This is a genomic window from Mycobacterium shigaense (genome assembly GCF_002356315.1).
Lineage (GTDB): Bacteria > Actinomycetota > Actinomycetes > Mycobacteriales > Mycobacteriaceae > Mycobacterium > Mycobacterium shigaense.
Window position 1 is genome coordinate 3273512 of the sequence record NZ_AP018164.1, and the last position, 230686, is coordinate 3504197.

Sequence of the window (230686 nt, forward strand, 5' to 3'; positions counted from 1 at the left end):
GGCGAAGGCGAGCCCGAGCTTGCGGCACTCCTCGGTGTGCACGACCATCGCGTCCGGGTCGTTGGCGCCGACGATGACCAGGTCCGGTTTGCCCTGCGCGGACACCAGGTCCGCGAGCTTGATGTTGCGGGCCTCCGACATCGCACCGGGGTAGAACGACGCGATCTGGGCCATGTCCTCGTCGGTGGTGCAGACGAAACGCGCGGTGTGGGCGGTCTGCGAGATCAGCACGTGGTCGGTGTTCACCCCGTGGGACTGCAACCACTTGCGGTAGTCGTCGAAGTCTTCGCCGGCCGCTCCCACCAGCGCGACGTCGCCGCCTAGCACGCCGATAGCGAAAGCGATGTTGCCGGCCACGCCGCCGCGGTGGATCACCAGGTCGTCCACCAGGAAGCTGAGCGACACCTTCTGCAGATGGTCTGCCAGCAGGTGCTCGGAGAAACGGCCGGGGAACCGCATCAGGTTGTCGGTCGCTATCGAGCCGGTTACCGCGATCGTCACGAAATCTCACCCTTCGTTAGTAAGGCTGGCTATCTTACTCACGCCGTTCGACTGTCGCTGCGTCGCGAACGGTGGGGTGCGTGTGCGCTAGCCTGCCTAGGGAACTCACCGTCGGGACCCGAACAAGTCGGGCACTACCCGCTCCGCGATCCCGTCTACCACTGTAGGAGACCACTATGGGCGGTCCGCACTCGCCGAACCATGCCGTCGGCGGTGATGGACCCGTGCCCTACCCGCAACAACCCGCGCCGGTCGACTTCCCGCACGAATCCCAGCCCCGCCATGCGGGCTTCCCTCCACCGTACCCGCCGCGCCGGTCCAAGCGACGGCTGATCGTCGGCCTGCTGCTGGCCGTCGCGCTTGTGGCAGTGTTGACCGTGGCGATCGTGTTCGGGGTGCGCACCAACGGGGCCAGCGCGGGCGCCAGCCTGTCCGAGGTGGCAGCGAAGACCGCGATCCAGGGTTACCTCGACGCGTTGGAGAACCGGGACACCGACACCATCGTCCGCAACGCCCTGTGCGGCCTGTACGACGGCGTCCACGACAAACGCTCGGACCAGGCACTGGCCAAGCTCAGCAGCGACGCCTTCCGCAAGCAGTTCTCCCAGATCCAGGTGACCGGGATCGACAAGATCGTCTACCTGTCGCAATACCAGGCCCAGGCGCTGTTCTCGATGCAGGTCTCGCCGGCTACGGGCGGCACGGTACGGGGGCAGGTCCAGGGCGTCGCGCAGCTGCTGTTCCAGCGCCGCGACATCCTGGTGTGCTCGTATGTGCTGCGCACCGGGGGCTCGTACTAGCCCCGCGGCCGCCTCTTAACCGCCGGGCGTCAGTTGAACGAGTCGCCGCAGGCGCAGGAGCCGGTGGCGTTCGGGTTGTCGATGGTGAAGCCCTGCTTCTCGATGGTGTCGACGAAGTCGATCGACGCGCCTTCAACGTAGGGCGCGCTCATCCGGTCCACCGTCAGCGTCACACCGCCGAAGTCCGCGGTCAGGTCGCCGTCCAGCGACCGGTCGTCGAAGAACAGGTTGTAGCGCAGCCCGGCACATCCGCCCGGCTGAACCGCGATACGCAGCGCCAGGTCGTCACGACCCTCCTGGTCCAGCAGCGACTTCGCCTTGGTGGCGGCGGCCTCGGTCAGGATCACGCCGTGGGTCTTGGCGGTCGACTCGTTTTGCACCGTCATTGCTTCTCCTACATGCCTGTTGTCGGGTAGGTGCCCGGGCACCCGAACCTCTCGGGTAAAACCCACTGCGTCAACGGTACCTCGCAGGCCCGCTATTCCCGAGTCTCGCCGCTACCTGTGACGCTAATCCCATCAGCTGGTTTGCCGCGTCGGCCTGGGCCAACCCCACCGAGCCGGCGTATTCGGCCATCGACAGGGCCGACATGATGCCCGACGACCGCACCGCGGATTTCTCGAGGCTGACCTGACCGGCAAGCACGATCACCGGAATGCCCAGCGGCCCGGCCGCCGCGGCGAGCGCGCCGACCACCTTTCCGTGCAGCGACTGCTCGTCAAACCGGCCCTCACCGGTGACGATCATGTCCGCCGTCTCGAGGTCGTCGGCCAGATCGGTGTGTTCGGCGATGATCTCCGCGCCCGACTCGCACCGGCCGCCGAGGGCAAACAGCCCGGCCCCGATGCCGCCGGCGGCGGCCGCACCGGGTTCGGAGCTGACATCCCGGCCGGCCAGCGCCTCGAGTTTGAGCGCCCACGACTCGAGCCGGACCTCCAGGGCGGCCACGGCGGCGGTATCGGCGCCCTTCTGAGGCCCGAAGACCCGCGCCGCGCCCCACGGCCCAACCAGCGGGTATTCGGTGTCCGAGGCGGCGATCAGCTCGATGCCGGCCAGCTTCTCGCGCGCCTCCTCGAGGCCGCCGAGCTCGGCGATCATGCCCTGGCCGCCGTCGGTGCAGGCGCTGCCGCCCAGCCCGATCACGAGCCGTGTCGCGCCGGCCTGCACCGCCTCGGCGATGAGCTGCCCGACCCCCCGGCTGTGGGCGGCCAGCGCGGTTTCCGGGGTGGGCGGACAGCCCAGCAGGGCCAGGCCACAAGCCTGCGCACACTCTAGGTAGGCGGTCGACGGGCCCGGATCGAACACCCACTCGGCGTCCACCGTGTCGTCCAGCGGGCCGGTCACCCGCAGCCGCCGCCGCTCCCCCAGCCGCTTGGCCAGCACCTCGACGAAGCCGGGACCGCCGTCGGACTGCGGGGCGACGATGAACCGATCGCCGGGACGCGACCGGGTCCAGCCCGTCGCGATCGCGGCGGCGGCCTCTACGGCCGACAGGCTGTCACCGAAGCAGTCCGGGGCCACCAGCACCCGCATGGCCGGCAACTGGAGACGACCGGGCGAAAGGCCGCTGGCAGCATCATCTGAGCCTATCGAGCCGTCGTCCATCACAGGCAGCCGTTCATCACTGGTAAGGGTAGGTCGAAATAACGCCCGTACGCATGGAACGGACCCACTGCAGGGAATGCGTTCCGGGCGCGTTGGGCGCCCGAGCGGCCGCGAAGTAATCTGGCGGCTGTGAAGCTGTTGGGCCGGAAGAAAACCCGGGACGGAAGCGTCGACGAGGCCGCCACGGAGGCAAACGCGGCGGTGGGCACGGCGCAGCGCGCGACGCGCACCGGACCCAAGGGCCGGCCTACGCCGAAGCGCGACCAGGCCAGGGGCGCCGCGAGGAAGGGACCGGTCGTGCCGGCCCCCAAAACCGCCGCCGAGGCACGGGCCCGCCGCAAGACGCTGGCCGGCCCCAAGCTCAGCCGCGAGGAGCGCAGGGAGCAGCGGCTGGCCAACCGGTCGGCGATGACCGACCGCCGCGAACGCATGATGGCCGGAGAAGAGGCTTATCTGCTACCGCGCGATCAGGGGCCGGTGCGCCGCTATGTGCGCGACGTGGTCGACTCCCGGCGCAACCTGCTCGGGCTGTTCATGCCCACCACATTGACATTGCTGTTCATGACGTTCGGCGTCCCACAGCTGCAGCTCTACTTGTCGCCCGCCATGCTGGCGATCGTGGCCATCATGGGTGTCGACGCCGTGATCCTGGGTCGCAAGGTCAACAGGCTGGTCGATGCGAAATTCCCCAACAACACCGAAAGCCATTGGAAAATCGGTCTTTACGCCGCTCAGCGGGCTTCCCAAATGCGCCGGATGCGCACGCCCCGCGCCCAGGTCGAGCGCGGCAGCCGTGTCGAATAGCCGTCGCCGGAAAGCCGTCTGACACCGGTGCGCACCCTGGTGCTCGGCGGGATCAGGTCGGGTAAATCCCGATGGGCCGAACAAGCCATCGCCGAGTCGCTCCCGCCCGGGCAGGCAGTCCGCTACATCGCCTCCGGTCCGGCCGACCGGACCGACCCGGACTGGACACAGCGGGTCGCGCAGCACCGCAGCCGGCGGCCCGCACACTGGTCCACCGTCGAAACCGCTGATGTGGCAACCGAATTGCGGCGGTCGCCGGCCACCCCGACCTTGGTCGACGACCTCGGCGGCTGGCTGACCCGCACCCTGGACCGCCAGCAGGGGTGGGAGCACGGATCCGTGGCCGCCCCGGTCAAGGAGATGGTCACCGCGGTCGACGAATTCGCGTCCACGCTGGTGTTGGTCAGTCCCGAGGTCGGGCTGACGGTGGTGCCGGCCACCGCGTCGGGCCGCCGGTTCGCCGACGAACTAGGAACCCTCAACCAGCGGGTCGCCGCGGTCTGCGACCGGGTCGTGTTGGTGGTCGCCGGGCAGCCGTTGCCGATCAAATCGGCGGGCGCATAATGGAATTCCCCGTCATCGCCCCGCCCGACGCGGACACCGCCGCGGCCGCCCGCGGCCGCCAGGACACCCTGACCAAGCCGCGCGGCGCGCTGGGCCGCCTCGAAGACCTCGCGGTCTGGGTCGCCTCGTGCCAGGGCCATTGCCCGCCAAGGCAATTCGAACGCGCGCGGGTCGTGGTGTTCGCCGGCGACCACGGGGTCGCCCGGTCCGGGGTGTCGGCGTATCCGCCGGAGGTCACGGCCCAAATGGTGGCGAACATCGACGCGGGCGGGGCGACGATCAACGCGCTGTCCGCGATCGCCGGGGCGACGGTGCGCATCGCCGACCTCTCGGTGGACGCCGACCCGCTCTCCGAGCAGATCGGCGCGCACAAGGTACGGCGCGGCAGCGGGGATATCGCCGTCCAGGACGCGTTGACCGACGAGGAGACCGCCCGCGCCATCGCGGCGGGTCAGCGCATCGCCGACGACGAGGTGGACGGCGGCGCCGACCTGCTGATCGCGGGCGACATGGGGATCGGGAACACCACCGCGGCGGCCGTACTGGTGGCCGCGCTGACCAACGCCGAGCCGGTCGCGGTGGTCGGGTTCGGTACCGGGATCGACGACGCCGGCTGGGCCCGCAAGACCGCGGCCATCCGCGACGCGCTGTTTCGGGCCAAGTCCGTGCTGCCCGACCCGGTCGGATTGCTGCGGTGCTGCGCGGGGGCGGACCTGGCGGCGATGGCGGGCTTCTGCGCCCAGGCCGCGGTGCGCCGAACCCCGGTGCTGCTCGACGGGATGGCGGTGACGGCCGCGGCTCTGGTCGCCGAGCGGCTGGCTCCCGGCGCCCGCCACTGGTGGCAGGCCGGTCACCGGTCCACCGAGCCGGGTCACGCGCTGGCGCTCGGGGCGCTGCAGCTGGACCCGATTCTGGACCTGGGCATGCGGCTCGGCGAGGGCAGCGGCGCCACGGTCGCGGTGCCGGTGCTGCGCGCGGCGGTGGCCGCGCTGACGTCGACGGCGACCTTTGCCGAGGCCGGCGTCACCGGTCGGGCCACGCCGGACACCTCGTCGTGATCCGTTCGCTGGCAACGGCTTTCAGCTTCGGCACGGTGCTGCCTCTGCCGCATGACCAGCCGATGGGCCGCGGCGCCATGACCGCGCTGCCGGTGGTGGGCGCCGCGTTGGGCGCGCTCGCGGCGGGCGTCACCTGGGGCGGCGCGCTGGCCTTTGGGGCGTCGAGCCTGCTGCCCGGGCTGCTCGCGGTGACCGCACTGCTGCTGGCCACCCGCGGCCTGCACATCGACGGCGTCGCCGATACCGCCGACGGGCTCGGCTGCTATGGGCCGCCGGAGCGTGCGCTGGCGGTGATGCGCGACGGGTCGACAGGGCCGTTCGGTGTCGCGGCGGTGGTACTGGTGATCGCTTTGCAGGGGTTGGCGTTTGCCGCGCTGGGCACGGCGTGGCCGCACGGGTTGGCCGGAATCGTGGTGGCGGTCGCGGCCGGGCGGGTCAGCGCGGTGTTGGCGTGTCACCGGTCGACGCCCGCCGCGGCCGGTAGCGCGCTGGGCGCCAGCGTCGCCGGCACGCAGCCCGCGGCGGCGGTGGCGGGCTGGTTCGCGGTGCTGGCGGCTGCTTCGGTGGTGGCCGGGCCACGCCCGTGGCAGGGGCCCGTCGCGGTGCTGCTGGGGGTCGGCTGCGGCGCGGCGCTGGTGCGCCACTGCGTGCGCCGGTTCGGCGGTCTCAGCGGCGACGTGCTGGGCGCGGCGATCGAACTCACGACCACGGCAAGCGTCGTGGCCCTCGCGGCGTTGGTCCGGTGCTAGCGGCCCGGCGGATCAGCCGAGCCGCGTCATCCAGCCGTGGGTATCGGCGAAGGTGCCGCGCTGGATGCCGGTCAGGGTGTCGCGCAACGCCATCGTCACCTCGCCCGGCTGCCCGTCGGCGATGGTGAACTCGCCGTCGCCGTGCTTGACCCGCCCCACCGGCGTGATGACGGCGGCGGTGCCGCAGGCGAACACCTCGGTGATCTCCCCGACCGCCGCCTTCTTCTGCCACTCGTCGATGTCGATCTTGCGTTCCTCGACGCTGAATCCGGCGTCAATGGCCAACTGCAGCAATGAATCTCGCGTGATGCCCGGTAGCAGCGAGCCGGACAGCTCCGGCGTCACCAGCCGCGCCGTCCCGCCGCTGCCGAACACGAAGAACAGGTTCATGCCGCCCATCTCTTCGACGAACCGGCGCTCCACGGCGTCCAGCCACACCACCTGGTCGCAACCGTTTTCCGCGGCCTGGGCCTGCGCCAGCAGCGACGCGGCGTAGTTGCCGCCAAACTTGGCCGCACCGGTGCCGCCCGAGCAGGCGCGCACGTACTCCGACGACACCCACACGTCGACGGGGCTGATGCCGCCCTTGAAATACGCGCCAGCCGGCGAAGCGATCAGCAGGTACCGGTACTGGTTGGCGGGCCGTACCCCCAACCCGGGCTCCGTCGCGAAAACGAACGGCCGGATATACAGCGCCTCTTCGCCGCCGGCCCGCGGCACCCAGGCGTTGTCGACCGCGACGAACTGACGCAGCGATTCGAGAAAAAGCTCGTCGGGCAGTTCGGGGATAGCCAGCCGCTGGGACGAATTACGCATCCGCGCGGCGTTGGCGTCCGGGCGGAACGAGACGATCGAGCCGTCCGCCCACCGGTAGGCCTTGAGTCCCTCGAACACCTCTTGGGCGTAGTGCAAAACGATCGCCGACGGATCCAACTCGATCGGCCCGTATGGGATCACCCGGGCGTCGTGCCAACCGCGGCCTTCGACGTAGTCGATCGAAACCATGTGGTCGGTGAAGTATCTGCCGAATCCCGGCTCACGCAAGATCGATTCACGTTCGGCGTCGGTCGCCGGTGTCGACGCGCGCGAAACCGTGAACTCCAAAGAGCCGGTTGTCATGACGCCGATTGTATCCGGGTACGCCACCTGGTTTTTGCCGGATGCAGGCGGCTCGCCTAGCGGGTCTTCAAATCCACGAAGGGTGGGCGCACGACTTCGCACTGAACCGCGCGGCCGCGGACGTCGACGGTGATTTGCTGGCCGTCGTCGATACCGGCGGCGGTGTCGATCAACGCGAGCGCGATGCCGGCCTGCAGCGTCGGCGAAAAAGTGCCCGAGGTGGTGACCCCGACGGGGGTGTCGCCGGCCAGCACGGTCAGCCCGGGCCGCAGCACCCCGCGCCCGACCATGCGCAGCCCGCGCAGGAGCCGTCGCGGCCCGGCCTCCTTTTCGGCCAGCAGCGCGTCGCGGCCGAAGAAGGCGTCCTTTTTCCAGCCGATCGCCCAGCCGCAGCGCGCCTGCAGCGGTGAGATGTCGAGCGAAAGTTCATGCCCGTGCAGCGGGTAACCCATCTCGGTGCGCAGGGTGTCGCGGGCGCCCAGGCCGGCGGGCTCGCCGCCGTCGTCGGAAACGGCAGTCAGCAGGGCGTCGAACACCACGCCCGCCGTGTCCCAGGGTGGCAGCAGCTCGTAACCGTGCTCGCCGGTGTAGCCGGTGCGGCAGACCCGCACCGGCACTCCCGAGAATGCGGCGTCGGCATAGCCCATGTAATCCATCGTGGTCGGCAGCCCCAGCTGGCCGAGTACGTCCGCCGAACGCGGGCCCTGGACGGCCAGCACCGCGTAGGAGCGGTGCTCGTTGGTAATCGTCAAGCCGTCGGGAGCGGCAGCCTGCAGCGCCTCGACCACCGCGGCCGTGTTGGCGGCGTTGGGCACCAGAAAGATTTCGTCATCGGCGACGTAGTAGGCGATCAGATCGTCGATCACACCGCCGGATTCATTGCAGCACAACGTGTATTGCGCCTTGCCGGGCCCTATACGGCCGAGGTCGTTGGTCAGCGCGGAGTTGACGAATTCCGCGGCGCCCGGACCCCGGATCAACGCCTTGCCGAGATGGCTGACGTCGAACAGGCCCACCGCGTTGCGCGTCGCGTTGTGCTCGCTGACCGTGCCGGCATACGACACCGGCATCAGCCAGCCGCCGAATTCGGCGAAATTGGCGCCCAATTCGCGATGGCGTTCTTCCAGCGGTCCCTTGAGTAGCTCCGACACATCGCCCACGGCGTCTCACCCTAATCGCCGACGACACGCACGCGAAGCGGCGGGCGCCGTCGGCGACAATTCAACCCGGCGTCGGCGCCTGCTGGCCCACTTGGGTGGGTGTCCGAGTCCTTTGACTTTGACCAGCCAGAAGCCGCCGGAATCGCGAATCCGCGCGAGCGGGCCGACCTGATCAAGGACGAGCCGGGCTTCACCGCCGACGAGACGTTGAGGCCGAGCGGCGCGGCCGGCTGTTCGGCCTGTCCGGGGATGTCCTGCACTGGTCGGGTCGTCCGACCGACACGTTGCACACCGCGGCCGAGGCCCTCGGACTGCCGGCTGAAGACGTCGAACGCGCCTGGGCTTTGCTCGGGCTACCGCCGCCGCCCCGGGGCAGATACTCGCCGATTCGGCCCTGCATGACGCGTTGCCGGAGCAACCCACCAGCGCCCACGGCCCGGTGACGCTGAAGGGCATCGAGGAACCGGTGCCGGCTTTCGACCTGCACGCCGGCACGCTGCACTAGGGTAATTGCCCGTGACCAGCGAAACCGGCTACCAAGCTCCCTCCGTCAACGTCGCCACCTCGCTGCCCAAGCGTGCGGCAGGTTCCTCGGTATTGCTCGTGCCGGTCGTGTCGACCGGTAGCGGCGACGAGTCCCAAGACCGGTCGGGCGCCGTCGTCCTCACGTGCGAGCCGCTCCTGTCCGCCGAGGCGATCGAAGAGATCGAGGCCGACCTGATCGCACTGGGCGCCACCGGCGGCAGCGAACAGGTGCACCGGCTGGTGGTGCCGGCGCTGCCGGTGACCAGCGTGCTGACGATCGGCCTGGGCAAACACCGCGCCGAGTGGCCGGCGGACGTGATCCGGCGTGCCGCCGGGGTTGCCGCCCGCTCGCTGGGCAACGCCGAGGTGGTGATCACCACGCTGGCCGAATTGCCCGGCGACGGTGTCGGTTCCGCCGCCGTCGAGGGGCTGATCCTGGGCAGCTACCGGTTCAACGAGTTCCGCAGCGACAAGACCGCCCCGAAAGACAAAGGGCTGCGCAAGATTACGCTGCTCGCCTCGCCATCCGGGGGAGCCAAAGAGGCCAAGAAGCAGGCCGCGCACGGTGCGGCCGTCGCGACCGCGGTGGCCACCGCCCGCGATCTCGTCAACACTCCCCCGAGTCATCTCTACCCGGCCGAATTTGCCAAGCGCGCAAAGTCTTTGGGCGAATCCGTCGGCCTCGAGGTTGAGGTGCTCGACGAAAAGGCGCTGCAGAAGGCCGGTTACGGCGGCATCGTCGGCGTCGGGCAGGGCTCGTCACGGCCCCCGCGGCTGGTGCGCTTGACCCACCGCGGTTCGAAGCTGGCCAAAGGCAAGCAGGGGAAGGCCAAGAAGCTAGTGGCTCTGGTCGGCAAGGGCGTCACGTTCGACACCGGCGGCATCTCGATCAAGCCGGCGGCGGGGATGCACCACATGACCTCGGACATGGGCGGGGCCGCCGCGGTGGTCGCGACCGTCGCGCTGGCCGCGCAGCTGGGCCTGCCGATCGACGTGATCGCCACCGTGCCCGTCGCCGAGAACATGCCGTCGGGTACGGCGCAGCGCCCCGGCGACGTGCTGACGCAATACGGCGGCATCACCGTCGAGGTGCAGAACACCGACGCCGAGGGCCGGCTGATCCTGGCCGACGCCATCGTGCGCGCATGCGAGGACAAGCCGAACTATCTGATCGAGACGTCCACGCTCACCGGCGCGCAGACCGTGGCCCTCGGTGCGCGCGTCCCCGGAGTGATGGGCAGCGACGAATTTCGCGACCGCGTCGCGTCGATCTCGCAGCAGGTAGGTGAGAACGGCTGGCCGATGCCGCTGCCCGACGAACTCAAGGATGACCTGAAGTCGACCGTGGCCGATCTGTCCAACATCAGCGGGCAGCGCTTCGCCGGCATGCTGGTGGCCGGGATCTTCCTGCGCGAGTTCGTGGCGGACGGCGTCGAATGGGCGCACATCGATGTGGCCGGCCCGGCGTACAACACCAGCGGCCCGTGGGGGTATTCGCCCAAGGGCGCGACCGGCGTGCCGACCCGCACCTTGTTCGCGGTGCTCGAGGACATCGCCGAGAACGGTTAGCGGGTCAGCAGTTCGGTGACGGCTCGGTACAGCCTGGGCCGCAGCCGTGCGCTAGTGGACCTGGCTGGGCTCGCGGCGCCGCGCCAGCGCCTCCAGCCGCCATAAACACTCGCGGTTGCGCGCATACACCGCGGCCAACACCAGCCGATCGGGGATCAGGTTCATCGGCCCGGACTCCGGTACCTCGATCATGTCGATGCGGCACCCGTCTTCGATATCGGTGAGCCGCAGCGTGATCCGGGCTGCTCCCAACAGCCCGACGTGTGCGCGCAGGACGAGTTCCTCACCGGGCGTGCAGCTTTCGACCACGGTCTTGTCGTTGATCACCAGCGGCCATACCCCGACCGAGTGCCGGATCGTCGAGCCCGGTTGCGGCCAACGCGGATCCACTGCCCGGGTCCGGCTGTTGCCGACCACCCACTGGGTATACGTCCACCCGTCGACCATCGCATCCCAGACCTGCCGGCGGGAGGCGCTGACCTCCCGGCTGGTCGCCATCTGTTGCTTCGACGACTCCTGCTTCGGCATCGCGCGTCCTTTCGCTTCGACGTCCGCATTCGCGTCGCCGTCTGCGCGGCGGGTACCCGCCCCCGCGGCGCCCAAGCGCGGCGCCGTCCCGACACCGGCGGGCAAATCTCCGTTTAACCGGGTGACTCCGTGGCTAACCTCCCCTGCGGTTGTTACTCGACAGGAGGCGAATCATGACGGTGCGACGAGTGATCCTCGCGGTAGGCGCGGTGTTGCTGCTTGCCGGTGTGATTGGACTGTTGGTGCCGGTCTCGGTGTCCGACGGCAATGGCGGTTCCATCGGGTGCGGGAACGCCGTGGCCACGGACCTATCCGCGGCGCGCCAGGCAAACGACAAGAGCGTGGCGAACATTCCAATCGTCAACCAGATCGTTCCGCACACCGATTATGTGGCGCAGTGCCAGTCGTCGGTCGGGGGCCGCCGGGCGTGGGCCATTCCGTTGACGGTGGTCGGGATCCTCGGTGTCGCCGGTGTGCTCCTGGTGCGACGGAACGAGGGAGCCTCCACAGGGTAGAGCCGGCGCTAGATCACCCGCATTCGGGCGGCGTTTCGCAGCCCCTGCGGCGCCAGACGCGAAAGACCATACAGCGCATAGGCTTCCGGGGCAACCGGGCGGATCGGCTTGTTCTTCTTGACCGACGACAGGATCGCGTTGGCGACCTTGTCGGGGCCGTAACGCCGCAGCGCGAACATCTTGCCCAGCTGCCCGCGGCGGCCGTCGACGGCTTCGATCCCCTTACCCGCGGGGGCGTCGAATCGGGTGGTGTTGATGATGTTGGTGTCGATGACCCCAGGGCAGATGGTGGTCAGCCCCACCCCCGAGGTGTCGAGTTCGGCGCGCAGGCAGTCGGAGAACATGTAGGTCGCGGCCTTCGAGGTGCAGTAGGCGTTCAGCGACTGCAACGGCGCATACGCGGCCATCGACGACACGTTGACGATGTGGCCGCCGGTGCCGCGCTCGACCAGTCGCCGGCCGAACGACCGGCAGCCGTTGACCACGCCGCCGAGGTTGACGTCGAGCACGCGGTCGAACTGCTCGGCCGGCGTGTCCAAAAATCCGCCCGCCTGCCCGATGCCGGCGTTGTTGACGACGATGTCGGGCACGCCGTGCCCTTCGCTGACCCGCTCGGCAAACGCCTCGACCGCCGCCGCGTCGGACACGTCGAGGACGTAGGCGTGCGCGACCCCGCCCCGGGTGGCGATCTCGGCCGCGGTCGCCTTGACGGCGGCCTCGTCGATGTCGCTGATCACCAGCTCGGCGCCCTCGCGCGCGAAGGCGAACGCCGTCTCGCGGCCGATGCCGCTGCCGGCGCCGGTCACCGAGACCAGGGTGTCGCCGAACTCGCCGCGGGGTCGGCCGACCTGCGCGCGCAGCAGCGCGCGGCTCGGCGGCTTGCCTTCGGCCAGGTCGGCGAACTCGTGCACGGCGGCCGCCATCACCTGCGGGTGCGACATCGGCGAGAAGTGACCGGCTCTGATGTCGCGGCGCCACAGCCGCGGTACCCAGCGCGCGCTCTCGTCGTATCCGTAGGGTCGCACGTATTTGTCGCGGGTGTTGACGACGAGCTGCACCGGCACGTCGACGACCGGGACGCCGGAGGCGCGCAGGCGACGCGAGAAGGACCGAAAGTAGTTGGCGGGGTAGGTCTTCACCGAGCGGGCGGCGTCACCGGCGAGGTTGTCGGAGTGGTGGATCAGCTCGTCGGCGATGTTGTCGACGATGTTGCGGCGGACCGCCCCGCTGCGCAACGCCGCGCGCAGCAGCAGCGGCGCCAGCACCGGGATCGAGAAGAACGCCATGTACGTCAGCCGCAGCGCCTGGCTGATCGACCGCGCGAACCGGCGCGGCCGCCAGGGCCGGCGCAGTCCGCTGAAGATGTATTCGACCAGCTGCTCCTGGCTCGGGCCGGAGACCGACGTGAAACTGGCGACCCGGTCGCTGGCGCCGGGGCGCTTCAGGTATTCCCAGATGCCCACTGAGCCCCAGTCGTGAGCCAGCACGTGCACGGGCCGACCGGGACTCAGTTCACCGGTGACGGCCGCGAAGTCGTCGGCGAAGCGCGCCATGGCGTAGGCCGCCACCGGTTTGGGCACCGACGAATGGCCGACGCCGCGGTTGTCGTAGCGGATGATCCGAAACCGGTCGGCCAGCAACGGCACCACGCCGTCCCACAACACGTGCGAGTCGGGCCAGCCGTGCACCAGCACGACCGTCGGCCCGTCGAGGTTGCCCTCCTCGTACACCGCGATACGCGCACCGTCGGCGCTCTCGACGAAATCCTGCGATATTTGCCGTGTTGCCGACATCGAACCCCCGCCTGCAATGTGTCTGACCGTCCGGTGGCCACACGGTAGCAAGCGCACCCGGCGGCCCCGGCACGCGAGCACGGTCCGCCCTGATTGTGTGCCGGTGCGACGGCAGTGACAGGATGGTTTGGGACATCTGCTTGCGTTCCACGCCGGTACACCAGGTTGTGGTAAGCAGGTGTCGACCTGCGCCGACCGACGAGTGTTCGAGGAGTCAAAGGACATGGCCTTCTCCGTCCAGATGCCGGCACTTGGTGAGAGCGTCACCGAGGGGACGGTCACCCGCTGGCTCAAGCAGGAAGGTGACACGGTCGAGCTCGACGAGCCACTGGTCGAGGTGTCGACCGACAAGGTGGACACCGAAATCCCCTCGCCGGCCGCGGGTGTACTGACCAAGATCATCGCCCAGGAAGACGACACCGTCGAGGTCGGCGGCGACCTGGCCCTGATCGGCGAGTCCGCCGAGGACGGCCAGTCACAGGCGCCGAGCCAACCCGAGCCCGCACCTGAGCCCGAGCCCGCAGCCGCGGCGCCGTCACAGCCGGAGCCCGAGCAGCCGGAGCCCGCGCCCGCCCAGCCGGCACCCGAGCCCGCACCGGCCACCCAGCAGGGGTCCGGCGGCAGCACCACCCCGGTGCTGATGCCCGAACTCGGCGAGTCGGTGACCGAGGGCACCGTGACTCGCTGGCTGAAGAAGGTCGGGGATTCGATCCAGGTCGACGACGCGCTGGTGGAAGTCTCGACCGACAAGGTGGACACCGAGATTCCGTCGCCGGTCGCCGGCGTCCTGGTCAGCATCACCGCCGAAGAGGACGCCACCATTCCGGTCGGCGGCGAGTTGGCACGCATCGGCACCGGCTCGGCTGCTGCCGACGCCCCGACGCCGGCACCGGCGCCCACGCCGCAGGCTGCGCCCCCGCCTGCACCGAAGCCCGAATCGGCACCGCAACCCAAGGCCGAGGCCGCGCCCCCGCCCGCTCCCGCTCCGGCTCCCAAGCCCGCACCGGAACCTCAACCCGCACCGGCGCAGACCGGAACCGACGGGTCGCCGTACGTCACGCCCTTGGTGCGAAAACTGGCCAACGAGAACGACATCGATCTCGCCCAGGTGAAAGGCACCGGCGTAGGCGGGCGCATCCGCAAGCAGGACGTGCTGGCGGCCGCGGAGGCAAAGAAGGCGCCGCCCGCCCCGGCGGCCCAGGCTCCGGCCGCGGCCGCACCGGCGGCGGCTCCGGCACCAGCCACCCCGGCACCCGCGTTGGCCCACCTGCGGGGCACCACGCAGAAGGCAAGCCGGATCCGGCAGATCACCGCGAAGAAAACCCGCGAATCCCTGCAGGCCACGGCGCAGCTCACCCAGACCCACGAGGTCGACATGACCAAGATCGTGGGCCTGCGAGCCCGGGCAAAGGCGTCGTTCGCCGAGCGCGAGGGGGTGAATCTGACGTACCTGCCGTTCATCGCCAAGGCTGTGATCGACGCCCTGAAGATCCACCCCAACATCAACGCCAGCTACAACGAGGACACCAAGGAGATCACCTACTACGACGCCGAACACCTCGGATTCGCCGTCGACACCGAACAGGGCCTGCTCTCCCCCGTCATCCACAACGCGGGCGACCTGTCGCTGGCCGGGTTGGCCCGGGCGATCGCCGACATCGCCGATCGGGCCCGGTCGGGCAACCTGAAACCCGACGAGCTGTCCGGTGGCACCTTCACCATCACCAACATCGGCAGCCAGGGCGCGTTGTTCGACACCCCGATCCTGGTTCCGCCGCAGGCGGCCATGCTGGGCACCGGAGCGATCGTCAAACGGCCGCGGGTGGTCGTCGACGACGCCGGCAACGAATCGATCGGCGTACGGTCGGTTGCCTACCTGCCGTTGACCTACGACCATCGATTGATCGACGGCGCCGACGCCGGACGTTTCCTCACCACGATCAGGCACCGACTCGAAGAGGCAGCGTTCGAGGCCGATCTCGGGCTTTAGGGGTTCGCGAACGTGGCTCGAGCTGGTCATGGGGCCGTCATCGCGATCGCCGGTTCGTCCGGCCTGATCGGCTCCGCGCTGACCGCAGCCCTGCGCGCGACCGACCACCAGGTGCTGCGCATCGTGCGCCGGACGCCGGCGAATTCCGAAGAGCTGCATTGGAATCCGGCCAGCGGCGAGTTCGATGCCGAGGCTCTCACCGGGATCGACGCCGTCGTCAACCTGTGCGGCGTCAACGTCGGGCAGCGTCGCTGGTCGGGGGCGTTCAAGCAGAATTTGCGCGATAGCCGTATCGGCCCCACCGAGGTGCTGGCGACCGCCGTGGCCGATGCAGGGGTCGCCACGCTGATCAACGCCAGTGCGGTGGGCTACTACGGAGACACCCGGGACCGCGTGGTCGACGAAAACCAGCGCGCGGGAACGGGTTTCCTGGCGCAGCTCTGCGAAGACTGGGAAGCCGCGACCCTGCCAGCCCAGTACGGTGGCGCCCGGGTGGTGCTTGCCCGCACCGGTCTGGTGCTGGCTCCGGCCGGCGGCGCACTGCGCAAGATGCGCCCGCTCTTCGCCGTCGGGCTGGGGGCCCGGCTGGGCGGCGGCCGCCAATACGTGTCGTGGATCAGCCTCGAGGACGAAGTGCGCGCGCTGCTGTTCGCGCTCTCCCACTCGTCGCTGTCCGGTCCGGTGAACCTCACCGGACCCGCCCCGGTCACCAACGCGGAGTTCACGACCGCGTTGGGCAGCGCCGTCAACCGTCCCACCCCGCTGGTGCTACCCGGGTTCGCGGTGCGCGCCACGCTCGGCGAGTTCGCCGACGAGGGCCTGCTAACCGGCCAGCGCGCCATCCCGTCGGCGTTGGAGCACGCCGGTTTCGAGTTCCACCACAACACCATCGGCGAGGCGCTCGGCTACGCGACCGCCCGCCGCGAGCACGATTAGATCGCTACGCGGCGTCGGGATCGCCATCCGACCCTGCCACCGGCGCGGCCCCAGGAGTCGGTGATGCGGCCCGCAGGCCAGGATGAGGTTGTCGATGTCGGTCGTGCCGCAGTGGGCGTAGTCGGTGCTGTCGATGAACCTCGCAGTAGTGGCCGCCCACGTCGCATCCCGGCGCGGAGCAGCCGATATCCTTGGCGTACAACATAATTCGCTGCCCCGGCGAGGCCAGGCGCTTGGCATGATACAGCGCCACGGTCTTTCCTTTGTCGAAGATCGCCAGATAGTGTGGTGCGCGTGTCGGGACAGCCGGATGACGTCGGTGATCGGCAGCCGCGTGCCCGCTCCGGTGACCCCGTGACCCGTTGCGACTTCCAGTTCGGCCAGCGCGGTTGACACGATTCCGACCCGTCGCGGCGCTGTCGCTCGACCGTCGTCGCACCGACCCGGGTAACCTCGCGACCATGAGCTCCATCAGGTCACAGTCGAGCGCGATCGACGTCCGCCAGTTGGGCGTGGTGGACTACCGCACGGCATGGCAGCTGCAGCGCGACCTGGCGGACGCGCGGGCTGCCGGCGGCCGCGACACCCTGCTGCTACTCGAGCACCCTGCGGTCTACACCGCCGGGCGGCGCACCGAAGCGCATGAGCGGCCGGCGGACGGCACCCCCGGCCTGGACGTCATAGACACCGACCGCGGCGGCAAGATCACCTGGCATGGCCCCGGACAGTTGGTGGGCTACCCGATCGTCGGTCTCGCCGAGCCGCTCGACGTCGTGAATTATGTTCGGCGCCTTGAGGAATCACTAATCAAAGTGTGCGGAGACCTGGGCCTGGAGACCATCCGTGTCGACGGCCGCTCCGGCGTGTGGGTGCCCGGAGGGCCGGCCCGCAAAATCGCCGCGATCGGAGTCCGGGTGTCGCGCGCGACCACGCTGCACGGCTTCGCCCTCAACTGCCACTGCGACCTGAACGCCTACCAGGCCATCGTGCCGTGCGGCATCAGCGACGCCGGCGTGACGTCGCTGACCGCCGAGCTGGGCCGCGAGGTCGGCGTTGGCGAGGTCCGGGCGGCGGTGGCCGCGGCGGTCTGCGACGCACTGGACGGCCGCCTCGCCCTTAGCTGGCAGCCCGACGCAGCCCGCGTAGCATCGATAACGTGATCCCAGCGCCCGAAGGCCGCAAGTTGCTGCGCCTGGAAGTGCGCAACGCGCAGACCCCGATCGAGCGCAAACCGCCGTGGATCAAGACACGGGCCCGGATGGGACCGGAGTACACCGAGCTGAAGAGCCTGGTGAAGCGCGAGGGCCTGCACACCGTCTGCGAAGAGGCGGGCTGCCCCAACATCTTCGAATGCTGGGAGGACCGGGAAGCCACCTTCCTGATCGGCGGCGACCAGTGCACCCGCCGCTGCGACTTCTGCCAGATCGACACGGGCAAGCCGGCACCGCTTGACCGAGACGAACCCCGGCGGGTCGCCGAGAGTGTGCAGGCGATGGGGTTGCGCTACGCCACCGTCACCGGCGTCGCGCGCGACGACCTGCCCGACGGCGGCGCCTGGCTGTATGCCGAGACGGTGCGGGCCATCAAGGAACTCAACCCGTCGACGGGCGTCGAGCTGTTGGTCCCCGACTTCAACGCCGAGCCCACGCGCCTCGACGAAGTCTTCGGATCCCATCCAGAAGTGTTGGCGCACAACGTCGAAACGGTCCCCCGCATCTTCAAACGGATCCGCCCGGCCTTCACCTACCGGCGCAGCCTGGGCGTGCTCACCGCGGCGCGCGACGCGGGCCTGGTCACCAAGAGCAACCTCATCCTCGGGATGGGCGAAACCCCCGACGAGGTGCGCACCGCGCTGGCCGACCTGCACGACGCCGGGTGCGACATCGTCACCATCACCCAATACCTGCGGCCGTCGGCCCGGCACCATCCGGTCGAGCGGTGGGTGCGGCCGGAGGAGTTCGTCGAGTTCGCGCAGCACGCCGAGGGGCTCGGGTTCGCCGGCGTGCTGGCCGGGCCGCTGGTGCGCTCGTCCTATCGGGCGGGCCGCCTCTACGAGCAGGCCGCCCGCACGCGCGCCTCCGGTGCCTCGCCACGCGGCTGACCGGCGCGTCCGTATCCTCTGACTATGGCTAAATCCCGTACCGCCGCAACGAACAAGGCCGCCAGGGCGGCCGCGCAGGCCGAACGCAAGGCCGCGTCCCGCGAGCGGCGCACCCAGCTGTGGCAGGCGTTCAACCTGCAGCGCAAGCAGGACAAGCGGCTGCTGCCGTACATGATCGGCGCCTTCGTGGTGATCGTGGCGGCCGCGGTGGCGGCGAGCCTGGCGCTCGGCGGCTTGTTCACCACGATCACGCTGATCCCGCTGGGCGTCCTGCTGGGCGCATTGGTGGCGTTCATCATCTTCGGCCGCCGCGCCCAGAAATCGGTGTACCGCCAGGCCGAGGGGCAGACCGGCGCGGCCGCCTGGGTGCTGGACAACCTGCGCGGCAAGTGGCGGGTCAGCCCCGGCGTGGCCGCGACCGGTCACTTCGACGCTGTGCATCGGGTAGTCGGGCGGCCCGGCGTGATCCTCGTAGGCGAGGGGTCGTCGACCCGGGTCAAACCGCTGCTGGCACAAGAGAAGAAGCGCACCGCGCGGCTGGTCGGCGATATCCCGATCTACGACATCATAGTCGGCAATGGCGAGGGTGAGGTTCCGTTGGGCAAGCTGGAGCGCCACCTCACCCGCCTGCCGGCCAACATCACCGTCAAGCAGATGGACACCCTGGAGTCGCGACTGGCCGCGCTCGGATCGCGGGCCGGTGCCGCCGTCATGCCGAAGGGGCCGCTGCCCAACGCCGGCAAGATGCGCGGCGTGCAGCGGACCGTCCGCCGAAAGTAACGGCCGCTTTACGAAGTTAACGTCGCACGACCGCCGTACCGGTCGCCCGGTCGTGGATGCCGCGGCCATCCCAGTCGGTGAACAGCGCCGGCACCACCAGCGCAAGCAGCAGCCCGCGCACCGCCAACCGCCCGATCCCGGCTGTCCCGCCGCCGGCGACCGAGACCACCCCGAGCCCCAGCGTCAACTGGCCCGGCGTAAAGCCGAACAGCCGCACGGACAGCAGGCCGAGCAGAAACCAGATCACCAGAATCACCGTCGACAACAGCTCGATCTTGATGACGCCCAGCCCCAGGAACAGCAGCGCAAGGCCATAAGCGATCAGCCAGTCGATCAGCAGTGCCGCCACCCGGCGCCCCATCGGGGCCAGCGATCCGGGCCCGCTTTCGGGCAGGCCCAGCGCCTCGCCCGGATACGCCGGCCGCGATCCCGTCACCAACGGGCTTTCGGCCGGAAAACCCAGGGCGGGCCGCTGTGCTTCGGTGGGTGACCAGATACGATCGTGCGGTACATGGCCCCACAATAGAACCCGCCAATGGTCCCGCTTCGACCCCTGGAACGCGGGGGGCGCGTAACCTCCACGCAACATAGGGTTGACGAGCGGGCAACATGATCTCCATAGCGTCGGCCGCGGAATTAGTTAACAAAGGAGCAATCTGTGACGGATAAGACGCCCGATGACGTCTTCAAACTCGCCAAGGACGAGGACGTTGAATTCGTCGACGTCCGGTTCTGTGACCTGCCAGGCACCATGCAGCACTTCACGATTCCGGTGTCGTTCTTCGATGAGAGCGTTTTCGAGGACGGCCTGGCTTTCGACGGGTCGTCGATTCGCGGCTTCCAGTCGATCCACGAATCAGACATGCTGTTGCTGCCCGACCCTGCGACGGCCCAGATCGACCTCTTCACCGCGCACAAGACGCTGAACCTGAACTTCTTCGTGCATGACCCGTTCACCCTCGAGCCGTACTCCCGCGACCCGCGCAACATCGCGCGCAAGGCGGAGAACTACCTCATCAGCACCGGCGTCGCCGACACCGCGTACTTCGGCGCCGAGGCCGAGTTCTACATCTTCGACTCGGTGAGCTTCGACTCGCGCACCAACGGCTCCTTCTACGAGGTCGACGCGATCTCGGGTTGGTGGAACACCGGCGAGCCGACGGAGAGCGACGGCAGCCTCAACCGCGGCTACAAGGTCCGCCCGAAGGGTGGGTATTTCCCGGTCGCTCCAGTCGACCACTACGTCGACCTGCGCGCGGACATGCTGTCGAACCTGATCAAATCGGGCTTCAGCCTGGAGAAGGGCCACCACGAGGTGGGCACCGGCGGTCAGGCCGAGATCAACTACAAGTTCAACACGCTGCTGCACGCGGCCGACGACATGCAGCTCTACAAGTACATCGTCAAGAACACCGCATGGCAGAACGGCAAGACGGTCACGTTCATGCCCAAGCCGCTGTTCGGTGACAACGGCTCGGGTATGCACACCCACCAGTCGTTGTGGAAGGACGGCAACCCGCTGATGTACGACGAGACGGGCTACGCCGGTCTGTCGGACACCGCCCGCCACTACATCGGCGGCCTGCTGCACCACGCGCCGTCGCTGCTGGCGTTCACCAACCCGACGGTGAATTCCTACAAGCGTCTGGTCCCCGGCTTCGAGGCACCGATCAACCTGGTCTACAGCCAGCGCAACCGGTCGGCGTGCGTGCGTATCCCGATCACCGGCAGCAACCCGAAGGCCAAGCGGTTGGAGTTCCGTTGCCCCGACTCGTCGGGCAACCCGTACCTGGCGTTCTCGGCCATGCTGATGGCCGGGTTGGACGGCATCAAGAACAAGATCGAGCCGCAGTCGCCGGTCGACAAGGACCTCTACGAGCTGCCGCCGGAGGAGGCCGCGAACATCCCGCAGGCTCCCACACAGCTGTCCGCGGTGATCGACCGGTTGGAGGCAGACCACGAATACCTCACCGAGGGAGGCGTTTTCACACCCGACTTGATCGAGACGTGGATCAGCTGGAAGCGCGAGTTCGAGATCCTGCCGGTGCAGGTGCGCCCCCACCCGTACGAGTTCGCCCTGTACTACGACGTGTGAGTCGGTCGGCAACCAAGAAGATTGACAGAAGGAGCCCCGGGCGACCGCCCCGGGGCTCCTCCTTGTGATGCCCCATGGTCAGCCCGATGCTGCCGAACTCTAGCGGGCGCGGTGAGCAGGGCTTATCGTCGCGTTATCCCTGATCTCCAACGCTGGAGGGGGCGTAGTGGACGGTACTCCGTTCGGACGCTACAGGCTGCCGGACCTGCTCGGCCGCGGCGGCATGGGCGAGGTGTGGCGCGGCTACGATCCCGAGATGAGCCGGGTCGTGGCCCTGAAGGTGTTGGCCCCGAGCTTCGCCGACGATCAGGCTTTTCAGCAGCGATTCCGTCGGGAGGCGCGGTGCGCGGCCGGACTGGACGAACCGCATCTGGTCCCGATTCATGACTTCGGCGAGGTCGACGGTCGCCTGTACGCGACCATGCGGCTGATCAAGGGTCGCGACCTGCGCGACCTGCTCGAACGACGGCCCGCTGCCGCCCGGGCGCGCCATGGGGATCGTCGAGCAGCTCGCGTCCACCCTGCACGCCGCGCACGAAATCGGGCTGGTGCACCGCGACGTCAAACCGTCCAGCATCCTGGTTGGCGAGGACGATTTCTCCTACCTGATCGACTTCGGCAATGCCCGGGCCGCCGGGGAATCCATGCCAATGATGCGTGGCCCAATACCAATGAATACCAAACACTTTCACTGGTGGCCCGGTTGCCCGGTGTTAACCTAAGGAAACTACGATGGCGCTGTTTTTGAGCTACTCGAGCCAGGATCAGTCGACAGCCGACGCGCTGGCGTCGACCCTGCGACGGGCCCGCCAACAGGTCTGGTTCGACCAGGAGCTGGGCGGCGGCGACTCGTGGTGGGCCGCGATCCTGGAACAGGTCCGCGGCTGCGACGTGTTCGTCGTCGCGCTGTCGAGTAATTGGCTGCAGTCCAAACCCAGCCAGTCCGAACTGCGCTACGCGCAGGCGCTGAACCGGCCGGTCCTTCCTGTCCGGATCGGCGACATCGGCAGCATGCGCGTCAATCCCCTTGCCGCGCTGCAGATCATCGATTACCGCGACCCGACGGTCGACGCCAGCATTCAGTTGGTCACGGCCATCCACGCGCTCGCCGAAAAACCCCAGCCGCTGCCGGATCCGCTGCCACCCGAGCCGCCGGTGCCGTTCGGCTACATCACGCGGCTGGGCAACCAGCTCGCCGAGAAGGAGCTCAGCCCGCAGCAACAGTTGCAACTCCTGGTGGAACTGCGCTCCAGGCTTGACGAGGACGGCGACGAGCCCAGCGCCCGCAGCGACATCGCCCAGCTGCTGCGCATGCGACACGATGTCACTTATCGCACCCGAAACGACATCGACAGCGTGCTGGCGTCGATCGAGAAATCCAACATGCCAACACGTGCTGAGCGCGGTGCACAGCGTCGTGCTCGACGTCGTAGCGTGCGCCCCCGGCGTCCAGAACCAGGCTTCCCAGATCGCGAATCAAATGGCGAACAACGTCAAGCAATAACGTTGCCACTCAGCGCAGTTCAGAAACCTGAGTCACCCCCGCCGCCCGAGTCGAAACCGCCACCGGAGTCGAATCCACCGCCCGAGTCGGACCCACCGAAGTCCCAACTGCCGCCGCCCGAGTCGGACCCGCCGCCGAAATCCCAACTGCCGCCACCGGAGTCGTAACCGCCGCTGCCGCCGCCGGCAAAGCTGACGTCGCCGCCGCCGGAGTACGTGTTGCTGTTGCCGTCGAATCCGAAATCGCCCTGCTGGGTGTCGTAGCCGGCACTCTGGCCCCTGTCATAGCCCCCGTCATAGCCACTGTCAGCCCACGCCGAATCGCGTCCCGCCTCGAAGCCGCGCTCGTAACTGCCGCCCCAGTGATCGTCCAGCAGCGCATCCATCATCAGGACATCGGCGACGGCCCAGCCCCAACCCGGGCCCCAGAACGCGTACGGGTAGTAGCCGGGGTAGAAGAACATGCCGTTGTAGTAGCCGCCCCCGTAGTAGTGCTGATAACCGGGCTGCGGCGTGGTCGTGTAGTTGTTGTTGGTGATCGTCACGTTCTGACCGGTCTCGGGGTCCGTCGTGCGCACCGTCGCCTGCTTGCGATCCTGCTCCGGGACGGCCGCAACGGCATTGGTGGTTGCGACGTTCAGCTTCTGGTAGCCGCGGGCCACCGTGGCCTGTACGACCCGCAGGTGTGCCCGGGCTGAGCTGTAATCGCGAGCCTCGAAGGCCTTGCGGGCGTCATGCAGGCTGGAGTTGGCCTTCAGCGCCTCGGCGCTGACGTCGACCTCGCTGTTGGAGACCACGGCGCTGTCGAGGTCGCTGACACCCGACTCGGCCACGATCAGCTCCTGCTTCACGTCATCACGCGCCTCGGCATCCTTGCGGCGCTTGCGGTTACGGCTCGCGACGAACACGATTAGGGCCGCCACCAAGGACAGGATCCCCAGAATGATCAGCATCGTCCACAGCGCCGACCCGCTGTCGTGCTTGTGACTCGTGGTGGGCGAGGACGTGACGCGTTGCCCGGGCGACACATTCAGATTGGACAGTTTCTGGACGAACTCACTGGTCGCCCCGTAGGGGTCGTTGCGGTGATTTCGGGCCGACTGACCCATGAACGAGTCGACGTTGTCGGCGACCGCCTTGGGCACGTTGTAGGCGCGTACGTGATAGCCCTTGGAGTCGATGACCAGGATCACCCCGCTGAAATCGGCGATACGACCCAGGATGACCTCGTGCATGGCATCCGGCGTGGTGATGCCGGTCTGACTCGCGGCGACCGCGGCCACCCAGACCGGCGGCACGTCGCTCCACGTCCAGCGGCTGCCGAGGATCTGCTGGTTCAGCTGATCGGCGTTCTGCAAGGGCGGCCTCGCCGCCGGGTCGGCCACCACCACCGTCTGCGCGTCGAACTTCGCCACGAGTTCGGCGGTGTAGGTGTCGGCCGATGCGGCCGGCGAGAGCAGCACTGCCAGCGCCGCGATGATCGGGATCAGAACGATCCCGCGAAGTCGCACAATCACGTTTCTCCTCACGCTATCGACGGTGCCCGCAAGAGTTGTCCGACGGCTTTGCCGGCCACGCGCAGGCACCGATGCGGTGACGGTCTTGACGGCGTCGCGCTCGAGGGAGTCGCGGTGTTGGAATTGGACGAGTCGCCGCACGCCGCCGCGACCAGACCGACCGCCGCGGCCGCCAACACATGTGCCTCGTGCGTCATCTCGCCCACCTGTCCTCGCGGCAAACCGGTCCCCTGCACGCTACCAACCGGGAATGGCCGCGAGTTGCGCCCAAAGCGGAATCGGCGGCCGCCTATCCGACGGTGTTCTGCCTGGTGCCCAGGATCCCGCGGGACGCCTTGACGGGCTGTCCGTCGGCGATTTCGACGACTTCGAGCCAGGCGCCCGGAGCGACGTAGTGGCAATTGATGTCCTCGCGTTGCATCCGGATGATCAGCACGCCCGCATCCGTCACTTCATAGCTGTCGAATGCGCCGTAGTCGCGTGGGCTGCCGTTGCTGAACACCACCGTGAATGTCATGCGAAGAGTATGGCGGGCAACCGACTGGCAACACTACCCGTCGAGCGCCAGGTCCTTGCGGAAGCGCTGCATGCCGTCGATCTTGTCGTCCAACGACGCATCCGGCCCGGTGTAGAACATCCACGGCATGGTGATGATCCCGGTGATGCCGGCATCTTCGGCGCGCCGGTAATCGGCCGGGGTGAACGCGTCGGTCAGCGGCGTCAGGACGGTGAAATCGTCCATCGTCAAACCCTTTTGAGCGCGCAGTTCCCGCAACTTGCCGACCGCCTCGATGGCGTGTTCGGTCTTGATCAGGTCACCGATCCAGCCGTCGTTGCGAGCGGCCCGGCGCAGCGCGGCGTCGCTGAGGCCGCCCGCGTAGATGGGAATCGGCGGCGGGGTGGGCTGCATCTCCAGCCGCGGCGTTCGGTAGAACTCGCCGTCGAACTCCGTCCAGCCCGGCGACCACAGCGCCCGCATCAACCCGACGATCTCGTCGGTGCGCTTACCGCGCGCGGCGAATTGCTCGTCCATCAACGCGAACTCTTCTGCGCACCAGCCGACGCCGATGCCGAGCTCGATGCGCCCCTCGGCCAAAACGGCTGCGGTACCAATGGCTTTCGCCGCCGAGTACGGGTTGCGCATCGCCGGGATATAGACGGTGGTGACGAATCGCAGCCGGGTGGTGACCTGGGCCAACGCGCCGGCCAGCACCCACGGGTCCGGCCAATCGGTGAACGGCTGCCACCGTCGTTCCCCGTCCTTAGTGTAGGGGTACGGCGTTTCCAGGGTCTCGAGATTGACGACGTGGTCGGGTATCCCCACGCCGTCGTAGCCGAGCTCGTCGGCGGCCTTCGCGATCTCGATGATCTCGCGGGTATTCAGGAACGCGCTGCTGATGTAGAACTTCACTGGGCGTCCCTCGCCCACGCCGGCTCGATGAAGATGCCCTCGGCCTCGACGGTGACGCCGACCGAATCCGAAATGGTGCCGTGCGCAAAAACTTTGACGCCCGCAGCGCTCTCGATCCACGCGTCGCAGCGCAGCGGACCCAGCGGGGTGCCGCGCAGATATTTCACGGTGATGGTTCCGGTGAACCGCGCTTTGGACAGGCCCTCGCTGGCGGCCTCGCCGAGCATGTGGTCGAGCACCAGGGCGCTGACGCCACCATGCACCAGACCAGGCGGCCCCTCGTAAGCCGAGCCCAGCACGAACTCGCTGAAGCAGCGCCCGCCGCCCTCGTGCTGCACGACGATCGGCGGGGCGATGGGGTTGCACACACCGATCGCGGCGTTGCCCAGCGGCAGCGGGCGGCCGTCGACGCGGTAGCTGACCTTGGCCGGCCGGGTCCGCTGCCGCAGCGACTCGGTGACGGCCTCGATCGCGATGCGCGCCTGGTGGACGACGTCGTCGTCGACCTCGGTGTGGATGGTGGCGTCGACGAGTTCGCGAACGGCCTCGGCCAGCGGAGCGTACAGTGCCGTCACCCGGCCGGCCTCGGCCGCGCTCAGCACCTCGAACATGGCCTCGGATATCGGGTTCACCGCGCTGGACTCGCGGGTCAACTGCCGAACACCTTGCGCACCACAGCTTTTGCGCGCCGCGTCACTCTCAGATAGTTGTCCAAGAACTCACTTCCATCGTCGTTGGGCCAACCCGCCGCGACCGCGACCGCGTTGAGCTGGCGTCCGGGACCGGGCAGCTGGTCGGTGGGCTTGCCGCGGACCAGCACCAGCGCGTTGCGGGCCCGGGTGGCGGTCAGCCAGGCCTGCCGCAGCAAATCCACGTCGTCCGCGCCAACCAGCTCGCTCGCGGCGATCACGTCGAGGGACTCCAGCGTCGAGGTGTTGTGCAGCGCCGGAATCTCGTGCGCATGCTGCAGTTGCAGCAGCTGCACCGTCCACTCGACGTCGGCCAGGCCGCCGCGCCCCAGCTTCGTATGGGTGTTGGGGTCGGCGCCGCGCGGCAGCCGTTCCGCCGCCACGCGGGCCTTGATGCGGCGAATCTCTTGCACCGCCTCGGCGGACACGCCGTCCTTCGGGTAGCGGGTCCGGTCGGCGAGCAACAGGAACCGCTGGCCCAGCTCCGCATCGCCGGCGACCGCGTGCGCGCGCAGCAGCGCCTGAATCTCCCACGGCTGCGCCCACTGCTCGTAGTAGGCGGCGTAGGCCCCCAGCGTGCGGACCAGCGGGCCGCTGCGCCCCTCGGGCCGCAGGTTGGCGTCGACCTCCAGCGGCGGGTCGACGCTGGGCGTGCCCAGCAGCGCGCGCACCTGCTCGGCGACCGATATCGACCATTTCACCGCCTGCGCCTCGTCGGCCCCGTTGGCCGCCTCGCAGACGAACATCACGTCAGCGTCCGAGCCGTAGCCGAGCTCGGCGCCGCCGAGTCGGCCCATGCCGATAACCGCAAGGGCCGCAGGCGCTTTCCCGCTCTCGGGCAGATTGGCCCCGATGATGGCGTCCAACGCCGCCTGCAGCACCGCCACCCACACCGACGTCAGGGCGCCACACACCTGCCGGACTTCGAGCAGACCCAGCAGATCCGCGGAGCCGATGCGGGCCAGTTCCCTGCGGCGCAGCGCACGGGCGGCCGCGATCGCGCGGACCGGATCCCGGTGGCGGGCCGCGGAGGCTGTCAAGCCGCGGGCCACCGCGGCTTGATCGGTCTGCAGCAGTTTCGGGCCGCCCGGGGCATCGCCGTAACTCTCGATGACCCGCGGCGCGCGCATCAACAGGTCGGGCACATACATCGAGGTCCCCAACACATGCATCAGGCGCTTGGCCACCGCGGGCTTGTCGCGCAGCGTGGCCAGGTACCAGGTCTCGGACGCCAGCGCTTCGGACAGCCGGCGGTAGGCCAACAGACCGCCGTCGGGGTCGGGCGCATAGGACAGCCAGTTCAGCAGCCTGGGCAGCAGCACCGACTGCACGCGGCCGCGCCGGCCGCTCTGGTTGACCAGTGCCGACATGTGTTTCAGGGCGGTCTGCGGGCCCTCGTAACCGAGTGCGGCCAGCTGCCGCTCCGCGGCCTCCGCCGTCATGCCGTGGGCGATCTCCAGCCCGGCGGGCCCGATCGACTCGAGCAGCGGCTGATAGAACAGCTTCGCGTGCAGCTGGGACACCCGCAGATTCTGGTGCTTGATCTCCTCGCGCAGCACGCCTGCCGCGTCGTGGCGGCCGTCCGGCCGGATGTGGGCGGCCCGGGCCAGCCAGCGCACCGCCTCCTCGTCGTCCGCCGCTGGCAGCAGGTGCGTGCGCTTGAGTCGCTGCAGCTGCAGCCGGTGCTCGAGCAGCCGGAGAAACTCGTAGGAGGCGGTCAGGTTCGCCGCGTCCTCGCGGCCGATGTAGCCGCCTTCACTCAGGGCCGCCAACGCGTCCACGGTGGAAGCCACGTGCAGCGATTCGTCGCTGCGGCCATGCACCAGCTGCAGCAGCTGCACGGCGAATTCGACGTCGCGCAATCCACCGCTGCCGAGTTTGATTTCGCGGTCGCGCACCTCGGAGGGCACCAGCTGCTCGACCCGGCGCCGCATGGCCTGGACCTCGACCACGAAATCCTCGCGCTCGCAGGCGACCCAGACCATGGGCATCAACGCGTCCAGGTAGCGCTTGCCGAGCTCGGCGTCGCCGACCGCGGCCCTGGCCTTCAGTAACGCCTGGAACTCCCAGGTCTTCGCCCAGCGCTGGTAGTACGCGATGTGTGACTCGACGGTGCGGACCAGCTCGCCGCTGCGCCCCTCGGGCCGCAGCCCGGCGTCCACAGCGAAACAGGCCGCCGACGCCACCCGCATCACCTCGCTGGCGACCCGGGCCGACACGGCGTCGGCATGCTCGGCGACGAAGATGACGTCGACATCGCTGACGTAGTTCAGTTCGCGGGCACCGCATTTGCCCATCGCGATGATCGCCAGTCGCGGCGGTGTTTTGTCGCCGCAGACGGTCGCCTCGGCGACCCGCAGCGAGGCCGCCAGCACCGCGTCCGCCATGTCGGACAGCTGGGCACCGACGACGGTGAACGCCACCACCGGCTCGTCCTCGACCGTCGCGGCCAGGTCGAGCGCGGCCAGCACCAGCAGATGGTCGCGATAGCAGTTGCACAACCTCGAAATCGCGGCCACGGTCTCGCCCCGGGTGTCCTCGACGCACCCGATGAACGTGTCGAACAGGTCCTCGCGGGTGGGCAGTTTGATCTTGCCGCGCAGCAGCTTCCACGATTGCGGCTGAGCGACCAGGTGATCCCCCAACGCCAGCGACGAGCCCAGCACCGCTAACAGCCGCCCCCGCAACGGGCGTTCGGTCAGCAGCGCGGCATCGAGTTCAGCCCAGTCGCTGTCCGGACTCTCCGAAAGGCGGACCAAGGCCAGCAGGGCGGCGTCGGGGTCGGGTGCCCGCGACAACGCCCACAACAGGTCGACGTGGGCCGGATCGTCCTGGCCCGTCCAGCCCAGCTGCGCCAGCCGCGCCCCCGCGGACGGGTCGACCAACCCGAGCCGGCCGACGCTGGGCAGCCGGGGTCGCGCGGTCGCGGGCTTGGTCACGCCCAAAACGGTAGCGCAACCTGCCGATGGCTCAGACCGGTCCGCCCGCCCAGTGGGCTACAGCGACAGGTAGGTGCTCAGCTCGAACGGCGTCACATGACTGCGGTAGTTCGCCCATTCTGTGCGCTTGTTGCGCAGGAAGAAGTCAAAGACGTGCTCTCCCAACGCCTCTGCGACGAGCTCGGAGGACTCCATGGCGCGCAGCGCGGCATCGAGGCTGGTCGGCAGCTCGCGGTAGCCCATGGTGCGGCGTTCGTCGGGGGTGAGGTCCCACACGTTGTCCTCGGCTTGCGGCCCCAGCACGTAGCCCTTCTCCACCCCGCGCAGCCCAGCCGCCAGCAGCACGGCGAACGTGAGGTAGGGGTTGCATCCCGAGTCGGGGCTGCGGACCTCGATACGTCGCGACGACGTCTTGTGCGGCGTGTACATCGGGACCCGGACCAGCGCCGACCGGTTGGCCGCGCCCCAGGACGCGGCCGTCGGCGCCTCGCCGCCGTGCACCAGCCGCTTGTAGGAGTTGACCCACTGATTGGTGACCGCGCTGATCTCGGAGGCGTGCTCGAGAATTCCGGCGATGAACGACTTGCCCACGTCGGACAGCTGCAGCGGATCGTCGGGGCTGTGGAAAGCGTTGACGTCGCCCTCGAACAGGCTCATGTGGGTGTGCATCCCCGAGCCGGGGTGCTGGCCGAACGGCTTGGGCATGAACGACGCCCGCGCGCCGTTCTCGATCGCGACCTCCTTGATGACGTAGCGGAACGTCATCACGTTGTCGGCCATCGACAGTGCGTCGGCGAAACGCAGGTCGATCTCCTGCTGCCCGGGCGCGCCCTCGTGGTGGCTGAACTCGACCGAGATGCCCATGAACTCCAGCGCCTCGATGGCGTGCCGGCGGAAGTTCGACGCGGAGTCGTGCACGGCCTGGTCGAAGTAGCCGGCGTTGTCGACGGGCACGGGCGGGGTTCCGTCGTCCGGACCCGGCTTGAGCAGGAAGAACTCAATCTCAGGATGCACGTAGCAGGAGAAGCCGAGGTCGTTGGCTTTCTGCAGCTGACGCCGCAAGACGTGCCGCGGGTCCGCCCACGACGGCGAGCCGTCGGGCATCGTGATGTCGCAGAACATCCGCGCGGAGTGGTGATGCCCGGCGGCCGTCGCCCACGGCAGCACCTGGAACGTCGAGGGGTCCGGGTTGGCCACGGTGTCGGATTCCGACACGCGTGCGAAGCCCTCGATCGAGGACCCGTCGAAGCCGATGCCTTCCTCGAACGCGCCCTCGAGCTCGGCCGGGGCGATAGCGACCGACTTCAGGAAACCGAGGACGTCAGTGAACCAGAGCCGCACGAAGCGGATGTCCCGTTCCTCCAGCGTGCGGAGGACGAATTCCTTCTGTCGATCCATACCCCGCACAGTAGGCAACTGCTGTTAATTCCGTGTTACCGACGCGCGGCCAGAACCGTTGCGAGCTTTACGAACGGGGCAGCTCAGGGCCGTACTTTCTACTGGCACTGCAGCGCCGGCGGCGGCGCCGTTCCGGCGATCAGATAGCGCGTCACCGTGGCATCCACGCACTGGTTCCCGTTGAACACCGCGGTGTGCTGGGTGCCGTCGTAGGTGATCAGCGGGGCGCCGAGCTGCCGCGCCAGGCTGACCCCGGACTGATAAGGCGTGGCCGGGTCATGCGTCGTCGAAACGACGACGACCTTTCCGGGCGGAGCCGGCGGCGCGGTGTGCGGCTGCGACGTCGCCGGCACCGGCCACAGCGCGCACAGATCGCGCGGGGCGTTGCCGGTGAACTGTCCGTAGCTCAGGAACGGCGCGGCCTGACGGATCTGTTGGTCGGCGGCCACCCAGGACGGGGTGTCCGGCGGCGACGGCGCGTCGACACATCGAATCGCATTGAACGCATCCTGGTCGTTGGCGTAGTGCCCGCTCTTGTCGCGGTCGTCGTAGTCGTCGGCGAGCAGCAGCAAGTCACCCGCGTCGCTGTGGCGCTGCAACCCGAGCAGGCCGCTCGTCAGGTACTTCCAGTGCTGCGGCGTGTACAGCGCGTTGATCGTTCCGGTCGTGGCGTCGGCATAGCTCAAGCCGCGCGGGTCGGACGTCGGTCCCGGCCTGGCGACCAGCGGGTCAACCAGGGCGTGATAGCGGGCGACGAACTGGGTCGGGTCGGTGCCCAACGGGCAGGCCGGCGAGCGGGCGCAGTCCGCGGCGTAGTCGTTGAACGCGGTCTGAAAGCCCGCCATCTGCTCGACGTTCTCCTGCACCGGCCCGACCGTCGGGTCGATTGCGCCGTCGAGCACCATCGTCCGGACGTGGTCGCTGAAGCCGGCGAGGTAGGCGGTGCCGATCTCGGTGCCGTAGCTGTAGCCGAGGTAGCTGATCTGCTCCTCACCGAGCGCCCGACGCACCAGGTCCATGTCGCGCGCGACCGAGGCGGTGCCGACGTTGGCCAAGAACGCGTTACCCATCCGGTTGACGCATTGCTGGGCCAGCTGCCGGTACAGCTGTTCGATGTGGGTCACGCCGGCCGGGCTGTAATCGACCATCGGTTCCTTGCGGTACGCATCGAACTCGGCGTCCGTCCGGCACCGCAGCGCGGGCGTCGAGTGCCCCACGCCGCGCGGATCAAAGCCCACCAGGTCGAAGTTGCGCGTGATGTCGCTGCCCTTGAGGTCGGCGGCCATGGCGGCGACCATGTTGACGGCCGAGCCGCCGGGCCCGCCCGGATTGAGCAACAGCGACCCGATGCGCTGACCGGTGGCGGGGACGCGAATCACCGCCAGTTTCGCCTGCGCCGCACCGGGATTGTTGTAGTCGACCGGGACCGACACGGTAGTGCATTGGGCGGTGGGGACCTCGCTGCTGTCGCTGAGGAACTGGCTGCAGTTGCCCCACGTCACCGGGACCGCGGCGGCCGGGACCGGCGCCGGGTTGGGGCCCTGACCGGGACCGGGTTCTGGGGTTGCCTGGGCCGCAGCGGGTTGCCCCGCGAACATCAGACCTACCGACAGCAGCACCAAACTCATCGGCTTCAGGCGCGGCATGCAGGACATCGTCGCAGCTGCGCATTCCCGTCACAGCGCGAAATGGTCACGCCTTGATCTCGGGCCCGGCGTGCCTGCGCGCGCCGGCGACCGCGCGGGGTTACAAGCCGCTAGCACTTCGCGCCGCTGGGCGGCGTGGTCCCACCGACCAGGTACGCCGTGATGTAGTCGTCGATGCAGCTGTCGCCCTGGAAGACGACGGTGTGCTGGGTGCCGTCGAAGGTGAGCAGCGAGCTGTGCAGCTCGTCGGCCAGATCCACCCCGGCCTTGTACGGAGTCGCCGGGTCGTGGGTGGTCGACACCACCACGGTCGGCGTCAGGCCGGGCGCCGAAATGGTGTGCGGCTTGCTGGTCGGCGGCACCGGCCAGAACGCGCAGGTGCCCAGCGGCGCGTCGCCGGTGAACTTGCCGTAGCTCATGAACGGCGCGAGCTCGCGGGACCGCCGATCCTCGTCGATCACCTTGGCGCGGTCGGTAACCGGCGGCTGGTCGACGCAGTTAATCGCGACCCGCGCATCGGTGGCATTGGTGTAGTGACCGTGCGCGTCGCGGCGCATGTACATGTCGGCGAGCGCCAGCAGGGTGTCGCCGTGGTGGTCGACCAGTTCGGACAAACCGTCGGTCAGGTGGTGCCACAGCGTCGGCGAGTACAACGCCATGATGGTGCCGACGATGGCGTCGCTGTAGCTCAGCCCGCGCGGATCGTTGGTGTGAGCTGGCCTGCCGATCATCTGGTTGTTCGGATCGACGAGCGGATCGACCAGGCTGTGGTAGACATCCACGGCCTTAGTCGGATCGGTGCCCAACGGACACGTCGCCGTCTTGGCGCAGTCGGCGGCGTAGTTGTTGAACGCGTCCTGGAATCCCTTGGCTTGCCGCAGGTCGGCCTCGATGGGATCGGCGTTGGGGTCGACGGCGCCGTCGAGGATCATCGCCCGCACCTTCTGCGGGAAGGCCTCGGCGTAAGCCGAGCCGATCCGGGTGCCGTAGGAGTAACCGAGGTAGGTCAGCTTGTCGTCACCGAGCGCCGCGCGAATCGCGTCCAAATCCCGGGCCACGTTGACGGTTCCGATGTTGGCCAGGAAGTCCTTGCCCATCTTGTCGACGCAGCGGCCGACGAACTGTCTGGTCTCGTCCTCGATGTGGGCCACGCCGGCCGGGCTGTAGTCGACGTTCGGTTCGGTGCGCAGCCGGTCGTTGTCGGCATCGGAGTTGCACCAGACGGCCGGGCGCGACGACCCCACTCCCCGCGGGTCGAACCCGACGAGGTCGAAGCGCTCGCGGACCCGCTTGGGCAGCGTCTGCACGACGCCCAGGGCGGCGTCGATGCCGGATTCGCCGGGGCCGCCGGGGTTGATCACCAGGGAACCGAGTTTGTCGCCGGTCGCCGGGAACCGGATCATCGCCAGCACCGCGACGTCCATCCCGTTCGGGTGGTCGTAGTCGACCGGGACGGCGAGCTTGCCGCACATCGCGCCGGCGGGCAACTTCACTTTGCCGCCGCCCACGACCTTGCAGGGCGTCCACTCCACCGGCTGGCCGAGCTTGGGCTCCGCCATCAGTGCACGTCCGGTGACAATCCGGACGCATCCACCGAGAAGCAACGCCACGGCAGCCATCGCCGTCCAGACCAGCAGCATGCGCGCGACCGTGTCGCGGCGGAACAAACCCATGACATCACATGCTGCCAGAGGGAACCTGAGATTCAGGTGAGCGGCCTCGCCGCGGCTACTGGGCGGCTGCCAGCAGTTCTTGCAATCCGACCGCGAACTCGTCGGCCAGCTCCCAGAGGTCGGGCACCAGCTCCGGGCACGAGATCAGCCCGATGTTCAGATTGCCGTGCAGCGACATCGCCGTGATGTTGAGGCCCGAGCCGTGAAAAATCGGTCCCAGCGGGTACATCGCCTTGACCTCGCAGCCCAGCATGTACAGCGGGACCTGCGGGCCCGGCACGTTCGACACCACCAGGTTGTGCACCGGCAAACTCTCGGTGAGCTTGGAGCTGGCATAAAGCCGCATCGCGACGCCGAAAACCGCCGGCCCCGCGAACTGCGACCAATCCTGCAACAACGATGCGCCGATGGTCGAACTATGTTGTTTGGCAACCGAATTCGTATCGGCGATGGCCCGCAGGCGTTGTACCGGGTCGCCGAGCTGGGTGTGCAGATTGGCGAACATGCCCGAGACCTTGTTGCGGCCCGGGCGGTCGGACTTGTCGTGCACCGACACGGGCACCATGGCCACGAGCGACGCTTCGGGCAGCTCGTTGCGCTGGGCCAGATATTGGCGCAGCGCCCCGGAAACCAGCGCCATCACCACGTCATTGACCGTGACCCCGAAGTGGTTCTTCACCGTCTTGATGTCGTCGATGTCCAGCTCGGCGTAGGCAATGTTGCGGCGGCCGTTGATCTTTGCGTTGAAGGCGGTGCGCGGTGCGGCGAACGGGCGCGCCATCGTCTGGCCGTCGCGGACCCGGCGCAACGTGGCGACCACCGAAGACAGCGTCTCCGGCACCACGCTGGCCAACTGCAGCGGCCGCGCGGCGAACCGGACCAGGCCGCCCGCGGCGATCTGCCAGCCGCTGGCGCCACCGACGCCTTCCGCCGGATCCGGCGGCGGGGCGTCGGGCTCGGTGCCGCACAGCTGCGACATCAGGCCCGCGCCCGTCACGCCGTCCACCCCGGCATGATGCACCTTGGTCAGCACCGCCACGCGCCCGTCCCGGTGGCAATCGGTGCCCGCCACGCCCTCGATGACCCACATCTCCCACAGCGGCTGGCTGCGATCCAGCTGCAGCGACGCTATGTGGCCGCAGATCTCCGACAACTCCGCGCGCCCGCCCGGCGGCGGCAGGCCGATTCGATGCAGATGGCGGTCGAGGTCGAAGTCGTCGTCGTCCACCCAGACCGGATGGTCGAGATTCAGTCGGTTGTCAGCCAGCTTCTCGCGGAATTCCGGCATCGCCTTGAGCCGCAGCGACAAGGCGTCGCGCAACCGGTCGAAGGTGTAGCCACCGGGCATCGTCGACGTGTCCAGGTCGGCGATCGCGCACACGTGCAGCGGCTGTGACGCGGTCTCCAGGTAGAGGAAACTGGCGTCGAGGCCAGTGAGCCGCTGCATCTTAAGCATGGTATGTCTCACACCGCCCAGACGGTGCGTCCGCCCACCGGAGATGGCAGAATGGCGGCGTCAGACGAACCCGGGGACCACACCGGCCACGAGGATCGAACCGACCACTATCAGGGACAACGATGTCTGAGCAAAATGTTTATGGTGCACATTCGGCGCCCGGCGCGCCCCGGACCAAAATCCGCACCCACCATCTGCAGAAAATGAAGGCCGAAGGCCACAAGTGGGCCATGCTCACGGCCTACGACTTCTCCACGGCCCGCGTGTTCGACGAAGCCGGCATCCCGGTGCTGCTGGTCGGTGACTCGGCCGCAAACGTCGTGTACGGCTATGACACCACGGTGCCCGTCTCGATCGACGAGCTGATCCCGCTGGTGCGCGGCGTCGTCCGCGGCGCGCCGCATGCGCTTGTCGTCGCCGACCTACCATTCGGAAGCTACGAGGCCGGGCCCGCCGCCGCGCTGGCCGCCGCCACCCGGTTCATGAAGGAGGGCGGCGCGCACGCGGTCAAGCTCGAGGGCGGCGAACGGGTCGCCGAGCAGATCGCGTGCCTGACCGCGGCAGGCATCCCTGTGATGGCGCACATCGGCTTCACGCCGCAAAGCGTCAACAGCCTCGGCGGATTTCGGGTGCAGGGCCGCGGCGACGCGGCGGAACAGACCGTGCACGACGCGATCGCCGTCGCCGAGGCCGGCGCGTTCTCCGTCGTGATGGAGATGGTGCCGGCCGAATTGGCCACCCAGATCACCGGCAAGCTGACAATCCCGACCGTCGGCATCGGCGCCGGGCCCAACTGTGACGCCCAGGTGCTGGTGTGGCAGGACATGGCCGGGATGAGCAGCGGCAAGGCGGCCCGATTCGTCAAACGGTTCGCTGATGTCGGTGACGAATTACGCAGGGCTGCAACGCAGTACGCAGAGGAAGTGGCCAGCGGGGTTTTCCCGGGCGAGGAACACTGCTTCTAGGGATCACGCGCGTCGTCGCCGGTTACGAATCGGCGCCTAGGCTCGCGGACACGCCGCGGCGGCCGCGCGCTGGCCGGCTCTTAACCCGCGTGTGGCACGCTATGTAGGCCTGTCCACGACCGTCGACGACCGTCCCAAGACCGCGACGACGCGCCCCCAACGGAGCCGAAAATGCCTGGAAACGCGCCGGAAACCTCGCGTCATTTGGAGGTAGAGCGCAAGTTCGACGTCGTCGAATCGACCGTGACGCCGTCGTTCGAAGGCATCGCGGCGGTGGCGCACGTCGAGAGATCACCGACCCAGTCGCTGGATGCGACGTACTTCGACACGCCGACGCAGGACCTGGCGCGCAACAAGATCACGCTGCGCCGACGCACCGGTGGCCACGACGCGGGCTGGCACCTCAAGCTGCCGGCCGGACCCGATGCCCGCACCGAGATCCGTGCACCGCTGGAGGCCTCGACCGAGGACACGGTGCCCGCCGACTTGCTGGACGTGGTGCTGGCCATCGTGCGCGACCGGCCCGTCAAACCGGTCGCCCGGATCGCCACCCAGCGCGAAAGCCAGGTGCTCTACGGCGCCGCGGGCAACGCGCTCGCCGAGTTCAGCAACGATCACGTCAAAGCGTGGGCGGCCGGAGCGGCCGAAGACGCCGATTCGGGCCCCGTCGAACAAGAGTGGCGCGAATGGGAATTGGAACTCATCGAAACGGATGGGGACGCTGCCGGTGAGGGCGGCAACGAGCTGTTGAGCCGGCTGAGCAACCGGCTGCTCGACGCCGGTGCCCGTCCCGCCGGCCACGGCTCCAAGCTGGCCCGGGTCTTGGGCAGCACGGTCCCGCCCGACGACCGGCGTCTCCCCGACGACCCGGTCCAGCGCGCGGTGGCCGAGCAGGTCAGCGAGCTGATGGTGTGGGATCGCGCCGTGCGCGCCGACGCCTACGACGCCGTACACCAGATGCGGGTGACCACCCGCAAGATCCGCAGCCTGCTGCGGGACGCCGACGAGTCTCTCGGGCTGACCGACGGCGACTTCGCGTGGGTCCTCGACGAACTGCGCGAGCTCGCCGGTGTGCTGGGTGTGGCGCGTGACGCCGAGGTGCTCACGCAGCGCTACGAAGCAGAACTCGACCGGCTGCCGGCCGAGCTGGTCCGCGGGCCGGTGCGCGAGCGCCTGGTGGAGGGCGCCCAGCGGCGCTACCAGACCGGGTGGCGGCGCTCGCTGATCGCGATGCGCTCGCAGCGCTACTTCCGGCTGCTCGACGCGCTGGAGGCACTCGTGGCCGAACGGCCGGCCACCGCCGCCGGCGAGGAGGCGGCGCCGCCGCCGGTGACGATCGACGCCGCCTACAAGAAGGTGCGCAAGGCGGCGAAGGCCGCCGCCCAGGCCGAGCAGGCCGCCGAGGCAGGCGAACTCGTCGAAGAGATCTCCGAACATCACGACCCCGATGAGGCGCTGCATCTGATTCGCAAGCGCGCCAAGCGACTTCGTTACACCGCCGCGGCGACCGGCGCCGACGAAGTGTCCAAGCAGGCGAAGGTCATCCAGACGCTGCTGGGCGATCATCAAGACAGCGTGGTCAGCCGCGAACACCTGCTGCACGAAGCCGACGCCGCGCAGGCCGCCGGCGAGGACACGTTCACCTACGGCCTGCTCTACCAGCAGGAGTCCGACCTGGCCGACAGCTCCCGCCAGCAGCTCGGCGAGGCGCTGCGCAAGCTCGACAAGTCGGTGAAAAAAGCGCACTGACGGGCGGCGGCCTCGGGCGGGGCGGGCGAGTTGGCCTGTAAGCCGGATTCTGTTCCCCGCCGCCGCGGCGTAGCCAACGACGGCGGGGCGGCGACCATCCATCTGGACACACCGTCGCCGGGTGCCTCGAGCGGCCTACCCGCAGGCTCGGGCGAGCAGCCCTCAAACGCCTGCGCGGCCGCACACGAGGTGCGGCCTTCTTGGCCTTGCTTCGGGTGGGGTTTGCCTAGCCACTCCGGTCACCCGGAATGCTGGTGCGCTCTTACCGCACCGTTTCACCCTTACCACCACGAGGGCGGCGGTTTGCTTTCTGTGGCACTGTCCCGCGAGTCACCTCGGATTGCTGTTAGCAATCACCCTGCTCTGTGAAGTCCGGACTTTCCTCGACTCGGATCACGAGCCGCGGCCGCCCGGCCAACTCGTCCGCACGAAACACGGTACCCGTCAGAGCAAACTGCTGACCAGCGGCCGCCCGGCGTGTTTCGACCATTGCCCAACAAGACGGTTGGTGTCACGCTGGCGGGATGACAGAAGCCAATGCTTACGTCGACCAGGCCTTGACGGGGCTCGCCGAGCCCCAGCCGATGTACAAGGCACTGCGCGAGTCGACGCCGGTATTCCGGTCGCCGGGGGCGGTGGTTCTGAGCCGCCTGGCCGACATCGAGATGGCACTCAAGCACACCGAGCTGTTCTCGTCGAACATGGATGCGGTCGACCTTGGCAACATCCGGCCGCTCATCCCCCTGCAAATCGACCCGCCCGACCACGCGAAGTACCGCCGCATTCTCGATCCGCTGTTCACCCCCCGCGAAATGGCGCGACGCGAACCCGGCGTCGCCGAGCTGGTGAACGAGATGATCGACCGGTTCGTCGATCGGGGCGAATGCGACTTCCACGAAGAGTTCGCGGTGCCGCTGCCGTGCACGGTCTTCCTGCAACTGCTCGGCCTGCCGCTGGAAGACCTCGACCGGTTTCTGGCGTGGAAGGACGGCGTGATCCGCCCGGAGGGCGATTCCGGCTTCGACCGCCGCCATGACTCCGCGGCGCCGGTCGCTCAACAGATTTACGACTACTTCGACCGCGCCATCGACGAGCACATCGCCAACCCGCGCGACGATGTGCTGTCCGCGATGATCGCGGCGGAGGTCGACGGCCAACCGTTGACGCGCCACGAGCTGCTCGACATCTGCTTCCTGTTCCTGATCGCGGGCCTGGACACCGTCACCGACTCGCTGGACTGCTTCTTCGTCTACCTGGCGCGACACCCCGATCATCGCCATCAGCTGGTCGCCGAGCCCGACATCCTGCCGCACGCGATCGAGGAGTTATTGCGCTGGGAGACACCGGTTCCCGGCGTGGTGCGGGTCGCCATGCAGGACGTCGAGGTGGGCGGCTGCCCCATCAGCAAGGGCGAACGGGTGAGCCCGCTGCTCGGTGCGGCCAACACCGACCCGGCGGAATTCCCCGATCCGGAACTGGTCGACTTCCGCCGCAGCCCGAATCGGCACCGCGCGTTCGGCGGGGGCGCGCATCGCTGCCTCGGGTCTCATCTCGCCCGCATGGAGCTTCGGGTAGCGCTGCGCGAATTCCACCGGCGCATACCCGATTACGAGATCAAACCGGGCATGCACCTGACCTATACCGCGGCGTTGCGGTCGGTGGAATCGCTGCCGCTGACCTTCCCCGTGGCATGACTAAGGTTTCGGTGGACCCCGACCGGTGCACCGGCCACGGACGCTGCTATACGCTGGCGCCCGACGTCTTCGACGCCGACGACGTCGGTCACTGCCTCGTGCGCGTCGAGGACGTCTGCAATGACCTCGAATCAGCCGCCAAGCTCGGCGAGCAGAACTGCCCCGAACAAGCAATCAGTCTGACCGAGTGAGCTCGAGGCGATGATGGAATTAGCTGCCCTGCTGTGCAACCACGCCGAGGTCCAGAACAACCGGTTGTACGTCTCGGGCGGCGGCATCGATCAGACCGACATTCCCGTGGGCAGGCGCGGCCCGTGGTCGGTGTCGCTGGCCATCGGGCTCAGCGTCGAAGTTCCTTGGATCGAGACGGACAAAGACCACGTCATCCACATCGCCCTTGTGGACGCCGATGGTAAACCGGTTGAGGTGCAAACAAATTCAGCTGTCCGCCGGCCATTCGGTGTGGACCTGCGGTTCAGGATCGGTCGTCCTGCGCAGCTCGAGACGGGCGCGAGCCAGAACGTTGCGCTGGCCGTCAACATGCCGTCGCTACCCTTCGAGGAACTCGGGTCCTACGCCTTCGTTGTCAGCGTCGATGACGCCGAACTGCGACGCCTGCCCTACCGGCTGGTGCGTCAGCAGACGATGACGGTTGCAACGGACGGCCCCGCGGGCGGCGGCCGGGTGATTCCAACCGTGAGCTAGAGATAGCTCGTCTGGTTGACCAGGCGCACCGAAGACGCTCCGTCGGAATAAAATTCGGCGATGCTCAGCGAGGCCAGGTCCAGGTGCAGCCGGTACAGGATGCCGGGCCCGGCCTCCAGCGCCAGGCGCAACAGCATCTTGATCGGCGTGACGTGGGAGACGACCAGCACCGTCGTGCCTTCATGCGCGGCGACGATGCGCTCCCGCGCCCGGTACACCCGGTCGAGCGCCTCGTCGAAGCTTTCCCCACCCGGTGGCTTCGTGCTGGTGTCCCGCAGCCAACGCCGATGCAGTTTGGGATCCCGCTCGGCGGCCTCCGTAAACGTCAGCCCCTCCCAGGCGCCGAAGTCCGTCTCGATCAGATCGTCGTCCACGGTCACGTCCAGGCCCACCCCTTTGGCCGCCGCCGTGGCGGTGTCGTATGCACGTTGCAGCGGCGAGGACACCACGGCGGCGATCCCGCCGCGCTGCGCCAAATAGGCCGCCGCCGCTGAGGCTTGGCGCCGGCCGAGTTCGGTCAGTTCCGGGTTGCCCCGCCCCGAGTAGCGACGGTGCAGCGACAATTCGGTCTGCCCGTGCCGCAGCAGCAGCAGTCGGGTGGGAGTCCCGCGCGCGCCACTCCAGCCGGGTGAGGATTGCGCCGCAACGGCTTTCGCGGGCTCCGGGGGCGCGTCCCGGCCCGCAAGGCCGCCGGCCGCCGCGTCCATCGCCTCGTTGGCCAACCGGTCGGCATGTGAATTGCGAGCCCGCGGAATCCAGGTGTAGCTGACCCGATCGAACCGCGACGCCAGCACGCGGGCTTGGCCGTGCAGCTCGGCCAGGTCGGGATGCTTGACCTTCCACCGCCCGGACATCTGCTCGACCACCAGCTTCGAGTCCATCAGGACCTCGACGTCGCTGGCGCCGAGCCGGGCGGCGTCGTCCAGACCCGCTATCAGGCCGTGGTATTCGGCGACGTTGTTGGTCGCGATGCCGATGGCACGCTTGGACTCGGAGAGCACGCGCAGGTCGTCCTTACTGCGCACCACGGCGCCGTAACCGGCCGGACCGGGGTTGCCCCGCGATCCGCCGTCGGCTTCGACGACGACCTTCACTGCCCGAACCCCTTAACTCGCAGCAGGATCGCGCCGCATTCTGGGCAGCGCACCACCTCGTCTTCGGCGGCCGCCGAGATGCGGGCCATCTCGCCGCGGTCGATCTCGATCCGGCACGCCCCGCACCGGTGGCCCAGCAGTTGCCCGGCGCCCGGTCCGCCCCGCGCGCGCTGCCGTTCGTAGGCGGCCGACAAATCGGGGTTCAAGGTCGCCACCAAGGTGTCCCGACGCGACGATTGGGATTGGCGCGCCGCGTCCACTTCGGCGGTCGCCGCCTCGAGGGCCTGCTGCGCGCCGGCTAGTTCCTCCTGCAGCGCCTCGATGGCCTCCTCCTCGGCGGTCAGCTGGCTCTGCAATTCCTCGCGGTGCTCCATCACGTCCAGCAGGGAATCTTCCAGACTCGCCTGGCGGCGTTCCAGGGTGTCCAGTTCGTGTTGCAGGTCCGACAACTGCTTGGCATCGGTGCCACCTGACTGCAGCAACGCCCGGTCCCGTTCTTCGCGCTGGCGCACCGCATCGATTTCGGACTCGAACCGCGATACCTGGGCGTTCAAGTCCTCCAACGCGATTCGCACCGCGGCCACCCGATCGCCGACGGCGGCGTGTTCGGCTCGGATCCGCTCCACAGCGTCGCGCTGCGGCAGATGCGTGGCCCGATGCGCTATCCGGAACAGCTCCGCATCGAGCTCCGCGAGTTCCAAGAGCGAACGCTGCTGTCCCACTTCGGCCTTCATATCTACTCTCCCCCGCAATTGCCAAGGTTCCACGGGTCGGTACGCAGCGTGGACACCCGCACGGTCAGCAAGGCACCAAACCGAGACCGCAGCAGCTGCGCGGCCTGGTCGCACCACGGGAATTCGCTGGCCCAGTGCGCGACGTCGACCAGCGCCACCTCCGAGGCCCGGCGATGCTCGTCAGCGGGATGGTGGCGCAGGTCGGCCGTGACGTAGGCCTGCGCGCCGGTGCGGGCCGCGGCGGCCAGCAGCGAATCCCCGGCGCCGCCGCAGACCGCGACGCGCGAGACGGCCAGGTTCGGGTCGCCCGCGGCACGCACCCCCCACGAGGTCTGCGGCAGCGCCCGGGTCACGCGGGATACGAATGCGCGCAATGGTTCCGGTCGCGGCAAGGCGCAGATGCGGCCCAGCCCCGTGTCGCCGGGCAGAGGCACCATGGCGAAGACGTCGAAGGCGGGCTCCTCGTAGGGATGGGCGGCGCGCATCGCCGACAGCACGTCGGCCCGGATGCGTGCGGGAGCGACGACCTCGAACCGGTCTTCCTCCACCCGCTCGACCGTGCCGACCCTGCCCACCGCGGGCGCGGCCCCCTCGTGCGGCAGGAATTGCCCGATGCCGCCGACGCTCCAGCTGCAGTGCGAGTAGTCGCCGATGTGACCGGCGCCGGCGTCGAACACGGCCGCCTGCACAGCTGCCGAGTTCTCGTGCGGCACGTAGATGACCCACTTGTCCAGGTCCTCGGTGTTCGAAACCGGTTCGAGCACGGCCTCGACGGTGAGGCCGAGCGCGGCGGCCAGCGCGTCGGAGACCCCGGGTGACGCCGAGTCGGCGTTGGTGTGCGCGGTGAACAGGGAACGCCCGGTTCGGATCAGGCGATGCACGAGGGCACCCTTGGGCGTGTGGGCCGCGACCGAGTCGACCCCGCGCAGCAGCAGCGGGTGATGGGCCAGTAGCAGGCCGCCGTCGGGGACCTCGTCGACGACGGCCGCGGTGGCGTCGACCGCGATGGTCACCGAGTCCACCGCGTCGTCGGGATCTCCACAGACCAGTCCGACTGAATCCCACGCCCGCGCCAGGCGCGGCGGATAGGCCTCGTCCAGCGCCTCGATGACGTCGGATAGCCGTACGCTCACCGGTAGCTCCCGTTGGTCTCGCACCTGGTTGACGGAGCGATCTCGTGGATCGCCTGGACCAGCAGCGGCCACTCGCGGCGCACCGCCGCCCGCAGATACTGCTCGCCCAGGCCGACGAAGGTATCACAGCGGCGAACCGCAATCTCCTTGCGCTGCAGGTTGGTTCGTAGCCGAACCGCGTCGGGAGTGCGGAACAGGACGAATGGCGCCCGGCCAGCGACTACCTCGACTCCCACCGACGCCAGACCCACCGCCATCTCCGTGCGCAGCTGAGCCAACCGGACGGCATCGGCGGCCGCCTCGGCGACGGCGTCGGCGGCACAGCAAGCCTCGATGGCCGCCAGCTGCAACGTGCCCACCGGCCAGTGCGCGCGCTGGGTGGTCAACCGCGCCAACGCCTGCGGCGGGCCAAGCGCGTAGCCCACCCGCAGCCCGGCCAGCGACCACGTCTTGGTCAGGCTGCGCAGCACCAGTACGTCGGGCAGCGAAATACCCGCCAACGACTCCGGTTCGCCGGGAATCGCGTCGGCGAAAGCCTCGTCGACCACCAGGACCCGCCCCGGCCGGCGCAACGCCAGCAGCTGCTCGCGGTTGTGCAGCACCGCGGTGGGATTGGTCGGGTTGCCCACCACCACCAGGTCGGCGTCCTCGGGGACCGCGGCCCCGTCGAGGCCGAACGGCGGCCGCAGAACGACGTGGTGCACGGGCACTCCGGCCGCACTTAGGGCCACGGCCGGCTCGGTGAACGACGGCGCGATGAGCGCCGCCTTGGCCGGGCGCAGGTTGGCCAACAGCGCGAAGCCTTCGGCGGCGCCGGCCAGCGGCACCACCTCGTCGCGGGCTCGGCTGTGTCGCACCGCGACCGCGTCGCGGGCGCGGCGCTCGTCCGCGCCGCTCGGGTAGGCCGCCAGGTCGCACAGCCGCGCGGTCAACCGTGCCGTCAGCCATTGCGGCGGCCGACTGTGCCGCACGTTGACGGCGAAATCGAGCATGCCCGGCGCGACAGCCTGGTCACCGTGGTAGCGCGCCGCTGCGGGCGCGCCCGGGTCCAGACTTGCCATCCCCGAAACACTAATGGGCCGCCGGGGGACGGATTACGCGACCGGCAGATCAGACGAAGCGCTGGACGAACTTCACGGCGACGTCGGCCACTTCTTTCCAGCCGCTGTCGATGACCAGGGAGTGGCCGCGGGCCGGAATTCGCTCGATCTCGGTGACGCCCGGGTTGTGCTTGGACTGGATTTTGAAGGTGGCCTCGGTGATTGGCAACGGCACGGTGTGGTCGTTTTCGCCCGCGATGATCAGCAGCGGACCACGGTCGGGATTCTTGGAGTCCACCCGGGTTTCGCTGAGCGGGTTGAAGTTCGCCACCGCCGCCTGGAAGAGAGGCAACCCCGGCGCGGGCACGTGGAACGTCTCGTGCAGTTCTTTGGCTTCGGCCTCATCGAGATTGTTGGCCCATCCGTATTTGAACTGCTCGAAGTTCAGGGCAATCGCCTTGCCGTAGTTCGTTGGATTCCCGAGCACGGGGAATGCCGACCGCAACGAGGAGATCGGCAGCGGCAGCACACCCCGGAATGGGGCGTTGTCGATCGAAACCGTCGCCGCAGAAGCACCGGTGCCGGCGATTTTCTGCGCGATCAATCCGCCGAACGAGTGGCCCACCACCGCGGGCTTTTTCGTCAGCCGCCCGATGGCGTCCAGATAGTGGTCGGTCACGCCCTGAACCGTTTTGTGCGCAAACACTTGTGGACGTTCGAACGCCTCGGCGACGGTGGCCGGGTCATCGGGCCAGCCCGGAGCGATGGTCGTGTACCCGTTGGCTTCGAACAGGTCACGCCATCGTTGCCAGCTGCTGGAGAGCAGCCACAGCCCATGGACGAACACCACTGGGGTCAGCCCAGAGTCGTTCGCTCTTTCGATCTCCGCCTGTTCCCAGGCCGCGACGGTGCTGTCGGTCATGGTCGTTCCTCTCGAGTTCGCCGTGCCGGTAACTGGGGGCGGCCCGCCCCGGTCGACGAGGCGGCGGGTGGGACGAATTATTTGCCGGGCACCGCCAAAACGCTAGGCGAGGGAGCCCTTTGCGGGCCAGACATAGAATCCGCATAGAAATAACTCGACCGATGGCGCCGGGTCGGCTCGGCCGCCGGCAGAGCCACGCAATGCCGGTGCCGCCGCATCAAGGACAATGGTGGCGTGACCGGCACAGTCTCCACCGACCGCGCGGCGCCGCAGCTGGTGATCTTCGATCTCGACGGCACCCTGACCGACTCCGCCGAGGGGATCGTGACCTGCTTCGTGCATGCGCTCGCACACGTCGGTGCCGAGGTGCCCGACGGTGACCTCGCGGCCCTGATCGTGGGCCCGCCGATGGACGAGACGTTCCATTCGATGGGGCTAGGCGAGCATGCCGACGCGGCGTTCGCGGCGTTCGCGGCCGAATACGGCTCTCACGGCTGGTCGATGAACAGCCTCTTCGACGGGATCGAGCCGCTGCTCGCCGATCTGCGTGCCGCCGGCACCCGGCTGGCCGTGGCGACCTCGAAGCTAGAGCCGACAGCCCGGCGGATCCTCGCCCACTTCGGGCTCGACGAGCATTTCGAGGTCATCGCCGGCGCGTGTCCCGATGGCACGCGCAGGAGTAAGGAAGAGGTGCTGGCGCACGCCCTGGCGCAACTGCAGCCGCTGCCCGACCGCGTGCTGATGGTCGGCGATCGCAGCCACGACGTGGAAGGCGCGGCCGCCCACGGCATCGACACCGTGGTGGTCGGCTGGGGCTACGGACGGGACGACTTCGCCGACGACGCGCACCCGGTCGTCGGGGTGACGCACGCGGCGACCGTCGACGAGCTGCGGAGGGCGTTGGGTGTCTGAGCCGCTGCACGTGACGTTCGTCTGCACCGGCAACATCTGCCGGTCGCCGATGGCCGCGAAGATGTTCGCCGATCAACTCCAGCGGCGCGGGCTCGACCACGCGGTGCGGGTGACCAGTGCGGGCACCGGGAACTGGCATGTCGGCAATCGCGCCGACGAGCGGGCAGCGCGAGTGCTGCGCGCCCACGGTTACTCCACCGAGCACCGCGCGGCCCAGGTCGACGACGACCACCTGGGCGCGGACCTGGTGATTGCGCTGGGCCGCAACCATCTTCGCCAATTGCAGCAGCTCGGTGTCGACGAGGACCGCATCCGGATGCTGCGCTCGTTCGATCCCCGGTCGGGTGCCTACGCCCTGGACGTCGAGGACCCCTACTACGGCGACCACGCCGACTTCGAGGAGGTTTTCACCGTCATCGAGGCCGCCCTGCCCGGCCTGCATGCCTGGGTCGACGAGCAGCTGGCGCGGAACGGACACCGTTGATGCGCCGCTTGGCCTTTCTGCTGCGGCCGGGCTGGATAGCGCTGATCCTGGTCGTGATCGCCTTCACGTATCTGTGCTTCATGGTGCTCGCGCCGTGGCAGCTGGGCAAGAACACCCGGACCTCGCGGGAGAACCAGCAGATCTCGAATTCTCTCAACACCGCCCCCGTATCGCTGAAAACCCTGCTGCCGCAGCAGAATTCGTCGGCACCTGATGCGCAGTGGCGCCGGGCGACGGCGACCGGGCACTACCTGCCCGACGCCCAGGTGCTGGCGCGGTTGCGCGTGGTGGAGGGCGACCAGGCTTTCGAGGTGCTGGCGCCGTTCGTCGTCGACGACGGCCCCACCGTTCTGGTCGACCGAGGTTACGTGCGGCCCGAGCCCGGCTCGCACGTCCCGCCGATCCCCCGCCTTCCGCAGGACACCGTGACGATCACGGCGCGGCTGCGGGATTCCGAGCCGGACCTGCCGGGCAAGGACCCGTTCTCCCGCGACGGTTTCCAGCAGGTGTATTCGATCAACACCGAACAGGTTTCGGTGCTGACCAAGGTGCCGCTGGCCGGCTCGTATCTGCAACTGGTCGAAAATCAACCCGGCGGGCTCGGCCTCATCGGCGTCCCGCATCTGGATGCCGGACCATTTCTGTCCTACGGAATCCAGTGGATCTCGTTCGGCATCCTGGCGCCGATCGGGCTGGCGTACTTCGCGTACTCCGAGATTCGCGTGCGCCGCCGGGAGCGGCAGCAGGCGCCGAAACCGGACACCCCGCCGACCGTCGAGGCGAAACTCGCCGACCGCTACGGCCGGCGCCGCTGAGGCTGCACTCAGGCCAGGCGCCCTCGCCCATCGACGCACGCTCAAGCCGTCAACGCACACCGGCCAGCCCGGCCGCGACCACCGCGGCCGCCAACTGCACCGCCCGCGACAGCGCCACCGCCCGACGCAGGTCGGCGACGATCGGTTGCGGGCCGTCGCCGAGGGTGGGCCGGATCTGCAGCTCGTGGCGATACTGCGTGGGGCCGCCGAGCCGCACGCCCAGCGCGCCCGCGAAGGCCGCCTCCACAACGCCGGCGTTGGGGCTGGGATGCCGTGCCGCGTCGCGGTGCCAGCTGCGCAGCGCCTGCGCCGGCGAACCGCCGACCACCGGCGCGCACGCCGCCACCAGCATCGCGGTGACCCGGGCGCCGACGTAATTGGCCGCGTCATCCAATCGTGCTGCGGCCCAACCGAATCGGGCGTAGCGCGGCGAGCGGTGGCCGATCATCGAATCCAGCGTGTTGACGGCGCGGTACGCCAACGCCGCGGGCGCCCCACCGGCCGCCGCCCACAGCAGCGGCGCCACCTGGGCGTCCGACGTGTTCTCGGCGATCGACTCCAGCGCCGCGCGCGTCAGGCCGCCGCCGTCGAGCTGAGCCGGGTCGCGCCCGCACAGCGACGGCAGCAGCCGCCGCGCGGCCTCGACGTCGCCGCGGTCCAGCAGCGCGGCCATGTCCAGGCCGGTGCGCGCCAGCGTGGTCCCGCCCAGCGACACCCAGGTGGCCGCGGCCGTCGCGGCAACCGACCACAGCGGGCCGCGGCGCGCGACGGCGCGCTGCACAACAAATCCGAGCAGACCTACCAGTCCGACCGCGATACCCACGTGCACCGCGCCGTCGAGTTCGGCGTCGCGGTAGGTGACCCGCTCCAGCCGGGCGACGGCATGGCCGAACACCGCAACCGGATGGCCCCGCCGCGGGTCGCTCACGGCGAGGTCGGCCAAATAGCCGGCCAGCACACCGACGGTCCGCGCCCGCGTCACAAACACCCGCGAAGCGTCTCACAAAGCGGTCATACTCGTTCTCGTGAGGCGACAACCGCGATGAAGCGACCCGCGACCCGGGTCGCCGACCTGCTGAACCCGGCGGCGACGCTGCTGCCCGCCGCGAACGTGATCATGCAGCTGGCATTGCCCGGGGTCGGGTACGGCGTGCTGGAAAGCCCGGTGGACAGCGGCAACGTCTACAAGCATCCGTTCAAGCGGGCCCGCACCACCGGCACCTACCTCGCGGTGGCGACCATCGGGTCCGAGTCCGACCGCGCCCTGATCCGCGACGCCGTTGACGTCGCGCACCGCCAGGTTCGGTCATTGCCGTCGAGCCCGGTGTCCTACAACGCTTTTGACCCGAAGCTGCAGGTGTGGGTGGCCGCATGCCTGTACCGCTACTTCGTCGACCAGCACGAGTTCCTGTACGGGGCCCTCGACGACGCCGCCGCCGACGCCGTCTACAACGACGCCAAGAAGTTGGGCACCACGCTGCAAGTGCCCGAGCGGATGTGGCCACCGGACCGGGTCGCGTTCGACGAATACTGGAAGCGCTCGCTCGACGAGCTGCGCATCGATCCCCCGGTCCGCGAACATCTGCGCGGGGTGGCCGCGGTCATCTTCTTGCCGTGGCCGCTCAATGCGCTGGCGGGGCCGTTCAACCTGTTCGCGACGACGGGATTCTTGGCCCCGGAGTTTCGGGCGATGATGCAGCTGGACTGGTCGGACAAACAGCAACGCCGTTTCGAACGGCTGCTGTCCGCCCTGCGGTTCGCCGATCGGCTGATCCCGCATCGCGCGTGGCTCCTCGGCTATCAAATATACTTGTGGGACATGCGATTTCGGGCGCGCCGCGGCTGGCGGATCGTCTGAATGGGGCGGCACACCTTCGCGCCTGCAGGCCGACGCGACGCCGGCTGTGGCCGACCGTGAAACCGGCGCCGGCCGCCGGACGAGTCGCGTCGGCAGCTTCACACTCGACGATGGGCACTCAGCGCACCGTCGCGAAAAACGCGCGGACGTCGTCGACGAACAGCTCCGGTTGTTCGAATGCGGCGAAGTGGCCGCCGCGCGGCATCGCGGTCCAACGGGTGATGTTGTAGTTCGGCTCGCACCAGCTGCGTGGCGGCTTCAGCAGCTCACCGGGGAAAGCGGCTACGCCCGTGGGCAGTTCGACGCGGTCGCCGCCGCGCCATACCCGGAAGCTCTCCCAGTACAGCCGCGCCGACGACGTGGCGGTGCCGGTTACCCAATACACCATCACGTTGTCGAGCAGCTCGTCGCGGCTCAGCGCATTTTCGGGATGCCCGTCGCAATCCGTCCACGCCCAGAACTTCTCGACGATCCACGCCAGCTGCCCCACCGGCGAATCGGTCAGGCCGTAGCCCAGCGTCTGCGGCCGGGTGGACTGCTGCGTGGAATAACCGATGCCCCACTTGCGGTGGTTTGCCAGCCCTTCCAGGGCCGCCTGCTCGTCCTGAGTGGGGTTTTTTAGGCTCTCGGGCGACGGCGAACCGATCGGCATGTTCAGATGAATGCCCGCACAGTGGCCACCGTTTCGCCCGATCTGGGTGGTGACCGCCGCGCCCCAGTCGCCCCCCTGGGCGCCGTAGCGGTCGTAGCCCAGGCTTTGCATCAGGGTCGCCCACGCCTCAGCGATCTTCTCCACGCCCCATCCCGTGCGGCTGGGCTTGCCGGAAAAGCCGTACCCGGGCAGCGACGGGCACACCACATGGAAGGCGTCCTCGGAGCGCCCCGAGGGCGGATTGGTAAGCGGCTCAATCACTTTGTGGAACTCCACGATCGAACCGGGCCAGCCGTGCGTGATCACCAGCGGAAAGGCATCCTGGTGCAGGGAACGCTGGTGGATGAAATGCAGTTCCAGCCCGTCGATCTCGGTGACGAACTGGTCGAAGCGGTTGAGCGCGGCCTCCCGCGACCGCCAGTCGTATTCGGTGGCCCAGTAGTCGGCAAGCTCGCGCGTGTACGCCAGCGGGATGCCCTGGCTCCAGTCGTCCACGCACTCGGCTTCCGGCCAGCGCGTGCGCGCCAGACGCGCGCGAAGATCATCGAGAACGTCGTCGGCAACTTCGATTCGAAACGGCTTCACCCATCCATAGTGCCGCTGCGTGCGCGACACTCCACGCGCGGGCCGGGCCGCGCCGGCACGTCGCCGGGCGGCTATCCGGCCTGCTCGCTTTCGTCTTTGACGCGCAGTAGCTCGTCGCGCGCCCGCGCCACCCGGGAGCGGATGGTGCCGACCGGGCATCCGGCGACTACAGCCGCTTCGACGTAGGACAGGCCGAGGACCTGAGTGAGGATCAGGGCTTCGCGTCGTTCGGGAGCGAGTTGATCGAGCAGCATCCGGATTTCGACGGCGTTTTCGATCCGGCTGCCGTCGGCGGGCCCCAGCCCCTCCATTTCTTCGAGGTCGACGTGGATGGTGCGAGGCCGGCTGGCGTTGTAACGGATCTGGTCGACGACGACACGGCGGGCGATCGACAACAGCCAGGTCCGCGCGGTCGACCGGCCACTGAAACGAACCAAGGAGCCGATCGCTCGCAGATACGTCTCCTGAGTCAGGTCGTCGGCACTGCCCGGGTCAGCGAGATAAGCCACCAATCGCCAGACGTCGCGCTGGGTTGCCTCGATGAACCGCGACAGCGCGGCCCGGTCACCCTTTCCGGCGGCGATAGCGAGACGGGTAATTTGGTCATCGTCGCCGCTTGTCCCCACGGACAGTGAGCGTAGGCCATAAGTGTTGCCCAATGTATTGGGAACTTTCTGCTAGGCCGCAACGACTCTTGAGTGGGCGGGCGCGATACGGAGGAGGTTAAGGTTGGCGATGTCGACGACGGCCGCGAAGGCTGAAGAGCTGCCATTACGTGCCCAGCGGCTGCAACTTCAAGTCGGCGGGATGTCGTGCGCCGCCTGCGCCAACCGGGTCGAATCGGCGCTCAACAAGGTGCCCGGTGTTCGGGCCTCGGTCAACTTCGCCACTCGGGTGGCGACGATCGACGCAGGCACCGACATGACGGCGGCCGCATTGTGCGAAGTGATACAGCAAGCCGGCTTCGAAGCCGAGCTACGCGGCAGCGGCAGTCAAGACGCCCGCGATCCGGACGCCGATCACGCGCGCTACCTGATGCTCCGGTTGGCCGTCGCCGCCGTGCTGTTTGTGCCGCTGGCCGACCTGTCGGTGATGTTCGCCGTCGTGCCCAGCACCCGCTTCACCGGCTGGCAGTGGGCGCTAACCGCGCTGGCGCTCCCCGTGGTGACCTGGGCGGCGTGGCCTTTTCATCGCGTCGCGATACGCAACGCGCGCCACCGCGGCGCCTCGATGGAAACGCTCATTTCGGTGGGTATCACCGCAGCAACCGTTTGGTCGCTGTATACGGTCTTCGGCCATCACCACACGGCCGAGCGCAAGGGCATCTGGCAGGCGCTGCTCGGTAGCGACGCCATCTACTTCGAGGTCGCCGCGGGTGTCACGGTGTTCGTGCTGGCGGGACGATATTTCGAGGCTCGAGCCAAGTCCAGGGCGGGCAGCGCGTTGCGGGCCCTGGCCGCGCTCAGCGCGAAGGACGTCGCCGTGCTGCAGCCCGACGGGTCGGAAATGATCCTGCCGGCCGACGAACTCAAAGAGCAACACCGCTTCGTGGTGCGCCCGGGGCAGACGATCGCCGCGGACGGCCTGATCATCCAGGGGTCGGCCGCGGTGGATATGAGCGCGATGACGGGCGAGGCCAAACCAATTCGACTCGGGCCGGGCAACAACGTGGTAGGCGGCACGGTCGTGCTGGACGGCAGGCTGATCGTTGAGGCCGCCGCGGTGGGCGCGGATACCCAGTTCGCCGGCATGGTCCGTCTGGTCGAACAGGCGCAGGCACAGAAGGCCAACGCACAGCGCCTGGCTGACCGCATCGCCTCGGTGTTCGTCCCCTGTGTCTTCGCAGTGGCTGCGCTGACCGCCGCCGTCTGGCTGACCCTCGGGGGTGCACCGGACCGGGCGTTCTCGGCCGCGCTCGCCGTGCTCGTGATCGCGTGCCCATGTGCACTGGGACTGGCGACGCCGACCGCCATGATGGTCGCCTCCGGTCGCGGCGCCCAACTCGGGATCTTCCTCAAGGGCTACAAATCCCTGGAGATCACCCGCGCGGTGGACACCGTCGTGTTCGACAAGACCGGCACTCTGACGACGGGGCTGTTGCAGATCGGCGCAGTTGTGGCTGCTCCGGGATGGGACGCCGAGGAGGTACTCGCGTTAGCTGCGACGGTGGAAGCCGGTTCCGAGCACGCGATCGGGCTCGCGATCGCCGCATCGAAGACCGCGCTCGAACTGGTCGCCGACTTCCACGCAGTTCCCGGTCGCGGAGTCAGCGGTGTCGTCGGCGGTCGCACGGTGCGGGTCGGCAAACCGTCATGGATCACTTCCTCACCCGTACCGGAAACCATGGTCGCGGCCCGGCGTAACGCCGAAGCACGCGGTGAGACAGCGGTTTACGTGGAAGTCGATGACGAACCATGCGGAGTCATCGCGGTCGCCGACGCGGTAAAGGACTCCGCAGCCGATGCCGTGATCGCGCTACACAATCGCGGCCTGCGAACTATGCTCTTGACCGGCGACAGTCCGGCGTCGGCGGCCGCCGTTGCCGCCCGAGTCGGCATCGACGAGGTGATCGCCGAGATCCTTCCGGAGGGCAAGGTCGACGTCGTTGAGCAGCTGCGCGACCGTGGGCGCACCGTAGCGATGGTCGGTGACGGCATCAACGACGGACCCGCGCTCGCGTGCGCCGATTTGGGGATGGCGATTGGGCGCGGGACCGACGTCGCGATCGGCGCCGCCGACATCATTTTGGTTCGGGACAACCTACTCGTCGTGCCCCTGGCGCTCGACCTGGCCGCAGCGACGATGCGGACAATCAGGGTCAACTTGGTATGGGCATTCGGCTACAACATCGCGGCTATTCCCATTGCCGCCGCCGGATTTCTCAACCCGCTGGTCGCCGGTGCGGCCATGGCCTTCTCCTCGTTCTTCGTCGTGTCGAATAGCTTGCGGTTACGCAACTTTGGGACGATTCGGGACCAAGCTGAACCACCAAGCTGAACCACCAAGCTGAACCGCCACACCGGTCCGCACCCGACAGCTGACCGATACCCCGGCAAGAAAGGTCTTCCACACGTGACACAACAAACGTTTGCCGTCACCGGTCTGCGCTGCGGCGGGTGCGTGGACACGGTCAAACAAGTGCTGCTGAAACTCGACGGCGTGAAGGACGTGGACGTCACACTGCAAACCGCCGCGGCCTCTTCCGTCCGTATCGAGACAGACCGGCTTCTGGAACAGCAGCGCGTGCAGGAGGCGTTGGCGACCAAGGGCGACTTCCAGATCCAGCCCTGAAGGCAGCCCACGCCCGAACAGGTCCCTTTCGAACGGTCGTCCCCCGGGTGCACACTGGACGGGCAGCCGCCCGAAGCGGGCGGTCCGTCGCGCAAGCGCAGTTCACAATGCCTGGAAGAGAGACGAACATGACCCGGAAGGCCGGAGACCGCTACACGTGCAGCGAGTGCGGATCCACTCTCGTCTACGAGAAGGACTGTCCATGTTGCAGCGAGAGCGGCCACAATGAAGTCTGCTGTGACAAGCCCATGGAAAAGCAACCCGCCTGAATCGCCAGGATCCGCGCTCGTCCACGGATTCGTCTGGAAGATAAATTATTTCGCCGGGCGCACACTCCGGTCCCCGGACCGCGCACGCATGTCCGGCTGGGAACGTTCTATTGGTGTGAGGATGATTGCGAGCCAACCGACCGTTAACGCCACGGCGGTCAGGTCGGCAAAGACTAGCCAGGACAGTCCTATTCCGGTTGGCCCAGTGCGTACCCACCAGAAGGCCCCGATGCCGATCACCGCGGCCAGTCCACAGCCATGCGCCGCCGCGCAACACCAGCGGTAACGACTCAGTCGAACCGCCGCCGCTGAGATGACCGCCGATCCCAGGAGCGCGACGGCGGCGGCGGCGGGGACACGGTTGGCGGCGTACGGCAAGGCCTTGCCCGTCTCCTCGAGCCACCACACCGAGGCCGCCGCAGCCAACGCCGTTGCCAGTGCGGCCACCACCGCACGCCGGAGTCGCGAAATCGAAACCTCGTCGAGCACTTGGTTCTCGATCGCTTGCAACATCCGCCGGTGGCTGTCGAGTTTCGACTGATCGGTCAACCCGCACTCCCCTCGCCGGGCATGCCGTCGATACCCCCTAAATGGTCGGGTCGACGAGTGCCGCGGTTCCAAGATGGGGAAAACTCTCCTGCTCCGGCTTAATCGCTGTAGGCGGGCTGCCGAGCTAGCGGCTCAGTTCGGACAGGCGCGGTCGAGGTGCTGGCGGGTCGCGCCCGCACTCTGGTTGGCCACCAGAACCAACGGCCCAACAGTGCGGCAATCGACGGCGTCATGAAGGAGCGCACAATCAACGTGTCGAACAGTAAGCCCAGACCGATGGTGGTTCCCACCTGTCCTACAATCCTCAGATCGCTCACCAGCATTGACGCCATCGTGAACGCGAACACCAGGCCCGCGTTTGTTACCACCTTGCCGGTGCCGGCCATCGCGCGGATGATCCCAGTGTTCAGGCCCGCCCCGATTTCCTGCTTGAAGCGTGAGACCAAGAGCAGGTTGTAATCCGAGCCCACGGCCAACAGCACGATCACTGACATCGCCAGAACCAGCCAATGCAATGGAACGGCGAGAACGTGCTGCCACAGCAGCACGGACAGCCCGAACGAGGCGCCGAGGGAAACCGCTACGGTCCCGACGACGACCGCGGCCCCCACCAAGGCGCGGGTCAGGATCAGCATGATGGCGAAAATCAGGCAGAGCGACGCAATTCCCGCAATCATCAGATCCCATTTGGCGCCCTCAGAGATGTCTTTGAAAACTGCACCGATACCGGCCACGTAGATCTTCGCGTCTTCCAAGGGTGTTCCCTTGAGAGACTCTTCCGCTGCCGTTCTGATCTTGTCGATGCTTGAGATGCCCTCGGCCGACGCGGGGTCGCTCCGATGCAGGATGATGAGTCGAGCCGCGTGTCCGTCCGGCGATAGGAAGTTCTTCATCGCGCGCTTGAATTCGGAATTCTTGAACGCCTCGGGCGGGAGATAGAAATAGTTGTCGTTCTTTGCCGCATCGAAAGCATGCCCCATGGCGGTCGCGCTTTGGCCCATCTCATCCATTTGATCGAGAATCCCGGACATGGTGCTGTGCATGGTCAGCATCATCGTGCGGACACCTTCCATCGTGGTGATCATCGGCGGGAGCTGCGCGATCACCCGCGGCATGATCGCGTCGAACTGCGTGATATCACCAACCAGGATGTTGAGCTGCCCATCGATCTGGTCTAGACCGTCTACCGCGTCGAATAGCGAGCGGGTCGACCAGCAGACCGGGATGTCGTAGCAATGCCGTTCCCAGTAAAGGTAGCTACGAATCGGTCGCCAGGTGTCGTCAAAATCCGCGAGACGGTCGCGCAGTTCATCGGTGATTCTTCGCATCTGGACGGTGTCGCCGACAGTTCGGTGCGTGGTATCCGCCAGCTGCGTCATGAGGTCGTACATGCGACGCATCGTGGCCGTTGTCTGCGTCATGTCATCGGCCTGTTTCAGCAGGTCGTCCATCCGGTTGCGCTGGTACTTCAGATTCTGCAACTGACCGGCGTTCTGCATGCTGATTTGGAACGGGATGGAGGTGTGTTCCATAGGCGTTCCGTCAGGTCTGGTTATCGACTGCACCCGCGATATACCCGGAACTCGAAACACCCCCTTGGCCAGCTGGTCCAGCACGAGAAAGTCCGCCGGGTTTCGCATGTCGTGTTTCGACTCGATTAGCAGGATCTCCGGCTTCATCCGAGCCTGGGAGAAGTGCCGATCCGCTGCCCGGAAGCCCTGGTTTGCCGGGATCCAGCCGGGCAGATATGCCCGGTCGTCGTAACTGGGGCGGTAGCCCGGCAAGGTGATCAGACCCACGAGGCTGACAGCGCAGGTGACCCCGAGGATGGGTAAGGGCCAACGCACCACGGCGGTACCGATGCGCCGCCAGCCACGCACCTCGAGTCGGCGTTTGGGATCGAACACACCGAAGCGACCGGCGACTGTCAGAACGGCCGGGCCGAGGGTCAGCGCGACGATAACGCCTACCAGCATCCCCGCCGCGCACGGGACGCCCAAGGTTTGAAAGTAGGGCATCCGGGCGAAGCTCAGGCAGAATGTCGCACCCGCGATCGTCAGACCCGAGCCGAGAATGACATGCGCCGTCCCTCGGTACATGGTGTAAAAGGCCGCTTCCCTGCCTTCACCGGCCTGACGGGCCTCTTGATACCGGCCGACGATGAATATGCCGTAATCCGTCCCCGCGGCAATCGCCAGCGACGTAATCAGACTGACCGCAAAGGTGGAAAGCCCGACGATTCCGCTATGCGCCAGCAGCGCGACAGCTCCTCGCGTCACTGACAATTCAACGCCGACGGTGAGCAATAGCAGAACGACGGTGGCCAGCGACCGGTAGACGAACAGCAACATGATGGAGATCACCACGACGGTGGTCAGGGTGACTTTCACCATCGACCGGTCGCCGCTGGTTTGCAGATCTGTTGCCAGTGCGGCCGGCCCGGTGACGTAGCCCTTCACCCCCGGCGGCGGCTGAATGCCTTCCACGATTTTGCGGACCGCGTCGACCGATTCGTTGGCGAGCGACTGACCCTGGTTACCCGCGAGACTCACCTGGACGGTGGCGGCCATCGCGTCGTTGCTCTGCGCTCCTGGTGCCGTCAGCGGATCTGACCAGAGGTCTTGAACCCCCAACACGTGCGTGCGGTCGTCGCGTAACTTCCGAATCAGGTTGTCGTAGAACCGATGTGCGTCCTCCCCGAGCGGCTTGTCACTCTCCAGGACGACCAGCGCCACGCTGTCTGTTTCTCCTTCGTTGAAGGCATGACCGATGCGTTTGAGGGCCATCAACGAAGGTGCTTCCTTGGGGCTCAGCGAAACCGACCGCTGCTGTCCGACGATCTCCAACGGAGGAACGAGGACATTGAGAGCGACGAGAGCCGCGAGCCAGAACAAGATGATCGGCACGGCCAGGGTACGGATAATGCGTGCGATGGGTGTTGATTCGGCATCGCTCGAGCAGTCCGACGAGGACGGCGCCCTCGTCACGTGCAATTCACCAGGCGCTCGTAGTCCCTATTCCGCCATGGCGCAGAGGTTTTCGCCGCGGCCGCTCCACAGACGCGATTGCTGACGTTCAATGCCGCATGATCCAGCGCGCAAGTAACGTTGCGAATGCCCGGAAGGTCCTTAGCATGCTGGGTTTCTCGCGGACGGGCGAACGGTCGGCTTCGGTGATGCTTTCATCGCGCGGGCTCGCACCGTACCCGGCCTTGTGCACGGCATCACAGAGAGCGGCGGTGCTGATATCATTGTGCGCATCGATGGTGGCCACCCGGTTGGAGAGGTCGACCGATGCGTGCACTCCCTCGAGCGAATTCAGCTTCTTTTCCACTCGGCGCACACAGGCTCCGCACGACAAGCCAGTCAGGTCAAGTTGAACCCTTCGGCTACCTGACAACCCAGACTCTGGTGCAACCAGTTCCGTCAACGGCATACCTTCCTATCCGAACAGTGACGAGCGCCATCTTGTTAGTCGTTGAAACTGTGTGATGAGTTCCCAAGCTTCCAAAATCTGCGGCCGCCCGGCCGATCCCGCGGAGTTACGCAAAGCAGATCAACCGAATTCGACGAGCGTCGTGGGGGCACGCAGCGCTGCGAGTAGCGGCGCGCGGTAGAGCCATCGAGTAGCCGGCGGCAGTAACCTGCCGCGCCCCGGCGGCGCCGGCAGCTCGCGTACCGCACGGATGCCAGGGATGTCGCGTAGTTCGTCGTACTGCTTGGCGGTGAACCAGAATGGCATCGGGGGCGCCGTGTAGTGCTTGCTGAGCTTGATGCCGCGTCGCAGCGAATACGCACTCAAGAACCTGGGAACGCTGTCGAAGACCAACTGGCCACCGGGAAATCGTTTGGCGCACGCTCCGATCAGGTCGAACACGGCGTCGCGGTCCAGGTACTGAAACAGACCCTCGGCGGTGATCAACACCCCCCCAGCGGGGTCGACGTGGTCCATCCAAGAGTAATCGAACGCCGACTGGGCACAGTGGCGCAGTCGGTCCGACGCCGGAAGTAGCTGCTCGCGCAGCCGCACGATCGGCGGCAGGTCCACCGAAAGCCAGCTCAGCTCACCATTGTCGAGCCGCCAAAAGCTGGTCTGCAGTCCCTCGGCCAAAGCGACGACGGCGGCGCGTGGGTGCGCATCCAGGTATCGGCGAGCTGCATCGTCGAATGCCAACGCCCGCCAGGCCGTGACTTGATGGGTGCGGCCGAAGCGCTGGTAGTCGAAGTCAAGCCTGCGGTGCAGGGCGATGGCCATCGGGTCGTCGATGATGCCGTCGGGTCGGGCCGCCTCGGTCGCGCGCTGATGCAGTGTGAGAAGCGCGGTTTCGGAGATGCCGTCGAGATGTCGAGCGCCAATGACTCGCATGAGCTCAGGATCGTAGCGCAGGGTCCGCGAAGTCTTGACGTCCCATCCGTTCTCCTTCGGTCGTCGCGAGTTCCTGATGAACCGGCGTGCGCGCAGATGCTCCCATACAACCATCTTTCGGCGCCCTGGAACTTTTCGGCTCGTCTGCCCGACTACACACTGAGCACCCAACAACGTCTCTGTGCGTGCAGTCGCGTGCTGAATACCCCTGCAATGAAAGTAGAGTCGTGACGACCCCGATATGGATGGCGATGCCGCCCGAGGCGCACTCGGCGCTGCTGAGCGCGGGAGCCGGCCCGGGGCCATTGTTGGCCGCTGCCGCTCAATGGCAGGTGCTGAGCGATCAGTACGGCGAGACCGCCGTCGAGCTGGCCACATTGCTGGAAGGGGTGCACGCAAGCACCTGGGAGGGTCCCACCGCCGCCCAATATCTGGCCGCGCACGGTCCGTACCTGAGGTGGCTTGAGCAGGCTTCGATAGACAGCGCGGTCACTGCCGCACAGCACGAGACGGCCGCCGCGGCCTACACCAGTGCGCTTGCCGCCATGCCCACCCTGGTCGAGCTGGCCGCCAACCACATCGCCCACGGCGCGCTAGTCGCGACAAACTTCTTCGGTATCAACACGATTCCCATCACCATCAATGAAGCCGACTACGTGCGTATGTGGCTACAAGCCGCCGCCACCATGACGACTTACCAGGCTATCGCCCAGGCCGCGACCGCGGCGACACCATCCACCGGACCGGCGCCACACATCCTCGCCACCGAGGCCGAAACCCCAAGCGCACAGACCGGCTCCTCAGGCTCCATTTGGCAATGGCTCCAGGACATCCTGAACTTCCTCGCCCATCCGTTCAAATATTTTCAAGAATTCTTCCAGCGACTCGGCCTCCAGCCCGAGGTGGCGCTCTTGCTGGCGATCATCGCGCTGTTTCTTTACGACGTGCTGTGGTACCCGTACTACGCGTCCTACGCCTTGCTATTGCTTCCCTTTTTCGCTCCCGCGTTGTCCGCGTTGAGCGCCCTGATCTTACTGTTTGAGTTCCCGGACCTGAACTTCGATTTCGACCTAACGAATCCCGACCAAGCCGCGGCCACCGGCTCGGCCGAACCGAATATCGATGCTGGATTGGCACCCTCCGCGCCGGCCTCTTCCAGCCCGGGGACACAATCCACCAGCCCCGCGCCGGGCACACCATCCCCGGCCTCCGCCACCGTCGCCGCGCCCTCACCCGCCCTCAGCTACGCCGTCCCCGGCTTCGCGCCGCCTCCGATTAGCTTCGACCCCAAAGTTGGTGCGAAAGATCCGAATCCTGCAACCGGCACTCTCGGGGCGGCCACAGCGGCGGAAACGAGTGCTGCCGCGTCCCGAGCGTGCCGCAAAAAACGCCGCAAAGCCAGGTCCGGCGCGCGGGGCTACCGATACGAGTTCCTCGACGCGGTCGCCGAGACTAGCGACGGCAGCGATGCCGAAGCCGAACCCCAGGCCCACACGGCGAGCAGCCAGGGCGCCGGCACTCTCGGCTTCGCCGGAACTGTGCCGACAGATGATACGCAGGCCGCCGGACTGGTCCGCCTGTCGTCCGAAACGGCGGGCGTCACCATGCCGCTGGTTCCGAGCACCTGGGTCACCGACATCGACGAAATTCCGGGGACCAACGGGAGGCACAGCTAGACAACTCGATTCGACGTATCGACGACACACTTCCGTATACGCCAGTGCTATTTCGACTCAGGCATGTGGCCAGTTATGCAGTCCGTTATGCCACAACACTATTCCAAAGTAATAAGAAGGGCGGCCCATGGCACTCAATGTGAAAGGTAGCGGGCTCGGGGCGCAAGTCACGGGTATCGACCCTGCAAATCTGGACGACATCACCACGGACGAGATCCGCGACATCGTCTACGAGAACAAGCTCGTCATCCTCAAAGACGTCCACCCTTCGCCGGAAGAATTCATCACACTCGGCAAAATAATCGGCGAGATTGTCCCCTACTACGAGCCGATGTACCACCACAAGCAGCATCGGGAGATCTTCGTCTCCTCGACCGAAGAGGGTCAAGGTGTTCCGCGAACCGGGGCGTTCTGGCACATCGACTACGGGTTCATGCCGCAACCCATCGCCTTCAGCATGGTGCTGCCTCTCACAGTGCCAGGGCCCGACCGGGGGACCTACTTCATCGACCTGAACAGGGTGTGGGAGTCACTACCCGCCGAGAAGCAAGACCCCGTCCGTGGAACACTCAGCACCCACGATCCGCGACCGTATATCAAAATCCGCCCCGGTGACGTTCACAAACCCATCGGAGAAATTTGGGCCGAGTTCACCCGGACTACACCACCGATCAAGTGGCCCACTGTGATTCGGCACCCCAAGACGGGACTGGAAAGCCTTTACGTCTGCGTGACGGGTACCACGTCCATCGAGGACAAGGAGGGCAACTTCCTCGATCCAGCGGTGCTCCAGGAACTCCTGGAAGCAACGGGGCAACTCGATCCCGAATTCAAATCGCCGTTCATCCACACGCAGCACTACGACGTCGGCGACATCGTCCTGTGGGACAACCGCGTGCTGATGCACAGGGCGAAACACGGCACGGCTACCGGCACCCTGACGACGTACCGCCTCACCATGCTGGATGGCCTCAAGACACCGGGATACGCGGTATGAGCGCGCCGGAAGCGTTTCCCGCCGCTCATATCGCAACGGAGGGCGGCGAGGGCACCGTGCCTATCGCAGAAGAGCTCCTGAGTATGGTGCTGGAGCCCTACTCCTACAAGGGATGCCGTTATCTCGTTGACGCAGAGTACAAATCGACAGGAGATTCGGTTCTCGCATACGGAAGTTTTCGAATCGAACAGCCCGCTTACATCCGCAGCACGGGACACTTCAATGCAGTGGAATTGGTGATCTGCTTCAATCAACTCGCTTATGCCGCGTTCGCTCCGGCGATCATCAACCGCGAGCTCCCGATTGTCGATGGGTACTCGATCGCCGACTTCTTCGACAACCAGCTGCCCAGCATGCTGATCAGGAGTACGTCGTCGCAATTCAAGAAATCGATCAACGCGCAGAGTTTTTCGGCGCGCTTGTTGTGTGAGAACTTCCGCATCATCGAACGAACGCGGCGTTACCTCTCGATCCCCTGTTCCATCGAGTTCTGGGACCAGAGCGGCGGGGCGGCGTCCGGTCAGATCGAACTAGCGGTCCTCAATATCCCCTAACCCGTTGGGAAGAAGAACCTTAACGTCATGTCACAACTATCTCCCACCGTGCTGGGACGAGTCTTCGAGCAGGCCCGCCAGCGGCCCGAGGCAACCGCTCTGCGTCGCTGCGACGGCACCAGCCTACTGCGGTACGCGGATCTGATCGCAGAAGTGGAGAGAATTGCCACATTCCTTCGTGCGCAGTCGGTCTCGAGAGGGTCCCGGGTGCTCGTCGTCGCAGACAACGGGCCCGAGACCTACCTGTCGGTGCTGGCCTGTGCAAGGATCGGGGCGATCGCGGTCATGGCGGACGGCAATCTTCCGCCCGCCACCATCGATCGTTTCAGTCAGATCACCGAGCCGGGTGCGATTCTCGTTGCCCCCGGGAGTAGAATTGGACTTGCTTGTCTGCCCGAATCACTCCAATCGATTCCGGCGATCACGGTGGAGATAGCAGCCGGCATCAACGACACCGTAGCCGCCGTCGACGACGAATGGATGTCGGCAACAACACGGCTGGGCGCCGACGATCCGCTGGCAATGGTCTTCACCAGCGGCACCACCGGCGAACCAAAAGGCGTCCTGCTGGCCAATCGCACTTTTTCCGGCATTGCGGACCTGCTGCGGCAGGCCGACTTGACCTGGATCCGTTGGGTTTCCGGTGAGACCACCTACTCGCCCCTGCCCGCGACGCATATCGGCGGACTCTGGTGGATTCTCACGTGTTTGATGCATGGCGGCTTGTGTATCACCGGCGGGGAGAACACCACGTCCTTGTTGGAGATTCTCGATACGAACGCCGTCGAGACCACATGTCTGGTGCCGTTCCTTATATCAAAGCTCATCTCCGAAATGAAGACGGCCGGCAGGACGGTTCCGTCGCTGAAACTCCTGGGGTATGGCGGGTCGAGGGCGGTCGCAGCCGATATCCAATTCATGGAGGCGGCCGGCGTCCAGACCATCCAAGTGTACGGATTGAGCGAGACAGGTTGCACCGCATTGTGTCTACCGACCGATCCGGGCTCGATCTCGAAAATCGAGGAGGGCGCGGTCGGGCGTCCCTACCCCGGTGTGGACGTCTATCTGGCAGATCCGGCAGGCGGCGGGCCCACTGATCCGAGCGTCGGTCCGTCCGCCTCGTTCGGCACGCTGTGGATCAAATCGCCGGCAAACATGTTGGGATACTGGAACAATCCGGACCGCACCCGAGAGGTTCTGGTCGACGGGTGGGTGAACACCGGCGATCTTCTGGAGCTCAACGACGACGGCTTCTTTTACATCAAGGGCAGATCGTCGGAGATGATCATCTCCGGCGGTGTCAACATCGCGCCCAACGAGGTCGATCGCATCGCCGAGGATGTGCACGGCGTTCGGGAGGCAGCCTGCTACGAAATACCGGACCCAGAGTTCGGAGCGCTGGTGGGTCTGGCAGTGGTTGCTACGACGGAACTGGACGACTCGGGGGCGCGCAAGCTCAAGCAGGCGATCGCGGCCCGCTACCGCAGCGAGTCGGAATCGATGGCACGCCCGTCGACGATCGTGATCGTCGACAATATTCCACGGACGCCGTCGGGCAAGGTCATGCGAGTCTCGCTCGCCGCGTCGATCAGTGACGACAGCGCCGGCGCGGTGGCCCGTGCCTGACACGGTGCGCGAACGGGTCCTCGCTGCGGTGTATTCGGTGTTGTACATCGACGACGCCGATCTCGTCAACGGCGACACAACCGATCTCAGGGACCTCGGCCTGGACTCTGTTCGGTTCGTGCTGCTGATGAAAGAACTTGGCGTGGATCGCGAATCCGAACTACCGCTGCGATTGTCCGAAAGCCTGTCGGTCGACGGCTGGGTTCGGGAACTGGAAAAGTTCGAGCTGGAACGATCCCCGTGACCAAAGGTCAGATGAATCGCGTTGACCTCAGCAAATCGCAACAGAACATCTACAACGGAGTGATGCAGGACAGCGACCCCGCGCTGTACCTGATCGGCAAGAGCTATCGGTTCCGGCGACAGGAGTTATCCTCCTTCCTGACCGCGCTGAACGGCGCGATCTTCGAAAACCCGGTGCAGCTCTGCGTTCTCGAAGCGAGGGAGTCGTCGGCAGAGGCCGGTTATCCCGAGCTCGTGGCGCGGCTGCGGCCCGAGGACATCGTGCGTGTACGCCACGAAAGCCGGCACCGCCCGGACGACGCGATCGAGAGCACCTGGTCCACCGGCATCCTCGCCAAGCCGCTGGTGCGGCACACCGTGCGCACCGACGACGACGGCTATGTGTCGGGCCTCGACGTTCACACGCACCACATCCTGCTTGACGGCGGCGCAACCGCGATGATCGAAGCCGATCTGGCGCGCCACCTGTCGACAGATGCTCCGGCTGAGATTCCCTCTATCACAGAGGGAATGCTCAAGCTGGCACAGGCACATCGTCGCGAGGCCAGCAGGGTGGAGGAGTCGCGGCAGCGCCTCGCGGACGCCGTGCAACGTGAGCTTGCCGACCAGGCGCGGCAGAGCGTTCAAGGCTCGAACGACGCACCGCGGGCAGCCGCCAAGGGAGTTTTACAGGAGTCAACGCGGATCTCCGGCGGCGCCTACGACGCAATCGTCGCTCTCTCGGAGAGCCAGCGAGTGCCTCTGAACGTGCTGGTGGCTGCGGCGGCCGTCGCGGTCGACGCGAGCCTCCGGCAGAGCACCGAGGGCTTGCTGGTTTACCCGGTGGACAATCGGTTTGGCGATCCGGATCTGAGTGTGGCTACCTGCCTGGTGAATTCGGTCGCGCACGCGATCCGGTTTGCTCCGTTCGCGTCAGTGCGGGATGTCGTTCGGGACCTAGACCGGAGCTACGTCAAGGCCGTGCGACGTCGATGGCTCCGTGAGGAACATTTCCGCCGGATGTACATGGCGGTCAACCGCACCTCTCACGTGCAGACGCTGACGCTGAACTTCCTTCGCGAACCCTGCGCGCCCGGCCTTCGTCCGTTTTTGTCGGAGGCACCGATCGCAACGGACGTGGGGCCGGTCGACGGGATGACCGTGGCCTGCCTTCAGGACGAAGAACAGCGCACCCTCAGCGTGGCGATCTGGAACCGCGCAGACCTGCCGGCGAAAACGGCGGGAATCACACGCCGGATAGCGACGGCATTGGAATCGATGGCGGCGCTATGGGATAACCCGATCGCCATGGCCGTCGAGGAATGGATGTGCATCGGCGCGGACGGGGCACTCTGCCGCGACAACAACCCGCTGGAGACGACACACCCCGCGGCGTCGGCGTGGTTTCTAGACCCAGCAGGGGGCGTGCGCAGGACTCTGCAGAAACGCCCCCGCGTGTACTCCTGGATTGCGCTGCTGGTGCGCAGCGGTGCTCGGCCCGGCGACGTACTCGTCATCGCCGACGACGATACCGACAACACCGTCGACTTTTTGATCGCCTGTCACCTAACCGGCTGCGGCTACAGTGTGTGCGACACCGCGGACGAGATTGGTCCGCGAGCGGAAGCCATTGCCGCGCATCGCGATGGCGGCTTCGCACGGGTGATCGACGTGGCCGCTACCCGGCCCGCGCTGGTGGCCGACGAAGACCAACAGCTGCTGGCTGACCAGCGCATCGCGCAGGTGGCCCGAGATCCGCTGCTCGCCGGCAACACGGCGTACATCATGCCGACCTCGGGCTCTACGGGGCAGCCGAAGCTGGTGCAGGTCTCACACGGATCGCTTGCGGCGTTCTGTCAGGCGGTTGTTCGTGTCTACGGCTGGAAAGGACACGACACAGTCCTGCAGTGCGCCCCGTTGACGTCAGACATCAGCGCGGAGGAGATTTTCGGGGCCGCGACCTGTGGGGCGGCGTTGGTCCGATCCACGGCGATGCGAGTAGGCGACCTCACGGCGCTCGCGCGCGATCTCGTGGCCAACACGCCGACAATCGTCGACCTGCCGACTGCCGTGTGGCACCTGCTGTGCGAGGACGCGCATGCCATCGACGCAATCCGGCGCTCAAAACTTCGACAGGTCATTGTCGGCGGCGAGGCCATCCGTACCAGTGCCGTCGATGCGTGGATCGATTCCGGTGTTTCACAACGAGTCTCACTAATCTCGACCTATGGTCCGACCGAGACCACGGTCGTCGTCAGCTATTTACCGATCTGCCATGGCGGCGCCGCCCTCGAAGGCAGCGCCCGACGCAGGCTGGGCGCGCCGATGCTGCCCGGCACGGTGTTCGTCGCCTTTGGCGAAGTGGTCATCGTCGGGGATTTGGTGTGCGGTTATCTCGGGAGCCAGAGCGGCGGCTTCGGCACCGTGACCTTGGCGGACGGTTCGCAGCGCCATGCGTTCGCGACCGCCGACCGCGTGATCGACGACGACGGTTTCCCCGTCTTCGCGGGACGCAAAGACGCCATCGTCAAGGTATCTGGAAAGCGCATCGACATCGCAGAGGTAACACGTCGAATCCTCGGTGATCCTGCGGTGTTCGATGTCGCAGTGGAGCTTCACGACGGACGCCTCGGAGTGTGGTTCGAAAGCCAACTGACCCGGGCGGGCTCCGACGATCCCCCGCTGGCTTCACGCATCAGGTCGATTCTCGTAAGCGTCGGGGTCTCTTCGTTTTTCGTCATCGGTTTGACGAGTATCCCCAGGAAACCCAATGCGAAAATCGACAGCGACAAATTGCGCGCACAGCCCGAGTTTGCCGACACCGAGCAGATTGGTGCCGGCGCGAGGGAACGAGCGGCTGGTCTGACAAAGATCTGGAGCCGGCATCTCGGACGCGTTGTCCGGCCGGACGCATCGCTGCTCGAGGAGGGGATCGGCTCGTTGGACCTGATCAGAATCCTGCCGGATACCCGAAGCTATCTGGGCAGGCACCTGACGCTCCTGGATCTGATAAGTGCCGACTCCGCCGAACAGCTGGCCGCCAGTGCGGCCACGAGCGACGCATGGATGGATTCGGGCACCGCCGACGAGATCGGCCGCACCCTCGCCGCGTTGCGCCCACACGTCCCCGCGCCCAGACGCGCATCGAAATCCACCGGGCGGAAAGCAATCGTCGTGCTTGGAGCTTCGGGAATTCTTGGCACCGGTTTCGGGCAGGCAGTTTTGGACCTCAGGCGGTCAGGAGCCTTCAGGCGTGAAGTGGTTTTGGTGACGAGGTCACCGCTTCCTGAAACCGATCCGTGGACGTCGCTGCGCGATGTCGAAGGCGTCCGAATCGAACACGTCGCACCCGAATTCGGTACGACGGACGTCGATGGGCTGTTGCGGAGCGTCGGCGCGGAAACGGTCATCAACTGCATCGGCAATACCAATGTGCTTGTGCCCTATGGCCAATTGCAGCTGGCCAACGTCGAGTTTGTTTCCATGATTGCCCAGACATGCGCAAGTCTTGGTGCGAAGTTGGTGCACCTGTCGACGTTCGTCGTCAATGCGGAGGTCAACGCTGCACGCGTCATCGACCCCCGCGCGGCGCCATATCCCTACGCGGCATCCAAGTCGCTCGCGGAGCTGGTCGTCGCCGCCACCGGCGACCTCGACTTCGCCATCGCGCGGCTGCCACGAGTGCTTGGCCGCGCAGACCAGATCCACGACTCGGCCGACATCCTGGTGTCACTCGTCGATGCGTGCACCGCGCTGCACGCCTATCCCACGGTGACGCTGACCGAGGAGGTCACCACGGGCTTGGCGGCGGCAAACGCCGTCCTGGGCCTGTTGGCAGAGTCGGCAGGCGGAGCCGAACTGGGACGCGAAATCACTGCGGTGCGCGGTGCGGTGGTGCCCTACGCCGAGTTTCTCAGCGAGTTCGCCGCGGAAGACCTCGATCCTTTCGAGTGGAAATACCGGCTGGACCAGAGCGACTGGGCGAAAAACAATCCGCGAAGGTGGTCGGTGGTTGACGGGTGGATCACCCTGGGCATGCGACTCGGGGGGCGCCCCTATGCGGAGTATCTGGCCAACTACCCGAGCATCGCCGTCGATGCCGTATCGGTCGCCGACCTCGATGCGAACCCCTACCCGCTGTCGGTGCGCGCGCTGCTCGCCCAATGCGTCGCGGTACGAGACCTATCGGCGCCGGCTACGTGACAGCTCGCGCAGCATGGCGTTGTAGGCATCGAGATCGTCGTCTGCATAACCCGAGTCGGCATGGCGGTCCGAACGCGCCGCCGCCCGGCGATCCTCACGGGCCCACTGGGCAACCAGAGCGACGACCACCAACACCACCGGCAGTTCGCTGGAACCCCAGGCGATCGCCCCACCGAGATGTTGGTCGCCGCTGAGGCTCGACAGCCACGGCAGGCCGAGGTAGCGGTAGTACAGGCCGCCGATCACTGAGGTCATCGTCATGGTCGCGATGCCGAAGAACGCATGGAAAGGCATCACCGCGAACAGCAATCCGAGCCGGCCCAGAAACGGGAGCTTGCGGGGTCCGGGGTCGATACCGATGATGCCCCAGAAGAACAGGTAGCCGACCAGCAAGAAGTGCGTGCTCATCAGCTCGTGGCCCCAGTGGTAGCGGACCAGGGTGTCAAAGAGCGGGGTGAAGTACACCAGGTAAAGCGAGGCCACAAATAGCACGAAGGCCGTGATGGGATGTGCGAGGAAGGCCGTCACCTTCGAATGCACCAGCCACAGCAACCATTCTCGCAAGCCGGGCGGTTGGCCTTGGCCGGCCGGCGGCAGAGCGCGCAATGCCAGGGTCACCGGCCCCCCGAGCACCAGCAACGCCGGCACGAACATGTTCAACGTCATGTGTTCGGCCATGTGCACGCTGAACATCGCCGATCCGTAGGCCCTTACCCCGGAGCCGCTGGTGAAGACCAAGACCAGGCATCCCGCCAGCCAGGCGACCAAGCGTCCGACCGGCCAATGGTCTCCGCGTCGGCGCAGGCGGAGAAACCCGAGCCCGTAGGCCACAGCCAAGGTCACCGCGCCCGTGCCGAGGAAGGTGTCGAACCGCCAAAAGGTCAAGATCATCAGCACATTCGGCGGTCCCGGCAGCGTATAGCCGAGGAAAACGTCCCATGTCGTAAACCGATGCGTAAGCAGTCGCGGCGCGGTCTGCGTCGCCATGGACGAAATCAGCGCGACAACCCCGATCATGCACACCGCTTGGATACTGTTGCGGGAAAAGGAGTTCGGCATCGTACGAGCACGCGCGCTCCCCAGTGCTGCGAGATCGGCGAGCCACACCAGGACCAGCACGACGGCAGCGGCGATGCCTGCACGACCGTAGCCCGTCCCGGCGAGGTCCCCAGGATTCGTCAGCGTCAGCAGCAGCAGTGCGCCATAACCGAGACTGACTGCTCCGCAGACTGTTTCAATGGTCAGCACGCGTCGCGCAAGGGCGCCGGCGGGCGGACTGACCACCGCGGCTGCTTTGATTCCCGTCAACGCTGCGACGGCGACGACGAACACGATGGCTGCACTCGTCGCATAGTCGTGGTCGGGCCCTTGCCCGGCGTTACCGCTCACGGGCACGGCGAGCACTCCGATCACGGCCGGCAACAACAGCATGAATTGCGGGACCCAACGGACGGAGATCCGAACGCCGACCGCAACGACGAGGGCCGCAACGGTGACAACGATCCAGGCCCTCGACATCTCGGACGCAAGAATCGCGTCGCCTAACGCAGCACCGGCGAGTAGCCGCGGCGCCGCAACGCCGGCATTGCTGGCCGCCTGAACGACCACCATTACTGCCGCCGCAACCGCCCAGATCACCGACAAGCGCTCGATTATCAAGTGAATGCGGAACGCACGTTCATCGATGACGCCGTGGGTGTTGGGGCACGCGGTGACCACCATGTGGAGCAGTCCACCGAAGCAGACTGCCGCGGCCAAGGTTGCGATGAAGTAGCCGAGCGGCTCGGCCGCCGCGATTGCGGCTCCCGGATACGCCTCGCCGCTAGCCAGGTACCGACGGTCGCCACCTGTGAGCGCATAGCAGCACAGACCGATCAGCGCGGTCAGACAGCCCGCAGCTAACGACTGCCAGGGCCAACGTCGGTCCGCCGGATCCGACGGACCTGTCTGGCTCGACTGCACTGTCGCCGCGACCTTTCGCCCAAAAGCTGGTGTGATACCGCCAGTCTACGATCCGTCGTCGTAGACGAGCCGTGTCCCCGGAACTTTTGACCGATCGGTACCGACTAATGCACATGGACCACCATGTCTGTCCGGCCGGCTCAGCGAAACCACCCGATGCGGGGGACAACGTTGGCGTCCCTGAGCGGATCCACTACCGGTGATCCACAACACCGTCCTGCGGTGGATCGTTACGGTGCTGTTCGTATTGAGCGCCGCAAAATGTCTGTTCGCGGTCGCCACCGGCCCTCGTGCATGGACACCAACTGTGCGCGAAGTGCTGCACCTCGTCATGTCGGTCGCGATGGTGATTATGGTCTGGCCCTGGGGCATGACGCTACCCACGGCCGCTCCCCTGGTGTTCTTTCTGCTTGCCGCCGCCTGGTTCGCAGCGACCGCCGTCAAGGTCGCCCATCACCGCAGCCTCGACAGCTACCACGCCCTGATGATGTTGGCGATGGCGTGGATGTATGCCTTGATGAACGGCACTTTGCTTCCCGGTCAAACCGGCACACCCAACGGCTCGGACAATGTCAAACCGCCGCACGCAAGCATGCCGGACATGAGCATGCCCGGGATGGACATGCCCGATATGCCCGCCGCGTCGTCGAGCAATGGGCATCCCGCGTCGATCGACGCAGTGAACTGGCTTTGCGCAATAGGCTTCGGGGTCGCCGCCGCCTGGTGGGTCTATCGATACCTCGCTATGCGGAAAACGGAGCCGACATCGTCCTTCTATCGATTGACCGGGTCGGTAACCCAGGCGATGATGGCAGCTGGCATGGCCATCATGTTTGCCATGATTTTGTAATGACCCGCTAAGCCGTGGATCCGTCGGTCGGCCATAAATGGCCGCGCCGCCGTCCGCGGGATGCGTTGTGCGGCAACACGATATCGGGTTCGTTCTCGATCCCGTCCGATGTCGGCCGGGATGTCGGATGACGCCGCCAGACGAGGACCGCCATGGCGGCCCCGACCGCCACCGGGACATGGGTCAGCAACCGAACGATCGTGACGTTGCCCGAGAGCTCATCAACGATCACGTAACCTGTCAGAACACCGACGAATACCGTGAGAACGCCTGCGAGGCCTGCCGCGGCACCCGGCCACAGTGCCGCGCCCACCATCATCACACCGAGTGCAACCGACCACGATGTGGACTCGTTGAGCAGGTGGTGCCCGGAATTAGCGTGGTCGTGCGCCAATCCGACACTCAGCCCAAGCCCCTGCACTATCGCCAGCGCAACCTGCGCGATACCCGCGCACACCAGGGCCCAACGCGGCCAGGTCAGCTTGGGTGGTCGCTTCGTCATCACTCCCCCGATCGCAAAAGGACGCGGGCGCGCCAGATCCGGCCGAGACCGCGCCAGCCGGCGCAGACCGTGCGCATCCGTGGCCACGTGGTCAAACCAATTTTGGCACTCGGCACACCCGAGGACGTGCTCGTCGACTCGGGCAGAGGGCACCGGTTCTCGTTCGCCATCGAGTCGTGCCGACAACGCTTCACGGGCTAGCTCACAATCCACGCCCATATAATCGCGCAATTGCTTCGAACGTTCCCTTTTAGTTCCCAAAGCGCCGTGCGGAATCGGATCATGTGCGCCATGCTGACGGCCTCGTGTCCAGGTGGACGGCACGAGAAGCTCAAATCCCCGACCGTGAACGTCGGCGGCCGCGACGTTGGCAGCCCCCCAGCGCCCAAATCATGCCTCCGGCATCGCTTTAGCGCTTCTTGACCAGTCCACCCGGTGGACTTTCGTCGACGCCGCTGAGGATCAGCTCGCGCACAGCGGGACGCGGTCCGTACGGTCGCAGCATGGTGCTGGCCGGCCGCGGACGCACGTGCTGCGGCCACCAGAACCAGCGCCCGAGCAAGGTGGCCAGCGACGGTGTCATGAACGACCGCACGATCAGGGTGTCGAACAACAGGCCCAGCGCGATCGTCGTACCCACCTGTGCCATCACCCGCAGCGGGCTGAAGGCGAACGTGGCCATGGTGGCGGCGAACACCAGCCCGGCGGCGGTCACCACCGAGCCCGAACCGGCCATCGCGCGGATCGTCCCCGTCTTGAGCCCGGCGTGGATTTCCTCCTTGAACCGCGATATCAGCAGCAGGTTGTAGTCCGAGCCGACCGCCAGCAGCAGGATGACCGCCATCGCCAGCACCATCCAGTGCAACTTGATCCCCAAGATGTACTGCCACAGGAGCACGGAGAGCCCGAACGAGGCGCCGAGCGACAGCAACACCGTACCGACGATCACACAGGCCGCGACGACGCTTCGAGTGATCACCAACATGATGACGAAAATCAGTGTGGCCGCGGCAATTCCGGCGATCAGCAGGTCGATGTTGGAGCCGTCGTGCATATCCTTGTACGTCGCAGCGGTACCGCCGAGGTAGACGTTGGCGCCCTCCCAGGGCGTACCCTTGATCGCCTCGTGCACGGCCTGCTTGATCGGCTCGATATGGCTGACGCCTTCGGGAGTCGCCGGGTCGCCCTCATGCGAGATGATCAACCGGACCGCATGCCCGTCCGGGGAGATGAACTGTTTGAGACCCCGGGCGAAATCCGGGCTCTTGAACGCCTCCGGCGGAAGGTAGAACGTGTCGTCGTTCTTCGATTTGTCGAAGGCATCGCCCTGCGCGGTGGCGTTGTCGGCCTGCGCTTTCGCCTGGTCGTTGAGACCCTTGGTGGTCGCGTAGTTCGACATGATGGTGTCGAGGTTGCGCTGCTGGCTCTCGATCTGCGGGGGTATCAACGCGACCAGCTTGGGCTGGATCTGGTCCAGCTTGTCGAGATTCGCGCTGAGGTTCACGATGTTCTCGGCGATCTGGTCGATGCCGTCGAGTGCGTTGAAGATCGATCGGAGTGCCCAGCAGACCGGGATGTCGTAGCAGTGCTTCTCCCAGTAGAAGTAGCTGCGGATCGGCCGCAGGAAGTCATCGAAGTTGGCGATTTGATCGCGCAACGACTCGGTGATCTTCACGGTTTCCTTGGTGAGCCTGGTGGTTTCGTGCGTGGTGTTGCTGAGGTCTTGGGTGACCTGCATCTGCTCACGCAGCGTCGCCATCGTCTTCGTCAGCTCGGCCGCCTGTTTCAGTAGGTTGTTCGCTTGCTCGTCCTGATAGTGCTCGGTCTGGATTCGGCCCGCGGCCTGTGCGCCCATCTGAAAGCCGAGGGTGCTGTGGTCGAGCGGCGTGCCCAACGGCCGGGTGATGGTCTGCACTCGACCGATGCCGGGGATGTGGAAGACCGCCTTGGCGACCTTGTCCAGGACGATGAAGTCGGCCGGGTTGCGCAGGTCGTGATCCGTCTCGATCATCAACAGCTCGGGATTGAGCCGAGCCTGGTTGAAGTGCCGGTCGGCAGCCGCATAACCGACGTTGGCCGGGGTGTCGGCCGGCAGGAAGTGGCGGGTGTCGTAATCCGTCTTGTAGCCGGGCAAAGCGAGCAGGCCGACCAGCGCGGCGGCGATCGTCACCGCGAGAACCGGTGCGGGCCAGCGGACGATGGCGGTGCCGATGCGTCGCCAGCCCCGAGTCTGCAGCTGTCGCTTGGGGTCCAGCAGCTTGAAGAACGATGCCACGGTGAGGATCGCCGGGGCCAGGGTCAAGGCCGCGAGCACCGCGACCAGCATGCCGACGGCGCAGGGGACGCCGAGTGACGAAAAATACGGCAACCGGCAGAAGCTCAGGCAGTACATCGCGCCGGCGATGGTGAGCCCCGAACCCAGCACGACATGGGCCGTGCTGTGGAACATCGTGTAGAACGCTTTGACGCGGTCTTCGCCGAGACCGCGGGCCTCGTGGTAACGGCCGACCACAAAGATCGCGTAGTCCGTTCCGGCGGCGATCGCCATCAGCACGAGCATGTTGTTGGCGAACGTCGAAAGGCCCATGATCCCGTAGTTTCCGAGCGTCGCAACGACACCGCGGGCCGCGGCCAACTCGATGAAGACCATGAGCAGCATGATCAGCATGGTGATCACCGACCGGTAGACGAACAGCAGCATCACGATGATCACCAGGAAAGTGACCATGGTGACCTTTGCGACGCCCTTCTCACCCGCGTGGGACTGATCGGCAAACAGCGGACCCGCCCCGGTGACGTAAGCCTTGATTCCGGGCGGCGCCGGCACCGATTCGACGATTTTGCGGACGGCGTCCGTAGATTCGCCGGATTTGGCGCTGCCCATGTTGCCGGCGAGGTAGACCTGGACGTACGCGGCCTTCTGGTCGTGGCTCTGGGAGCCGGCCGCGGTCAGCGGATCACTCCAGAAATCCTGGATGTGCTGAACGTGTTTCTTGTCCTGCTCGAGTCGCTTGACGATCTCGTCGTAGTAGCGATGCGCCTCGGCCCCCAGGGGCTTGTCGCCCTCCAGCAGAATCATTGCCGAACTGTCGGTATCGAACTCCTTGAACGTCGATCCGACATGCATCATCGACTGGAACGACACCGCGTCCCTGGGACTCTGCGACACCGACTGCCTCTTGGAGACGACCTCCAGCTGCGGAGAGATGGTGTTGGTGACGAAGACGACGCCCAGCCACACCACAACGATCGGCAACGCGAGCCGGTGGATCATCCGCGGCAGGAACGGCGGGATCAGCGGCTGATCAACGCGCGGCGCAACCTCGGTGGGCTCGCTCATGCGGACTTGTCCAGGCAGTAGACGAAGGCATTGACGTTCTCGTTGGAGGGCGATTGATTAGCACCCTTGATCACCGCACCGCGCCCGTCGTGGTTGTCCACGACGAAGTGGCAGGCGATCCAACTGCCGTCTCCTTGCGCTACCAGGTTTGCCGGGATGCCGGGCTTCGTCGACTTCAATACTGTGCTCCAGGGCAAGGGGACGTTGAGGGCCTGCTGCGGATGGGAGTTCTCGTCGAGGTAGTTGATGGTCGCCGTGCTGCCCGGCGAGCCCCAGACCTCGAGCGTGATCGTCTTGGCGTTGAACTGGTCGAGCACGTCGCCGTTTACGCCACCGCCGAACGAACCCGCGTGGACGCCGAAGATGCCGTGCAGCCGGTAAACCATGAAACCCGATAGGGCGACGACGGCGGCAATGGTGAGGACGAGCCAGAACCGGCTGAACAGCCCTTTTTTCTTGGCGCGCTCCGGACGGGGTTTTTCCGCGCTGCTCGGGGGACCCTGGGACGCTAGCGATTCTTTCCATGGCTCGGTGGTCGTCATGGGCGCTTTCCTAACCAGGGGTGAAGGCTTCTCAACCAGTTAGCTCGGAGATAATCTTAGCCACTCTAAACTACGGCGAGATGATCTCGGGCTTCTCCCGCCGTCGGCAGCAGCCGCGCGTCGGTGCCCGCAGCGACGGCGCGCCGGGCGTGGACGCGGTTGTCATTGGCGAGACTCGTTCGGAAGTGTTGGGCGGCAGTGTGTTTGGCGTCGTGGCAGGTCTGGTCGATGACGGTGTCGCCGCCATGGGCGTTGGTGGGCGCGGACGGTATCGAACCGCCGACCGCTGGTGTGTAAAACCAGAGCTCTACCACTGAGCTACGCGCCCCTGAAACCAAACGGACCCGCAGGAGGTTACCTGGCGCGGGCCTGGCGCCCCAAACTCTCAGACCTGCAACGTCGCCAACGCGTCGGTCCACAATCTCTGATCGCGCGCCTCCCCGGGCTCCTTCAACTCCGCGAACCGAATGATCCCGGCCCGGTCGACGACGAACGTGCCGCGATCGGGATAGCCGGCCTTGTCATTGAACACGCCGTAGGCCGCACTGACCTCGCCGTGCGGCCAGAAGTCCGACAGCACGGGAAAGGTGAAGCCGCTTTCGATCGCCCAGACCTTGTGCGTGGGCGGCGGCCCCACCGAGATCGCGAGCACGGCACTGTCGTCATTCTCGAATTCGGGGAGGTGATCGCGCAACCGGTCCAGCTCGCCCTGACAGATTCTGGTGAATGCCAGCGGGAAGAACACCAGCAGCACGTTCTTGGCACCGCGGTAGCCACTCAGCGTGACCGACTGCTGGTTCTGATCGCGCAGGGTGAAATCCGGGGCCGGGGTGCCAACCGGGAGCATCAACGCTTCCCGGTGCGGGACTTCGGTTGCACCAGGCGGCTGGCGCTCCAGTCACCGAGGTTGACCGACGAGGTCGGCATCAGACCCGCCGTGGGCGCCGCCTCGGCGATCTCGGCGGGCAGCACGTGACCGGGCTTGCCGGTCTTGGGGGTCAGCACCCAGATGACGCCGTCTTCGGCCAGCGGGCTGATCGCGTCCATCAGGGTGTCGACCAGGTCGCCGTCGCCGTCTCGCCACCACAGCAACGCGACGTCCACGACCTCGTCGGTGTCTTCGTCGAGCAACTCGCCGCCACAGGCGTCCTCCACCGCGGCGCGAATATCGTCGTCGACGTCTTCGTCCCAGCCCCACTCCTGGACAACTTGGTCTCGTTGCACGCCCAGCTTGCGAGCGAAGTTCGAGGCGTCATCCGCCGCGACCACCGTAGGGCCTCCTTCTACCGTCTGGGACGTGCGATTGGGAATTATCGTCGCACAGCCAGGCGCCGTGCCATACTCCGCCTCAAAAGGAAGCCAGGCAGAGTTTCAGCGCCGCGGTCTTTGTCTTGTTGAGCCGGTCCACCCGCTTGTTGAATTCCCCCGTCGGCGCGTGGGTGCCGATCGCGTTCGCCACGTCGTGCGCGGAGTCGACATAGGCGTTGAACGCGTCCTTCAGCTGCGACGACAGCGCATCGTTGAAGCTGTTGCTCACCTGCGAGGCGCTGTCGTTCAGGGCATCGATGGCCGGCCCCTCGGTTGGGCCGGTGTTGCGGCCCGCATTGAACGCCCCGACAAAGATGTTCACCTTGTCGATCGCGTCCTTACTGGAGGTGGCGAGCGAGTCGCAGGCCGTGTGCACCGCCTTGGTCGTCAGCGATTGCTGGCGCTGGGATTCGCGGATGCTGGAGGTCGCCGACGAGGCCGACACCGACGCGGAGACCGATTGCCGGTAGGCGGGCGCCACCTTGGTGTCGGGGCTGGCCGTCCCGTTCGTGACGGTCGTACAGCCCACGACGCCCATCAGCGCCGCCGCGACGCAGCCGATCGCCAACAGGCCTCGCCTCGGGAACGTCCCGAGGCTCGCAGGAAAAGCACGCCATCCGGTGGGCACGGTTGCTGACGTTACCGGGTCGACCCGCCGGTGGCCGTGCACGCGCCGCGTTGTCGGCCGCGGGTCAACCTTCGCCGGGGATCGGGCCGCGGTTACCGCTCCCGGCGGCGGTACGGCACGATAGTGACGAACGGGCATGCAGTAGTTCCGCCGACAACAGGAGTAGTGCGGTGACGACCGAGTTCGCACGCCATGATCTGGCGAAAACCCCAAGCAACGGAAGCGAACCCGACCGGGTTCGGGTGATTCGCGAAGGTGTGGCGTCATACCTCCCCGACATCGACCCCGAAGAGACCTCGGAGTGGTTGGAGTCCTTCGACGAGTTGCTCGAGCGCTCGGGGCCGTCGCGGGCCCGATATCTGATGCTGCGGTTGCTGGAACGGGCCGGCGAGCAGCGCATCGCGATCCCGGCGCTGACGTCCACCGACTATGTGAACACCATCCCGACCGAGCTCGAGCCGTGGTTCCCCGGCGACGAGGATGTCGAGCGGCGCTTCCGCGCCTGGATCCGATGGAACGCCGCGATCATGGTGCATCGCGCCCAGCGCCCGGGAGTCGGCGTGGGCGGCCACATTTCGACGTATGCCTCGTCGGCGGCGCTGTACGAGGTCGGCTTCAATCACTTCTTCCGCGGCAATTCGCATCCCGGCGGCGGCGACCAGGTGTTCATCCAGGGCCACGCCTCCCCCGGCATTTACGCGCGCGCCTTCCTGGAAGGCCGCCTGACCGAGGACCGGATGGACGGCTTCCGCCAGGAGCACAGCCACCCCGGCGGCGGATTGCCGTCCTATCCGCACCCCCGGCTGATGCCCGACTTCTGGGAGTTCCCCACGGTGTCGATGGGGCTCGGCCCGATGAACGCCATCTATCAGGCCCGTTTCAACCACTACCTGCACGACCGCGGCATCAAGGACACCTCCGATCAGCACGTGTGGGCGTTTCTCGGCGACGGCGAGATGGACGAGCCGGAAAGCCGCGGCCTGATCCAGGTGGCCGCCAACGAGGGGCTGGACAACCTGACCTTCGTCATCAACTGCAACCTGCAGCGCCTCGACGGCCCGGTGCGCGGCAACGGCAAGATCATCCAGGAGCTGGAGTCGTTCTTCCGGGGCGCCGGCTGGAACGTCATCAAGGTGGTGTGGGGTCGCGAGTGGGACGCGCTGCTGCACGCCGACCGCGACGGTGCACTGGTCAACCTGATGAACACCACGCCCGACGGCGACTACCAGACCTACAAGGCCAACGACGGCGCGTACGTGCGCGACCACTTCTTCGGCCGCGACCCGCGGACCAAGGCGCTCGTTGCCGACATGAGCGATTCGGAGATCTGGAACCTCAAGCGCGGCGGGCACGACTACCGCAAGGTGTACGCCGCGTACCGGGCCGCGGTCGACCACCGGGGCCAGCCCACGGTGATCCTGGCCAAGACCATCAAGGGGTACTCGCTGGGCGCGCACTTCCAGGGACGCAACGCCACGCACCAGATGAAAAAGCTTGCGCTGCAAGATCTCAAGGACTTCCGCGACGCCATCCGGATCCCGATCACCGACGCCCAGCTGGAAGAGGACCCCTACCTGCCGCCCTACTACCACCCCGGTCCCGACGCCCCCGAGATCCGGTACATGCTGGACCGCCGCCGCACGCTGGGCGGCTTTGTGCCCGAGCGCCGGACCAAGGCCAAGGCCCTCAAGCAGCCCAGCCGCGACATCTATGCCCCGCTGAAGAAGGGGTCGGGTCATCAGGAGGTCGCCACCACGATGGCGATCGTGCGCACCTTCAAGGAAGTGTTGCGGGACAAGGAGATCGGCCCACGCATCGTGCCGATCATTCCCGACGAGGCCCGCACCTTCGGCATGGACTCCTGGTTCCCGTCGCTGAAGATCTACAACCGGCTCGGCCAGCTGTACACCGCCGTGGACGCCGATTTGATGTTGGCGTACAAGGAAAGTGAGATCGGCCAGATCCTGCACGAGGGCATCAACGAGGCCGGTTCGACGGCGTCGTTCACCGCGGCCGGCACGTCATACGCCACGCACAACGAGCCGATGATCCCGATCTACATCTTCTATTCGATGTTCGGGTTCCAGCGCACCGGCGACGGCTTGTGGGCCGCGGCCGACCAGATGGCGCGCGGCTTCGTGCTGGGCGCCACGGCGGGGCGCACCACCCTGACCGGTGAGGGCCTGCAGCACGCCGACGGGCACTCGCTGCTGCTGGCCGCCACCAATCCGGCGGTAATCGCCTACGATCCGGCGTTCGCCTTCGAGATCGCCTACATCGTCGAGAGCGGGCTAGCCCGGATGTTCGGGCAGGACCCGGAGAACGTGTACTTCTACATCACCGTCTACAACGAGCCCTACGTGCAGCCGCCGGAGCCGGAGAACTTCGATCCCGAGGGCGTGCTGCGCGGCATCTATCGCTACCACGCGGCCACCGAGCAGCGCTCCAACAAGGCCCAGCTCCTGGCCTCCGGGGTGGCGATGCCCTCGGCACTCAAAGCCGCCGAGCTGCTGGCCGCCGAGTGGGACGTCGCCGCCGACGTGTGGTCGGTAACCAGCTGGGGCGAGCTGAACCGCGACGGCGTGGCCGTCCAGCGCGAGCAGCTGCGCCACCCCGACCAGCCCGCGGGCACTCCCTACGTGGCCAAGGCGCTGTCCGGGGTCACCGGGCCGGTCGTCGCCGTCTCGGACTGGATGCGCGCGGTACCCGAGCAGATCCGGCCGTGGGTTCCCAACACCTACGTGACCCTGGGCACCGACGGCTTCGGCTTCTCCGACACCCGCCCCGCCGCGCGCCGGTTCTTCAACACCGACGCCGAGTCGCAGGTGGTGGCGGTGCTCGAGGCGCTGGCCCGCGACGGCGAGATCGACCCGTCGGTCCCGCTGGCGGCGGCCCGCCAGTACAAGATCGACGACGTGCTGGCCGCCCCGAAGCAGACCTCGGACCCCGGAGTCGCGTGACGGTATGACGGCGGCGCCCAACCCGGCGCGGCTTTGGCGAGAAGTTCCAGAAAACCGGCGTAGATTTTAGGGGTGAATGACAACCCCTTCGCCGGTCCCTTTGCGAAGCATCCCAGGTCACCCCTAAAACTGCTGGACACGGTCCCGGATTCGGTGCTGCGGCGATTGAAGCAGTATTCGGGCCGCCTGGCCACCGAGGCGGTGTCGGCCATGCAGGAGCGGTTGCCGTTCTTCGCCGACCTGGAAGCGTCTCAGCGAGCCAGCGTGGCGCTGGTGGTGCAGACCGCGGTGGTGAATTTCGTCGAGTGGATGCAGGATCCGCACAGCAACGTCAGCTACACCGCGCAGGCATTCGAGCTGGTGCCCCAGGACTTGCGACAGCGCATCGCACTGCGCCACACCGTGGAGATGGTCCGCGTCACGATGGAGTTCTTCGAGGAGGTGGTGCCGCTTCTGGCCCGGTCCGAAGAGCAGCTGACCGCGCTCACGGTGGGCATTTTGAAGTACAGCCGCGACCTGGCCTTCACCGCCGCCAGCGCATACGCCGACGCGGCCGAGGCCCGCGGCACCTGGGACAGCCGGATGGAGGCCAGCGTCGTCGACGCGGTGGTACGCGGCGACACCGGGCCCGAGCTGCTGTCCCGGGCGGCCGCTCTGAACTGGGACACCACCGCGCCGGCGACGGTCGTGGTGGGCATCCCGGCGCTCGGCGACGACGGCGACGCGAAGGGCGCCGGCGGTCACGGCACCGTGCGGGCCAGCCAACACGTGCGCGACATCGCCGCACATCACGGGCGGGCGGCGCTCACCGACGTGCACGGCACCTGGCTGGTCGCGATCGTGTCCGGCCAGGTGTCGCCGACGGACAAGTTCCTGGGCGACCTGCTCAGCGCGTTCTCGGACGGCCCAGTGGTCATCGGGCCCACCGCGCCGATGCTGACGGCGGCGTATCACAGTGCCAGCGAGGCGATTTCGGGAATGAACGCCGTCGCGGGCTGGCATGGCGCGCCGCGGCCGGTGCTGGCCCGGGAGCTGTTACCCGAGCGCGCCCTGATGGGTGACGCGTCGGCGATCGTGGCCCTGCACACCGACGTCATGGGTCCGCTTGCTGACGCCGGTCCCACCCTTGTTGAAACCCTTGACGCTTTCTTAGATTCTGGCGGTGCGATCGAGGCCTGCGCGCGCAAGTTGTTCGTTCATCCAAACACCGTGCGGTATCGACTCAAGCGCATCACCGACTTCACCGGCAGGGACCCCACCCAGCCGCGCGACGCCTACGTGCTGCGGGTGGCGGCCACCGTCGGCCAACTCAACTACCCCACGCACCCCTTTGGTGGCGCCAACAATGCCCCGCCGGCGGTCCCGCTCCCGGTCAGAACGGCTTCGGCGGCCCCATCAGCGCAATAGTGATTTAGGCGACAGATCGCGGGGCGGTCTCAAAAGCGTAGCTTACGGGGGTGTTTTGTAGGGTGTATACAAAAACCTAAGACGAGGTTCATAATCTGTTACACCCGCCAAAACCGTTTCCACAGTGTTCTCTTAGACACGTGATTGCATTGCTTGCGCCCGGACAGGGTTCGCAGACCGAGGGAATGCTCTTGCCGTGGCTGGAACTGCCCGGTGCGGCCGACCAGCTGGCGCTGTGGTCGAAGGCCAGCGGCCTGGATCTCGTGCGACTGGGCACCACCGCCTCGACCGAGGAGATCACCGACACCGCCGTCACACAGCCGTTGGTCGTCGCCGCGACGCTGCTGGCCCACCAGGAACTCACCAAGCGCGGCCTGTTCGCGGGTGAGGAACTGATCGTGGCCGGTCACTCCGTCGGCGAGATCGCGGCCTACGCCATCGCCGGTGTCCTGGGCGCCGACGACGCCGTCTCCCTGGCCGCCACCCGCGGCGCCGAGATGGCCAAGGCTTGTGCCACCGAGCCGACCGGCATGTCCGCGGTACTGGGCGGCGACGAGGCCGAAGTCCTGAGCCGCCTCGAGCAGCTTGACCTGTGCCCCGCGAACCGCAACGCCGCCGGGCAGATCGTCGCCGCCGGCGCGCTGACCGCGCTGGAGAAGCTCGCCGAAGACCCGCCGGCCAAGGCCCGGGTGCGCGCCCTCGGCGTCGCCGGAGCTTTCCACACCAAGTACATGGCGTCGGCCCTCGAGGGTTACGCTGCTGCGGCGGCCGGGATCGCGACCAGCGAGCCCACCGCCACGCTGCTGTCCAACCGCGACGGCGCGCCGGTGACCTCGGCCGCCGCGGCGATGGAAGCACTGGTCGCTCAGCTGACCCAGCCGGTGCGCTGGGACCTGTGCACCGCCTATCTGCGTGAGCACACTGTCAAGGCGATCGTGGAGTTCCCGCCCGCGGGCACTCTCGCCGGGATCGCCAAGCGAGAACTTCGGGGGGTTCCGACGCGCGCCGTCAAGTCGCCCGCAGATCTGGACGAGTTGGCCGACATCTAGCGCCACCCGTCCAGGTACAACCAAAGAGCACATCAATTCGATTTGCACACAACACATTACGAAGGGAAGTAAGGCTGTGGCCGTTAGTCAGGAAGAAATCATTGCCGGTATTGCCGAGATCATCGAAGAGGTAACCGGTATCGAGCCCTCCGAGGTCACCCCGGAGAAGTCCTTCGTCGACGACCTGGACATCGACTCGCTGTCGATGGTCGAGATCGCCGTGCAGACCGAGGACAAGTACGGCGTGAAGATCCCGGACGAGGACCTGGCCGGTCTGCGCACCGTCGGTGACGTCGTCTCCTACATCCAGAAGCTCGAGGAAGAAGACCCCGAGGCCGCCGCGGCCCTGCGCGCCAAGCTGGAGTCCGAGAACCCCGAGGCTGTCGCCAACGTCAAGGCAAGGCTGGAAGCGGACAAGTGACCAAGCCTTCCACTGCTAATGGCGGTTACCCCAGTGTTGTGGTAACCGCTGTCGCGGCGACGACCTCCATCGCGCCGGACATCGAGAGCACGTGGAAGGGTTTGCTGGCCGGCGAAAGCGGCATCCGCGTACTCGAAGACGAATTCGTCACCAAGTGGGACCTGCCCGTCAAGATCGGCGGTCATCTCAAGGAACCCATCGACGAGCACATGGGCAGGCTCGACCTGCGCCGCATGTCGTATGTGCAGCGGCTGGCCAAGTATCTGAGTGGTCAGCTCTGGGACAACGCCGGCACTCCCGAACTCGACCCGGACCGCTTCAGCGTTGTGGTGGGCACCGGGTTGGGCGGCGCCGAGCGCATCGTCGAGAGCTACGACCTGATGAACGAGGGCGGCCCCCGCAAGGTGTCGCCGCTGGCCGTTCAGATGATCATGCCCAACGGCGCCGCGGCGACCGTCGGGCTGCAGCTCGGTGCCCGCGCCGGGGTGATCACCCCGGTGTCGGCCTGTTCGTCGGGCTCGGAGGCGATCGGTCACGCGTGGCGTCAAATCGTCATGGGCGACGCAGATGTCGCCGTGTGTGGCGGTGTCGAAGGCCCCATCGAGGCGCTGCCGATCGCGGCGTTCTCGATGATGCGGGCCATGTCGACCCGCAACGACGAGCCCGAGCGGGCGTCGCGGCCGTTCGACAAGGACCGCGACGGCTTCGTCTTCGGCGAGGCGGGGGCACTGATGATCATCGAGACCGAGGAGCACGCCAAGGCCCGCGGCGCCAGGCCGTTGGCCCGACTGCTCGGTGCCGGTATCACCTCGGACGCCTTCCACATGGTGGCGCCCGCGGCCGACGGAATTCGCGCCGGCCGGGCCATGACGCGCGCGCTGGAGCTGGCCGGCTTGTCCGCCAAGGACGTCGACCACATCAACGCGCACGGGACCGCGACACCGATCGGTGACAGCGCCGAGGCCAACGCCATCCGGGTCGCCGGATGCGAGCAGGCCGCGGTCTACGCGCCGAAGTCGGCACTGGGCCACTCCATCGGCGCGGTCGGGGCGCTGGAATCGGTGCTCACGGTGCTTGCCCTGCGCGACGGCGTCATCCCACCCACGCTGAATTACGAAACACCGGACCCGGAGATCAATCTCGATGTTGTCGCAGGCGAACCTCGCTACGGCGATTTCCGTTATGCGATCAACAACTCGTTTGGGTTCGGCGGCCACAACGTGGCCCTCGCCTTCGGGCGTTACTAGCGAAGCAAGGAAGGAACCTTCGTCACTCCCATGACAGAGCTGGTTACGGGGAAAGCTTTCCCCAATGTGGTCGTCACCGGCATCGCCGCCACGACCGCCTTGGCACCCGACGCGGAGAACACCTGGAAGTTGTTGCAAGACGGCCAAAGTGGAATCCGCATCCTCGACGACCCGTTCGTCGAGGAGTACAACCTGCCGGTTCGCATCGGTGGGCACCTCGTGGAGGAGTTCGACAGCCAGCTCACGCGTATCGAGCTGCGCCGCACGGGCTACCTGCAGCGGATGTCCACCATCTTAGGCCGCCGGGTATGGGAGAATGCCGGCTCGCCCGAAGTGGACACCACCCGGTTGGCGGTGTCCATCGGCACCGGCCTCGGCTCGTCCGAGGAACTGGTTTTCAGTTATGACGACATGCGTGCTCGCGGCATGAAGGCCGTCTCCCCGTTGGGTGTGCAGAAGTACATGCCCAACGGCGCGGCTGCCGCGGTCGGCCTGGAACGGCAGGCCAAAGCCGGTGTGATGACACCGGTTTCGGCCTGCGCCTCCGGTAACGAGGGCATCGCCCGGGCCTGGCAGCAGATCGTGCTGGGCGAAGCCGACATGGCGATCTGCGGCGGTGTCGAGACCCAGATCGAGGCGGTGCCGATCGCGGCGTTCGCCGCCATGCGCGTCGTGATGTCGACCACCAACGACGACCCGGCCGGCGCGTGCCGCCCGTTCGACAAGGACCGCAACGGCTTCGTGTTCGGCGAGGCCGGGGCGCTGATGACGATCGAGACCGAAGAGCACGCCAAGGCCCGCGGCGCCAACATCCTGGCCCGCATCATGGGCGCCAGCATCACCTCGGACGGCTTCCACATGGTGGCACCGGACCCCAACGGCGAGCGCGCCGGACACGCGATGACCCGCGCGATCCAGCTGGCGGGCCTGACGCCCAACGACATCGACCACGTCAACGCCCACGCCACCGGCACTCAGGTCGGCGACCTGGCCGAGTCCAAGGCCATCAACCGGGCGCTCGGCAACAAGATCCCGGCGGTCTACGCGCCCAAATCCGCGCTGGGCCACTCGGTGGGGGCCGTCGGTGCGCTGGAGTCGATCCTGACCGTGCTCGCGTTGCGCGATCAGGTGATCCCCCCGACGCTGAACCTGGTCAACCTCGATCCGGAAATTGATTTGGATGTGGTTGCAGGTAAGCCACGGCCTGGTAACTACCAGTACGCCCTCAACAACTCGTTCGGCTTCGGCGGTCACAATGTGGCGATCGCCTTCGGGCGGTACTAAGACCCGGCGGTAGTAACCCCAGCTTCACCGGAAAACAGGAGATTGGCGATGACACTCATGGCCCCCGAGGCAGTCGGCGAGTCGGTCGACCCCCGCGATCCGCTGTTGCGTCTGAGCAACTTCTTCGACGAGGGCACGGTCGAGTTGCTGCACGAGCGTGACCGCTCCGGTGTCCTGGCGGCCGCCGGCACCGTCAACGGGGTGCGCACCATCGCCTTCTGCACGGACGGGACCGTGATGGGCGGCGCCATGGGCATCGAGGGGTGCCGCCACATCGTCAACGCATACGACACCGCCATCGAGGAGCAGAGCCCGATCGTGGGCATCTGGCACTCGGGTGGCGCCCGGCTGGCCGAGGGCGTCAAGGCGCTGCACGCGGTCGGGACGGTCTTCGAGGCCATGATTCGCGCGTCGGGCTACATTCCGCAGATCTCGGTGGTCGTCGGCTTCGCCGCCGGCGGCGCCGCCTACGGCCCCGCGTTGACCGACGTGGTCATCATGGCGCCCGAGGGCCGGGTGTTCGTCACCGGGCCCGACGTGGTCCGCAGCGTCACCGGCGAGGACGTCGACATGGCCTCGCTCGGTGGGCCGGAAACCCACCACAAGAAGTCCGGCGTGTGCCACATCGTTGCCGACGACGAGCTGGACGCCTACGCGCGCGGCCGCAGGTTGATCGGCTTGTTCTGCCAGCAGGGGCATTTCGACCGCAGCAAGGCCGAGGCCGGCGACACCGACATTCACGCGCTGCTGCCCGAATCGTCCCGGCGTGCCTACGACGTCCACCCGATCGTCACCGCGATCCTGGACTCCGACGGCGACGAGGCCGCTTCTTTCGACGAGTTCCAGGCCAACTGGGCGCCGTCGATGGTGGTCGGGCTGGGCCGGTTGTCCGGCCGCACGGTCGGCGTGCTGGCCAACAACCCGCTGCGCCTGGGCGGCTGCCTGAACTCCGAAAGCGCCGAGAAGGCAGCGCGTTTCGTGCGCCTGTGCGACGCCTTCGGCATTCCGCTGATCGTCGTCGTCGACGTGCCGGGCTACCTGCCGGGTGTCGACCAGGAATGGGGCGGCGTCGTGCGCCGCGGTGCAAAGCTGCTGCACGCCTTCGGTGAGGCCACCGTGCCGCGAGTCACGCTGGTGACCCGAAAGACGTACGGCGGGGCCTACATTGCGATGAACTCCCGCTCGCTGAACGCCACCAAGGTTTTCGCGTGGCCGGACGCCGAGGTCGCGGTGATGGGCGCCAAGGCCGCCGTCGGCATCCTGCACAAGAAGAAGCTGGCCGCCGCGTCCGACGAGGAGCGCGAGGCGCTGCACGAGCAGTTAGCCGCCGAGCACGAGAAGATCGCCGGTGGGGTGGACAGCGCCATCGAGATCGGCGTGGTGGACGAGAAGATCGACCCTTCGCATACCCGCAGCCGGATCACCGAGGCGCTGGCTCAGGCACCGGCTCGCCGCGGCCGCCACAAGAACATCCCGCTGTAGGCCGCACGGCCTCGCGCTCGTAACGCCAGAGCGAGGATCAGCACGAAAAGCCGCCACCGCGTTAGGCGCGGCCGCACCGGCCCAGGATCGTCGAAATCGCCTCGCATAGTGCGCCTTCCGGGTCGTCGGGCAACTCCTGGGCGCGCCAGCCGACGAAATCGTCCGGACGCACGAGCAGCGCGCCGCCCGGCCCGAGCCGGGTGATCTCCGCCCATTGCGGACTGTCGATGCGATGCGCCGGTAGCGACGCCGAAGCCGCGGCGGCACACCATCGCTCAGCGCGGGTGAGCACGGTGAACTCGGAGTCGATCAGGTCCAGCGCCGAAACACCGCCGCGCACCCACACATGCGGGACGCGGGTACCCGGCTGCCCGCGCAACTCCTCCACCAGCGACACGGCATCCGGATCCGCGGGCTGGGGCGCACCGGAAACGACTGCCGCCGAATGGTATTGATACCCGATGAGCAATGCGAACATCGGCGCCTCGTCCTCGGGCGGCAGCAGCGGCCGGTCGTCATTGGACCTCAGCATGGCGAGCGAGGGCCCGGTCAGCGACTGGCGCGCGTTGAACCGCCCGATGGGATGCCGCTCGGCGTGGTAGGTGCGCAGCAGCGCGGGTTCGGCCGGGCCGTTCAACACGGCTGCCAGTTTCCAGGCCAGGTTCTGCGCGCTTTGGATCGCGGTGTTGGCGCCCCCGGCCTTGAACGGCGGCATGGTGTGGGCGGCATCGCCGACGAGAAACACTCGGCCGCAATGGAATTGATCGGCGACCCGCTCGTATGGTTGCCACGGGGCCACCTCGATGATCTCGATGTCGATCGGCTCACCGACGGCGTGGAGCAGCAGCTCGGCGCAACGCTGGGACGTGAATTGTTCCGCCGTTTCGCCTTGGCCCGGCAGATAGGTAGTGATGAACATGCCGAGATCGCCCTCGACCACCAGGAATATCCCATCCACGTCAGCGTTTTTGACCTGCACGGCGTCCCCGTCGCTCAGGTGCGGAACGAACTTGCGCCACGGTGCCTTGAAGTAGACGAAGACGACGTAGATCGGCAGTGCGCCATACCCGGCGGTGGTCACGCCGAGCAGGTCTCGCACGGGGCTGTGCACACCGTCGGCGGCGACGAGATAGTCGGCGCGCAACGTCTCCGTCCGGCCCGAATCACTCTCGCGGACAACCACTGTCACGCCGTCATCGTCTTGCTCGAACGACACCAGCTCCGTTCCATAGCGGACCTCGCCGCCGCGCCGGCGCGTTTCAGTCAGCAGCATGGGCTCGAGCTTGCTTTGCGGGCAGTATTGGGCGGCCGGCTCGGGAGTCAGGCCGGCGAACGGCACGAACAACGCGTCGATGTCCATGGCCTGCGCCTCCTCGACACTGTTCAGCGTTGGCTTGACGACCATCTCGGAAACCCCGTCGGCCACCGCATGCACCTGGTCGCTCAGGCCCAGGCCGCGCAGGATCTCCAGGGTGCGAAAGCTCAGGTTCCGAGCCTTGGGGTAGACGAAGATCTCCTGCCTCTTCTCCACCAGCAGGGAGCGAACCCCGTGCTTGGCCAGCAGGGCGGACGTGGCCAGGCCGGCTGCGCCGGCGCCGACGATGAGCACGGGGGTATGCGCAGTCTTCATCCCCGGGTCCTCTCTAGGCGGAACGAAATAGTTTCGTTCGATGTCCTAGCCTGGCACCGTCCGCAGCCGTGCGCAAGCTCTAGCCGGCGATGAGCGGTAGCAAGATCTGGTCGAGCATGCGTCGTACGTAGACGCGATCGACCGGCCGTCCCGTCATCAGGCGCAGGACGTTGAGCCCCAGGAGGGCGTCGGGTATCAGGGTCGTGTCGCGGTCGGCCGGGATCTCGCCGCGGGCCACGGCCTGGTCGAGCACCGCCCGGATGATCTGACGGGGAATCGACAGCACCAGATCATCCAGCGCCGCGGCGAGCACCGGATCGTGCACCGCCGCCGTCGCCACGCCGAGGATCACCTTGATCACGCTCGATGCCGCTTCATCGGCCTCCGGAACCGCCGCTACCAGGGCATTGATGTCGCCGCGGAGGGTTCCGGTGTTCGGTGGCGCCACGGGCGCACGCCCTCGTCGCCAGTGAGCGATCGCCTCGGCCACCACGGTGGCCTTCGACGACCAGCGTCGATAGATCGCCGCCTTTCCGACCCTCGCGCGGGCCGCGACGTCGTCCATCGTCATCCGGTCGTAGCCGCGTTGCGCCAGGGCTTGCAGCGCGGCCTCCAGGATGACGGCGTCGAGCGACGGGTCGAAGCGTCCCGGATTTTTGCCCGCGGAACGACGCGCCGGGCGCCCCGCTCGCTCATCGGCGGTCATCGTGAATCCCTTCGCAAAGACGATACAGATCAGTTCCACTAAGTCTACTAGCCGACAAGGCACCCGACCTCGCTAGTCGGACGTGGCCGCGAAATTGCCCGACGAAATTCGCGGTGTGGTTCGGGTCGCGCTCTTAAGCCAGGAATTCGGCGGCCGCGGCTGCGACGCGCTCGCGATCGCGCGGCACCAGACCGATCCGGGTACGCCGGTCCAGGATGTCGTCGACGGTCAGGGCGCACTCGTGCGTCACGGCGTGTTCGAACTCCGCCCGGATCACGTCGATGCCCTCGGCGACGGGGTCGGCCGGCCGCGCGCAGGTGGCGGCGGCAACGACGTGGGCCGCCTCGGCCCCGTACCGCAGGACCAGCGACTCGGGCAGGCCCGCCATCGGCGCCACCGTCGAACCGGGGTTGGCCGGCGCGCCGATCAGCGGCAGGTTGCGGGTCCGGCAGCGCGCGGCGGGCAACGGGCGCAGCCCAATGGCGCGGTCCAGCACGTCTTCTGCCATGTAGCGGTACTCGGTCAGCTTGCCCCCGATGACGCTGATGACCCCCGACGGCGACTCGACGACGGCATGCTCGCGTGAGACGTCGGCGGTCCGGCCCTCCCCGGTATCCACGAGCGGCCGCAGGCCGGCGTAGGCGCCGATGACCTCGGCCGCCGTCAGCGACGTCTGCAACGCGGTGTTCACCGTGTCCAGCAGGAACGAAATCTCGTCGGCGGACGGCTCGGGGACATCGGGTATCGGGCCGGGGGCGGCCTCGTCGGTGAGGCCGAGGTAGACGCGGCCCAACTGCTCGGGCATCGCGAACACGAAGCGGTTGAGCTCACCGGGAATCGGAATCGTCAGCGCCGCAGTCGGATTGCCGAACGCGGCGGCGTCGAAAACCAGGTGGGTGCCGCGGCTGGGCCGCAGCCGCAGCGACTCGTCGATCTCGCCTGCCCACACTCCCGCCGCGTTGATCACCGCGCCGGCCGTCACGTCGAACGACTGACCCGTGCGCTGATCGGTCAGCCGCACGGACGTTCCGGTTGCCCGCGTCGCCGCGACATAGGTGAGGATCCGGGCGCCGTGCTGGGCGGCGGTGCGTGCGACCGCGACCACCAGCCGCGCGTCGTCGATCAACTGGCCGTCGTAGGCCAGCAGCCCCCCGTCGAGGCCGTCGCGCCGAACCGTCGGCGCCAGCTCAATCGCGCGCCCGGCGCTCACCCGGCGCGATCGCGGCAGCACCGACGATGGTGTGCCGGCGAGGGCCCGCAACGCATCACCGGCCAGGAATCCGGCACGCACCAACGCTCGCTTGGCGTGGTTCGTCGACGGCAGCAACGGGACCAGCTGCGGCATCGCGCGCACGAGATGAGGGGCGTTGCGCGACATCAGGATTCCGCGTTCGACGGCGCTGCGCCGGGCGATGCCCACGTTGCCGGTGGCCAGGTAGCGCAGACCGCCGTGGACGAGCTTCGAGCTCCAGCGGCTGGTGCCGAACGCCAGATCTTGTTTCTCCACCAGCGCCACACGCAAGCCGCGCGATGCGGCGTCGAGGGCAATTCCCGCGCCGGTGATCCCGCCGCCGATCACGATCACGTCCAGTGGTTCGCCGTCGGCCAGTGCGGTCAGGTCGGCTTCGCGGCGGCCGGCATTGAGGGTGGTCAGCGCGGCGGCCATCAGGACAGGTATCCGTTGAGCGAGTAGGCGAGTTCGGCGGTCAGCGCGTCGGCGTCGAGGATCGGCCGGACGATCTGTTCGGACTGGATGGTCGACTGGGTGATCAGCAGCACCATGGTGGCCAGCTGCAGCGGGTCGCCGGCGCGGACGCTGCCGTGCCGCTGGGCGGCCCGCAACCGTTCGGCCAGGGCGTCGATCAACATCTGCTGGCTGGCCCCCAGGCGCTCGGTGATGTAGATCGGCGCCAGCTGCGAGTGCAGCACCGACATCACCAGCCGGTCGCGGCGCAGCAGGTCGGCGACCGCGACAACCTGCTGCACCAGGGACTCCCGGTCGTCGCCGCGCAACGGCGCCTCCTGCATCACGGCCGTGATGTGCCGGGTCAGCAGCGCCGCCACGATCGAGGGCGTGTCCGGCCAGCGCCGGTAGACGGTCGGCCGGCTGACCCCCGCGCGCCGCGCGATCTCCGCGAGCGTCACCCGGTCCACCCCGAAGTCGACGACGCAGCTGGCCGCGGCCGCCAGGATCCGCTCACCGTTGTCCGTGGGTGCGTTACTGATTGACAGCATATGTAATACTGTAACGCATGACGGATCTCGACGGGCTCCTGCCACCGATGAAATGGAACGCGTGGGGAGATCCCGCGGCGGCCAAACCGCTGTCCGACGGTATCCGGTCCCTGTTGAAACAGGCTGTGGGACTGCATGATTCGGGCTCAGCTGAACTGTCTGTCGACGACGTGGTGCTGCGCCCGTCGGCGCTGCCAGAAGCCGACCGAGACGCGCTGGCCGCGATCGTCGGAGCGGAATTCTGCCGCACCGGTGACCGCGATCGGCTCCTGCACGCCGGCGGCAAGTCCACCATCGACCTGCTGCGTCGCAAGGACACCGGCGAGCAGGACGCGCCCGACGCGATTCTGCTGCCCGGCGGCCCCGACGGTGAAGACGCCGTCCTGGAAGTTCTTCGCTACTGCTCCGAGCACTCGATCGCCGTCATCCCGTTCGGCGGCGGCACCAACGTGGTCGGCGGCCTCAACCCCACGCGCGCCGACTTCCATGCCGTCGTCTCCCTCGACCTGCGGCGCTTCGACCAGCTCGTGTCGCTCGACGAGGTGTCCGGACAGGCCGTCTTCGGGGCGGGCGTCACCGGGCCCGACGCCGAACGCCTGCTCGGCGAACACGGCTTCTCGCTGGGCCACTTTCCGCAGAGCTTCGAATACGCCACCCTCGGCGGCTTCGCGGCGACCCGGTCGTCCGGTCAGGACTCGGCGGGCTACGGCCGCTTCAACGACATGGTGCGCGGGCTGCGAGTGATCACGCCGGTGGGCGCCTGGGAGCTGGGCCGCGGGCCGGAATCGGCCGCTGGGCCCGACCTGCGCCAGTTGCTGATCGGCTCGGAGGGCACGCTGGGCGTCATCACGCAGGTGCGGCTGCGCGTGCACCGCGCGCCGGAAGCCATCGGCTACCAAGCATGGTCGTTTCCCGACTTCGCGACCGGCGCGGCCGCGCTGCGCGCCGTCACGCAGAATGCCAGCGGCCCCACCGTCATTCGCCTCTCCGACGAAGTCGAGACCGGCATCAACCTCGCGACCACCGAGTCCATCGGCGAAAGCCAGATCACCGGCGGCTGCCTGGCCATCACGGTGTTCGAGGGAACCGAGGAACACGTCGAGAGCCGACAGGCCGAAACCAGCGCGCTGCTGGCCGCTCACGGCGGCACGTCGCTGGGTGAGGAACCTGCGCGGGCGTGGGAACGCGGCAGGTTTGCCGCGCCCTATCTGCGCGACTCACTGCTGTCGGCGGGCGCACTGTGCGAGACCCTCGAAACCGCCGCCGACTGGTCGAATGTTCCGGCGCTCAAGGCCGCCGTCACCGACGCGCTCACCGCCGCGTTGGCTGAATCCGGGACACCGGCACTGGTGATGTGTCACATTTCGCACGTGTACCCCACCGGCGCCTCGTTGTACTTCACCGTCGTCGCGGGCCAGCGCGGCAACCCGATAGAGCAGTGGCAGGCCGCCAAAAGGGCTGCGTCGGACGCGATCATGGCCACCGGCGGCACGATCACCCATCACCACGCGGTCGGCGCCGACCATCGGCCGTGGATGGGTGCCGAAGTCGGCGACCTGGGGGTGCAGGTGTTGCGCGCGGTCAAGACGACGCTCGACCCGGCCGGAATTCTCAACCCGGGCAAGCTGATTCCGTGACCGCGAACCGTCCGGTGGCGGGGCATCGGCAGCGGCGCGAGATCGGCAAGGTCACCGCGCTGACCAACCCCGCCTCCGGACACGGCGCGGCCATTCGCGCCGCGCAGGTCGCCATCGCCCGGCTGCAGCACAAGGGCATCGAGGTCATCGAGATCATCGGCGACGACGCCGAAGACGCCCGCCATCTCGCCGGGGCGGCGCTCGAAATGGGCACCGACGCCTTGATGGTCACCGGCGGCGACGGCGTCGTGTCCAACGCGCTGCAGGTCCTGGCAGGCACCGGCATTCCGCTGGGCATCATCCCGGCGGGCACCGGAAACGACCATGCCCGTGAGTTTCGAATTCCGACAAAGGATCCCGAGGCCGCCGCGGATATTGTCGTCGACGGCTGGACAGAAACGATCGACCTGGCCCGAATCCGCGACGACAAGGGCACCAACAAGTGGTTCGGCACCGTAGCGGCCACCGGCTTCGATTCTCTGGTGACCGATCGCGCCAACCGGATGCGTTGGCCGCACGGGCGATTGCGCTACTACACCGCGATGGTCGCCGAGCTGTCGCAGCTGCGGCTCCTGCCGTTCCGGATGGTGATCGACGGCACCGAGGAACTCGACGCCAAACTCACCCTGGCCGCCTTCGGCAACACCCGCAGTTACGGGGGCGGAATGTTGGTCTGCCCCAACGCCGATCCCACCGACGGCCTGCTCGACATCACCATGGTGACCGAGGCCGGCCGCACCAGGCTGCTACGCCTGTTTCCGACAGTGTTCAAGGGCACCCATGTCCAGCTGGACGAGGTGAAGACGGCGCGGGCGAGGTCGATTCACGTCGACTCCCCCGGCATCAACGTCTACGCCGACGGCGACTTCGCCTGCGCGTTGCCGGCCGAGATCTACGCGGTGCCGGCCGCGCTGCAGGTGCTGTGCCCGGCGCCGTCGCGCTGATGTAACAGCCGATCGGTCGAATTCGACATGTGTGCAGAAAGCGTTTGCCGCTCCATGGGGAGGAACACATGTCGGGACGCAGGGCTGCGATGGTCGTCACTGCGGCAACGTCGCTGGGCGCCTTCATGTCCCCCGCGGCGATGGCCGCCGATCCACTGTGGAACGGGCAGTACATGCTGACGCTGTCGGCCAACGCGAAGGTCGGCACCAGTACTGCGGCCAGTCAGCCGGAATACGCCCACCATTCCACCGTCTCCATCAGCTCGAAGTGTTCGTCGGGCACCTGCATCGCCACGGTGGACGATCCGCCGCCACCCAAAAACGACTCCATGCCGCGAACCATCGAATTCACCTGGAACGGTGCCCAATGGGTGCGCGAGATGACGTGGAAGTGGGACTGCCTATTGCCCGACGGCACCATCGAATACGACCCCGCGAAATCCATCACCGCCTACACGCCCGGGCCGAACGGCGTCCTCACCGGCGTCTTTCACACGGACATCACGAGCGGGGCGTGTAAAGGCAACGTGGACATGCCCGTAACGGCCGCCCCGCTGCACCCCCCGACGGTCTGACGATCACGCATTGAGAATCCTCCAAGTGCGCCGCGGTCTACTGCACACCATGAACAAGAACAACGGCTGGCACTCGCGGATGGTGGCGATCGCGGCGACCCTCGCGGCCGGCGCGGGACTCGCGTCGCTGGCGGCGGCCCACGCCGACACGCAGATGTGCCCGCAAGTCGACGCCAACCAGATGTGCCATTTCGACGCGTCGGGACCGTATTCGAACATCACCATGGCCTTCCCGGCCGACTACCCCGACGAGCCCGCGCTCACCGGATATCTGCGCAAGGCCGCCGACGACTACAGCAACGCCCGGGGCCCCTCGGGTTCGCTCACGTCGCCGACCGCGCTGGACGTCACCAGCGAGCGCTACAACTCCGGATCGCCGCGAAGCGGAACCCGATCGGTCGTGACCAAGATCTACCAAAACCTGGGCGGCGCACACCCGTTGACCTGGTACAAATCGTTCAACTACAACCTGGCCACCCGGACCGCGATCACCTACGACTCACTGTTTCGGCCGGGAAGCCAACCGCTGCAGGCGATTTTGCCGATCGTGCAGAAGACCCTCGCCGACCGCTACGGGGCCGCCGTGTCGATCCCCGACGACGCCGGACTCAATCCGGCCAACTACCAAAGCTTCGCGATCACCGACGGTGCCGTCCTCTTCTTCTTCGACCAGAACGCGCTGCAGCCGGCGCTGGAGGCCACCCAGGTGTCGGTGCCGCGCACCGCGATCGCGTCGACGCTCAGTCCCGGACTGTAACCGCGCCTAGCCGACGCCGCGGCTGAGCCAGGTCACTTCGCCGGCGTCGCCGCCGTCGCGGTACACCTCGAGCGCCTCGTCCCACGCCGTCCCCAGCACCGAATCCAATTCGGCGGCCAGCGTATCGGCGCCCTGGGCCATCATCGAGCGCAGGCGCATCTCCCCGACCATGATGTCGCCGTTCGCGCTCATCGACCCGCTCCACAACCCGAGTTGCGGCGTGTGGCTGAACCGCTGGCCGTCCACCCCGGGGCTGGGGTCCTCGGTGACCTCGAATCGCAGCACCGTCCAGGAGCGCAGGGCGTTGGCCAGCCGCGCCCCCGTACCCACCGGTCCGACCCAGTTGGTGACGGCGCGCAGCTGCCCGGGCATCGCCGGCTGCGGCGTCCACACCAAATTGGCCTTGGACTGCAGGGTCGACGACAGCGCCCACTCGACGTGTGGGCACACCGCCGCGGGCGAGGCGTGCACGTACACCACGCCCGCCGTGATGTCGGCGAATTGATTCGACGTGCGCATCTACTGCTCCTTCGGTTCCGCGAGGGACGTCTTCCCCAACGACCTGGCGAACCCGGTGAGCAGAGTGCTGCATGAAGTTTTTGTGTCCTGCGTGTCTATTGTGCCTTGTGATACCCGTGTTGCGCTAGTGCTCGATGCCTATTTGATGTATTGCAGCAGCACCGCGTCGCTGAGCGCCGGCCACGGCGCGAGCGCCCACTCGCCGAAATCGCGGTCGGTGAGCACCACCAGCGCCAGGTCGGCGTCCGGATCGACCCAGATGAAGCCGCCCGCCTGGCCGAAATGACCGTAGCTGCGCGCCGAATTCCGGGCGGCCGTCCAATGCGGCGATTTCGCGTCCCTGATCTCGAAACCCAGCCCCCAGTCGTTGGGCCGCTGCACGCCGTATCCGGGCAGGACGCCGTCCAGGCCCGGGAATTGCACGCGGGTCGCCTCGGCGTGCAGCTGCGCCGAAACCGTCGACGGGCGCAGCAGGTCACCGGCGAAGGCCGCCAGGTCCGTGACCGTCGAGGTCGCGCCGAACCCGGCTGCCGCCGCGCCGCCGTCGAGCCGGGTTGACGCCATCCCAAGCGGTTCGCACACGGCTTCGGTGACGTAGCGGCCGAACTCGATGCCCGACTCCCGCTCGATGGTCTGGGCCAGGACGGTGAAGCCGTAATTGGAATAGATCCGCCGCGCTGCGGGCGCGGCCAGCACGTGGTCGTTGTTCATCGCCAGGCCCGACGCATGCGCAAGCAGGTGCCGGATCGTGGAGCCGGGCGGCCCGGCGGCGGTGGCCAGGTCGATGACGCCCTCCTCGACGGCGATGTGCGCGGCGCGGGCCACCAACGGTTTGGTCACCGATGCCAGCACGAACACCCGCTCGGTGTCGCCGTGACCGGCCAGCACGCCGGCCGGTCCGATCACTGCCGCGGCGGCATTGGCCACCGGCCAGTGGCCAAGAGCGTCGAGTGCCGTCACCTGATCAGTGATTCCGGCGGTGGCGGCGGACCTGCACCTGGGCCCTGACTCGGACCTCGACTTCGGCTCCCGGCCCCCCGACCTCTTTCACGATCAATGTGTGCAGATCGCCCAGCGGGCTGACCAGCACCTCGCCGACTCGCTGCTCGACGTACCACTGCACGCCCGGCTGATCGCAAGGGGGCTTCGAGGCCCTGCCTTCCTCGACGTACCACTTCACCCCCGGGTCGTCGACGGGAAATTCGATGTTGTCGCCCCGCTGGATGTCCTCAGCGGGGATGGCGTCGTAGCCCGGGGATCCCATCGGCGGCGTCACTTCGTGGCGATGTAGTAGTTGTTGATCGGGTCGGAGTCGACCTCGAGCACTCGAACATCGTCGAAACCGGCGTCGACGAGCATCGAGGTGGCCAGTTGGGTGCCCCACACCGTGCCGAGCCCGGCGCCGTCGAGCGCCAGCGACACCGTCATGCAGTGCATGAGCGAGACGGTGTAGAGGTAGGTGCTCATCGGGACGTCGACGTTGTCCTCGAGGCGGCTGGATGCCCGGATGTCGGCCATCAGGAACACGCCGCCGGGTCGCAGGGCGCGATTGATGTTGTCCAGCACCCGCGCCGGCTGGGCCTGGTCGTGGATGGCATCGAACACGGTGATGACGTCGTAGCTCTCGACCTTGTCCAGCTCGGCAAGGTTGTGGGCCTCGAAGGCCGCGTTGGTCAGCCCGAGGCGGCCGGCCTCGGCAACGCCGGTCGCGATGGCCTCCGCGGAGAAGTCGATGCCGGTGAACGTGCTCGCCGGGAACGCCTGTGCCATCACGTTGATCGCGTGACCGCTGCCGCAGCCGAAGTCGGCCACGTCCGCGCCGGCGCGCAGCCGTTCGGGCAAGCCGTCGACCAACGGCAGCACGACGTCGACGAGCGCGATGTCGAAGACCGCGGCGCTCTGCTCGGCCATCAGCGCGTGGAAACGGTTGAACTCGCTGTACGGCAGCCCGCCGCCGTTGCGGAAGCAGCCGATGATTTTCTGTTCGACTTCGCCGAGTTGCGGAAGGAACACGGACACCAAAGCCAGGTTGTGCGGCCCGGCGGCGCGCGTCAGCACGGCCGCGCGATGGGCGGGCAGCGCGTAGGCGTCGGTGTCGACGTCGTAGTCGACGATGTGCCCAGTGGTCATGCCGCCCAACCACTCCCGGACGTAGCGCTCGTTGAGGCCGGCGGCGTCCGCGATCTGCGCGCTGGTGGCTGGACCGAGTCCGGCCATGGTGTCCAGCAGGCCGGTCTGGTGGCCGATGCTCAGCAGGATCGCGAGGCTCGCGCCGTCGAGTGCGGCGATCATTCGTCCGGTGAAGTCTTCGGTGGTCTCCACAATCGTCACGCTCTCGGACGCTACACCTGCTCGTTGTCGCGGCGGTTGCTCAAGGTCCATGGGTGGACAGCCCGCCGCGAGATGTATGGCGGCGAACAGTAGGTTGTAGGCCATGAGTCAGACAGTGCGCGGAGTGATTTCACGCAAGAAGGGCCAACCCGTCGAATTGGTGGACATCGTCGTCCCCGACCCCGGACCCGGCGAGGCTCTGGTCGACATCATCGCCTGCGGGGTGTGCCACACCGACCTGACCTACCGCGAGGGCGGCATCAACGAGCAGTACCCGTTCCTGCTCGGCCACGAGGCTGCGGGCACGGTCGAGGCGGTCGGCCCGGGCGTGACGTCGGTGGCGCCGGGCGACTTCGTGATCCTGAACTGGCGCGCGGTGTGCGGCCAGTGCCGGGCCTGCAAGCGCGGCCGGCCGCACCTGTGTTTCGACACCTTCAACGCCGAACAGAAGATGACACTGACCGACGGCACCGAGCTCACCCCGGCGCTGGGCATCGGGGCCTTCGCCGACAAGACTCTGGTGGCCGCCGGTCAATGCACGAAGGTCAATCCCGAGGCCGACCCGGCCGTCGCCGGCCTGCTGGGTTGCGGCGTCATGGCGGGCATCGGCGCCGCGATCAACACCGGCGCCGTCGACCGCAACGACACCGTCGCGGTGATCGGCTGTGGCGGCGTGGGTGACGCCGCGATCGCGGGGGCCGCGCTGGTCGGCGCCCGGCGGATCATCGCCGTCGACACCGACAACACCAAGCTGGACTGGGCCCGTGAGTTCGGCGCCACCCACACCGTCAACAGCGCCGAGTTCGCCGCCGATAAGGACCTCGTGGAAACGATTGCCGACCTCACCGACGGTTTCGGTGTCGACGTGGTGATCGACGCGGTCGGCCGGCCCGAAACGTGGAAGCAGGCCTTCTACGCGCGGGACCTGGCCGGAACCGTGGTGCTGGTGGGCGTGCCGACGCCGGACATGACGCTGGAGATGCCTCTGGTCGACTTCTTCAGCCGCGGCGGATCGTTGAAGTCCTCCTGGTACGGCGACTGTCTGCCCGAACGCGACTTCCCCACCCTGATCGACCTCTACCTGCAGGGCCGGCTTCCGCTGGAGAAGTTTGTCTCCGAGCGAATCGGGCTAGACGCCATCGAGGAGGCGTTCGACAAGATGCATGCGGGCAAGGTATTGCGATCGGTGGTGATGCTCTGATGGTCGACATCGATCGGGTGGTCACCCACGGCACCTTCGAACTGGACGGTGGCAGTTGGGAAGTCGACAACAACATCTGGCTGGTGGGCGACAACTCCAATGTCGTGGTGTTCGACGCCGCGCATGACGCGGCGCCGATCGTAGAGGCCGTCGGCGGTCGGCACGTGGTGGCGGTGGTGTGCACGCACGGCCACAACGACCACGTCACGGTGGCGCCCGAACTCGGCAAGACGCTCGACGCACCGGTGCTGCTGCATCCAGCCGACGAGGTTCTATGGCGAATGACACACCCGGACAAGGATTTTCACACCATCTCCGACGGGCATACGTTGAAGATCGACGGCACCGAGCTGACCGCGCTGCACACCCCGGGGCACTCCCCCGGATCGGTGTGTTGGTACATCCACGACCTCGGCGTGGTGTTCAGCGGCGACACCCTGTTCGCCGGCGGTCCGGGCGCGACGGGCCGGTCGTACTCCGACTTCCCGACGATTCTCGAGTCCATCTCCGAGCGGCTCGGCAAGCTGCCGGGCGAGACCATTGTGCACACCGGCCACGGCGACAGCACCAGAATCGGCGACGAGATCGTCCATTACGAGGAATGGGTGGCGCGGGGTCACTGACGCGACGCGTACGGTCCAGGAGAGTTTCGACACATCGTCGCAGCGGGTAACCGACGCGGATAGCGCTGCGACGAGGGGGTAGGTACGTGACTGTGCAGGACGATAAAGCAGCTGGCCAAGCCGAGTACACCGACAAGACCGAGGTCGATGAGACCGAGGACGAGGGTCGGGCCGACGGTGGCCAGACCGAGAAGCCGGAGCCGGACGAGGAAGACAAGAAGCAGGCCTCCGAAATGATGGTGGCCTACGAGGACCGCCCGACCGTGGTGCTGCCGGGCTCGGGGGGAGCCGTCTCGGGGACCGCGGTCAACGACTGGCTCGACGACGACGGCAACCCGAAGTACAACAACGAGGTCGACGGCGGGGGCGAGGACGGCCCAAGCGACGAGGACAAGCAGGCCCAGATCGAAAAGGACAAGGCGCTCAACGAGGAACTCCGGAAGGCCGCGGCCGAGGAGAACAAGGGCGAGAAGCGCCAGCCATGACGTCTAGCTGTGCCCAATCCCCGGAATTGACAAGTTGATTCCGGGGATGTGTGGGATGGGCGGAATCGCCGGGATCGGGATGCGCGGCGGCACCGGCGGTGCCTGCGGCAGCTGAGGTACCGGCGGCGGGGGTGCCTGCGGCGGCGCGGGAACATCCGCGGGAGGCTGCGGGATGTCCGCCGGGGGCGGCGGGATGTCCGCCGGGGGTGGTCCCGCATCCGCGGGTTGGGCGGGCGCAACTTGCGGTGCCACCTGAGGTGGCGCCGACGGCGGCGCGGGATTCGCGGGTGCGGACTGCGGCGCGCCGGCGCTGGCCGGTGCGGGAGCGGCCGGCGAGTTCGCGCCCGGTGCCGGGTTCGTGACGGCCTTGTCGCCGGAAAATCCGATCGCCACCGCGATGCCGACCAGCAGCACGGCGACCGCCGTCCCGAGCCCCACGATCCCGGGCAGCCGATGCCACGGCAGGATCGAGTTCCTTCTCTTCTCCCGACGCGACTCGGCGTTGGCTTCGAAGTTCAGCGCCGGGCGCGCCGACGTGTAGCCCGACCCGGCCGGCATACCGCGCGAATTGTCGTCGGCCTCCGACCACGCCAGCACCGGCATCATGCTCGACACCGGCTCGGCCGACCGGATCTGGGTCCGCGCGGAATTCCCCTCTTCCACCGCCAGTGGCGCCACCGGCACGATCGGCGCCGCGGCCGAGGCCGCACCAAGCGGCGCGGCCGGCGTCAGGGCCGTGGCACTCGTATCGCCCGGCCCTCGGGACGCCCGCAATGCGGCCCCGATCGCCGCGGCCAGCTGGGGGCGCAGCGTCGTGACCACGGGGACCCGGAAATGTCCCGACAGCATCGTGGTGACCGCCGGGACGTGCGCCCCGCCGCCCACCGACACCACCGCGACGAGATCGCGAATTGCGTTGCGCGTCAACGTCTCATCCAAGGCCGAGACGAAATTACTCAGCGAGTCACGGATCGCGTCGTCGAGTTCGTTTCGGGTGAGCCGGACATCGCCGCCCACGCCGGGTAGCTCCGTGGCCAGCGTGGTCGCGGTACTCGACGACAGTTGTTCCTTCGCGACTCGGCAGGCAACACGCAGCCGGCTCAGCGAACCGATCGCCGACGTGCCGGACGGGTCGAATCCCCCGGTGCTCGGCACGTTGGCCAGCACGGCCGTCAACACCGCCTGATCGATCAGGTCGCCGCAGAAGTCCTGATGCCGCACAGTCGGCACCAACGGCCGATAGTCGCCGGCCGCGTCCATCAACGTGATGCTCGTTCCGCTGCCGCCGAAGTCGCACACCGCGACGGTGCCGCGCGCCGGTATGCCCGGGTTCGCCCGCACGGCGAACAGCGTCGCCGCTGCGTCCGGGATCAAGGTGATGGGTCGCGCCGGGCTCGACCATTCGGTCACGCTGCTCAGCGCCGAACCGAGTGCCTCCACCGCGGGAGTTCCCCAGTGCGCGGGGTGGGTGACGGCGAGGCTTGCGGGCAGGGTGTTGTTGCCGTTCGCGGTGTAGGCCAGTGCGCGCAGCGCGTCGGCCAGCAGGACCTCGCTGCGATGCACCGAGCCGTCGGCCGCCACGATGCCGATCGGGTCGCCGACCCGGTCCACAAAGCCGGTGATCACCAGGCCCTGTTCGTCCAGCCTCGGGTTCTCCGACGGCACGCCGACCTCGGGCGGGCGCTGCTGATACAGCGTCAGGACGGGCTTGCGTGAAACGGCGTGATCTGCGGTGACGGCTGCCAGGTTGGTAGCGCCGATCGAGAGCCCAAGCGCGGGCGTAGCTCCGTCTGCCATTGGTCCAATCCCCGTGTTCAGCGGAATGCCCCCGCATCCGCATAACCCGAAATTCTGCCGGTTGTACCTATAGCCACTCTCTGCCCTGGCTATGCGCGCGCTGTGTGACGAAACGGCCGCACGCTCAGCGGATGGTGCCGGCCCCCGGGATCAGGGGCAGGTCCAGCGGGGTGACCCAACCCGGCCGCAGGTCGTTGACCGCCGGCACGGCATTCAACGCTCGCAGCCCGGTCGCCAGGCAGCCGGCCGCGGCGGCGTCTCGGCCGGAGCCGTCGGTGAACCGGAACGCGGTCTCCTGGAAGATGCTCGGGGTGCCCTCGATGTCCACGCGGTAGACATCGTTGTCGTGACCGGTCGGCCAGTCCGGCGCGGCGTCGAGGCCGATGCGGTTGACATGCTCGAGCTGGATGCGGGTCTCACCCTGATAGACGCCGTTGATGGTGAACCGGACGGCAGCGACGTGACCGGGCTTGATGACGCCCCGGGCCGAATTGCGCTCGGTGGGCGTCACCCACTTGTCCCACGTGGTGGTGATCTCGTCGAGCGCGATGCCGGCGGCGTGGGCGATCATCGGCACGGTGGCGCCCCACGCGAAGATCAGCATGTCGCGGTCTTCCAGCATCGGCTTGAATTCGGGCTCGCGGCCGATGCCCATCTCGAATTCGTAGTCGCCCTCGTAATTCGTGTAGTCCAGCAGCTCGGACGCCCGCACCTTGCGGATCTCCGACGTCAGCCCCATCAATGTCATCGGGAACAGGTCGTTGGCAAAGCCGGGGTCGATGCCGGTGGTGAAACAGGACGACTGACCCAGCTCGCACGCCTCGGTGATCGGCGTAATCCAGTTAGGCGGGTTGAGGTGCATCGTCGGCCAGACCCACGGCGTCATCGCCGTGGAGCACACGTCGATACCGGCCCGCAGGAAGGCGGTGATCAGCTTGATGTTCTCCTTGGCGTGCATCGCCGTCGGGCCGTAATGCACCAACGCGTCGGGCTTCAACGCGATCAGGGCGTCGATGTCGTCGGTGGCGACAACGCCCACCTTCTTCGGCAATCCGCAGATGTCGCCGACGTCGCGTCCGACCTTGCCCGGGTTGCTGACGCCGACGCCCACCAACTCGAAGAGCGGGTGCTTGACGATCTCGGGGATCACCATCCGGCCGACGAAGCCGGTACCGAAGACCACCACACGCTTTGCGTCGCTGCCCGACATACTCACCTTCCGATCGTCAGCCCCCGCTTCACCCTAAGCGCGCGATTCCGTCGCCTCTAGCACCTCGTCCCGCTAGGTGACACGATGCAAACCATGACGAAGCATCTGTGCGCTCTGTTCGCCGTCGGCTTCGGGTTCGCGAACGCGTGCGCAGTGGCTCACGCGGACGGCTTCCCGAAGATCCGCTACGAGGTCAACGGTCCCGCCGTGGCCACCTACATCTCGTATCAAACCGACACCGGCCAGCAGCATCAGGTCAATGCGCCGCTGCCGTGGTCGACGGAGTTCACCGCCTTCGGCGGCCAGGTGTTCGTCATCAGCGCGCAGGGGCCGGGTCCGATCTCCTGCAAGATCACGATGGACGGCAACGTGGTCAGCAACGCGACGGCAACCGTCGGTGCCCCCGCAAGAACCGTCTGCACGCACTGATTCCGGTCTAGGCTCAGCGATGTCAGCTCTTCGAACCTCTTTCAAAGGCGAAGGGAGGCCTAGGTGAGCCTCGAGACTGGTATTGCGACACGTCCGAACGGGACGCCGCCGCCCGAGATTCCTCTTGCCGACATCCAACTTCAGTCGCTCGACTTCTGGGTGCGCAACGACGACGTTCGCGACGCGGCGTTCGCCACCTTGCGGCGGGAAGCCCCGATCTCGTTCTGGCCTGCGATCGAGTACGAGGGGTTTGACGCCGGCAGCGGGTATTGGGCGCTGACCAAGCTCGACGACGTCCACTTCGCCAGCCGCCATCCCGACATCTTCAGCTCCGCCAGCGGCATCACCATCGCCGAGCAGACGCCGGAGCTGGCCGAGTATTTCGGGTCGATGATTGTGCTCGACGATCCGCGACACCAGCGGCTGCGCTCGATCGTCAGCCGGGCCTTCACCCCGAAAGTAGTTGCCCGCATCGAGAACTCGGTACGAGAGCGAGCACACCGGTTGGTCACCTCGCTCAAGGCGAACCATCCCGACGGCCAGGCCGACTTGGTCAGCGAACTCGCCGGCCCGCTGCCGCTGCAGGTGATCTGCGACATGATGGGAATCCCCGAAGAGGACCATCAACGAATCTTCCACTGGACCAACGTGATTCTCGGTTTCGGCGATCCCGATCTGACATTGGATTTCGAAGAGTTCTTACAGGTGTCCATGGACATCGGCGCCTACGCCACCGCGCTCGCCGACGACCGCCGGTCCAACCATCACGACGATCTGACCACGGCCCTGGTCGAGGCCGAGGTCGACGGCGACCGGCTCACCTCCCAGGAGATCGCGTCATTCTTCATCCTGCTCGTGGTCGCCGGCAACGAAACCACGCGCAACGCGATCAGCCACGGGGTGCTGGCATTGTCCCGTTTCCCCGAGCAACGGGACAAGTGGTGGGCCGACTTCGACGAACTGACACCCACCGCGGTCGAGGAGATCGTGCGGTGGGCGTCCCCGGTGGTCTACATGCGGCGCACCCTGACCCGCGATTTCGAGCTGAGCGGCGTCCGGATGGCGGCGGGCGACAAGGTTGCCCTGTTCTACAACTCGGCCAACCGCGACGAATCGCGCTTCGACAATCCGTGGGCCTTCGACGTCGCGCGCGACCCCAATCCGCATCTGGGCTTCGGCGGCGGCGGCGCGCATTTCTGCCTGGGCGCCAACCTGGCTCGTCGTGAGATCCGCGTCGTGTTCGACGAATTGCGCCGGGAGATCCCCGAAATCACCGTGACCGAGAAGCCGGCGCGCCTGCTGTCGCAGTTCATCCACGGCATCAAGCGGCTGCCGGTGGCCTGGACGCCTCCGCAGGGCGGCTTGGTCTGACCAGATGACCGTCCCCGCGTTTCCCGCTCCCGAGGTGCTGGCCGCGCGACAGAAACTCGTGCTAGACCACTTTCACGACGAGGTCCGCCAGGACTGGGACGACGTGCTGGCGACGTTCCCGCATCCGCGCTACGAGCTGATCCCGCAGCTGGTCGTCCACGACGGAAACGACGCCGTGCGCGGCTACTACAACTACACCCGCACGGCATTTCCCGACCAGGACCACGAGATCATCGCCTTGCGGCACAGCGCCGACGCGGTGATCGTCGAGTTCTGGTTGATGGGCACGCATCGCGGCTTTCTCGGCAAGGTCCCGCCCACCGGCAGCCGCTTCCGGGTTCGCATGACCGCCTACTTCGTCTTCGACGACACCGAAACACTTGTCTGCGAACGCATTTACTTCGACACGCTGACGATGATCAAGCAGCTGCTGGGTGGCCTGAACCTGAAGAAGCCGTCCAACTGGCTGCTGGCCGCGCGGGCCGTGCGGGGGCTGCTGTCGATGTCGTCGGAGCAGCCGGACCCGGCGTTGACGAATACCGTGCCGCCGGCGCTCGGCGAGGGCTAAGCTCCCGCCATGAAGGCGCGGGCTTTCGCGACGATCTGCGGCGTGGCCGCCGTCGCACTGCCGACCGCCACCGGCAACGCCACACCACCGCTGAGTTCACACACCGAGAAGTGGATCGACCTGCAGACCGGCGAGTGCGTCGCCGACCTTCCGCCCGCCGACCTCAGCCGGGTGACGATCACCGTCGTCGATTGCGGCACAGCGCATTTGGCCGAAGTCTACCTGCGCGCGCCGATGGCCGTCGACACCGCCATCGCCAACGTAGCCAATCACGACTGCACCGACGGGTTCGCCCCCTATACAGGTAAATCCCTTGCGGGCAGCCCGTTTTCGATCACCTACCTGATCGATTCGAACCAGGATCGCACCGCGGCCAATCCCCTGCCCAGGACGCTGATCTGCCTGCTGCAGGCCGCCGGCGGTCAGCCGCTGACCGAGTCCGCGCACCGCTGAGCCGTCAGCAGCCGAGCTGCGCGGCGAGGTCGAGGAAGTCGGATGCATTGACGTCGAACTCGTCCGAGTAGGCGACGTCCGCGTCGCCGTCCGCGCCGAATTCCAGCGGCCGCGTGACGAACGCCGTGCGGAAGCCGAGATCGCCGGCGGCGCGGATGTCGTATTTGTGGCTCGCCACCATCATGATCTCCCCGCGATCCAGGCCCAGATAGGTCGCCGCCATCCCGTAGGCGGCTGGGTCGGGCTTGAACACTCCGGCCATCTCCGCGGTGAAGACGGCGTCCCACGGCAGGCCCGCCCGCTTGGAGATGTTGACCACCGCCGACACATCGGCATTCGACAGCGTGGCCAACGTGAACCGGCTCTTCAGCCGGGTCAGGCCGGGCACCACGTCAGGCCATGCCTTCAGCCGCTGCCAGGCCGACGTGAGTTCCTCGCGTTCGGCACTCGAAAATCCCGCGAGGCCGCACTCGTCCAGCACAGGGTCGAGGGCGTCGCGATAGACCGAGTGCACCGAGACCCAACGGTCGGCGCCCGCGGACGCGGCCTCCAGCGCGACGAAATAGCCCGTGCGCCAGCGCCGCACCATGTCGGGCCAATTGACGCCCGCATGCCGGCCGGCGCTGATCCGCCGCGCCTCGTCGCAGATCGTCGATAGAAAATCCGTCGCCGTTCCCTGCACGTCGAACAACAACGCTTGCAGCACGAGCTTCATCATGGCCCGGGCCCGCCGAACCGGGTGTCGCGGGTCGCATGGTTGGATAAAATCAGCTCAGTCGAAATACTTGCCCCTCAACGCCCTGCGAGGTACACCGTGGCCGATCACACCACCGATACCGCGGAAGAGCACGAGATCGACTACCGATTCACCATGGCAAACGAGCGGACGTTCCTGTCCTGGCAGCGCACAGCGCTGGGACTGCTCGCCGCGGCGGTCGCCCTGGTGCAGCTAGTTCCGGAGCTGGCCGTCCCCGGCGCACGCCGCCTGCTCGGCATGAGCCTTGCCCTGCTGGCGGTCCTCACCAGCGGCATGGGCCTGCTGCGCTGGCAGCAGGCGGGCCGCGCCATGCGCCGCGGCGACCCGTTGCCCCGGCACCCCTCACCCGCCTATCTCGCGTTCGGCCTGACGCTGGTCGGGCTGATCGCGCTGGGGCTCGTCATTCTCAAGGTGTTTACGCATTGACCCGGCCGCAGGCCGACCCGCGGGCCGCAACGCTGCCGGCCGAGCGGACGGTATTGGCTTGGACCCGGACGTCGTTCGCGTTCCTGGTCAACGGCGTGTTGCTGACCCTGAAGGATTTACGCGGCGTGACGACGATGGCGGCGCTGCTGCTGGCGGGCGTGGCCGGCGCGGCGGCGGTGACCACTTACGCGATCGCCATACGGCGCCAACGGATCCTGCAGCAGCGACCGATGCCGCCCGACATCACCCCGCGCCGTCAGGTGTACCTCATCGGGATCACCACGTTGCTGCTCATCGCGATGACGATGATCGCCCAGCTGTCCCGTTAACGCCGAAGCCCGCTGGCGTGATCAGCCGGTGGTTCCGGGGACCAGTTCCGCATCGCGCCCGAGGGCACGTCGCTGAACACGGCCGAGGTCGGGCCGTTCAAGAAGGAGGCCTTCCGGATCGCGATGGCCGCCGGCGTACCGATCGTGCCGATCGTGATTCGCAACGCCGAGACCATCGCCTCGCGCGACAAGTCACTCGAGATCACTCCGGGCACCGTGGATGTCGCGGTGCTGCTGCCGATTCCGGTCGACGGCTGGACGCTGGAGAACCCGCCCGACCACATCGCCGAGGTACGTCGGCTCTACCTCGACACGCTGGCCGATCGGCCGAAGGACGTGCCGGCCGCCTGGCGCGTCAGCCGGCCTTCGCGTTCAGGAACGCGACGATCCCCTGCGTGACCGCCGCCGCATACCGCGCCCGGCCGTCGGCGCTTTCTATCAGCGCGGCATCGCCGGCGTTCTTCATGTTCCCGAGTTCGACGAGGACGGCCGGGTACTGGGCCAGGTTCAGGCCGGCGAGATCGGCCCGCCCGTAGAGCCCGTCGGATCCGAGATAGGTGGACGGGTGAAAGCCCGCTTGGGCCAGGGCGTCGCACATGGTGTGGGCCAGCTGCACGGCGGGGCCGGCTTGCACGTCGTTCAGCGGCGGGTCGGAGTAGTTCACGTGGAACCCGCTGCCGGAGGCCGGACCGCCATCGGCGTGGATGCTGACGATTGCATCGGGCCGCATCGCGTTCGCCCGCGCCGCCCGTTCGTCGATGCAGGGCCCGACGCCGTTGTCGCTGTCGCGCGACAGTTGGGCGCGAACGCCCAGCTGGCTGAGCGAGTCGTTGATCAGGCTGACGACGACCCAGTTGAACGCGTGCTCCGGGTAACCGTCGTCGGTGGCGGTGCCCATCGTGTTGCACGGCTTGGTGCCGCCGCGGCCGTTCGGCACCAGCTGCGCGATCGACGCGTCGTACACGCCGTTGTGGCCCGGGTCGAGGAAGACGGCCGATCCGGCCACCCCGGCCACCGCGCGCGCGGCGTACGCGGTCGCGGCGGTCAGCATCGCCGGGCCGGCACCGGCGGCTTTCAAGACGTCGCGTCTCGAAAGTGATCGTTGCGGATCACTCATCGCGTGATGGTAGCAACGCGGATCTCCCGGAAGCCTCGCGGCGGTCGCATCTTCTGAATCCTGCTCTGCGCGTGGCCTTTTCATCGACCTCCCCCGCTCCCAGGCAGCCGAGTGGCGACCGACCAGTCGCCCGACCCAGACTTTAGAGAACTGTGAGTGTCGGCGTTTCGACTTGTACCCACGTCCACGTTGTGCACGAATGATTGTGAACGGATTCGTAATCATGTTTGGAATGCATTGCTATGGGCACATATCGCGGCATGATCACCGGTCACCTGACTCGTCTTGCCACGCCCCTCGTCCTTACAGCGTGCAGCCTCGGCGGCGCCGCGCTGGTCCCCGCGGTCGCGTCCGCGGAGCCGTGTCCCGATGTGCAGGTGGTGTTTGCCCGTGGCACCGGGGAGGACCCGGGCGTGGGGCCGACCGGGCAGGCGTTCGTCGACCAGCTGCGGGCGCGCGAGCCGGGCAAGTCCGTGGAGGTGTATCCGGTCAACTACCCCGCCAGCAATGAATGGTCCACCGGCCTGGACGGCATCAGGGATGCGGGCGCGCATGTGGTGTCCGAGGCCGGCGCCTGCCCCAACACCAAGATGGTGCTGGGCGGCTACTCCCAGGGTGCGGCCGTGATGGGCTTTGTCACCTCGGCCGCGGTGCCCGACGGCATCGACCCCGCGACCGTGCCCAAGCCGCTCTCGCCGGACATCGCCAACCACGTCGCCGCCGTCGTGCTGTTCGGCATGCCCAACGTGCGCGCCATGAACTTCCTCGACCAACCCCCGGTCGTCATCGGGCCGACCTACCAGGCCAAGACCATCAAGGTGTGCGCCCCCGAGGACCCGGTGTGCTCCGACGGACTGAACTTCTCCGCCCACGACACCTACGCAGACGACTCCAACATCGTCGACAAGGGGACAGATTTCGCGGCCAACCGCCTGAACTCGTCGCCGTCCACTCCGGCAACCGTGGTGCATTCCCACGACCCCGAGGCCTGAGCCCCCCCCCCGGGGGAGAACATACTAAATAGTATGTTATGGCCGCACGTCCGCGGTCGTCAGCCGCTCCACGTACGGCATCACGGACGAGTTCGTCGCGCGGCTGGCCGAACGCGCCGAGGAGGCCGAACGCCTGCATCGCCTGCCCGCGGCGACGGTCGACGAGTTCCGGCACACCGAGCTGTGCCGGTTGCTGCTGCCGGCCCGGTTCGGCGGCATACAGGCGTCGTTTCCCGAAGTGCTGGAACCGGTTCGGCGGATGGCACACGGATGTTCTTCCAGCGCTTAGACTTTAGGTTCTACGCGCTACACAACTGGATGCTGTCGCCATTCGACCCGCAACCGCGGGAGGAGTGTACGCCGCGGGCCATGTCGTATTCGACTACGACGCCAGCCGAGAGTTGGCCGGGGCGTTGGCCATCGGGGCCAAGATCTCCCCGATCGCGATGGTCTGAGGGTCAGGTGGGGTTGGCCAGCATGAGTTCCAGCAGGCGTTGCTGTGGTGCCGCCTTTTGCGCGTGGACCGCCGAGCCGGCGAGGTGCAGCAGCCCGATCCCGGCCGCGAACGTCAGCTCCGCCCGCAGCCGGGCGTCGTCGGCGTCGAACCCGTAGTCCTGGTACGCCTTGGCGACCGAGCGAACCAGGATGCGGTCGGCCTCGCGAACGTTGGCGGCCGCGACGGGGTCGGTGCGCGCCCATTCCCGCATGGCGCGCTCCAGCATCCAGTGCTGGGGGCTGACCAAGGTATTCATCATGGCGGACAAGCGGTCCCGTGGTGGCAACGTGTCGAGATCGGCCAGCGATTGCCGGTCACGCTCCAGGAACGCGTTCCACGATTCGACGAGTGCGGCGCGGTAGCTGTCCATGTCCTGGAAGTGCCAGTAGAAGCTGCCGCGGGTGGCGCCGATCTGCCGGCAGAGGTTCTCCACTTTCAGCGCGCGTCCGCCCTGCTCGGCGAGGACGGTGTAACCGGCTTGCAGCCAGTCGTCGACTGACAGCCGAGTCGAGGGGGATTTCCGCGCCGTCACACGGCAACGTTACGACGGTGGCACCGGCCCGTCGAGATGCCGTCAGCTCTCGTCGGCCCGCGGAATGTTCGGCAGCCGGGCGGTTTCGTCGAGGTCGACCTCGAGCGCGTTGAGCATCAGCGCCAGACCGGCATAGCGGCTGATCAGCATCAAGACTTCCACCGTGGCCTCGGTGCCCAGGGCCGAGTGCACGGACGCCAACACCAGCTCCGTGACGCCGCGGGTGGTCACCAGTTGGGTGGTCAACTCCAGCACCGCGAGTTCGGTGGCGTCTAATATCGTTGCACGCCAATCGGTGTCGGACGTGACGGCCGCGATCTCGTCGGCGGCGACACCGGCCGTGGGCGCGATGTCGTAGTGTTGGCCAAGCTCGTAGGGGCTGTCCATGAGGTACGCGGTGCGTAGGACGACGAGCTCGCGCAGCCGCCGCGGCAGCACCGGACTGGTCAAGGCGTCACGCCCGGCCTGCATCCAGCCGGTGAACACCTGCTCGGCGTTGGCCAGGACGCGGTAGAGGTTGAGATTGCCGCGCTCCCGGGTCAATTCGCGGGCCCGCTCGGTCATGTGCTCGGGCCGACGGTAGGGCAGGCGGGTCATGCGTCGTCCCCGGTTCCGGGCGCATCGATGTCGAGGTCGACGGCGTTGAGCACCAGCGCCAAGCCGTAGTAGCTACTGACGATCATCAGCAATTCGGTCAGCGCCTCGTCACCGAGCAGGGCGCGGGCGGCGGCGAAGGAGTCGTCGCGCAGCCAGTGCGTTTCGCACAGCTCGGTGACGACGTCGATCACGAGGCGTTCGTCGGGGCTGAAGCCGGCAGCATCGAGGTTCCCGCTGCCGGTCAGCGCGTCGATCTGCTGCGGGGTGAGCCCGGCAGCGGCGCCGAGAACCACGTGCTGCGCGAGCTCGTACGGCGAGTTCTGCAGGTGGCCCACCCGCAGGATGATCACCTCGCGCAGGCGCGCGCTGAAGGTCGGGCTGGCGAAGATCGCACCGGCCAGCTCTGCCCAGCCGTCAAACACGTTGGGGGCGTTGGCCAGCAGGCGCAGCACGTTAAGCGGGCGGCGACCGCCGGTCAACTGACGAACCCGCTCGAGTTGCTGGTCCGTGCTGGCCAGCGGAATGCGCGTCATGGCGTAACTCCCGCGAGGACGAAGGTCCAGTCGAGCGTCACGAAGGGCTCCTCGACCGTCGTTCCGTCCGGGGCGACGCCCGGCTCGTGGTGCACGAAATCGGCCTGCAGCGAGGTCTGGTCGGCAAACACCGCGTCGCGGCCGATGTAGGGATCGTCCTTGAGGAACAGCTGCGTGATCAGCGAGCGGTAGCCGTCGGCGTGGAACCAGAAGTGCACGTGCTGTGGCCGCATGACGGAGCGGTTGGCCGCGCGCAGGATCTCGCCGCAGGGCCCGTCGGTGGGCACGGGGTAGTAGCGCGGCGTGATCGAGCGGTACCAGAAGCGGCCGTCGTCGTCGGTCGTCAGCAGGGCCCGCATGGCGAACTCGCCGTGCAGCTGCTCGGTCAGTTGGACGTCGTAGAACCCGACGCCGTCGCTGTGCCAGGTGTCGACCTGCGCACCGGCGATCGGCCGGCCCCGCTCGTCGACGACACGGCCGGTGACGAACATCGGTGTTCCCGCAACGCCATTGGAGATGTCATCGCCATTCGCGGCGGTCGGCCGCCCCTCGGTGTAGAAGGGGCCGAGCAACGCGGAAGCGGTGGCCGAGCCCCCGGGGCTCTCGTTCATCGTGTCCAGCAGCATGGACAGGCCGAGGATGTCCGACAGCAGCACCACCTCCTGGCGCGTCGGGCTGGAGATCTTGCCGAGCCGCTCGATGAAATCCACTGCGGCGAACCATTCGTCGCCGCTCAGTCGCACGTGCCGCGCGAAGTCGTGCAGGTGCTGCACGAGGCTGACTAGGACCTGGCGGAACCTGTCGTCGGTGGACGTGTCAAAGGTCTGTTGCACGACCGGGGTGATCGTCTGCTCGGTCAGGTTGCTGGACATGTCCGTGCCTTTCCTCGAGGGGCTCACCACAAGCTAGCCGCGGACCTCGCGGCGCGGCGCGAGGGGTAGACGACGATGCCGGCGCTATCGCCGTTACCTCGCAAACTGCGGTGCATCAGTCCGTGGCGCGGCATCGGCCGGTGGACCGGTTATCTCAGTTGGAAGGACTCCCGCGAGATGCGGAAGTAGTGGCCGGTGCCCAAGTCGGTGCAGGTGATGCTCGCAGGCTCGCTGACGCAGGTGAGAGTTGCCGCCGAACGGCTCTCGCCGTATTCGAGAGTCGGCAGTGCGCTGCCGCGGGTGGTGTCGGTGTGACAGGTCATGGCCGGTGAGCTGCCCTGCGCCAGGTCGATCTGGTCGCCGAAGGCGCCTACGCAGTTCATCGGCCGCGGTGGTATCACCCAGGTGTGGTCGATGGCCCACACGACGCCCGAGGTGTGGTGCCGGGGAGCGCCGACATGACGCAGGTGATGTTTCCCGAGGGGGACTGAAACTGGTAGACGGTGTCCGCGTGCGCGGTCGCCGTGCGGCCGACAGCGGCTAGGGCGATCGCCGCCGATGCAACTGTCTTCGCGTCCATGGTGCAGTTGTAGTCCTTGTGGACTCACGTGTCTTCGTCGGCACTGGGGCCGTCGATCTGGACGCCTTCCGAATTGAGGATATCGATGACGTCGACGTCGCCGCCGGCGGCTTTTCCGCTCTTTTCGTACAAGAAGCGCTCCCGGTAGGCCCAATAGGCGGCATCTGCGATTCCGGCGACTGTCTTCCAGTTCAGGGCCGCGCCGATTCCCACTCCGACGACTGGCACCAGCTGCGCAAGCTTTTTCCGCGTCACCGACTGGCCGAAGTTGACGGCGAACCTCTGCGCCACCTTGGCGAACGTCTGCTCGTCGAGTCGGTCCCAATCATCTTTTCGCGCAAGGCTTTCCGTTAGCATCGTAAGGCGTTGGTAGGCGGCGGCTTTCGCTGAGGTGCTCGCCGCCAGCCCCAGTCCGATGACTTGCATCAAGAAGATCTCTTCGGCGGGCTCGCGCGGGTCGTAGCCGTAATAGAGGGCATCCTGGGCCACGACGCCGCTGCAGGCGGTCAACAGCGCGGCGACGTCGAAGCCCATGGCCGCGGCGACTGTGCCCAGTCCCGGGCCGGCCGCGGCTCCGACGGATGCCGCCGCGCCGGCGGTCGCCACGGCCTCGCCGCCGCTGACGGCCAGGCCGGTCGCCACACCTTCGACGGCCGCCGATAGCGAGTAGGCGTGGTGCAGCAGGCCGAAGGACGCCACGTCGTCGACGATCCGCAGGTCGAGCTTCCCGATGTCCTCCAGCTGGGTGACCGGGTGGCCTTTCTCCGCGTACGCGGCAATGACGCGGGTCGGAGACGTCGTGAGGTCACTCGTCTTGGCCATCAACTTGCCCGCACCGGAGGCCGTTGCGTCGAGGAGGGCCGCACCGGGCTTGGTCACGACGGCCAGACCCGGGACTTTCGGCAGCCTGTCGAAGAGCCCCGAGCGCACGTCGTCGACGCTGAAGGGAAGCAGTCGGCGTTGCTGGCGAAGGGCGCGCTCCTTGTGAGCGGCGACCTTCGTGAGCTGGTCTTGCTCGTAGGCAGATAGCGCCACGTGCTGCTCCCTATGACGTCGGTTGCAGCACCATCACAGCACAGCCGCCGGGTGCGAGCGGGCCGGTAGGCCGACGAGGGCGTGCCGCAAGTCCGCGGGCCAGCGGGTTTGGTTGTGTGCGTTGATGATCGAGAGCCAGGCGGCCGGGCTTAGTTGGGTGTGGGTGGTGGGTGGGGTTGGAAGGGTTGGTACCAACACCATTGGGCGCGTTCGCCAGTGGGGCCAGGGCACGGTGGAACGTCGGGCCGGGCCTGGGTCTGCGGGCGCGCCAGCGATCCTGGGTCTAGCCGGTGTCCGTCGCTGTCGGTGACGACGAGTTCGGCGGCGGGCCCGGTCAGGGTGATGGCGCCCTGGTGGTGTTGCCGGTAGTGATACGGGCACACCAGCACCAGGTTGCCCAATTCGGTGGGCCCGCCGTCCTGCCAATGCCGCAGATGGTGGGCGTGCAGACCGGGGGTAGCCCCACACCCGGGCACCCCACACGCCCGGTCGCGGTGCTCGAGCGCGCTGCGCAGCCGCCGGCTGATCAACCGCGTGCTCCGGCCGACACCAATGACCTCTCCATTGCGCTCGAACCAGACTTCACCGGTGGTCTCACAGGTCAGGTAGCCATGCTCGGCGTCGGACAGCAGCGGACCCAGATGCAACGCCGCAGCACCCGTGGTGGCGTCGACGTGCACCACCACCGTGGTGCGTTGCCCGTGGGGTCGGCGCACCGCCTCGACATCCCAGCCCGTCTCGACCAGACGCAGAAACGCCTCCAGGGTGCCCGACAACGGCGGCGCCGTCTCTGACGCGCGCTCACCTTGGCCGCGGTCGCGCTTCCATTCGGCGACCAACGCCTCCCGATGCGACGCCAACGCCGCCTCAAACGTCGCCGCCTGGGCGTGCGGAAGCCGGATGCGCCAACACGCGAACGCCTCATCAGTGGTCTTGGTGATCGACGGCCCCGGTTGCGGCCGAGGTTCGGGGTCCGAGCGCGGTTCCAGCGCGACCGCGGTACGCAGCCGATTAACCGTGACCACCTGCGCCCGCTGCACATAATGATCGTCAGAGCCCTCGGCGGCGCGCGCCGCAATCACCCCGACCTGATCCAACGACAACCGCCCCGCGGCCATGCCCTGGACGCAGCGCGGAAATTCCTCGAGCCGGCCCGCCACCGTGGTGATCGTCTGGGCGTTGCCCGACGACACCCCCAGCTTCCAGGCCATCAATGCCGCCACCGACCGCGCACCCGTCACGCCCCAGAGCCCGTCGCGATCAATCTCAGCGGCAATCTCCACAATGCGCCCATCAATCGCATTGCGCTGACCCACCAACTCCGCCAACTCCTCGAACAACACATCCACACGCCGCGCAACATTTTCGACCAACGGAGGCGCTGCAGGGAACGACATAACGCCATCAAAGCAGAACAGTCCGACAACATTTGGCCAGCGGCTACAGGTGCCCTCACTCCCCAATCAGCACAGCCCAATTGGCCGCCCGCCCACCGCCAGCGTCGCGAGGCGCGGGTGTCAGCGCCACGTCGAGGTCCGGCGGCTCGGCGAGGGACATGATCTTGTCCCGGCATCGGAAGAGGCCGCACGCAACGGTCCTCCGATGAGGCGCGCTCGTTACTGTGTCTCTCTACGGCTTTGACGCACAACGTATTTCTGCTGTGACCGCACGAGCTTGATGGCAGACTACGGCTTGGGCGGCAACGCCTTCAGCCATCCATCCGACAGCAGCTCCAGCAACTGGCCGTCAGGATCCCGGATCATTGCTGCACCCGGGGAAACTGAACCCTGCAGCACTTCTCCCCCGAACTCCGGCACTTTCTCCAGCACCCCGCGCAAATCCGCCACCGACAGTGAAATGTGTGTCAGGCCGACCTGATCCATCGTGCGCTCGGACCCCACGTGCACCTCAAGCTTCGAATAGTCCATCAGCTCAAGCACAAAGCCGTCGCGCACCAGGTAGGTCGCGCGCACTCCTAACGGCTCCGGCAGGCCCACCAGCTGGGCGGTCATATTGTCGGGTGGCTCGAGGTCCCACCAGAACTGGAAGCCGAGCAGGCCCTCGTAGAACCGGCGCGACCGCGCGGTATCCCGGACGCACAGGCCGACGTGGTTGAAGATCGTTCGATAATTGCTCATCGCCCCTACTTCCCGTCGGCCGCCAGAAGCTTAATAATGCAAAGATAGCCACAAAGCAATCACCGACCACCCCACCCGGCGTCAGCCCCAACGCCGTGGTCGACTTCGACCACCATTCGGATGCGTTCAACGAAAACCAGGACGCGGTCAACGCCGAGCTACGGCAAAAATGTCCCGTCGCGTGGAACACCAATTACCAAGGGTTTTGGTACCTCAGCAGCTACGAAGCGGTCAGCCACTCGGCCCGCGATGGCGACACCTTCGCCCACAAATACGAGCCCAACGCCCCCGACGGCGTCGACTACCAGGGTGAGATGGGCATCCCCCGGCCCGACAACCATCCAGCCCTGGGCATCGGCGAAATAGACGGCCCATATCACCTGGCCCTGCGGCACGCGCTGGCGCCGTTCCTCTCCCCCGGCGCCGTCGACAAACTCCGGCCATTCATGGAAGACCGGGCACACCACTTCCTCGACCGACGCATCGAAGACGGGCAGATGGACCTCGTCCTCGACTACGCGACAGCCCGGCGCGCCGATCCGCAAGGCGACCTCACCAGTTTTCTCATCCAGTTCGAGTTCGACGGCAAGCGCCTCGACGACGAGCAGCTGCTCAACATCCTGTGGAACCTCATCGCGGGCGGCGTCGACACCACCACATCCCAAACCGAGCTCATGCTAAGGAATTTGGGCACCCACCCAGAACTGCGGCAGCAGCTGATCGACCACCCCGAGCTGTACCGCACCGCCACCGACGAATTCCTGCGCTACTTCTCCGTCAACCGCTCGCTGAGCCGCACGGTGGCACGGGATGTCGAGCTGCACGGGCAACGCCTGCGCAAAAACGACCGCGTCATCGTCAGCTGGCTGTCGGCCAACCACGACGAAAAAGAATTCGAGCGGCCCGACGACATCATCCTCGACCGCTCCCCCAACCGCCACGTCGCGTTCGGGCTCGGGCCACACCGCTGCATCGGCTCGCACCTGGCGCGCGTGATGTCCGAGGTCATGGCCAAGGCGGTGCTCGACCGCATCCCCGACTACGTCGTCGACGTCGACAACGTCCACCAATACCTGGGCAACCCCGCCATGACCGGGCTGGGCACCCTGCCGATCACGTTCACCCCGAAACCTTTACCTCACAACGGAACCAGCACCGCGTCGAGCTGATCCGAGCGGATGGCGTTGCGTCCCAACGGCAGCCGCACCGCCTGACCGGGCCGCACGTCGTGCACGTGCCCACCGTTCTCCACGCTGGCCTCACCCGCCACGACCACCAGCACACCGCCACCCGCGAGCTCGACCTCCAACGGACGGCCGCCGGCCGGGGCGGTGAGCCGATAGGCCGGCCACCGGTGGCCTGGGTTCTGAACCCGAATCCCGGGTGCACTGGGCAGAGCGCCCGACGTCGGCCGGTCGCGGTGCAGTTCGACTCCGAGCATGCGGATCGGCGCGGCGTTGCCGGGGTCGCCGACGACGCGGTGGATCAGCGGGTGGGTGCGGTGCGGCTGCGCGATGAGCGTGCCGGTGGGCATCGAAATCCAGCCGCCGCCCAACTTACGGGCGAGCAGCCACCACAGCTGGCGCAGCAGCGGCGTGGACCGCCCCGGGCGGGTGCCCGGGTTCTGATGTCCCGGCTCCTCGGAGCGGAACCGCCCACCGGCGGTGACGACGTAGAGGGTGTCGAAGGTGTGGCGGTGAAACAACGTGGCGCCCCCGGGTGGGATCGTGGCCTCGTAGATCCGCACGTCCGCGTCGCCGAACTGCTCGACGTGATGCGGCTCGATGGTCACATCCACCCAATCGACACCGAAATCACTGCCCCTGTCGACGATAGTCATTGTTTCTCAACCCTTTCCGGATCCAACGACCCGACCTGGGTAAGCCAGGCGACGGTGTCGGCAAGCTGTTGTTTCAGCGGCGTATGGTTCAGCCCGAGTTCCTCGCGGGCCACTCGATCGTCCACCCGTAGGTCCCCGACCGCACGCCGATACTTGGGAATCGTCAATTCCGGCTCGCGACCGGTGAGCACGGAGGTGGCGGTCGATGCCGCACACAGCAGGGCGACCACCAGTCGCGGGGCCACCCGTGTCGTCTGCGGTTTGCCCAGCAGCTCCTCGATGGTGTTGACGACCTCTTTGAAGGACGCCCAGACCCCGCCTCGGCCCGGTCGGTGGGCCGGCACAACGCCGTGACGTGCCAGCCGTCGGCAACGAGGCGTTCGGCCTAGATGACGGCCGACGAAACCGGCCGCTCCGGTGACATAGGCGGTGCGAGGCATGAAGTCCTTAGTGGTGCTGGCTTCGGCAGAGGCTCACCAGGCATCCGACCACGTTTCAGAACCGCCACGACAGGGGCGGAAGTCCCTGCGCCGCGCGGCCGAGCGAGTTACTTGACCGGCGATCGACTGAGGTCCAATGTCGGGTACATGACCATCGATGACGACCCCGGTCACGACGCTGGACGACCGCAGCACCCGCTCCGACGAGTCGACGTGGCCGTTGCTGATGATCTTCAGCCGGTGCGGGCGGACCTCGTAGACGACGCCGTCGACCGGGTTGGTGACCTCGAATCCGTCGCCGACGTGCTCGGCGTTGGACAGTTCGATGTGGGCGCCGTCGCTGATCCGCTCGCCGCGGTAATAGTAAGTCCCGATGAGGTTTTGGCACACCACCGCGAGCGACTTCGCGGTCCGCACGACAGCGGCCGGCGGATTGCGCGGGTCGCAGCGCGCCGATTCGCCAACGAAGCCCAAGCCGTCGGCGCCCTTTAGCGGGTGCGATAGCGTCGGCGTCTTCGGTGGCGGCGGGGCCGAGGGCGCCGGTGCGGCGCTCGCCTGTGGCGGCAGTTGCGAACCGGTGTGATCGTCGCCGAATACCGATGCCACCGCCGCTAGTAAACCGGCGACCAACGTCGCCACCGCCGCGCCGATCAGCACGAGCCGCGCATCGACCCGGCGCGCCAGAGATGCGGGCGTGGTCTCCGCGGGCAACGGTTCGGAGAGCGCCCGGAAGGGACGCGTCCGAGGAAGGGGCAGCTGCCCCGCGCCGGCCCCGACCGGCTCGAAGACCGGAGCGACCACCTCCCTGGCCGCCCGCGCGAACTCCCCCGCCAAGGGATACCGTGCCGCGGGCTGCTTCGCCATCCCGATTGCGATGACGTCGTCGAGCCCCCGGCCGATCCCCCGGCGCATGATGCTGGGCCGCGGCGGCGGCGAGAACAGGTGCGCGTCGCGCACCTCGTGTCCATGGAACGGCGTCTCGCCGGTGAGGCACTCGTAGAGTACGCACGCCAGGGAGTGCACATCGACCTGCGGCCCAATTCGGCCGCCGCGCAACCGTTCCGGCGCCGTGTAGGCCCAGGAACCCGAACGCTCGACGCCGAAACCGGTCAGATACGCGAAATCGTCGCCGGTAAGTAGGATGTTTTCCGGCCGGACGTCGCGGTGCACCAGCCCGGCCGCGTGGGCGGAGTCCAGCGCACGGGCTACCTGCCCGGCGATCGACACCGCGCGCGAAGGTTCCAGCACACCCTGCTCGCGCAGCAAGTCCCGCAGGCTGCCGCCCTCGACGAGTTGCATGTCGAGGAAAAGCTCCCCATCGATCTCGCCGGAGTCGTGCACCGGAACGACGTGCGACTCCCGCAGCTGGGCCACCAGCCGGGATTCGTGCCAAAAACATTGCCGAAAACCGGCGTCCCCGGTGAACCTCCCGCGCAACAGCTTGAGTGCGACCATCCGATCGTTAACCGTGTCGTAGGCCCCGTAGACCTCGCCGGTGTCGCCCGTGCCGAGCAGTGAGCGCAGCTCGTAAGGCCCCAACCGCGTGCCGAGCCGGGAACGGTGCGAGGAGAACAATGCGCGTCCCTTCCGCCAACTCGAAAACAGTCAGCTCCGCGGGTTCCCGCTTTCGCCGTAGACGTAACGTGCGCCTGCTCACGCCGGCGGCGATAGAGTGCGTGCATGAGCGACACAGCGGCGCGGTTCGCAGACATCGTCGGCGGCAACCACCTGCTGACCGGTGATGCGATCCCCGAGGACTACTGGCACGACGAGGTCTTGACGACGGCACCGCAACGGCCGGCCTACGTCGCCAAGCCGGCCACCGCAGAGGAGGTCGCCGAGCTGCTGAAAACTGCTACAGCACACCAGGTTCCGGTGACCGCACGCGGATCGGGCAGCGGCTTGTCCGGCGGGGCGGTGCCGGTCGAGGGCGGGCTGGTGATCTCGTTCGAGCGGATGAACGCCGTCCTCGAGGTCGACACCACGAATCAGGTCGCTGTTGTCCAACCCGGCTTGACGCTCAACGAGCTGGACATCGCGACCGCCGAGTCCGGGCTGCGATACATGGTGCACCCCGGCGAGCTGTCGTCCAGCGTCGGAGGCAACGTCGGCACGAACGCCGGCGGCATGCGTGCCGTCAAGTACGGGATCGCCCGGCAGAACGTCCTGGGCCTGCAGGCGGTGCTGCCGACCGGCGAGATCATCCGCACCGGCGGCAAGATCGCGAAGATCTCCACCGGCTACGACCTGACTCAGCTGATCGTCGGCTCCGAGGGCACCCTGGCGCTGGCCACCGAGGTAATCGTCAAGTTGCATCCGCGGCTCGACCACAGCGCCACTGTGCTGGCCCCGTTCACCGACTTCGACCAGGTCATGATCGCGGTGCCGAGGATTCTCGCCAGCGGGTTGGTGCCCTACATCCTCGAGTACATCGACAACCTGACGATGGCCGCCCTGGTGCACACCCAGAAGCTCGAACTCGGGGTCCCCCACAAGATCCGCGACAATTGCCAGGCGTATCTCGTTGTGGCGCTGGAAAACCGGACGGCCGACCGGCTGGACGAGGACGTCGAGCGGACCGGCGAGCTGCTGGCCGAGCTGGGCGCGCTCGATGCGTATGTGCTCGAAGGCGGTTCGGCGCGCAAGCTGATCGAGGCGCGCGAGAACGCGTTCTGGACGTTGAAGGCGATGGGCGCCGACGACCTGATCGACACCGTCGTGCCGCGCAGCGCCATGCCGAAATTCCTGTCCGGAGCGCGAGAGCTGGCGGCGGCCGTCGGCGGCGCCGCGGTGGGCTGTGGGCACGCCGGCGACGGCAACGTGCACCTGGCGATCATCTGCAAGGAAGCGGGAGCTCGCAAGAAGATGCTGGCCGACATCTTCGCGCTGGCAATGGAATTGGGCGGTGCGATCTCCGGCGAGCACGGCCTGGGCCGCGCCAAGAGCCCGTATTACCGCAAGCTCGAAGACCCGGCCAAGATCGAGCTGATGCGCCGGATCAAGCAGAGCTTCGACCCGGCCGGCATCCTCAATCCCGGAGTGGTGTTCGCAGCGGAATAGGCTGGCGCCAGTTGTCGCTCAGAGGCGGGCAAATCGTCACTCGTCTCGGGCGCGTTAGTACCCGCCCGACAGCACCCGCCCCTCAGCCAATGACCGGGAAATGCCGCTGCGCAGCCAATGTTTTGAGCCCCTTTTGCATCACCCAGCGCACGTGCGCATCGAGCCGCTTGACGTCGGGGGCTTCGCCGAACTCGGTGAGATCGATGGGCGGCAACACCTCGGTGACGATCTTGGTGGGCAGCGGGATGTTAAGGGGCGCGAGCACGCTGAACCCGAAGGGGAAACCGAACGTTATCGGCAGGATATTCGTTCGGAATAGTCTGCGCTCCAACTTGGTCAGCCCGAGGGCACGCGACAGCCATTTGCCACGACTCAGGAAGAACTGGCTTTCCTGCCCGCCGATGGAGACGGCGGGGACGATCGGGACGTTCGCCTCCAAAGCCGTGGTGATGTAGCCGGTTCGGCCGTCGAAGTCGATGACGTTCTGCCGCACGGTCGGCCGGTACACGTCGAAGTCGCCGCCCGGGAAGACCAGCACTACGGCGCCGGCGGCCAGCGCCATGGCCGCGTTCTCGCGCGTCGCACGGATTACCCCGGTCCGCCGGAAAAAGTCGGCGGCCGGTCCGGCGAAGACGGTGTCGAAGCCCAGCGCGTAGAGCGGACGGTCGTAGCCGTACGCGTCGTAATAGTCGACGGCGAACACCGAAAGGTCGAACGTGAGCATGCCGCCGGAATGATTCGCCACCACCAGGGACGCACCCGGCGGGATGTTCTCCAGGCCCCGCACCTCGGAGCGGAAATACCGCTTGACGATCGGCCGGGTCAGCGCGATGACATGCTCGGTCAGCCCCCGGTCCCATTTGTCGACGTCGGTCAAGTCGTCGTGGCTGTCGCCGCTCATGTCTTCCTCGCTCGTCGTTGAGCGTGAGCCGATGCTACGCCGCCGGTCAACCGCCTCCACCGACGAGCCGCTCGACGTCGAGGACCTCACCACGGTTGATGCTGACCCAGTCGCGGCCGCCGAGATAGGGGCGCAGACTCCGGCCGATCAGCTCAGCGTCGGCGGCGGACTTCGGCCGCTGCAGCTCGTACACGTGCGGCAACGAGGCCATGCCGGTCACGACATCCCACAACCGCAGGGCATCCGGCCCCGTCGGCGGGTCCACCAACACCGGCCCGAACAGGCATTGTCCGTCGATGAACAGCGTGGGCACGCCGTACCCGCCCGCGTCGAGCACGCGCTGATGATCGGCGCGCACCTCGTCGTGCGTCGTCGGATCGGCCAGTGCCGCATCGAGAATCGCCTCGTCGGCGCCGATCTCACCCAACAGCCGGCGCGCGACGGCCGGATCGTGCGGTTTGCCACCCAGCGAGTGCAGCTCGCGGCCGATCGCGGCATACCATCGATCCAACAACGCCATTTCCGACCGGCTCAGCAGCGCGCCGATCCGCATCAACGACCATCCATAGGACCAATCCCGCTCCCACGGATGCTTCTTGCCCTCGACGCGATTGACCTCCTCCAAGCTGAAGAACCGCCAGTTGATGTCAATCCCCAACTGCACGCGCACATCTCGGATCCACAGCGATGTCTGATAGGCGAAGGGGCACATTGGATCGAAATGAAAATCCACGCTCACGCTCATCACCGACTCCTTGCGCCCCGAAAGCGGCCCCACGACATTGTCCGCCACGGGATGGCGCAGGCGCTACCAAATCCGAGGCCAGATACCCGGTCCGGACACCCAGCACCTACGGCTTCGGACGCACCCCGGCCGCGCGATACACGAACACCGGCCGCACCGGAAACCGCAGCGTCGTGCGCGGCAACGCGGCCAGCACGTCGGCGGGAATCGTCTTCTGGTAGTGGAACTTCATCGATCCGCTGAAGGCGCGATCCACGCCGCGCAGGTCGATATCGATGAGCAGGCCCTTGGGCGTCATCGTCGCGGCCGCCGGCCCGCGCGCCACCTCCCACGGGCAGTCGATCGACCGCAGCCCCGGGTCAGCACGCGTCGGGAACGTTGCCACCACGCGCTCCGCACTGAACGCGAACGCCCCCGTGTACCGCGAGACGCCCGAGGCGGAAAACACCCCCGGCACATGGCCGCTGAAGCGCCGGACCACACCGACCCGTTGGGCGAGGAATAGCAACCCCTCGGCCTCGAGCTCGTCGCGAAGCTCGGCGGGCACGTTGGTCAGCTGCGGCCAGTTGCGGAGAAAGCCACGCACAGCCAGGACGATAGCCGAACCACAGCAAGTCCGCAGTGCTTTGCCACAGAGGCGGTCAAAGCAATTACTGCACCGTCACGACCACCGAGTACTGGCACACCGGCGCCGGGTTCTTGCCGACGAAGCTGGAGTAGCTGGTCGAGATCGTCGTCGTCCCGGACTTCAGCGCGTCGAACGTCCAGACCTCGCTGCCGGGCGCCCCCAGCGCGTCGGTGCTCGGCGCGACGTACTGGTGACTGGCTTGCCGCATGACGCTCTTGTCGCTGATTTTCGTCTCGGCCGCCCAGCGGTAGGGCGTGCTGTAGTTCGAGCCCAGCTGCACCTTGAGCGTGTTGCCGACCGCCAGCGTGACGTTCTGCGTGATCGACCTCTGCTTCGAGACCTCGTCCATGGAGACCTGCAGCGTCCGCGACGTCGGCGGGTTCCTCGACGCGAAGTGGCATCCCATCAACGTCGACGAGAGGAGCATCGCGATGGTCACCAACACTCTGATCTTCACGAAAGCCATCTCTTCCATTATGGCGTGCAGCCTAGTATTCCCCGTCGGCGTTCGAACCGGAGGTCGCAATGCCGGCGATCTCGGCAGCCCAGCCGCTCATTGCGGCAATGTTTGCTATCCGGGCGCTGGCAAAGCGAAAAGACCGCGACGACTGCCCATGACGGGTTACGCCCGTGCGGCACCGCGCTGACGTGTACGTAAAGATGGTTAAGTGTTTGGGCTCGAACTCATCGTTGCACTGGTGTCGGCCGTCATCGTCGGAACCGTGTTGGGCCGGCGGTATCGCGTGGGTCCGCCACTGCTGCTGATCGTGCTCGGTGCGCTGCTGGGTCTGGTCCCCGCCTTCGGGCACGTGCACATCAACGGCGAGATCGTGCTGCTGCTGTTCCTGCCGGCGATCCTGTACTGGGAAGGCCTCAACACCAGCATCCGGGAGATCCGCGCGAACCTGCGCATCATCATCTTGCTCAGCGTCCTGCTGGTGATCGCCACCGCCGTCGCGGTGTCCTGGACGGCGCGCGCGCTCGGCATGGAACCCCACGCCGCCGCCGTCCTCGACGCGGTGTTGTCCCCCACCGACGCCGCCGCCGTGGCCGGTCTGGCGAAACGATTGCCCCGCCGCTCGCTCACCGTGCTGCGGGCCGAGAGTCTGATCAACGACGGCACCGCGCTGGTGCTGTTCGTCGTGACCGTCCACGTCGCGATCGGCGGGGCCCAGATCACCCCGCCCGACCTGGTGCTGCGCTTCATCCTGTCCTACGGCGGCGGCATTCTGGCCGGCCTGCTGGTCGGCGGGCTGGCGACCCTGATCCGGAAGCGCATCGACGCGCCGCAGGAGGAAGGCGCCATCAGCCTGCTGACGCCGTTCGCGGCGTTCCTGATCGCCCAGGCGCTGGACTGCAGCGGTGTGGTCGCGGTCCTGACGTCGGCGTTGGTGCTGACGTACTCCGGGCCGCTGGTGATCCGGGCCCGTTCCCGGCTGTTGTCCTACGGCTTCTGGGACATGGCGACCTTCCTGATCAACGGCTCGCTGTGGGTGTTTGTCGGCGTCCAGATCCCGGGCGCGGTGCGCGGCACCGCCGGCGTCGACGGCGGGATTCGCCACGCCGTGTTCATCGCGCTGACCGTCACCGGCGTGATCATCGTGTCCCGGATCTTCTGGGGCGAGGCGACGACGCTGCTGCTACGTCTCATCGACCGGCGCGAGGCGCAGCGCGAACGCCGCGTCGACTGGCGTCAGCGCTTCGTCACCGCCTGGGCCGGATTCCGCGGAGCCGTGTCGCTCGCCGCGGCGCTCGCCGTCCCGGCGACCACGCTCAGCGGTGCGCCGTTCCCGGACCGCAGCCTGCTCATCTTCGTCGTGATCGTCGTCATTCTCGTGACCGTCATCGTCCAGGGCATCACGCTACCCGCGGTGGTTCGTTGGGCGCGCATGCCCGAGGACGTCACCTTCGAGCAAGAGCTGCAGCTGGCCCGCTGCCGGAGCAGCCAGGCCGCGCTCGAGGCGTTGCCCGTCGTCGCCACCGAGCTCGGTGCGAGCCCAAAGATGTTGGCCCGCCTGCAAAAAGAATTCGAAGAGCACGCCGCGCTGATCGAGGAGAACGACGACGGCACCACCAACGATCTCGCCAAACACAGCGATCTGGTGCGGCGGATCCGCCTGGGCGTGCTCGATCACAAGCGCCGGGCCATCACCGACCTGCGCAATCAGCGCGTGATCGACGACATCGTGCTGCGCGAGCTGCAATCCGAGATGGACCTCGAGGAAGTGCAACTGCTCGACCCCGCCGACAACTGACGGCGCGTCGGTCCCGCGCCGTACAGTCGGCGACATGTTGCAGACCGTTGCGATACGCGGGTATCGGTCGCTGCGCGAGGTGATCCTGCCGCTGGGCCGGCTGTCGATCATCACCGGGGAAAACGGCACCGGAAAGTCGTCGCTGTACCGCGCACTACGGTTGCTGGCGGATTGCGGACGTGGCGAGGTCATCGGCTCACTCGCCCGCGAAGGCGGTCTGCAATCGGTGCTGTGGGCCGGGCCCGAGCAGCTGGGCGGCGCTCGACGCTCCCGCAAAACCGAGGGGACGGTACGAACCCGGCCGGTATCGCTCGAATTAGGCTTCTCCGCAGACGATTTCGGTTATCTGGTGGACCTCGGCCTTCCGCAGTCGGCCGGGAAGTCGGTGTTCGCCCGCGATCCGGAGATCAAACGCGAGGTGATCTTCGCCGGGCCGGTGCTGCGGCCCAGCGCGACGCTGGTGCGCCGGTCACGCGTCTTCGCCGAGGCCTCGACGGGCTCGGGTTTCGACGAGCTGTGCCGGTCCCTGCCCTCGTATCGCAGCGTGCTGGCTGAATACGCCCACCCGCAGGCACTGCCCGAACTCGCGGCGGTGCGAGAACGGCTGCGCGGCTGGCGGTTCTACGACGGCTTCCGGGTCGACGCGGGCGCACCCGCCCGACGGCCCCACGTCGGCACCCGCACCCCGGTGCTCGCCGACGACGGTGGCGACCTGGCCGCCGCGATCCAAACCATCCTCGAGGCCGGATTCGACGACCTCAGCGACGCCGTCGCCGAGGCGTTCGACGGCGCCACCATCTCCGTCGGGATTCACGACGGTATGTTCGACCTGCAGCTGCGGCAGCCCGGCATGCTGCGTCCACTGCGTGCGGCCGAATTATCCGACGGTACATTACGTTTCCTGCTGTGGGCCGCCGCGCTGCTCAGCCCGCAGCCGCCCTCGCTGATGGTCCTCAACGAACCCGAGACCTCGCTGCACCCCAGCCTGGTGCGCCCACTGGCCTCGCTGATCCGGGCCGCGGCCGCGCACACCCAGGTCCTGGTCGTCACCCACTCCCGGTCGCTGCTGGAATTCCTCGACACCGTGCCAGTGGCCGAGGCCAGCGCCGACGAGGCCGTCGAAATCGAGCTGCACAAGGACTACGGCGAAACCCGCATCACCGGCCAGACGCTGCTGACGACCCCGCGCTGGGATTGGGGCAGTCGCTAAAGGCCGCAGCATTTGCCCGGCAGGCAATATTGCCTATTGGGCATGTTTCACGTACGTTGGTCGTCGTGACGGGACTGCGCGAACGCAAGAAGGCCGACACCCGGCGCGCACTCAGCGATGCCGCGCTGAGTTTGGCCTTCGAGCGTGGACTCGACAACGTGACGCGGGAGGACATCGCCAAACTGGCCGGGGTTTCACTGCGCACCTTCACGAACTACTTCAGCGGCAAGTACGAGGCACTGGCCTACCGACACACCGAGCGGCTGCGCCACAGCCTCGACGCGTTCCGGCAGCGCCCGACGGACGAACCGCTGTGGACATCGATCACGCATGCCGCGCTTGTTCCGCTACAGGAAGACTTCGCCGATTCCGGTGGCGACGACGACCTGGTGCCCAGCCGCCAGGAACTCGTCGAGGTCCGCAAGTTGCTGATGAATCCCCAGGTGCGTAAGGCGTTGCCGCAACAGCTGTTTGACGAGTGGCTCGACGAGATTGGCGAGCGGACCGGCACCGATCCGGAGCGCGATCTTTATCCGCGCCTGGTCGTGGCGGTCATGCGCGCCATCGGCGACGCCGCGGCCGAGGCCTATGTGCGGGCCGATCCGCCGGTGGCGATCACCGCATTGATCCGTGAGGGTTTCGCCGCTGTGAGCGTGACGCTGCCCGAACCCTCGAGGAAGAAGGCACACCGTGGCTGACGAACACGCCGATGTCGTGATCGCGGGCGCCGGACCCAACGGGCTGCTGCTGGCTTGCGAGCTCGCGCTGGGCGGCGTCCGGCCCGTCGTGCTCGACACGTTACCCGGACCCAGCCTGGAGCCGAAGGCCAACGGGCTTGTCGGGCAGGTAGTCCGACTGTTGGACATGCGCAACCTGTATCGGACCTGTACCGGCGACGAAGATCCGCCCCGGCCGGCCTCCGAGGGACGATTCGCAGCCATGATGCTGAACTTTCTTGGCGTGCCGGACAACCCGATGTACGTGCTGCCCATCCCGCAACCGCGGCTGGTGCGCCTGCTGGAAAAACGGGCGCGCGACCTAGGGGTGGATCCACGCTGGGGCCACCGGCTCGCCGGCATCGAAGCCGAGCCGGAATCCGTTGCGGCGACGGTGTCGTCGCCGCAACGCGAATACACGATCGCGGCCTGCTACGTCGTCGGCGCCGACGGCGGCCACAGCCTGGTCCGCAAGACGATGGGCATCGACTTCCCGGGCAGCACGGCACTCACCGTCAGTCGGATCGGCCACGTGCACATCCCCGACCAGATGCGTCGCGCCGACGGCGGCGTCAACATTCCGGGTTTCGGCAGGCTGCCCTTCGGCCACACGCGGCTCGACCGCGGCGGGATCATCTACGCTGAATTCGAGCCTGGCCGTTCGTTGCTCGGCACCATCGAATTCAGCCCACCGGTCCCCGAAATCCCGATGACCCTGACCGAGCTGCGCGACAGCACCCGCCGCGTCCTCGGCGTGGACTTTGCGTTCGAAGAGCCTCAAGGCGAAGGGCCGCATGCCCTTCGCCGGATCAACGGGCAGAACACCCGGATCGCCGAGCGCTACCGCGACGGGCGGGTCCTGCTGCTCGGCGACGCCGCGCACGTGCACAGCCCGATGGGCGGCCCCGGCCTGAATCTGGGCCTGCAGGACACCATGAACCTCGGCTGGAAACTGGCAGCGGAGGTCAACGGCACCGCGCCTGACGGGTTGCTCGACACCTATCAGTCAGAGCGGTACGTCGTGGGCGAGCGCGTCATGATGCACTCGCGGGCGCAGACGGCGCTGATGGCGCCCGGGCCCGAAGTGACTTCGCTCCGAACACTTTTGGGTGAGCTCTTCACGATTCCCGCCGTGCAGCTGCACATGGCCGCTTTGCTGGCCGGCTCCGACGTTCGCTACGACGTCGGCGACGATCACCCGCTGTCGGGTCGGCTCGTCCCGGACCTGACACTCGACGACGGTCGTCGGGTCACCGAATTGCTGCACGAGGCGCGCCCGGTGCTACTCGATCTGGAAGGCGACGTTGCGGTAGCGGCGCGCGGCTGGGCTGATCGCGTCGACACCGTTGTGGCGCGCATCACTGACGGGCCCGCCGCGGTGATGCTGATCCGTCCCGACGGCTATGTCGCCTGGGCGGCAGACACATTCGACGAGTCGGCCGAAATGGCGCTGCCTGCCGCGCTGCGGCGCTGGTTCGGGCCGCCGCGGGCCGACTAACTGCGCGGGTCCATGGGGTCAGCCTCTGCCGCGCGATTGTCGCTCAGAGCCGGGCAAATTGCCTGGTCCTCGCGCAACCGCCCACCGCCAAGCGGGAATTCATGGACTGTTAAGGCACGCGTTGATCCCGCATCGTTGACTGCACACGAGCGCCGCGTGTCCTGTCGAATATGCGCGTAGTACAGGTCGCCAACTTCTATGGCCCCCGCTCCGGTGGCCTGCGCACCGCGGTGGATCGACTGGGGGCGGAATACTGCGCCAGCGGCCACGAAGTGTTCCTGATCGTTCCCGGCCCCCGCCCCGAGCGCACCCTGCTGCCCACGGGTGTGGTGCGAATCACCATGCCCGCGTGGTTGATTCCCTTCACCGGTGGTTATCGCGCGGTGATGCCCGGTCCCGTCAAGGCGCTGCTGGAAGTGCTGCAACCCGACGCGCTGGAAGTTTCGGACCGGCTCACGCTGAGGTCGTTGGGCAAGTGGGGCGGCGAACACGGCGCCACCACCGTGATGATCTCGCACGAGCGCCTGGATCGTCTTGCCGGACAGATACTTCCCGGGCGTACCGCACGAAGCCTCGCAGATTTCGCCAACAGCCGCACCGCCGCCGAGTACGACGCCGTCGTGTGCACCACCGGGTTCGCCCGCGAAGAATTCGACCGCATCGGTGCGACGAACGTCGTGACGGTGCCGCTGGGCGTGGACCTCAAGACCTTCCACCCGAGCCGGCACTCGTATCTGGTGCGCCGCCGATGGGCCACGCCGCAACAGCTGCTGCTGGTGCACTGCGGCCGGTTGTCGGTGGAAAAACGCGTCGACCGCAGCGTCGACGCGTTGGCCGCGTTGTGCGACTTCGGCGTCGATGCCCGGTTGGTCGTGGTGGGCGAGGGCCCGATGCGGACCAAGCTGCAGCGGCAGGCCGCCGGGCTGCCGATCGACTTCACCGGCTTCGTCTCCGATCGGCAGACGGTCGCCGGGCTGCTCGCCTCGGCCGACGTCACGCTGGCGCCGGGGCCACACGAGACCTTCGGGCTGGCCGCGCTGGAATCGCTGGCCTGCGGCACACCGGCCGTTGTCTCGCGCACCTCGGCGCTCACCGAGATCATCACCCCCGATAGCGGGGCCTCGGCCGACAACCACCCCGAGGCCATCGCCCGGGCCGTCGGCACCGTGATCAGCCGGCCCGAATTTCACCGCCGGATCTGCGCGCGGCGCCGCGCCGAGGCGTTCACCTGGCAGCGCGCGGCCGCGGGCATGCTGGCGACGCTGGTACCGACGGCCTAGAAGTCGGAGACGGGCCACGCGCCGGGCGGATAGGGCGGGACCTGCCCGGCGAGGACGCCGTCGGTCAGCGTGCACAGCGTGTCGGAGATCGTCTGGGCGTTCGCCAGCACGGTGGGCGCGGAGCCCAGCGCCACGCGCGCGACGACGGCCTGCCAGGAATAGCCGGCACCCCCATGCTCGTACCAAATGAACCAGTCGGCGCCCCGGTGGCCGGCCCGGATCAGGCGCCGGAACGGCGCGTTGGGATCGCTGACCGAATCCGTCGAGTTGAAGGGCTGGCCGACATCGGCAATGGGCGGCAGCAGCTTGAGGAGTTCCGGCGGTAGCTGAGACTTACTGTGCACTTCTTGCACAGAGGTGGTCAGCGCGCATCTGGTATTGGGCGCCGCCGAGGCCGGAATCGCGGGCAGCACAGCCAAAGCAACGCCCGACGCCAGCCAGGCCGCGATGAGCCTCCGGATTTGCTGTGACATACCCGGACAGTACGCCGCCGTTTGCTGAGAGGAAACACTCTTGCGGCCGGGACTAGGCTGACCCGCATGGAAGCGCGCGACCGAGTGCTGATCACCGTCACGGAGCTGGCGGCCGTCCTCGATGCCGGCGAGCCGCTGAGCATCCTCGATGTGCGCTGGCGGGTCGACGAACCCGACGGAAGCCCGGCCTATCTGCAGGGCCACCTTCCGGGCGCGGTGTACGTGTCCCTCGACGACGAGCTCAGCGATCACACCATCGCCGGCCGCGGCCGCCACCCCCTGCCCTCGGGGCGCAGCCTGGAAGCCGCCGCGCGGCGGTGGGGGATTCGGCAGGAATCGTTGGTGGTGGTCTACGACGACTGGAATCGGGCCGGTTCGGCGCGCGCGTGGTGGGTGTTGACGGCCGCCGGGCTGACGAATGTGCGGATCCTGGACGGCGGCCTGGCCGCGTGGCGCTCGGCCGGACACCGCATCGAAACGGGTCCGGTCGAGCAGCAGGCCGGAAACGTGGTTGTGCCACAAGATGATTTGTATGCCGGTGCCCGTCCGACCCTGACGGCGCAACAAGCCGGCGCGGGCGGCGTGACATTGCTCGATGCCCGGGCACCCGAACGCTTCCGCGGCGACGTCGAACCGCTGGACCCTATCGCCGGCCATATCCCCGGCGCGAAGAACCTGCCGAGCACCACCGTGCTGGCCGGCGACGGCACCTTCCTGGGCGACTACACGCTAGCCCAACTGTTGTCCGATCACGGCATCGATCCCGACGGCCCCATCGGCGCCTACTGCGGCTCGGGAGTGACCGCCGGCGTCGTCATCGCCGCGCTTGCCGCCATGGATCGGGACGCCGCGCTGTTCCCGGGCTCGTGGTCGGAGTGGAGTTCGGACGCGAGCCGCGACGTCGCCCGCGGTCCCGAATAGCGCCACCGTCAGGCCCGGCTCCGCAAGAACGCCGCCGTCACCCGCGCGGCGTTGCGGGCCGCGATCCGGTTGTAGACGAAGAACTGAAACGGAAAGCCTGGCAGGCGAAGGGGATCGCCGACCCCGTCGGAGATGCCGCGGACAGCCAGGAACGGGACGCCACGCGCATCGGCGACGGCCTGCGCCGCGGCGGTCTCGTTGTCGGTGGCATCGAAGGCCGGATCACCAGCCAGCGCGATGCTCATGTTGCCGACAAGCCCGTGTCTCAGCCACGGCCACGCGGCCTCAAAGAAATTGCCCGTGTATCGACGCGAGCGGTTGGGGGCCGTGCGCGGCTGACAGCCAAACACGCTGCCGCCGTTCGGGATACCGGGGAAAGCCCGGCCGTTGTGATTGTCGTAACTGCAACCGTCGCCACCGGTCACGACCCGCGGCTGGTGCCGCAACCTGACCATCCGGCCGCCCGCGCTTGCCAGCGCTACGGAAACCGCCTCGGCCGCCGACAACAGACCGGGATCCACCGGACGAAATGTCTTGCCGCTGTCCGGGGTCCACCGCGCGGGTATCGCGACGTCGGCGATGCGGACGTGACCGCCGCCACCGGCCACACCCGAAAACACCACCGCATCGACGGCGGCGAATCGGGCGAGTGCGGCCTGCGTGGTGTCGGTCGCATTCACCATGCCGATACCGGTCATCGCCACGATGACCTTCTTTGCTCCGATCGCGCCGAGGTAGTAGTGCCGACGACCCACGGTCACCACGGGGCTGGGGTCGAGGATGGTGTGGGACAGCACCGCGTCGGCCTCCGCCGGGAAGGCGGCCAGGACGAGCGTGCGCTCTTCGAGGCTCAGGGCGGGCACATCCTCGGGTTCGTGGATTTCGGGCTCACTGAGTGTGACCTGAAGTTAGTGTCGCTCATGCTCGAAGTAATCGACACAGCGCCGGCGCACGAGTCCGGTAAAGCACCACTGCTGTTCGTGCACGGCGCCTGGCACGGGGCGTGGTGCTGGGACGAGCATTTCCTCGACTACTTCGCCGCAAAGGGTTACCGGTCGGTGGCGCTGAGCCTACGCGGCCACGGAAACAGCCCGGCGCCAAACTCCAAGCGGTTCTGCTCGATAGCGGACTTCGTCGCCGACGTCTCGGCCGTCGCGCAGGGACTGCCGGAGCCACCGGTCGTCATCGGCCATTCCATGGGCGGCTTCGTGGTGCAGAAGTATCTGGAAACGCACGCGGCCCCCGCCGCCGTGCTGCTGGCTCCCGCGCCGGCGGGCGGCATCGCCGGATTCCTGCTGCGCAGGCTCAAACGGCACCCGTGGTACACCGGCACCGAACTGGCCCGGGGCAGATCGTTGCGCGGTGTGGGCGGCACACTAGACCTGGCCCGCGAGACCTTCTTCTCGGAGTCGGCGACCGAGGAGGATGTGCGGCGCTACACCGCCCTGCTGGGCGAGGAATACGCGGTGAAGATCGTGATCGACATGCTGTGGCCGAACCTGCCCAAGCCCGACCGTGTCACCACCCCGTTGCTGGTATTGGGGGCCGACAAGGATGTCTGCTTCACCAAGCGGGAAGTCCGTTCGACCGCGGCGGCATTCGGGGCCGAGGCCGAATTCTTTCCCGCCATGAGCCACGACATGATGCTGGATCCGGGGTGGCGACCGGTAGCCGACCGCATTGACTCCTGGCTCGAAAACCGCTCGGCCGCAGGGTGAGTCAGCTTCGGCTGATGCTGCACGGCAGACGTTTGATGCCGTGGAAGAACGATGAGCGCAGCCGGTCGGGCGGTCCGACGACCCGCAGCCCGGGCACACCGACATAGAGCTCCTCGAGCATCACACGCAGCTCGAGCCGGGCCAGCTGGGCGCCCAGGCAGAAGTGCACTCCCCCGCCGCCGAACGCGGCGTGGCCGGCATCGGAGCGAGTGACGTCGAACTCGTCGGCCCGCTCGAACACGTCCTCGTCGCGGTTGGCCGACAGGTAGTGCAGCAATACCCAGTCGCCGGAGGGGATTTCGCGTCCGCGGATCTCGACGTCCCGGGTCACGGTGCGCCGGAAATGCAGCACCGGAGTCGCCCACCGCAGCAGCTCCTCCACCGCGGGTTTGATCTCATTCGGGTCGCGGACGAGCAGCGCCTGCTGCTCGGGGTGCTCGGAGAGCGCCAAGATCCCATGGCTGAGCGTGTTTCGCGTGGTCTCGTTGCCCGCGATCGCCAGGAGCAGGAAGAACTCGTTGAGCTGGTCGCGGTTGAGCTTTTCGCCGTCGACCTCGGCAGCCAACAACGCGGATAGGATGTCGTCGGTGAGCCCGTGCTTGCGCCGATGCGCAACCAATTCGTGGCAGTAGGCGAACATCTCGGCGGCTGCCTGTCCCAACGCCTCGGGCGACGGGGCGTAGTCGGGGTCTTCGATGCCGAGGCTGCCGATCGCGTTACTCCAGCGGAAGACGTCCATTCGGTCCTCGCGCGGCACGCCGAGGACATCGGCGATCACCTGCAGCGACATCTCGGCGGAAATGTCTGGGACGGCGTCGAATTCGCCCTTTTCCAAGATATCGGCGACGATGTCGCGGGCGACCTGGCGCATCCGCGACTCCAGCCGCAGGACGTTGCGCACGGTGAAACCCTGGTTGATCAGCTTGCGGTAGCGGACGTGTCGCGGTGGGTCGATGCCCGGCAGCATCGCCGAGTCGGGCCCGGCCTCGACCTCCACCAGGGTGTTGCCCTTGCTGCTGGTGAAGGTGTCGGTGTCGCGACTGACCAGCCGCACGTCGGCGTGTTTGGTCAGCAGCCACGCCCGGGGCACGCCGGGCAACTGCACCGGGTGCACCGGGTGCACCGGAGAGTCAGCTCGCAACCGGGCCAATGCGTCGAACGGCGCGCCGTGGACGAAGGTGTCGGGGTCGAGCACGGCCGCGGCGTCACGATCGGCCGAGCTTTGCTGGTTCTCGACGACCAGCGACCCGACCACATTAGGCTTCGGGCCGCTCATCGCTGCTCCGCGGAAGCCATGATGCCGGCGACGATCACGTCAAGTCCGGCGCGAAACTGCGCGCCAGCCTGACGCTTGCCCCGCGGCGCCGCGGCGGCCGCGCGTGATTCCTCCAAGGTCACCGAGCCCAGCAGGTAGGTGTACAGCACGGTATGGGCCGCCAGCGCATCGGCTTTGGCGAGTCCGGCCTCGCGCAGCAACGAGCGGCTGAGTCGGTCCAGCCGGCGGGCGGGCTCGCTGCCGCCGCTGGTCTGCAGGATGGCCGCGACCCCGGGTATATCGAGGATCGTTTCCCTTGCGGCGCAGTACAGCTCGATCAGCCGGGCGGCCCACGGGCCGGACGCGGGCACCGGGACTTCCGCCAGCACGGATTCGGCGAGCAGCTCGAACGCGGCCCGCTTTCCCGGGACGTGGTAGTAGACCGAGGGCGCGGCGGCGCCGAGTTCGGCGGCGAGCTCACGCATGGTGACGCAATCCACGCCGACGCGCCGCGCCACGGCGCGCAGGGCGGTCAACACCTCGGAACGGTCGAGTTCGCCGTAGGCGCGCCGGGGCGCGGCCTTGCTCGCGACGACCATGTCAGACGGATTCGATCGGCGTTCGAAAATATTCGATCATCGTTAGAATCTACCCGCTATCGCCCCGTCGCAGTCATCAGGCGGGTGGGTAAGATCCGCGCAATGGCAAAGCTGTCGGTCGCGACGCCCGTGGTCACGATGTTTCCGTGGGCCAGCGGCGAGTGGGAGAAAACCGCCTCGATCGAGGACCTGGCCCAGATCGCCGAGGCCGCGGATCGGCTGGGCTATTACCACCTCACCTGCAGCGAGCACATCGCGCTTCCCGCCGTCGAGCAGCAACGGCGGGGCGCACGCTACTGGGATCCGCTGGCGACATTCGGCTATCTGGCCGCACGCACCCGGCGAATCCGGTTGGCCACCAACGTGCTGGTGCTCGCCTACCATCACCCGCTCGAGATCGCCAAGCGATACGGCACCTTGGACACGGTGAGCAACGGCAGGCTCATTCTCGGCGTCGGCGTCGGCAGCCTCAAGGAAGAATTCGAGCTCATCGGCGCTCCCTTCGACGACCGGGGCGCGCGCGCCGACGACGCACTGCGAGCCCTGCGCGCGTCGCTGTCGGCTCCCGAACCCGCCTACCACGGTGAGTTCTATTCGTTCGAAGGCATGGTCGTCGACCCCTGTGCGGTGCAAGATCATGTTCCCATCTGGATCGGCGGGCACACACTGCGATCGCTGCGCCGGGCCACAACGCTGGCCGACGGCTGGTCGCCGTTCAACGTGAGCCTGGCGCAGGTGCGAGACTGGTTGGGCCGCTTCGAACTTCGGCCCGACTTCGAGGTGGTCCTGGGGCCTCCGGCGATGCTGGATCCGATCAGCGAGCCGGAGCGCACGCGCGACGTTCTCGGCGAGACGGCCGAGCATGGTGCCACCATTATCAGCGCCGTGTTCCGGCACACGTCGCTGCGGCACTACCTCGAGAACCTGCAGGCGCTCGCCGAATTACATCCTCCCTGCGGTGCAGCGTGATTCGTGTCAGGGCAGGCGTTTTCAGCCTTACCGCGCCCGCTCCGGCCGACGATGACGGCAGTTATCTGCGTTGGCACCTGCTGGATCACATGCCCGAGCAGTATCAACTTCCCGGCATCGTGCACGGGTTGCGCTGGATCGCCGACGGCGATTACGTCAAGCATCGCCTGGCGGCGCACGGTCCGCTGGGCGACGTCGGCAACGCCGTGCACTACCTCGTCGCCGACCCCGTCGAGGAGACCTTCGACGACTTCGTCGCTCTCGGTCGCGAGCTGCGGGAGAACGGTCGCTTCCCCGTCCTGCGGCCGTCGTTGCAAGTGGCAGGGCTGCGGCTGCTGCAGTGGCGCGCGTCGCCGCGCGCGCTGGTGTCCCCCGAGGTGGTGCCGTTTCGGCCGCACCGCGGCATCCTGCTGATCGTCGAGGAGCCCGTCGAGGGCCGCTCCGACGAATGGCTGCAATGGCTGCATGCCGCGCACTATCCGGCGTTGCTTGGCACACCCGGAACCGCGGGCGCCTGGACATTCGGATCGAGCGCGGGCTGGAGCCGGCTGCCGCGGGGGTGGCGCACCGATCGGCAGTACATCACCGTCGTCTATCTCGACGCCGACCCGCTTGCGACCACCGCCGCGTTGGCTCCGCTCATCGAGGAGCGGTGGCGCTCCGGAGCGGTGCGGCCCGTCTTCGCCGGGCCGCTGCGGACGATGATCAGCTGGGACGCCTGGTCCGGGCACTAGGCGATCTGCCCGCCTCACAGCGACAATGCGCGAACCATTGTCTAATTTCGCTTCCCTCTGACACGCTGGCGGCGTGGACATCTTCGCGGAGTGGCAAAGCGGCGCAACCGAACTTCGTTGGCGGTCGACTACCGCCGCCAACGGCGGACAGGAAGTCGGGGTGTTCAGTCGCCGATGCGGCACACCCGGGGCGCCCGCCCTGGTGTTTGTCCACGGCTTTCCCACGTCGAGCATCGACTTCTTCGCCCTGGCCGGTGAGCTCGGCGCCGAGTTCGACATCTATCTGCTGGACTTCCCCGGCTACGGATTGTCCGACAAGCCCGCGGAGCCCTACGTCTACTCCCTCTACGACGACGCGCGGCTGCTCGTCCACGCGATCACCGACGTGTGGAACCTTGACGAATTCCGCATGCTCACCCACGACCGCGGCAGCAGCGTCGGCATGATCGCGGTGGGCATGCTCGAGGCCCAGGATCCGCCGGTCGCACCCGTCGACCTCATCGTGACGAACGCCAACATCTACCTTCCGCTGTCGAACCTCACCGCGTTCCAGACCGCGCTGCTCGACCCCGCGACGGGCCGGGCTACCGCGGCGGCAACCACACCGGAGCTGCTGGCCGCCGGTATGGGCGCCAGCACGTTCATACCGCGGCGGACGCTGGACGACCCGGAGATCGCCGCGCTGGCCAAGTGCTTCGCCCACAACGACGGGATCCGGGTGCTACCCGACACCATCCAGTATCTGCATGAGCGCGCCGCAGATGAAACCAGTTGGCTGGAAGCACTTTCCAAAAGCAGCGTCAACACAACCGTGGTATGGGGCGTCCACGACAACGTGGCGCCGTTGCGGGTCCCCAACCACATCTGGCAGGCGTACCTGAAGGACAAGCCCGGGCGCAACCGCTACTGGGTGGTGCCGGGCGCCGACCACTATCTACAGTGCGACGCCCCGGCACAACTGGCTGAGATCGTCCGGCTGACGGCGCAGGGCGAGGACATCGCCCTGCAGACGCTCGGGAACCAACCCGAGGGAGCGGTCCTGGTCGACCAAAGCTGACCGCGCCGGTCTCGTCGGACACCTGGTGTACGGCGCGGTCTTTGCGCCCCACCTCATCACGAAGCTGGGCGGCTGGGTGACCGCGGGCCCCACGGAGCAGCCGTACCCGTACGTACCGAACCAACCCAAGTAACGGCCCCGTGCTGAGCGTCAGCCGAGGGCTTGCGGCAGCACAACTTCGCCGACGCGCTCGAGATACGGCCAGGCGACCTCCGGCGGCAGCCCGCCACACAGCGGCGACAGATTGAGCACCTGGCCGGCCTTCACCCGCGAAATCGCTTCGGGCACAGAGATGATCACGTGCGACGTACCGGTCTCGCGCAGCTGGTCGAGGGTGTCGACGTGGCTGAACCCGGCCGTTGTCTCGTCCCCGGGATTCCACGCGGCATAGGTTCGCACGTCGTGCAGCAGGTGCTCGCCGATCTCTTTCCACGCCCGGTCGACGTCGTCGGCGACGAACACGACCGAGGGCGTGTTGCGATCGGGAAACATCGTCGGCCCGGGCTGGTGGCCGTGCTCGCGGCAGGCCTCTTCGTAGGCCTCCTGCATGCCCGGCGCGTTCGCGTTGCCCAGCATGCCCAGGCCATAGCGGCCGGCCCGGCGGGCCGCGGCGACCGTTCCGCCACCCCACATCATTGCGGGGCCGCCGGGGGTCAGCGGTCGGGGTGTCACGGTGATGCGCCGCCCGTCCTCGACAACGGTCCCGCCGGCGAGCAGTCGCCGCAGCAGCGAGAGTTTCTCGTCGCAGACGCGGCCTCGCTTCTTGATCGGGACGCCGAAGTGCTCGAACTCCTCGGGCCGATAGCCCAGGGCCAGGATGTAGGAAGCCCGGCCGTTGCTGATGATGTCGAGGACCGCCATGTCCTCGGCCAGGCGCACCGTTTCGTAGAACGGAAGGATCAGGATCAGGCTCAGCGCCAGCCGCTGTGTCCGCGAGGCGACGGCCGAGGCCAGCAAGAACGGTGACGGCAGGTAGCCGTCTTCGGAGCCGTGGTGCTCGCAGATGACCGCGGCCAAACCCCCATGTCGCTCGGCCCAGGCGGACATTTCAGGTGCCGCGGCATAAAGATCGGTTGGGGCCGCGGCCCATTCAGGATCGCGCATGTCGAAGCGCAGCGTGTACACGGCTAACTCCTAGCAGGGCTAATCGTTGTGCTGCACGTTACACGCTCAGTCGAAGGCGTAAAGCGGAAGTGTGGTCGAGTTGTCGCTCAGAGCCGGGCAAAACGGCGGCCGACCCTCGCACCGCGTCCAGTTCAGTGGCGACCCCGACATCGATTGCTCCCTGGCGGCGACGCTGAAGGATCCCGAGAAGGCCGGTGTCGGCGGCATGACGTCCGGAGCGGGTGCCATGGTCGCCACCGCGATGCGGGTCGTGAACGCGGCGCCGTACCTCGCTGCCGCCGAGCCGGGCCTGTCGAGCTCGGTGGACCTGCCGTTGACCATCCCCCTAGGGCGCGTTTGTCGGTTGAGTCCTAGTCTGCGGGGGTGACGCCGAATCCACTCGAGGAACTCACGTGGGCGCAGCTGCGGCGGCGCACCAGCATGAAGTGGCGCACACATCCCGCTGACGTCTTGCCGCTGTGGGTCGCCGAGATGGACGTCAACCTGCCACCGACCGTCGCGGATGCGTTGCGCCGTGCGATCGACATCGGCGACACCGGTTATCCGTCGGGCACCGGCCTGGCCGAGGCGGTCGGCGAATTCGCTTCGCGGCGTTGGCAATGGCACGATCTCGAGGTCGGCCACACCGCGCTGGTACCCGACGTCATGCTCGGCGTCGTGGAGACGCTGCGTCTGGTCACCGACCGCGGCGATGCCGTCGTCGTCAACCCGCCCGTCTACGCCCCCTTCTACGCCTTCGTGTCGCACGACGGTCGGCGAGTAATCGAGGCGCCGCTCGACGTCAACGGCCGAATTGATCTGGACACGCTGGAGGATGCCTTCAGCCGCGCGCGTGCGGCCGGTGGGAAAATCGCCTACCTGCTGTGCAATCCGCACAACCCGACTGGGACGGTACACACCGCCGACGAATTGCGCGGCGTCGCCGAGCGGGCGCGCCGGTTCGGTGTCCGGGTGGTGTCCGACGAGATCCATGCGCCCGTCGTCCTGCCGGGGTCGCGGTTCACCCCGTACCTGACCGTCCCCGGCGGCGAGGATGCATTGGCGCTGACCTCGGCGTCGAAAGCCTGGAACCTGTCCGGGCTGAAGGCGGCCCTGGCCATCGCCGGTCCCGAGGCGGCCGCGGATCTGGACAGGATGCCCGAAGAGGTCAGCCACGGACCCAGCCACCTGGGGGTCATCGCGCACACCGAGGCGTTCACCAGCGGCGACGAGTGGCTCGAGGCGCTGCTCACCGGGCTCGACGCCAACCGCGCGTTGCTGGGCGATCTGCTGGCCGAGCACCTACCGGGCGTGAAATATGAACGGCCGCAAGGGACTTACCTCGCCTGGCTGGATTGTCGCCGGCTCGGTTTCGACGAAGCGGCCGTCGACGGCCCTGCCGTGGTGGCGGATATGTCGGGGCCGGCGCTGTGGTTCCTCGACCGTGCCCGTGTCGCGCTGAGCTCCGGTCACGTGTTCGGCACCGGCGGAGCCGGGCACGCGCGCTTGAACTTCGCTACGTCGCAGGCGATTCTGACCGAGGCTGTGTCCCGGATGGGACACGCGCTCAAAGCAATGGCCGGTTAGCCTGCCGTGCAAGGTCATTCAGCTGGGCAACAGTTCCTCGGTGCCGCGACCCAGATTGCGAAAGCCCTCGGCAGGCCTTTTGAAGCCCAAGATGAACGGCAACGAATTCAATTCATACTGCGCGAACTTGCTCAGCCGACCGATGCGACCGCGTTCAGGCGCCAGCGGCGGTACCTCGGAGGCGGTCAGATCGATGTAGTGGGTCGAGGTTTCCCCGATGCCCTCGAAATCGTGCGTCAACGGTTGGCACAGCTGGCGCACCGAGTCGTCCAGGCCGTGCGCAACGACGTCGGTCATCAGCACGTACTCCGAGACGGGCACCATGTTCTTGAGCATGCGATGCACCAGGATGACGTCCAGACTGGCCAGCTTGCGCTGGCGCTTGATCTTCTGCTCGGCCACCTCGCCCTCGTGAGCGACGAATTTGAGCGTCAGGTTGTCCAGCTGCACACAACAATCGCATTCGCAGCCGAAGTCTTTCTTGATCTGCTGGCGCCGCGCGAGGAAGGACCGGCGCATCTGTGATAACCGGTCGCAGACCAGCGCTTTGGCATCGCCGTCGGGCTCCCAGAAGAAAACGGCGTCGCCCTCGAGTTCGGCCACTTTGAGGCCCTTGCCGGCTTCGATGACGGATTCCAGCAGCTCGGCCACGGCCAGCTGAGCGTGGGCTAGGTGCATCCGGTTCCAGTTCATGTAGTGCGTGTATCCGCTGATGTCCGCGATCAGCAGGACGGCGCGCCGGATGGCCATAAGTTCGCTATTTTAGTTGCCTGCCTTGGAGCACCCAACGAAATCTCGTACTGGACGAAGGCCCGTTTCGGAGAGAGGCTTGCAGAGGTGCCAGTTCACTGGAGGAGCTACGTATGCATGTGCTGCGAACCCCAGACTCCCGATTCGAGAACTTGGAAGGCTATCCGTTCGTAGCGAACTACCTCGACGTTTCGGCGAGCGACACCCAGCCGCTACGCATGCATTTTCTGGACGAGGGTCCCGTCGACGGACCGCCGATCGTGCTGCTGCACGGCGAACCCACCTGGAGCTATCTGTACCGCACCATGATTCCGCTGCTGGCGGAGTCGGGCTATCGCGTGCTCGCGCCCGACCTGATCGGGTTCGGCCGCTCCGACAAGCCCGCCCGGATCGCGGATTACACCTATCTGCGCCACGTCGAATGGGTGACGTCGTGGTTTGAGCGGCTCAAGCTGAGGGACGTCACGCTATTCGTGCAGGACTGGGGATCGCTGATCGGCCTGCGAATCGCCGCCGAGCACAGCGACCGGGTCGGGCGGCTGGTGGTGGCCAACGGTGCCCTTCCTGCGGGCCAACAGCGTCCGTCTCCCGGCTTCCTCGCCTGGCGGGCTTTCGCCCGCTACTCCCCAGTGCTGCCCGCGGGCCTGATCGTCGCGGGCGGCACGGTTCGTCGGGTGCCGCCGAAGGTGCGGGCCGGCTACGACGCGCCCTTTCCGGACAAGACGTATCAAGCCGGCGCCCGGGCGTTCCCGCAGTTGGTGCCGACCTCCCCGACCGATCCGGCGATCCCGGCCAACCGTGCCGCGTGGCGGGCCCTGGGACAGTGGGAGAAACCCTTGCTCGCCATCTTCGGAGATCGCGATCCCATTCTTGGCCGCGCCGACGCGGCCCTGATCAAACATGTCCCGGGCGCGGCGGGCCAACCGCACGCCCGCATCCGCGCCAGCCACTTCATTCAGGAAGACAGCGGGCCGGAACTGGCCGAGCGCGTGCTGTCGTGGCAGAAGGCGGTCCTTTGATCACCGGGTGTTGATCAGCCGCACGGCACCGCGCACGACGGCCCTGCTCACCGCGTGGCGCACGTGGTCGATCGCCGATCCGGTAGCCGGCGGCGGCGTCCCGCCGAGACGCGGGAACAGGGCGAGGGCGTTGCCGCGCTCGATCGCAGCGCGGCCCTGCGCGTCCAGACCGGCGTAGGTTTCCAGGCCCGCGGCGAACAGCTTGCCGGCCGCGACCGGCGCAAAGGGCCAGTCCGAACCGAACGTCACGTGCCCAGGTTTCGCGAATGCGAGCAGGCTGGGGAGTGCGGCAGCACTCGAGGACAGCGCGGTGTCGAAGTAGAAGCTCGCGAAGTCGTCCAAGACGTCGGCCAGGCTGCGTCCGGTGTCTGCCATGATCGTGACCGCCATCCGGTGCGACGCATACGGTACGAACCCGCCCGCGTGACTGAGAATGAATTTGACGTTGGGATATCTGCTGCAAATGCGATTGCGGACAAGCAAATACGCCGCGCGGGTGGTGTCGAGCAGGAAGTCGGCGGCGAAGGGCGCGATGCCGTCGACCGCGGGACCGGGCAGGACGGCCGGGTGGATGAACACCACCGCCGACCGTGCGTCCAGGGCGGCGAACACGTCGTCTTGCCCGTCCTGGCCGAGGTATACCCCGCCGTTGTTGGCGAGCAGCACAACTCCGTCGGCGTTCAAATCATCGAGGGCCCTGGCGATCTCGTCGACAGACTCCTCGACATTCGGCAGGGCGACGGTGGCGAAGAAGCCGAATCGATCACGTTGGGCAGCAACAACTTCGGCGAGATAATCGTTGATGTCGCGGGCGAGCGAGCCAGCGTCGGCGGGTTTCGGCAGGAACGCGGTGCCCGGCATCGAGACCGACAGTATCGCCGTGCCGACGTCGAGTTCGGCCATCGTCGCCAGCGAAGCCTCCGGGCTCCACTCGGGCAGCGCGCGGCCACCGGCTCCGTCAATGCGCGACTTTACTAACAAGCCTCGATAGAACGAGGGAATGGCGTGGTGGTGCGTATCGATGCGCAGCGTCGTGACCCCTTGGGTTGTCGGCAATCGAAGATCTTAACGGAATGCCGGATTCGCTGGTCGTCGCCCGATTCGAGTGCGACGATCAGCGCATGGACATGATGGCGATGGGCCTGATGGGCACGGTCGTGGGCGCGTCCGCTGTGGGTATCGCGGGAATTGCCAAGTCGGCCACCGATACGTTGCTCCCGGGGATGGTGGGCAGCTCCCACAACAGGCATCAGACGCGGATCCACCTGCACACGCGGCGCTGCGACACCGTCCACCACTGGCGAAACGGCCTGGCGCAGGCGCGCGACGTCTACCGCCGATGGGAGGGCGGGCCGCGCACCGACGGCCCACCGAACGTCGTCGGCGACGAATGGTTCGAGGGCTTGCGTCCGAACCTGTCCGCCACCGGCGACGCCGCGAAATTCCGGACTGCTCACGAAGTCCACTGCGACAACCCGACTCTCACGCTGCTCTCGCTCGAGATCGGCCGCATCGAAAAGGAATGGGCCGACGAGGTCAAGGGCCGCAGGCGTCGCCGGCGCTAACCTCTGGGCGTCTCAGCCGGTTGCGGCCAGCACCGCTGCGGCGAGCTCTGGGCGGCAGACGACCAGGTCGGGCAGCTTCGGATCTGGCTGGTTGTAAAGCAGCGGCGATCCGTCGATGCGGGAGGTGTGCAATCCGGCGGCGCGAGCCACCGCCACGGGGGCGGCTGAGTCCCATTCGAACTGCCCGCCGGCGTGCACGTACACATCGGACAATCCCTGGACGATCGACGCCACCTTGGCTCCGGCGGAACCCATTTCGACCAGCGTGCCGTCCAACGCGTCACGAACGGCGAGTGCAATCGCCGGGGGCCGGGTCCGCGACACGACGATGCGCGGCTTGGCGGTCGCCGCCGGAGGCGCGTCGACCTGGGGAGTCGCCAGGGTGACACCCTGCGCAGGCAGCGCCACGGCGCCCGCGATCAACTCGCCGCCCTGCCAGAGCGCCACATGCACGGCCCAGTCGCCGCGGCCAAGCTCGGAGAATTCCCGGGTGCCGTCGAGCGGGTCGACGATCCATACCCGCGCCGAGCGCAGCCGCACCGGGTCGTCGGCGCCCTCCTCGGACAACACGGCATCCCCGGGCCGCTCGGCGGCCAAGGCCGCCGTCAGAAAGTCGTGGGATCGCTTGTCGCCCGCAGCTTTTCGTTCGCTCGCGTCGGCGTCTGCGAATTCGTCGCGCACTCCTAGCAGCAACTGCCCCGCCTCGGTGGCCAATCGCGCGGCCAGTGCGTGATCGCTCATCGGTTACTCCTAAGTTGGTAGTGTTGGCCAAATTTACCGTGACACGGTACTTGTCTATCAGCACCCCCATAAAACGTTTCTGCCATAACCTAGTGAACGTGAGCGGGGGCTACGTCTCTTTGTCGAGCCGATTGGGGGGGACACCGCGGAGGCGCCGCACGGTAATCGGCATCGCGGTGGCCATTGTGGCGATCGGCGTGGTGGGTTTCGTCGGTCTGCGGCTGACTCCGGGCAATCGCAGTACCGCGGGGCAGCCCACTGCCCCACCGCCGCCGGAAAGCCTGGCCATCCCGGGCTGCTACAACCCGTCGGTACCGCCCACCGAGCGCCCCAGGAAGCTCAACATCGTGGGGTGCGCCAGTGTTGCCGTTGGCCTCCGAGACATGTCGTGGAGTACGTGGGGGCCACAGGGTGCCGACGGAACCGGCACCGCCGTCTTCAAGCTGTGCGATCCGAACTGCGCGGCCGGCTACCAGATCACTAAGCCGGTAGTCGTGCACGCATGGAACGCCCAGCCGCCGCGCCGTGATGCCATCTGCCAGCTCGGCCTCAAGATCTACAACGACATGATCCTGGCGTTCCCGCAAGGCGCCCCGCCACCCTCCACCCAGCCGATGGACACCCAGTACAACGGGATGCCGGCGGTGCATTACGTCGACTATTCGCCCAGCAACAGCGGCGACACGCAATTCATCGGCTACACGTTCTGCAACTGAGACGCGGGAAAACTCGCTAAACCTCGACGACGACCGCGCCGCCCTGGCCGCCGCCGGCGCACATCGCAGCGACGCCGATGCCGCCGCCCCGGCGGGCCAGCTCGTAGACGAGCGTGGTGACCATCCGCGCGCCCGAGGCCGCGATCGGATGGCCGAGGCTGCAGCCGCTGCCGGAGAAGTTCACCTTCTCCTCGTCGAGGCCGTACTCGCGGCAGGCCGCGATGGGCACGGAGGCGAACGCCTCGTTGATCTCCCACAACGCGACGTCGCCGGGCGACAGCCCGGCGCGCTCCAGCACCTTGCCGATGACCTTGACCGCACCCAGACCGCAGTCGCGCGGCGGCACACCCGCGGCCGCCCATGCCTTGACGGTGCCCATTACGTTGAGCTTGTGGGCCGTGGCGTAATCGCGGTCGACCAGGGCCACACCCGCGGCGGCGTCGTTGGTGCCGCTGCTGTTTCCCGCCGTGATCGAGAAGCCCTCGATCTCGGGGTGCAACACCTTGAGGCCGGCGAGCTTCTCGACCGTAGTGTCGCGGCGTGGGTGCTCGTCGACGGCGAACTCGGTGACCGACCCGTCGACCTGGGTGATCTTCAGCGGGAGGATCTCGTCGGCGAACTTGCCGGCGTCCTGGGCCGCGACGGCGCGCTGATGCGACCGAGCCGCCCACGCATCCATCTCCTCGCGCGTGATGCCGACGGCCTGCGCGGTGTTCCAGCCCACCGTGATCGCCATATCCTTGGCGGGCGCGTCGGGGGTTTCGACGTGCGTCGGCGGCATCCAGCGCTCCTCGAACTTGAGCTCGGGGCCGGGAATGCGCCAGTTGGTCAGCGGTGTCATCGACAGCGACTGCACTCCGCCGGCGATGAGGACGCGTTCCATGCCCGACCCGATCTGCGCCGCGGCGTTGCCGATCGCGGTGAGGCTGCCCGCGCAGTGCCGGTTCACCGACTGGCCCGGCACGTGCTCCAGGCCGGTGGCGCTGGCCGCGTAACGCGCGAGATCACCACCGCCGTAATGGGATTCGGCGAAGATGATGTCATCGATGTCGGCGGGGTCGACGCCGGACCGGCGGACCACCTCGGGAAGCACCGCGGTGATCAGGGTCTCGGGCGGGGTGTTGACCAGCGTCCCCTTGAACGAACGGCCGATGGCGGTCCGGACAGCTCCGACAATGACGGGTGTTCCCATGTTCTCAACCTCGTTGTTGTGGGCGGTCAGACGCCGCGAATCGTATCAAATACTGTATAGGCAATAGTAATGGTCTAGCTTCAGGACGCCGGGCTGTTGTGACGGCGCTAACAATTAAGCGGTTCGGGTAAATGCGGGCATCGTGGGTGGGACGACCGCAGTACGAGAGCTCGAGGGACACAACACCAGCGGCGTCGTCCGTTTCACCGACGCCGACCGGGCATAACGCCGGTTTGCTGGGCGAGCACAATGGGTCGATGACCATCACACCCCTCGTTCAGCGCGAGGCCCAAAGCACCGCCTACCGTGTCGCGGCAATGCTGATCGGCATCGGCACCGTCCACTTCCTGGCACCGAAACCGTTTGACCAGATCGTGCCTGTCGAGCTCCCCGGAACTCCGCGCTTCTACACCTATGCATCGGGGGTCGCCGAGATTGCGACCGGTGCGCTGCTGGTGCCGCGTGCCACCCGGCGGCTTGCCGCGCTGGCCGCCGCCGTGTTGTACATCGGCGTCTTCCCGGCCAACGTCAACATGTGCCGGTTGTGGTGGGGCAAGCCGTGGCCGATGCGCCTCGTGGCGCTGGCTCGGTTGCCGCTGCAGATTCCGATGATCACCACTGCGCTCAAGATCCGGCGCAACAGCTAAGAGCGGCCTGCGCGCCGGCACCGACCTGAGGCGAAGCTCGATCTGCGACGCGAACACGTGCGGGGCGTCAAAATGTATGCGACACAAGCGAAGCACCTTCACCACTTAGGTTCTCGCACGGGAGGTTGGCGTGGGAAGAACGGACATCGCGGCGCTGCTCGCGCTGGGGTCGGCGCTGATAGTCGGCTGCGGCGACGTCCTGCAACAGCGGTCCGCCCAGCAGGTCACGGACAAGCCGGTGGGCACCGTCGCCCTGTTCCGGCGACTGCTGCGCGATCGACGGTGGTGGACGGGCAGCCTCATAGCCGGAGCCGGGTTCGGCCTGCAGGCGGCGGCTCTCGGTCTGGGTTCCGTGGTGCTCGTGCAGGCGCTGCTGGCGACTTCGTTGCTGTTCGCGTTGTTGATCAACGCGAGGATGAACCATCGAAGAATCACTGCCCGCCAAGGCCTTTGGGCTGTTCTGCTCGCCGCAGCGGTCGCGGTGGTGGTGACCGTCGGCGACCCTCAGGAGGGCAGCCCGCGAGGGTCGCTGCAGACGTGGACAATCGTGGCCCTGGTGATGGTCCCGGCGCTGGTCTGCTGCGTCGTCGGGTCGCGGATGTTCTCGCCGTCGATCAGCGCGCTGCTGCTGGGGCTGATGTCGGGCTCACTGTGGGGCCTGTTCTCGGTGCTGACCAAGGGCGTCATCGACCAGCTCGCCCACGGCGTCCCGGCGCTGCTGCGCACCCCCGAGGTGTACGGGTGGCTGGTGGTGGCGGTCGCCGCCACGGCCTGGGAGCAGTCGGCATTTCGGGCCGGGCCGCTCACCGCGTCCCTGCCTGCGGTGTCCGTCGCCGAGCCGATCGTCGGAGCGGTGCTGGGCGTCACCGTGCTGGGCGAGACCCTGAAGACCGACGACGTGAGCTTGGTCGTATTGGGCGTGTCCGTCGCGGTAATGGCCGCCGCGACGGTGGTACTGGCGCACAGCCAGGCCACCGGGGTCACCGCCGACGGCTGATCAGTTGTCGCGCGGGCTCACCCGGCGTGCGGTGCCGTCGGGATCGAAAGGCGAATTCCCTTAGGCCGTAATGGGTTCGAACGGCGCTACGAAGCGGCCGTCGAGTCCCTGCACCCCGACCATTCCGCGTCGACCGTGTCGGCATCGCCTGGGTCTTCACGTATCTGGGCGGCGCCCGCAACGCTGTCGTATGCTCCCCTGGGCAAACAACAGCAGGAAGGGCACTCAATCATGCGCCAGCTAACAGCAGCAGTTGCCATCGCCGCCATCGGAATTTTGGTGGCTTCCTGCGGTGACAATGACGAGAAAAAGGGCAGCCCCTCCTCGTCTTCGTCGTCGACCACGAGTGCGACTCCATCGAAGACGCCGCTGGCCGAAGTCTCGTTGCCGAATCTGCTGCTGTCGCCGGCCGAGATCGACACGTTGCTGGGCGTCACGGGATCGAAGAAAGACAAGTCGATCGACGCGTTGAAGACCGACAACCCTGCCGACGTGTTCCCCAAGAGCTACAAGTTCCCCGACGAGTGTCTGTTCATCACGGGAGCCGCCGAGAGCTCGATCTACGCTGGCAGCGGCAACACCGCGGTGAAGGGCGAGCATGACGTCGCGCCCCTGCCCCCCGGCTCCAACGATTCGGACCCCGAGGTGACCCAGGCCTTGGTTCTGTTCGGGTCAGCCGATCAGGCGAACACGTTTTTCACCACCTCCACCCAGCGCTGGCCGGCCTGCGCCAACCGCCAGGACACGGTTCCGGCCGAAGGGGACTCGCCGGCGCTCACCTGGAAGGTCGGGCCGGTTAACAACTCGAACGGCGTGTTGAGCGCTACCTCCGACATCTCCGCGACGAAAAACGGGCAGAGCTTCTCCCAGAGCTGCCAGCGCGCGCTGACCGTGCGCAACAACGTGGTGATTGACACCGAGGCCTGCAAGCAGAACGTCGGCGATATCGCCGTCAACGTCGCCAATCAACTCGCCGGCAAGGTCGACAAACAGTAATGACGCGCGTGCCATTAGCCCTCTCGCACAAGCGATTCGGCAGCCGGCACCGCTAAGCCGCCGCAACCGTCTTCTTGCCGGCCATTTGCCGTTCACCCACTGGTCGTAGTCGGTCGCTGCACGCACCACGTAGGCTCCGGCCGCTAACCTGGTCAAGCCAAGTCTCGTGTGCCATCATCCGAAATTGGTTCAGGCCGTACGCACACCTGGCCTCGCGCTACTTGGGAACTCGCCCGCGGGCGGGCATCCCACAATTTTGAGGAGCGACACATGACCACATCGACGACGTCCGCCGAGGTCGACGGCGAACCGCCGGTCATCCATCTTTCCGAGCTGCTGCGCGCACCGGTGGTGGCCCGTTCCGGCGAGGCGGTGGGCCGGGTCGACGACGTGATCGTGCAACTGCGCGGCGCCGAAGAGTATCCCCTGGTGACCGGAATCGTGGCCGGCGTCGGCAGCCGTCAGGTTTTCATCGGCAGCAATTCCATCCACGAGTTCGCCACGGACCGAATTGTGTTGGCCAAGAACAAGATCAATCTCCGCGGATTTGAACGCCGCGACGGTGAGGTACTACTGCGCGCCGACGTGCTCGGACACCGATTGATCGACGTGGCGGCAGTCGAATTGGTGCGTGCCTACGACGTCGAGCTGCAAGATACCGGCGCCGGATGGGTTCCCGCGCGGCTCGATACTCGACGTCCACCACTGTTGTTCGGGATGATCAGACGCTCGGGCGGGCACGCCGCCCGCGATTGGAAGTCGTTCGAGCCGCTGATCGGCCACGCACACACCGACGCCGTTCGCCGACGGTCCGGCAGGTTCGGTGGGTTCAAACCCGCCGAGATCGCCGATCTTCTCGAGGAAGCGGACAAGGCAGAGGGCGGCGAAATTCTCGACCGGGTGCATAGCGACCCGGAATTGGAGGCCGACGTCTTCGAAGAGCTCGACCCCGAAAAAGCCAGCCGTCTGCTCAACGGGATGCCCGACTCCGAGGTTGCGGCGCTGCTCAGCCGGATGCGCGCCGACGACGCTGCCGACGCGATCGCCGATCTGCGGCAGTCGCGGCGCCGCCGAGTGCTCGACCTGATGCCCGCGGCGCAGCGCACCAAGGTGATCACCCTGATGGGGTTCAACCCGGAAAGCGCCGGCGGGCTCATGAACGTCGACTTCGTCTCCTGCGTGGCCGACGCGACGGCAGCCCAGGCGTTGGCGCTGATTGCCGGCGCGGACTCGATACAGCCGGAGGCACTCATCAAGGTGCATGTCCTCGACGACAACAAACGCCTCACCGGCGTGGTGTCGGTGATCGAACTCTTGCATGCGGACCCCGGTGAAAGCGTTGGGGCGCTGATGGATTCCGATCCCGTGCGGGTTGCCGCCGATGCCGACCTGACCGACATCGCGTTGTTGATGGCCGATTTCAATTTGTATTCGATCCCGGTGGTCGACGAGCAGGATCGGGTGCTCGGCGTGGTCACCGTCGACGACGTGCTCGAAGCCACCATTCCCGAGGACTGGCGCCGGCGCGAGCCCGCCCCTCGCCCGGCCCGCGAACTCACGCAATCCACCGACGACCGCGAGGCGTGGGTGCCCGGCGGTGACACACCATGACCGACGACAACGCCCTGAGCGCCGAGGCGCCGCCCGGCCGCGAAGCTCCGGCGCGCCCCCGCGAATCGAACGAGCCGCGGCACACCGCGGTACTCGACAGCGCGCATCTGGGCGATATCGAAGGCGCCTTCGGCCGCATCAGTGTCGGCGAGAGCGAGCATCCGCGGACGTTCAAGACGCGGCTGCTGACCCTGCTCGCCATCGTCGGCCCGGGGATCATCGTGATGGTCGGCGACAACGACGCGGGCGGAATCGCCACCTACGCGCAGGCCGGCCAGAACTACGGCTACTCGCTGCTATGGGTGCTGTTGCTGCTGATCCCGGTGCTGATCGTCAATCAGGAGATGGTGGTCCGCCTCGGTGCGGTGACCGGCGTCGGGCACGCCCGGTTGATCAACGAGCGCTTCGGTCGCGGCTGGGGCTGGTTCTCCGTCGGCGACCTGTTCCTACTCAACTTCCTGACGATCGTCACCGAGTTCATCGGTATCAGCCTGGCCGCCGAATACATCGGCATCTCCAAATACGTCGTGGTGCCGATCTCGGCGGTGGCGCTCGTCGCGATCATGGCCAGCGGTAGCTTCCGGCGTTGGGAGCGTGCCATGTTCATCTTCATCGCGATCACGCTGCTGCAGATCCCGATGCTGCTGATGTCGCATCCGCAGTGGGGTGCCGCGGCGAAGTCCTTTCTGGTGCCGAGCATCTCGGGTGGTATCAGCTCGGACGCGGTGCTGCTGATCATCGCCATCGTCGGCACCACGGTGGCGCCGTGGCAGCTGTTCTTCCAGCAGTCCAACATCGTCGACAAGCGCATCACTCCCCGCTTCATGGCATACGAACGCGCCGATACCGTGTTGGGGGCCTTCGTCGTGATCGTCGGCGCCACAGCGCTGTTGATGACGGGCGACTGGGCGGCCCGCTCCACCGGTACGGTCGGCAACTTCGTCGATGCCGGTGACATCGCCCATCTGCTCGGCCAACACAGCAGCCTGCTCGGCTCGTTTTTCGCGATCGTGCTGCTGGACGCCTCGATCATCGGCGCCGCGGCGGTGACCCTGGCCACCAGCTACGCCTTCGGCGACGTCTTCGGGTTGAAACATTCGCTGCACCGGGGTTTCGCCGACGCCAAACAATTCTACGTGTCCTACACCGCGATGGTGGTGCTGGCCGCCGTCATCGTGCTGATTCCGGGCGCTCCGCTCGGGTTGATCACCACCGCGGTTCAGGCCCTTGCCGGGCTGCTGCTGCCGAGTGCCAGCGTGTTTCTGCTGCTGCTCTGCAACGACCGAGAAGTGTTGGGGCCATGGGTGAATCGCCCGTGGTTGAATTGGGTCGCGGGATTGATCGTCGGTATCCTGCTGCTGCTGTCCGGGATCCTGATGGCTACCACGCTGTTTCCTCACATCGACGTCGTGCTGGTTTCCGGCTATCTGTCCGTGGTGTTGGTCGTGCTCGGGGTCGCCGCGGTGCCGGTGCTGCGCTGGATGAGTCGTCGCCAGCCCGCGGCGCCGGCGCCCAAGGTCCCGGCGCGCGAGGTCGATCGCAACACCTGGCGGATGCCGCCGTTGACCTTGCTCGAGCCCGTAGTCTGGTCGCCCGGCACCCGGCTCGGCATGATCGCGCTACGCAGTTATCTGGTGCTGGGCGCCCTGCTGCTGGTGGTGAAGGCCATCCAGGTCAGCCAGGGATAAGGCCGGCTCCCCGGCGTCCACTCTTGCTGGGCGCGCGGTATGGGTGTTAGCTCGTTAGTCGCTGGCAACCAACGGTGCTTTGCTCAACAGGAGGCCCATAGCCGTGCTTAGTGGACTGTTCATCCGTCCGCCGCTGGACCGCGACAACGACGGCATCGCCTGCGAAGTGTGCCACTGATGTCGAGCCGGTGGCTCGCCGCGACCGGGGTGGGCTTGGTCGCGCTGACCGCGTGCGGCTCGCCACAACCAGCGCGGCCGAGCGCGTCGGTTCCCGTCACGTCGACCACCACTGCGGCACCGAAAACCCTCAGCACGTCAGTATCCCCCGCCGCGACAACGACAACCTCGCCCTCGCCGATCCCAGCGTGCGTCGGATTGTCGATCTGCCCCCGGCCCCCGCCGGACGCCGACGGCAATCCGGCGTGCTACTACTCCGATGGCTGGCAAGGCACTTCGTCGGGTGCGGGCATCGAGGTTTGGTACTTTCACGAGCCGCAGAATCTGTCGAAGCCCGACAAGGTGACCGCGATAGTTCGCAAGAAGGACGGCAGCACCGACTCCCAGGCCGCCGACATCGATGCGGGCCAACAGGTGCATCGCTTCGAATTTCCGGCGATCGACAAGTCCTCGGTACAGGAGGTGCTGCTGACGTCGAGCACCGGAAAGTGCTTCGTGATTGGGCCGGGCAGTTAGCGCTCGAAAGCCGAGGAGCACGTAACGATTTGCCCATTGCGGCACGATCCTTTTGACGTGCAGCCAGACGTTACTCCACCGAAGCTTGCTGGTCGTCGTGGAAGGTGGCACGGCTAGCGCTCATCAGGTCCTTCAGGCCCTCCTGGAAGGTGAGCCATCGCGACCGGGCCGCACCCGCCGCCTCGGTAGCGGACGGGCCCGTCTCGCTCGTCGCGTTGGCCGTCGGCCAACCCGACGGCACCGCCAGCGAGCCCAGCGAAGCCGACCTGCCGAGGGCCGCGCACTCCACGCTCACGCTGGAGAAATCGTGGTACGACGGCAACCCCTCCAGCTTCGAATGGCGACCCATGCCCGTAGCCTTTTCTTCAAAGTCCCGCGCGACCGACAAGAATTTGCACAACCGTACAATAATGCCGACCCACCCGACGCGCATTGCTTGAACTTTCGGCGACGACGCATCAAACTCTTCGTCCGCCGGCGCGACGGCCCGAAAAATGGTGCTGGCACTGGGCTTTCCCCGGCAGGCTCCCGAGCGGCACCGGCAACCTGCTACACCAATTTCTTTGCCAGAACGGCTCGGCCGATTCGCGCCCTCATCTCTTCTCCCGATGGCGGCTCATCGGGGCGGTAAATCCGCCGGTGTCGTCGAAAAACGCCCATTGCCCGTCGTCGTTGACCTCCATGCGCCAACCCAGTTCAGAACTTTCGCCGAGCACGCCGATAAACCAGGCATGGGCAGCCTCGGCGTTGGCGAAATGTTTCGTCGCGACGACCACTCCATTGGGGTCGAGCGCTCGAAACTCGGGCATGGGATGAGGTTATCCCTTTCGATGGGCTTTCAATCGAGCCCGAAAATACGCCGAGCAGTGCCGAGACGGTCCTATAGCGTGCGAGCCAACCGGTCCGCGAGCAACTGGGCGAACCTTGCCGGGTCTTCGAGCGCACCACCTTCGGCCAAGAGCGCCGTGCCGTACAGCAACTCCGCGGTCTCGGCGACCGTGGGGTCGTCGGCGTGGTCCTGGTGCGCTTGGCGCAGCCCCGTGACGAGCGGATGACTCGGGTTGAGCTCCAACGTCCGCTTGCCGATCGGAACCGCCTGCCCCGACGCTTGGTAGATCCGCGCGAGCGCGGGCGTCATCCCGAAGGCGTCGGTGATCAGGCAGGCCGGCGAGTCGGTGAGGCGCGACGACAGCCGCACTTCCTTGACGTGCTCGCTCAACGTCTCCTTCAGCCAGGTCAGCAGATCGGCGAATTCCTTTTCCTGTTCCTCGCGCTCGGCTTCGCTCTTGTCCTCGCCGGAGTCGAGGTCCACCTCGCCCTTGGCCACCGACTGCAGCGGCTTGCCGTCGAACTCGGTGACGGCCCCGACCCACACCTCGTCGACCGGGTCGGTGAGCAGCAGGACTTCGTAGCCCTTCGCCTTGAACGCCTCCAAGTGCGGCGACTTCAGCAGTTGCTGACGCGTCTCGCCGGTTGCATAGAAGATCTGTTCCTGGCCCTCCTTCATCCGCTCGACGTATTCGGCGAGCGTGGTCGCTTCCTCCTCGCTGTGGGTCGAGGCGAACGAGGAGATCCGCAGCAAGGCGTCCTGGTTGTCGAAGTCCGACATCAGGCCCTCCTTGACGACCCTGCCGAACTGGGTCCAGAAGGTGCGGTAATCCTCGGGTCGCTCGGACTGCAGATCCTTGATCGTCGACAGCACCTTTTTGGTCAGCCGGCGACGGATCGCATTGATCTGCCGGTCCTGCTGCAAGATCTCGCGAGATACGTTGAGCGACAGATCTTGTGCGTCGACGACGCCCTTGACGAAGCGCAGATACTCGGGCATCAGCTGGTCGCAATCGCCCATGATGAACACCCGCTTGACGTACAGCTGAACCCCGACGCGGGCATCCCGGTTGAACAGATCGAAGGGGGCGTGCGACGGGATGAACAGCAGGGCCTGGTACTCGAAGGTGCCCTCGGCCTTCATCGCGATGACCTCTAGCGGGTCGTCCCACGCATGGGCGATGTGCTTGTAGAACTCCTTGTACTCCTCGTCGGAGACCTCTTCTTTGGGCCGGGCCCATAGGGCCTTCATCGAGTTGATGGTCTCGGTCTCGATGGTCACGACTTCTTCGCCGCCTTCCTCGGCGGGCGGCGTGCGTCGCTCGACCTCCATGCGGATGGGCCAAGCGATGAAGTCGGAGTACTGCTTGACCAGGCCCTTGATCTTCCATTCCGACGTGTAGTCGTGCAGCTCGTCCTCGGCGTCCTCGGGTTTGAGGTGCAGGGTGACCGCCGTTCCCTGCGGGGCGTCTTCGACGGATTCGATGGTGTAGGTGCCCTCGCCGCTGGACTCCCACCTGGTGGCGTCGTGCTCGCCGGCCTTGCGGGTCAGCAGCTCGACCTTGTCGGCCACCATGAACGACGAGTAGAAGCCGATGCCGAACTGCCCGATGAGTTCCTCGGAGGCTGCCTCGTTCTTGGCCTCCCTCAGCTGCTGGCGCAGCTCGCCGGTGCCCGATTTCGCCAGGGTGCCGATCAGCCCGATCACCTCGTCGCGCGTCATGCCGATGCCGTTGTCGCGGATGGTCAGGGTACGCGCGGCCCTGTCCACCTCGATGTCGATGTGCAGATCGGAGGTATCAACCTCGAGGTCCTTGTTGCGGAACGCCTCCAGCCGCAGCTTGTCCAGCGCGTCGGAGGCATTCGAGACCAGCTCGCGCAGAAACGAATCCTTGTTGGAATACACCGAATGGACCATCAGATCCAAGAGCTGACGCGCTTCGGCCTGGAACTCCAACTGCTCAACACCCACATTCATGAGACCCGAATATAACGGGCCTTACTCTGGACGCGTCAGCGTCACCGGTGAAGGGAAATCAGGTGTCTGTTGCTCAGCGTGAACGTGCCGCCCTTGTCGAGACCATGCGCAGCGTCGGGCCGGATGCGCCGACCCTGTGCGAAGGCTGGAAGACCCGGGATCTGGCCGCCCATCTCGTCATCCGCGAGTACCGGCTGGATGCCGCGCCCGGCATCGTCATCCCGTTCTTCGCCGACCACACCGCCAAGGTGCAAAACGAGGTGGCCGAGAGTGATTGGCACCTACTGCTGGACAAGGTGGCCTCCGGGCCGCCGGTGTACTCGCCGCTGAAACTGCTCGACCCGGTGGCCAATATCGGCGAGATGTTCATCCACCATGAGGACGTGCGCCGCGCGCAGCCGGACTGGGCGCCGCGGGTGCTCGAACCCGCTCTGGACAAGAGCCTGCGCCGCACGCTGCCGCTGATGGCCCGGATGACGTTGGGCAAGGTCCCCGGCCGGCTTGCGTTGCGCACCCCGGAGGGCAAGACCGTGCTGATCACCGGGGAGGGCGCGGCGGTGACCGTCACCGGCCCGCCCGCGGAGCTGCTGTTGTTCGCGGTCGGCCGGCAGGCCAAAGTCGAGTTCGACGGCGATCCGGCCGCGGTACAGGCGGTCCGGGACGCACCCAAGGGGCTGTAGCCGGCCGCCGCGCACCGTGACACCTTCAGCCGAGGGCGTCGCGGAGTTCTTTCTTGATGACCTTGCCAAACTGATTGCGCGCCATAGCGGCAATGACTACCGCGGCTTCGAGTGTGGTGGGCAGCTGCCACGAGACGACGGTGCCCGCTCTCATGCCGCGTTCGGCGAAGGCGGTGGCCGTCGCACCCGCGGCGTCGTGTAGCCGAGGTGCACTCAGGGTCCGGCCGTGGTCGTCGGCGAATAACGGCCGATTCGGTTGGCGCCGTGCCGCTTAGGCGATCAGTGCCCAGTAGGTGACCCCGCCGCCGTTGGTCATCCGGCCGGCGGCAGGACCGGTGGACGAAATCCCGAGTGCGCGATCGACACCGCGACGGCGTTGCCGACCGGCCCCTTGCGGTCGACGACGACGGCGGAACCATTAGCCACACCGTGGTCGCTGTAATGGGTCAGCGCCGCCAGCCCGATGTGCGGCCCTTCGGGAAGCCGGCTCAGCGTCAGCGTGTAGTCGACGTTGATGAACTGCAGCGCCTTGCTGCCCCAGTTGGCGATCGCGGCCGTGACATCAGCACAGAGCGCCGCACGAGCGAAGGGACTCAGCGGTTCGCCCCCGATCAACGGCCGCGTCTCGTGCAACCACGTGTACTTGGGGCCCGAGGTGTCCCAATCCGGGTCTGGGCTCTGCAGCTCACCGCCCCAGCCGTAGGTCCGCAGGAAAAGCGTCGGGTTTCCGCCGTCGGCCTCGGTCGGTAGCGCCGGCATCCGCACGGGTTGTGACCACACTTGGCCGTCGGGCTGCGGGCCGCGGCGCAGGAATAGCGCGCTTGCGCGTGCCACCGCTTCGCCGCGCTGGATGAGATGCGCCTCGACCAGCCGTAAGCGCCGACGAACGTGTTGTACCTGCGTGTGCACCTCGAAGGGCTCCAGCGCCGCCGGCGCGGGCAAGTCGACGGTCAGTCGTGCGGGCTGCAGCTCTGGGTCGTCGACCGTCCCTTCCAGCACCCCGGCCAGGATGCCGCCCACGACGTGTCCGCTCATCGACGGGCCCCAGCCGCCGCGCGCGATGGCCGTTGGCACGTAACGACTTCCATCGCGGACGAAATACGGCATCGACGCAAGCTCGGCAATGTCGTCCGGCAGCAGGTGGGGCTCGCTCACCATGTGGTTCTCCGCGAGTACCGGACTCCCATGAGACTCCTGTTCTGAGGCACGCAACAGTAGATATTACAGTTTGCCTTCCTGCGTATACCTAGATGGGCTTAGCTTTCTCGACAGCAGCCCAGGGATAGCGTCGAAAAGCCGGCGTTTGGGCAGTTGACCGGCGAATCAAGCCCTCGGGCGCCGGGCAAAGGAACCGCTGGGGGACGCCACAGGTGACTCATAGCCAAGCTAATTAGCCTCGGTACAGGTTGGGGTTAACGCCCTTCGTAAACCACAAGAGAAAAACTGGGGGAAAGATGAGACTCAAGCACCTGATTGCCTCAGGAATCATCGCCGGCGCGCTTGCCGCAGCGGCACTGGGAATGGGCGCCGGCTTCGCGAACGCCGCGCCAGGACAACCGTCGGCTCCAGCCGGTGGGCATGGCGCGCCGACTCCGGCGAACGTCCACGCCCCGACCGCGCCGAATGACCCAGGCGGCCCCGGCGGACCCGGTGGTCCTGGTGGTCCCGGCGGACCCCCTCCCGGTGGACCCGGTGGACCCGGAGGGCCTGGGCACCCCGGCGCACCCAACGGACCGGGTGGACCCGGTGGCCCCGGCGGGCCGTGGCACGGCGACGCGCAGCGCGGCTACTTCCACGGAGCTCCGTGGGGCGACGGGCCCGCGCCGTGGGGACCCGGTGAGCCACCGCGTCCAGCTTGGGACCGACCGCTCCCGCCTCCTGGCGCTCCCTGGAACTACGGCCCGATCAACTACTGGGGCTACCAGGAAACGCCCGTGTGGGACCCCGGATTCAACGCGTGGGGTTTCTGGTTCTTCGGAGTCTGGGTCCCGCTGTAAACCGGCCGTCACGGCGCCCGCTTCGCCGCTCGGCGAGGCGGGCGTCATCCTGTCGACACCGGCCTGCACCCACACGGCACGGCCACCGAAAGCGCTTTACACTATTCGCGTGAATCAGCGGGTAAATCTCACGTTCCCTCTGCTCTGGTGAAATTGCCGTGAACATACGGGGTTTCATCGCTATTGCCCTCGTCGCGGTGTCGGCCGCGAGCTGTGGATTGGCGCAAGCAGCAGGCCCGCACACCATCACGCTGACGCTGGTGCGGCACGGGCAGTCGGCGGGCAACGCCTCCGGTTTGATCGACACCTCGGTCCCCGGTCCCGAGCTCACGCCGAAGGGCTGGTGCCAGGCCACGGCTGTGGCTCCCCAATTGGTCGCCAACCACTACGACGGCATCTATGCCTCGACGATGATCCGCACCCAGGAAACCGCGACACCGACGTCGCAACTGCTGGGTGAATCCATCACCGTGCTACCCGGGCTGCGGGCGATCGAGGCCGGCCAGTACGAGGGCACACCGGAGGCCAACGCGCAGACCTACCTCGCCGCGCCGCGACGCTGGGTCCAGGGTGATCGCGATGCGCGAATCCCCGGTTCGGTGGACGGCAACGAATTCGAGTCCCGCTTCAATGAGGCCGTCCAACGCATCTACGACAGCGGCCAGCGGGATCCTGTCGCGTTCTCGCATTCCGGGGCGATCATGATGTGGGTGCTGATGAACGTCCGGAATGCCGACCCGTCGCTGCTGACCAGCAGGCCGCTGCCCAACGTCGGCCGCGTCGTGCTCACCGGAAATCCCTCCGACGGTTGGACTTTGACCGAATGGGATGCCGATCCCCCGCCGTGCTAGCTCTTCGTGCCCGTGGTGATCAAGTCGGACACGATCCGCGTCCACGGTGGCCGCGGGATGCGGTGCTGATCGGGTAATCGTGAAGCCGGTGGCAGGTCGTAGACGGGTGCCAGGAAACTCCACGTCCGGGTGATCGCGTTGTTGAGCCCGCGCCGCCGCGCTTCCGTCATGTGCCCGGCTCCACTTCACCCGAAATGATCTTTGGCTAGCGTAGGCGCAGTGCCGGCCGCGCCGGGCGACGCGTCTGGTATTCGGCCAAGCGCCGCCATGGAACTCTCGACCGACGTCGGTACCATCGACGACGTTGCCGACACAAATTTGCCGAGCAACTTTGGGATGTGGCTTATTCTGCATTCGGTAGCCGCACCCGACAGGCGGGGGAATGTTGTCACTGACACCGATACGACCTGCGGTGGCGGGGTTGGCGACGGTCGGACTGCTGGTGTTCGGTGCGCTGGTACTCGCCGACAGCGGTGCTTGGGATCACTCGCTGACCCGCCCGGTGGGACTCTGGGTGTTGAGCGTATTTGCCAACGCCTGTGCGGTGATTGCGGCCCGGTCCGCCCGGGGCCGCCAACGCTTGGCCTGGACGATGCTCAGTATCGGGCTGGCCGGTTGGGCGGCCGGCCAAGCTGTCTGGTGGTACGCCGTTGTGGGCGGGATCCCGTCGATGTCGGAAATGTCGGCGGCTGACCTGGGCTTCGTGGTCTTACCCCTGTGCGCCTTGGCCACCGCGGTTGCGATTCCCAGCCGCGAGGACGCCCGATTCGGGGTCAGCCTCCTGCTTGACGGCGTCCTCGTCGCCACGTCGCTGCTGATCGTGCTGGCGATTCTGGTCCTGGGCCACTTCGGCCAGACCGCAGCCGGAGTCAGCGCACCGCGCATGATGCTCATCGTCGCCACCGCCGTGTATCTGGGGCTTGTCGTCATGTCGTTCATCACCGTGCGGAAAGCGGAGCCAGGCCGCAAACTTTCGCCGACACTGATGACGCTGGGGTGGACCGTCATCGGGGCGGCCGGGGTGATCCGCATCTGTGACAACCATCCCGGGCAGGTGCCCAACGATGTCGTCATACTCGGATGGGCTTGCGGAATGTATTTCATTGCGCTGTCGGGAATTGCGTCCCGTCCGGCGCCGGCACTCGATCTCGGTTTCTCGCAGCCGTCGAGGTTGTCGCTCTGGCTGCCGTACCTGCCGGTTTTCTTGGCGATCGTCGTTGGCGCCGTGCATTTTTGGCCCGCACACAGGGGCGAGGCGTTCATCTTCGGGATCTGCGTGCTGTTGTTCGTCACGACGCTGATTCGCCATCTGCTGCTCCTGGATCGCAAGGGGCGTCTGCTCACCGCTGTGTCTGACGCAGCCCTGCGAGACCCCGTAACCGGGCTGGCAAATCAGCGACTGTTCGAGGATCGGCTGGACCACGCGGTACTGCTCCAGGTTCACCACGCGGTGCCTGTCAGCGTGCTTGCAATCAGTGTCGACGATTTCAAACTGGTCAACGACACGCTGGGCTACGCCGTCGGCGACGAGTTGTTGCGCAGCGTCGCCGAACGCATTCGCGCCAACGTCCGGGTAAACCACACCGTCGCGCGCATCAGCGGGGACGAATTCGCGATTTTGGTCGAAGACCGCCCCGAGGTCGCCGTGCGGGTCGCCGAGGGGATTGCCCGATCTTTCGTCGAGCCCCTCACCATCAAAGATCACCGCATCGACATTCGTCTGAGCATCGGCGTCGCTGCGGCTCCTTACGAACTCGGCGCGGGGCTGGCGTCGGGCGTTCTCGTGAAGCAGGCCGATGCCGCGCGCCACCGCGCCCAACTGGCGAGTTCGACCAACGTGCGAACGTACACCCCCGACATGGACGCACAACTCGCACAAGACCCGGCACAAGATGATGCGATTGCCCGACTACAACTGCTGGGCGAACTACGCCGCGCGATCGACGAAGGCCTGCTGACCCTGCTATACCAGCCGAAATTCACCGTGTTGACCGGATCTGTCTGCGGAGCAGAGGCTTTGGTGCGTTGGCGGCATCCACGATTCGGCGTGCTGGAGCCGGCACAGTTCTTACCCCTGGTGCGCGACCATGGCTTGATGGACGCGCTCACCGACCTGGTGCTGTCGCGGGCGGTTGCTGACGCGTCGCAATGGTACGCGGCGGGCGCGGCTGTCCCGGTCGCCATCAACTTGTGGGCACCGTCCGTCGACGAGGACGCCCTGCCGGACCGCATCATGTCCGTGCTCGACGCGCACGCGATGCCGCCTAGTTCACTCACCGTTGAGATCACCGAAGACCTTCTGGTAACCGATGTTTCGAAGGCGCGCACGGTGCTGAACCGGTTGCGCGAGAACGGGATCAGAGTGGCGATCGACGACTTCGGCAGCGGCTACGCGACTCTCACCTATCTACGTGAGCTGCCGATCGACGACGTCAAACTCGATCGAAATTTCGTCGCACCGATCGTGCACGACGAACGCGCAGCCACCATCGCGCGCTCGATCATCGAATTGGCACGAGCGTTCGGCATCGCGTGTGTCGCCGAGGGTGTCGAAGATTGGGAAACGGCGGAAAAACTCCGGGAATTCGGCTGTGATGCCGTGCAAGGAAACTTCTTCTCCCGCCCGATGCCGGCGTCCGAAATCCCCCACGTCGCGCCGAGCCGGGAGCTCATGACGCGGTAGCCACCGCGCGACGGATCAGCCGGGCGAAATTTCCGCGGTATTCCTCGTAGCCGGATTCGACGGTGAACAGTTATGCGCCATCACACGATTACCCCGGGGGCCTTATCTTCATCGTCCATGTCGGACAGATCGAGTTGCATCCACGCCACGTCATGCCAGCGGTCGAGTTTCCATTCGACTCGCCGATAGAGCCCGACGCACTCGAATCCGAACGAGCGATGGAAACCATTACTGGCTTCGTTGGGTTGGGTGATTCCAGCGAACACCCGACGGTAGCCACGCTCGGTGAGCCGGTGCAGCAGATGCGTGTAGAGCCTGCGGCCACCGCCCTCGCGATGATGGTCGGGGTCAACGTAGATACCGGTCTCGGCCGACCACTGGTAGGTGGGCAGGCGATGCAACGTGTGCCCATAAGCGAAGCCGATGGCGTGACCGTCATCCTCGAGCATCAGCCATTCGTGAGTACGGCGGGCGGCGGTGATGCGCGCCGCCATCTCGTCCACGCTCGGGACGTCGAGTTCCCAACTGATCGCCGTCTGCTCGACATACGGCCGATAAATCGCCATGCAGGCGGCCGCATCGTGCGCGGACGCCGGCCGCACACCGTCGGCGATCACCTCCATGCCAGCAGTGTGCCAGTGACCGCCGGGACGTGCAGACATCAATCGCCTCGATCGAAAAGCGGAGTCAGATCCGGCTGCGACAGATCCGCGAGCAGCTCATGCTGGTCGACACAGAGGGCCGCGACTTCGCAGGGGACCGACTCGGCCGGCACGGCGCGGTCCCTGACGAGGGAGGCGCAGATCATCGCGGCGACGAAGAACAAGACTGCGCTGACCCGAAGCACCCGCGAGAAGCTGGCGTCGGTCAGCGAGCCGGCCACGACCAACCCCACGCAGGCCACCGCGGTCAGAGCGGAGGTCCGGCCCACGACGTTCTGGATCGCTGCCGCCATCCCGCCGTACTCAGGTGCTACGGCCGACAGATTGAGTGACGTCAGCGGAGTGATGGTGAGGACCAGCCCGGTGGCCACCACGATCATTCCCGGCATCAGGCGCGTCGCGACGTTGAAGCATTGTGCGGACGGATGGATAAGCAGAAACCCGACTCCGGCCAGCACCGCACCACCCATGACGAAGAGCTTGGGCCCGTAGCGGGCGGCCGCGACGCCGACGTATCTAGCAAAAAGAAACGACAAGATCGGGGTGGGCAGCATCACCAAACCCGCGGCGGTGGCTGAGTATCCGGCGATCTCTTGGGCGTACAAGGCGATCACAATCGAGCCCAGCGTGAGGCCGCCGTAGACGAACGCCGTGGCCAGGTTGGCGCCGACAAGATTACGAATCGTCAATAGCCCCAACGGCAACATGGGATGGGGGGTGCGGCGCTCCCACGCAACGAATGCCAGCAGCGCGACGCCGCCCACCACGAACGCCGCATTGACGAGCAGGGCGTCCCACCCGCGCTGCTGCGCTTCGATCAGCGCCCAGACCGTCGCGGTCAGCCCGAACGCCGACAAGGCGGCTCCGGCGATGTCGACGCGGCCGGCTGTGGGCGGCCCGGGCATCGGAATCAGCCAGAACGTGAGGGCGAAGCTGACAACGATCGGGACTACCAACAGCAGGTAGATCCATCGCCAGCTGAGGTAGTCGACCGCTAACCCGCCCATGAGCGGGCCCAGCGCAAACGCGGTCCCGGTCCATGCGGTCCAGGTTCCGATGGCCGCAGGCCGGTCCGCCGGCTCGTAGGCCGAGTTGATCAGTGCGACGGAGCCGGGCACCAGGAACGCACCGCCGAAGCCTTGGACGACGCGGCCGACGATCAACATCAGGGGCGATGTCGCGCTGGCCGCCAGCACGGCGCCGACGCCGAAGGTGGTCAACCCGAAACGCATCACCGGGATGCGCCCGAACTGATCCGCGATGGAGCCGGCCGGCAGGACGGTGGCCGCCAAGGCCAGCAAGTAGGCACCGACGACCCATTGTTGCAGCCATAGCCCGCCGCCCAGATCACGTTGAGTGGCCGGCAGCGCCAGGTTCGCGACAGCGCTGCTGAGGAACGCAACCATCGACACCATGATCGCCACCACGAGGACCCGGGTCGTCGGCGCGGCGTCGCGCATGCTCACCTGTGAACTCTGCGGCAGCTACACGCGGGCTCTGCCACCATCGCCAGCACCTCACGCATGAAGGCGCCGGCGGACTGCTCCGCCGGCGCCAAAGAGAAATTTCAGTGCGTCGCGATCAACGACCGCCGCCGGCGCCACCGCCCGAGAGCTTGCCGCCACCGGCGCCACCACCGAAGAGCTTGCCGCCGCCGGCGCCGCCACCCGACAACTTGCCCCCGCCAGCGCCACCACCGAATCCGCGGACCACCAACATGGTTCCTCCTAGCAAGACGATCACCTGCCTCCTCCCAATAAGGAGACACTGGGTGACGCGCCCAGGCTACCCCGCTCGCTTCGTCGCCCGGAAGGTTAAAAATCCGCCTTTTGGAATGCCCAAAATGACTGACGCCGACGGCGTTTGCGCGCGTCAACCGCTAGCGGTTGCCTTCCTGCCGAGCCAAAAATTCGCGATGATTTTGTTTTTCCGTCACCGGGCGATCGACCACGCCGACCGACCGGTCACCCATACAGTGCCGCGATGTCGTCGGCGAAGCGCGTGGCGACCACGTTGCGCTTCACCTTCAGCGTCGGAGTCAACTCACCGGTGAGTACCGTGAAATCGACCGGCAAGATTCGGAACTTCCGGATCGATTCGGCGTGCGACACCGCCTGGTTGGCCTCCTTGACCACTTGTTCGACTTCGCTGACCAGATCAGGGTCGTCGATCAGTTCTGCCACCGAGGCGCTGAGCGTCTTTCCGTGTTGCCGTTTCCACACATCGAACCCTTCCGGGTCGATCGCGATGAGCGCGGCCACATAGGGCTTGTTGTCCCCCACCACCATCGCCTGGCTGATCAGCGGATGAGTCCGCATTTTGTCCTCGAGCACAGTCGGCGCGACATTCTTGCCGCCCGCGGTCACGATGATCTCCTTTTTGCGCCCGATGATCGACAAGAAACCGTCGTCGTCCACCGACCCTAGGTCGCCGGTGTGGAACCAGCCATGGACGATCGCCTCCGCAGTGGCCGCCTCGTTGTGCCAGTAGCCGTTGAACACCACGCCGCCGCGCACCAGCACCTCGCCGTCGTTCGCCACGGCCATGCTGTTGCCCGGCAACAACTTTCCGACGGTGCCGACCCGCTCGTCGCCGATCCGGTTTATCGTGATCGCAGCGCTGGTCTCGGTCAGGCCATAGCCTTCGTAAACCGTCAGTCCAACCCCGCGGTAGAAGTGGCACAGCTGCGTGCCCAATGAGGCTCCGCCAGAGACCGCGGCGCGGCACTCACCACCCAGCGCGGCGCGCAGCTTCCGGTAGACCAGCCGGTCGAAAAACGCGTGGCGCGCCCGCAGCAGGGCGCTTGGGCCGCCTCCGGTCTGCGCCACGCTCCACTCGATCGCCGTGCGGGCGGCGATGTGGAACACCGCAAGCCTGCTATTTTCGCGTGCGTTCAATTCGGCTGCGTTGTAGACCTTTTCGAAAACTCTCGGCACTGACACCAGCATGGTGGGTTTGAAGACGGCCAGCGTCGGCATCAGGTTCTTGATGTCACCGGTATAGCCGATCGTGACCTTGGTCGCGAAGGCGGACATGGACAGCGCGCGTGCCAGCACATGGGCGAGCGGCAAGAAGACAAGCAGGCGTTCACCCTTGCGTAGCAGAGTCGGGAAAGATGCTGCAGCGCCGCGTGTTTCGAAGAGCAGATTGCTGTGCGTCAGTTGGCAACCTTTAGGTCGGCCCGTCGTGCCCGATGTATAGATCAACGTTGCCGGGTCCGCCGCGCGCAGCCGCCCCAACCGGTCTTCGAGCAACCCGATCCCCACCGTCTGTCCGGCCTCGGCCAACTCGCCCAGCGCCGTCCGTCCGGCGCCGTCGTCAAGATGCAAGATCGTCCGCAGATTCGGCAGCTCGTCGCTTAGCTGTTCGACCAAGTGGGCATGTGCGTCCGTATGGGTGATGACTAGCACCGCGCCGGAGTCCTCCAGGATCCAACGCACCTGCTCGGCCGACGACGTGTCGTAGATCGGGACCGTGAGCGCACCTACCGAGAGGATCGCGTAGTCGAGAATCACCCACTCGTAACAGGTTCCCGCCAGGATCGCCACCCGGTCCCCGGCGTTTACCCCATTCGCGATCAGCCCGAGTGCGGTTCGCCGAATCGACTCGGCGGCCTGAGCGCAGGTCACACCCGTCCACACTCCGTCGACGAGGCGCTCGAAGATCACATGGTCGGGGTCGTCGCGTTCGTGCGCGTAGACGCTGCGGACGATGGTGTCCCGCTCGTCGATCGAGAACCCTACCGGAATGCTGAATTCGCGCATGTTCAGCAGCTTCGTGAATCGTGGGCGATCATCAAGCGCCCCCTAGGGTCTGGTCGGTTCGCTCTCGTAGGAAGCTAACCGGCAGCGTCGCCGGCTTCCTAGTGGCCAAAGTCCCGGGATGAAGAGTCGATCGGCGCCCGCACTGCCGACCAAGGACTTTTGACCGTCGCAATACCGCAAAACGGCCCTAGGCCGCCGGGTTGTGGGCTCAACACAATGCGGTGATGAGTGGCACCCGATGGCTGGTGACAGAGCCTTCGACCGTCGGCCCGAATGCGCCGCATCGAACGCGGTTGGCCGGCGCGGCCCGGCATCTGCCCGGCACGCACCTCACCACTGACGAACTCATGTCCTCAACCCGCCATCGCACCCACATCGACTTGGAACGGCTGACCGGGATCCGCGAACGACGCGTCTCTCGCGGCGACGAGGATTCCTTCAGTCTGGCCACCGCGGCCGCGCGGAACTGCCTGGACAAGGCGCAGCGCACCGCCGAGTCGATCGACGTCGTGATCAGTTGCAGCATCACGAAGTTCCGCGGCGGATTAACCCAATGGCTGGAGCCCACGATGAGCAACGCGGTCGCGGCCGCGCTCGGCGCACCCCAGGCGATGACGTTCGACGTGTCCAACGCGTGTGCGGGAATGCTGACGGCCGTGATGATCGCCGACAACTGGATCCGGCAGGGCGCTGTCGAGCGGGTGCTGTTGGTCAGCGGCGAATACATTTCGCAGCTCGGCCGAAACGCGGCCAATCACATCCGAAGCATCGTGAGCAGGGAGTTGGCGTCGCTGACACTCGGGGACGCGGGCGCCGCCCTGCTCTTGGAACGGGCCCCCGCCGACTCCACCGCCGGAATTACGCTGGCCGGTTTCACCACAGTGGCCGACTACAGCAGGCTCTGCCTGGCCTATCCCGCGAACGACGAGCCGGGCGCGCGAATGTTCACCGACGCCAGGGGTATTCAGCGTGCGGCGATCGCGAATACGCCGGTGCTATTGCGTGAAGTGCTTGAGACGGTGGGCATCTCGATGCATGACATTGATCACGTGATCACCCACCAGACTTCGGCGCGCGCTATTCGCAAGGGCATGGCCAGGATTTCCGAGGTGTTCGGCGACAGTCCGCGCCACGACGCCGTCATCACCGTCGACCGATACGGGAACACCGCTTCGACCACGCACACCGTCGCACTGGTCGAGGAACTCGGTGCCGGGCACATTCGGGCCGGCGAGAACGTCGCCTTGATCGCGCTGGCCTCCGGGCTCGAGATCGGGGTGGTCATCGTGACACTGGACGAGGAAATGGTGAATCAGTATGGGCACAGTGATTGACCAGATCGCCATCGTCAAAGGTGTTTGGCGGCAACGACACAGCGCGCTGCGCGTGGCCGTCCTCGCGGCCGACCAGTGTCTGAGAACCGGCGCCCGGTCAGCGCACGACGTCGACTTGCTGGTCAACGCCGGCATCTATCGTGATCGCAACCTCGGCGAGCCCGCGCTGGCGGCGCTGATCCAACACGACATCGGCGCCAATCCCGAGGATCCACACCTCGGGGCGCACGGCACGTTCTCGTTCGACATCGCCAACGGGTCCTGCGGCGTGCTGTCCGCCCTGCAGATCGTCGACGGCTTTCTGGGCTCCCGCGCCGTCGACTGCGCCTTGGTGGTGGCGAGTGACGCCAACCCGGGACACCGCATGAGCGAGCACTTTCCGTTCGCGCCGTTCGGCGCGGCCCTGTTGTGCTCGTGGACGGATGACGACAGCGGACTCGGACGCACGTATTGGGCCAACGACCCCGCTCACGGCGATGCGATCAAGGCGACGGTGCAAATGACCGGCGACCGCAACGTGCTGCGCGTGGCGGCGACCGCCGACAGCGATGAGCGTCTGGCGGACACCGCGGCTGAAGCCGCGAAAGCCTGCCTGCACGATTGCGGTTGTGCGGCAAGCGACGTCGCCGCCATCGTCGCCGCGCCGGCGGGTCGCGCGTACCAGAAAGCTCTTGCCGCGCGACTCGGCGTCCCCGCCGGCCGGGTCACAGTCGCCGCTGCCGAGAGGATGCACACCGCTGCGCTTGCGGCCGCTTTCGACCAAGCCCGCCGCGGGACCAGAGGTGACGCGAGGATCCTGCTCGTCGCCGCCGGCGCGGGACTCACGGCCGGCGCGGTGCTGTACCGCAACCGTGCGGCATAGGGTGACGTCGTGCCCGACGGCCTATCGGCAGACACCTTGACCGCGGCGGCGCCACAACTGCAGCCGCTTTACCTGTTGGCGGATAGTCAGCTGCTGTTCTGGAGGCGCCGGGGCCAATTGCTTCTGGACGCGGCCCTCGCCGAGCTGCCTCGCGGCACCCCGCTGCGGGCCGCCTACCTCGGCGCCTCCAACGGGGACCGTCCGGAGTTCTACGAGATCTTCGAGGCGGCCCTGGACGACGTGGGCATCACCGAGCGTCGGATGATCCATTCCGTGTTCGGCCCGGACGACCGCGACTTCCTGGAACACGCGCAGCTGATCGTCCTCGCGGGCGGAGACGTGCGCCTGGGCTGGAGCACGTTCGAGGAAACCGGGATGAAGGAGGTGATCCTCGGCCGCTATGCGCAGGGCGCGGTCCTGGTGGGCATCTCGGCCGGCGCCGTCCAGCTCGGGCGGTACGGAATCGTCGAGGCGCCGGACTCCGCCGCAACCGAGCTGATCGACGTGTTCTCCCTCGTCCCGGTGGTCATCGACACGCACGAGGAGGGAACCGACTGGGAGCGGCTGTCTCGCGCGATTCATTCCCTGCAAGGAGCGGCCACCGGGATCGGCATCCCGTCCGGCGGCGGCGTCATCGTGCACCCGGACAACACCATCGAACCGCTGCGGCGTCCCGCGCACGAGTTCTTCTTCGACGGCACGCAGGTCACGGACTCGCTGCTGTTCGCTGCCGACGACGACTGAGCCCGAGGATTTGCCGGCGGGCACCTTTACTCGATCTTGACCGCGCATTGAATTACCCACCAGACGATGTCGGGTATGAGTACGCTTCCATGCGTGGAACTGGGGGTTTTGGGGCCTCTGCAGGTCCGACAGGATGGCGTGCCCGTCGCGATCCCGGGCGCCAAGCCGCGCGCCATCCTCACGATGCTGGGTTTGCACAGCGGTTCGGTGGTGTCGGCCGTGACGCTGATCGAGCTGCTCTGGGACCGCGACCCGCCGCGAACCGCCGACAAGGCGCTGCAGACCCACATCTCCGCGTTGCGCCGCACGCTGGGCGACGGCCTGGTGTTGACCGAGGGCATGGGCTGGACGTTGGCCGGGACCGAGGTGGATGCCTCGCGCTACACCTTGGCCGCCCGGCTGGGCCGGCACGCCGCGGCTGCCGGTGACATCGGCCAGGCCGTCGCGCGGCTCGAGGAGGCCATGACCCTGTGGCGCGGGACTCCCGAGCTGCCCGACGGCCAACGCGGGGTGTCCGAAAAGACGCGCTGGATCGAGCGTCACGCCGCGCTCGTCGAGGATCGGGCCGATGCGCTGCTGGCCACCCGGCGTGCCGCCGAGATCATCGGCGAACTGGAGGCGGCGGTGGCCGAGGCGCCGCTGCGGGAAAGACGCTGGGGTCAGCTCATGCTCGCCCTCTACCGCGCCGGCAGACAGGGCGACGCCCTGGGCGCCTATCAACGGGCGCGGTCGCTGTTGGCCGACGAGCTGGGGATCGATCCCGGGCCGGAGCTCCGGCGGCTCGAGACCGCGATCGTCGCGCAAGATCCGTCATTGGATACCCCTGTGGCACAACATCTTCCATCGGTCACCCGGGCAGTGACCTTTTTGCTCACCGATATCGAGGGGTCGACCGCCGCCTGGGAGGCGGACGCCGCGGCCATGGGAGTGGCGCTGGCGCGCCACGACGAGTTGGTCGAGCAGGTGGTGACCTCGCGTGGCGGAAAGCTGATCAAGACCCGCGGTGAGGGTGACGCCACGTTTTCGGTGTTCGACCGCCCGTCCGCGGCGGCCGCGGCCGCCTTCGAGCTGCAGGACGCGATCGGTCACGAGCCTTGGGAGCTGCGCGAGCCGATGCGTGTTCGCGTGGCGCTGCACACCGGTGAGGTCGAGCTGCGCGACGGCGACTACTTCGGACGGGCGGTCAACCGGGCTGCGCGCCTGCGGTCGCTGGCCGACGGCGGCCAGATCCTATGCTCGGGCGCGACCGCCGAACTCGTCATCGACTCGCTGCCCGACGACGTGCTGCTGACCGACCTGGGCATGCGCAAGCTCAAGAATCTTCCGCGCCCCGAGCACGTCTTCGAGCTGCGCTTGGAAGCCTCAGACGACGGACCTGATGATCCGGAGGCAACCGAGCCACCGATGGAGCGACCGGCCCTGCCCGCGGTGCTCATCGGCGCCGGCCCGTTCGTCGGCCGCGGCAGCGAGCTCGAACAGCTCCTGCTGGCGTGGCAGACCACGCTCACCGGTGGCGCGCATACGGTGCTGATCGCCGGCGAACCGGGTGTCGGCAAGACGCGGCTGGCCGGCGAGTGGTCGCAGCGCGCCTACGGGCAGGGCGCGGTCGTGCTGTACGGCCGCTGCGACGAGGACCTCGGCGCGCCGTATCAGCCGTTCGCCGAGGCTCTGCGGTCGCTGGTGCCCTGCGTCGGCGCCGGCCGGCTGCGCGCCGTCCGCGGTGTCGAAGCATTACTGCCGCTGGTTCCCGGACTCGCGGACGTGTTGCCCGATCTCGCGGCCCCGGCCCGCTCGGATCCCGATACCGAACGTTATGCACTGTTCGACGCCGTCGTCGCAGCGCTGGAAATCACGTCCGCCGCGGCGCCGGTCGTCTTGATCCTCGACGACCTGCACTGGGCAGCCAAGCCGACGCTGCTCCTGTTGCGGCATCTGCTGCGCTTCGGCGATCACGCCCGTGTGCAAATCGTCGGCACCTACCGCAACACCGACCTGGACCGCTCCCACCCGTTGGCGGCGACGCTTGCCGATCTGCATCGTGACGGCACGGCCGACCGCCTCAATCTCGGCGGCCTCGACGAGGACGATGTGACCGCGTACGTCGCCGAAGCCGGCTACGACGACGAGGAACTCGCCCACGCATTGGCGTCGGTGACGGGCGGCAACCCGTTCTTCCTCATCGAGGCGTTACGCCACGTCGAGGAGAGCGGCGGCGTCTGGGATCAGAGCACCTTGCCACAGGGTGTGCGAGAAGCCGTGAGCCGCAGGCTTTCCCGGCTACCTGCGGAGACCAACAAGGCCCTTGCGGCGGCAGCGGTCGTGGGCAGCCGGTTTGCCCTGGAATTGGTCGAGCAGGTGACCGAGCAAGATCTCGTCGACCCTTTCGACGAGGCCGCCAAGGCCGGCATCCTGATCGAAGAGCCTAGCGGTCATTACCGGTTCAACCATGCCCTGGTGCGGCAGTCGCTGCTCGCCGAACTGCCGTCGGTGCGGCGCATGCGGCTGCATCAGCGCATCGCCACGACGCTGGAGGCCCTGCCCGGCGCCGACGAGGAGCTGCTCGCCGAACTGGCTTACCACTACTTCGAATGCGCTTGGGCCGGCAACGCGGTCAAGGCCGTCGAGTATTCCCGCCGCGCCGCCGACCAAGCCATGGCGCGACTGGCGTACGAAGGTGCGGCTGACCTCTACGACCGGGCCTTGCACGCGCTGGAAGAGATCGACGACGAGCTGCCGGATCGCGACGACCAGGTCGCCGAGTTGCTGGTGGCGCGGTGCGAGGCGCTGCTGGCCGCGGGCGAGGTGGCGTCAGCGGCCAGTGCCGTGTCTCAATTGCAAGCAGCGACAACCGATTCGGTGCGGCTCGCGGCGTGGGCGACGTGCTTTGACGGTCAGCTGTCCATGCTGATCCACCCGGAGCGATTGGACCAAGCCGAAGCCGCGTTGGCCGCGGCCGCCGCCAGGCTCGCCGGCCTGGACGATGCCGCGGGAGAAGCCAAGGCGCACACCGTCCGAGCCGGTTGCCTCGCGCGGCTGGGGAGAGTAGGCGACTGCGAAATCGCCCTCGACGACGCCTTGACCGCGGCGCGGCGGGCGCGTGAACATCGCCGCGTCAACGCCGTGTTGGCGAACGCCCCGCTAGCGGCCTTGTGGGGACCCAACCCGGTCCCCCGCGCCGGCGGGCGGTGTCTGGACGTGGTGCGGCTGCTGCGGATTACGACCGACTCACCCGCGGTTGAGGCCACGTCGACGCGGTGCCAGGCCGTCCTGGAAGCCTTCCGCGGCCGCACCGCCGCGGCCCGGCGAATGATCGACTCCGCTCGGCGCACCCTAGCCGAACTCGGGTTGCGCCACGCTCTGATGGAGGTGGAGCAGTTCGCTGGCATCGTTGAGCTCGTGGCCGACGAGCCCGCCGCAGCCGAGCCACATCTTCGGAAGGCCTACAACGGTTTTCGCCGGATGGGTCTGGACGCCGACACCGCGGAGACCGCCGCGCTGCTCGGTCGCACGTGCCTCGCGCTGGACCGGGACGCCGAGGCGGACGAACTGTGCACGGAAAGTGAGCGCCTCGCCGGCCACGCGCTGAAGGCGTCGATCGCCTGGCGCACCCTGCGGGCGAAGCTGCTGGCACGCCAAGGTGATCATGCGGAGGCCCGCCGGATCGCCGAAGCCGCGGTAAGTCTGGCCGAGCGCACCGACGCACTGGTCGATCACGGCGATGCATGCCAGGCGTTGGCGATGGTGTTAGGCTCCGCCGGCGATGTGGCCGGAGCTCGTGCCGCCGCCGAGCGCGCGGCCGACCTCTACGAGCGGAAGGGCGCTGCGGCACTTGCCGAAAAGGCGCGCGGTACCGCCGGGGAGCAGCAGCCAACGGCCGACTGGTCGCGTCCTCAACCGCTCGGCGGCGTGCCGACAAACGCGTGTGTGCTGGCGGCCGACGAACTCGACGCCGCACATGCGCGGCAGCAACAGAAGACATCGGCAGTTCGGAAACTGGGCAACTCCGCATCAGTCATACGCATTGACGAATTGCACCAGCGCGCCAGTCGACTCGCGAACACGGCGACCGAGCTGAACGCCCGTGTTATTGCGTGTATCAACCAGCGCGACTGGGGTACTCTCGCTTCGCTTCTGGCCGAGGATCACTACAGCGATGACCGGCGGCGATTCACAGGCCTCGGCATCCGTCGCGGTCGGGAAGCCGATATACAGAACTTGCAAGCCATTGCGGATCTGGGAGCACATCTGACGACCGAGGCCCTCGCGGTTCGCGGTAACCGCCTTGCTCTCACTCGCACTGATGTGTCCTTCGACGATCAGGAGCAGCAAGCGTTCCACGTCGACGCGCTCAGTGTCGTCGAGACCGATCTCGACGGCCGTGGCGCGGTGCTCATCGGGTTCGACGTCGACGACTTCGACGCCGCCATCGAGGAACTCGACCGCCGATACCTCGCCGGTGAGGCGGCCGCCCACGCGTCCACCTGGTCTGCGGTCGTAGCGGCCTACGCCGCAATCAACCGTCATGAAGTTCCGCCCATAACAATCGATTTCGAGGATGCAGACCATCGTCGGGGGGCGGCGTTCGCCCCAGGCAACATGGTCGAGTATCTTCGCGCAGGCTGGAAAATCGAGCACAACATCCGTTTTTATGTGGAGGCCGTGCACGCTATGAGCGATTCCGGAACCGTCGTCACTCACAAAGGGCATGGAAACTCGCCCGAAGGCTTTGACGCGGAGTGGCAAGAGGTCATGCTCTTTACCCTTGTTGGCGACTCGTTCGACCGTTGCGAGGTCTTCGACGGCTCGGAGGTGGATGCGGCGCTCGCGAGATTCGACGAGCTCAGGAACCCGTCGCGGTGGCTGGAAAACGCGGCCACCCGGGCAGCCGACCGCCTCATAGCTCACTTCACCGCCCAAGACTGGGACGCAATAGCGCGAACATTCGCCGCCGACTTCTCCAGCGATGATCGCCGTCGAGTGGTGGGAGCGGGAATCCGACACGGTCGAGATTTGGAAGTCGCGGACCTGCGGTCCATCGCCGGGGTGGGAATTACGAACATAACGTCGACCGTCATTGCGATCCGTGGGGAGCGCCTGGTGCTTACGTATGGCTACCTCTCATCCCCCAACCAGGAGCATGAGGCTTTTTTCACCGACACAGTCACCGTCATCGAAATCGACAGCAAGGAAAAAATAATCGGGCTTGTCTCGTTCGACGCCGACGATGTCGACGCGGCCTTTGCCGAACTCGATGCCCGCTACCTGGCCGGCGAGGCGGCCCCGTACGCGCGCATGTGGCAGAGCGCCGTCGAGACGCTAGCCGAGGCCAATCGCCACGAGCCGGGACCGATGCTCCGATCTCTGCGCTATACGGATCATCGTCGGGTTTCCTTCGGGCCCGAAGATTTCGGGCGGGCTATCGAAGAGCTTTGGACCCTGGTACCCGATGCGCGCTACCGGGTGCCATCGGTACATGCACTCGATTCCCACGCGACCGTCAGCAGCGTGATCATCGAAGGTACAGACGTGCACGGGAATCAACTGCAGTGGGCCCGTACGATTTTGCAGGTCCTCGACGAGCCGCGTTTCGAGGTGTTCGAAGAAGACGATGTCGATGCCGCGCTCGCCAGGTTCGAGGAGCTGCGACCCCGGACGCCTCGACTAGCAAACGCCGCGAGCCAAACGCTAGATCAATTCCTAGCGTATTTTGCGGTGCGCGGGTGGGATGCCATGGCAGAACTACTAGCTCACGACATCCTTTCAGAGGACCGCCGTCGAGTCGCGAATGCCGGGGTTCGACGCGGCCGCGATGCCGCAATGGCGAGTTGGCATGCCACAAGCGAAGTCTGGACGGGCACTCTCAGGTCATCCCTGATCGCGATCCGCGGGCAGCGTCTTGCGCTCTGTCGTTTCAGCTTTGCAAACCACGCTTCGCTAGCCGAGGCGTTCCAGGCCGCGGCGGTTGCCATCATCGAGGTCAACGGTGACAACCAGGTCGCGGCAGGCATGGTGTTCGACCCCGACGACTTCGAGTCAGCCTTCGCCGAACTCGAGGCGCGCTATCTCGCCGGCGAAGGGGCCGCCCACGCGCGGACCTGGTCGGGCATTGTCGCAACCCACTCCGCCGTCAACCGCAACGAACTTCCGGCGACAACCCCAGATCCGGTGTACATCGATCATCGCCCTGTCGTGGGGGTAGAGCGGGCCGATCTGGCCACAACTATTCGAGCACTGTGGGACATCACTCCGGCCTTCAGCATCTATCCCGCGGCAGTGCACCGGCTGGACGAACTCGGAACCGTAGCCACCCAGGTGCTCACGGGAACCACGCGCGAAGGCCTGGAAGCCGAATGGCGGATGGTCGGCATTCTCATCGTCGAAGGCGACCGGCTCAGCCGCTTCGAGGTCTACGAGGAGGCAGACCTCGAGGCTGCGCTGGCCCACTTCGAGGAACTGCGCGCCGGCTAGCTGACCAGCGAGCCGCGCGCCGAACAAGGAGTTCAGGCCGCTGACGCGGGGACGGGACACGCGAGTTTTCGATTTTTTGACAAAGTCGGGAAAATTAGGCGTCTGTCGACTAGCGTCCACTGCAGCGACATCGGGGGTTCGAGGGGCGCCGTAAGTTAGGCCCACTTACGGAAGCACGTCACACACAATTTCCAACGCGAAAGCGATTTGGGCTGCGCGAAAGGCCATGTGGGGCTGGCCTTTTCGCTACTCCCGTGGCGCCTGAAAACTATTGGCATGACGCGGAGCGAGGCTGGAAATGGTCGCACTCGGAAATATCAGTGAATGGCAGCCGCCGAGCGGTCCACTCACCATGTGGTCTCCCGCGCCGGCATCGCGTGAAGCTGCTCGCGGCGCCCGGCGAAGCGATCTTCCTCCCAGTTATCAACAGGTGCAACATCTTTGGTCCTCCCTCAACGGCAGGGCGATGAACAGGCAGCTGCCGCGCCTGATGGTGGTTTCCTGGGACATTCCCGGCACATGTGACATTTCGGCAATGACGGCAGCGGTCAATGCGCATGTCCACCGTCACGACACCTACCACAATTGGTTCGAAGTCGAGAACGGCGTCATCGTCCGCCGCACCATCGAGGACTCCGCCCTGATCGACCTCGTTCCCATGTCGCTGGGACACAAGACCCCCGACGAGATGCGGACGCACGTCCTGACGGCGACACCGGAAACGCTCGAATGGGGTTGCTTCACCTTCGGCGTCGTCCAGCACACCGACTACTTCTCCTTCTACGCCAGCGTCGACCATCTGCACATCGACGGTCTGTCCGCGGGGCTCATCTTCTTCGATATTCACCTGATGTATCAGGAACTGTGCGACGACACGCGCGAGCACACGCCCCCATCCCCGCCCCAGGTCAGGAGCTATCGCGACTATGCGGCTCGGCAGCGCGAGCAGATCGCCGAACTGACGCTGTCGTCGTCTCCGATCAAGGACTGGATCGCGTTCGCGCGCGAGACCGACGGCAACTGGCCCAGCTTCCCGCTGCCGCTCGGTGACACCTGGACCCACAGCAGGGGCGACCTGGTGACCGTCGAGTTGCTGGACGCCGACGAGACGGTGGCTTTCGACGAAACCTGCCGCGCCGCCGGCGCGCGGTTCATCGGCGGAGTGCTGGCTTGCGCGGCGCTGGCCGAGCACAAACTGACGGGCAGGGAGACTTACCACGGATTCACCGCCCGGGATACCCGGACGCCCGGCATCGACACGATGACGGTCGGTTGGTTCGCCAGCATGGTTCCGGTCAGCGTGCCGACCACCAGCGAGTCGTTCGCGGAGGCGGCGCGGGCGGCCCAGAAATCCTTCGACGCGGCCAAAGACCTCGCAGGCGTGCCGGTGGAGCGGGTGCTGGAGTTGGCGACGCCGGACGAGCTGGGGATCAAGCTGCCGACCTGTTTGCCGATGATGTTGTCGTTCCTGGACTTTCGCAAGATTCCGCTCGCGGGTCTGTGGGCGGAGACGAATTTCGGCACCTATGGCGATAGCCTGTCCCACGGCGGGATCAATATGTGGATCAACCGCCACGCGGAGCGAACCACCGTGACCATCTCGTTCCCGGACAACGAGGTTGCGCGCGAGTCGGTGCTGCGCTACATCGCGACCCTCAGCGAGACGTTCGCTCGTGCCATCGAGAAGACGCCCGATCAGCCGGAGGCTGACGACGACGAGGCGGCCTAGGCATGAGCAACGTGCTGGATCTCACCGACCAGACACTCTTCCTCGCCGAGCGCGCGACCAGCACCACCAATGTGCTGCAATGCATTTGGGTCTACGACCGCGGCGTCGACATCGACGGTCTGCGCGAGTTCCACCGCCATCTCGGGCGAGGACGGCTGCGCCGCCGCATCGAATGCTCGCCGTTGCCGTTCGGCCGTCACCGCTGGGTGACGCCCAGTGATCATTCGGATCTCGAGGTCGTCGCGACCCCTCGACCCCGCAGCGACATCGACGCGTGGTGCAGCGAACAGGCCGGTATCCGGCCCGATGCCGAGCGCGGCGTCGGATGGCATCTGGCGGTGCTGCCGTTCACCGAAGGCGGCGCAGCGGTGAGCTTGGTCGTCACACACTGCCTGACTGACGGCGTGGGACTCTGCGAGGCGCTGGCCGACGCGGCAGCCGGTCGCGACGGTGCGATCACCTGGCCGGCCGCGGGGTCACGACCGCGGCGCCACGCGCTGCGTCAGGATGCACGCCACACCGCCGCCGACATACTCGAAATCGGCCGCTCCTTGGTCGGCGCGGCTCGATTGGCCCGGCGTGGCCGCGACAGTGCCGTCGCGGCCACGCCACCCACAAAGCGGCCGGCCCCACTGAGCGAATCGGACGGACCTATCACGCTGCCGGTGGTGACGATCTTCATCAACGGCGACGAGTGGGATGCCCGCGCGAACGCGCTCGGGGGGACCAGCAATGCGCTGCTCGCAGGTTTGGCGGCCCACCTCGCCCGGGGATTGGGGCGGGTAGCCGTCGACGGCACGGTCACAATCGGGATGCTCGTCAGCGAACGCACGCCGGGAGATACCCGCGCCAATGCCGTCTCGAACGTCGACATTCAGGTCGATCCCGCACCCGTCACGACGAATCTGCGCGAGCTTCGCACCCTGATCAAGCACGCACTGATCCGCCATCAGGAGGTGCCCGACGAACGATGGGTGCTGCTGCCGCTGGTACCGCTGATCCCCAAGCGGCTGTTCCGGCGAATGCTGAGTGTGGCCACCGGTAGCGCGACCACCGTCGCGTCGTCCAACCTCGGCGTCATCGACCCGGACGCCATCCGGCCAGACGGCACGGATGCCGACCATTTCGCGTTGAAGTCGCTGTACCCGGGCGTCACCACCGCAACGATGCGGCGCACCAATGGGGCGCTGGTGCTGGTGTCGGGTCGCGCCAGCGGCCGCGTCTTCATTTCCGTCCTGTCCTATGAGCTGGGCCGCCCTAATTCCAACGACGAATTGCGGCAACGGATTTCACACGCTCTGAGCGACTTCTCGCTCACCGCCACCACCGGCTGGCACACCGGCAGCGGTTCGTCCTCCGTACTGGCGAGGTAGATTCCTCAGCCCTGGATCTGAATGCCGCCGGGGCCATGGATGTCGTTGCTGCCGCTCGGATTGCTGATGCGGGGCACCCCGCCGCCCGGCCCCTTCTCCCACGTGATGTGGTTGCCCGTGCCGGGCGCGTTGATGATGGCCACGGTCTGCAGATTTACGGTGTTCGCTACCCCGGTGACGTCGACCTCGCCGCAAGTGCCGTTCAAAGTGATGGTCGAGTCCTCGCCCACGACCTTGATCAGCGATTGGCTGCCGCAGTCATAGGTCACCGCGCCGAAGCTCGTATCGACTTTGGCGGGAGCAAGATCGAGGGGTATGGGCCGCTGCCCCGCGGGTGCGGCGGCGCCGGTTGCGGCACAGAGGCTCGCGCCGCCCAGCAGCGCCCCTGAAGCCAACGCCACGGCGCACGCGCGAAGAATCTTCCTCCACATCACAACCGGTCCTTCGCACTCGCACCTTCCAAGAGGACCAACGTTAGCGAGCTTGCGCCTGGCGTGCATGCCCACTGGCAGTCCCCGTCTGCAGCGGAAGGGTCAGCCGAAAACACGCGCCCCCGTTATGCGGCAGGCAGACGAGGTCGCCGTGGTGTGCGCGTGCCAATGCGCGAGCGATCGGTAGGCCAAGACCCGCTCCTCCCCGATCCCGGTCGCGGGAGGTGTTAAGTCGCACCAGCCTGCCGAATATGCGCTCGCGGTCGGCGGCGGGAACCCCGGGACCGGTATCGGTGATCGTGAGTTCGGCCCACGGGGCGGCGTTTTCGGCACCATGCCGGCCCGCGCTTAACTCGATGGTGATGCGGCCACCCGGCGGGGTGTGCCGGCGGGCATTGTCGAGCAGGTTGGTAAGAATCTGATCGATTCGATGTGCGTCGGCGTTGAGGGGTACCGCGGGCTCCCCGAGGCGAGTGATGGTCAGATCCGGCGACAGCATGGTCGCGCGTTCGCATTGCGCATCGACGAGGGCGCCCAGGTCAACGTCGGACGGCTCGAGCGTCACACCCGCGTCGATGCGGCTCAGGTCAAGCATGTCAGCCACGAGCCGTCCGGCACGGCGGGATTCGGCGAGCAGTAGCTCGGCGCGGCGATATTGACCCTTTGACGCGGGATCATTGCTGTATTGCATTGCCGCGCTGAGCATTTGCTCTGCGGCGGCCTGGATACCCGCGATGGGCGTGCGCAGATCGTGAGCCGCATCGGCGAAGAATTGGCGGGTGGCCGCCTCGGCGCGGTGGGCTGTCTCCGCCGAGCGCCGGGCTTGCTCCTCGGAGGCTTCCAACGCGTCGAGCATGCCGTCGAAAGCCGCGGCGGCGCGCCCCAATTCGGTGTTGGGCCGGTCCGGGTGCAGTCGTCGGCCGCGGTCGCCGGTGGTGATGGACCGAGCCAAGGTCGTGAGTCGATCAAGCGGGCGCAGCGCGGCGCCGGTGACGGCGATGAGCAGCAGGCCCGCCACCGCCAGGATCGCCAGGCTGGCCGCGATCATGATCCCGCGCAGTCGGCTCAGTAATTCGGTCGTCTGCGTGGTGTCGGCCACCAGGATCAGCCGTCCCCCGGCGCTCAGTGGGTGCACGACGACCGTGGCGGTGCCGTCCGGGGACGGCGGCGCCAGTGGCGGAGGACCCCAGGGCGGCGGCGGTGGCGGAGGACCCCAGGGCGGCGGAGGAGGCGGCCATCCCGGTGGTGGAGGCGGCGGCAGCGCCTCCGTCGGACCTGCCGTGGCGTCGGGACTTATGGCGGGGTCACCATATCGGGTTCCGCCGGCAGTGATGAGCAACGCGCGGATGCTGCCGCCGTTCAGTTGGCTGACGAGGCGCTCGGGTGGGGTGTTTGCGGCGGCCAATGCGTCGGCGCGCGCTGCGGTCGCCATCAGTCGGTCGTGCAGGTCGCGGTGGACCTGCCATCCGATCAGCACGTCGATGGTGACGCCGAGGCTCGCCAGCAGCACGGTGAGCAGGCCGAGCACCATCATGATCGACCGCCAGCGCAGCGACGGTGTCCGGGTTGCCGCCCCCGCGTCGGTCACGGCCGTACCGGCTGCAGGCGATAACCGATGCCGCGCACGGTGCACAACACCCGCGGACCGTGCGCCTCGAGCTTGCGCCGCAGTCCGCTGACGTGAACGTGAACCAGGTTGGCATCGTAGGCGTCGTAACCCCAGACGGCGTTCAGGATTTGGCCGGTGCTCACGATGCGACCGCGTTGCTCCACCAGAAAGGCCAGCAGCCGAAGCTCGGTACCGTTCAGCGCCAACGGTTTTCCGGCGCGCGAGGCCACGCCGGCGTCCAAATCCAGTGCCAGGTCGCCGAATTGAACCACCGAAGGTAGTCGGCCACGCCGGCGCAACACCGCACCGACCCGCGACAACAACTCGGCCAGTTCGAAAGGTTTGACGACGTAATCGTCGGCGCCGCCGTCCAAACCCCGCAGCCGGTCGGGCAATCCGTCGCGCGCGGTGAGCAAGACTATTCCCGACTCGCCCCAGTCTCGAACCACATCGATGAGTTCGAAGCCGTCGCGGCCCGGCAGCATCACGTCCAAGACCACCAGGTCGGGCCTGAACCCTTCCAGAGCGGTTTCCAGGCCGGTGCCGTCCGCGCGGGCCTCGCTGACATATCCGGCGTCGGTCAGTGCCTCGCTGACCATCTCGCGGATGGCCTCGGAATCCTCCACGATCAGCACCCGGGCAGCGATTCCCTTGTACGTCGCCTGACCTCGTCCGGCTCGATGTGTGCAGGACCGCTCGCTCATCGTTCCATTGTCGCTGCTGCTATTTGGGCGCCGGCTGAAGACAACCTGAAGAAACCGCTCGCGCCAGGGCTTCTTCAGGCCGGCTTCAGCTGGGCTTCCTACCGTCGCCGCCATCGAGAGATCGACCGACACAAGGAGGCACAGTGACAGGACAGGAAGCGCCACACAGCACACCTGAGAATCCCGGCCGCGGCACCCCGCCGACCACGGCCGCCGCGCCCGGCTCGTCGTTCGCGCACCGACACCCCGTTGGTATCGCGGTCGGTACCGGCGTCGGCGGGTTCGTCCTCGGCGTCATCGCAGCCGGCTTCGTCGCCCTGCTGGCACCTCCTCCGCCGCCGGGCTGGGGTCCCCCGCCCCCTCCGCCGCCACCGGGCGGCTGGATGGCGCCACCGCCGTTTGCGTGGGGTCCGCCCCTGCCGCCGCCCAGGGCGTGGGGGCCGCTGCCCCCGGGGCCGAGGGGACCAGGGGGTCTCGGAGGACCGCTTCTCCCGCCATCGGGACCTGGCGACCGGGGCGGGCCGTTCGAGCCCGGACCACACCCTGCGCCGCCACCGCCGGGGTTCTGATTCCGTTGTTGCGCTGACTGCGCTCACTGGTGGCCGCCTCTGTCACAACATGGAGGCGGCCACCACTCACGGAACCCGAAAAATATTGCAATTCGAATGAATACGATCTCCGTGAGGCTGTTGCCGGAATCGCAGGCGGGGACGGAAGCAACGCTATCCCCGCGAAGGGGCGACCCCCAAGTAAGGTGAGTTGCCGACGGGATAGCTGCCGGGAGGTCGATCTGAGCGTCAAAGGCAGGCCAACCAAGGCCGACGTCGCGCGCATGGCCAACGTCTCGACCGCAACGGTCAGCTATGTGCTCAATAACTCTGTCGGGCGGACGATCTCGGAACAGACACGCGCCGCGGTTCGCCACGCGGCCGCCGAGCTGGGGTATCGCCCCAACCTTGCCGCTCGTAATCTCGCGCGCGGCAAGAGCGGCGTCGTGTTGTACATCGTGCCGCGACTGGCCGGCGGCGAGATGCCCATGCAGGTCGGCACTCACATGACCACCGAGTTGACTCGCCGCGGGGTCATACAGGTGCAGCTCTTCGAGACCGAGGACGACGACACCATCGCCGACGCTATCAACCAGCTTCAGCCGATCGCGGTGACGAGCCTGTTTCCCTTGGGCCGCAAAGCCTCCCGTGCGGTACACGATGCGGGTATCCCCCACATCTGTGTCCACACTCAGCCGGGCCTCGGAGATCCACAGTACTCGGTCGGACAGATGCGCGTCGACCATCTCGTCTCGCGAGGTCATCGCAAGCTGGCCTTCGCCTGTTCCGGCGATCGGCGGTGGCGCGCCGTCGGTGACTACTGGATCGACGGTGTCCACCGCGCCGCGCGCCAACACGGGCTACCCGACGTCGTCGTGGCGGCGTTCGCGCCGGACGACAGCGCCACCGCGGCCCGTGAACTGCACGCAGCGGGCGTCACCGCCGTCTGCGCACAGAGCGACGACGTGGCCTTCGTCGTGCTCGACGGCATACGACGCGCCGGGCTGCGGTGTCCCGACGATCTCGCCGTCATCGGCGTCGACGCGACGGCCCTGTCCCCGTTCAGCGTCCCCGCACTGACCACGGTGGAGTTCGACCGCACCGCGATCGCCGACCTGGCGCTTTCAGCGCTTTTGGCCGAGCTGGACTTGCTCGACGAGCCGCGGCCGGTCGCGCAGGACATCGCGACGCTGATCGTCCGCGAGTCCACCTGAGTCTGCGCCGGGCGTGCTAGACAGCCAGTAGTTACGCGCGTAACCTCGGTCGCGCGAAGATGCATCCTGGCGACCGAAGGGCCCTACATTGACTAGCACCACGATTCCGGTCTTCAACCCGTCCAACGAGGAGCAGATCGCGGAGGTCCCCGATTCCGACCAGGCGACCGTCGACGCGGCGGTGGCCCGAGCCCGCGAGACCTTCGAGTCCGGTGTGTGGCGTAAGGCGCCCGCGTCGCATCGGGCCAACGTGCTGTTTCGCGCCGCGCGCATCATCGAGGAACGCAAAGACGAGCTGGCCGCGCTCGAAGCGCAGGACAACGGGATGAACCTGACGGCCGCCGGCCACATCATCCCGGTGTCCGTGGACATGCTGAAGTACTACGCCGGGTGGGTCGGCAAGATCCACGGCGAGTCGGCCAACCTGGTGTCCGACGGCCTGCTCGGCACGTGGGAGACCTACCACACCTTCACCCAGCTCGAGCCGGTCGGCGTAGTCGGCCTGATCATCCCGTGGAACGGGCCGTTCTTTGTCGCGATGCTCAAGGTCGCGCCCGCCCTGGCCGCGGGTTGCAGCGCGGTGCTCAAGCCCGCCGAGGAGACGCCGCTCACCGCGTTGAAGCTCGAGGAGATCTTCCGCGAGGCGGGTCTGCCCGACGGTGTGCTGAATGTCATCACCGGCTACGGCGAGACCACGGGTGCCGCACTGACCGCACATCCGGACGTCGACAAGATCTCGTTCACCGGGTCGACGGAGGTCGGACGGCTGATCGTCAAGGCCGCCGCGGGCAACCTGAAACGGCTGACGCTCGAGCTCGGTGGAAAGTCGCCGCTGATCATGTTCGACGACGCCAACCTGGACAAGGCCATCATGGGTGCGGGCATGGGACTACTGGCCGGCTCGGGACAGAACTGTTCGTGCACCTCGCGGATCTACGTCCAGCGCGGCATCTACGACCAGGTGGTCGAAGGCTTGGCCGGGTTCGCGCAGATGCTGCCGATGGGCGGCAGCGACGACCCGGATTCGGTTCTGGGACCACTGATTAGCGACAAGCAGCGCAAGCGCGTGGAAGGCATCGTCAACGACGGCGTGGCCGGCGGCGCCGAAGTGATCACCGGCGGCAAACCGATGGACCGCAAGGGTTATTTCTACGAGGCGACGATCGTCACCAACACCACCCCCGACATGCGGCTCATCAAGGAGGAGATTTTCGGGCCGGTCGGTTCGGTGATCCCGTTCGACGGCGAGGACGAGGTGATCGCCGCCGCCAACGACACACACTACGGCCTGGCCGGGTCGATCTGGACCGAGAACCTCTCCCGTGCGCATCGAGTGGTGAATGAGCTTCGTGCAGGCCAGATTTGGGTAAACTCGTCGCTCGCAGCAGACCCGTCGATGCCGATCAGCGGTCACAAGCAGTCGGGTTGGGGCGGCGAGCGCGGCCGCAAGGGCATCGAGGCCTACTTCAACACCAAGGCGGTCTACATCGGCCTGTGATTCGGGCCGCGGGTCGCGATACGGGCACTGGCGCTTGCCCGTCGGGCGCTCTTGCCCCCGCGTGCGTAACGATTGGCAAACGATATGCCGGGCCCGGGAATTCGCTGGGCCATTTGCAAAGCCGCTATCATCAGCTGTGACTCAGCGACACCGCGTTGCCATCGCCAGCGTGCGGTTTCGGTCGAGAGCTGACCGAGACATACGTTACTTAGCCTCTGAGAGTCCTAAGCGATGCGAGCGTGGCGCCACTGCGAAACGGGGGTTGGTTTTGGCAGTGGCGTCACGCGCGGCTATCCCATCAGGATGCGGTATTGGGCTGCCACCTGTTGTTGCGCATTATCGAGCTGGCGGGCGATGGTCTTGATGGCGTAGCGGTCGGCCGCGGCCAGGCACCAGTACCGCGGTACGAGGCCGTTGGATCCGGCGACGCGGGTGCAGCGGCTGTCGGGCAGGCCGGGTACCGGCGGCGCCGCTTGAGCAGCAGGCATTTTCGCGGCAAGGTCGGCGTAAGCCTGGGCCAGGGTCTGCGCGGCGGAAGGATCTTTGGCTTGGTAGACGGTGGTCAGGTTTACCGACACGTAGTCCACGACCGCCGCGGACAGTAGCGACCCGACCTGGATCGGGTTGTCTTCCAGATGAAGTGCCCCCGCTGGAGGGTAGGCGGCCCCAGACATCGACGTGACCTGATCGGGCGGTGTGCGCAGGGTGCGGGCGACCAGCCCCGTGGGATCGACTGCAAGCGTCGGGAATTCGCCGGGGTCCGTCGGGGCAAAGCTGTCGATGAGCGGCACCTGACGGTCGAGGGTGTGCCCGGCAAGCTCAGCCTCACAGTCCGGGCCGGCCGCGCACCGCGCGACTTGAATGAGTACGTACGAGCCGTGCGCGGTGAGCGCAGTCAGCTCACGCACGGTCTGGCTGCCCTCCTGAAAGGTGAGCACCGTGCCCCTGGCCTCGGGATGACCGGGAATATCTTGGGGGCGTTCGGGTTCCGTCACGATCGGGGTGACGCTGGGAATGCGCGGCATGTTCCTGGTCGCTGTGGTCATGTTCTGGGCCGCCTGGGATGCCACCGACGGGTTGACGAATCGCAGCACCGAATTGCGTAGCGTCAGCTGCGGATCCGGGCCCGGGGTTTGTCGTTCCGAGACGAACCCGACCACCAACGGCAGGTTGTAAGCGCCCCCGGCGATCGGCGGCCACACCGCGCTCGACAGCGCATTGGGGCTATCGATCACCTTCGGACCGGCCGAGCCCACACCGACCAGGGTGGGGTTGACTTGCCACGGTCCCACCACGTAGGCGGCCATCCGTCGGCCTTCGACGAGCCGGCCCGCCTGTTCGGAGCCGGCGTTGCCCAGCGCGGGCTGGGGGGCCGTGGGATAGTTCCCCGGGTCGAGCCGGGACGTGTTCACCGTCGTCGGGAAGCTGGAGGGTTCGTGGGTGGCTTCCCCCGCGGTGATGTGGTTACACGCTGCCAGCGCAACCGCGGCCAGTGCCGTAAAGCATTGCAAAGGTGTCTTTTTCATCGGGGTCAGTAACTGGTCTTGCAGATCTTCCAGCCGTCTTCGAGCTTCAACGGCAGGCTGGCGGTGTGCGAGCCCACGGTTTCGTTCTGCCCTACGAACGTGGCGTTGGCGGTGTCCCCGGTGACGACGATCGAGTTGATGTCTTTGATGGTGGTGACGCCGTTTTGGGCGCGGGTCTTTTTGACGTAGTTCATCGCGGTGCCGTCGAACTTCGTGCGCATCGCGGTGCACATCAATTGCAGATAGGCGTCCCAGTTTTGGGTGTTGTAGGCATCCTGAAACGCCATCAGGGTCTCGCGAATCTGATCCTGGGCAGAAGGCTTGGCCGGCGGGGCCGGTGCCGCTGACGTGCCGGGCGGGGCCGCCGCCGTCGCCGAGACGGGGGTGCCGGTTTGTTGGGGCCGCGCGGAGCCGCCGGTGGATGTCGTGCATGCCGCGGTCAAGATGATGGCGGTGCCGACGGCCGCGGCGCGGGCAATGACCGGCACGAACATGTGCACACCCCTCCCCCGTTGCTTGCTCATTGCCTGGGCACCCTATTGGCGGTTGCGTTGACCAATGCGGCGACATCGGGGCCGCCCGAACCTCGGCATTGCCGGATGTCGACTAAGACGTTGCCGCGCACCAGCATTCCGTGTTGGCACGATCCGCCGCCGCGCAGGGTCGCCGTCAGGGTCAGCACCCCGGCGGTGGTCAGAGGCTGGGCGAAGTCCCACATCTGGGCAGAGACGCCCGGTTGGTCCACGGTCACGGACGTGCCGCCGCACAAGGACAACTGCCCGCGCTGGGTGCCCAAGGAAGTAACGGCCTTGTCACCGGCAAACGCGATGACCGCCTGGGTGACGCTGTCTTGCCAGGCCTGTTCGTTCATGCCTCGCAATGTCTGTACCGCCACGCCCGTGTGACCGCTTGGCGCATATACGCTCTGCTGCGCGGGGGCCCAGGCGCCGACGCATTGCGGGTTGTCGACGGTCCCGGCATCGTCGAGCAAGCTGGCGCTGTCCTGCTCGAGAACCAGCGGATCGCCGTTGGCCGCGGCCGGAAGCTGGGCCGCGGACAACAAAATGGAGCGCAGCTGAGCGGGCCCGACATTGGTGGCCGCCGGCCCCTGCGGCGAGGCCGAGGCGGCCGGCGAGTTGGTACCCGCGCCCTTGTCGGCCCCGGTCCCGGTAGTCTGAGGCCAGGCCAGCACGATGACTCCGGCGACCAGCAGCACCACGCCGACCAGAGTGGCGCCGATCAGACCGTGCCGGCGCCGTTGCGGCGGCGACGCCGGGTGCTGCTGCCAGGGCGGCGGCGAGGTGTGCGGATAGGAGTGAACTTCACCGCTGGGTACCGGCGGCAGCGGCACATAACGGGTGGGATCGCGCAGCGCTGAGGCGGCGGCCTGGGCCAGCGCGCCCGCCGACGGGAACCGGGCGGCGGGATCCTTGGCCATCGCGATCGCAATGACGTGATCGAGGCCGACGGGCAGCGACGGCACCGCGTCGCTTGGCCGCGGCGGCGGGGTGAACATGTGGGCCATCATCACGGCGGCGGCCCCGTTGGTCGCCTCGAAGGGAGTATGGCCGGTCAGCAACCGAAACAGCGTGCAGCCCAATGAATAAATGTCCACCCGGCCGTCGATGCGGCCGTTGGACAGCACCTCAGGCGCGGCGTAACCGACGGTGGCCAGCACCGCCCCGGTGGCGGTCAGCCCCACGTCGTCGAGGGCGCGCGCGATCCCGAAGTCGCCGAGCAACACCCGTTCCTCGGGGCCGACAGGTCCGGACAGCAAGAAGTTGCCCGGTTTGATGTCGCGGTGGATGACGTGGTTCGCGTGGGCGAAGTCGAGCGCCTTGGCCACCTCAGTGATGATGCGAACGGCGCGGTGCGGGGTCATGGTTCCGGCGCGCAACGCGGCCTCGGCGTCGGTGCCGTCGACAAACTGCATCGCGATCCACAGCTGGCCGTCCTCGGTTTGGCCGCGGTTGTAGACCGACACGATCTGGGGATGGGCCAGGGCGGCGGCGGTGTCGGCCTCGCGGACGAACCGCGCCCGGAAGTCCGGATCTCGCGACAGCTCGGCCGAGAGCACTTTGAGCGCGACTCGGCGGGGCAAGCCGGGGTCGTCGGCCAGATACACCGCGCCCATTCCCCCGGTGCCCAGTACCGCCTGGATGCGGTAGCCGCAGACCAGCGACCCTATTCTCAGCACCCATAAACCCTACGACGCGGCCCCGTACCGCTGACGGATTCCCGGGCGAGCTAACCGAGGCTCTTGGCGAAGCCGCTGAGATCGCGCACGCTGGCGGCGAAAACCTCGGGCATCGCGCCCGCGAAAATCAGGTCTCCCCCGTGGCAGGTGCCCGGGACCAACCGGCCCACCGCGGGTACCCCCGCACGCACCAGACGACGGAAGTAGTCCAGCCCTTCGTCGCGCAACGGGTCGACCTCGTTCACCGAAATCACATGTGGCGGAAGACCATTCAAGTCCTCGTCGCTCGCTACGCCCGGGAAACAGGTGGGATCGTTCGAGTGCTGATTGTCTGGATCGTAGATCGAACCCAGCAGCTCCAGCTGTTGCAGGCTGATGAAGTAGCCGTCGCATTCCCGTAGCGAGGGCAACTCGTCGGGAGCTTCATGCCACCGGTTCGAGATGTACGGGCACTGCGCGTAGAACCCCGCGATTTCGTCGAGCCACCCTTCGCGTTTGGCTTTGTGGGCCACGCTGAGAGTGAGGTTTCCACCGCCGGATTCGCCGGCCACGATCAGGTGCGTGATGCCGAGTTCCGCGCGATTGGCCGCGGTCCAACGAACGCCGGCCACGCAGTCGTTCAATCCGGCGGGAAACGGGTGCGGGCCCAGCTTGCCTCCGGAATTGCGGAACTCCACGCCGATGACGACAACACCGGTGCCCGCCAGGTGCTCGCGCAGCCGCGAGTACGTGACATCGGCGGCGCTGGCGATGGCCATGCCGCCCCCGTGCAAATGCACGATGGCGGGCAGCAGACCCCCACCATCAGGGCGGCTGACGTACAGCGTCACATCATTGCCGTCCTCGCCGGTAATCGTTGTCGTCGTGGTCGTCACACCACCGGCATCCGGAACACCCGCAGCGAACAGGCTGAGAACGGCACCCATCCCCTCTTCGGCCAACGCGGCATACGCCAGGCGCTCCTGCAGCGGCGAATCGATCGTCAGCGGCCCGGTCGGCGCATTGCTGTCCAGACCCACCTGTGCGAGAGCTTCGACCATTCGCGGGTCCGCGCGAGGGTCCGTGCGAAGGCAGCAGTCCGGATCAGCGAGGCGACCGTGGGTCATTTCGCGACTGTACTGTTGCGCTCCGCACCGCCGCTAGAGCGAAATGATCGAGCCGATAAAAACACTGGGCCCCCGTGGCCTTTACTGGCATGGTTGTGATTCATGCGGGTGTGGCTGAGCGGCTAGGCAGCGGCCTGCAAAGCCGTATACACGGGTTCGAGTCCCGTCACTCGCTCTGCAAAAGCCGTCAGGGGACGGCGTGTGGGGTAACCAGGAACTTCTCTCCCGTCGCGCGTTTGACGTAGGCGTTGAACGCGTCGGGCTGCAGCATTCCGGCGAGTGAGACTTCCCGGGTGTAGCTGCTCGCGAACGTGGTGGTGAGTTCGGCGGCCACCCGGGCGCGCAGCCGTCCAAAGGTTTCGGCCCCTGCGTGCTGGATGAACGGGGTCAGCAGCCATCCGCCGACGCCCCACGCCATGCCGAAGTTCCTGGTGAGCACCGTCGGACCGGTGTCGAGCGAGCCGTAGATGTAGACCTGCTTGTGCACGCTCGATCCGTAGCGCGAGTATTCCGGCGCGGAGGCACTGGCCGCCTTCTCCATCGCATTGAGAATTCGGCTGGCCAGGGTGCCACCGCCCGTGGCGTCGAAGGCAAGTGTCGCGGATGTCGCCGTCAGGGCCGCGACGAGATCGGTCGCGAACGTGGGCGACTGCGAGTTGAGGACGTAGGTTGCGCCGAGCTTGCGCAGCAGCTCCTCTTGCTCCGGTTTGCGAATGATATTGACCAGCGGGATGCCGTCTTTTTGGCAAAGCTTGACCAGCATCTGGCCGAGGTTCGATGCCGCGGCGGTGTGCACGAGGGCCGAATGCCCTTCGCGGCGCATGGTTTCCGTCATCCCGAGTGCCGTCATCGGATTGACGAACGACGATGCCCCGTCCCGGGCGGTGGCACCGTCGGGCAGGACCAGGCATGCCGAGGCGTCGATCGCCCGGTATTGCGAATACATCGCGCCGCCGGCGATCGCCACCGTCTTTCCGACGAGGGCCTGGGCCGCGTCGGACGAACCCGCGGCCACCACGGTGCCGGCACCCTCGTTGCCCACCGGAAGCGACTGGTCGAGCCGGGCGGACAGCGCTTTCAACGCCGCCTCGGTGATCGGGACGGTGACGACGGGCCGCTGCGGCGTCCCCGCGACCGTCGCGGTGCTCATGTCCGCGCTCGCGACGAGCAGGCCCAGATCCGACGGGTTGATCGGCGACGCCTCCACCCGGACCAGCACCTCATTGGCGCCGGGGGCGGGAACGGGAACCTCGTGGAGCGAAAGTTCAAGCGTGCCATCGGAAGTCACCAAAGAGCGCAGCTGCAGCGCCGTGCCAGGTACGTCTGCGGTCATGGGCGGTTCCTCGTTTCCTGTCGTGGCCTAGTTGTGATGTCCAGGGAGGTTGTTTCTCCCGTTATCGGTGAGTCTGTGTGACAGGGAAGGCCTCCGGTTGTGAAGTGGAGCTGTCTAGGAACCGCTTCATCAACCAGGAGGCCTTCGTGTCCCACGCTAACGCTGCACTGACCCCGCGCGCTCGATTGAGGCTCGCCAGACTCGTCGTCGAGTCCGGTTGGACCTACGCGGCGGCGGCGAAGATGTTCATGGTCGCCCCGCGAACCGCCAAGAAGTGGGCCGATCGGTTCCGCGCCGAGGGGCCCGCCGGGATGGCCGACCGCAGCTCACGTCCGCACGTCAGCCCCACCAGGACCGCACCGGCGCTGATGCGCCGGATCGTGGATCTGCGATGGCGCAAGCGGCTCGGGCCGGTGCAGATCGGCGGGCGCTTGGGGGTGCCGGCCTCCACTGTGCACGCGGTACTGACCCGGTGCCGCATCAACCGGCTATCCCACATCGACCGCGTCACCGGCGAACCGCTGCGCCGCTACGAACATCCCCATCCCGGCGCGTTGATCCACGTCGACGTCACCAAGTTCGCCAACATCCCCGACGGTGGCGGTCACAGATTCCTGAGTCGAGAACAAAGCAAACGCAACGCCATCGCCACCGGCCACCGCACCGGGGAACGCGGTGGCATCTCGACGAATTACCGCCCGAAGATCGGAATCGCGTTCGTACACACCGTGATCGACGATCACTCTCGGATGGCTTACGCCGAGATCTGTACCGATGAGAAGGCCGCGACGGCCGTCGCCGTGCTGCAGCGCGCAGTCGCGTGGTTCGCCGAGTGCGGGGTCGTCGTCGAACGGGTGCTCTCAGACAACGGATCGGCCTACCGATCCTTCGCGTGGCGTGACGCCTGTGCCGAGTTGCGCGTCACTCCGAAGCGGACCCGCCCGTACCGGCCGCAAACCAACGGAAAGATCGAGAGATTCCATCGCACCATGGCCGACGGTTGGGCCTACGCCCGTCACTACCAGTCCACTAAAGAACGCGACACCGCTTTAGCGGGCTGGCTGCACTTCTACAATTTCCATCGAGCCCACTCCGCCATCGCAGGCAAGCCACCAGTCACCAGACTGACCAACCTCCCTGGACATCACACCTAGTCGGTGTCAACGCGAATAGCGGCTAGGAATCTTCCTGCTTGGCGGCGTCGAGGTAAAACCATCGGCCGGCGCGGCGTTCGAAACGACTGCGCTCATGCAGGCTGCCGGGGCGGCCCGCGGCCTCGAATCGGGCCGTGAATTCCACTTCCCCGAAGTCGTCGTCTGGGCCACCCGCGGCGGTGTCGATCACCGTCAGTCTGGTCCAGGTGACGCCCGGGTCGACAATCACGTCGTCCGGCCGGGTTCGCGGGTGCCAGGTTCGGAAGAGGTAGTCGGCCTCGCCGTGGGCGAACGCCGAATACCGTGACCGCATCAGTGCCTCGGCCGTTCGGGCCTGCGACTCACCTCGGTGCAGCGGCCCGCAACAGCTGCCATAGCTGTCGCCGCTGCCGCACGGGCACGGCGATTCGATCACGGGAAGAGCCTGACAGACGCTGAGCCGGCCGGTTTCGGCGGCACTTTCACGGCGTCAGTTCACGCCCCGTCGACGTCGGCGCGTTCCTCCTGCAAGCGGTCCTTGCTGCGCAGCAGGCGCAGCAGTGTCACAAACAGCAGACCTCCGACCAGGTTGCCGATCACCGTGTAGGTGAACCAGCCGAGCCAGTTCAGATAACCGAACGGCGCGTGCCCGGATAACAACGCACCGAAGATCAGCAGAGAATCCAGGATCGAGTGGAACAAGCGCAGCCCGGCAAGGAGAAACGCGACCGCAATGGCTGCGGCGATCTTGCCCGGCACGGAATCCGTGCCGTGTTGCATCCGGGTCATCAGCGTGATCGCCATGCCGCCGAGCACTGCGAGTGCGACGGTCTGCGCCGACCAGGGCGCCGTGACGAAGTGGGCGGCCGACTCGATCGTCTGTGCGCGCAGCTCGGGAAAGCCGGTCATGATCAGCCACATGATCACCCAGCCGCCGACGAGATTGGCCGCCAGCGTGCCGCCCCAAAGCTTGAGCAGCTGAGCGAGGCTGGCTCGTTTGGCCGCCACGGTGGCGACGGGCACCAGGAAGCCCTCGGTGAACAACTCGCTGTGGCCGAGCAGCAAAGCCAAGAAGCCGATCGAGAAGGCCAAGCCGGCCAGCAGAGGCCGGTGGGTCGCGTCGAGGACAGACAAATAGGCCAGCACGCCCAAGGCGACCTCGGTTCCCCCGAAAAAGCCGGTGACCAGCACGGCATGCCAGGCACGATGTAGGCGCTGGGTGCCTTCGCTGAGCATGCTGGCAAAGGCATCCTCGAGCTTGTCCTCGATAGGACTGCCGGATTCGCCGAGTTCGCGCAGGGTCGTCTTACTCATTTGGATGACAGGAGTACCCAATCCGGGAGCCAGCTACGACACCGTGCCCTGTGAGCCGCCCCACCAGCCTTTTGTCGACCTCAGCGGCGCCGCGGAGTGCGGTGCGCCGCTTGCACATCGGCGTTTGCGAGGGCCTGCGCTTCGGCGGCCAGCGTCGAGGCCCGGTTGGCGTCGGCGATGGCTCGGTAGGGGTCACTCGATTGCGCGCTGTGGGCCTGTGCCGCATACCGTTTCGCCTCGTCGAGCTGGGTGCGCGTCTGCGCGCCGATGCTCTGGCGATGCTTGGCTATGTAGTTGGAGATCTGGCTGAGCCTGGCCTCCGCGATGGACAACGCCGGGCCCAGGGAGTCGACGCGCTGCCCATCGTGGGGGCTGACGTGCAGCGCGGCGCGCCTGCGGCGGCGCGCACGAAGGAGCAGCAGAACCAGGACGACGACGACCACGACGGCAACGACGCCGATCACGATCGGCAGCCAGTTGCGCTTTGGCTTGCTTGCTGGTGCACTTTGGCCGTCTGGCTTGTTCAGCCCGTCGGCCGCGGCGATCGCAGCGCCGCTCCAGTCTCTTGAGTTGATTGCCGGTTCGATCTTGTTGCTTTGCAAGCTGTTTAGCTCGTTAGCGGTGAGGGGACCCTGCGCCTTCGGCGGCACGCTGAAGGCGTACTTTTTGGTGTTCGTGGCCACGGCGAGCAGGACGTCGTCGTCGCCCATCCCGCTGGCGTCACGGGCTTGCTTGGCCCAGTTGTCGGGTTGGAACCTGTTGAAGTTGTCGACATAGACGACCCACAGTTGCACGTGCCTGCTGCTGAAGAGCCGGTCGATCGCCGAGCCGATCGCCGCCTTGTCGGAACTCGTCAACACCGCGCTGTCGTCGGTGAGGTGATCCAAGAGCTTGGACGGTGGCTGCGCGCCGACGGGGGGCGCCAGCAGCAACGCGGCCGTCAGGATCGTCAGGGCTATGTGAGCCAGGCGAGCAATTCGCATAGGGGCAATCTAGCCCGCCGGCCGCTAGGTGTGGGCTTTCCAGCCGGCGAGCGGCGTGGGCGCCGCCGGAGCGTTGGGGTCGCTGAACTCGATGTAGACGTCGCCCTGCTTGACGTTGCTGTCGTAGGCGATGAAGCCGTGAGCGGTCTGACCGTTCGTGACGGCGCCCGCGCGCAGGGGCGGTGTCTTGTTGATCGCCTGGTAATCGACCAGGAATGATCCGCCCTGGATGTCGCGGTACGGGTCTTGCTTCCACGGGGTCGAGGCGGCGGTCACCGAGGCCGAGCTGAAGCTGAACGGAGTGTCGGACTTGCCGACGATGGTGAGCTCGACGACGTTGCAGCCCCCGCCGGCGGAACAGCCCGACGAGACCCAGGTCGCGTTGTTGAGCGTGACGTCGGCGGTCGCGATGCTGTACTCCGTGACGTGGATGGTGGTCCCGGATTTGCCGGTCGGGAACGGTGACTGCTGGGTCGTCGGGTCGGCGTTGCCGTGGGGCGCCGTTGCTCCGGCGGTAATCGCCAGCAACGCCGCAAGAGCTGCGCTGACAGGAGACGATATGGCCACTTGCCGACGATAGCGCGCCTTCGGCCAGGCCACGGTTATGATTCCGCCATCGCGATACGACGGGAGCCCCCCATGCCCAGAGATCATCAGCGTGCGGACGACCTGCGGGCGCACCAGGTCGAGCCGGACCTTGGGCGACCGGTGTGGTTGGGCACTGTGCTGCAGTTCGGGTTGCGCGTGGTGTTGATCGTCTTCATCGTTGCGACGTTGCTGTTCGAGCCGCCGACCCGGCACCACATGATCTGCCTGGACGTCGTGGCGGTGTACGCGATCGCCATCGGATGTTGGAGTGTGTGGGCGTTGCGCAGCGGGGCGCGAACGTCGATCTCCACCAGGACGATGGTGACCCTGCTGGTGTTGACCGCCGACGTCACCGTGGTTTCCGTGCTGTCGGTACTCACCGGCGCAACGTCGCCGCAAGCCTGGACGTCGGATGTGATGAGGACTGGTTTCTTCCTGATCCCGTTGATCGCGGCGGCGCAGCTCGATCCCATCATCAGTGTGGCGGTGGCAATTCCCACCATCTCCGTGTTCACGCTGACATGCTGGATCACCAGGTCATCCAACGGGGAGCCCTGGTCGTCGATTCTGTTGAGCTCGTTCGTGTTGGCCGGGCTGGCCGGCGGGTCCGTCGCGCTGTCCCTCATTCAACGGTCCAGGGTAGAGATGATCACGGACTTGGCGCGGCAACGCCGCGAGCTGTTGGAGGAGCTACTGGGAGTGGAAAGGCGTGAGCGGCAGGCGATCTCGGAACGCCTGCACGACGGCGCCCTGCAATATGTGTTGGTTGCGCGCCAGGACATCGAGGAGGTTCGCGACGGCTCGGCCGATGCCGCCGACCGCGTGGCCACGGCGCTCGCCGAGTGTTCGGGCCTGCTGCGCGATGTGGTCCGCGAACTGCATCCCGACGTGCTGGCACGGATGGGATTGAAGTCGGCGATCTACGCCCTCACGCAAAGCCTCGGTTCCCGTGCGGGGCTCACCGTCGACTTCGACGCGGATAGCTGGCCCGACGGGCTGCGCACCGAGACCGATGACGTGCTGTACGGTGCCGCGCGAGAGGCGTTGACGAATGTCGTCAAACATGCTCGTGCCCACCATGTTCGGATCGAGTTGGACTGCTCCGATGGGCTGGCCTCGCTGCGGGTCGCCGACGACGGGGTGGGAATCTCCCCCGCGACTATCGCGCGAAAGGCCGACGAGGGTCACATCGGCATGGCGTCGATGCGAGCCAAGGTGCTCGCCTCCGGTGGCCAGTTCGACGTCCGATCGGCGTCCCCGGGTACCGAGCTAGCCATCTCCATACCGCTACGACCGACACGCCATCTCGTCGCGGCTTAGGCGGTCCCGGTCGGTGCGCCGGTCCTCGGCCTCAAATCACCTCAGTGAGTAGCGGATCGGCAGGTGCTTGAGTCCACCGACGAAGGTGGTTGCCATCAGTTCCGGCTCGCCGGCCAGCTCGATTGACTTGATCCGCGGCACGAGTTCGGAGAAGAAGCTGTTCATCTCCATCCGGGCCAGCGCGGCGCCCAGACAGAAGTGCACGCCGTACCCGAACGACAGGTGCTTGTTGGGATCCCGGCCGACGTCGAAGCGGAACGGGTCATAGAACACGTCCTCGTCGCGGTTGGCCGACACATAGGACAGCAGCACGGCTTCGCCCTTGGCGATCGGGACGCCGCGGACTTCCGTGTCCGCCTGCGCGGTGCGCATGAATTCCTTGACCGGCACCACGCAGCGGATCATCTCCTCGACGGCGGTGCCCATCAAGCCGGGGTCCTTCTGCAGCCGGGCCAGCTCGCCGGGGTTCTGCAGCAATGAAAGTAGACCGCCGGCGATGCCCGCGCTGGTGGTGTCGTGGCCCGCACTGGCCACGATCACGTAATACGAGGCCGTGTCCATATCCGACAGCGGTTCGCCGTCGATCTTGGCGTTGGCGATCGCCGACGCGAGGTCCTCGGTCGGGTGCTCGCGGCGCGAGGCCGTCAGTGCGGCGAAGTAGTTGAAGAAGTCCAGCAACACGGCGAGCATGTCCTCGACGTCGCCGCCGCGCTGGAACTCGGTGTCGTCGCCGCCGAACATCTCCTGGGTCAGCTTGAGCATGCGCGGGAAGTCCGACTCCGGCAGCCCCAGTAGCGACAGGATCACATAGAGCGGGTAGTTGACCGCGACCTCTTGGACGAAGTCGCACTCGGGGCCCTTCGCGACCATCTTGTCGACGTAGATCTTGGCCAGTTCGTCGACACGAATCTTCAAGTCCCGCATGGCTTTCGGCCGGAACCAATCTGCGCCGATCTTGCGCATGTCGCGGTGGTGCGGGTCGTCCATGTGGATCAGCGTGCGCAGGCCGATGCCGGCCTCCATCTGTGCGCGCAGCACGTCCTCGCCGTCGGAGACCATCAACAGCGGGCGGGGATCGTTGGTGAAGAGGTCGTTCTGCCGCTCGATGTCCATCACGTCGGCGTGCTTGGTGACCGCCCAGAATGGCTTGTAACCTGCCACGTCGACCCAGGACACCGGGGCGTGGGCGCGCAGGTGCGCCAGCGCGTCGTGCAGCCTCTTCTCGTCGGTATAGGCCTGCGGGTCGGCCAGAACCTGCGCGGCCTCGTCGATGATCCGGGCACTCATTTGCCGCTCCTCACGTGCGGGTGGAATTGCAGGGTGTCTCTTCGTCTCCGTGGGAGTAATCTGGAACACAGTCGTTCCAGATTATGCCTCACGCAATCGATGGGTCAAGATGTCGTCATGAGTGTTGCGGGCCGAAGCTACGGCGGCCTTAGCGCCCTTGAGCGTTCGCAGAGTCGGCGCGAACGACTACTGGCCGCCGCCCGCGATCTCATCGCCGAAGGCGGCGTCGCGCCGCTCACCGTCGATCTGGTGTGCCAGCGGGCGAACCTGAGCAAGAAATACTTTTACAGCGAGTTCGCCACGAAAGACGATCTGCTCGATGCCGGCGCCGAGGACCTGTTCACTCGGCTGTTGGCGGCGATGGACGAAGTGTTGGCGACCGTGGCACTCAGAGACAGGATCAATGCGACATTGCGCGCTGTCGTGCACATGCTCGCATCCAGTCCTGCTGACGCGCGTCTTTACCTGGAATCGCCGGGCTTCCCACGGCTTCGCGATCGCCAACAACGTGCGGTGCGCGAGTTCACCGAGCAAATGGTCGCCCACGGCGTGCCGTTCACCGGAGGGCCAAAGCCGTCCATCGACCGGGTACTCGCGACGAGGGCGCTGGTCGCGGGAACAACCGAGCTCATCATCGGCTGGCTGCACGGTGACATCGACACTGACGAGGACACACTCGTCGCCACCCTCACCGCCACCGCACTTGGAGCAGCGACCACGATTTGACGGTGGGACGGGCAGGGCTCGAAACCAGTGCGCGAATCGGGGCTCTGCTCAACGCTCGAAGCAGCCGACAAACCCTGTGCGCCAACGGGTTAGACCGCCGAACAGACGGCCCTGATTCGCGTCGATTCTCGATGAATCGGCGATGTACCCGCAGTTGCCTCAGCGTCGCCGTTAGGCTAGCCTAGCCTAGGCTAATTCCCCAGCGTTGAGGAGTGCCTACCGATGGCGAACATGGTTTCCCGAAAGCTCAAGATCAGCGGCGAACGCTGGTCGAAGCCCGCCCGCGAAAACATGAGCCATACAACGGATTTGCGCCTGAAAAACCCGGACCTACACGTTGCGATTTTCGGCAAACATAGCCGTGATTGGATGGTTGCACTCGGTCCTCGGGCACGGCTGTGGAAGGGGGCGCTTCCGGTTAAGAGCGTCCAGCTGTTACATGAAAATAGTGATTTGTCCTCGTGGAACGATGAAAAGCGAGCGAACACCGTCATCATCCCATTGCTGGAAAAACATATAACAACACTTCCCGATGGTTTCCGACACTTAACTTCTCCGCACGATCTCATAGCGAAAGTATCGGACAAGAAGAAATTGCACGACTTTCTTGCCCGCTCTGGATTCCAAGAATATCTTCCTGCCGTCTTCGGCGAGGGAGAAGCGGTACGTTATCCCTGTGTCGTCAAGCGACTCGACCTGTACGCCGGAGACGGCGTCAGGATCGCCCACGACATCGAGCAGCTTGTGTCGCACCTGCGTGATCCACTCTTCCGTCAACATCCCTATCAAATTCAAGAGCTCATTGCCGGCGAGTTCGAATACGTCACTCACTTGGTGTGTAAATCGGGCGAGATCCTTGAGGAACATTCGTTCGAGTACCGAATGCGAGGACCCGCGGAGATTCGGCGGTTCCGCAGCCCGGTTGAGTTCAACAGGTCGACACAGAGCGATGAAGTGATGTCGATATTTTCGCGGATCGTGAGGAGCTTGAACTTCACCGGTCCCTGTAATGTGAATTTCAAGCTTATCGACGGGCGTCCAGTAGTCTTCGAGATAAATCCGCGGCTTGGCGGATCACTGATGAAAAAAGAGAGCATCGAGGCGCTCGCCAAAGTCGTCCGGGCGATTCTTGATCATGCGGACCAGTAACCGAGGCTATGTTCTCGCCGAGTTCCGACCGCAGTGATGCTTGAGGCCACGGCGACAACTTTCGCGTGCAGGTTTGCCTGATCGCATCGTCAATTGGCGCGCTGTCCACCGCTTTCGACGACCAGCAAGTCGACACCGGCATCGGTGACCTTGACACGCACGCAGGATAGATCGGTTACGACGACGTCGGCGTCCGCCAGTTCGGCGGCGCGGTGAGTGGTCGTGACGGCGAGCACTTGTGCCCCTGCGGCTCGGCCAGCGCCGACGCCCGCGGGCGCATCCTCGACCACCAGGCACTCCTGCGCCTCGACGCCCAATGCGGCGGCGGCTTTGAGGTAGCTCTCGGGGTCTGGCTTGCCGTTCGTGACATCTTCCGCGCCGATCAGCAGCTTGGGGGCGGGGAGCCCCGCTGCCGCCAGGCGAGCAGCCATCAACGAGCGGGGACCGGACGTCACTGCGGCCCAGTGACCCCCCGGCAGCGCATCAAGCAGTCGGCGCGCTCCCGGTAGCTCCAGGACACCATCCAGATCTGCCAACTCTTGCAGCGCGAGTTGCCGAGCCGTCGCCGCGACCCGGTCGCGCGGTGCGATGAATTGAGCGACAGTGTCCTCGGTCCGCCTGCCATGGCAGACCCCGAGCAGCACTTCGTGGTCGACGCCGTATTCATCGGCCCACGTACGCCAGGACTGTTCGACTGTCGCGGTTGAATCGATCAAGGTGCCGTCGATGTCGAACAAGATTCGCTTGCCGCGCAGCACCACCATAGGCAGCAACCCTAACGGGCACGGGGGACCGAGCATCGGAAGGTGTGTCGCTGCCCAATTCTGCCCCAACTGAAACGCGTCTGGGCAAACACAATACTTCGTGCGAGCACTCCCCTGGCCCGTCGCAATCCGCGAGCGGGAGCTCGCCGGGCGCAGGGGCGACTTCGGTTTGCCCACGAGGACGGCGCCCGGCGATGGTCATACCGCCCTGAACGGGCACTTGCGCCTGTCGGCAGTGAGAACCGCACGTCAGCCGCCTGCGGCAATCAGCGCCGAGTAAAAGAGGTGTGGCCCCACTGCGGGTCGGCCATCTTTGCTAATACGCGGAGCGGGCGGTGTTGTAAAGCAAAACAAGAAAAATTTAGCTACCTTTCGCCTATTTCTTCAATTTGCATCGTCCTGATATCATGCTTTTAACCAATTGCTTTGCCTTCGCCTGTCACCACCCAACGACGCCGCGACGGGCTTTGAAGTCTGGGCGACGAAAGGATTGTTGGTGACAACGGCCACCAAACGGGCTCAATACGAGTACATTCATGAGACTCTGCAACACCAAACCACAGCTCTGGACTTCACTTTGTCGCTGCTCGAAAATAGTTACAAATTCCACTTTCCTGACAACTCCAGCGATGTACATACCGTCCTGGAGGATGTGCGTAAGTATTTGCTGGCGGCCGATAATGGGCGTGAGCTTTACCAGGCAACCGAAGAGGTGCACGCGCGATTCTTCACGTCCGAGGGAGACGGGTCATGGTTCAGCGAGGGGTACTCGGCGTATAAGTCGCAGCGTAAGCCGGTACAAGACTTCAACAACCTCGCCGACGCCATTAGCGGTAGCACGGTACTCGACTTCGGCAGCGGGCGCGGCCATTTAGCTGCGCTGATCGCGCGCGCCGGCTTTGATTGCTACACCACCGACGTCATGGACTACCGCGGCCCCGAGGCTGGTCATCTACCCTTCCGGCAGATGGCTTCGCCCGTTGACGTCCCCTACGCGGACGACATGTTTGACAGTGCGATCGTCAAAACTGTCCTTCACCACGTCGATGAGCCCGATTTGATTCCGTTGCTGCTTAATTTGCGGCGTGTTGCACGGCGACTGATCATCGAGGAAGATACCTACGGCGTGCCCGCGGCGAAATCGGACGCCGGAGCAGGACAAATCGAGCTACGCGAATTCAATAAATTGGATGAAGACGATCAATTTCGGGCTCTGGTGCTCATTGATTTCTTTGGTAATGCTGTCGCCCAGGGCCTTGTCGATATGAATTTCGGCTGTCAGTTCAAGCGGGTTAGCGAGTGGCATTCACTATTCGATAGCCTCGGCTTCCGTGTCGTGGATACTGACGTCGTCGGTTTCCGCCCCGGTAATATCCACAAAGCGTGCCAGGTTCGCTTCGTCGTCGAGCGCGGGGAAATATAAGCAACAGGTTATTTAGCCGGCCGTTCCAGCCCGAGGTGATCGCGCAAGGTGGACCCCGCGTACTCGGTGCGGAATCGGCCATCCCGCTGCAGGATCGGAACGACATGATCGACGAACGTCGTAAGCTCGTGCGGCAGCGTCGAGCCCATAATTGTGAACCCGTCTGCTGCGCCTGCGTCCTGCCACGAGGTCACATGGTCGGCCAGCTGCTCCGGCGTGCCGACGAAATGCGTCTGTCCCGCCAGCCCGCCGGTCACCTGGTTGGCGATCTCCCTCAACGAAGCCTCGGGCCGCGCCCGCGAGGCTGCGAACAGCTGCTCGGCGCGGCTTGACGGCGCCGACCGCCCGGTCCAGAGTTCGGCGGGCAACGGAGCATCGGGATCGAAGCCGTCGGGGTCAAACCCCGCTATGTAAAGCGTGTTCTGCCAACGAAATTCGGGGTTCTCCAGGGCTTCGAGGCGCTGCGCGCGTCCCCGGGCTTCGGCTTCGGTGCCGCCTAGCGTGATCATCAACGCGGGCAGCACCTTGATGTGGTCGGGTTGACGACCGACGGCCGCGGCCTGCTCGTGCAGCTTGGCCCGGAAAGCGACCGCCGCCTCGAGTGAGGGAGGCCCGGAGAAGACGATCTCGGCGTATCGCGCGGCCAGCCCGACGCCCGCGGCCGATTGTCCCGCTTGCACGAGTACCGGGTGGCCCTGCGGGCTGCGCGGAAATGGCTGGACACCCTCGACGTCGTAGTACTTGCCGTGAAAGCGCGGCGCATGCAACTTGGCGCGGTCTGCCCACACGCCGCGTTCGCGGTCGCCGATAACCGCGTCGTCGTCCCAGCTGTCCCAGACCTGGGTGACGGCGTCGACGAATTCGTGGGCCTGCGCGTAGCGATCGGCGTGCTCGGGGTGGAATGGCTCGCCGAAGGCCGCCGCGGCGAGCGGGGTGACGGTGGTGACGATGTTCCAGCCGGCGCGGCCGCCGCTGAGGTGGTCGAGCGTCGCGAAGCGGCGAGCCAGCTCCCAGGGCTTGCTGTAGGTCGTCGAGCCGGTCCCGATCAGCCCGATGCGGTCGGTGACCGCTGCCTGTGCCGAGAGCACCGCTATCGGGTCGAACTGCGTCTGAGGCAGGTACGTGGCGCGATATTCGGCGATGGCCATGTTGTCTGCCAAGAAGATCGAGTCCATCAACCCGCGTTCGGCGATGCGCGCGAGATCGGTGTAGTAGGACAGACCCAGCACATTGCGCACATCGCCGTCGACGACGCGCCACGCGGCCTCGTGATAGCCGTTCGGCCAGATGAAAGCGTTGAAGTGCAGAGACGTCGAGCTCACAGGTTGACTCCTTCGGGCGCGTGAATGCTTGCGAGGGAGGCATCGTGGCCATGCCAGTTCGTCAGGGCATGATCGCGGCGCTCAGCATTCCGATGAGGCAACACGGCCAGAGGGTGAAATAGTCCTTCGTCGGATGGCTACGTCGCAAGTGCCCGAGCTGTTCGGTGCCCGCACACGCCGGGCCGCCCAAGCGGCCACGTTGGCCTACCTTGCATATTTCAGTGCGAGTCTGCTGCACAGGCGGCGCCTCTTACGGCGCTGAATTGCCGGCCCGGACGCCGGCTATCTGAAGGCCTGACTTCGCGGACGTCGGTCACAATTCCGAGGCTTCAAAGCCGCGTATCTCAGGAGCCGACCAGCCGGAGTGACTGTCAAGCATCAGCCGAAGTCACACATCCTGACCTGCGCCCCCGGCGGGGCTCGAACCCGCGACCAACGGATTATGAGCTCCTCGGTCTAGCAAGATAGCAAACCCTGTCAGATCCAAAAATTGCCCTGGAACAGCTCCAATCCTCTTGTTTTCCAGCGCTTCTTGTTCAAAACCCAGGTATTACGCGGACGGCTAGCGCAACGCGGCAAGTCACTAGGTTGCCGGAACCATGACGACGAACCACCGACAAGACGTGGTTTTCGTTGGGTCGGCGGGCAAGGCTGCACGCCTACCAAAGTTCATAGGGCAGCCCCTTGACGGGCGCAAGCCTTCCTACTTGCCAACTGAGGGGTCTGCTGCACCGATAGGTGACAGTTTCGGTCACGCGGCCTGATTGGCCGGTGTGGTCATGATTGCTTCGAACTCGACGGGGGTCAACCGGCCGAGAGCGAGTTGTCGCCGTCGCCGGTGGTAGGTGCGTTCGATCCAGGTGACGATGGCGATGCGGAGCTGTTCTCGGGTGTCCCAGCGGCGGCGGTCCAAAACGTTCTTCTGCAACAGGCTGAAGAAGCTCTCCATGGCGGCGTTGTCGCCGGCCGCGCCGACGCGGCCCATGGAACCGACCATGTCGCAGCGGCCCAGGGCGTGGACGAATCGTCGGCTGCGAAATTGACTGCCGCGGTCGCTGTGGACCACGCAGCCGGCGACGTCACCGCGACGGGCTATGGCGCTGGCCAAGGCTTGGGTGGCCAGTCGTGATTTCATTCGCGAGTCGATGCTGTAGCCGACAATGCGGTTGGAGAACACGTCCTTGATCGCACACAGGTAGAGTTTGCCTTCGGCGGTGCGATGTTCAGTAATATCCGCCAGCCACAATTGATTTGGTGCCTCAGCGGTGAAGTCTCGGCCGACCAGATCATCGTGTACTGGCGGCCCGACCTTTCCGTTCTTGCCCCGCCTGCGCTTGCCGAACGCACTCCACCAGCCGTTGTCGGCGCAGATCCGCCACGCGGTGCGCTCGGCCATCGGTTGGCCGGCATCTCGGGCCTCTTCGACCAGGAAACGGTAGCCGAACTCCGGGTCATCGTGGTGGGCGTCGAATAAGGCGTTGGCCCGATGCGCCGCAACGTATTCGGCGTCGGTGACCGGATCAGCCAGCCAGCGGTAATAGGGCTGGCGGGCGAGCTTGAGGACCCGGCACGTCACCGCCACGGGAATCCCGTTGGCGGCGAGCTCTTTCACGAGCGGGTAGAGCCTTTTCCCGGCAGGTTGGACTGCGACAGATACGCCGCGGCCCGGCGTAGTACCTCGTTCTCCTGCTCGAGCAGCTTGATCCGCCGACGCGCCTCTCGTAGCTCTACCGAATCGGTGGTGGCCCTGCCGGGCTTGGAGCCATCGTCCACATCGGCCTGGCGCAGCCACTTCGACAACGTGATCGGATGCACCCCGAAATCGGCGGCGATCTGCTCAAGCGTCACACCGTCGTCGCGGTTGCCGGCCACGCGCACCACGTCGTCGCGGAACTCGCGGGGATAGGGCCGTGCCATGGTGACATCCTCCCAGCCTGCCCACGCTGGGCAAGCCATCTCAGGTGTCACCTATTCGTGCAGCAGACCCGTATGCCGCGTGAATCGGAGTACAGCTGGGCGGGTGGTCTAACGCCACCCGGTCTAGAAGATGCGCCGCCATCTATGGGCGGTCGGTATCGAGGCACCACGCCGCCAACCGACGTGCGCATCGGAACTAGCACCGACGCAAGAGGATAACGGCCCCTAGGCGTTGCACCCGCCCGATGCGGGCAAGGACCGCTCGTGATGGCATCGACCGGAGGTGGTACCTGCGCCTAGGGTCTCAAACGTGTTCGCCTTATCCGTTGGGCGGGCGAACCGCGAAAACCCCTCCAGTTCCTTACGCTGGAGGGGTCTTTCGCGTTGGCAGGACGGCACTGCTGCTCGCTTCACCGCAACGTGAAAAAGCAACGACCCCGTTTAATTGGGTCGTACACAACGTCCGGTAGGTAAGCAACAAGGGCACACTCACTGGCATCATCGGCGTCGTACTCGAGAATCGCTTTTTGCGGACCGTCCCGAAGTAGCAACTGCACTACTTCTTCAACTGTCATCTCTTTGATCGACCCGTCTTGGGTTACCTGCATTCTCCACTCTCCCTTGCGTCGGTATCCAGACCGCTCACCCTGAGCGGACACGGCCCAGCGTACCGCCGGGGCAACAGGCCGGATCGTCGAAATTTGTTGTGCTGCAGCGTGTTCAGAGATCAAAACTCGGGTTGTATTGAGGCTGAACCCTTTAATTCGGGTTCTAATGGCATCGAGCCTTATTCACCGCATATTTCGTCAGCAAACTTGAATACGAGCGTAGAAGGCATCCCAGCAGGTGGGCGCTAGGCCCAGCTAACGAGTTGGCGCGGAGGCTCCGGGCCGGGGCCTGTGACCAACGTCACAACGAATCTGTGGCTACGAGTTCCTGCCTTGCCTCCGAGCTTGCGCTGATTGTTGTGCCTGTGCAGTAGCGGCGGGCGATTGGTAGACATCGTTCAAAATCTCGCCCATAAGGTGAATAACCAATTGCGATTCTTCCGCGCTGATTGGGTCTACAAAGTCCCCGTGAGCCATCTCGTTGCCTAGCTCGCGCACCCCATGCGCAGCGTCCTTGATCATCGTCCGAATCAGCCCAGCAGTCGCCATGACTTCGATCTTGTTGTAGAGGGTTCCGTCCTCTACGCCCTTGTCCTTTGCGGTCGCCTCGATCACCGCACGGGCAAGCATGATCGCTGCACGATAGTGCTGATTGCTCTCACATTCGTATGCCTCTTTGGCAGCCTCCGCGATATGCGGAGGGACGTGAGGGTAGTCCGCCGTTTCCGTAGCTGAAGGACGCCACATAAGTTGATCGCCGCGCACGGAGGCCATGTACTGATACAGCGGGACATGGGGCGGCGTCCCGAAGGCAGCCAATGCGACTGATATGCCGCCGCAAACTGAACATTCGTATGCGGCACATGCCAGCTGTTCTGGCTGGAAACCCGCCTCTGGCCCAACGAACCTTGCATCACCGACCAGTTCGTGCCCTGTGTTGGCTTTGCATATCCAACAAATGTGATTGAGCATGCCGTAAATCTAGCTACTGGCCGCTACGTTGTCGGGCAAGACTTCCCTCTCAGATGCCCACTGCAGCCACCGGAAGCTGACCATCGCGGCTTAAGTCACGCGACTGACGACAAGACACCGACACAGCGTGTGGAACGGAAAGTTGGGCAACGGCAAGCGTTGGCCAAAAATGCCCTTTGAGCTGGGCAAATAGGTGGTGGGGCGGGCGGGGCTCGAACCCGCGACCAACGGATTATGAGTCCGCGGCTCTAACCAACTGAGCTACCGCCCCCGGCGGTTAACGGGTACGACCTTAGCGCGTCAGCTCTCACTCCCCGAGTCGCCAGCGACCGGGCGAAGTCGAAAGATCCGGATCTGTCGGGGCTCGCAGTTCTTCCGGTAATTCTCGTATCCGGCGTAGACGTCGTTGGCTGTCGCCCACGCTTTGGCGCGCTCGTCGCCCTCGAGCAGTTCGGCCCGGTATGGCCGCGGCGGACCGTTGAGCTCGACCGTGCAGTCCGGATGCGCCAGGAGGTTGGCGCTCCACCCCGGATGCTTCTCCTGGCCGTAATTCGATGCGATGGCGAGCAAGCCGTCGCCGTCGTCGAGCAACGCCAACGGCTGCGAGCGTGGCTGACCCGACTTGGCGCCGGTGGTCGTGACGAGCCCGACCTTGTCGATGCCCATCGTGCTCAGCCGGCCGTTGGTCCGCGGGATCACCAACTTGTCGAATCGCGGCGCCAGATGCTTCCCGAGCGCAGAGCCGACGCGGGTCATGGCCGCACGCTCTAAGAGAGCCTCGTCCCACCGGAGACGCCGACCGCGATAGGGGCTGAACCGTCGTAGCGACACGGCTAAAGCGTAGTCAGTGCGCGGGCGGCTGAGGGGGCGGCACCGGCGATGCGGGCACCCGCTTGTGGTACGCCATCGCGCAAGACGTACACCTCGCACAGCATAGCTGTGGGCCGATGCGCCGCCGAGATGGAAAACCCAAGCGGCGTAAGGGCGTTACTCAGCCGTCGATGTGCGTCGGGGGGTCGGCGAACCCCAGATCCGCAGGCGGCCGGCCGGGCCCCATCGAATCGCAGTGCCCGTCGGGCACCAGGTAGGAGCTGGCGCCGTTGGGAATCAACCGGGGCACCGCCACGCACCGTTGCCAGGTGCCGTCGGGCTGAATGGGGCCGTCACACCTACTGATCACGCCTCCCCCGTACTGGCAACCGGCACTGGCCGGCGGCGCCGAACTCATCAGCCCCGCGGACAGCAGCAGGGCGGCCAGCCCTCCGACGATGCAGCGCTTCATGGTTGCCTCCCGTCATACCAGCCAATATCAATGACGCTACCGCCTGCGTGATCGGTTTTTGAAGTCTCAGTCGGCGCTGCGGCCCGTCTGTTGTTGCAACGCGTCGATGAGATCCGAAGCCTGCGCCTTCGTCAGATCCTCGGGCACCTCGCGGTCGGCCTCCTGCGCCAGCGTGCGCAGGTAACTGCGCTGCGGGCCGGTCATCGGCTCGTCGCCGGTAACCCATTCAGACGTGTCCTTCTCGGGATTTTCCTGCGGTGCTTGCCGCGTGTCGTCGGTCATTTCCCGGGGGTACCCATCGCACACACGTACACGTTCGAAACCTCGTGTTTGCGGCAAATTCGGGCGACCTCAGCGTCATCACGATTTACGAAGTGGCGCAATGTATTTCAGTTGGCCGATCCTCGCCGGCCCGCGTACGGTGCCCTTATGACGAACTCGATGCTCAACGGTCTGAAGACCTGCCTGACGGCGACGCTGGTGGCGGTATTCCTCGGAGTCACGCCGCTCACGGCCTCAAGTCGGGCCGAGCCCGACCCCGTGCCGCCGCCCGCACCCGGCGGACCGACCGCCGACACCCCTTGGCTCACGGCGATTCAGCAGCGCGATCCGCAGTTCGCCGACTCCTACACCACGATGCGTGAGCGCATCCTGCGCGACGGCGCCATCCCGGCCAAGTACAAGTTCCTGATGGGCATGATCACCGACACGATCGCCGCCCACCCCGACGGCGTGAAGACGCTGGCCGACAACGCGCGCGCCACGGGCGCCACCGAAGCCGAGATCACCGAAGCGGTCGAGGTCGGCTACCTCTACGGCGGCACCGCGTCCCTGGTGATGGGCGCCAATGCCTTCAAAGGCGGATGACCAGGCACGTCTCGCGCGGGAGCCTCAGCTGAAGACGGTTTGACCGTCGGCGTCGAGCAAGTAGGTCTCGGTGCCTTCCGAAACCCGCGGGGCGTCGGCTTTCAGCGACACCGCGACCTTGTTACTGGCGTTGCGCATCACGTCGAAGGTGAGCTCGACGGCTTCGACCTCGGAAAACCCGGCGCGCACCTCGGCGACAACGTCGGCGTCGAGGTGCGCCGGCGTCCAAATTAACCCATCGACATAGCGCAGCGCTGCTTTTGCGCGGTCGTCGATCAGCGCCGAGCTCTCGAAACGCTCGATGTCGTCGTACAGCGTCTCCGAACCCCCGGCGTCCAGCGCCCGGCTCTCGCGCACCGATTTGCACAGCCGGCAGTTGTGCTGTGCGGCACCGCGCAGCCGCACCAGCTCGGAGGTGACCGGGTCGAGCGCACGCATCGCGCCGACTGCCGGCAGGAAGTCGTTGAACACCACGTCGGCGGGCTGCGTCGCGTGATCCCACTCGACCGGCCCGCGCGTCCAGCCCAGGTACTGCTCGCCGACGCCCAGCGCCTGCAGCCCGGCCCGCATCCGCGGCAGGAAGTCAGCCAGGTACATCGCCACCACGACACCGAAGGTGTTGTCCCCCAACGACTTGAACAACCGGGACCGCTGCTCGTCGGTGATCGCGGAGACATCGGTGCTGAACTGCTCGGCGAACTCGGCGACGACGGCCTCGGCCTCCGACTCGGGTTCGTCGACGGCGATCTCTGCGGGCAGCGGCGGCAACGACACCGTCTGCGCGCACACCCGCCGCACCAGACCCACCAGCCGACCGTCGCCCGGGCTCCCGGGCGACAGGGCCACCAATCGCGTCAGCAGATCTCCACGAACCGAAACCGGAGCCGCCATTCGTCACACGTTACGACTATTGCGCCTGGCTCACCGAGGACATGTGGAAATCCGGTATCCGCAGCGACGGCATCGCCGCGCGGGTGGCCCAATCGCCCCATTCCCGGGGCAGCGTCTTTTCGCTGACACCGGCCTCGGTGGCGCGTCGCAGCAGATCCAGCGGACTCTCGTTGAAGCGGAAGTTGTTGACCGCCGCGGTGACCTCGCCGTCCTCGATCAGGTAAACGCCGTCCCGGGTCAACCCGGTGAGCAGCAGCGTGGTGGGGTCGACCTCGCGGATGTACCACAGCGTGGTCAGCAGCAGGCCGCGCTCGGTGCCGGCGATCAGGTCGGCCAGCTCCGCCGACCCGCCCGTCATCGCGAGGTTGTCGGCGGCCACGGCGACCTTGGCGTCGAACTTCGCGGCGATGGCCCGCGGGTACGCCAGCGCGTTGATGACCCCGTCGCGGATCCAGTCGACCTGGCTGATCTCCATGCCGTTGTCGAAGACCGACACGGTCTCCGAGGAGCTACTCACCGCCACGAACGGCGCGCACGCCAACCCGGGCGTTATCGGATCGGAGAACAACGTCAGCGGCAGGTCGGTCAGCCGCTCCCCCACCCGGGTCCCGCCGCCGGGCGCCGAGAATGCGGTGCGGCCCTCCTGCGCGCCGCGGCCGGCCATCGTCCAGGCCAGGTAGATCATCATGTCGGCCACGGTCGATGGCGGCATGATCGTCTCGTAGCGCCCGGCCGGCAGGTCGACCCTGCGCTTGGCCCAATCCAACCTCATCGACAGCTCGTCGAGCATCGAATCTGTTGGCACGCCGACGAAATCGGGGGTGCCAATGCCGGTCCAGGCGCTGGCGTCGCCACGCTTGCCGTTGATCTCGACCGCCCCGGTGGGCTGGGTGTAGCGGCGGCGCAGGCCCGTCGACGACGCCAGGAACGTCGTCGAAACACTATGGTGCGCAAAGCCGTACAAGCGATCGCCGCCCCCGAACCCGCGGCTCAGCGAGCCGGCGACGTCGGCGAACACCTCGGGCCCGGTGCCGGGCACCGGCGCGTCCCAATCCGCGGGCGCACCGGTATCGGCGAGCAGCGGCGCCGCGTCACCGGCCTCGGGCGCGGAATGCGCCGCGTCCTGGGATGCGGCCACCAGGTCAGGCAGCACGCGCGGGTCGACCTCGGCCGAGACGACGGTGCCGATGAAGGCGCTACTGCCCTTGCGCACTACCGAGATCACGGTCACGCTGCGGCTGTGCGCGAGCCCGTTGGTGGTCATCGAGTTGCCGGCCCAGCGCAGCGTGGCCTCGACCTTGTCGGTGACCAGCACCATGGTCTCGTCGGCGCGGCCCAGCTTGGCCGCCTCCTGCAAGACGATGTTGACGACGTGCTGCGGCGCGATCATCGGCCGCCCTCGCTGCGCGTGTTGAGCACATTGACGCCGCGAAACAACGCCGACGGGCACCCATGGCTGACCGCGGCGATCTGCCCGGGCTGGGCCTTGCCGCAGTTGAACGCGCCGCCCAGCCGCCACGTCGACGGTCCGCCAACGGCTTCCATGGAATTCCAGAAGTCGGTCGTGGTGGCCTGATACGCCACGTCGCGCAGCTGACCGTCGAGGCGCCCGTCGCGGATGCGGAAGAAGCGTTGCCCGGTGAATTGAAAGTTGTACCGCTGCATGTCGATTGACCAGGATTTGTCGCCGACGATGTAGATGCCGTCCTGCACCCGCGCGATCAGGTCGTCGGTGCTGAGGTCGTCGGGGCTGGGCTGCAGCGACACGTTGGCCATCCGCTGGATCGGCACGTGATGCGGCGAATCGGCATACGAGCAGCCGTTGGAGCGCTCCTGCCCCAGCCGTGGCGCGAACACCCGGTCAAGCTGATAGCCGACGAAGATGCCGTCGCGCACCAGATCCCAGCTTTGCGCCGCCACGCCCTCGTCGTCGTAACCGACGCTGGCCAAACCGAATTCGACGGTGCGATCGGCGGTCACGTTCATGATCGGCGACCCGTAGCGCATGGTGCCGAGCTTGTCCGGCGTCACGAACGACGTCCCGGCATACGCGGCCTCGTAGCCGATAGCGCGGTCGTATTCGGTTGCATGACCTATGGATTCGTGAATGGTCAGCCACAGGTTGGTCGGGTCGATCACCAGGTCCGTCGGCCCCGCCGTCACGCTGGGCGACTTGACCTTCTCGGCCAGCAGCGACGGCAGCTGCGCGAGCTCATCGGTCCAGTTCCACACCTCGTCGCCGGCCAGCACCTCCCAGCCCCGGCCCATCGGCGGCACCAGCGTGCGCATGGAATCGAAGCTGCCCGCGGCGGCGTCGACAGTGACCGCCTCGAGCGACGGCATCACCCGCACCCGCTGCTGGGTGATCGAGGAGCCGAAGGTGTCGGCGTAGAACGTCTGCTCCTTGACCGCCGTCAGACCGGCCGACACGTGGTCGACGCCGTCGGCGCTGAGCAGCCGCCCGGAGTACTCCTCGAGCACGGCGATCTTCTCGGTCCCGGGGATGTCGAACGGATCGATCCGGTAGTTCGACACCCAGGTCGCGTCGGCATATACGGGCTCGGCGGCCAGCTCGACGCGCTCGGTGTTCAGCGCCGCCAGGGTGGTCGCCACATGCACCGCGCGGCGCGCCGTTTCGGCCGCCACCGCGGGCGCGAGCTCGGCGTGCGAGGCAAACCCCCAGGTGCCGTCGACGATGACCCGCACCGCCAGCCCGACCTCGCGGCTGACGACCGAGGTCTCCAGTTCCCCGTCGCGCAGCTGGACGACCTCGGTGTTGAGGCGATGAACTCGCAGGTCGGCGTAGCTGGCGCCCGCGGCGGTGGCCGCCGATAGCGCGGCGTCGGCCAGTTCATGGCGGGGCAGCCCCAAGAAGTCGGCATCGATCCCCCGATTCGGTGTCACGGCTCCACCGTAACGACCGAGCACTCCAAACCGCCGCCGAGCCCGCTTTAATTACCTTCATGGCCGGCGCCGACCCGAGGAAGCAGCCTCGCTCCGCGGTACTGGGCTACGCCCTGCTGGCACCTAGCCTGTTCGGCGTCGTCGCCTTTCTGCTGCTGCCCATCCTGGTGGTGCTGTGGCTCAGCCTGTACCGGTGGGACCTGCTGGGGCCGCTGCACTATGTCGGCCTGACCAATTGGCGCTCGGTGCTGACCGACGCCGGATTCGGCGAATCGCTGATCGTGACCGCGATCTTCGTCGCGATCGTGGTGCCCGCCCAGACGGTGCTGGGACTGATGGCCGCGATGATGCTGGCCCGCCTGCTGCCCGGCACCGGTTTTTTTCGCACCGTCTACGTGCTGCCCTGGGTGTGCGCCCCGCTGGCGATCGCGGTGCTGTGGCGCTGGATCCTGGCGCCCACCGACGGCGCGGTGAGCGCGTTGCTCGGGCACAGCATCGAGTGGCTGTCGGAACCGAGCTTTGCGCTGCCCCTGGTGTCGGCCGTCGTGGTGTGGGCCAACGTCGGCTACGTCTCACTGTCCTTCCTCGCGGGCCTGCTCGCGATCCCCGGCGACGTCCACAACGCGGCGAGCACCGACGGCGCCAACTCCTGGCAGCGGTTCTGGCGGATCACCCTGCCGATGTTGCGCCCGACGACGTTTTTCGTGCTGGTGACCGGAATCGTGAGCACCGCACAAGTTTTCGACACCGTCTACGCGTTGACCGGCGGCGGGCCCGACAACAGCACCGATCTGGTGGCTCACCGCATCTACGCCGAGGCGTTCGGTTCGGCGGCCATCGGGCGGGCCGCGGTCATGGCGGTGGCGCTGTTCGTCATCCTGATCGGTGTCACCATCGTCCAGCATCTGTACTTCCGGCGGCGGATCAGCTATGACCTTACCTAGCCGGCTGGGGGCGGCAGCGATCTACACCGGCCTGATCGCCGGTGCGCTGATCACGTTGGTGCCCTTCGCACTTGGGCTGCTGACATCGCTGACCTCGCGGCGCCAGTTCGCGACGGGTTCGCCGCTGCAGATTCCGCGGCCCTTCACGCTGTCCAACTACGGCGACCTCTCGGCCGCCGGTTTCGGCCGCGCGGCGCTGGTGACCGCGTTGATGACGGCGGTGATACTGCTGGGTCAGCTGACCTTCTCGGTGCTGGCGGCCTACGCGTTCGCGCGCCTGGAGTTCGCCGGGCGCGACGCGCTGTTCTGGGTATACATCGCGACGCTGATGGTGCCGGGGACAGTCACCGTGGTGCCGCTGTATCTGATGATGGCCCAGATGGGCTTGCGCAACACGTTCTGGGCGCTGGTACTGCCGTTCATGTTCGGCTCCCCCTACGCAATCTTCTTGCTGCGTGAGCACTTTCGCCTGATCCCCAACGATCTGATCAACGCCGCACACCTCGACGGCGCCAACACCCTGGACGTGATCACCCACGTGGTCGTCCCGTCGAGTCGCCCGGTGCTGGCAGCCTTGACGCTGATCACCGTCGTCACGCAATGGAACAACTTCATGTGGCCGTTGGTCATCACCAGCGGCCACAAATGGCGAGTGCTGACGGTGGCGACGGCCGACCTGCAGACCCGATTCAACTCGCAGTGGACGCTGGTGATGGCGGCGACGACGCTGGCGGTCGTGCCGCTGATCGCACTGTTCATCGTCTTCCAGCGCCACATCGTGGCCTCGATCGTCCTGACGGGAATCAAGTGAGCCGGCGGGGCGCCGAGATGGCCGTCATGGCTGTAGAACTGGCAGGTTCACGACCACCACGGCAATCTCGGCGGACCCCATGAGCAGGGCGCGGTCCTCGACGCTGGCGGCCGGCGCGCTCGTGGCCGTCGCCATGCTGTTGGCCGCGCTGGCGGTGCTGTTGAATTACACCGGCGAAGCGCACGGCCACAAGATCCTGGTGCGAGTGCGGCTGTGGGCCGCGCCGATCGCCGCGGCCTATGAGCAATCGTTCCAGGTGTTCAACCGCGCCCACCCGGACATCGAAGTGCACACCAACATGGTGGCTTACACGAACTACTTCCAGACCCTGCGCACCGATGTCGCCGGCGACAGCGCCGACGACATCTTCTGGCTGTCCAACGCCTATCTGGCCGCCTACGCAGACAACGGCCGATTGCTGAACATCAGCAACACCGTCGACCCCCACGAGCGCGCCGGCTGGGATTCGGCGGTGGTGGACCAGTTCACCCGCCGCGGCGCGCTGTGGGGCGTGCCGCAGCTGACCGACGGCGGAATCGCCGTGTACTACAACGCCGACCTGCTGGCCGCCGCCGGCATCGACCCCGGCCAGCTGAACGGCATGCGCTGGGACCCCGGCGCCGACGACACGCTGCGCCCGCTGCTGGCCCAGCTGGCCGTCGATGCGAGTGGAAACAAGGCAGACACAGCGGGTTTCGACCCGCTGCGGGTGCGCCAATGGGCCTACAACGCGGCGAACGACCCGCAAGGCATCTACCTCAACTACATCGGCTCGGCCGGCGGTGTGTTCCAGCGCGGCGACAGCTTCGCCTTCGACAACCCCGGGGCCATCGAGGCGTTCAGCTACCTGAGCGGTTTGATCAACACCGACCACGTCGCGCCGCCGGCATCGGACACCAACGACAACGGCGAGTTCTGCCTCAACCAATTCCTGGCCGGCAGGATGGCGCTCTTCCAGTCCGGCACCTACAGCCTGTCGCAGATCGCGCGCGACGCCGGCTTCCACTGGGGTATCGCGATGCTGCCCGCCGGGCCGGTGGGCCGCGTCAGCGTCACCAACGGCATTGCGATAGCTGGGAATTCGGCGACCAAGCACCCGGACGCCGTGCGTCAGGTGTTGGCCTGGATGGGTACCAAGGAGGCCAACGAATACGTGGGCCGCGACGGAGCGGCGATTCCCGCGGTGCTGTCGGCCCAGCCCGTCTACTTCGACTACTGGGCCGGCAGGGGCGTCGACGTCACGCCCTTCTTCTCGGTCCTAAACGGCCCGCGGATCCCAGCGCCCGGCGGGGCGGGCTTCGCGGCCGGAAACACCGCGCTGCAAAGCTATTTCGACGACATGTTCCTGGGCCGCGGCGACGTCGCCGACACGCTGCGCAAGGCGCAGGCCGCGGCCAACGCCGCGGCTCACCAGTAGGGTCAGGCGTCGTTGAGCGCGCTGTGGTGGCGGCCCCAGAGGAAGTAGAAGACCAGCCCTAGCGAGACCCAGCCGCTGAACGCGATCCAGGTGTACCAGTGCAGGCTGGCCAGGATGTACCCGCACACCAGGATCGAAAGCACCGGTGTCACCGGATAACCCGGCACCTTGAACGCGCGCGGCAGGTCGGGCTCGCGCACCCGTAGGGTGATCACCCCGATCGAGACGACGATGAACGCGGTGAGCGTGCCGATGGACACCATGTCCGCGAGCTTGTCGAGCGGGATGAAGCCAGCCAGCAGCGCCGCGGCGGCGGCGACGATCGCCGTGTTGTGCACCGGGGTCATGGTGCGCGAGCTCACCTTCGCGAAGGTCGAGGGCAGCAGCCCGTCGCGGCCCATCGCGAACAGGATCCGGGTTTGGCCGTACATCGTCACCAACGTGACCGTGAAGATCGAGATCACCGCGCCCGCAGACAGAATCGTGCTGGCCCAGCCGGCGTGCGTGACGTTGTCCAGGATGGTGGCCAGCCCGGCGTCCTGTTGTCCGGCGAAGTCCTGCCACGGCTGGGCGCCCAGCGCCGCGAGGGCCACGAGCACATAGAACCCGGTGATGACCACCAGCGCCGCGATCAGCGCGCGCGGCATGGTCGTCTGCGGATCCTTGACCTCGTCGCCGGCGGTCGACACCGCATCCAGCCCGATGAACGAGAAGAAGATGGTGCCCGCGGCCGTGCCGATGCCGGCGACGCCGAACGGGGCGAAGTCCTTGAACTGGTGGGCATCGAAGGCCGTCAGGGCGATGATCGCGAATGTGGCCAGCACACCGAGCTTGATCAACACCATGATCGCGTTGACCTTCGCCGATTCGCTGGCACCCCGGACGAGCAACAGCGCACACATCCCGATCAGGATGATCGCCGGCAGATTCACAAAGCCCGGGTTCGGGCCCCACGGCGCGGCCGACAGCGCTCGCGGCAGGTGAAACCCGAACAGGTTGTCCAGCAGTTTGTTGACGTAGCCGCTCCAGCCCACCGCGACCGCGGCCGTGGCCACCCCGTATTCCAGCAGCAGGCAGGTCGCCACACCCATCGCGACGGCCTCGCCCAGCGTGGCATAGGCGTACGAATACGACGAGCCGGAAACGGGTACGGCCGAAGCCAATTCGGCATAGCAGATGGCGGCCAGGCCCGCCGCGATGCCGGCGACCAGGAAGGAGACGATGACCCCGGGGCCGGCCTCGGGGACCGCCTCCGACAGCACGAAGAAGATACCGGTGCCGATCGTCGAGCCGACCCCGAGCATCGTCAGCTCGAAGACGCCGATGCCGCGTTCCAGCTGAGATGTGGCTCCAGGCGCGACGGGCGCGCCGATCACCGGGCGGCGCCGCAGCATTTGCTGAATCAGGCTGAACGAAGTGGCCGGCAATAGCGTCCCCTATCTGGATCAGCTGATTATGCGGCCTCCCGCAGCGCGTCGGCGAACTGGTCAACGGCCCAGTCGATTTCTTGCCGGGTGATCACCAGCGGCGGCGCGAACCGCAGCGTCGAATCGTGAGTGTCCTTGACCAACACCCCTCGGTCGGCCAGGCGCAGGCTCATCTGCTTACCGGTCGCCAGACTCGGGTCGATGTCCACCCCAGCCCATAGACCGAACCCGCGGACCGCCACCACGCCGTCGCCAATCAGGTCGCGCAGGCGCCGATGCAGATGCGCGCCCAATTCGGCTGAACGCTGCTGGAATTCGCCACGCGCCAGCATCGAGACCACTGTCGACCCGATCGCCGCGGCGAACGGGTTGCCGCCGAACGTGGACCCGTGCTCGCCGGGGTGCAGCACGCCGAGGATGTCACGGTCCGCCACCACCGCCGACAGCGGAATCACCCCACCGCCGAGCGCCTTGCCGAGCAGGTAGACGTCGGGGACGACGCCCCAACGGTCGCAGGCGAACGTGTGGCCGGTGCGGGCCAGGCCGGACTGGATCTCGTCGGCGATCATCAGCACGTTGTGCTCGCTGCACAGCGTACGAACCGTCGGCAGGTAATCGTCGGGTGGGACGATGATGCCGGCCTCACCCTGGATCGGCTCGAGCAGCAGCGCGACGGTGTCGTCGTCGATCGCCTGAGCCAGCGCGGCGGCATCGCCGAAGGGCACCGAGCGGAATCCCGGTGTGAACGGGCCGAACCCGCCGCGCGCCGCCGGATCCGACGAGAAGCTGACGATGCTGATCGTGCGGCCGTGAAAGTTGTTGTCGGCCACGATGATGTTGGCGCGACCCGCGGCCACGCCCTTGACGTCCGCACCCCATTTGCGCGCGATCTTGAGGCCGCTTTCCACTGCCTCGGCGCCCGAGTTCATCGGCAGCACCATGTCTTTGCCGCACAGCCCCGCCAGCGCGGCGCAGAACGACCCGAGGTTGTCCGAGTGGAAGGCGCGGCTGACCAGCGTGACGGTGTCGAGCTGGGCGTGGGCGGTGGCGGTGATCTCGGGGTGGCAATGACCGAAGTTGACCGCCGAATAGGCGGCCAGGCAGTCCAGGTAGCGCCGGCCGTCGACGTCGGTGATCCACGCGCCCTCGGCGCTGGCGGCAACTACCGGCAGCGGCGAATAGTTATGTGCCGCATAATGTTCCACCAACGCAATCGCGACATCGGTCCCGCTCGAAGTCCGGGCATCGAGAATGGTCATAAAAACACCTCCAATGTGCAGCACTTCACGGAACCGCCGCCTTTGAGCAGCTCGGATAGATCGACGCCGACCGGCTCGAAACCGGCTTCACGCAGCTGAGTGCCGAAACCTGTTGCCGCAGAAGGAAGCACGACATGCAATCCGTCGGACACCACGTTGAGACCCAGCACGTATGCGTCGGCGCTGCCCACCACCATAGCGTCCGGAAAGAGGCCGTGCAGCTGCTCTTGGGCCGCCTCGCTGAACGCCGGAGGGTAGAAGGCGATCGTGTCGTCGTCAAGTACCGCCAAGGCCGTATCGAGATGATAGAAACGCGGATCGACCAGCTCGAGGGACACCACCGGCGTGCGCAGCGCCGCGGAGATCTCCGCGTGAGCCCGCACGTCAGTGCGAAACCCGTAACCGGCCAGCACCTTTTCGCCGACCATCAGCAGGTCGCCCTGCCCCTCGTTGACGTGACGCGTGGTCACCGGCTGATAGCCCACCGACGACATCCAGTCGGCGTAGCCCTTCGACTCGCCGGCACGCTCGGGGAAGCGGAACCGGGCGACGATGGCGACGTCGCGCGTGACGAATCCGCCGTTGGCGGCGTACACCATGTCGGGCAGCCCGGACACGGGCTCGACCAGGTCGACCCGGTGCCCCAGCCCCAGATAGGTCTGGCGCAGGGTCTCCCACTGCGCGAGCGCCAGTTCGACGTCGACGGGCGCGCTGACGTCCATCCACGGGTTGATCGCGTACTCGACCGCGAAGTAGGTCGGCGCGGTCATGGCGTACCGGCGTGCGCGGGCCACCCTGGACCGCCGGGATGGCGCGGCGTTTTGCCATGCCGCGGGGGTCGGCGCGGTGACCGGCGCCGGCTCGGCAACATGGTAATCCGTCATAAATCCAGCATATTTGGACCATTTCTCACAATCAAACGCCGATCATTGCGTGTCCATAAATGGTTTATTGCGCTACAGTGTTTCTGACGGCGATTTATTGCGCGACAGGAAGCGGAGGCGATGGACCGTCTGGACGACACCGACGAGCGCATCCTGACCGAGTTGACCGAGCACGCCCGGGCCACGTTCGCCGAGATCGGCGAGAAGGTGAACTTGTCGGCGCCGGCGGTGAAACGTCGCGTGGATCGCCTGCTCGACAACGGCGTGATCCGCGGATTCACCACGGTGATCGACCGCAATGCGCTCGGCTGGAACACCGAGGCCTACGTCCAGGTGTACTGCCACGGCACGATCGCGCCCGACCGGCTGCGGGCGGCGTGGGTGGATATGCCCGAGGTGGTCAGCGCCGCGACGGTCACGGGTACATCGGACGCGATCCTGCACGTGCTGGCCCGCGACATGCGTCACCTCGAGTCGGCGCTGGAACGCATTCGGTCGAGCGCCGACATCGAGCGCAGCGAGAGCATCGTCGTGCTGTCCAACCTCATCGACCGGATGCGCACCTAACGCCCGGGTTCACGCATTCAGCGCTTGGCAAACCAGCGCCCCAGCCGGCCGCGTGACGGACTCGGCGGGCGGCGAGAGACATAGGGCCACGGCTTATTTCGTTCGGGGACGGAATTCGCGCGGGCCTGCTTGAGCTGCATCCGCAGGTGCTGACGAAGGTCGTGCAGGTCCGGGTCCGTCCACCGGTTGTCGGCTTCGATCGGGTCGGCGGTCAGGTCGTAGAGTTCCCACTGGTCGTCGAGCGGCGCGGTTCGGTAGGCCTCTCCCCCGAGGCCGTTGGCCGCGAGGTGGCGCACGCCGGGCTCGGTCCAGGTGCTCGGGTCGTCGAAGGTGCGGACCAGCTTCCACAGGTGCCCGGCGCCGCCGGCCTCGTCGACGCGCACCACCAAACCCTCGAAGTTGGAAGCGGTGTGCGCCGGGATCCGGATACGTAGCGGCGCAGGCGGATTCACGGTCTGCTTGAGGCGACGCCCCAGGCCCGAGGCGCCGCTGTCCCCCTCGAGCATGTTGTCGCGGGTCATCAGGTAGACAGCGCGCACCTCGTCGGCCGGGGCGCCGTCGACCACCGGCATGAGGTCGCGGCCGGGCAGCTCGTGGACTTCGGAGAACGACTTGGCCAGCGTGCCGGCGACCTCGACGGCGTCGATGCCGGCGGCCGACAGCAAGGTGGGCACCAGGTCGACGTGCGAGGTCGGGGCGGTGACGACGCGGGGCTGCGTCGCGCGCGCGCCGACGCGGGCGATGACGAACGGCACGCGGGTGGCCTCGTCGTAGAGGTTGAACCACTTCTGGTGCAGGCCGCCGTGGGCGCCAAGCAGATCACCGTGATCAGCCGTTCGCACCAATACCGCGTTGTCCGAACCGCTTTCGGTGACGGCGCGCCGGACCCGGTCGATCGGCCCGTCGACCTCGGCATGCAACCGGTAATAGAGGTCGCGGTAGCGCTGTGCGTTGCGGTCGTAAGTGCGGCCGATGGCCGGGGCCGGGCCGTACCCGGAGTAGTAGGCCTCGCGGAAGGCGATCTGCGCGGCCGGCTTGGTCGACAGATCTTCGCCGGCGGTGGGCGCCGCGGGCACCGGGGGCGGATCCACCGGCGAGGGCTTGATCGGGCCTCGGAGCGACCACAGCGGGAACAGCACGATGTCGTGCGGGTTGACGAAGCTGGCGACTAGCAGGAAGGGACGCAGCGCGGCGGGGTCGCCGGCGCGGCGGCGCGCGTAGCGATCACGCAGCCAGGCGACGACACGGTCGGCGATCAGGGGATCCCGGCGAATCCCGGCGTTGGCCAACAGCGCGCCGTGCGGTTCCGGGCCGACCCAGCCGGAGAAGCCAAACGGCGCAAGAGGATCCGCGTCGAGATAGCGCCGCACCGCGGCCGGGTCGACCGCGCCGGCGTCGTCATTGGTCGCCAACGGACCGCCGGTTACCGGGTCGGTGAGGTCCGCGTGGGAGATGTGCCACTTGCCGTCGTAATGGGTGTCATAGCCCGCGGCACGAAACCAGTTGCCCAACGTCGGCACCTCGCCCGGGCGCAGCCAGCGCATGCGGGAGTCCTCGGCGGTCTTGCCGATGCCGTCGGTCTGGGTGACGCCGTGCAGGTCCGGGTAGTGCCCAGTGAAGATGGTCGGGCGGCTCGGCACGCACGCGAGCGAACCGGTGTAGTGCCTGGCGAAACTGACACCGTGCTCGTCAAACCATTTGCGGCCGAACAACTTTCGGTCACGCCAGGCCAGCACGTCGGCAGACTCGTAGGGCGGCACGGCGCGCTCTTCGTCGGTCATCACGATGACGATGTCGGGGCGCTCAGACATGCACGTTCTCCATTCGCTTCGCGAGGCCGGCGAGCATCGAATCGGACTGCCGGGCCACCACGCGGCACAGCAGACGTTCGGCCAGCTTTTCGCCTGGACGGGGCCCGATTTCGACGGTGCTGGTGAGGGTGACGTCGGTGGCACCGGCCCCGGCGGGCGTCAGCGTCCAGCGGTTGCTCACCCGGCGCAGGCGTTTGGGCAAGCCCTCGATGTCGTAGCCGAGCGCGTGCGGCGGGGTGAACTCGGTGATCCGCTCGACCAGCGTGTCCCGTTTGACCTGGATGCGCCGAGCGGTGCCGACCGCCGCACCGTCGGCGCCGGAAAACAGGATGCACGAGTGATCAGCGTTGGACGCCCACGAACTGATCGAGCCGAAGTCCGCCAGAACGCTCCAGATTTCGTCTGCGGGCGCCGCGATGGTGCGAGAGCGATGGATATCGGCCACGCGTTCACGCTACGCGAACGGGCGCGTCGCGCCACCGTTATTGCGTCAGGTGGTAGATCGTCTCGATGGCGATCGCTGCCCCGCTCGCCGAGCACACGATCGCGAGCGTAAACCAGTCCGCGAGTTTCGGTCTCGTCGGCGCCGCCGCGAGCTGACCGGTACCGCCGCGGGCGGTAATCGCGTCGCCCATCTCGTCGGCGCGGCGCATGGTCACCGTGATGGCCGCGGCCAGCAGATCGATCATCTCGCGCACCTGCTGCTGCCGCCGCGCCCTGCGACTCTGCGGTATCTGCTTGGGGCGCAGCCGGCGCGCGGCGTAGAGCACCTGGAATTCGTCGATCAGCATCGGGAAGGCGCGCAGCGCGAGCGCGGTGGCCACCGCCCACTCGTCGACCGGGATGCGGAACAGCCTGAACGGACGGCTCAAAGACGCCAATGCGGGCCCGATTTCGGCGACATTGGTCGTCCAGGACACCAGCGCGCCCAGCCCGAGCAGCACCACCGACAGCGTGGTGAGCCGCACAAAGTTCAAGATCCCGCCGAGTCCGATGTTGTCCAACCCGCCGACGGAGACCACCGGGTGGCCGCCGGCCAGCGCGGCCGTCACACCGGCGAGCGCGAGAACCAGCCACATCAGGCGCGGCACCGACGGCAGGGCACCGCGCGGAATTCGGGCTAGCCGGGCCGCGGCCAACACCAGGGCGCCGACCAACCCGATCGACAGCCAGCCCGGATAGAACGTCAGCAACACCGAGATACCAAACACGACCAGCAATTTGGTGCCGGCCCACAGCTCGTGGATGGGCGAGGTGCCCGGAACCGGAACCAGCAACACAACCGGGCGCGCCGGACGCCGCGACGGGCCTCGGGCGGCGGCCGGGGCCGCGGTCACGGCATGCCTCCGGCCGCCGCCGACACCGGCTCGAGCGCGCCGTTTCGCAGATGTACCGTCCGCGGACACACCTCTTCGAGCCCGACGAAGTCGTGCGAGATGACCATCAGCGTCACACCCCGCTGCCGGCGCAGGTCCGCGAGCAGCCGCAGCAGGCTGCGCTGGCTGGGGGCGTCCAGTCCGGCCAGCGGCTCGTCGAGGATCAGCGCGCGCGGCGACCGGGCCAGCAGCCCGGCCAGCACCACGCGGCGCATCTGGCCGCCGCTGAGTTGGTCGATACGGCGCTCGGCCAGCGCGGGTTCGAGCCCGACCGCGGCCAACGCCGCGAGCACGCGGCCTTCGTCGTAGCGTGGAAAGCCGGCTGCTGACGACACTTCCAGGCCGACCCGCCTGCGCATCAACTGCAGCCGCGCCGCCTGGAACGACAGCGCCACCGCGCCGACGTGTTCGTGGATGGGCTCCCCGTCGATCAGGCAGGCGCCGGTGGTGGGAATCGTCAGCCCGGCCATGATCCAGGCCAGCGTCGACTTTCCCGACCCGTTGCCGCCGTGGATCAGCACGCCGTCGCCCTGCTCGACCACCAGGTTGATGTCGCGCAGCGCCGTCTTGGCCCACGGTGTGCCGCTGTTGTATTCGTGCCCGACGTCGACGAGTTCGATCGCGGTGGCGCGTCCGCCCGGCATGATCGCACCCGTAGGGGGTGGCGGCGCCGCGGTCTGGACCATGGTGGTGCTGTCCTGGGCTCCGCTGAGACTGATCGTGCGGTCCGCGGAAGCCGCCTCGTTGTCGAAGTGCGTGATGTGCACCAGCGCGGTTTGGTGACGCTGCGGAAGCTCAGACAGCAAGCCCAGCAGGGCGTCTCGGCCCGGTTGGTCGACCATGCTGGTGACCTCGTCGGCGATCAGCAATGCCGGCTCGCGGGCCAGCGCCGCGGCCAGTGCGAGACGCTGCAATTCGCCACCGGACAGGCTCCCGGTGTCGCGATCCGGCGACACCTCCAGACCAACCTCGCGCAACAGGCCCTCGATGTCGGTGTTGGTGCCCGGCGGCAGGCCCCACACCACGTCGTCGGCGACCCGGGTGCCCAGCACCTGGCTTTCCGGGTGCTGCAGGACCACGGCCGTGCCGCCTAGCTTGCCCAGACCCACCGCCCCCGGACGTTCCACGGTCCCCGACGTCGGTTCCCGACCCGCCAGGACGAGCATCAACGTCGTCTTGCCCGAACCGTTGGCGCCGGTGACCGCCACGTGCTCGCCGGCCCGCAGGTCCAGGCTGACTTCCCGCAAGGCGTCCTGGCTGGTGTTGGGATAACGGAAGCGCACCCTGTCGAACCGCACCGGAACCGGGCCCACCGGGGCTTGCTCGCCGTTGCTGCCGTCCCAGACGTCCAGCTTGTGCACGTCGGGCAGGCCGCCCATGCGCTCCAGCAGTCGGGACAACGCCCACCAGCCGATCACGGACACGGTCATGATCGCGATGACGGAATAGCCCAGCATCAACAGGGGCCAGTAGGTGAGCAACTCGGGGAAAAACCGCTTGATCTCGGCGGCCGGCCCGGCCAGGTGGATTCGGGTCATCAGCGAGGTGATCCCGTCCACGTTGGATGTCACCACCTGGAAGATCAGGTGCCGCAGCCGGACCATCACGGCCAGCTGGGCAATCACCGCGCCACCGAACACAATGCCGGCGATGAACGACGACACGACCACCGTGGGCATGCCGCGACCCTTGCGCTTGATACCCCCGGTCAGGCCGCCGATATAGGAGGAATGGATGACCGAGACGAAGCCGCCCAGGCCGGCGATCAGGAAGGCGATCACGCCGGCAGCAATCGTCGCGGCGAGCAGGACGCGGAGCCGAGACCGGTAAGCCAGCAACCCCGTCGGCACCGTGCCGAGCAGGGCCAATCCGGCGGCGAACGGGATGACGACGGAGATGATCGCGATCACCGCGCACAGTGCACCCATGACCGCGGCCTGTGCCAGCTCGGGCGGCCGCAGCGAACCACGCCGACGGTGCCGAGAAGGGGGCGAGGTCACTTGACCGATTCTGCCAGGCATGCCGCGCCACGGGCGGCAGCGCCAGACCGTGTGCGGGTCGTCACGCCGCGCTGTCCAGGATTCGTCTCGCTTAGCAAAGCTATGCAACCATGGACACATGAGCAAGCTTGTCGAGACCGCGAACACCGAGCAGCAGCAGGGCCTGGGCGCGGACCTGCTCGCCGTCGTGGCGCGGCTCAACAGGCTGGCCACACAGCGCATTCAGATGCCGCTGCCGGCGGCGCAGGCCCGGTTGCTGGCAACCATCGAGATGCGCGGCGAGGCCCGGATCGGCGACCTGGCCGCCGTCGATCATTGCTCGCAGCCGACGATGACCACACAGGTGCGCCGGCTCGAGGACGCGGGCTTGGTCAGCCGGACCGTCGACCCCGGCGACGCCCGGGCGGTCCGGATCCAGATCACGCCCGAGGGGCGACGGACGTTGAACGCGGTGCGCGCCGACCGCGCCGCCGCGATCGAACCGCAACTGGCCACGCTGGCCCCCGAGGACCGCAGGGTGCTCGGCGACGCCGTCAAGGTGCTGCGCCGCCTGGTCGACAGTGCCGCTCCGGCCCGCCGCGGCCCGGTGAGCAGCGCCCGGCCCTAGTGCATAGATCGCCACCGGCGGGTAGACACTCAGGTGATATGACCGGTGATGAAAGGTGGCGGCCATGCGCAACGACGCATTCGCCTCCCCGCTGACCGTCTTGGTCGGGCCGGCGCAGTACGTGTTTCCCGCGGGCCGGGACATTACCGTGGGCCACGGCCGCGGGTGGGATGTCCCGCTGGACGGCCCGGGGAACACCCCGGCGGCGCCGGCGCGCCCTGAGCTGCTGCTGCGGTTCACCGGCACCCATTGGGTGGCGATCGACGGTGGCGGCCACGGCGTATTCCTCAACGGCGCCCGGTTGTCGACGGTCGACATCCGCGACGGCCTGGCGATCGCGATCGGCGATCCGCAGCGGGGCCCGCGGCTGGTGTTCCGGGTTGGCACGCCCGCCGGCCCGCCGCCGCGTCCGTTCGTTCCGCCGCCGCCCACTCAGCAACCGACCCAGCGCCTGCGGATTCCGGCGCCCCGACCGCCGGCGGCGCCACCACCCACCCCGCCCGCGCCGTCCACAGGCCCGCCGTCGCCACCGCCGCTCATACCGTCGCTGCAAACCACGCCCATCGGCGTCGCGCCCCCGTCGCGGCCGGCGCCGGTGCGGGCGGACGCGGAGCAGACCCAGGGCAGGGGGCTGATCGGGCGAATGACCGAGGCGACGCGCAGGCTGCGCGCCGGGCGCTCCTTTCGCACCGGCGAGGCCGTGGCCACCTACCGGCTGCCGCTCGAAGCCGGCGCTCGCACCGCGGGCCTGGCTGCCTACCGGCTGGGGCTCACCGCCGACGGACGCGAATTGCTCACGGACGTCTCGTTCACGGCCCGCCTGGGCTCGCTCACCGCAATCACCGGGCCGTCCGCCGCGCACAACGCCGCGCTGCTCGACGTGCTCACCGGGACAAGGCAACTCAGCGCCGGGCTGATCACGGTGGACGGCCACGACGTAGCCGCCGAGCCCGCGGCCATGCGCACGCGCATCGGGATCGTGCCGCGCGAAGATCGCCTGCACCCGCAGCTCACCGTCGAACGGGCGTTGCGATACACCGCCGAACTGCGATTGCCGCCGGACACCTCGACCGAACACCGGCAACGCGTGGTGGAGCAGATCCTCGAAGAGCTGGAGCTGGCGCCGCACCGCGCCACCCGAATCTGCAAGCTGGCGCCCGAGGTTCGCCGGTGTGCGGCGCTGGCGGTCGAGCTCCTCAGTCGACCGACCCTGCTGGTGATCGACGAGCCGGGCGCCGGCCTGGATGCCGCGCAGGAAGATCACGTGATGACGGTGCTGCGCCGCCAGGCCGACATCGGGTGTGTCGTCGTCGCGACGATGACCTCGCCGACGTCGCTCACCCATCTCAACAAGTGCGACCAGGTCGTGATCCTCACGCCCCGCGGCACCGTGGCCTTCGCCGGGCCACCTCTGCAGGTCGGTGCCGCGCTGGCCACCACCGACTGGTCGGAGGTCCTGGCACGGGTGGCGGCCGACCCCGACGGCGCCCAACGCGCGTTCCGCGCCCGTCAGCTCGCGCAGGGCCCGCCCCCGCCGCCCGCGGTGGCACAGCCATGGCCGCCACCCGCCGAACCCGTGCTGACCCGACAACTGTGGTTGGTGCTGCGCCGTCAGGCCTACCTGCTGCTGGCCGAACGACTGTACTTGGTCTTCCTGGTAGCGCTGCCCTTCGTGTTGGCCGCGTTGACGCTGCTCATCCCCGGGGACTCCGGCCTGAAACAACCCAACACGACCACCTCCAATCCGCACGAGGCGGTCGAGATCCTGGCCGGGCTCAACATCGCCGCGGTCATCATCGGCATCGCGCTGACCGTCCGGGATCTGGTCGGCGAGCGGCGTGCCTTCGAACGCGAACGCGCCGTCGGGCTGTCGCCGTCGGCCTATCTCGCCGGCAAGATCATCTTCTGCGGCGTGGCCGCGGCGATCCTGACCGCCGTCACGTTCTGCATCGTCGTGGTCGCCAAAGGCAAACCCGCGCACGGCGCCGTGCTGCTGTTCGACGGCGCATTTGAGTTGTATGTGAGTGTTGCTGTCACGGCGGCGGTCTCGGCGATAGTCGGGCTTGCTATCTCGACCATGGGCAAGTCGCTGACCGGCGTCGTCCCGCTCGCCGCGCCCGTGATCCTGGCGTCGTTGTTGTTCGCGGGCGGACTGATCACGCTGGTGGGAACCTGGGGCTACGACCAGATCTCGTGGTTCGTCCCGGCCCAATGGGGCTTCGCGGCATCGGCGTCCACCGTCGATCTGCACCGGCTCGACGCGCGGGCCGTCAATGTCCAGATGTGGACCCACTACGTCGGCTGGTGGGTGTTCGACATGGTGATCCTCGTCGCCTTCGGCGCGGTGTGGGCCGGGATTGCCCGCTACCGCCTTCGCGCGCACGGGACGGCGGCACGGTGAAATATCGGCGCCAATCCGGCCGTTTCCGCGCGGCGGCCTGCGGGTTACCTTCGACGTATGGCGCCACAGACGACGAGCACCGCCCACCACCTGCGTAATGCCTTGGACGGGCGGTTCCGCGACGCGAAGAACCAGACCCGAGAATGGCTGAGCCAGGATCAGTTCCGCCCGCACTACACCCCCAACACAGTTCTGGCGCGCGCCAAAGTCTTCGAGCAGATGAAGCTGATTGCCGCCGCGGGCATCCCCGACGAGGGCTTCCGCAAGGAACACGGCGGCACCGGCGATGTGGGCGCAGCTATCACGATGATCGAGATGCTCGCGATGTCGGACCTGTCCTTGATGGTCAAGGCCAGAGTGCAGTGGGGCCTGTTCGGCGGGGCGGTCGAGAATCTGGGCACCGAGCGCCATCACGAGCCGTACGTGAAGAAGGTCATCAGCCTCGAGCTGCGCGGCTGTTTCGCGATGACGGAGACCGGGCACGGCAGCGACGTCCAGTCGCTCGAGACGACGGCGACCTACGACGCCGAGACCGAAGAATTCGTCATCGACTCCCCCACGCCGTCGTCCCGCAAGGACTACATCGGCGGGGCCGCCGAGACTGCCACTGTCGCAGCGGTTTTCGCTCAATTG

At 66.9% G+C, this 230686-nt stretch carries 215 protein-coding genes, 3 tRNA genes, 1 other RNA gene and 9 pseudogenes (2 of these 228 cut by a window edge); 109 read left to right on the forward strand and 119 right to left on the reverse strand.

Going from position 1 to position 230686, the window contains the following annotated elements:
- On the reverse strand, window positions 1-501 hold the 5' portion of the coding sequence (locus MSG_RS15345; RefSeq protein ID WP_096440913.1) for a carbohydrate kinase family protein. Its footprint begins 474 nt before the window's first position; the window shows 501 of its 975 coding nt (coding positions 1-501); it begins with the start codon at window positions 499-501; its stop codon lies off the left edge, out of view.
- A gap of 176 nt (window positions 502-677) precedes the next feature.
- Here MSG_RS15345 and MSG_RS15350 point away from each other — a divergent pair, with 176 nt between their 5' ends.
- The gene (locus MSG_RS15350; protein ID WP_096440915.1) at window positions 678-1301 is read left to right on the forward strand and encodes an Rv0361 family membrane protein; all 624 of its coding nucleotides are present in this window, start codon (window positions 678-680) and stop codon (window positions 1299-1301) included.
- 29 nt (window positions 1302-1330) lie between these two features.
- Here MSG_RS15350 and MSG_RS15355 read toward each other — a convergent pair whose 3' ends face one another.
- Both MSG_RS15355 and MSG_RS15360 read right to left on the reverse strand, forming a co-directional pair.
- Window positions 1331-1687, reverse strand: a complete 357-nt coding sequence (locus MSG_RS15355; RefSeq protein WP_025735110.1) for a HesB/IscA family protein — start codon at window positions 1685-1687, stop codon at window positions 1331-1333.
- A gap of 70 nt (window positions 1688-1757) precedes the next feature.
- A complete protein-coding gene (locus MSG_RS15360) occupies window positions 1758-2834 on the reverse strand; it encodes a glycerate kinase family protein (RefSeq protein WP_162899236.1) in 1077 nt (358 codons plus the stop codon).
- Window positions 2835-3035: 201 nt separating this feature from the next.
- On the opposite strand from MSG_RS15360, the gene MSG_RS15365 reads away from it, so the two are divergent.
- The 4 genes from MSG_RS15365 to MSG_RS15380 are packed head-to-tail and all read left to right on the forward strand — an operon-like array spanning window position 3036 to window position 6081.
- A complete protein-coding gene (locus tag MSG_RS15365) occupies window positions 3036-3710 on the forward strand; it encodes a DUF3043 domain-containing protein (protein ID WP_096440919.1) in 675 nt (224 codons plus the stop codon).
- Window positions 3711-3737: 27 nt separating this feature from the next.
- Entirely contained in the window at window positions 3738-4274 is a 537-nt protein-coding gene (gene cobU, locus MSG_RS15370; RefSeq protein ID WP_096440921.1) for a bifunctional adenosylcobinamide kinase/adenosylcobinamide-phosphate guanylyltransferase, read from the forward strand.
- Window positions 4274-5332: a nicotinate-nucleotide--dimethylbenzimidazole phosphoribosyltransferase gene (gene cobT / locus MSG_RS15375; RefSeq protein ID WP_096440923.1), complete on the forward strand. Its 1059-nt coding sequence runs from the start codon at window positions 4274-4276 to the stop codon at window positions 5330-5332. The genes cobU and cobT overlap by 1 nt, the downstream gene beginning before the upstream one ends.
- Window positions 5329-6081, forward strand: a complete 753-nt coding sequence (locus MSG_RS15380) for an adenosylcobinamide-GDP ribazoletransferase (RefSeq protein WP_096440925.1) — start codon at window positions 5329-5331, stop codon at window positions 6079-6081. The genes cobT and MSG_RS15380 overlap by 4 nt, the downstream gene beginning before the upstream one ends.
- A 12-nt stretch (window positions 6082-6093) precedes the next feature.
- On the opposite strand, the gene MSG_RS15385 is transcribed toward MSG_RS15380, so the two are convergent.
- A complete protein-coding gene (locus MSG_RS15385) occupies window positions 6094-7200 on the reverse strand; it encodes a branched-chain amino acid aminotransferase (protein WP_096440927.1) in 1107 nt (368 codons plus the stop codon).
- Window positions 7201-7256: 56 nt separating this feature from the next.
- Window positions 7257-8360: a glycine cleavage system aminomethyltransferase GcvT gene (gcvT, locus tag MSG_RS15390; RefSeq protein WP_096440929.1), complete on the reverse strand. Its 1104-nt coding sequence runs from the start codon at window positions 8358-8360 to the stop codon at window positions 7257-7259.
- Window positions 8361-8459: 99 nt separating this feature from the next.
- On the opposite strand from gcvT, the pseudogene MSG_RS25630 reads away from it, so the two are divergent.
- Both MSG_RS25630 and MSG_RS15400 read left to right on the forward strand, forming a co-directional pair.
- Window positions 8460-8716, forward strand: a pseudogene (locus tag MSG_RS25630) (adenylate/guanylate cyclase domain-containing protein); the annotation flags it as partial.
- 160 nt (window positions 8717-8876) lie between these two features.
- Window positions 8877-10454 (forward strand): leucyl aminopeptidase, encoded by a 1578-nt coding sequence (locus MSG_RS15400; protein ID WP_162899237.1) that lies wholly within the window; start codon window positions 8877-8879, stop codon window positions 10452-10454.
- A gap of 51 nt (window positions 10455-10505) precedes the next feature.
- On the opposite strand, the gene MSG_RS15405 is transcribed toward MSG_RS15400, so the two are convergent.
- Window positions 10506-10982, reverse strand: a complete 477-nt coding sequence (locus MSG_RS15405) for an SRPBCC family protein (protein ID WP_232011042.1) — start codon at window positions 10980-10982, stop codon at window positions 10506-10508.
- Between the two features lie 173 nt (window positions 10983-11155).
- Between MSG_RS15405 and MSG_RS15410 the strand changes: the two genes are divergently transcribed.
- Window positions 11156-11497 carry an aminopeptidase gene (locus tag MSG_RS15410; protein ID WP_096440933.1) on the forward strand — a complete coding sequence of 114 codons (342 nt, stop codon included), beginning with the start codon at window positions 11156-11158 and terminating at the stop codon, window positions 11495-11497.
- A gap of 8 nt (window positions 11498-11505) precedes the next feature.
- On the opposite strand, the gene MSG_RS15415 is transcribed toward MSG_RS15410, so the two are convergent.
- On the reverse strand, window positions 11506-13290 hold the full coding sequence (locus MSG_RS15415) for an SDR family oxidoreductase (protein WP_096440935.1): 1785 nt from the start codon (window positions 13288-13290) through the stop codon (window positions 11506-11508).
- A 223-nt stretch (window positions 13291-13513) separates the two neighbouring features.
- Here MSG_RS15415 and sucB point away from each other — a divergent pair, with 223 nt between their 5' ends.
- Entirely contained in the window at window positions 13514-15280 is a 1767-nt protein-coding gene (gene sucB / locus MSG_RS15420) for a 2-oxoglutarate dehydrogenase, E2 component, dihydrolipoamide succinyltransferase (protein WP_096444573.1), read from the forward strand.
- Between the two features lie 12 nt (window positions 15281-15292).
- The gene (locus tag MSG_RS15425; protein WP_096440937.1) at window positions 15293-16216 is read left to right on the forward strand and encodes a TIGR01777 family oxidoreductase; all 924 of its coding nucleotides are present in this window, start codon (window positions 15293-15295) and stop codon (window positions 16214-16216) included.
- Window positions 16217-16220: 4 nt separating this feature from the next.
- Here the strand turns inward: MSG_RS15425 and MSG_RS26185 are convergent, their stop codons facing one another.
- Window positions 16221-16469: a hypothetical protein gene (locus MSG_RS26185; RefSeq protein ID WP_373421151.1), complete on the reverse strand. Its 249-nt coding sequence runs from the start codon at window positions 16467-16469 to the stop codon at window positions 16221-16223.
- 29 nt (window positions 16470-16498) lie between these two features.
- A pseudogene (locus MSG_RS26190) lies at window positions 16499-16627 on the reverse strand (DUF222 domain-containing protein); the annotation flags it as partial.
- 50 nt (window positions 16628-16677) lie between these two features.
- Here MSG_RS26190 and lipB point away from each other — a divergent pair.
- The 3 genes from lipB to MSG_RS15445 are packed head-to-tail and all read left to right on the forward strand — an operon-like array spanning window position 16678 to window position 19097.
- Window positions 16678-17376, forward strand: a complete 699-nt coding sequence (lipB, locus tag MSG_RS15435; RefSeq protein WP_096444575.1) for a lipoyl(octanoyl) transferase LipB — start codon at window positions 16678-16680, stop codon at window positions 17374-17376.
- Window positions 17373-18317 (forward strand): lipoyl synthase, encoded by a 945-nt coding sequence (lipA, locus tag MSG_RS15440; protein WP_096440939.1) that lies wholly within the window; start codon window positions 17373-17375, stop codon window positions 18315-18317. Before lipB ends, lipA begins: the two co-directional genes overlap by 4 nt.
- A gap of 24 nt (window positions 18318-18341) precedes the next feature.
- Window positions 18342-19097 (forward strand): DUF4191 domain-containing protein, encoded by a 756-nt coding sequence (locus MSG_RS15445; protein ID WP_096440941.1) that lies wholly within the window; start codon window positions 18342-18344, stop codon window positions 19095-19097.
- A 16-nt stretch (window positions 19098-19113) separates the two neighbouring features.
- Here the strand turns inward: MSG_RS15445 and MSG_RS15450 are convergent, their stop codons facing one another.
- On the reverse strand, window positions 19114-19533 hold the full coding sequence (locus MSG_RS15450) for an RDD family protein (protein ID WP_373421152.1): 420 nt from the start codon (window positions 19531-19533) through the stop codon (window positions 19114-19116).
- Window positions 19534-19755: 222 nt separating this feature from the next.
- On the opposite strand from MSG_RS15450, the gene glnA (MSG_RS15455) reads away from it, so the two are divergent.
- The 4 genes and pseudogenes from glnA (MSG_RS15455) (at window position 19756) to MSG_RS26195 (ending at window position 22696) form a co-directional block, all read left to right on the forward strand.
- Window positions 19756-21192, forward strand: coding sequence for a type I glutamate--ammonia ligase (gene glnA / locus MSG_RS15455; protein ID WP_096440943.1), 1437 nt, complete (start codon window positions 19756-19758; stop codon window positions 21190-21192).
- Between the two features lie 166 nt (window positions 21193-21358).
- Window positions 21359-21836: pseudogene (locus tag MSG_RS15460) on the forward strand (serine/threonine-protein kinase); the annotation flags it as partial.
- An 88-nt stretch (window positions 21837-21924) separates the two neighbouring features.
- Window positions 21925-22242, forward strand: a pseudogene (locus MSG_RS25635) (toll/interleukin-1 receptor domain-containing protein); the annotation flags it as partial.
- Between the two features lie 271 nt (window positions 22243-22513).
- Window positions 22514-22696 (forward strand): sensor domain-containing protein, encoded by a 183-nt coding sequence (locus MSG_RS26195; protein ID WP_373421154.1) that lies wholly within the window; start codon window positions 22514-22516, stop codon window positions 22694-22696.
- A gap of 19 nt (window positions 22697-22715) precedes the next feature.
- On the opposite strand, the gene MSG_RS25905 is transcribed toward MSG_RS26195, so the two are convergent.
- From MSG_RS25905 to MSG_RS15515, 10 genes are all read right to left on the reverse strand, one after another.
- Window positions 22716-24212 carry a hypothetical protein gene (locus MSG_RS25905; RefSeq protein WP_096440947.1) on the reverse strand — a complete coding sequence of 499 codons (1497 nt, stop codon included), beginning with the start codon at window positions 24210-24212 and terminating at the stop codon, window positions 22716-22718.
- Window positions 24213-24220: 8 nt separating this feature from the next.
- Entirely contained in the window at window positions 24221-24409 is a 189-nt protein-coding gene (locus MSG_RS15475; RefSeq protein WP_142404477.1) for a hypothetical protein, read from the reverse strand.
- A gap of 92 nt (window positions 24410-24501) precedes the next feature.
- Window positions 24502-24729 (reverse strand): hypothetical protein, encoded by a 228-nt coding sequence (locus MSG_RS15480; protein WP_096440951.1) that lies wholly within the window; start codon window positions 24727-24729, stop codon window positions 24502-24504.
- 33 nt (window positions 24730-24762) lie between these two features.
- The gene (locus MSG_RS15485) at window positions 24763-25623 is read right to left on the reverse strand and encodes a TIGR03619 family F420-dependent LLM class oxidoreductase (protein ID WP_096440953.1); all 861 of its coding nucleotides are present in this window, start codon (window positions 25621-25623) and stop codon (window positions 24763-24765) included.
- The gene (locus MSG_RS15490) at window positions 25620-26234 is read right to left on the reverse strand and encodes a PaaI family thioesterase (protein ID WP_170063197.1); all 615 of its coding nucleotides are present in this window, start codon (window positions 26232-26234) and stop codon (window positions 25620-25622) included. The genes MSG_RS15485 and MSG_RS15490 overlap by 4 nt, the downstream gene beginning before the upstream one ends.
- Before the next feature lie 38 nt (window positions 26235-26272).
- A complete protein-coding gene (locus MSG_RS15495; RefSeq protein WP_096440957.1) occupies window positions 26273-29257 on the reverse strand; it encodes a bifunctional [glutamine synthetase] adenylyltransferase/[glutamine synthetase]-adenylyl-L-tyrosine phosphorylase in 2985 nt (994 codons plus the stop codon).
- A gap of 51 nt (window positions 29258-29308) precedes the next feature.
- A complete protein-coding gene (gene glnA, locus MSG_RS15500) occupies window positions 29309-30649 on the reverse strand; it encodes a type I glutamate--ammonia ligase (RefSeq protein WP_096440959.1) in 1341 nt (446 codons plus the stop codon).
- Window positions 30650-30747: 98 nt separating this feature from the next.
- On the reverse strand, window positions 30748-32304 hold the full coding sequence (locus MSG_RS15505) for an alpha/beta hydrolase (RefSeq protein ID WP_096440961.1): 1557 nt from the start codon (window positions 32302-32304) through the stop codon (window positions 30748-30750).
- Between the two features lie 101 nt (window positions 32305-32405).
- Window positions 32406-33968 carry an alpha/beta hydrolase gene (locus tag MSG_RS15510; RefSeq protein ID WP_096440963.1) on the reverse strand — a complete coding sequence of 521 codons (1563 nt, stop codon included), beginning with the start codon at window positions 33966-33968 and terminating at the stop codon, window positions 32406-32408.
- A gap of 55 nt (window positions 33969-34023) precedes the next feature.
- On the reverse strand, window positions 34024-35415 hold the full coding sequence (locus MSG_RS15515; protein ID WP_096440965.1) for a WS/DGAT/MGAT family O-acyltransferase: 1392 nt from the start codon (window positions 35413-35415) through the stop codon (window positions 34024-34026).
- 131 nt (window positions 35416-35546) lie between these two features.
- Between MSG_RS15515 and panB the strand changes: the two genes are divergently transcribed.
- Both panB and MSG_RS15525 read left to right on the forward strand, forming a co-directional pair.
- Window positions 35547-36389 (forward strand): 3-methyl-2-oxobutanoate hydroxymethyltransferase, encoded by an 843-nt coding sequence (gene panB, locus MSG_RS15520; protein ID WP_096440967.1) that lies wholly within the window; start codon window positions 35547-35549, stop codon window positions 36387-36389.
- A 171-nt stretch (window positions 36390-36560) separates the two neighbouring features.
- Window positions 36561-38138: a CYTH and CHAD domain-containing protein gene (locus tag MSG_RS15525; RefSeq protein ID WP_096440969.1), complete on the forward strand. Its 1578-nt coding sequence runs from the start codon at window positions 36561-36563 to the stop codon at window positions 38136-38138.
- A 22-nt stretch (window positions 38139-38160) separates the two neighbouring features.
- On the opposite strand, the gene rnpB is transcribed toward MSG_RS15525, so the two are convergent.
- Window positions 38161-38560: RNase P RNA component class A (rnpB, locus tag MSG_RS15530), an RNA gene on the reverse strand.
- Between the two features lie 102 nt (window positions 38561-38662).
- Here rnpB and MSG_RS15535 point away from each other — a divergent pair.
- From MSG_RS15535 to MSG_RS15545, 3 genes are read left to right on the forward strand one after another with little or no spacing between them, the layout of a single operon-like run.
- Entirely contained in the window at window positions 38663-39832 is a 1170-nt protein-coding gene (locus MSG_RS15535; RefSeq protein ID WP_096440971.1) for a cytochrome P450, read from the forward strand.
- Window positions 39829-40023 carry a ferredoxin gene (locus tag MSG_RS15540; RefSeq protein ID WP_096440973.1) on the forward strand — a complete coding sequence of 65 codons (195 nt, stop codon included), beginning with the start codon at window positions 39829-39831 and terminating at the stop codon, window positions 40021-40023. Before MSG_RS15535 ends, MSG_RS15540 begins: the two co-directional genes overlap by 4 nt.
- Window positions 40024-40036: 13 nt before the next feature.
- Window positions 40037-40537 (forward strand): DUF6941 family protein, encoded by a 501-nt coding sequence (locus tag MSG_RS15545; RefSeq protein ID WP_181159173.1) that lies wholly within the window; start codon window positions 40037-40039, stop codon window positions 40535-40537.
- On the opposite strand, the gene MSG_RS15550 is transcribed toward MSG_RS15545, so the two are convergent.
- The 5 genes from MSG_RS15550 to MSG_RS15570 are packed head-to-tail and all read right to left on the reverse strand — an operon-like array spanning window position 40534 to window position 45460.
- Window positions 40534-41631, reverse strand: coding sequence for a bifunctional RNase H/acid phosphatase (locus MSG_RS15550; protein WP_096440975.1), 1098 nt, complete (start codon window positions 41629-41631; stop codon window positions 40534-40536). The genes MSG_RS15545 and MSG_RS15550 overlap by 4 nt on opposite strands.
- Window positions 41628-42365, reverse strand: a complete 738-nt coding sequence (locus MSG_RS15555; protein ID WP_096440977.1) for a zinc ribbon domain-containing protein — start codon at window positions 42363-42365, stop codon at window positions 41628-41630. Before MSG_RS15555 ends, MSG_RS15550 begins: the two co-directional genes overlap by 4 nt.
- A 2-nt stretch (window positions 42366-42367) precedes the next feature.
- Entirely contained in the window at window positions 42368-43498 is a 1131-nt protein-coding gene (locus tag MSG_RS15560) for a Nif3-like dinuclear metal center hexameric protein (RefSeq protein ID WP_096440979.1), read from the reverse strand.
- Window positions 43495-44559 (reverse strand): Rv2231c family pyridoxal phosphate-dependent protein CobC, encoded by a 1065-nt coding sequence (gene cobC, locus MSG_RS15565; protein ID WP_096440981.1) that lies wholly within the window; start codon window positions 44557-44559, stop codon window positions 43495-43497. Before cobC ends, MSG_RS15560 begins: the two co-directional genes overlap by 4 nt.
- Window positions 44560-44608: 49 nt before the next feature.
- Window positions 44609-45460 carry an alpha/beta hydrolase gene (locus tag MSG_RS15570; protein ID WP_096440983.1) on the reverse strand — a complete coding sequence of 284 codons (852 nt, stop codon included), beginning with the start codon at window positions 45458-45460 and terminating at the stop codon, window positions 44609-44611.
- Window positions 45461-45694: 234 nt separating this feature from the next.
- Here MSG_RS15570 and MSG_RS15575 point away from each other — a divergent pair, with 234 nt between their 5' ends.
- Genes MSG_RS15575 through MSG_RS15585 form a run of 3 tightly spaced genes read left to right on the forward strand, consistent with a single transcriptional unit; the run spans window position 45695 to window position 47671 of the window.
- Entirely contained in the window at window positions 45695-46372 is a 678-nt protein-coding gene (locus MSG_RS15575; protein ID WP_170063163.1) for an HAD-IA family hydrolase, read from the forward strand.
- The gene (locus tag MSG_RS15580) at window positions 46365-46856 is read left to right on the forward strand and encodes a low molecular weight protein-tyrosine-phosphatase (RefSeq protein WP_096440985.1); all 492 of its coding nucleotides are present in this window, start codon (window positions 46365-46367) and stop codon (window positions 46854-46856) included. The genes MSG_RS15575 and MSG_RS15580 overlap by 8 nt, the downstream gene beginning before the upstream one ends.
- On the forward strand, window positions 46856-47671 hold the full coding sequence (locus tag MSG_RS15585) for an SURF1 family cytochrome oxidase biogenesis protein (protein ID WP_096440987.1): 816 nt from the start codon (window positions 46856-46858) through the stop codon (window positions 47669-47671). The genes MSG_RS15580 and MSG_RS15585 overlap by 1 nt, the downstream gene beginning before the upstream one ends.
- A 49-nt stretch (window positions 47672-47720) precedes the next feature.
- Here MSG_RS15585 and MSG_RS15590 read toward each other — a convergent pair whose 3' ends face one another.
- Window positions 47721-48659 carry a cobalamin biosynthesis protein gene (locus MSG_RS15590; RefSeq protein WP_096440989.1) on the reverse strand — a complete coding sequence of 313 codons (939 nt, stop codon included), beginning with the start codon at window positions 48657-48659 and terminating at the stop codon, window positions 47721-47723.
- A gap of 54 nt (window positions 48660-48713) precedes the next feature.
- Here MSG_RS15590 and MSG_RS15595 point away from each other — a divergent pair, with 54 nt between their 5' ends.
- Window positions 48714-49529 (forward strand): oxygenase MpaB family protein, encoded by an 816-nt coding sequence (locus tag MSG_RS15595; protein WP_096440991.1) that lies wholly within the window; start codon window positions 48714-48716, stop codon window positions 49527-49529.
- A gap of 118 nt (window positions 49530-49647) precedes the next feature.
- Here the strand turns inward: MSG_RS15595 and MSG_RS15600 are convergent, their stop codons facing one another.
- Both MSG_RS15600 and sigC read right to left on the reverse strand, forming a co-directional pair.
- On the reverse strand, window positions 49648-50766 hold the full coding sequence (locus tag MSG_RS15600; protein ID WP_096444580.1) for an epoxide hydrolase family protein: 1119 nt from the start codon (window positions 50764-50766) through the stop codon (window positions 49648-49650).
- Window positions 50767-50837: 71 nt separating this feature from the next.
- Complete coding sequence (sigC, locus tag MSG_RS15605; RefSeq protein ID WP_096440993.1) at window positions 50838-51392, reverse strand: RNA polymerase sigma factor SigC; 555 nt, start codon at window positions 51390-51392, stop codon at window positions 50838-50840.
- Between the two features lie 109 nt (window positions 51393-51501).
- Between sigC and MSG_RS15610 the strand changes: the two genes are divergently transcribed.
- Together MSG_RS15610 and MSG_RS15615 are read left to right on the forward strand one after the other, a co-directional pair.
- Complete coding sequence (locus MSG_RS15610) at window positions 51502-53763, forward strand: heavy metal translocating P-type ATPase (protein ID WP_096440995.1); 2262 nt, start codon at window positions 51502-51504, stop codon at window positions 53761-53763.
- Window positions 53764-53838: 75 nt separating this feature from the next.
- The gene (locus MSG_RS15615; protein ID WP_096440997.1) at window positions 53839-54057 is read left to right on the forward strand and encodes a heavy-metal-associated domain-containing protein; all 219 of its coding nucleotides are present in this window, start codon (window positions 53839-53841) and stop codon (window positions 54055-54057) included.
- Window positions 54058-54371: 314 nt separating this feature from the next.
- Here MSG_RS15615 and MSG_RS15620 read toward each other — a convergent pair whose 3' ends face one another.
- The 4 genes from MSG_RS15620 to MSG_RS15635 form a co-directional block, all read right to left on the reverse strand.
- A complete protein-coding gene (locus tag MSG_RS15620; protein WP_096440999.1) occupies window positions 54372-54875 on the reverse strand; it encodes a hypothetical protein in 504 nt (167 codons plus the stop codon).
- A 98-nt stretch (window positions 54876-54973) separates the two neighbouring features.
- The gene (locus MSG_RS15625) at window positions 54974-57862 is read right to left on the reverse strand and encodes an MMPL/RND family transporter (protein ID WP_096441001.1); all 2889 of its coding nucleotides are present in this window, start codon (window positions 57860-57862) and stop codon (window positions 54974-54976) included.
- Between the two features lie 88 nt (window positions 57863-57950).
- A complete protein-coding gene (locus tag MSG_RS15630) occupies window positions 57951-58310 on the reverse strand; it encodes a cation transporter (RefSeq protein WP_096441003.1) in 360 nt (119 codons plus the stop codon).
- A 120-nt stretch (window positions 58311-58430) separates the two neighbouring features.
- Complete coding sequence (locus MSG_RS15635; RefSeq protein WP_096444581.1) at window positions 58431-59240, reverse strand: class I SAM-dependent methyltransferase; 810 nt, start codon at window positions 59238-59240, stop codon at window positions 58431-58433.
- A 245-nt stretch (window positions 59241-59485) separates the two neighbouring features.
- Between MSG_RS15635 and MSG_RS15640 the strand changes: the two genes are divergently transcribed.
- From MSG_RS15640 to MSG_RS15665, 6 genes are all read left to right on the forward strand, one after another.
- Entirely contained in the window at window positions 59486-60916 is a 1431-nt protein-coding gene (locus tag MSG_RS15640) for a PPE domain-containing protein (protein ID WP_096441005.1), read from the forward strand.
- 127 nt (window positions 60917-61043) lie between these two features.
- The gene (gene scoE, locus MSG_RS15645) at window positions 61044-61913 is read left to right on the forward strand and encodes a (3R)-3-[(carboxymethyl)amino]fatty acid oxygenase/decarboxylase (protein WP_096441007.1); all 870 of its coding nucleotides are present in this window, start codon (window positions 61044-61046) and stop codon (window positions 61911-61913) included.
- Entirely contained in the window at window positions 61910-62467 is a 558-nt protein-coding gene (locus MSG_RS15650) for an FcoT family thioesterase (protein WP_096441009.1), read from the forward strand. Before scoE ends, MSG_RS15650 begins: the two co-directional genes overlap by 4 nt.
- Before the next feature lie 27 nt (window positions 62468-62494).
- Window positions 62495-64093 carry a fatty acid--CoA ligase FadD10 gene (gene fadD10 / locus MSG_RS15655; protein WP_096441011.1) on the forward strand — a complete coding sequence of 533 codons (1599 nt, stop codon included), beginning with the start codon at window positions 62495-62497 and terminating at the stop codon, window positions 64091-64093.
- Between the two features lie 4 nt (window positions 64094-64097).
- A complete protein-coding gene (locus MSG_RS15660; protein ID WP_096444582.1) occupies window positions 64098-64337 on the forward strand; it encodes an acyl carrier protein in 240 nt (79 codons plus the stop codon).
- Between the two features lie 11 nt (window positions 64338-64348).
- A complete protein-coding gene (locus tag MSG_RS15665) occupies window positions 64349-68518 on the forward strand; it encodes an AMP-binding protein (protein WP_096444583.1) in 4170 nt (1389 codons plus the stop codon).
- Here the strand turns inward: MSG_RS15665 and MSG_RS15670 are convergent.
- Window positions 68498-70240 (reverse strand): cytochrome c oxidase assembly protein, encoded by a 1743-nt coding sequence (locus tag MSG_RS15670; protein ID WP_408632012.1) that lies wholly within the window; start codon window positions 70238-70240, stop codon window positions 68498-68500. The two genes, MSG_RS15665 and MSG_RS15670, sit on opposite strands and share 21 nt — an antisense overlap.
- A 439-nt stretch (window positions 70241-70679) precedes the next feature.
- Here MSG_RS15670 and MSG_RS15675 point away from each other — a divergent pair, with 439 nt between their 5' ends.
- Window positions 70680-71330, forward strand: coding sequence for a DUF5134 domain-containing protein (locus MSG_RS15675; protein WP_096441015.1), 651 nt, complete (start codon window positions 70680-70682; stop codon window positions 71328-71330).
- 7 nt (window positions 71331-71337) lie between these two features.
- Here MSG_RS15675 and MSG_RS15680 read toward each other — a convergent pair whose 3' ends face one another.
- The 7 genes from MSG_RS15680 to MSG_RS15710 all read right to left on the reverse strand — a co-directional run bounded on the left by MSG_RS15680 (window position 71338) and on the right by MSG_RS15710 (window position 77650).
- A complete protein-coding gene (locus MSG_RS15680) occupies window positions 71338-72045 on the reverse strand; it encodes a zf-HC2 domain-containing protein (RefSeq protein WP_170063199.1) in 708 nt (235 codons plus the stop codon).
- Between the two features lie 196 nt (window positions 72046-72241).
- The gene (locus MSG_RS15685) at window positions 72242-75172 is read right to left on the reverse strand and encodes an MMPL/RND family transporter (protein WP_096441017.1); all 2931 of its coding nucleotides are present in this window, start codon (window positions 75170-75172) and stop codon (window positions 72242-72244) included.
- Window positions 75169-75714, reverse strand: coding sequence for an MmpS family transport accessory protein (locus MSG_RS15690; protein ID WP_096441019.1), 546 nt, complete (start codon window positions 75712-75714; stop codon window positions 75169-75171). The genes MSG_RS15685 and MSG_RS15690 overlap by 4 nt, the downstream gene beginning before the upstream one ends.
- Window positions 75715-75967: 253 nt before the next feature.
- Window positions 75968-76042, reverse strand: a tRNA-Val gene (locus MSG_RS15695).
- 57 nt (window positions 76043-76099) lie between these two features.
- The gene (locus tag MSG_RS15700) at window positions 76100-76561 is read right to left on the reverse strand and encodes a peroxiredoxin (RefSeq protein ID WP_096441021.1); all 462 of its coding nucleotides are present in this window, start codon (window positions 76559-76561) and stop codon (window positions 76100-76102) included.
- A complete protein-coding gene (locus MSG_RS15705; protein ID WP_096441023.1) occupies window positions 76561-76983 on the reverse strand; it encodes a DUF3052 domain-containing protein in 423 nt (140 codons plus the stop codon). Before MSG_RS15705 ends, MSG_RS15700 begins: the two co-directional genes overlap by 1 nt.
- 79 nt (window positions 76984-77062) lie before the next feature.
- Window positions 77063-77650: a hypothetical protein gene (locus MSG_RS15710; protein WP_096441025.1), complete on the reverse strand. Its 588-nt coding sequence runs from the start codon at window positions 77648-77650 to the stop codon at window positions 77063-77065.
- Window positions 77651-77820: 170 nt separating this feature from the next.
- Between MSG_RS15710 and aceE the strand changes: the two genes are divergently transcribed.
- From aceE to MSG_RS15745, 7 genes are all read left to right on the forward strand, one after another.
- Entirely contained in the window at window positions 77821-80610 is a 2790-nt protein-coding gene (aceE, locus tag MSG_RS15715; protein ID WP_096441027.1) for a pyruvate dehydrogenase (acetyl-transferring), homodimeric type, read from the forward strand.
- A gap of 72 nt (window positions 80611-80682) precedes the next feature.
- Window positions 80683-82017: a PucR family transcriptional regulator gene (locus MSG_RS15720; protein WP_096441029.1), complete on the forward strand. Its 1335-nt coding sequence runs from the start codon at window positions 80683-80685 to the stop codon at window positions 82015-82017.
- Between the two features lie 140 nt (window positions 82018-82157).
- Window positions 82158-83066, forward strand: coding sequence for an ACP S-malonyltransferase (locus MSG_RS15725; protein WP_096441031.1), 909 nt, complete (start codon window positions 82158-82160; stop codon window positions 83064-83066).
- Window positions 83067-83142: 76 nt separating this feature from the next.
- On the forward strand, window positions 83143-83487 hold the full coding sequence (gene acpM, locus MSG_RS15730) for a meromycolate extension acyl carrier protein AcpM (RefSeq protein ID WP_096441033.1): 345 nt from the start codon (window positions 83143-83145) through the stop codon (window positions 83485-83487).
- A complete protein-coding gene (gene kasA / locus MSG_RS15735) occupies window positions 83484-84734 on the forward strand; it encodes a 3-oxoacyl-ACP synthase KasA (RefSeq protein WP_096441035.1) in 1251 nt (416 codons plus the stop codon). Before acpM ends, kasA begins: the two co-directional genes overlap by 4 nt.
- A gap of 30 nt (window positions 84735-84764) precedes the next feature.
- Window positions 84765-86018: a 3-oxoacyl-ACP synthase KasB gene (gene kasB / locus MSG_RS15740; protein ID WP_096441037.1), complete on the forward strand. Its 1254-nt coding sequence runs from the start codon at window positions 84765-84767 to the stop codon at window positions 86016-86018.
- Window positions 86019-86066: 48 nt separating this feature from the next.
- Entirely contained in the window at window positions 86067-87500 is a 1434-nt protein-coding gene (locus MSG_RS15745; protein WP_096441039.1) for an acyl-CoA carboxylase subunit beta, read from the forward strand.
- Between the two features lie 61 nt (window positions 87501-87561).
- On the opposite strand, the gene MSG_RS15750 is transcribed toward MSG_RS15745, so the two are convergent.
- From MSG_RS15750 to MSG_RS15765, 4 genes are all read right to left on the reverse strand, one after another.
- Window positions 87562-89130: an FAD-dependent monooxygenase gene (locus MSG_RS15750; protein WP_096441041.1), complete on the reverse strand. Its 1569-nt coding sequence runs from the start codon at window positions 89128-89130 to the stop codon at window positions 87562-87564.
- A gap of 79 nt (window positions 89131-89209) precedes the next feature.
- On the reverse strand, window positions 89210-89836 hold the full coding sequence (locus MSG_RS15755) for a TetR/AcrR family transcriptional regulator (RefSeq protein WP_096444584.1): 627 nt from the start codon (window positions 89834-89836) through the stop codon (window positions 89210-89212).
- Window positions 89837-89969: 133 nt separating this feature from the next.
- Window positions 89970-91502, reverse strand: a complete 1533-nt coding sequence (locus tag MSG_RS15760) for a glycerol-3-phosphate dehydrogenase/oxidase (RefSeq protein WP_096441043.1) — start codon at window positions 91500-91502, stop codon at window positions 89970-89972.
- Window positions 91502-92071: a TetR/AcrR family transcriptional regulator gene (locus MSG_RS15765; RefSeq protein ID WP_096441045.1), complete on the reverse strand. Its 570-nt coding sequence runs from the start codon at window positions 92069-92071 to the stop codon at window positions 91502-91504. Before MSG_RS15765 ends, MSG_RS15760 begins: the two co-directional genes overlap by 1 nt.
- A 47-nt stretch (window positions 92072-92118) precedes the next feature.
- Between MSG_RS15765 and MSG_RS15770 the strand changes: the two genes are divergently transcribed.
- The 4 genes from MSG_RS15770 to MSG_RS15785 all read left to right on the forward strand — a co-directional run bounded on the left by MSG_RS15770 (window position 92119) and on the right by MSG_RS15785 (window position 95984).
- Window positions 92119-93708, forward strand: coding sequence for an FAD-binding oxidoreductase (locus MSG_RS15770; protein ID WP_096444585.1), 1590 nt, complete (start codon window positions 92119-92121; stop codon window positions 93706-93708).
- A 14-nt stretch (window positions 93709-93722) separates the two neighbouring features.
- Window positions 93723-94652, forward strand: a complete 930-nt coding sequence (locus MSG_RS15775) for a diacylglycerol kinase (protein ID WP_096444586.1) — start codon at window positions 93723-93725, stop codon at window positions 94650-94652.
- A 68-nt stretch (window positions 94653-94720) separates the two neighbouring features.
- Window positions 94721-95227, forward strand: a complete 507-nt coding sequence (locus tag MSG_RS15780; RefSeq protein WP_096441047.1) for an Rv2253 family sensor-like surface protein — start codon at window positions 94721-94723, stop codon at window positions 95225-95227.
- Between the two features lie 10 nt (window positions 95228-95237).
- Window positions 95238-95984 carry an esterase gene (locus tag MSG_RS15785; protein ID WP_232011043.1) on the forward strand — a complete coding sequence of 249 codons (747 nt, stop codon included), beginning with the start codon at window positions 95238-95240 and terminating at the stop codon, window positions 95982-95984.
- A 6-nt stretch (window positions 95985-95990) separates the two neighbouring features.
- Here the strand turns inward: MSG_RS15785 and MSG_RS15790 are convergent, their stop codons facing one another.
- From MSG_RS15790 to MSG_RS15805, 4 genes are all read right to left on the reverse strand, one after another.
- Window positions 95991-96503 carry a DUF3145 domain-containing protein gene (locus MSG_RS15790; protein WP_096441049.1) on the reverse strand — a complete coding sequence of 171 codons (513 nt, stop codon included), beginning with the start codon at window positions 96501-96503 and terminating at the stop codon, window positions 95991-95993.
- A 138-nt stretch (window positions 96504-96641) separates the two neighbouring features.
- Window positions 96642-97463 carry a serine hydrolase domain-containing protein gene (locus MSG_RS15795; RefSeq protein ID WP_096441051.1) on the reverse strand — a complete coding sequence of 274 codons (822 nt, stop codon included), beginning with the start codon at window positions 97461-97463 and terminating at the stop codon, window positions 96642-96644.
- A 4-nt stretch (window positions 97464-97467) separates the two neighbouring features.
- Window positions 97468-97779, reverse strand: coding sequence for a hypothetical protein (locus tag MSG_RS15800; RefSeq protein WP_142404478.1), 312 nt, complete (start codon window positions 97777-97779; stop codon window positions 97468-97470).
- The gene (locus MSG_RS15805; RefSeq protein WP_096444588.1) at window positions 97776-98885 is read right to left on the reverse strand and encodes a class I SAM-dependent methyltransferase; all 1110 of its coding nucleotides are present in this window, start codon (window positions 98883-98885) and stop codon (window positions 97776-97778) included. Before MSG_RS15805 ends, MSG_RS15800 begins: the two co-directional genes overlap by 4 nt.
- A gap of 52 nt (window positions 98886-98937) precedes the next feature.
- On the opposite strand from MSG_RS15805, the gene MSG_RS15810 reads away from it, so the two are divergent.
- The 3 genes from MSG_RS15810 (at window position 98938) to MSG_RS26200 (ending at window position 101143) form a co-directional block, all read left to right on the forward strand.
- The gene (locus tag MSG_RS15810) at window positions 98938-100035 is read left to right on the forward strand and encodes an S-(hydroxymethyl)mycothiol dehydrogenase (protein ID WP_096441054.1); all 1098 of its coding nucleotides are present in this window, start codon (window positions 98938-98940) and stop codon (window positions 100033-100035) included.
- Window positions 100035-100658, forward strand: a complete 624-nt coding sequence (locus MSG_RS15815) for an MBL fold metallo-hydrolase (protein ID WP_096441056.1) — start codon at window positions 100035-100037, stop codon at window positions 100656-100658. Before MSG_RS15810 ends, MSG_RS15815 begins: the two co-directional genes overlap by 1 nt.
- A 92-nt stretch (window positions 100659-100750) precedes the next feature.
- Complete coding sequence (locus MSG_RS26200) at window positions 100751-101143, forward strand: hypothetical protein (RefSeq protein ID WP_373421155.1); 393 nt, start codon at window positions 100751-100753, stop codon at window positions 101141-101143.
- A gap of 3 nt (window positions 101144-101146) precedes the next feature.
- On the opposite strand, the gene MSG_RS15825 is transcribed toward MSG_RS26200, so the two are convergent.
- Both MSG_RS15825 and MSG_RS15830 read right to left on the reverse strand, forming a co-directional pair.
- Window positions 101147-102940, reverse strand: a complete 1794-nt coding sequence (locus MSG_RS15825) for an Hsp70 family protein (protein WP_096441057.1) — start codon at window positions 102938-102940, stop codon at window positions 101147-101149.
- Window positions 102941-103064: 124 nt separating this feature from the next.
- Window positions 103065-104150: an NAD(P)H-dependent amine dehydrogenase family protein gene (locus tag MSG_RS15830; RefSeq protein WP_096441058.1), complete on the reverse strand. Its 1086-nt coding sequence runs from the start codon at window positions 104148-104150 to the stop codon at window positions 103065-103067.
- A gap of 93 nt (window positions 104151-104243) precedes the next feature.
- Here MSG_RS15830 and MSG_RS15835 point away from each other — a divergent pair, with 93 nt between their 5' ends.
- The 4 genes from MSG_RS15835 (at window position 104244) to MSG_RS15850 (ending at window position 106971) form a co-directional block, all read left to right on the forward strand.
- Window positions 104244-104579: an MmpS family transport accessory protein gene (locus tag MSG_RS15835; protein ID WP_181159174.1), complete on the forward strand. Its 336-nt coding sequence runs from the start codon at window positions 104244-104246 to the stop codon at window positions 104577-104579.
- A gap of 63 nt (window positions 104580-104642) precedes the next feature.
- Window positions 104643-105950 carry a cytochrome P450 gene (locus MSG_RS15840; protein ID WP_096441060.1) on the forward strand — a complete coding sequence of 436 codons (1308 nt, stop codon included), beginning with the start codon at window positions 104643-104645 and terminating at the stop codon, window positions 105948-105950.
- 4 nt (window positions 105951-105954) lie between these two features.
- Window positions 105955-106518: an ester cyclase gene (locus MSG_RS15845; protein WP_096441061.1), complete on the forward strand. Its 564-nt coding sequence runs from the start codon at window positions 105955-105957 to the stop codon at window positions 106516-106518.
- A 9-nt stretch (window positions 106519-106527) separates the two neighbouring features.
- Window positions 106528-106971 carry a hypothetical protein gene (locus tag MSG_RS15850; RefSeq protein WP_096441062.1) on the forward strand — a complete coding sequence of 148 codons (444 nt, stop codon included), beginning with the start codon at window positions 106528-106530 and terminating at the stop codon, window positions 106969-106971.
- Window positions 106972-106975: 4 nt separating this feature from the next.
- Here the strand turns inward: MSG_RS15850 and MSG_RS15855 are convergent, their stop codons facing one another.
- A complete protein-coding gene (locus tag MSG_RS15855) occupies window positions 106976-107686 on the reverse strand; it encodes a haloacid dehalogenase type II (protein WP_162899315.1) in 711 nt (236 codons plus the stop codon).
- 99 nt (window positions 107687-107785) lie between these two features.
- On the opposite strand from MSG_RS15855, the gene MSG_RS15860 reads away from it, so the two are divergent.
- The 3 genes and pseudogenes from MSG_RS15860 to MSG_RS15870 form a co-directional block, all read left to right on the forward strand.
- On the forward strand, window positions 107786-108154 hold the full coding sequence (locus MSG_RS15860) for a YidH family protein (protein ID WP_232011045.1): 369 nt from the start codon (window positions 107786-107788) through the stop codon (window positions 108152-108154).
- A complete protein-coding gene (locus tag MSG_RS15865) occupies window positions 108151-108483 on the forward strand; it encodes a DUF202 domain-containing protein (RefSeq protein WP_096441064.1) in 333 nt (110 codons plus the stop codon). The genes MSG_RS15860 and MSG_RS15865 overlap by 4 nt, the downstream gene beginning before the upstream one ends.
- A 51-nt stretch (window positions 108484-108534) precedes the next feature.
- Window positions 108535-108882, forward strand: a pseudogene (locus MSG_RS15870) (lysophospholipid acyltransferase family protein); the annotation flags it as partial.
- Here MSG_RS15870 and MSG_RS15875 read toward each other — a convergent pair.
- Window positions 108839-109600, reverse strand: coding sequence for an Rv3717 family N-acetylmuramoyl-L-alanine amidase (locus MSG_RS15875; RefSeq protein WP_096441066.1), 762 nt, complete (start codon window positions 109598-109600; stop codon window positions 108839-108841). The pseudogene MSG_RS15870 and the gene MSG_RS15875 overlap by 44 nt on opposite strands.
- Window positions 109601-109842: 242 nt before the next feature.
- Here MSG_RS15875 and MSG_RS15880 point away from each other — a divergent pair, with 242 nt between their 5' ends.
- Window positions 109843-110592 carry a cutinase family protein gene (locus MSG_RS15880; protein ID WP_096441067.1) on the forward strand — a complete coding sequence of 250 codons (750 nt, stop codon included), beginning with the start codon at window positions 109843-109845 and terminating at the stop codon, window positions 110590-110592.
- Between the two features lie 28 nt (window positions 110593-110620).
- Window positions 110621-110938 (forward strand): annotated as a pseudogene (locus MSG_RS15885) (acyl-CoA dehydrogenase); the annotation flags it as partial.
- A gap of 112 nt (window positions 110939-111050) precedes the next feature.
- On the opposite strand, the gene MSG_RS15890 reads toward MSG_RS15885, so the two are convergent.
- From MSG_RS15890 to MSG_RS15925, 8 genes are all read right to left on the reverse strand, one after another.
- Window positions 111051-111620, reverse strand: a complete 570-nt coding sequence (locus tag MSG_RS15890; protein ID WP_096441068.1) for a TetR/AcrR family transcriptional regulator — start codon at window positions 111618-111620, stop codon at window positions 111051-111053.
- Between the two features lie 42 nt (window positions 111621-111662).
- A complete protein-coding gene (locus MSG_RS15895) occupies window positions 111663-112217 on the reverse strand; it encodes a carboxymuconolactone decarboxylase family protein (RefSeq protein ID WP_096441069.1) in 555 nt (184 codons plus the stop codon).
- Window positions 112214-112750 carry a carboxymuconolactone decarboxylase family protein gene (locus MSG_RS15900; protein WP_096441070.1) on the reverse strand — a complete coding sequence of 179 codons (537 nt, stop codon included), beginning with the start codon at window positions 112748-112750 and terminating at the stop codon, window positions 112214-112216. Before MSG_RS15900 ends, MSG_RS15895 begins: the two co-directional genes overlap by 4 nt.
- The gene (locus MSG_RS15905) at window positions 112747-113622 is read right to left on the reverse strand and encodes a dioxygenase family protein (protein ID WP_096441071.1); all 876 of its coding nucleotides are present in this window, start codon (window positions 113620-113622) and stop codon (window positions 112747-112749) included. The genes MSG_RS15900 and MSG_RS15905 overlap by 4 nt, the downstream gene beginning before the upstream one ends.
- A 149-nt stretch (window positions 113623-113771) precedes the next feature.
- A complete protein-coding gene (locus MSG_RS15910; protein ID WP_142404479.1) occupies window positions 113772-114005 on the reverse strand; it encodes a hypothetical protein in 234 nt (77 codons plus the stop codon).
- A gap of 221 nt (window positions 114006-114226) precedes the next feature.
- A complete protein-coding gene (locus MSG_RS15915) occupies window positions 114227-115237 on the reverse strand; it encodes an EcsC family protein (protein ID WP_096441073.1) in 1011 nt (336 codons plus the stop codon).
- A gap of 149 nt (window positions 115238-115386) precedes the next feature.
- The gene (locus MSG_RS15920) at window positions 115387-116634 is read right to left on the reverse strand and encodes an HNH endonuclease signature motif containing protein (protein ID WP_096441074.1); all 1248 of its coding nucleotides are present in this window, start codon (window positions 116632-116634) and stop codon (window positions 115387-115389) included.
- 288 nt (window positions 116635-116922) lie between these two features.
- Window positions 116923-117375: a VOC family protein gene (locus MSG_RS15925; protein WP_096441075.1), complete on the reverse strand. Its 453-nt coding sequence runs from the start codon at window positions 117373-117375 to the stop codon at window positions 116923-116925.
- 44 nt (window positions 117376-117419) lie between these two features.
- Here MSG_RS15925 and MSG_RS15930 point away from each other — a divergent pair, with 44 nt between their 5' ends.
- Window positions 117420-118544: a cytochrome P450 gene (locus MSG_RS15930; protein WP_096441076.1), complete on the forward strand. Its 1125-nt coding sequence runs from the start codon at window positions 117420-117422 to the stop codon at window positions 118542-118544.
- Here the strand turns inward: MSG_RS15930 and MSG_RS15935 are convergent.
- The 3 genes from MSG_RS15935 to MSG_RS15945 all read right to left on the reverse strand — a co-directional run bounded on the left by MSG_RS15935 (window position 118514) and on the right by MSG_RS15945 (window position 121230).
- Complete coding sequence (locus MSG_RS15935) at window positions 118514-119215, reverse strand: cupin domain-containing protein (RefSeq protein ID WP_096441077.1); 702 nt, start codon at window positions 119213-119215, stop codon at window positions 118514-118516. The two genes, MSG_RS15930 and MSG_RS15935, sit on opposite strands and share 31 nt — an antisense overlap.
- Window positions 119212-119559: a Rossmann-fold NAD(P)-binding domain-containing protein gene (locus MSG_RS15940; RefSeq protein WP_096441078.1), complete on the reverse strand. Its 348-nt coding sequence runs from the start codon at window positions 119557-119559 to the stop codon at window positions 119212-119214. Before MSG_RS15940 ends, MSG_RS15935 begins: the two co-directional genes overlap by 4 nt.
- A 129-nt stretch (window positions 119560-119688) precedes the next feature.
- Window positions 119689-121230: a serine/threonine-protein kinase gene (locus tag MSG_RS15945; RefSeq protein ID WP_096441079.1), complete on the reverse strand. Its 1542-nt coding sequence runs from the start codon at window positions 121228-121230 to the stop codon at window positions 119689-119691.
- Window positions 121231-121335: 105 nt separating this feature from the next.
- On the opposite strand from MSG_RS15945, the gene MSG_RS15950 reads away from it, so the two are divergent.
- Complete coding sequence (locus MSG_RS15950; RefSeq protein WP_096441080.1) at window positions 121336-122715, forward strand: FAD-binding oxidoreductase; 1380 nt, start codon at window positions 121336-121338, stop codon at window positions 122713-122715.
- 82 nt (window positions 122716-122797) lie between these two features.
- On the opposite strand, the gene MSG_RS15955 is transcribed toward MSG_RS15950, so the two are convergent.
- The 4 genes from MSG_RS15955 to MSG_RS15970 form a co-directional block, all read right to left on the reverse strand.
- Entirely contained in the window at window positions 122798-123616 is an 819-nt protein-coding gene (locus tag MSG_RS15955) for a 1-acyl-sn-glycerol-3-phosphate acyltransferase (protein WP_096441081.1), read from the reverse strand.
- A gap of 46 nt (window positions 123617-123662) precedes the next feature.
- Window positions 123663-124361, reverse strand: coding sequence for a DsbA family oxidoreductase (locus MSG_RS15960; protein WP_096444591.1), 699 nt, complete (start codon window positions 124359-124361; stop codon window positions 123663-123665).
- A 106-nt stretch (window positions 124362-124467) separates the two neighbouring features.
- Window positions 124468-124947, reverse strand: a complete 480-nt coding sequence (locus tag MSG_RS15965) for a hypothetical protein (protein WP_096441082.1) — start codon at window positions 124945-124947, stop codon at window positions 124468-124470.
- A 64-nt stretch (window positions 124948-125011) separates the two neighbouring features.
- Window positions 125012-125446: a protease inhibitor I42 family protein gene (locus MSG_RS15970; protein ID WP_096444592.1), complete on the reverse strand. Its 435-nt coding sequence runs from the start codon at window positions 125444-125446 to the stop codon at window positions 125012-125014.
- A 211-nt stretch (window positions 125447-125657) separates the two neighbouring features.
- Between MSG_RS15970 and MSG_RS15975 the strand changes: the two genes are divergently transcribed.
- The 5 genes from MSG_RS15975 to MSG_RS15995 all read left to right on the forward strand — a co-directional run bounded on the left by MSG_RS15975 (window position 125658) and on the right by MSG_RS15995 (window position 131948).
- On the forward strand, window positions 125658-127244 hold the full coding sequence (locus MSG_RS15975) for a Na+/H+ antiporter (protein WP_096441084.1): 1587 nt from the start codon (window positions 125658-125660) through the stop codon (window positions 127242-127244).
- 34 nt (window positions 127245-127278) lie between these two features.
- The gene (locus MSG_RS15980; RefSeq protein ID WP_096441086.1) at window positions 127279-128454 is read left to right on the forward strand and encodes an AAA family ATPase; all 1176 of its coding nucleotides are present in this window, start codon (window positions 127279-127281) and stop codon (window positions 128452-128454) included.
- Window positions 128455-128519: 65 nt separating this feature from the next.
- Complete coding sequence (locus MSG_RS15985; protein WP_096444593.1) at window positions 128520-129152, forward strand: TetR/AcrR family transcriptional regulator; 633 nt, start codon at window positions 128520-128522, stop codon at window positions 129150-129152.
- The gene (locus MSG_RS15990) at window positions 129145-130668 is read left to right on the forward strand and encodes an FAD-dependent monooxygenase (RefSeq protein WP_096441088.1); all 1524 of its coding nucleotides are present in this window, start codon (window positions 129145-129147) and stop codon (window positions 130666-130668) included. Before MSG_RS15985 ends, MSG_RS15990 begins: the two co-directional genes overlap by 8 nt.
- A gap of 170 nt (window positions 130669-130838) precedes the next feature.
- Window positions 130839-131948, forward strand: a complete 1110-nt coding sequence (locus MSG_RS15995) for a glycosyltransferase (RefSeq protein WP_096441090.1) — start codon at window positions 130839-130841, stop codon at window positions 131946-131948.
- Here the strand turns inward: MSG_RS15995 and MSG_RS16000 are convergent.
- A complete protein-coding gene (locus MSG_RS16000) occupies window positions 131945-132421 on the reverse strand; it encodes a hypothetical protein (protein ID WP_232011046.1) in 477 nt (158 codons plus the stop codon). The two genes, MSG_RS15995 and MSG_RS16000, sit on opposite strands and share 4 nt — an antisense overlap.
- Window positions 132422-132487: 66 nt before the next feature.
- On the opposite strand from MSG_RS16000, the gene MSG_RS16005 reads away from it, so the two are divergent.
- Window positions 132488-133342 (forward strand): sulfurtransferase, encoded by an 855-nt coding sequence (locus MSG_RS16005; RefSeq protein ID WP_096441092.1) that lies wholly within the window; start codon window positions 132488-132490, stop codon window positions 133340-133342.
- Between the two features lie 8 nt (window positions 133343-133350).
- Here the strand turns inward: MSG_RS16005 and MSG_RS16010 are convergent, their stop codons facing one another.
- Window positions 133351-134205, reverse strand: coding sequence for a 5'-methylthioadenosine/S-adenosylhomocysteine nucleosidase family protein (locus MSG_RS16010; RefSeq protein ID WP_232011047.1), 855 nt, complete (start codon window positions 134203-134205; stop codon window positions 133351-133353).
- A 57-nt stretch (window positions 134206-134262) separates the two neighbouring features.
- Between MSG_RS16010 and MSG_RS16015 the strand changes: the two genes are divergently transcribed.
- Window positions 134263-135060, forward strand: a complete 798-nt coding sequence (locus MSG_RS16015; protein WP_096441096.1) for an alpha/beta hydrolase — start codon at window positions 134263-134265, stop codon at window positions 135058-135060.
- Between the two features lies 1 nt (window position 135061).
- Here MSG_RS16015 and MSG_RS16020 read toward each other — a convergent pair whose 3' ends face one another.
- Together MSG_RS16020 and MSG_RS16025 are read right to left on the reverse strand one after the other, a co-directional pair.
- Window positions 135062-136336, reverse strand: coding sequence for a cytochrome P450 (locus tag MSG_RS16020; RefSeq protein WP_096441098.1), 1275 nt, complete (start codon window positions 136334-136336; stop codon window positions 135062-135064).
- On the reverse strand, window positions 136333-136914 hold the full coding sequence (locus MSG_RS16025; protein ID WP_096441100.1) for a TetR/AcrR family transcriptional regulator C-terminal domain-containing protein: 582 nt from the start codon (window positions 136912-136914) through the stop codon (window positions 136333-136335). Before MSG_RS16025 ends, MSG_RS16020 begins: the two co-directional genes overlap by 4 nt.
- A gap of 102 nt (window positions 136915-137016) precedes the next feature.
- Between MSG_RS16025 and MSG_RS16030 the strand changes: the two genes are divergently transcribed.
- The 4 genes and pseudogenes from MSG_RS16030 to MSG_RS25650 all read left to right on the forward strand — a co-directional run.
- On the forward strand, window positions 137017-137883 hold the full coding sequence (locus MSG_RS16030; protein ID WP_096441102.1) for an LLM class F420-dependent oxidoreductase: 867 nt from the start codon (window positions 137017-137019) through the stop codon (window positions 137881-137883).
- Window positions 137883-138617, forward strand: coding sequence for a hypothetical protein (locus tag MSG_RS16035; protein ID WP_096444595.1), 735 nt, complete (start codon window positions 137883-137885; stop codon window positions 138615-138617). The genes MSG_RS16030 and MSG_RS16035 overlap by 1 nt, the downstream gene beginning before the upstream one ends.
- A gap of 73 nt (window positions 138618-138690) precedes the next feature.
- Window positions 138691-139674: an alpha/beta fold hydrolase gene (locus MSG_RS16040; RefSeq protein ID WP_096441104.1), complete on the forward strand. Its 984-nt coding sequence runs from the start codon at window positions 138691-138693 to the stop codon at window positions 139672-139674.
- 10 nt (window positions 139675-139684) lie between these two features.
- A pseudogene (locus MSG_RS25650) lies at window positions 139685-139807 on the forward strand (spirocyclase AveC family protein); the annotation flags it as partial.
- A gap of 17 nt (window positions 139808-139824) precedes the next feature.
- Here the strand turns inward: MSG_RS25650 and MSG_RS16050 are convergent.
- Window positions 139825-140799 (reverse strand): LLM class flavin-dependent oxidoreductase, encoded by a 975-nt coding sequence (locus MSG_RS16050; protein WP_096441106.1) that lies wholly within the window; start codon window positions 140797-140799, stop codon window positions 139825-139827.
- 106 nt (window positions 140800-140905) lie between these two features.
- Between MSG_RS16050 and MSG_RS16055 the strand changes: the two are divergent.
- Together MSG_RS16055 and MSG_RS16060 are read left to right on the forward strand one after the other, a co-directional pair.
- Window positions 140906-141166: pseudogene (locus MSG_RS16055) on the forward strand (hypothetical protein); the annotation flags it as partial.
- Entirely contained in the window at window positions 141163-142365 is a 1203-nt protein-coding gene (locus MSG_RS16060) for a MalY/PatB family protein (RefSeq protein ID WP_096441108.1), read from the forward strand. The pseudogene MSG_RS16055 and the gene MSG_RS16060, both read left to right, overlap by 4 nt.
- Before the next feature lie 18 nt (window positions 142366-142383).
- Here the strand turns inward: MSG_RS16060 and MSG_RS16065 are convergent, their stop codons facing one another.
- Window positions 142384-143115, reverse strand: a complete 732-nt coding sequence (locus tag MSG_RS16065; protein WP_096441110.1) for a DUF2652 domain-containing protein — start codon at window positions 143113-143115, stop codon at window positions 142384-142386.
- A gap of 113 nt (window positions 143116-143228) precedes the next feature.
- On the opposite strand from MSG_RS16065, the gene MSG_RS16070 reads away from it, so the two are divergent.
- A complete protein-coding gene (locus MSG_RS16070) occupies window positions 143229-144134 on the forward strand; it encodes a haloalkane dehalogenase (RefSeq protein WP_096441112.1) in 906 nt (301 codons plus the stop codon).
- Here the strand turns inward: MSG_RS16070 and MSG_RS16075 are convergent, their stop codons facing one another.
- Complete coding sequence (locus tag MSG_RS16075; protein WP_096441114.1) at window positions 144135-145190, reverse strand: amidohydrolase family protein; 1056 nt, start codon at window positions 145188-145190, stop codon at window positions 144135-144137.
- A 17-nt stretch (window positions 145191-145207) separates the two neighbouring features.
- Between MSG_RS16075 and MSG_RS16080 the strand changes: the two genes are divergently transcribed.
- The gene (locus MSG_RS16080) at window positions 145208-145699 is read left to right on the forward strand and encodes a hypothetical protein (RefSeq protein WP_232011050.1); all 492 of its coding nucleotides are present in this window, start codon (window positions 145208-145210) and stop codon (window positions 145697-145699) included.
- 12 nt (window positions 145700-145711) lie between these two features.
- Here the strand turns inward: MSG_RS16080 and MSG_RS16085 are convergent, their stop codons facing one another.
- Window positions 145712-146440 carry a 3'(2'),5'-bisphosphate nucleotidase CysQ gene (locus MSG_RS16085; protein ID WP_096441116.1) on the reverse strand — a complete coding sequence of 243 codons (729 nt, stop codon included), beginning with the start codon at window positions 146438-146440 and terminating at the stop codon, window positions 145712-145714.
- Between the two features lie 119 nt (window positions 146441-146559).
- On the opposite strand from MSG_RS16085, the gene MSG_RS16090 reads away from it, so the two are divergent.
- Window positions 146560-147156, forward strand: coding sequence for a hypothetical protein (locus MSG_RS16090; RefSeq protein WP_232011298.1), 597 nt, complete (start codon window positions 146560-146562; stop codon window positions 147154-147156).
- A gap of 16 nt (window positions 147157-147172) precedes the next feature.
- On the opposite strand, the gene MSG_RS16095 is transcribed toward MSG_RS16090, so the two are convergent.
- Window positions 147173-148348 (reverse strand): thiolase family protein, encoded by a 1176-nt coding sequence (locus tag MSG_RS16095; protein WP_096441120.1) that lies wholly within the window; start codon window positions 148346-148348, stop codon window positions 147173-147175.
- A gap of 257 nt (window positions 148349-148605) precedes the next feature.
- On the opposite strand from MSG_RS16095, the gene MSG_RS16100 reads away from it, so the two are divergent.
- The 7 genes from MSG_RS16100 (at window position 148606) to MSG_RS25655 (ending at window position 154980) form a co-directional block, all read left to right on the forward strand.
- Window positions 148606-148995: a DoxX family protein gene (locus MSG_RS16100; protein ID WP_096444597.1), complete on the forward strand. Its 390-nt coding sequence runs from the start codon at window positions 148606-148608 to the stop codon at window positions 148993-148995.
- A 130-nt stretch (window positions 148996-149125) separates the two neighbouring features.
- The gene (locus MSG_RS16105) at window positions 149126-149992 is read left to right on the forward strand and encodes a DMT family transporter (RefSeq protein WP_105886866.1); all 867 of its coding nucleotides are present in this window, start codon (window positions 149126-149128) and stop codon (window positions 149990-149992) included.
- Between the two features lie 135 nt (window positions 149993-150127).
- Window positions 150128-150988: a sensor domain-containing protein gene (locus tag MSG_RS16110; RefSeq protein ID WP_232011051.1), complete on the forward strand. Its 861-nt coding sequence runs from the start codon at window positions 150128-150130 to the stop codon at window positions 150986-150988.
- 270 nt (window positions 150989-151258) lie between these two features.
- Window positions 151259-152599 carry a magnesium transporter MgtE N-terminal domain-containing protein gene (locus MSG_RS16115; protein WP_096441124.1) on the forward strand — a complete coding sequence of 447 codons (1341 nt, stop codon included), beginning with the start codon at window positions 151259-151261 and terminating at the stop codon, window positions 152597-152599.
- The gene (locus MSG_RS16120; RefSeq protein ID WP_096441126.1) at window positions 152596-154287 is read left to right on the forward strand and encodes an NRAMP family divalent metal transporter; all 1692 of its coding nucleotides are present in this window, start codon (window positions 152596-152598) and stop codon (window positions 154285-154287) included. The genes MSG_RS16115 and MSG_RS16120 overlap by 4 nt, the downstream gene beginning before the upstream one ends.
- Before the next feature lie 103 nt (window positions 154288-154390).
- Window positions 154391-154465: an excalibur calcium-binding domain-containing protein gene (locus MSG_RS26205; RefSeq protein WP_373421143.1), complete on the forward strand. Its 75-nt coding sequence runs from the start codon at window positions 154391-154393 to the stop codon at window positions 154463-154465.
- Between the two features lie 197 nt (window positions 154466-154662).
- Window positions 154663-154980 (forward strand): hypothetical protein, encoded by a 318-nt coding sequence (locus tag MSG_RS25655; protein ID WP_232011052.1) that lies wholly within the window; start codon window positions 154663-154665, stop codon window positions 154978-154980.
- 70 nt (window positions 154981-155050) lie between these two features.
- On the opposite strand, the gene MSG_RS16135 is transcribed toward MSG_RS25655, so the two are convergent.
- The 3 genes from MSG_RS16135 to htpG all read right to left on the reverse strand — a co-directional run bounded on the left by MSG_RS16135 (window position 155051) and on the right by htpG (window position 157786).
- Window positions 155051-155329: a PPE family protein, SVP subgroup gene (locus MSG_RS16135; protein ID WP_142404470.1), complete on the reverse strand. Its 279-nt coding sequence runs from the start codon at window positions 155327-155329 to the stop codon at window positions 155051-155053.
- 244 nt (window positions 155330-155573) lie between these two features.
- The gene (locus tag MSG_RS16140; protein WP_096441135.1) at window positions 155574-155789 is read right to left on the reverse strand and encodes a hypothetical protein; all 216 of its coding nucleotides are present in this window, start codon (window positions 155787-155789) and stop codon (window positions 155574-155576) included.
- A 71-nt stretch (window positions 155790-155860) separates the two neighbouring features.
- Complete coding sequence (gene htpG / locus MSG_RS16145; RefSeq protein WP_096441137.1) at window positions 155861-157786, reverse strand: molecular chaperone HtpG; 1926 nt, start codon at window positions 157784-157786, stop codon at window positions 155861-155863.
- A gap of 62 nt (window positions 157787-157848) precedes the next feature.
- Here htpG and MSG_RS16150 point away from each other — a divergent pair, with 62 nt between their 5' ends.
- The gene (locus MSG_RS16150) at window positions 157849-158466 is read left to right on the forward strand and encodes a TIGR03085 family metal-binding protein (RefSeq protein WP_096444598.1); all 618 of its coding nucleotides are present in this window, start codon (window positions 157849-157851) and stop codon (window positions 158464-158466) included.
- A gap of 25 nt (window positions 158467-158491) precedes the next feature.
- On the opposite strand, the gene MSG_RS25910 is transcribed toward MSG_RS16150, so the two are convergent.
- Complete coding sequence (locus tag MSG_RS25910; RefSeq protein WP_258173945.1) at window positions 158492-158620, reverse strand: hypothetical protein; 129 nt, start codon at window positions 158618-158620, stop codon at window positions 158492-158494.
- Between the two features lie 158 nt (window positions 158621-158778).
- Entirely contained in the window at window positions 158779-159621 is an 843-nt protein-coding gene (locus tag MSG_RS16160) for an acyl-CoA thioesterase domain-containing protein (protein ID WP_096444599.1), read from the reverse strand.
- A gap of 299 nt (window positions 159622-159920) precedes the next feature.
- Between MSG_RS16160 and MSG_RS25660 the strand changes: the two genes are divergently transcribed.
- Together MSG_RS25660 and MSG_RS16170 are read left to right on the forward strand one after the other, a co-directional pair.
- Window positions 159921-160463 (forward strand): chitin-binding protein, encoded by a 543-nt coding sequence (locus tag MSG_RS25660; protein ID WP_096441139.1) that lies wholly within the window; start codon window positions 159921-159923, stop codon window positions 160461-160463.
- 218 nt (window positions 160464-160681) lie between these two features.
- Window positions 160682-161314 carry a histidine phosphatase family protein gene (locus tag MSG_RS16170; RefSeq protein ID WP_232011053.1) on the forward strand — a complete coding sequence of 211 codons (633 nt, stop codon included), beginning with the start codon at window positions 160682-160684 and terminating at the stop codon, window positions 161312-161314.
- On the opposite strand, the gene MSG_RS25665 is transcribed toward MSG_RS16170, so the two are convergent.
- The gene (locus MSG_RS25665; protein ID WP_232011054.1) at window positions 161311-161484 is read right to left on the reverse strand and encodes a hypothetical protein; all 174 of its coding nucleotides are present in this window, start codon (window positions 161482-161484) and stop codon (window positions 161311-161313) included. The two genes, MSG_RS16170 and MSG_RS25665, sit on opposite strands and share 4 nt — an antisense overlap.
- Window positions 161485-161696: 212 nt before the next feature.
- Here MSG_RS25665 and MSG_RS16175 point away from each other — a divergent pair, with 212 nt between their 5' ends.
- Complete coding sequence (locus tag MSG_RS16175; RefSeq protein WP_096441141.1) at window positions 161697-163997, forward strand: putative bifunctional diguanylate cyclase/phosphodiesterase; 2301 nt, start codon at window positions 161697-161699, stop codon at window positions 163995-163997.
- Window positions 163998-164077: 80 nt separating this feature from the next.
- Here MSG_RS16175 and MSG_RS16180 read toward each other — a convergent pair whose 3' ends face one another.
- The 4 genes from MSG_RS16180 to MSG_RS16195 all read right to left on the reverse strand — a co-directional run bounded on the left by MSG_RS16180 (window position 164078) and on the right by MSG_RS16195 (window position 168423).
- Window positions 164078-164620, reverse strand: coding sequence for a GNAT family N-acetyltransferase (locus MSG_RS16180; RefSeq protein ID WP_096441143.1), 543 nt, complete (start codon window positions 164618-164620; stop codon window positions 164078-164080).
- A gap of 38 nt (window positions 164621-164658) precedes the next feature.
- Window positions 164659-166119, reverse strand: coding sequence for an MFS transporter (locus MSG_RS16185; RefSeq protein ID WP_232011299.1), 1461 nt, complete (start codon window positions 166117-166119; stop codon window positions 164659-164661).
- A gap of 121 nt (window positions 166120-166240) precedes the next feature.
- Window positions 166241-166378, reverse strand: a complete 138-nt coding sequence (locus tag MSG_RS25215; RefSeq protein WP_170063165.1) for a hypothetical protein — start codon at window positions 166376-166378, stop codon at window positions 166241-166243.
- A 245-nt stretch (window positions 166379-166623) separates the two neighbouring features.
- On the reverse strand, window positions 166624-168423 hold the full coding sequence (locus MSG_RS16195; RefSeq protein WP_096441149.1) for an AMP-dependent synthetase/ligase: 1800 nt from the start codon (window positions 168421-168423) through the stop codon (window positions 166624-166626).
- Between the two features lie 224 nt (window positions 168424-168647).
- Between MSG_RS16195 and MSG_RS16200 the strand changes: the two genes are divergently transcribed.
- From MSG_RS16200 to MSG_RS16225, 6 genes are all read left to right on the forward strand, one after another.
- A complete protein-coding gene (locus MSG_RS16200; RefSeq protein WP_096441151.1) occupies window positions 168648-169757 on the forward strand; it encodes a 3-oxoacyl-ACP synthase III family protein in 1110 nt (369 codons plus the stop codon).
- The gene (locus tag MSG_RS16205; RefSeq protein ID WP_096441153.1) at window positions 169741-170619 is read left to right on the forward strand and encodes a 3-oxoacyl-[acyl-carrier-protein] synthase III C-terminal domain-containing protein; all 879 of its coding nucleotides are present in this window, start codon (window positions 169741-169743) and stop codon (window positions 170617-170619) included. Before MSG_RS16200 ends, MSG_RS16205 begins: the two co-directional genes overlap by 17 nt.
- 9 nt (window positions 170620-170628) lie before the next feature.
- Window positions 170629-171363 carry a Type 1 glutamine amidotransferase-like domain-containing protein gene (locus tag MSG_RS16210; RefSeq protein WP_118915410.1) on the forward strand — a complete coding sequence of 245 codons (735 nt, stop codon included), beginning with the start codon at window positions 170629-170631 and terminating at the stop codon, window positions 171361-171363.
- A gap of 93 nt (window positions 171364-171456) precedes the next feature.
- Window positions 171457-177831 carry a BTAD domain-containing putative transcriptional regulator gene (locus MSG_RS16215; RefSeq protein WP_232011055.1) on the forward strand — a complete coding sequence of 2125 codons (6375 nt, stop codon included), beginning with the start codon at window positions 171457-171459 and terminating at the stop codon, window positions 177829-177831.
- Window positions 177832-178129: 298 nt separating this feature from the next.
- On the forward strand, window positions 178130-179560 hold the full coding sequence (locus tag MSG_RS16220) for a condensation domain-containing protein (protein ID WP_096441157.1): 1431 nt from the start codon (window positions 178130-178132) through the stop codon (window positions 179558-179560).
- 2 nt (window positions 179561-179562) lie between these two features.
- On the forward strand, window positions 179563-180933 hold the full coding sequence (locus MSG_RS16225; protein ID WP_096441159.1) for a condensation domain-containing protein: 1371 nt from the start codon (window positions 179563-179565) through the stop codon (window positions 180931-180933).
- A 5-nt stretch (window positions 180934-180938) separates the two neighbouring features.
- On the opposite strand, the gene MSG_RS16230 is transcribed toward MSG_RS16225, so the two are convergent.
- Genes MSG_RS16230 through MSG_RS16240 form a run of 3 tightly spaced genes read right to left on the reverse strand, consistent with a single transcriptional unit; the run spans window position 180939 to window position 183677 of the window.
- Complete coding sequence (locus MSG_RS16230) at window positions 180939-181364, reverse strand: DUF3060 domain-containing protein (RefSeq protein WP_162899242.1); 426 nt, start codon at window positions 181362-181364, stop codon at window positions 180939-180941.
- Window positions 181365-181407: 43 nt separating this feature from the next.
- Window positions 181408-182898, reverse strand: a complete 1491-nt coding sequence (locus MSG_RS16235) for a sensor histidine kinase (protein ID WP_096444602.1) — start codon at window positions 182896-182898, stop codon at window positions 181408-181410.
- Window positions 182899-182948: 50 nt separating this feature from the next.
- Window positions 182949-183677 (reverse strand): response regulator transcription factor, encoded by a 729-nt coding sequence (locus MSG_RS16240; protein WP_096441163.1) that lies wholly within the window; start codon window positions 183675-183677, stop codon window positions 182949-182951.
- 832 nt (window positions 183678-184509) lie between these two features.
- Between MSG_RS16240 and MSG_RS16250 the strand changes: the two genes are divergently transcribed.
- Complete coding sequence (locus MSG_RS16250) at window positions 184510-185439, forward strand: LacI family DNA-binding transcriptional regulator (protein ID WP_096441165.1); 930 nt, start codon at window positions 184510-184512, stop codon at window positions 185437-185439.
- An 88-nt stretch (window positions 185440-185527) separates the two neighbouring features.
- Window positions 185528-186937: an aldehyde dehydrogenase family protein gene (locus tag MSG_RS16255; RefSeq protein ID WP_096441167.1), complete on the forward strand. Its 1410-nt coding sequence runs from the start codon at window positions 185528-185530 to the stop codon at window positions 186935-186937.
- Between the two features lie 290 nt (window positions 186938-187227).
- Here MSG_RS16255 and MSG_RS16260 read toward each other — a convergent pair whose 3' ends face one another.
- From MSG_RS16260 to MSG_RS16275, 4 genes are read right to left on the reverse strand one after another with little or no spacing between them, the layout of a single operon-like run.
- Entirely contained in the window at window positions 187228-188463 is a 1236-nt protein-coding gene (locus MSG_RS16260; protein ID WP_105886867.1) for a DUF7373 family lipoprotein, read from the reverse strand.
- A gap of 5 nt (window positions 188464-188468) precedes the next feature.
- The gene (locus MSG_RS16265; RefSeq protein WP_096441171.1) at window positions 188469-188987 is read right to left on the reverse strand and encodes an Rv0361 family membrane protein; all 519 of its coding nucleotides are present in this window, start codon (window positions 188985-188987) and stop codon (window positions 188469-188471) included.
- Window positions 188984-190660: a serine/threonine-protein kinase PknH/PknJ gene (locus MSG_RS25915; RefSeq protein WP_269458602.1), complete on the reverse strand. Its 1677-nt coding sequence runs from the start codon at window positions 190658-190660 to the stop codon at window positions 188984-188986. The genes MSG_RS16265 and MSG_RS25915 overlap by 4 nt, the downstream gene beginning before the upstream one ends.
- A 50-nt stretch (window positions 190661-190710) precedes the next feature.
- Window positions 190711-191766 (reverse strand): alpha/beta hydrolase fold domain-containing protein, encoded by a 1056-nt coding sequence (locus MSG_RS16275; protein ID WP_096441173.1) that lies wholly within the window; start codon window positions 191764-191766, stop codon window positions 190711-190713.
- A gap of 104 nt (window positions 191767-191870) precedes the next feature.
- Between MSG_RS16275 and MSG_RS16280 the strand changes: the two genes are divergently transcribed.
- Window positions 191871-191941: transfer RNA gene (locus tag MSG_RS16280), tRNA-Cys, on the forward strand.
- A gap of 12 nt (window positions 191942-191953) precedes the next feature.
- Here MSG_RS16280 and MSG_RS16285 read toward each other — a convergent pair.
- Window positions 191954-193099, reverse strand: coding sequence for a zinc-binding dehydrogenase (locus tag MSG_RS16285; RefSeq protein ID WP_096441175.1), 1146 nt, complete (start codon window positions 193097-193099; stop codon window positions 191954-191956).
- Window positions 193100-193245: 146 nt separating this feature from the next.
- Between MSG_RS16285 and MSG_RS16290 the strand changes: the two genes are divergently transcribed.
- Window positions 193246-194253 (forward strand): IS481 family transposase, encoded by a 1008-nt coding sequence (locus MSG_RS16290; RefSeq protein ID WP_145958458.1) that lies wholly within the window; start codon window positions 193246-193248, stop codon window positions 194251-194253.
- Between the two features lie 22 nt (window positions 194254-194275).
- Here the strand turns inward: MSG_RS16290 and MSG_RS16295 are convergent, their stop codons facing one another.
- From MSG_RS16295 to MSG_RS16310, 4 genes are all read right to left on the reverse strand, one after another.
- A complete protein-coding gene (locus tag MSG_RS16295; RefSeq protein ID WP_096444604.1) occupies window positions 194276-194665 on the reverse strand; it encodes a YchJ family protein in 390 nt (129 codons plus the stop codon).
- Window positions 194666-194727: 62 nt separating this feature from the next.
- The gene (locus MSG_RS16300; RefSeq protein ID WP_096441179.1) at window positions 194728-195546 is read right to left on the reverse strand and encodes a formate/nitrite transporter family protein; all 819 of its coding nucleotides are present in this window, start codon (window positions 195544-195546) and stop codon (window positions 194728-194730) included.
- 80 nt (window positions 195547-195626) lie between these two features.
- Window positions 195627-196529, reverse strand: a complete 903-nt coding sequence (locus MSG_RS16305) for a TPM domain-containing protein (protein ID WP_096441181.1) — start codon at window positions 196527-196529, stop codon at window positions 195627-195629.
- 24 nt (window positions 196530-196553) lie between these two features.
- The gene (locus MSG_RS16310; RefSeq protein WP_096444605.1) at window positions 196554-197090 is read right to left on the reverse strand and encodes a hypothetical protein; all 537 of its coding nucleotides are present in this window, start codon (window positions 197088-197090) and stop codon (window positions 196554-196556) included.
- 78 nt (window positions 197091-197168) lie between these two features.
- On the opposite strand from MSG_RS16310, the gene MSG_RS16315 reads away from it, so the two are divergent.
- Window positions 197169-198437: a sensor histidine kinase gene (locus MSG_RS16315; protein WP_096441183.1), complete on the forward strand. Its 1269-nt coding sequence runs from the start codon at window positions 197169-197171 to the stop codon at window positions 198435-198437.
- A gap of 36 nt (window positions 198438-198473) precedes the next feature.
- Here the strand turns inward: MSG_RS16315 and MSG_RS16320 are convergent, their stop codons facing one another.
- Window positions 198474-199724, reverse strand: coding sequence for a cytochrome P450 (locus tag MSG_RS16320; RefSeq protein ID WP_096441185.1), 1251 nt, complete (start codon window positions 199722-199724; stop codon window positions 198474-198476).
- A 117-nt stretch (window positions 199725-199841) separates the two neighbouring features.
- Here MSG_RS16320 and MSG_RS16325 point away from each other — a divergent pair, with 117 nt between their 5' ends.
- Window positions 199842-200450, forward strand: a complete 609-nt coding sequence (locus MSG_RS16325; protein WP_170063166.1) for a TetR/AcrR family transcriptional regulator — start codon at window positions 199842-199844, stop codon at window positions 200448-200450.
- A 222-nt stretch (window positions 200451-200672) separates the two neighbouring features.
- Complete coding sequence (locus tag MSG_RS16330; RefSeq protein WP_096441189.1) at window positions 200673-201599, forward strand: ATP-grasp domain-containing protein; 927 nt, start codon at window positions 200673-200675, stop codon at window positions 201597-201599.
- Window positions 201600-201688: 89 nt separating this feature from the next.
- Here MSG_RS16330 and MSG_RS16335 read toward each other — a convergent pair whose 3' ends face one another.
- Window positions 201689-202336, reverse strand: a complete 648-nt coding sequence (locus MSG_RS16335; RefSeq protein ID WP_232011057.1) for an HAD-IA family hydrolase — start codon at window positions 202334-202336, stop codon at window positions 201689-201691.
- A 523-nt stretch (window positions 202337-202859) separates the two neighbouring features.
- On the opposite strand from MSG_RS16335, the gene MSG_RS16340 reads away from it, so the two are divergent.
- The gene (locus tag MSG_RS16340) at window positions 202860-203786 is read left to right on the forward strand and encodes a class I SAM-dependent methyltransferase (RefSeq protein ID WP_162899244.1); all 927 of its coding nucleotides are present in this window, start codon (window positions 202860-202862) and stop codon (window positions 203784-203786) included.
- Between the two features lie 8 nt (window positions 203787-203794).
- On the opposite strand, the gene MSG_RS16345 is transcribed toward MSG_RS16340, so the two are convergent.
- The 7 genes from MSG_RS16345 to MSG_RS16380 form a co-directional block, all read right to left on the reverse strand.
- On the reverse strand, window positions 203795-205108 hold the full coding sequence (locus tag MSG_RS16345) for an NtaA/DmoA family FMN-dependent monooxygenase (RefSeq protein ID WP_162899245.1): 1314 nt from the start codon (window positions 205106-205108) through the stop codon (window positions 203795-203797).
- A 751-nt stretch (window positions 205109-205859) separates the two neighbouring features.
- Window positions 205860-207025, reverse strand: a protein-coding gene (locus tag MSG_RS16350; protein WP_096437424.1) for an IS3 family transposase whose coding sequence is annotated in 2 segments (ribosomal slippage) — window positions 205860-206738 and window positions 206741-207025 — 1164 coding nt in all. Because the reading frame shifts where the segments join, the coding sequence is not laid out codon by codon here.
- A 926-nt stretch (window positions 207026-207951) separates the two neighbouring features.
- Window positions 207952-208605: a DUF4145 domain-containing protein gene (locus tag MSG_RS16360; RefSeq protein ID WP_232011058.1), complete on the reverse strand. Its 654-nt coding sequence runs from the start codon at window positions 208603-208605 to the stop codon at window positions 207952-207954.
- Between the two features lie 194 nt (window positions 208606-208799).
- A tRNA-Ile gene (locus tag MSG_RS16365) sits at window positions 208800-208876 on the reverse strand.
- 29 nt (window positions 208877-208905) lie between these two features.
- On the reverse strand, window positions 208906-209361 hold the full coding sequence (locus MSG_RS16370) for a nitroreductase family deazaflavin-dependent oxidoreductase (RefSeq protein ID WP_096441197.1): 456 nt from the start codon (window positions 209359-209361) through the stop codon (window positions 208906-208908).
- 235 nt (window positions 209362-209596) lie between these two features.
- A complete protein-coding gene (locus tag MSG_RS16375; RefSeq protein WP_096441198.1) occupies window positions 209597-209887 on the reverse strand; it encodes a CDGP domain-containing protein in 291 nt (96 codons plus the stop codon).
- A 66-nt stretch (window positions 209888-209953) separates the two neighbouring features.
- Complete coding sequence (locus tag MSG_RS16380; RefSeq protein WP_096441199.1) at window positions 209954-210169, reverse strand: DUF3072 domain-containing protein; 216 nt, start codon at window positions 210167-210169, stop codon at window positions 209954-209956.
- 147 nt (window positions 210170-210316) lie between these two features.
- Between MSG_RS16380 and MSG_RS16385 the strand changes: the two genes are divergently transcribed.
- The gene (locus MSG_RS16385; RefSeq protein ID WP_096441200.1) at window positions 210317-210754 is read left to right on the forward strand and encodes a carboxymuconolactone decarboxylase family protein; all 438 of its coding nucleotides are present in this window, start codon (window positions 210317-210319) and stop codon (window positions 210752-210754) included.
- A 24-nt stretch (window positions 210755-210778) separates the two neighbouring features.
- Here the strand turns inward: MSG_RS16385 and MSG_RS16390 are convergent, their stop codons facing one another.
- Genes MSG_RS16390 through MSG_RS16400 form a run of 3 tightly spaced genes read right to left on the reverse strand, consistent with a single transcriptional unit; the run spans window position 210779 to window position 214549 of the window.
- Window positions 210779-211645, reverse strand: coding sequence for a carboxymuconolactone decarboxylase family protein (locus MSG_RS16390; protein WP_096441201.1), 867 nt, complete (start codon window positions 211643-211645; stop codon window positions 210779-210781).
- Between the two features lie 16 nt (window positions 211646-211661).
- Window positions 211662-213035, reverse strand: a complete 1374-nt coding sequence (locus MSG_RS16395; RefSeq protein ID WP_096441202.1) for a metallopeptidase TldD-related protein — start codon at window positions 213033-213035, stop codon at window positions 211662-211664.
- The gene (locus tag MSG_RS16400; protein WP_096441203.1) at window positions 213032-214549 is read right to left on the reverse strand and encodes a TldD/PmbA family protein; all 1518 of its coding nucleotides are present in this window, start codon (window positions 214547-214549) and stop codon (window positions 213032-213034) included. Before MSG_RS16400 ends, MSG_RS16395 begins: the two co-directional genes overlap by 4 nt.
- Window positions 214550-214608: 59 nt before the next feature.
- Between MSG_RS16400 and MSG_RS16405 the strand changes: the two genes are divergently transcribed.
- From MSG_RS16405 to MSG_RS16415, 3 genes are all read left to right on the forward strand, one after another.
- Window positions 214609-215493 (forward strand): carbohydrate ABC transporter permease, encoded by an 885-nt coding sequence (locus tag MSG_RS16405; RefSeq protein ID WP_096441204.1) that lies wholly within the window; start codon window positions 214609-214611, stop codon window positions 215491-215493.
- On the forward strand, window positions 215480-216304 hold the full coding sequence (locus tag MSG_RS16410; protein WP_096441205.1) for a carbohydrate ABC transporter permease: 825 nt from the start codon (window positions 215480-215482) through the stop codon (window positions 216302-216304). Before MSG_RS16405 ends, MSG_RS16410 begins: the two co-directional genes overlap by 14 nt.
- A 79-nt stretch (window positions 216305-216383) precedes the next feature.
- Window positions 216384-217721 (forward strand): ABC transporter substrate-binding protein, encoded by a 1338-nt coding sequence (locus MSG_RS16415; protein WP_096441206.1) that lies wholly within the window; start codon window positions 216384-216386, stop codon window positions 217719-217721.
- A 2-nt stretch (window positions 217722-217723) separates the two neighbouring features.
- On the opposite strand, the gene MSG_RS16420 is transcribed toward MSG_RS16415, so the two are convergent.
- Genes MSG_RS16420 through ddaH form a run of 3 tightly spaced genes read right to left on the reverse strand, consistent with a single transcriptional unit; the run spans window position 217724 to window position 221291 of the window.
- Window positions 217724-219148 (reverse strand): amino acid permease, encoded by a 1425-nt coding sequence (locus tag MSG_RS16420; protein WP_096441207.1) that lies wholly within the window; start codon window positions 219146-219148, stop codon window positions 217724-217726.
- 26 nt (window positions 219149-219174) lie between these two features.
- Window positions 219175-220407 carry an ornithine--oxo-acid transaminase gene (gene rocD / locus MSG_RS16425; RefSeq protein WP_096441208.1) on the reverse strand — a complete coding sequence of 411 codons (1233 nt, stop codon included), beginning with the start codon at window positions 220405-220407 and terminating at the stop codon, window positions 219175-219177.
- The gene (gene ddaH / locus MSG_RS16430; RefSeq protein WP_096441209.1) at window positions 220404-221291 is read right to left on the reverse strand and encodes a dimethylargininase; all 888 of its coding nucleotides are present in this window, start codon (window positions 221289-221291) and stop codon (window positions 220404-220406) included. Before ddaH ends, rocD begins: the two co-directional genes overlap by 4 nt.
- A 120-nt stretch (window positions 221292-221411) precedes the next feature.
- On the opposite strand from ddaH, the gene MSG_RS16435 reads away from it, so the two are divergent.
- Entirely contained in the window at window positions 221412-221858 is a 447-nt protein-coding gene (locus MSG_RS16435) for an Lrp/AsnC family transcriptional regulator (RefSeq protein WP_096441210.1), read from the forward strand.
- Window positions 221859-221875: 17 nt separating this feature from the next.
- Here MSG_RS16435 and MSG_RS16440 read toward each other — a convergent pair whose 3' ends face one another.
- From MSG_RS16440 to MSG_RS26215, 5 genes and pseudogenes are all read right to left on the reverse strand, one after another.
- A complete protein-coding gene (locus tag MSG_RS16440) occupies window positions 221876-223669 on the reverse strand; it encodes a sulfatase-like hydrolase/transferase (protein WP_096441211.1) in 1794 nt (597 codons plus the stop codon).
- Window positions 223662-224114 (reverse strand): SRPBCC family protein, encoded by a 453-nt coding sequence (locus tag MSG_RS16445; protein WP_096441212.1) that lies wholly within the window; start codon window positions 224112-224114, stop codon window positions 223662-223664. Before MSG_RS16445 ends, MSG_RS16440 begins: the two co-directional genes overlap by 8 nt.
- Window positions 224115-224151: 37 nt before the next feature.
- Window positions 224152-225006 carry an energy-coupling factor transporter transmembrane component T family protein gene (locus MSG_RS16450; protein WP_232011059.1) on the reverse strand — a complete coding sequence of 285 codons (855 nt, stop codon included), beginning with the start codon at window positions 225004-225006 and terminating at the stop codon, window positions 224152-224154.
- The gene (locus tag MSG_RS26210; protein WP_408632028.1) at window positions 225003-225887 is read right to left on the reverse strand and encodes an ATP-binding cassette domain-containing protein; all 885 of its coding nucleotides are present in this window, start codon (window positions 225885-225887) and stop codon (window positions 225003-225005) included. The genes MSG_RS16450 and MSG_RS26210 overlap by 4 nt, the downstream gene beginning before the upstream one ends.
- A pseudogene (locus tag MSG_RS26215) lies at window positions 225887-226262 on the reverse strand (ATP-binding cassette domain-containing protein); the annotation flags it as partial. The gene MSG_RS26210 and the pseudogene MSG_RS26215, both read right to left, overlap by 1 nt.
- A gap of 901 nt (window positions 226263-227163) precedes the next feature.
- Here MSG_RS26215 and MSG_RS16460 point away from each other — a divergent pair.
- The 3 genes from MSG_RS16460 to MSG_RS16470 form a co-directional block, all read left to right on the forward strand.
- The gene (locus MSG_RS16460; RefSeq protein WP_096441214.1) at window positions 227164-227652 is read left to right on the forward strand and encodes a MarR family winged helix-turn-helix transcriptional regulator; all 489 of its coding nucleotides are present in this window, start codon (window positions 227164-227166) and stop codon (window positions 227650-227652) included.
- Between the two features lie 64 nt (window positions 227653-227716).
- Window positions 227717-230053, forward strand: a complete 2337-nt coding sequence (locus tag MSG_RS16465; RefSeq protein ID WP_096441215.1) for an ATP-binding cassette domain-containing protein — start codon at window positions 227717-227719, stop codon at window positions 230051-230053.
- Between the two features lie 57 nt (window positions 230054-230110).
- Window positions 230111-230686, forward strand: the start of a protein-coding gene (locus tag MSG_RS16470; RefSeq protein ID WP_096441216.1) for an acyl-CoA dehydrogenase family protein. 1365 nt of this gene lie beyond the right edge of the window; only the first 576 of its 1941 coding nucleotides appear in the window; it begins with the start codon at window positions 230111-230113; its stop codon lies beyond the right edge, outside the window.

Coding starts and splice junctions, on each gene's coding strand:
- MSG_RS15350 (WP_096440915.1), top strand. CDS start 678: ATGGGCGGTCCGCACTCGCCGAACCATGCCGTCGGCGGTGATGGACCC.
- MSG_RS15355 (WP_025735110.1), bottom strand. CDS start 1,687: ATGACGGTGCAAAACGAGTCGACCGCCAAGACCCACGGCGTGATCCTG.
- MSG_RS15360 (WP_162899236.1), bottom strand. CDS start 2,834: ATGCGGGTGCTGGTGGCCCCGGACTGCTTCGGTGACAGCCTGTCGGCC.
- cobT (WP_096440923.1), top strand. CDS start 4,274: ATGGAATTCCCCGTCATCGCCCCGCCCGACGCGGACACCGCCGCGGCC.
- MSG_RS15385 (WP_096440927.1), bottom strand. CDS start 7,200: ATGACAACCGGCTCTTTGGAGTTCACGGTTTCGCGCGCGTCGACACCG.
- MSG_RS15405 (WP_232011042.1), bottom strand. CDS start 10,982: ATGCCGAAGCAGGAGTCGTCGAAGCAACAGATGGCGACCAGCCGGGAG.
- MSG_RS15410 (WP_096440933.1), top strand. CDS start 11,156: ATGACGGTGCGACGAGTGATCCTCGCGGTAGGCGCGGTGTTGCTGCTT.
- MSG_RS15415 (WP_096440935.1), bottom strand. CDS start 13,290: ATGTCGGCAACACGGCAAATATCGCAGGATTTCGTCGAGAGCGCCGAC.
- sucB (WP_096444573.1), top strand. CDS start 13,514: ATGGCCTTCTCCGTCCAGATGCCGGCACTTGGTGAGAGCGTCACCGAG.
- lipB (WP_096444575.1), top strand. CDS start 16,678: ATGAGCTCCATCAGGTCACAGTCGAGCGCGATCGACGTCCGCCAGTTG.
- MSG_RS15445 (WP_096440941.1), top strand. CDS start 18,342: ATGGCTAAATCCCGTACCGCCGCAACGAACAAGGCCGCCAGGGCGGCC.
- MSG_RS26195 (WP_373421154.1), top strand. CDS start 22,514: ATGTCACTTATCGCACCCGAAACGACATCGACAGCGTGCTGGCGTCGA.
- MSG_RS15475 (WP_142404477.1), bottom strand. CDS start 24,409: ATGACGCACGAGGCACATGTGTTGGCGGCCGCGGCGGTCGGTCTGGTC.
- MSG_RS15480 (WP_096440951.1), bottom strand. CDS start 24,729: ATGACATTCACGGTGGTGTTCAGCAACGGCAGCCCACGCGACTACGGC.
- MSG_RS15490 (WP_170063197.1), bottom strand. CDS start 26,234: ATGTTCGAGGTGCTGAGCGCGGCCGAGGCCGGCCGGGTGACGGCACTG.
- glnA (WP_096440959.1), bottom strand. CDS start 30,649: ATGGATCGACAGAAGGAATTCGTCCTCCGCACGCTGGAGGAACGGGAC.
- MSG_RS15505 (WP_096440961.1), bottom strand. CDS start 32,304: ATGTCCTGCATGCCGCGCCTGAAGCCGATGAGTTTGGTGCTGCTGTCG.
- MSG_RS15510 (WP_096440963.1), bottom strand. CDS start 33,968: ATGGGTTTGTTCCGCCGCGACACGGTCGCGCGCATGCTGCTGGTCTGG.
- MSG_RS15515 (WP_096440965.1), bottom strand. CDS start 35,415: ATGCAGCGGCTCACTGGCCTCGACGCCAGTTTCCTCTACCTGGAGACC.
- panB (WP_096440967.1), top strand. CDS start 35,547: ATGTCTGAGCAAAATGTTTATGGTGCACATTCGGCGCCCGGCGCGCCC.
- MSG_RS15525 (WP_096440969.1), top strand. CDS start 36,561: ATGCCTGGAAACGCGCCGGAAACCTCGCGTCATTTGGAGGTAGAGCGC.
- MSG_RS15535 (WP_096440971.1), top strand. CDS start 38,663: ATGACAGAAGCCAATGCTTACGTCGACCAGGCCTTGACGGGGCTCGCC.
- MSG_RS15540 (WP_096440973.1), top strand. CDS start 39,829: ATGACTAAGGTTTCGGTGGACCCCGACCGGTGCACCGGCCACGGACGC.
- MSG_RS15545 (WP_181159173.1), top strand. CDS start 40,037: ATGGAATTAGCTGCCCTGCTGTGCAACCACGCCGAGGTCCAGAACAAC.
- MSG_RS15555 (WP_096440977.1), bottom strand. CDS start 42,365: ATGAAGGCCGAAGTGGGACAGCAGCGTTCGCTCTTGGAACTCGCGGAG.
- cobC (WP_096440981.1), bottom strand. CDS start 44,559: ATGGCAAGTCTGGACCCGGGCGCGCCCGCAGCGGCGCGCTACCACGGT.
- MSG_RS15570 (WP_096440983.1), bottom strand. CDS start 45,460: ATGACCGACAGCACCGTCGCGGCCTGGGAACAGGCGGAGATCGAAAGA.
- MSG_RS15585 (WP_096440987.1), top strand. CDS start 46,856: ATGCGCCGCTTGGCCTTTCTGCTGCGGCCGGGCTGGATAGCGCTGATC.
- MSG_RS15595 (WP_096440991.1), top strand. CDS start 48,714: ATGAAGCGACCCGCGACCCGGGTCGCCGACCTGCTGAACCCGGCGGCG.
- MSG_RS15610 (WP_096440995.1), top strand. CDS start 51,502: ATGTCGACGACGGCCGCGAAGGCTGAAGAGCTGCCATTACGTGCCCAG.
- MSG_RS15630 (WP_096441003.1), bottom strand. CDS start 58,310: ATGCCGTTGACGGAACTGGTTGCACCAGAGTCTGGGTTGTCAGGTAGC.
- MSG_RS15635 (WP_096444581.1), bottom strand. CDS start 59,240: ATGCGAGTCATTGGCGCTCGACATCTCGACGGCATCTCCGAAACCGCG.
- MSG_RS15640 (WP_096441005.1), top strand. CDS start 59,486: ATGGCGATGCCGCCCGAGGCGCACTCGGCGCTGCTGAGCGCGGGAGCC.
- scoE (WP_096441007.1), top strand. CDS start 61,044: ATGGCACTCAATGTGAAAGGTAGCGGGCTCGGGGCGCAAGTCACGGGT.
- MSG_RS15650 (WP_096441009.1), top strand. CDS start 61,910: ATGAGCGCGCCGGAAGCGTTTCCCGCCGCTCATATCGCAACGGAGGGC.
- fadD10 (WP_096441011.1), top strand. CDS start 62,495: ATGTCACAACTATCTCCCACCGTGCTGGGACGAGTCTTCGAGCAGGCC.
- MSG_RS15665 (WP_096444583.1), top strand. CDS start 64,349: ATGAATCGCGTTGACCTCAGCAAATCGCAACAGAACATCTACAACGGA.
- MSG_RS15670 (WP_408632012.1), bottom strand. CDS start 70,240: ATGGTGGTCACCGCGTGCCCCAACACCCACGGCGTCATCGATGAACGT.
- MSG_RS15685 (WP_096441017.1), bottom strand. CDS start 75,172: ATGAGCGAGCCCACCGAGGTTGCGCCGCGCGTTGATCAGCCGCTGATC.
- MSG_RS15690 (WP_096441019.1), bottom strand. CDS start 75,714: ATGACGACCACCGAGCCATGGAAAGAATCGCTAGCGTCCCAGGGTCCC.
- MSG_RS15700 (WP_096441021.1), bottom strand. CDS start 76,561: ATGCTCCCGGTTGGCACCCCGGCCCCGGATTTCACCCTGCGCGATCAG.
- kasB (WP_096441037.1), top strand. CDS start 84,765: ATGACAGAGCTGGTTACGGGGAAAGCTTTCCCCAATGTGGTCGTCACC.
- MSG_RS15745 (WP_096441039.1), top strand. CDS start 86,067: ATGACACTCATGGCCCCCGAGGCAGTCGGCGAGTCGGTCGACCCCCGC.
- MSG_RS15750 (WP_096441041.1), bottom strand. CDS start 89,130: ATGAAGACTGCGCATACCCCCGTGCTCATCGTCGGCGCCGGCGCAGCC.
- MSG_RS15755 (WP_096444584.1), bottom strand. CDS start 89,836: ATGACCGCCGATGAGCGAGCGGGGCGCCCGGCGCGTCGTTCCGCGGGC.
- MSG_RS15760 (WP_096441043.1), bottom strand. CDS start 91,502: ATGGCCGCCGCGCTGACCACCCTCAATGCCGGCCGCCGCGAAGCCGAC.
- MSG_RS15765 (WP_096441045.1), bottom strand. CDS start 92,071: ATGCTGTCAATCAGTAACGCACCCACGGACAACGGTGAGCGGATCCTG.
- MSG_RS15770 (WP_096444585.1), top strand. CDS start 92,119: ATGAAATGGAACGCGTGGGGAGATCCCGCGGCGGCCAAACCGCTGTCC.
- MSG_RS15780 (WP_096441047.1), top strand. CDS start 94,721: ATGTCGGGACGCAGGGCTGCGATGGTCGTCACTGCGGCAACGTCGCTG.
- MSG_RS15790 (WP_096441049.1), bottom strand. CDS start 96,503: ATGCGCACGTCGAATCAATTCGCCGACATCACGGCGGGCGTGGTGTAC.
- MSG_RS15805 (WP_096444588.1), bottom strand. CDS start 98,885: ATGGACCTTGAGCAACCGCCGCGACAACGAGCAGGTGTAGCGTCCGAG.
- MSG_RS15810 (WP_096441054.1), top strand. CDS start 98,938: ATGAGTCAGACAGTGCGCGGAGTGATTTCACGCAAGAAGGGCCAACCC.
- MSG_RS15815 (WP_096441056.1), top strand. CDS start 100,035: ATGGTCGACATCGATCGGGTGGTCACCCACGGCACCTTCGAACTGGAC.
- MSG_RS15825 (WP_096441057.1), bottom strand. CDS start 102,940: ATGGCAGACGGAGCTACGCCCGCGCTTGGGCTCTCGATCGGCGCTACC.
- MSG_RS15830 (WP_096441058.1), bottom strand. CDS start 104,150: ATGTCGGGCAGCGACGCAAAGCGTGTGGTGGTCTTCGGTACCGGCTTC.
- MSG_RS15835 (WP_181159174.1), top strand. CDS start 104,244: ATGACGAAGCATCTGTGCGCTCTGTTCGCCGTCGGCTTCGGGTTCGCG.
- MSG_RS15845 (WP_096441061.1), top strand. CDS start 105,955: ATGACCGTCCCCGCGTTTCCCGCTCCCGAGGTGCTGGCCGCGCGACAG.
- MSG_RS15850 (WP_096441062.1), top strand. CDS start 106,528: ATGAAGGCGCGGGCTTTCGCGACGATCTGCGGCGTGGCCGCCGTCGCA.
- MSG_RS15855 (WP_162899315.1), bottom strand. CDS start 107,686: ATGAAGCTCGTGCTGCAAGCGTTGTTGTTCGACGTGCAGGGAACGGCG.
- MSG_RS15875 (WP_096441066.1), bottom strand. CDS start 109,600: ATGAGTGATCCGCAACGATCACTTTCGAGACGCGACGTCTTGAAAGCC.
- MSG_RS15880 (WP_096441067.1), top strand. CDS start 109,843: ATGGGCACATATCGCGGCATGATCACCGGTCACCTGACTCGTCTTGCC.
- MSG_RS15895 (WP_096441069.1), bottom strand. CDS start 112,217: ATGACCCGCCTGCCCTACCGTCGGCCCGAGCACATGACCGAGCGGGCC.
- MSG_RS15900 (WP_096441070.1), bottom strand. CDS start 112,750: ATGACGCGCATTCCGCTGGCCAGCACGGACCAGCAACTCGAGCGGGTT.
- MSG_RS15905 (WP_096441071.1), bottom strand. CDS start 113,622: ATGTCCAGCAACCTGACCGAGCAGACGATCACCCCGGTCGTGCAACAG.
- MSG_RS15910 (WP_142404479.1), bottom strand. CDS start 114,005: ATGAACTGCGTAGGCGCCTTCGGCGACCAGATCGACCTGGCGCAGGGC.
- MSG_RS15920 (WP_096441074.1), bottom strand. CDS start 116,634: ATGTCGTTCCCTGCAGCGCCTCCGTTGGTCGAAAATGTTGCGCGGCGT.
- MSG_RS15925 (WP_096441075.1), bottom strand. CDS start 117,375: ATGAGCAATTATCGAACGATCTTCAACCACGTCGGCCTGTGCGTCCGG.
- MSG_RS15935 (WP_096441077.1), bottom strand. CDS start 119,215: ATGACTATCGTCGACAGGGGCAGTGATTTCGGTGTCGATTGGGTGGAT.
- MSG_RS15950 (WP_096441080.1), top strand. CDS start 121,336: ATGAGCGACACAGCGGCGCGGTTCGCAGACATCGTCGGCGGCAACCAC.
- MSG_RS15955 (WP_096441081.1), bottom strand. CDS start 123,616: ATGAGCGGCGACAGCCACGACGACTTGACCGACGTCGACAAATGGGAC.
- MSG_RS15960 (WP_096444591.1), bottom strand. CDS start 124,361: ATGAGCGTGAGCGTGGATTTTCATTTCGATCCAATGTGCCCCTTCGCC.
- MSG_RS15980 (WP_096441086.1), top strand. CDS start 127,279: ATGTTGCAGACCGTTGCGATACGCGGGTATCGGTCGCTGCGCGAGGTG.
- MSG_RS15995 (WP_096441090.1), top strand. CDS start 130,839: ATGCGCGTAGTACAGGTCGCCAACTTCTATGGCCCCCGCTCCGGTGGC.
- MSG_RS16000 (WP_232011046.1), bottom strand. CDS start 132,421: ATGTCACAGCAAATCCGGAGGCTCATCGCGGCCTGGCTGGCGTCGGGC.
- MSG_RS16005 (WP_096441092.1), top strand. CDS start 132,488: ATGGAAGCGCGCGACCGAGTGCTGATCACCGTCACGGAGCTGGCGGCC.
- MSG_RS16015 (WP_096441096.1), top strand. CDS start 134,263: ATGCTCGAAGTAATCGACACAGCGCCGGCGCACGAGTCCGGTAAAGCA.
- MSG_RS16020 (WP_096441098.1), bottom strand. CDS start 136,336: ATGAGCGGCCCGAAGCCTAATGTGGTCGGGTCGCTGGTCGTCGAGAAC.
- MSG_RS16025 (WP_096441100.1), bottom strand. CDS start 136,914: ATGGTCGTCGCGAGCAAGGCCGCGCCCCGGCGCGCCTACGGCGAACTC.
- MSG_RS16030 (WP_096441102.1), top strand. CDS start 137,017: ATGGCAAAGCTGTCGGTCGCGACGCCCGTGGTCACGATGTTTCCGTGG.
- MSG_RS16065 (WP_096441110.1), bottom strand. CDS start 143,115: ATGGCCATCCGGCGCGCCGTCCTGCTGATCGCGGACATCAGCGGATAC.
- MSG_RS16070 (WP_096441112.1), top strand. CDS start 143,229: ATGCATGTGCTGCGAACCCCAGACTCCCGATTCGAGAACTTGGAAGGC.
- MSG_RS16080 (WP_232011050.1), top strand. CDS start 145,208: ATGCCGGATTCGCTGGTCGTCGCCCGATTCGAGTGCGACGATCAGCGC.
- MSG_RS16085 (WP_096441116.1), bottom strand. CDS start 146,440: ATGAGCGATCACGCACTGGCCGCGCGATTGGCCACCGAGGCGGGGCAG.
- MSG_RS16095 (WP_096441120.1), bottom strand. CDS start 148,348: ATGGGAACACCCGTCATTGTCGGAGCTGTCCGGACCGCCATCGGCCGT.
- MSG_RS16100 (WP_096444597.1), top strand. CDS start 148,606: ATGACCATCACACCCCTCGTTCAGCGCGAGGCCCAAAGCACCGCCTAC.
- MSG_RS16115 (WP_096441124.1), top strand. CDS start 151,259: ATGACCACATCGACGACGTCCGCCGAGGTCGACGGCGAACCGCCGGTC.
- MSG_RS16120 (WP_096441126.1), top strand. CDS start 152,596: ATGACCGACGACAACGCCCTGAGCGCCGAGGCGCCGCCCGGCCGCGAA.
- MSG_RS16135 (WP_142404470.1), bottom strand. CDS start 155,329: ATGGGTCGCCATTCGAAGCTGGAGGGGTTGCCGTCGTACCACGATTTC.
- MSG_RS16140 (WP_096441135.1), bottom strand. CDS start 155,789: ATGCCCGAGTTTCGAGCGCTCGACCCCAATGGAGTGGTCGTCGCGACG.
- htpG (WP_096441137.1), bottom strand. CDS start 157,786: ATGAATGTGGGTGTTGAGCAGTTGGAGTTCCAGGCCGAAGCGCGTCAG.
- MSG_RS25910 (WP_258173945.1), bottom strand. CDS start 158,620: ATGAGAGCGGGCACCGTCGTCTCGTGGCAGCTGCCCACCACACTCGAA.
- MSG_RS25660 (WP_096441139.1), top strand. CDS start 159,921: ATGAGACTCAAGCACCTGATTGCCTCAGGAATCATCGCCGGCGCGCTT.
- MSG_RS25665 (WP_232011054.1), bottom strand. CDS start 161,484: ATGACGGAAGCGCGGCGGCGCGGGCTCAACAACGCGATCACCCGGACG.
- MSG_RS16175 (WP_096441141.1), top strand. CDS start 161,697: ATGTTGTCACTGACACCGATACGACCTGCGGTGGCGGGGTTGGCGACG.
- MSG_RS16180 (WP_096441143.1), bottom strand. CDS start 164,620: ATGGAGGTGATCGCCGACGGTGTGCGGCCGGCGTCCGCGCACGATGCG.
- MSG_RS16185 (WP_232011299.1), bottom strand. CDS start 166,119: ATGCGCGACGCCGCGCCGACGACCCGGGTCCTCGTGGTGGCGATCATG.
- MSG_RS25215 (WP_170063165.1), bottom strand. CDS start 166,378: ATGTTGGTGGTCCGCGGATTCGGTGGTGGCGCTGGCGGGGGCAAGTTG.
- MSG_RS16195 (WP_096441149.1), bottom strand. CDS start 168,423: ATGCGCGAATTCAGCATTCCGGTAGGGTTCTCGATCGACGAGCGGGAC.
- MSG_RS16200 (WP_096441151.1), top strand. CDS start 168,648: ATGAGTGGCACCCGATGGCTGGTGACAGAGCCTTCGACCGTCGGCCCG.
- MSG_RS16205 (WP_096441153.1), top strand. CDS start 169,741: ATGGGCACAGTGATTGACCAGATCGCCATCGTCAAAGGTGTTTGGCGG.
- MSG_RS16220 (WP_096441157.1), top strand. CDS start 178,130: ATGGTCGCACTCGGAAATATCAGTGAATGGCAGCCGCCGAGCGGTCCA.
- MSG_RS16225 (WP_096441159.1), top strand. CDS start 179,563: ATGAGCAACGTGCTGGATCTCACCGACCAGACACTCTTCCTCGCCGAG.
- MSG_RS16230 (WP_162899242.1), bottom strand. CDS start 181,364: ATGTGGAGGAAGATTCTTCGCGCGTGCGCCGTGGCGTTGGCTTCAGGG.
- MSG_RS16235 (WP_096444602.1), bottom strand. CDS start 182,898: ATGATGGTGCTCGGCCTGCTCACCGTGCTGCTGGCGAGCCTCGGCGTC.
- MSG_RS16240 (WP_096441163.1), bottom strand. CDS start 183,677: ATGAGCGAGCGGTCCTGCACACATCGAGCCGGACGAGGTCAGGCGACG.
- MSG_RS16250 (WP_096441165.1), top strand. CDS start 184,510: ATGGCCAACGTCTCGACCGCAACGGTCAGCTATGTGCTCAATAACTCT.
- MSG_RS16260 (WP_105886867.1), bottom strand. CDS start 188,463: ATGAAAAAGACACCTTTGCAATGCTTTACGGCACTGGCCGCGGTTGCG.
- MSG_RS16265 (WP_096441171.1), bottom strand. CDS start 188,987: ATGAGCAAGCAACGGGGGAGGGGTGTGCACATGTTCGTGCCGGTCATT.
- MSG_RS16275 (WP_096441173.1), bottom strand. CDS start 191,766: ATGACCCACGGTCGCCTCGCTGATCCGGACTGCTGCCTTCGCACGGAC.
- MSG_RS16285 (WP_096441175.1), bottom strand. CDS start 193,099: ATGACCGCAGACGTACCTGGCACGGCGCTGCAGCTGCGCTCTTTGGTG.
- MSG_RS16300 (WP_096441179.1), bottom strand. CDS start 195,546: ATGAGTAAGACGACCCTGCGCGAACTCGGCGAATCCGGCAGTCCTATC.
- MSG_RS16305 (WP_096441181.1), bottom strand. CDS start 196,529: ATGCGAATTGCTCGCCTGGCTCACATAGCCCTGACGATCCTGACGGCC.
- MSG_RS16315 (WP_096441183.1), top strand. CDS start 197,169: ATGCCCAGAGATCATCAGCGTGCGGACGACCTGCGGGCGCACCAGGTC.
- MSG_RS16320 (WP_096441185.1), bottom strand. CDS start 199,724: ATGAGTGCCCGGATCATCGACGAGGCCGCGCAGGTTCTGGCCGACCCG.
- MSG_RS16325 (WP_170063166.1), top strand. CDS start 199,842: ATGAGTGTTGCGGGCCGAAGCTACGGCGGCCTTAGCGCCCTTGAGCGT.
- MSG_RS16330 (WP_096441189.1), top strand. CDS start 200,673: ATGGCGAACATGGTTTCCCGAAAGCTCAAGATCAGCGGCGAACGCTGG.
- MSG_RS16360 (WP_232011058.1), bottom strand. CDS start 208,605: ATGCTCAATCACATTTGTTGGATATGCAAAGCCAACACAGGGCACGAA.
- MSG_RS16370 (WP_096441197.1), bottom strand. CDS start 209,361: ATGACCCGCGTCGGCTCTGCGCTCGGGAAGCATCTGGCGCCGCGATTC.
- MSG_RS16375 (WP_096441198.1), bottom strand. CDS start 209,887: ATGAAGCGCTGCATCGTCGGAGGGCTGGCCGCCCTGCTGCTGTCCGCG.
- MSG_RS16380 (WP_096441199.1), bottom strand. CDS start 210,169: ATGACCGACGACACGCGGCAAGCACCGCAGGAAAATCCCGAGAAGGAC.
- MSG_RS16385 (WP_096441200.1), top strand. CDS start 210,317: ATGACGAACTCGATGCTCAACGGTCTGAAGACCTGCCTGACGGCGACG.
- MSG_RS16390 (WP_096441201.1), bottom strand. CDS start 211,645: ATGGCGGCTCCGGTTTCGGTTCGTGGAGATCTGCTGACGCGATTGGTG.
- MSG_RS16395 (WP_096441202.1), bottom strand. CDS start 213,035: ATGATCGCGCCGCAGCACGTCGTCAACATCGTCTTGCAGGAGGCGGCC.
- MSG_RS16405 (WP_096441204.1), top strand. CDS start 214,609: ATGGCCGGCGCCGACCCGAGGAAGCAGCCTCGCTCCGCGGTACTGGGC.
- MSG_RS16410 (WP_096441205.1), top strand. CDS start 215,480: ATGACCTTACCTAGCCGGCTGGGGGCGGCAGCGATCTACACCGGCCTG.
- MSG_RS16415 (WP_096441206.1), top strand. CDS start 216,384: ATGAGCAGGGCGCGGTCCTCGACGCTGGCGGCCGGCGCGCTCGTGGCC.
- rocD (WP_096441208.1), bottom strand. CDS start 220,407: ATGACCATTCTCGATGCCCGGACTTCGAGCGGGACCGATGTCGCGATT.
- ddaH (WP_096441209.1), bottom strand. CDS start 221,291: ATGACGGATTACCATGTTGCCGAGCCGGCGCCGGTCACCGCGCCGACC.
- MSG_RS16435 (WP_096441210.1), top strand. CDS start 221,412: ATGGACCGTCTGGACGACACCGACGAGCGCATCCTGACCGAGTTGACC.
- MSG_RS16440 (WP_096441211.1), bottom strand. CDS start 223,669: ATGTCTGAGCGCCCCGACATCGTCATCGTGATGACCGACGAAGAGCGC.
- MSG_RS26210 (WP_408632028.1), bottom strand. CDS start 225,887: ATGGTCGACCAACCGGGCCGAGACGCCCTGCTGGGCTTGCTGTCTGAG.
- MSG_RS16460 (WP_096441214.1), top strand. CDS start 227,164: ATGAGCAAGCTTGTCGAGACCGCGAACACCGAGCAGCAGCAGGGCCTG.
- MSG_RS16465 (WP_096441215.1), top strand. CDS start 227,717: ATGCGCAACGACGCATTCGCCTCCCCGCTGACCGTCTTGGTCGGGCCG.